Origin of the sequence: Nitrospira sp. BLG_1, from assembly GCF_047338595.1 — a bacterium.
Classification (GTDB): domain Bacteria; phylum Nitrospirota; class Nitrospiria; order Nitrospirales; family Nitrospiraceae; genus Nitrospira_D.
This window is the reverse complement of sequence record NZ_JBLFBO010000004.1, coordinates 1-230,686: the sequence shown is the minus strand read 5'-3', so window position 1 is coordinate 230,686 and position 230,686 is coordinate 1. Positions and strand designations below refer to the sequence as shown.

The following is a 230,686-nucleotide window of genomic DNA, read 5'->3' as shown; positions in this document are numbered from 1 at the left end:
CCACCGATTCTACACGAGACCGTACGGTAAACGAAGTGTTCAATCAGCGCATTGCGCAATCTCAATTGGCCCTTCTTTCTGAAAGTACCGTACGACAATTATGAAGGAGCAGATCGTTGAGACATGCGCGAGCAATAACCGCCTTCTGGTCCATTGAACCGAAGTTTCATGTGTCGATAAACAGAACAGGCCCATAGACATGACCGACCTAAACGAGCAGGATATCCAGCCCCCCCAAAACATTGAGGTCCCCAGCCAGCTCCCGCTGTTGCCGGTCCGAGACATTGTCGTCTTTCCCTACATGGTCCTTCCGCTGTTCGTTGGACGCGACATGTCGATTAAAGCGATCGAAGCAGCCTTAGCCGGTAACCGGATGATTTTCCTTGCCACCCAAAAAGCGCTGGATGTCGAGAACCCAACCCCCAAGGACATCCACACCGTTGGGACCGTCGGCATCATCATGCGGATGCTGAAACTGCCGGATGAGCGCATCAAGATCTTGGTCCAAGGCATCGCGAAAGCCAAGATCAATAAATACATCCAAACCGATCCCTACTACTCCGTTCGAATCGACAAAGTTCCCGACACGAAACCAGCGGCCACACCACTGGAAGCCGAAGCCGTGATGCGGACCGTGAAGGAACAGATCGAGCGGATCGTCAGTCTAGGCAAAGTCCTGATCCCCGATGTCATGGTCGTCATCGAAAATCTCGAGGAACCGGGACGCTTGGCCGACATGGTCGCCTCCAATCTTGGCCTCAAAGTCGACATAACCCAAGCCGCCTTGGAAATTGCCGACCCAATTCAACGACTTCGACAGGTCAGCGACATTCTGGGGAAAGAAATTGAAGTCCTCTCCATGCAGCAGAAGATCCAGGCGCAAGCCAAAGGCGAGATGGACAAAACACAGCGCGAATACTTTCTCCGGGAACAGCTGAAGGCGATTCAGAAGGAGTTGGGTGAACTGGACGAACGAGCGGAAGAGATCACAGAATTCCGCAAACGTATCAAAGACGCCAAGATGCCAGAGAAGGTGCTGAAAGAAGCAGAGAAACAGCTCAAGCGCCTCGAAAAAATGCATCCCGATACCGCTGAGTCCGCCACTGTCCGTACCTATCTGGAATGGATGGTCGAGTTACCCTGGTCGAAACGGTCGAAGGACAACCTTGAGCTGAAAGCCGCAGCCAAGGTGCTGAACGAAGATCACTACGATCTTGAAAAGGTCAAAGAACGGATCCTGGAATATCTGGCGGTGCGAAAGCTGAAAGAGAAAATGAAGGGACCGATCTTGTGCTTCGTCGGTCCGCCCGGAGTCGGCAAAACCTCGTTGGGCAAATCGATTGCCAAAGCCCTGGGTCGAGAATTTGTGCGGATCAGCTTGGGCGGTGTGCGGGATGAGGCGGAAATCCGCGGCCATCGCCGGACCTACGTCGGAGCATTGCCGGGCCGTATGATCCAAGGCATGAAACAGGCGGGAACCAGCAATCCCGTGTTCATGCTGGACGAGGTAGATAAGGTGGGAATGGATTTCCGAGGCGATCCTTCTGCCGCCTTACTGGAAGTGCTCGACCCTGAACAAAACACGGCCTTCACCGACCACTACCTCGGAGTCCCCTTCGACCTGACCGAAGTAATGTTCATCACCACGGCCAATTTGATCGATCCGATTCTGCCTGCACTGCGCGATCGGATGGAGGTCATTGAAATCCCAGGATACACGGAGGAGGAGAAACTCGGCATCGCCCAGCGCTACTTAATTCCGCGCCAACTCGACGAACACGGCATCACCAACAAACACGTACAGCTCACGGAACCCGCCATCAGACAAATCATCTCACACTACACCAGGGAAGCCGGAGTCAGAAATCTCGAGCGCGAGATCGCCAACGTCATGCGCAAGGTCGCCAAGAAAGTGGCCGAAGGCAAGGGGCAGGGATTCTCCATCGATCCATCAAATCTGAATAAATATCTCGGCGTCTCAAAGTACGTTCCGGAAGCTGAGCTCGAACAAGACGAGACCGGCGTCGCCACTGGCCTGGCCTGGACCGAGGCGGGTGGCGATGTGTTGTACATCGAGGCGACCGTCATGAAAGGCAAGGGCCAGTTGACCCTTACCGGACACCTCGGAGATGTGATGAAGGAGTCCGCCCAAGCGGCCCTCAGCTATGTCCGTTCGAGGGAGAAAAGCCTGAATATTGATCCCAGCATGTTCAGCAGACAAGATCTGCATATTCATGTCCCCGCAGGTGCGATTCCCAAGGATGGGCCTTCCGCCGGTATCACAATGGCTACGGCGATTGCCTCTGCGTTCTCCGGTATCCCCACAAGGCGGGATCTGGCCATGACGGGAGAAATTACCTTGCGCGGCCGTGTCCTTCCAATCGGAGGGTTGAAGGAAAAGATCCTGGCGGCCAAACGGGCCAAGCTGACAACCGTAATCTTGCCTCGCCGGAACAAGAAGGATCTCGAAGAAATTCCCAAACACCTTTTGAAAGGCATTCAGCTGGCATTTGTCGATACTATGGACGACGTCATAAAGATCGCCCTCCGCCGACGTGGAAAGACGCCCCCGGCTTCAAAAGCACAGCCAGCCCCTCCGGCACCAGCCCGCATCCGCCCTCTGCGGTCAGGTAAAGGGCGGCGGTCTCACGAGCTCCCAGCAACAGTGATGGCCGACCGAATCCCGGCACGTGCATAGGATCGCCTTGTGGCCAATCGTAAGGCCAAGCCAGCCATTCAGGAATTCCCTCTGATCCGAGGCCTCGCAGGCCGGTTTGCTCACGCCGTGCCCGGGCTTGTCCGGGGCATCGGTGACGATGCCGCGGTCGTTGAACCCACCTCACGGACTTGGTGGCATGTCACGACAGACTTGCTCGCGGAAGGCATCCATTTCAACTTCAAGTCTGCGGCCCCGGAGTCGGTCGGATATCGCGCCGCCATGGCTAACCTCAGCGATCTTGCTGCCATGGGGGCCACCCCTCGCTATCTACTTGTTTCACTAGCCATCCCGAAGACACTGAAATCATCGGACATCTTCAAGGTCTACAGCGGCCTGATGAACGCATGCGGACGCGATGGCGTGGCGCTCATCGGTGGAGACACTTCAGCCTCCAAAGCCGGGCTCTTTCTCAACATCACGCTCATCGGTACCACTCCCACACGAAGGGCTCTCTTTCGTCACGGAGCTCAAGTCGATGACCTGATCTACGTCACCGGTACGCTCGGAGATTCTCTCGCAGGGCTTCGCCTATTGATGCCGCTCCACAGGGCTCACCGCTCAAGCAAGAACAGGCTAGCCCTCCTTGCCTCACATCAACGATTTCTGATCGACCGCCACCTGCACCCAACGGCGAGAGTGTCAGAAGGACAGTGGCTGAATCAGAAACGACTGGCCACTTCCGCCATCGATCTCTCCGATGGTCTATCGGGAGATCTTCGTCATCTCTGTGAAGCGAGTCAGGTAGGCGCAGAGGTGGAACTCGAGAAACTTCCGATCTCGGCAGCCTGCCAGGCCTACGGCAAAGCAGCTGGCCGCTCACCGGTTCAGCTCGCGCTGAGCGGGGGCGAGGACTATGAACTCCTCTTCACCGCCGCTCCAGGCTCTCGAAGTACGATTGAACAGCAAGCCCGCGCCCGCGGCTATCGCGTGACCTGCATCGGGACGATCCGCTCGAAGCGATTTGGAATACGGATGTCATCCGGCGGGAAAAGGCAACTGCTGCCGGTCACCAGCTACGAGCATTTTCACTGATGTCCGAACTCAGCAACCAGCCGGTGAAACGCAGCCGATCCTTTCGTGCACTCTTACGCCAAGTGCTTCATCTACGGGAGTCTCCTCGCCGCACAGCTTTGGCCTTCGCCTTAGGCGTCTTTATTGCGTTTTCACCGGCGTATGGCCTGCATACGGCCATGGTGGCGCTGTGCACCTGGCTGTTCGGTCTCAACTTTGTGGCATTGTTGGCCGGAGCGCTGATCAACAACCCCTGGACCATTATTCCGATCTTAGGCGCAACCTATTGGACCGGGGCGTTCCTGCTCGGACGCACCGATACCCCGACCTTCGATTGGCACGACTTGAGCTTCAACGGCATCTATGAGCAAGTCCTCCCCTATGCCGGCCCGTTTGTGCTGGGAGGGTTCATTCTCAGTATACTCGGCACCATGATCTCATACCCCGCCGCGTATTTCTTTATTACGAAATACCGGCCAGAGTCAGCATCCGATCTGGCCAAACCATTGCCGCCCTCTGACCAGGTGGGCTAAGATACCCACTATCTATGGAACCCGTAGACCGTCCTGATGCCCCCTACGATGGCTCTGCACTCATCGCCGATCCGATTCACAAGTACGTCACCTTTACCGTTCCATTTGCAAACCCCGACCCGCACGAACATACAGAGAAGGACCTGATCGATTCCCCCTGGGTGCAGCGACTGCGGTACATCTATCAGTTGCAAAGCGCCCGTTGGGTCTATCCGTCCGCCGAACACACCAGATTCGTCCACTCCTTAGGGACCATGCATGTGGCCGGACGATTCGCTCGACACTTGTACCCCTTTCTGAAAAAGACCGTCAAAGACGTGCCCTCGGCCAATTATGTTGAGGAGCTCTTGCGCATCACGGCCTTAGTGCACGACATCGGACACGGGCCTTTCTGCCATTTCTTCGACGACAATTTTCTCCATGGATTCGGCCTGACCCATGAACGATTGGGACAAATTATCATCCGAGACCATCTCGCCCCTTTGATTAAAAAGATCCGCCGGAGTCCTTCCGGCCCCTTCGCCAAAGGTGAAGAGTTGAACCCGGACCAGGTCGCTCATCTGATCCTCAAAGAAAAAGGCAAGGACAACTCCCGACTCCCTCGCTGGCTGAATATGCTCCAACCTATCATCTCCGGAAGCTACACCGGGGACAACTTGGACTACGTCTTGCGGGACTCGTATATGTGCGGCGTCGCGGTGGGACCGGTCGATCTCACACGGTTGATTCATTACACCATCGTGACGGAGAAGGGATTCACCATTCATAAGACCGGGCTCCCCGCGCTCCAGATGTTCCTCAACACCCGGATGTATCTCTATTCAAATGTGTATTTCCATCGCACAACCAGATCCATCGATATTCACCTTCGCGATATCTTCGGAGACACGATGAAGCTCATCTGCCCTCGCGATCCGCGAAAGAATATGGGCGGCTACCAAACTCTGACCGATTGGTCGCTCCTGGAAGAGGTCCGGGGATGGGTGCAGAGCCGCAGCAAATCGCGCCGTCATTTGGGACAGGAATGGACCAGAATTCTGGACCGCGATATCAAATGGAAAATGGCCTACAGTACGACCTTGAAAGAAAAGGGGCAGGAACGCGGGATGGCCTTCCCCAGCCATCGCCACTTTGAGCAGCAAATTATGAAGGAGCTACCGACTCGGCTGAAGCGGTATCCGTTTCGAGTAGACATGGCCCTGTTGGATCCGCGGCCAGACCCGAAGGATTCACGGGGCAACCCCCTCTACGTCTATGATCCCGGTACAGGCCAGGTTTCGACTGAACTATTGGAAGAGTGCCTGGATCTGCTGCCCACGAGACTGGTCCAGTTTCGGATTTACGCGCCAGACCATGCCCACGACGCCGCGCTCTCGCAAGCCGCCGCAACTGTGCTGAACAAAACACCGACCAGTCTAGAATCACACTACTGAACACCGTCCTTTGACTCTTAGGAAGTGGTGAGAGGCAGGGGCGATCAAGAACGCATGTGGCATAGCACACCCGTCTCTACGCCGCCATCTTGAGCGGAAGACTCTTCATCAATTGGGATTTCTTGCTTGTCATGAAGTCCCGTTGAGGCTCTAATGGAAAATGCGAACCGCGCTTCGACCGTGGGAACCGACGCTCAAACTGTTCAATGATCTCAAGCGCCTCTGCCTCCTCTCCTGCCTGAAGCAACAGTTGTACGAGCCGGAGATACGCGGGAACAAGAAGCATGAGGTGCCGGACTTCCTTCGCTTCATTGACCACGTAGCGATAGCCCTCAATCGAGACCTCCGGGCTGCCTCGTTCGGACACCATGGCCTCGATCAAATAGACCGACACTCGATCGGTTTCTGCGCTGATGCAACGCTCCCACTGCCCGTTCACCAATGCGCGGACTTCTTCGGCTGAGAGTTGGATCCCGCCTTTCTTGACGTTCTCACGAAGGTTTTCCAACACGCCTCTGGCCTCCAGCCACGCGCCGTACAAACCAAGCAGGACTCCGTTGCAGGGAGTCGGACGAGTACAGTCTCCGGTGAGAGGAGAAAAGTGTTTCTTTGCAACGTGAGACGGCAAAAACACACGACCATGCGCGGCCTCACAGACATCGCACACATGATCATCATCAGGCACAACATAGATATACATTCGGGTGCCGGAGCGATCAAAAATATCCACGGCCAGAATGCGCCCCGACAGGATTTGCAGTTGGTAATACTGCCAGAGGACCAGTAGACCAAGAATGGCCACCGCATAACCCGTCACGTCCGGAAACTCAAACCCGTCAAACATCAGCGCGCTCCCACTTCGTTGTTTAAGATCAGCCCCAACCAGGATTGTCCGATGTGGAGTTCTTTCGAAATCTCTCGCTTCCTCTACACATACAAGACTGTATCGGTCACTTCACCGGCACACTTAATCCCCTTTCACTCGCCTAAACCAACCTCTTGGTCTTTGATGGACAAAGGCATAGAACATGCGTAATTGCTCACTTAACGGGGATGTATACGAGTAAAAGTAAGGACAGATCCGGTGATTTCTTGGACACGCATCATGGTTGTTTGGGGGCTCTCACTGTTGTTGGCTGTTCCAGCCTCTGCACAGGACCAGGAAGACGCCACGAAGATCTTTAACTTGCACCCGCCACCCATGCGATCCCGATACGCTGTTCCAATTCAAACGGCTACCCTTGATCGTCCCACGCAAACACCTGCCTAGTGCGCGTTGGGACAGGTGACCGGAACATTTCGTCAGCCTGCCGGAACGACGATCACGGTCCACACAGCAACGCGGCTTGTCCTTCGAACGATATCGAGCCAGGTAAACTTTCGTAAGTATGTTGAGCAATTCACGAGTTCTTGAGACACTACGCTCAGGTCCTCATCGACCCAACGGCACTTCAAGACACACATGCTTTCTTGGCACCTAACCAATGAGGCAAGATCCATGACACATCCTACCACCATAGTCCTAAGAACCCTTCAACGGATCACAGTGTGCGTGCTCGCAGGAATGCTCTCGATAGAGGTTGGCTGTGTCAGCCAGAGTGCCTATGAACGGCTCAAAACCCAGGCCCAAGAAGACACGCACGCACTTGAGGTGGTTCGAAACGAGGTGAAGGAACTTGATCAGCAAATCGTCTGGCTGCAGGCCGCTAATCGGCAAGACGATGCGACGACGGCTGAGCTACGTATGGCTCTACAACATGAGGAAGAGCAGTTACCGATCATGAGAGAGCGGGCGGAGGCGAGTCTCACCTTGCTCAAAGGACAGGTTACCGCATTGATGAACCAAAGTTGGAACCTCGCTCGCAAGATTGCAGACCTTCGGCATGAAAGCGCCTCCTTGCAGAGTACAGCCGCACAGTATAAGCAGGAGATGGAAGAATCCCCGGCTGCTGGGCCGGTAGCCGCGGATGAAGAAACGCCACACGTTGCTCAAGCTATTGCCACTGAGCCAGCCGTGCCTGCACAACCACCGTCGCAAGTCCCCATCGTGGCTCAGCGATCAGAGCCAGTCGCTCCTACGCCAAACCTGTCATCATCAGCACCATCGACGCCCACAAACACAGACCCTGCGGAGACAGACAACTCCTGGATTAGCATGATTCTCAGCTGGCTCACCACATTCTGGAATTGGCTCCTCAGCTAGACCTGCCCGTCCTACTCGTCATTAATGCGCCCTTCCATGCCTTTGTCCTGCCGCATGAGGCTTAGTCCATTGCGAAAAGTTGGCCCGAGCAAGCTGCCCCTGGCAGGACAGACTGCAACGCAAAGGATCCGTCCCCTAATCCCCCCCTACCCGGTGACAGTCCACTCGAGGAAATGGTTACGCGCCTCTTCCACAACCGAATATGAACTACGAATAGTTTGGGTGACCAACGAGGCTGGATCGCGGGGAACTCAGATACCGAAGGATGGCACCTTCCGCGAAGTCGGCGAAGAGAGCGCAACGTATGTTCTCGCCCGTGTCAAAGCCCGAAGCGAAGCCGCGGTAACTTGGTCGCAGCCCAGCGTGAAGGTTGCCGGACCGATACTCGTAAATCTGTTTCAGCATCTCCCGCCGTAGCGCGCGGGCGGTTCGTGTGCCGCGTCGTATTCCAAAGACAGTCTCAAAGTTCCCATGCGCGACCATCTGGTCTAGCTCGTCTGGCATAAGAGCATCGAAGAACTCAACAAAGCGCTTAGTGAGCTTGGAGTCGCGCCAAGGCGTGCGTAACGTCGTTAGACACTCGGCCACGACCACCTAGAAGATGCAGGCGACTGCGTCGTGCTCCTAGTGCTTCGCCGCGTCAAAGGTCAGAAATGCGGATCGAAGTCGTTGAAAGCACTCGAAGCCGCCTGGGACACCAACAAGAGTGAAAATATCTAGGGCGACGTGCTTGCGAGCGAGCGTGAGGACACTTTGATCGAACTGGCGAGCCTGCACTCCCGGTGCCATTTCGGGGCGAGTCGGAAAAGCGCTGGGTGGCAACGAAACAGCTCGGCCAAGTGCGAAGCTGCAAATGACTGCGGTGGTTTCGAGTACAGCGTGGGCGATGTGTGAAGAGAAGTTGCCGACACAAGGAGCAGGTACTGCTATGTGCACGTGAGCGAGAGCTTGGGGTGGCAAGAGCGCGTTCTTCGGATCCCAGTCGTTCGGCAACTCCTCCGCAAACTCGATAAGAACATTTGATCCCAGACGCCACCAGCCGACTATGCGAGTCTGATTGCTCAACCGCTCCATGAATGAGCCCATGGAGAAGGGCGCAGCAATCTGATAGCCGGGCGCGGGGCATGTGGCGGAGTGCCAGACAGTCGAGCCAACGTTGCCCTGCTTGACTCGTGATGCGGTCTCAATCGCCAGCGAATCAATCAGCGGTTGTTGCGAAGGATCGCTACTGACGAAGCGGAGGTACGGCTCAGCATCGGTGAAATGACCAATGACATTCAACTCGTTGGGCGACACTATCGTGAACGAGTCACCGCGTGAGCCGTATTGGCTGAACGGGAGTCCTGCATCGCGCCCCAACTGCATGAGCCAATCGGCGCAGAGCATACGCAGCGCCGCAATGTCGATTCAGTTTACAGTCACGGTCACCTCTCACCGAGTGTCACGTCGTGGGCTCTGGAGAGAGCTAACAATGCTTAGACAGTCTGTAGAATCTCGCAGAGGCAGTCCAACTGCTACCCATCTTAACCTAAACGAGGGATTTGACATCAGTTGTAATCCAAAACGATTCGAGGTTGCCGTTCTAATCTCTCGGTATAGAACGGTTTACGGACCATCGATCAGGCCCCACACCCTGTGGCCAAACAACAATTGAGTATTGATTAAGAATCTAGACTGGAGACTCGAGACTGGAAAGGATCTCTTCTGATCCTAGCCCCTTGGAATCGGGATCGAACACAATACCAAGACATGAGGGTTAGCCGGTATATTCTCCTACGATTCACATTGGTTTGTTCGTAACCTGGCACCAGGAGACCTTAGTATCAGCAAGCCTCTTTGGGAATTTCACCGCACACTCCCTCACGATTTCTTCCCTTCTTCCGCCGACGCATTCACGCCAGTCAGCCCCACTTCTTTCCGGTCTTCCTTTTCGATCTCCTTCTGTGACTTCAGATCGCGCTCGTCTTGGTGGTCACCGATGAGGGCCCCAGTGATCAGCATTTGGATGCCGATGAGGAGAAAGAATAACGCGCTCTTGTACTGGCCACTCGGCTCAGCCAGTGAAAACTTATGCGCGGAGATCAGGAGGGAGACTGCCGCGCATAGGAATAAGAAGGTTCGCATGTCGGATGACCCATCGTTAAGAATGCTCTAAAGGGTATGCCTGCGGTGAGACTCCGGTCAACTGGAAATCATCAGGGAAGAAGGAGCTGGAACGTGGTGGGGGTTACGGAGTTGGCGAACCCATCCCGGAAGCCGGTTCGGTGAGCGAGACTGATGCTGGAGTTGCGGACTGTATGGCACCTTTGAAGGGAAGATCGAGCAACGAGTATGGATTCACACGCGCGCCGTTGAGTTTGACACCCCAATGGAGATGCGGACCGGTCGCCCGACCGGTGGCGCCGACTTTCCCGACGATTTGTCCGGCTTTCACCACGTCACCGTCTTTGACGAGGACTTCGGACAAGTGGAAATACATCGAGTAGAATCCCAGCCCATGGTCAAGGAAGAGGCCCTTTCCTGAGAAAAAATGGTCGACAGTAAGCCGCACCACCCCATCATTCGTCGCCGCAACGGGCGTACCGAGCGGCGCACTGATATCTTCTCCATTATGCGGGTTCCGTGGTTGGCCATTCATGATTCGGACACTGCCGAAGATCCCCGTTCGTCTGCCGCTCACCGGCTCCACGAAGCCGGGCTGCCATAATCTCGCCTGTGAATCGACCGCCAGTCCCGTTTTGATCTGTTCCTGTTCCGCCTTCCACCGAGCTACAGTCTTCTCGTCTAAATCAACTTTGTCTTTCGGCAGCGTCAAATGCTCGATGTGAAATTTCTCTTTAACGACCGACACGCTGTAATTGAAAGTGCGACTCTGCTCCCCTTGCTTCAGCTCGACGAGCAGATCATGCGTTCCCGGCTCATCTTGTAGGTCAATCCCAAGCAACCCCACAAACCCTTTTGGCTCCTCGAGTCGCGGATCAGGGAAGAACCGGATGGAGCGGCCAAGAAACGTTCCCTGCACCGTGGCCGATTCATCTTCCAACGGCACCTTCACGACAAGCACCTGCCCCTGCTTGCCGCTATAACGACCCTCTGCACCCTGAACAGCTAGTAGAGAGCCTGGTACGAGAGCCAGAGCAAGATGCGTGAGCAGCACAACAACCGCAAGCTGTACCAGCCCGATAGGCCGCGTATGAGAGAGATTGAACAATGGTTTCATCGGTAAAATCGCCCTCCTGAGACTTGCGAGATCAGTTCTTCGACCCGTCGATTCTGGGCACTAAAGGGATCCATGCAAAGGATCGTTTCCTCCCAGTACCCGTTCAGTTTCAAATAGGTCCAATCAACCGTGTAGGATCGGTTCTTGGCCCGCGCGAAACGAATGAAGTCCCCCCGCACCTTCGCCCTCGTTGTTTGCGGTGGGGTGGACATGGCCCGCTGAACGACATCTTCCTCCACAACTCGTTCGACCAACCCGCGAGCCTCCATCAGATAGTACAGCCCTCTCGTCCGTTTCACATCATGGTATTGCAGATCGAGTAACAACACCCTCGGATCGTCCCATCCACAATTCTTCTTGTCGACATAGGATTGGATCAGGTGCTTCTTCGTGACCCAATCGATCTGATGCGTCAGCTGCATCGGATCGTCCTCCAACTGCTGCAATACCGCTTCCCACTTGTTGCAGACATCATCAAGGGTTGGGTCATGCGCTTCTTGTGCCAGATAGTCTCTTGCACGGCTCAGATAGACCCGTTGAATCTCTATGGCGGTCATCTGGCGACCGTCATCGAGCCGGACCTTCTTTTTCAAGGTTGGATCGCGGGACACCTCGCGGATCGCCTTCACCGAGTCTTCCAGCTCCATCCCATGGACCGCATACCCTTCTTCAATCATCGACAGGACCAGCGTGGCGGTTCCCACCTTGAGATAGGTCGCATACTCAGACATGTTCGAATCACCGACGATGATATGCAGACGCCGATACCGTTCGGCGTCGGAATGCGGCTCATCACGGGTATTAATGATGCTCCGAGAAGATGTCGTCGATGACGACGTCTTCTCATGAATATGTTGCGCACGTTGGGAGATGAAATACTGGGGCTTCCCCGAGACCTTCAAGACTTTCCCGGCTCCGCTGAAGATCTGCCTGGTGACGAAAAATGGGATCAACTGCTCGGTGACTTTCCAAAAATCGACATCCCGGCGCATCAGGAAATTTTCATGGCAGCCGTACGTATTGCCCAATGAGTCCGTATTGTTCTTGAAAATATAGATCTCTCCGGACAAGCCTTCCTCCCGAAGCCGCTCTTCTGCGGCAGGCAGACAGGCTTCCAGCAGTCGCTCTCCCGCCTTATCGTGCACGACAAGATCCAGGATGTTGTCACACTCCGGGGTCGAGTACTCGGGGTGACAGCCGGTGTCTTGATAGAACCGCGCTCCGTTGACTAAAAAAGCGTTCGACGGCCAGCTGTTCGGAATGAGTCCTTCAAAGATGTAGCCCAAGACTTTTTCCATGGGCAGATAGATCCGGCCGTTGGGGGAAAAAATGAGGCCGTATTCGTTCTCGAGGCCGTAAATCCGTTGTTTCATGGGACCCACCGTCATCATGCGCGAGCCACACTCAGATTATACGCCCAGGTCGGGATCTTCAACAAAGGACACTATTGTGAACGGTAGCGGTTAGGAAGAGAGTGCGCGTCGAATATCGCCAACCGCGAGGCGACGGAACTTCCGGCCGGTCCGACTGCGGTCCAGCACCGCAACCTCCAACCCCTCCGGCTGGAGCTTTTGATTGGCCGTCTGATCGAGAGCCGCCACACAGAGCCGTAAAGCCTCGTCGAGGCTCGGGGCATGGTTAGGGCTTTTGTCCTTCAGGAAATTCTGCACGACGTCCGCCCGCCCCCCAATCACGGCAACGTTCTTTTCGTCGATGATGCTCCCGTCAAAGGAAATGCGATAGATTTCATTCGGATGGCTGTTGATGCCGGTCTGTACGACGAGAATTTCCACCTCCAACGGCTTCATTTCCTGACTGAAGACCGTCCCAAGACTTTGCGAATAACCATTCGCCAACGATCGGCCGGTGACGTCTTCTCGGCTATACATGAATCCTTTGAGATCGGCGTGGCGAATCCCGGCCTTCCGAAGATTCTCGAACTCGCTATATTTGCCGGCCCCGGCGAATGCGATATTGTCATAGATCTCAGAGACTTTATGAAGCGAGGCGCTCGGATTGTCGGCCGCCAAGAGAATCCCGTCGACATACTCCATCGCGATGATCGATCGGCCCTTGGCGATCCCCTTCTTGGCGTACTCCGCCTTGTCCTGCATCATCTGTTCAGGGGACACGTAGTAGGGCATCGGCATGAACTAGGTCTCCCGTGAACGACGAGCCGCCATGACTATGTCACACACTGACCGAAGTGTGTCTTCCGCGACATCCGTGATGCCTTGATCCGTTACGATCTTGGCGGTGGGATAAATCCCCCGCACAAGGTCGGGGCCACCGGTCCCAACATCGTCATCCGCGGCATTGTAGAGTGCCAACACCGCCAGCTTGATCACGTCCGCTTCGGAGAGATTCCGCTGAAAGTGTTCTCGCATGGTATTGCGAGCATCTTTGCCGCCGGATCCGATGGCATGGTAATCCGATTCTTCGTATCTCCCGCCGGTAATGTCGTACTTAAAAATGCGGCCCTCGCCGCGTTTCAGGTCATACCCGACATAGAGCGGCATCACGACCAACCCCTGGAACACCATGGGCAAATTCGCTTTTACCATCTGTCCCAGCTTATTGGCCTTCCCCTCGCACGAAAGCGGCATACCCTCTAATTTTTCGTAGTGCTCCAACTCGGTCTGGAACAGCTTGGCCATCTCAATACAGGGACCGGCTGCCCCCGCAATCGCCATCGCCGACCACTCATCGATCTTGAATACCTTCTCAATCCGCCGATCCGCGATCTGAAATCCCTCAGTAGCGCGGCGGTCCCCGGCAATGATCACTCCCTGCTGATACTTGATCGCCAACACGGTCGTAGCAGAGGGCACCGACACTGCCCCGGCTGTGCGTGTAGGATCGGCGTTGGGCGCGAGCCCGTTCGCTCCAAGCGTCAAGCCAGGATAATGTTTGGAAAGGAATTCCACGAAACTCGAACCGTCGTGATCGGGGAGATGGGGCAGCTTCATCGTGTCCCTAGTAGGATGTTGAAAAAGTCCGCCAGCTTCGTTCTCGCCTCGTTCAGAGGCTCAACATACGGGACACAGTATGCCTCGCCTCTTCGCTCGCTGCGGCCTTGCTGGACGGTCTTTTTGACCATCCTGTGAGCGATGTTCATTGATTTGAGACCTTCCATGGTCTTGTGTATCGCAGCGATGTCGAAGTAGTTCCCACTAGCTTGCTGCAATTACCGTTCGTCACACCTTGAGCTTTTCAAGAAGCACATCAACCGAATCGGAAGCATCCAGCAGCGCCCCGGTCAAGGCTTGTGTCCCACGATGAGGATCCATCAAGGGGACTTTCTTGATCGTGGTATCACCGCCATCGAACAAGACCGAAGTCCAACTGGCACCGTATAACGACTTCGCAAACTTACTTACACAGCGTCCTCGGAAATAGGCTCGCGTGCCCGTCGGAGGATGGAACTCGGCTCGCTGGATTTCTGCTTCGTCGACGATCCGCTCAATGCGCTGGCTACGTTCCAGCGTATAGAAAAGCCCTTTTTCAGGACGGACGTCATGGTATTGAAGATCCATCAATTTCACGCGTGGATCGTCCCAGCCACAGCCTTTTCGTTCCATATAGGACTCAATCAGATGTCGTTTCGCTACCCAATCCAATGAATGGACCAACAACCGCGGATCACGCTCCAGTTTATTCAGCACATCTTCCCAACGGAGCAGCACATCCTGAACCGTGGGACCGTGAACCTGCGAAGCATAGAACACCTTGGCCGCATTCAGGTAGGCGCGTTGGATCGCCAGCGCCGTCGTGGGCCTTCCTCCTGCCAACTTCACCGTCTGCTTGGCTTCCAGATCTCGCGACACTTGTTTGAACACCCGAACCGGCTCCTCAAGTTCGATCTGCGGCAAGTCGGCACCGGCTTCCAGCAGATGCAGTACGATGTCCAAAGTCCCCACCTTGAGATAGGTCGACAGCTCCGCCATGTTGGCGTCGCCCGTAATCACATGGAGTCGACGGAACCTCACTGCATCCGCATGCGGTTCGTCGCGCGTGTTGATGATCGGCCGCTTGACCATCGTATTGAGGTCCAACAGACATTCAAAAAAGTCCGCGCGCTGAGAGATCTGATATTCCGTTGGAGTGGTCTGATTTTCTGACCCGACTTTTCCCGCCCCGGCAAAGATCGGCCTGGTGACGAGAAACGGCGTCAATGTGCGCGCAATCCGATCGAATGGGACGGTCCTTGAGATCAGGTAGTTCTCATGGTACCCGTAGCTGTTGCCTTTCCCGTCGGAGTTATTCTTATAGAGGGTATAGACTTCGAAGCCTCGTGCGCGGGCCATCGTCTGCAGGCATGAGGCCAGAATGCGCTCTCCCACCCGTTCAAATGCCACGATCTCTCGAGCGTGTGAACACTCCGGCGTCGAGTACTCTGGATGAGCTCCATCCACATACAGCCGTCCGCCGTTCGCCAACACCTTGTTCAGCTGCCGATTATAGTCCGGGTTCGGACGCTCACGCTCCCCCTCGACTTCAAAGCCGCGTGCATCGACCAGAGGGTTCTCATTTTCGTAGTCCCAAATTGCGGTTGGAGCCGCCAGGTTTTGATAGTGCCCGATCACGGCGAAGGACCCTGACACCGGGTCCATCGCAGACGCGTCCCTCGATGCAATCCCGAACTCAGTTTCCGTACCAAGCACCCGGACCGAGTTCGTAGGAGTTTGTTCTTTCATCATGCGGCTAGAGATAGTGGCCGGTACTCATGGTTTCAATCTGACGATGTTCCGTCGGTCCACCGCTGATGGTCCGAAGGTGGATGATCTTCTCACCCTTCTTGCCGGCGACCTTAGCCCAATCGTCCGGATTGGTCGTATTGGGAAGATCTTCGTGTTCTTTGAACTCTTCGCGGATGGCACGGATCAGGTCGTCCGAACGCAAACCGGTCCCCTCATTGGCGATCACCCGCTTCACGGCAAACTTTTTCGCCCGCGACACAATCCCTTCGATCAACGCCCCACTGGCAAAGTCCTTGAAGTACAACACTTCCTTTTCGCCGTTGGCATAGGTCACTTCGATGAACTTGTTTTCTTCGCTGGCCGCATACATGGCTTCGACGGTCATCGCGGTCAAGCGTTCGACAAGCGCATGCCGATCCCCCCCATGCCGCGCGACATCCTCCTCGGCGAACGGAAGGTCCGTGGAGATATACTTCGAGAAAATGTCCCGTGCTGCGTCGGCATCCGGTCGCCCCACCTTCACTTTGACGTCCAATCGCCCGGCACGCAGCACGGCCGGATCGATCAGATCCTGCCGATTGCTCGCTCCGATGACGATGACATTCCGCAATCGCTCGACGCCGTCGATCTCGGAGAGAAATTGGGGAACGATCGTTGACTCAATATCCGAGGATACGCCTGTCCCACGGGTGCGAAAGAGCGCGTCCATTTCATCAAAAAAGACAATCACTGGATGTCCATCCTCGGCCCGCTCCTTGGCCTTCTTGAACACCTCACGAACTTGACGCTCCGATTCACCGACGTACTTATTGAGTAATTCCGGACCTTTGACATGCAGGAAATAGCTCCGAATCTCTTTCCCGGATCGATCTCCCAGCTTCTTGGCGATCGAGTTGGCCACCGCTTTGGCGATCAGGGTCTTTCCGCAACCAGGCGGCCCATAGAGCAACACCCCTTTGGGCGCACTAAGTTTGTATTCTGCGAAGACCTGTGGATGTAAAAACGGGAGTTCGACGGCATCACGGACCTGCTCTAACTCTTTCTGAAGACCACCGATGTGCGCATAATCGACATCCGGAACTTCTTCCAAGACCAGCTCTTCCGCTTCGGACTTCGGGAGCTTTTCGATCACGTAGCCGGAACGTACATCGTAGAGCAGATGATCTCCCACACTCAGCCGTTCAGCCAACAAGGGATCGCCCAGATCAGCCACCTTCTCCTCGTCGAAATGGAGAGTGACCAAGGCCCGGCCCCCTTCTAACACATCCTTGAGTCGAACAACTTCGCCTTGGCTGTCAAATCCCTTGACCTCCACCACATTGAGGGCTTCATTCAAGACAACTTCTCGCCCCTTCCGCAACTCGGTTCGGTTGATCGAGGGATGAAGGCTCACTTTCATTTTCCGCCCTGACACATACACATTGCCCGTTCCGTCTTCGTTCAGACTGGAAAAGATGGCGTAGCTCGACGGAGGCGCCGTCAGCTTTTCCACCTCAGCCCGAAGGGCCTCGATCTGAGCTTTGGCGTCTTGCAGCGTCGCGACGAGTTTCTCGTTCTGTTTGGTCGCCTGGTCGAGTTGGTAGCGAGATTGATACAGCCGACGGATCTCTTCTTCCATCGACTGAATTTGCACGCGAAGTTTGTCAAGCTCCCGAGCCTGTTCACTGTTCTTGTGAATCATCTCCCCCTCCCCCTCGGACAACCGCTTTGTAATCTTCTTGACAGAATCTCGGAGGGACCGGAGCCGGTTTGGCTGACTCTTGCTATCCGCCATAGTGAGACGATACGACCAGCTCGAAATATCGAGCCTAAGCGAGAGTACGTTTGGTGTGAGGGATTCTAACACCCGACCTAGGGGTGGTCAACTGCAACGGGCGTTCTGACGCGTCATGGACTCACGCGCCGTCACGTCACATCGTATCTACAACGCGTCCGTGAACTCTCGAACCGCTTCACCGATGTCATCACGAGTCAACAATGCGCCGATCACCCCCACTCCATGAGCACCGGCTCGGCGGACGACTGCCACCCGGTCGCACGTGATGCCTCCGATGGCAAATACCGGGATGGATGATCGACGGCACACCTCGGCAAGCAATGCGAGTCCTAACGGGGCCCCGAATGATCGTTTGGACGGCGTATCAAAGATAGGGCCAAACACGACATAATCGGCACCGCTCTGATTCGCCCGCTGGACATCTTCGGCAGAGTGTGTGGAGATCCCGATCAATCGTCGCGACCCGATCAATTGACGAATAGGCCGTGTCGGCAGACTGTCGGATCGAAGATGCACCCCATCCAGATTGAGCGCCATCATAAGATCTACACGATCGTTGATCAGCAATGGTACCGAGCGCGGACTGCTCACGGCATAAATTTCCTGTGCCAGCAACAGAAGTTCTCTCGTGGGCAGGTCTCGTTCTCTGAGCTGAATGGCCTGGAGGCCAGCTTCGATCGCACGATCGAGCAACGGGACAAGCGAACGGCCTTGAGTGTGGTGACGATCGGTGACTAGCAGAAGGCGGAAGTTAACGGAAGACATGTCGAACGCGCGTAAAAGGTGAAGAGTCACCCGTGAGGGGTACGATAAGAATTTCTTGCTTTTCCCCTCTCCACCTACCTTTCACTTCTCACATTTCACCCCTTACCGGCCTCACAGCATTCCTTCGATCGGACTACTCGCCGTTGCGTACAGCTTCCTGGGAATACGACCGGCCTTGTATGCCAGTCGGCCGGCCTGCACGGCATATTTCATTGCTTCCGCCATCGCAAGAGGATCTTGCGCACCAGCGATAGCGGTGTTCATAAGCACCGCATCGGCGCCTAATTCCATCGCAAATGCGGCATCGGACGCGGTCCCCACACCGGCATCGACGATGATCGGCACCTTGATCATTTCCATGATGATTTTCAAATTATAGGGATTGCGGATGCCAAGACCTGATCCGATCGGTGCCGCCAACGGCATGACGGCGGGACATCCAACATCGACGAGTTTCTGCGCAACGATGGGATCGTCATTCGTGTAGGGAAGGACAATGAACCCTTCTTTAACAAGAATCTTGGCAGCTTCGATTAAGCCTGCCGTATCCGGAAACAGTGTCCTTTCGTCGCCGAGTACTTCCAACTTCACTAAGTCGGAGACGCCGGCGGCACGCGCCAGTCGGGAATACCGAACCGCATCCTCCACGGTGTAGCATCCCGCTGTATTGGGAAGTATCGTATATTTCTTCGGATCGATGTAATCGAGGAGATTCTCCTTCGACCGATCGGTGATATTCACCCGACGCACCGCAACCGTGACCACATCGGCGCCGGAGAGCTCAATCGCTTTCTTGGTCTCGACGAAATCTTTGTATTTACCCGTCCCGACCCATAATCGGGACTTGAACTCACGCCCCGCAATAATTAATCGATCATCAGCCATGTTGCCCTCTTGAGGATGATCCGCCCCCGATGAAACTCATAATCTCCACCCGATCTCCGTCCTTGACCTGGCGCTGGCCGAATGCTGCGCGATCTAGAATTTCAAGATTCAGTTCCACTGCCACTCGTTCAGTCTTGATGTCCAACTCTGTCAATAAATCCGAGACCGTTGCACCACTACGCCAAGCCCGCTCTTCGCCGTTCACATGGATTTTAATGGCATTCTGCATGTCTATCATCCTATGAGACCGGAATTCGCCTTGTCAACAAATGGGCCTTGCGCGGATATCAAGAAAAACCGCACAATAGTGCGTCAAGAGTTTACCAATGCAGGACAACAACCAGCGTCTCGCGGCTCTCTTTCGATCCATGGCCGATCTCTTGTCGGCTCAGCGAGCGAACCCATATCGCGTGCGGGCCTATCGACGAGCAGCGGATGCGTTGCTTGCCCTGAAAGAAGATGTGGCCGCGGTCGCACAGCGCCAGGGGCTTGAGGAAATTGACGGGATCGGCGAGGATTTGTCCAAAAAGATCGAAGAGTTTCTTGAGACCGGGACGATCCGTGCTTATGAAGAGCTGAAGACTCCACTCCCGGCGGAGGTCAAGAATTGGGCAACGCTTCCGGGACTATCCGACTCGCTCGTGACCTATCTATACTTTCGCCTTGGCATCAGAACACTCAAGGATCTCGAGCAGCTCATCCAATCTCATCTCCTTCGGACCCTGCCGAGTTTTGCCGGATCCGAAGACCGCCTACTGCAAGCCGTTCAACAACGGATGCAAAATCACGAGCCTTAATAGGCCACGGGATACCCCATACAGCACTGCCGCCCAGCATAACTCCAGGATGCTCAAAAAGGCTGTCCAGCAAGGCCGCAGCGAGCGGAGAGGCGAGGCGTACGCTTCGGTACGTTGAGCCTCTGAGCGACGCGAGAACGCCGCTGGCGGCCTTTTTCAGCGTCTGTTACGACGCCTTGAGTTCCTTAAATATCTTCCAGCTCTTCAGCAATTCCACAGCCTTCTGCAACTGCACATCCTGCTCAAGGGAAAGTTCTCCGCCCGCTTCTGGTAAGGCTGGTGGAGGCGTCCCGTTCTTCGATCCTCCCTCCTCGGGAGACTTTCCATTCTGTGGTACGGCATCCTTCCCCGTTGGAGGCTTGACGGCCTTCGGCTCAGGTTCCTTGTCTCCAGATTTCCCTTCAGGCCCTTTAGCTGCCACTGGCGCAGACAGCTTCACGACGATATCGGGCGTAATCCCCGTCGACTGGATGGATCGACCTTTCGGCGTATAGTACTTGGCAGTCGTGAGACGCAGGCCTGACCCATCACCCAAGGCCAAGATCGTCTGGACCGATCCTTTCCCAAACGATGTCGTTCCCACCACCAGACCTCGGCCCCAATCTTGGAGCGCTCCGGCGACGATTTCCGATGCGCTCGCCGAGCCCTCATTCACCAGGATGATGACGGGAAGGTCCTCCAACTGATCTTTTGCCTTCGCTACCCATTCATCCTTCTTGCCTTCTCGACTCTTGGTATAGACCACCAGCTTCCCAGTCGGCAGGAATTGTTCGGATACATCAACCGCCGCCGTCAGCAACCCGCCTGGATTATTTCGCAGGTCGAGGATTGCGCCCTGGACCTTCTGCTCCTTGAATTGCTTGATCGCTTTGGCCAGGTCCCTCCCCGTGGCTTCTTGGAACTGGGTGAGCCGGACATAGCCGAGATTCTCGATCACCTTCGACTTCACACTTTCAATTTTGATGGTGTCCCGAACCAAGGTAAACACCAAGGGGTCTGTCGCACCATCTCGTTGAATCGTCAAATTGACTTTACTCCCCTTCGGCCCTCGCATCTTCTGCACGGCATCCATCAACGTCAAATCTTTGGTCGGATCCTCATTGACCTTGATGATGAAATCCCCTGCCTTGATACCGGCTCGATAGGCAGGTGTACCCTCGATCGGGGCGATCACCGCCAATCGATTATCCTTCACACCGATTTGGATCCCGACTCCTCCGAACTCTCCTCTGGTTTCCACCTGCATCTCTTTGTACATCTCAGGGGTCATGTAGGCCGAGTGCGGATCGAGCGTCGACAGCATCCCCCGAATAGCACCTTGAATCAAATCTTTTGGCTTTGTCTCGTCGACATAGTGCTTCTGCACCTGGTTCAGCACTTCCGAGAAGGTCTTGAGTTCCTCGTAGGTTTCGCTGGCATGTCCGGTCCGCTCCCAGCCCTTCCCGATGATGACGCCACAGAGCAGGGCAAGTGCAATCATCGGCCCGACCACCCAAGATTTCCGACGCGGCTGCTGTTCCATCATCGTTTCATCCCTTCTTTCTTGCGTCGTCAGACCGGTTCGGTCTGGAGGCGCGGTCACGACTTCCCCTATCTCTTTGCCAGCCAGTGGAGCGGATCGACCGGCTCAGCTCCCTCACGCAACTCAAAGTATAATGTATTTTCTCCCGTCATGCCCGTATCTCCGGTTTCCCCAATCGACTGGCCTTCGACCACCTGCTCACCAACCTTGGTCAGAATCTTTGACGCATGGGCATACAGCGAGAAGAACCCGTTGGCATGATCCAGGATTATAACGAGTCCGTACCCTTTCAACCAGTCCGCATAGACGATGCTCCCAGGCATCACGGCATGAATCAGACTCCCCTCGGTCGTACGAATTTCGATCCCTTTGCGTTGAACATACGTGTCAAAGGTAGGATGTTTCTGCCGTCCGAAGAACGACACCACCTGTCCTTCGGCCGGCCAGGGCAACGCCCCGCGGATACCACGTGGAAGCGAGGCCGTCGTGGGTGGGTGCAAGGCCACGGCCCGCCGACGCGATTCCCAGTCTTGCAGCAAGTGATCCACCCGTGAGGCTGATCGTTCCAGCTCTTCGACCGCACGATGATAGGCATCTTTTTGATGCGTGATTTTTTTCAGATAGAGAGTTTTCTCTTTTTGAAGCACTCGAATGTCGGCGAGCTTTTTTTCGATGTTTTGTTTGAAGACCATCAGACCATCTCGAGCGTCAGCCCGCTGACGCTCGGCCTGCTCCATTCGTGCCATGTCGGCCCGAAAGCCTTGCAGAAGTTCGTAGTCTTTCTGTGAGACAGCGGAGAGATACTGCCCGCGGCGTTGAAGGTCTCCGTACGAATCCGCGGTCAAGAGCGCCTTCACGTACCCGAACCGGCCTTCCATGTACTGCACGCGAAGCCGGGCCAAGATCGCTTCCCGTCGCGCTTGAACACTGGTCCGCGTGGTCACCAACTGTTCTGTAATTTCATCCAGCTCACGATCCTTTTGTCGCAATTTCCGATTGATGTCCTGATGATCTTGTCGATGGTGGACCAATCGTTCATCCAAGGATTGGAGTCCCTGCAACACGGATTCCCGTTTTTTTTCGGCAGCCTCTTCCCGCTTCCGTTTTTCTTCGATCTTGTCTTTCAGGGCTTCAAGACGCTTTCTCTCACGCTGAATTTTTTCGGCGAGGGGATCCGTAGCTGCCTCAATAGGCATGACCCACCCCCCGAGTGCGAGAAGCCCAGTCAGCAGAAGGAGAGGACCTCTCATACACGTCCTTCTCCAACACGCAGAAGTGAGACCACACTACCGGTAAAACCTAGTGCCGTTCCAGCCAGGACCAGCGCGAGGCAAACGGACAATGGAAAAAATGAAATCAGCCCCTCCATCTCGCTGAAACGGCTGATAAACTCAACCTGTTGCCGAAACAACTCAAATCCGACCTTGAGGATTCCCAAGGATAAGGCGCTTCCGCAGGCTCCGAGCGCCGCCCCTTCCAGAAAATACGGGACGCGGATGAAGGTCCCGGTGGCTCCGATCGAGCGAAGAATTTCGATCTCTTCTCGTCTGGCAAACAAGGCCAGTCTGATCGTATTGCCGATGATCGTCACTGCGGCGGCAGAAAGGAGGATCCCCACGCCGAGCGCCGCCAACTCAATATAGCTGATGAGCTCGGCCAACAGACTGATCCATTGCTGATTATAGTCGACCTTTGCCACTCCTCCCATGGTTTGAACTTGTTCCACCCACTCTTTGATGGCCTCGGGAGAGCGAGAATTCTGGGCCAGCGTCACGACGAACGAGGCCGGAAGCGGATTCTCGCCAAGCCCTTCGAGCAGGTGAGAATCCGCGGGGAATTGCGCGCGGAACTCTGTCAACGCCTGCTCCTTCGATATATAGAGCACACTGCCTACCATGTGATCGGACTTGAGCATCAGTTCCAGTTGCAGACGCCCATCTCGAGAGAGCCGGTCCTCCAAATACACCATAATCTTGACGTCTTCCTGAAGCCATCCTGCAGCATGCTGCAAATTCACATAGATAAGGAGGAAGATTCCGACACAGGTCAATGTAAATGCCGTGGTCAAGATGGCGACAATCGTCGTCATGCGGTTCGTCCGCATGTTGGCCCAGGCCTCGCGAACAAGATAGAAGAGCCGCCTCATACGACGACCCGCTCAGGCATCGCCCGTTCAGGAAGGACGACTCCTTGCATCAAGCTGATCACCCGACAATTCACCTGATGCATGACATGATGATTATGCGTTGCCACAACCACCGTGGTACCCCGGGCATTGATCAGTTTGAACAGTTCAATGATCTCACCCGTGAGTTCCGGATCAAGATTACCCGTCGGTTCGTCCGCCAACAGAACGACCGGTCCGTTCACGATCGCCCGAGCGATGCACGCTCGCTGTTGCTCTCCCGTGGAAAGACTACTGGGGGACTGGTCTCGTTTATGCTCGACGCCCACCGCCCGCAACGCTTCCGTGACTTTGCGTCGAATATCTTTTTCCGACACACCCTGTACGATTAACGGAAGTGCCACATTGTCGAATACCGATTTCTTCGGCAGCAACCGGAAGTCTTGAAAGACCGACCCCACCTTCCGTCGCAGATAGGGAATCTCCGACCGTTTCAGTTTCGTGACATTCTTGCCTTGAACAAACAGTTGGCCTTCATCCGGTTGCTCCTCTCCAATCAGCATCCGGAGGATCGTCGACTTTCCCGATCCGCTGGGGCCCATGAGCAAGACGAACTCCCCCTTCTCGATCTCGATCATGACGTCGGATAGTGCTGGCCTCCGGTCATACCATTTCGACACATGGATGAGCTGAATCATTGCGTCCACGAAGACCCCTCTCGATAGAGATGAGACCTGTCACGACTCGGTGACATCGAACGCATTGGGGATGTGTTCAATCTGCTCCGGAGCTGATGGCTTCCCTTGGACCAAGACAACATCAAATCGACAGAGCTTGTCAGACCAGTGCCGCTGCGCCAGATACTGCGCCGCCAGCTTCGAGAGTTTCGCTCGCTTGCGACGATCCACTGCCGACAACGCGCCTCCGAACGCCTCAGTGCTCCTACCCTTGACCTCGACAAAGACGATGACACCCCGGTCATCCGCGATAAGGTCCAATTCACCGATTGACAACCGTACATTTCGGTCAAGGATACGATAACCCTTCGCGATCAAGAACTGCTCTGCCCAAATCTCGCTGGCTTGGCCGAACCGGTGACGCGGGTCTGTAGGGAACATGGATCATGCCTCGGACAATGCGGGACCTCTCAGGTGAACCTCCCCCATCTTCCTGGCGCTCATGGCAAGTCTGACTGGAGCGAAACTTCGACGATGGATGGAACAGGGACCGTGGTGAGCAAGCCGTTCCAGATGTTCCGCTGTCCCATACCCTTTGTGCGAGAGGAACCCGTATTCCGGAAACATGTCATGATAGTTTGCCATCAGCCGATCTCTCGTGACCTTGGCCACGATAGAGGCAGCAGCAATCGAGATAGATAAGGCGTCTCCCTTGATGATCGGTCGTATCGGAATGCTGATACCGGGCAAACTCACGGCATCGATGAGCACATAATCGGGCGGCGGGACCAACTGCTCGAGAGCCCGCCGCATGGCAAGACGAGTGGCTTCAAGAATATTCAACTGGTCGATTTCCGCAACGTCGGCCCATCCGATTCCCGTTCCCACCGCTTGCTCACAGATCGCGATGTAGAACTGCTCGCGTTCACGCTCAGACAGTTGCTTCGAATCGTTTACCCCGACGAGCCGACTGCGTACGGGAAGGATTACAGCCGCAGCCACGACAGGTCCGGCCAATGGACCGCGCCCTACTTCATCAATCCCAGCAATACGGCGATATCCACGGAGTCGTGCTGCTCGTTCAAATTCATCAGTAGGTCCCATCAATCGCTCTCTACCGAGGGGCCAGCCAATCGACCGGCCATATGATGGAACGTCTGCGCAGAACTGACCTACGCCGTGGCCGCTCCTTCTTCGGGTGCCGCAGGCTGTGCCGAAGATTTGCTCTCTCCAACAAACTCCCGCTCCTCAACTTTAGCAAACCGCCCTTTCTTGCCACGGAGATAGTACAGCTTGGCACGTCGAACGCGCCCCTGGCGCACGACATCGATCTTGGACACAATCGGAGAATGCACGGGGAAAATCCGCTCGACACCCACGCCGTACGAGAGTTTCCTGACCGTGAACATTTCGGTGTTCAAGCTGCCCTTTCTGGCGATGACCGTTCCTTCATACACCTGAATACGCTCTTTCTCTCCTTCCACAACTTTGACATGAACACGCACGGTGTCTCCTATCTCAAAGTGCGGAACGGTTTTTTTCGTCAATGATCGCTGAATTCGCTCCAACTGATTCATGTCCTCAACCCTCCTCCTCGCATAATAACGGGGCCGTCAACAGGCCTTCATTCATCAACTCATTCAACAATTGTCGATCCTCTTTCGTGAACATCCGATCCCTTAAAAGATCGGGGCGTCTGAGATACGTGCTACGCAAGGCCTGTTTTCGACGCCACAAGCGAATGGCCTCATGATGGCCCGACAACAAGACCTCCGGCACCGTGATGCCTTCGATCTCCGCTGGCCTCGTGTACTGTGGATACTCCAAGAGCGAATCAGAAAACGACTCATCGACGGCAGAGCTTGGATCGCCCAACACGCCTGGGACGAGCCTGGTCGTGGCATCGATCAAAACCAACGCCGGCAATTCACCTCCCGTCAGCACATAATCCCCGAGTGAAATCTCTTCGGGCGCCAGTGCAAGACGGACACGCTCATCCACGCCCTCATAGTGCCCACACAGAATCACCATTCGCCGAGACTCGTTCGCTAACTCTTGGGCATACGACTGTGTCAACGGACGCCCCTGAGGAGTCGGAAACAGTAACCGAATCTCCTCTCCTTGCGACTGAGCCTCGCTCCGCACTGCGGCAACTGCATGGAGAATCGGCTCAGCTTTCATGACCATCCCCGCACCACCTCCATACGGCGTATCATCGACGACCTTGTGGCGATCCACCGTAAAGTCGCGCAGATTGTGGACCCGAACCGCGAGAAGCCCCTTGTCCTGGCCACGCTTGAGCATGCTCTGCGCCAAGACCGGTGCAAACATACCTGGAAACAGGGTCAGGACATCGAACCGTACCATCGTTAATCACCAAGCCCATCGATCAACCGGACCGTCATGATTCGAGCAATCAGATCAACCGTAAGCACGAATTCTTTCGCCGCCGGGATCAAAACCTCTTTGCTTCCATCGCGAATGACGACCAGAGAGTTGCCTGGCAATTCCCAAATCGCTTCCACGGCACCGAGCGACTCTCCTGCCTCCGTTCGGACGGCAAGCCCCACCAAATCACACTCGTAGTACTGCCCAGCCGGAAGCTCAGGAATAGCCCCGCGGACCGTCTGAATCAATCCTCCCCGCCAAAGACCGGCTTCTTCCGGTGTGGTGAAGGCCGACAGCCCCAGAATAAAGCTCGTTCCCGCCCGCCTCACATGCGTGACACCGGTCTCCAGCGTCCGTCCGTTTGTCGCCAGAAGGCTGACACGCGTCAATCCTTCCAGTCGACCTGGGACATCGGAGAGGGAGCGGACCCTCACTTCCCCACGAACACCAAAAGGCCGTTCGATCCGTCCCACCGTCACGGTTTCCGGTTGACTCACCATCCCACGGTCAAGCTTTTGCTGAAGCCTTCTTCTGGGTGGATTTTTCAGCCGGAGCCTTCTTCTCCTTTGCGGACTTTTCCGCCTCAAATTGCTTCCAGACCCCCGCACGGCGCAGCAAGGTCCGCACAGTCACCGTCGGCTGAGCCCCTTGGTGAAGCCACGTCAGCACCCGCTCCTGCTTGAGCTCCGGCACACCCGCTTCTTTCAACGGGTCGAAAATTCCAAGAATTTCGATGAAACGGCCGTCGCGTGCTTTCCGCGAGTCTGCCGCCACCACCCGATACATCGGTCGTTTATGTCGTCCTGTTCGAGCGAGCCTCAAATGTACAGCCACAACGATTCCTCCTTTACACTGGTTCGAATCTTCTGAATCGATTACCGGGCACGCAAGAGCTGAGCGAGTTGCCGACGCCCTCCCGCACCGGTCATTGCCTTTGCCAACTTCTTTGCAGACAGGAATTGCTTGATCAGCCGATTCACATCCTGCACTGTCGTACCGCTTCCCCGCGCAATCCTTTTTTTCCGGCTTCCGTTAATAATCGTATGATCGCGGCGCTCTTTCGCGGTCATTGAATCGATCACAGCGACCACCCGGCTGATCTCTCGCTCGGGCTTATTCCCCTCCATAGCCTGCTTGAGCTTTTGTCCCCCAGGAAGCATGCCCAAGATCTGCTCAAAGGAACCCATGCGATTCATCTGTCCCAACTGGGCCCGAAAATCTTCCAGCGTAAAGGTGTTGCTGGTGAGCCGTTTCTGCGCTTCCTCCGCCTGTTCCCGTGTGATGCTTTCCTGTGCTTTTTCAATCAGGGACAGCACATCCCCCATCCCCAGAATACGGGAGGCCATCCGGTCCGGATGGAACGGCTCAAGCGCATCGAGTTTTTCCCCAACCCCCAAAAACTTGATCGGCTTTCCCGTGGCAGCCCGAATCGACAAGACTGCCCCTCCACGCGCATCCCCTTCGACCTTGGTCAGGATAATGCCCGTGAGACCGACCCGTTGATCAAACTGTCCGGCCATAGTGACCGCGTCCTGGCCGGTCATCGCATCGGCGACCAGCAGCACCTCATGAGGGGCCACGGCAGCCTTCACCGCCGTTAATTCCCCCATCAATTCGTCATCAATATGCAAACGCCCGCCGGTATCCAGAATGACCAGATCAAAGCCCTGTTCCCGTCCCCGATCCACACCGGCACCGCAGATCCGCACCACATCGGCTTGTGAAGCTTGAGTCTGATCGGCACGATGCACTTCGACCCCAAGGTCTCTTCCCAATGCACTCAACTGCTCTCCCGCAGCAGGGCGACGTGGGTCGGCCGCCACCAGCAGCACGCGCTTACCTTGATTCTTAAAAAGACGAGCAAGCTTTCCGCTGGCTGTCGTCTTTCCCGCACCCTGCAAGCCAACCATCATGACGATGGTCGGCGGTTGGGAATTGAGACCGAGACCAACTCGATCTTGCCCCATCATCGCCCGGAGCTCATCCCAGACGACCTTGACTACTTGATGCCCAGGAGTCAGACTCTGCAGGACTTCCTGGCCAATCGCCTTTTCGCGCACACGATCGATAAATTCTTTGACAATCTTGAAATTGACGTCCGCTTCCAGGAGAGCAAACCGCACCTCCTTGAGCGCTTCAGTAATATTCTGCTCGGTAAGCACACCCTGCCCACGGAGCTTTTTCAGAACTTTTTCAAACTTCTCACTCAATGCATCAAGCATGACACTGTACCGCCGCACAGAAAGAGACCACCGAGGCCTTGCACCAGACCTCCGATCACCTCGAAAATCCTAGAGAAAGAGCACCGGAAAGTGTATAGGACCACAGAAAGCAAGTCAAGGTCACCAGAAGTCAGTAGTTTTATTGACATGCCGAAACCCTTCAGATATGGTGCCTCTGTGAGAGAGCTCGACCTCACAACTCGCCTATAGAGAAGCCGTCAACGAGGAGAAGCCACGTGCGAAAATCGCCCTGGGTCTTGATCGTGTTTGTCCTCATCGGAGGTCTACTGGGTGGCATCCTCGGCGAAATTCTCCACGTGATGGCGCCTCAGGGCACCATCCAAAGTATTTTCTCAACGCATTTTATGCCCGGCATTAATCCACCCCTGACCGTAGATCTGGTGTTAATCAAACTCGTCTTAGGGTTCAGCCTCAAGATTAACATCTTGAGCATTCTCGGCATGTTCGTCGGGATCTATCTCTATAAGCACGTCTAATCTGTTGCCTGTAATGTCCGAAGTCGCAACGTCTTGATCCGATTCCGCAGCTCCGCTGCTCGTTCGAAGGCCAGCTCCTTCGCAGCCGCTTTCATCTCGACCTCCAGTCGCTGAATAAGTCGATCGGTTGACTCTGCACTCCCATACTCGGCATCGGGCTCCGCCGCAAGCGGCAGTTGAACGTAATCAAGGTCCGCCACCGCGTACTCAAGAGACGGGATCCCTTTCGTAATACCGACCGGCGTAATGCCATGGACACGGTTGTACTCGGCCTGAATCCCACGACGACGATTCGTCTCGTCAATGGCCTGTTTCATCGAATCCGTCACACCATCTCCGTAAAAAATCACTCGTCCTTCGAGATTGCGTGCTGCCCGACCGGCCGTTTGGATCAACGCGCGGTAAGAACGCAGGTAGCCTTCCTTATCCGCGTCCAGAATCGCGACGAGGCTCACCTCGGGAAGATCCAGCCCCTCCCGCAGTAAATTGATTCCGACCAACACGTCAAACGTTCCGCATCGGAGATCACGGATGATCTCAGCCCGCTCAAGCGTTTTGATATCGGAATGGAGATAGCGAACCTTAATTCCCAAGTCGTGATAATACTCCGTCAAATCCTCAGCCATCCGCTTCGTCAGAGTCGTCACAAGCACTCGTCCCCGCTTGGCCACCTCCACACGAACCTGCCCAAGAAGGTGGTCAACTTGCCCTTTGGCCGGCACGACTTCGATCTGCGGATCCATCAATCCTGTTGGACGGACGATCTGCTCCACAACCTCATGACCTGCATGTTTGAGTTCGTAGGTGCCGGGTGTGGCCGACACATACACCACCTGATTCAGGCACTGTTCGAATTCCACAAATTTTAACGGTCGATTATCAACCGCCGACGGAAGTCGGAATCCATACTCCACAAGCGTCCGCTTTCGTGAAAAATCCCCTTCATACATGCCGCCGACTTGAGGAATGGTCGCGTGAGACTCATCGACGATGAGCAAAAAATCCTTTGGAAAGTAATCCAACAACGTGGGAGGCGCCTGGCCCGGGTTTCTTCCGCTGAGATGCCGAGAGTAATTTTCAATCCCGTGGCAATAGCCCATGGCTCGGATCATCTCGAGGTCAAACTTCGTGCGCTGCTCAATCCGTTGCGCCTCCAACAGCCGTCCGGATTGTCTGAAATAGGCGACGCGCTCGTCGAGCTCCTCCTCAATGCCCGTAATAGCCCGCTCATAGCGATCCGGCGCAATGAGATAGTGGGTATTCGGGTAGATCGCAACCTTGGGCAGCTTTCCCAAGGACTTCCCCGTGAGCGGGTCGATTTGATGAATGGCGTCCACCGTATCTCCGAAGAGTTCGATGCGCACGGATTTCGCTTCCGACGAGGCAGGGAAAATTTCGATCACATCACCACGTGCTCGAAAGGTTCCGCGATGAAAATCCACATCATTGCGTTCATATTGAATTTCAACCAACTTCGACAAAAGCTTGTCTCGCCTCGTTTCGAGGCCGACCTCCAGATAAATCAGCATGTCATGGTAGACCTCCGGCGACCCCAGCCCATAGATACAGGAGACGGAGGACACAATCAGGACATCATTTCGTTGTAACAGCTCGGTCGTAGCGGAGTGACGCATCTGATCGATGGCATCATTGATGGAAGAATCCTTGGCGATGTACGTATCGCTCTGCGGGATATAGGCTTCCGGCTGATAGTAATCGTAGTAGCTCACGAAATACTCGACGGCGTTATGGGGGAAAAACTGTTTGAATTCCTGGTAGAGTTGTCCGGCCAGAGTTTTGTTGTGCACGAGTACCAACGTCGGCTTCTGGACACGTTCGACAAGATTGGCCATCGTAAAGGTCTTGCCTGATCCAGTGACTCCCAGCAGGACCTGATGCTTGGTGCCAGATTGGATTCCGGTCGTCAGTCGGTCGATGGCGGCAGGCTGATCCCCACAGGGCTTGAAAGGGGCATCGAGCTTAAAGGGTGGCACGACAACCTCCCGTGATGCGACGGAACAAAGGGCCAATCAGCATCAACATCCTCCCACCACAGCCCTCAAAAGTAAAAAGGGCCGCCGGAACCTCCGGCAGCCCCTCATCGACAACAAAACAGATCTCGCTTTAACCGCGACCGCCCCCAAATCCGCCGCGGCCGCCGCCACCGGAACGCGGCTCCTGAGGACGCGCTTCATTGACCGTCAAGGTACGTCCACCAAGTTGCGTCCCGTTCAACGCTGCAACCGCCGCCTGCGCTTCAGCATCGGACGACATTTCCACAAATCCAAACCCACGAGATTGCCCGGTAAACTTGTCCGTGATGATCCGGGCCGAGGCCACGGATCCATGCGCCGCAAACAAGTCACTCAGCTGCTGCTCGGTCGTTGAATACGGCAATCCACCGACATAAATCTTCGCACCCATCTGGCTCCTCCTTTGACACAGCGATGTTGTCTTGGACTCGAGAAAGCAACGAGGAAGGAATGGGCCGAAGACGTCAACACCACGGCGGCTTAGCTCTGGCTTCCGATCAGATTCCCGGGCTGGCCCAACACAACATCTATCCAGGCCTCATTACATTTTTCGCCGAACTTGCGCAGGCCTTTCACAAGCCGACGCTACAATCGTACCTCAGATGTAAAGACAAAGGCAAGTTTGAAGACACACTCAGGTTGCCAGTAGGCTCGCATTAGTAGGCCGGCGGCGGAGAAAGCGGTCGATGCGAAAAAAGTGGAATCGCGTGGAGACTATCAAAAAGCATCGTCGACTTATCTGACACAACAAAACCGACCTGCCCCAATCCCAACGTCTGATCCTCAACGGAGAGCACGAGCGTGCCATCCACAAACACCTCGATGAAGTCTTTACTGATGATCGTATTGCGCTGCACTCTGAGGGTATGCCAGTCAACCGGTTTCAGAGTGATAGTCGCTTGCCCGAGAATCGTTGCGACCCCGCCGGAAAGGCGAACGAATCTAACTTGTTGCGTGGCAAGGTCCACGGTCGCACCATAGAAATGGTTTGCATCACGTGCCCCGATCACCACTCCACCCGATCCAGCAGTCCCTGGGGAGGCATGCAACCGGACACTCACATCCGGATATTCATACTGCATTCCCTCGGCCAACAGCACCTGATAGCAGAATTGCCGACAACCCGACGACGCAACCACCACATTGGGTGGAGAGGGAGCCGTGGGATGACGTTGCACCACCCACTCGGCAAGCGGCTCCTCACGGGACACTGCTTGCACAAAACCATGAGGCAGCCCTCCGATCGGCTCTTGATCGAACGCCCACTGCTGAAAGAGGCCACCCTTTGCCTGTTGTTTCAGATTGGCTGCCTTTTCCTCTTGCGTCTCTCGTTGAACACCGTAACTCAGGGAAGGCCCCGCCATAACAACCGTTCCTGCCGCTACCAAGAGGCCCAGCGTCGCCAACGTTTGCCCTCCGATATATGACAGGCGAATCATCCTCAACACAGCTTGCCTTACTTGAGGTTTCCTGATTTCTTGATCTGAAGAATGTCACGTTGCAACCGGTCCCGCTCAGCAAGAAGGGTTCGTCGACGCTTCCACCGATCCCACGTCCACCACCGCAGTTTCTCCCGAAACGTCACTACCGGAGGCGCCGCACTTCCGGCTGGAGCCTGCTGGAAAGAATACCCCTCGTGAGTATCACACTCCTCAAAAAACCGCCGGTACAAGTGATCGTACAATCCTTTTCCTTGCTCGCCCCCTGCCATCCTGAATCTCCATCCTCACAACATGGACGTCCGTCTTGCTCGCCGAGCGAATAGTACCTGGGCTCGGTACGGCTCTGCAACCGGCTTCCCTGCATGCTATGATCCATCGGTCAGCCACCGTTGCTCTCTGTGGCCCGGATACCATCATGAATGCCTTTGCACCCTTTCTGAATCGATTGCTCACCCCAATAGTGATCTGCGCTGCCGTGACCTTCTTATTACAACCCCAGGTCCCGCTCGCACAGGCACCGGAGACGGCATTCCAAGCGGCCATAGAGTCACTTTCTCCGGAACGAATGGTGGCCGACATTCGCACACTCAGCAGCCCCGAGTTCAACGGACGACAAGCCGGCACCAACGCGGACCTCGAGTCTGCACGGTGGGTGGCGCAAGAATTTCTTTCAGCAGGCCTGCGGCTCACACGAGTGCACAACGGATCCCTGGTCGTACCTTTCTTCACGGGGAAGGATGGTACTTCCTCCGGAGCGATGGCAACCCGGGTTCCGACTCCAGTACTCACGCCGGAGCCACTCTTACGAGTCGGAGCAACCTACCATCTGATCACCAAAACGCTTGGCTTGGACTATCTCCCCATTTTTGATTCGCCATCCGCAGAGATCCAAGCCCCGGTCGTCTTCGTCGGATATGGCATCGTTGATCCAACTCAACACATCGATGACTATGCCGGTGTCGACGTAAATAATTGCATCGTGCTGTTTCTGCGGGGCAAGCCTGAATATTACGCACAGGCCGTAAGCCACGCCGACAAAGTGCGATATGCACGAGAACGTGGAGCGATCGGCTACCTGACGGCAACAGGTCCCATTCTCCATCCCTATGAAATCCGTCGCGGCGTCACTGGGGGTGCCAGTGCCTTCTACAGCCAACTGCCTCAGGACCAAGCGATTCCCGGCGCCTGGATCACTACCGCCCTGGCACAAGAGCTTCTCCAGCAGTCGGATGGTACCGGTTCTGATCGCTTGCGTGTTTTTCAAGAGCGCCTGAACCAATCCACCTCATCACACGCAATCAAGACCGATCGGTTCGTATCGCTTCAGTGGAAGACAACGACGGAGGACGGACTTCTGATCAATGTGCTTGGAATGATCCCTGGAACCGGATCGGAAACAGTGATTATCGGAGCCCATCGAGATCACTTTGGCCGTCCCGGTGGGATTCTCTTTCCCGGTGCCGACGACAACGCCTCGGGAACGGCGGTCATCGTAGAGGTGGGACGGGCGCTCGCCAAACTCGAGAGGCGTCCTTCCCGAACCATCCTCTTTGTCTCGTTCAGCGGAGAAGAACGCGACATGCTCGGCTCACGCCTGTACACCTCGCGCCCTGTCCTGCCGCTCTCCCTCACCAAGGCCATGATCAATATCGATCACGCTGGAGTCGGAAACGCACGACTCACCGTCGGGGTAACGGGAATCGAGAAGGATATTGCATTCGAGGCGGGCCAGTCTGCCGGCGTGAAGGAGAGGCTAGATCTTTATGGATTTTTCCCTGGTGGCGACCATGTCCCGTTCAAAGAAGCCGGAGTCCCGACCATCACCGTCGTCAGCAGCGGCGTCCATCCACACTTCCATCAACCAACCGACAACGCCGACACGATCGACCCCAAGATCCTTAAAGCCGCATCTCAGTTCGTCTTGGCCTTGACGTGGCACCTGGCCTATGTATCAACGGATACAGGAGGCGAGTCCAGCACCACGTCTCCGCTCCCGCAGTGAGCCGCCGCATGCCCAACGGCAAGCATGAAACCGCGGAACGTACTCAAGGCCCGATTAGGGAAACGGTTCTAGCAATTCCGACTCAATCGGCGGCAACAAATCCGTCTGGCGCGGTGGAGGAGGCAGAACGGTTGGACTCCCGGCCTGATTCGCTCCTTGTATAAGCCCAATGGACAGTTGCGGACCAAAGGTCATCACGGCTCCGCTCCAGGCCTGACCCGTAGTCGGGTTTCGAAAGTTGTGCGATTGGAAGTGTTGTCCCGGTCCGTAGAGAAACCCCTGCGTGCCCTGGTTGTCGATATACAAACTTCCCCCCGGAAGCTTCAGCAGGGGTGAGACTCCGCCCGCGAACGACCGCACCCCCGAGGCACTCTGGGCCCACGCTGGCACAGCGACGCAGAAGGTGGCGGCGGTAAGCAAACACAGAAACACGCCTAATGAATTGATCCGAGTCATCCGAACGGATGCGTGTCGGACAGAGGGTCTGTGAATTTCCATGACGTGAACCATACAACACTTTATAGTATGCTCTTGTATCGCTCGTTGATCAAGGAGGCATGAATGAATGGTACTTCCTCGACTCGTATCTATCGTCTCACGATCATGGTGGTCACAGGATGGGCATGCATGTCCCTGCCACACACGGCTTGGTGTTGGGACGTGACTCAGCCGCTCCCAACGGAGCGGCGTGAAACTGTGTCACTAGCTGATGCTGCAGTGCGGGCATTACAGAACAATCTCGATATCAGCATCAGCCGACAGAATCGCGAAAGTCGACTGGCTGATATCATCATTGAACAGTCGAAGTTCGACCCAAACCTGAGCATCAACGGCCAATACAACCGAACCGTGAATCCCCTCAATCGTCCTGTCTTCGGAGGAACTGGAGACTTACTTGGTCAGATCACGACCTTCGATCAACGGAACCATTCACTGACGCTCGATGCACAGACCAACCTGATCACAGGCGGCAACTTGGACGTCAACTATAGCCCGGCTAGAAACAGCGTCAATCAAAATGTCGCACGCGGATTTCTATTCAACCCGGCCTGGACGGGAGGACTGGCGTTCACGTTCACCCAACCGCTGCTCAGGAACGCAGGAATTGCCATCAACAAGACCTTTATCAAGGTCGCTCAAAACAATGCGATCGTCGAACAGCATGTCTTTCGAGATCGAGTCATGACCGTCATCACTTCGGTGGAACAAACCTACTGGGAGGTGGTATTTGCGAATGACAATCTGAAGGTCGCCCAAGCCGCCTTGAAGGCCGCCGAAGAACTTTTGGCTGCCAACCGAGCGAAGACCAAGGCTGGGGTTATGTCGATCGTCGATGTTCTGCAAGCCGAGGCCGCAGTGGCCTCGCGAGTGGAGCAAGTGTTAGTGGCCGAGAAAGCCATCCGCGACCAGGAAGATCAACTACGGCGGCTCTTGAATCCCGGCGAAGAGGATCTTCGGCAAGATGTCCGCCTCACGCCGGTTGATCCTCCCGTCACCGTTCTTGAACCTCTGAGCCTGCAAGAGGCCATCGACACCGCCATCGAACAACGGCCTGAAATCACACAGGCCAAGAAAAATGTCGAAACCGGTGAACTCAATAAGCAGTTTGCGCGTAACCAGCTGCTCCCAACCCTTTCACTTCAAGGCACGATCGGACTTGCCGGCCTGGGCGGGGACTACGGTGAATCCTTCACCAGAAATTTCAGCGGCGACTTCTATAACTATGGAGCCGGGCTGGTACTCAGCTATCCGCTCGGGAACCGAGCCGCCGTCAACACGTATAGCAAGCGCAAGCTTGAGGCGCAAAACGCGGAGGTGGCCCTCGCGAATGTGCGCCAGCAGATCATCGTCGGTATTCGTGAAGCGGTGCGCCGGGTTCAGACGGATTTTAAGCGGATCGAAACGACCCGCTCCGCACGCATCATGGCGGAGAAACAACTCCAGGCCGAGCAGGAACGGCTGAAAGTAGGACTCAGCACGACACGCTTTGTACTCGAATTCCAACGTGACCTCGCGACTGCGCAGGGCAACGAGTTACGGGCGATCGTTGATTACAACAAGTCGTTGTCCAATTTGTCCAGGCACAAGGCGACCACCTTGGACCGCTATCACCTCGAGCTCTCATAACACGCTCATGACTCCCGAGCCCCATCGGCTCGTTCACGATCGCGTTGTTTGTACGGGCTCCAGACTGGCACTGCTCCCCATCGGAGCCACGCTCGGCTATTATGCTCTTCCCACTTCTCTCCAAACTCAACTGCTTGCTCAATTCACCCCGCAGTTGCTGGCCTATCTGGCAATGGGCATCTGGGCTTCAGGCACATCTGAGATCGCAAGACAGCTGGGGCTGGAGCGGGCAAAGTTCATCAATGGACTGAAGTGGGGGCTGCTGACAGGACTGGTCCTAGGCTGCCTCAATACTATTGTGATTCTGTCGCTCTACCCATCATTCGGTTACGACATCACTTTTTTGACACAGACCCCTCACGGCCGGCTGCCTGTTTTGCTGATGGTACCCTGGTTCATCTGCTGCATCGCGTTCTTCGTAGAGATCAACTTTCGCGGGTTCCTCTTGGGCCGCTTGGCTGAATTCGAACGGAAGTGGAGAGGGGATCACCTCGGCAGACAGCTCACTCCCCTTGCACTGTTGGCGACAACGCTGGTGTTTACCTTCGACCCCTTCATGGTGAATACCTTTCGGCATCTCCATTGGATTGCTCTGTGGGACGGACTTGTCTGGGGAACGATCTGGCTCCGAACTCGCAATCTCTGGATTACCATCGTCGCCCACGCCGTGGAGGTCATCATCATGTACAGTGCCGTCAGGACAGCGATTGGATAAGAACCGAGAGATCCGAATCACCATAGTGGGGTGGGATTGTGATGCAGAAACGGCCCGTCATCAGTATCATTTGATAGTTCAGGAAACCTAAGGAGGATTGTTCGTGGGTGATCTCGCAAAGTATGTCGTCTATTTCTTACTCGGCGGCACGATCGTCAGCCTATCCACCTACCTCGGAGCCAAAGGCAACTCATTTCTCGCGGCCATGGCCAGTACCTTCCCCGCCATCACCGCCGCCACCTTCATTCTGCTATACATGAATGGCGGTGGCGCCACGACCGTCGACTACGCCAAGAGCCTCATGTGGTTTGTCCCACCCTGGATCGTCTACGTCACCGCCATGATTGTCGGTATCCCACGCCTGGGCTTCTGGGCTTCAATGGCTGGATCGCTCGTCCTGTACCTGGGATGCGTGGGGCTTGTGAAGATGCTGCTGCGGTAGCCGCACAAAATCAGATTCGCCAGAACTCCGGCTTGCCAAGGGATTCGGATTCCGTATGCTTCCAAGGATCTTTGCAGCGTCGACCAACTTTTCACCAAGACTAACTTGAACGGGCCTATACCTCGATGTCTAATACAGAGCTGGAGAATCATACTTGAGAGGCATCTGGAGACGGCATTTTCTGCATACTGAAAGCCGCTTCTCTCGCAGGAGGCTCAAAATGGCTGTCCCGCGAGGCCGCAGCGAGTGAAGGGCCGAGGCATACCCTCTGGGGTACGTTGAGGGTCTGAACGACGCGAGAACAAAACTGGCGGACATTTTCAGACTCCGCCTACTCCACCACCACTGCCGTGCCATTCGCACTGACCATCAGCATACTACTGTTCGTGCCGATGGTTTCATAATCGATGTCGATACCCACGATTGCGTTGGCACCGAGATTCTTGGCCTGCTCCTCCATCTCTTCAAGCGCGATCGTCTTGGCCTTTCGGAGTTCCTTTTCGTAACCCGCCGAACGCCCACCGACGATATCCCGAATCGACGCGAAAAAATCACGAAAGATATTCGCACCGAGAATCGCGTCACCGGAAACTAATCCCAGATACTTCACCGTCTTCTTGCCCTCAATGTTATTGGTCGTCGACAAAATCATGTGCCCTCCTGGTTAGATATTCGGCATTCCCTCAGCCAACTGGCGAATCGGCAGATCCTCCCTCAACCCCATTGAAGCCCTGTGATAGGACTGCTAGCATTATTCACTTATCATACTTAGGACCAGACCGTGAAACCTAATCCTCCGCTTCCGAATCAATCTATTAATCTCATCATTGAGGGTGCGAGGCAAAATAACCTCAAGAACGTCTCGCTGCAGATTCCCCACAATCAAGTCACCGCCATCACTGGGGTATCTGGATCTGGAAAGTCGTCGCTCGCGTTCGACACGATCTTTGCCGAAGGCCAGTGGCGGTATGTGGAGTCGCTCTCGACTTATGCCCGGATGTTTCTCGACAAGGTGGCTCGCCCGGATATCGATCGACTGATCAATGTCCGCCCGGCAATTGCCATTGAACAGAAGAATCAGGTACGCACGGCTCGTTCGACGGTCGGCACGACAACGGAGATCGCCGATCTCCTACGCCTCCTCTTCGCCAAAATCGGCAAGCCAACTTGCCCAGACTGCAAACAAGAAGGCCGTTCGTTTCAACCAGACTCCGTCGCAGACGACCTCCTCACTCGATGGCCTGATTCCAGAGCCATGATTCTATTCCCTCTTGCCGATCCCAAGCCAAAAGAAGAAGCCGCATTTGTCCAATCCCTCCTCACGCGCGGGTTCACCAGGGTCAAAACGCAGGATGATGTGATCGACCTCCACGAGGCTGGGCAGGTAAAACTTCACAAGTCTCATTCGCTCCATATCGTTCTCGATCGTCTCGTCATTCGGGAAGACAACCGCACGCGACTAATTGAGGGTGTGGAAACAGCCTTTCGTGAAGGGGAGGGCCGGTGTTCCATCGACATCATCAACCATGGACCTCAGTCCTACAGCACGAAATTTCTCTGCCAGAGTTGCGGACGAACCTTTGAACCACTCCGGCCGATTCTCTTTTCCTTCAACCATCCACTCGGGGCCTGTCCCGAGTGCAAAGGCTTCGGTAATGTGCTGCGGTACGATCCCGAGCTGGTCATCCCCGATCAGACAAAATCTCTCGCCGAAGGAGCGATCGAACCCTGGAGTAAGCCCAGCTCGGCCTGGTGGCAGAAACAAATGCTGACTGCGATGAAAAAACATGGCGTTGACGTCGAGACTCCCTTCAAGTCGCTGCCGGCGGATCAGCAGCAGTTGCTCTGGGAAGGAGCCAAATCGTTTGACGGCATTAATGACTTCTTTGAGTACCTCGAAGGCAAGCGATACAAGCTACACGTACGCGTCTTTCTCAGCCGCTACCGCACGCCTTTCGATTGCCCCAGTTGCCATGGCAGCCGCCTGAAACCGGATGCGCGCTTCGTCAAGCTCGCCGGCAGTGATATCCACGAGACGACGGAACGAACGGTTGAGAGTCTTGCAGCCTGGGTGGACTCCCTGCCCTTGCGCCGATCCGAACAGGAGATCGCGTCGGATATCCTCCGGCAACTCAAAGCGAAACTGGGCTTTCTCCAACGCGTCGGCCTCGGATACTTGACGCTCAATCGGCAAACAAAAACCCTCTCCGGTGGGGAAGCCCAGCGAGTGGCATTGGCGAATCAACTCGGTTCGCGACTCGTCGGCACACTCTACGTGCTTGACGAACCGACCATTGGGCTCCATGCCAGGGATACCGATCTATTGGCCGGCATCCTCCGTGACCTCGCAGCGACCGGAAATACCGTCGTGGTCGTCGAGCATGACCGCCGCATGATTGAGTCCGCCGATTTCCTCGTCGAACTGGGCCCCCAATCCGGTGAAAAGGGTGGTGAGATCGTCTGTGCAGCACCAACGAAGGAGTTCATCCAAGATCGTCGGGCCACAACTGCTCGATACTTGCGCGGTGAAGAGGAGATCCCCCAACCTCAGTCGCGACGAACCGGTAACGGCAAGACGCTGGTGCTCGCCGGGGCCACGGAACACAACCTCAAAGATCTCTCCTTCCGTATCCCCCTCGGCATGTTAATCTGTGTGACCGGTGTGTCTGGTTCCGGGAAAAGTACGCTGGTTGAAGAGACCCTCTATCGAGCCGTGGCCAGGGCCTTTCGTGTGGCATCTCTACCCATGGGGCATTTCAAAGCGATCAAAGGTATCGAACACCTCAAAGGCATCCGCCTGATCGATCAACAACCGATCGGCCGTACGCCACGATCTAACCCGATTACCTACCTAAAAGGCTTCGACGAAATCCGTCAGCTCTTCGCCGCGGAACGGGAGGCACAACAACAAGGACTTACACCGGGACACTTTTCGTTCAACGCCGCCGGTGGCCGGTGCGAACGCTGCGAAGGCAGCGGCGTAGAGAAGTTGGAGATGTATTTCTTCGAAGATATCTATGCGCCCTGTGAGATCTGTGACGGCAAGCGCTTTAACGCAGAGGTCCTCAAGATTCGTTACCGCAGGAAGAATATCGCCGAAGTCCTCAATATGACCGTGGAAGAAGCCACTTCATTCTTCACCGGATCGCCAAAGCTACAAGATAAGCTCCATCTGCTCTCCTCAATCGGGCTTGGCTATCTTCGCCTGGGCCAATCCGCGACCACATTGTCAGGTGGAGAAGCCCAGCGATTGAAGATCGCCGCCGAGCTCAAAGATGCCTCAGCCAAAGACATCCTCTATATTATGGATGAGCCCACCACCGGTCTGCATTTTGAGGATATCAAGAAACTCCTCACCGTCCTCCACAAACTCGTGAACGCCGGGAACACAGTGGTCGTCGTCGAACATAATCTCGATGTCATCAAATCTGCGGACTGGATCATCGATCTCGGCCCTGAAGGCGGCGCTGAGGGAGGGCAGATTATCGCCGAAGGCCGCCCAGAACAAGTGGCAAAAGTAGTTGGATCACACACAGGTCGGTTTTTGTCGGAAATCCTCAGACCAGAACTCCTCAGGGTTGAGGCGACGACGGATTGAACATCCGCCGCCGCCTCGATACGCGGAGGAGATCACTTTGGGATCAGCAAACTTTCTCCAAGGTGTTGATGCTGACATGCGGCCATTGAATGAGTCCTGGGCAACAGCTGGGAGGCAATCCATCTACACGCGGGAAGAAATCCAGCATGACTAGCTGGGAATATTGCAGACGCAGTTTCGGCTTTCCATCCTTGTCCTTCTCTTTCAACTCCTGAATCCAGAAGGTGGACTTCATGACCGTCGCATTGGCCTGCCTCACAATAAAGGGGATGTTCACCACGCCACCCGTCGGATGCGTTGAGTCAACATCCAGGACCGTGGTGCGTTCGATCTCAATACCTTTATTCGCCTCCTCGAGGAGGTCGTTCGGACTGATGGGGTTGAACAAGCCTTGAAACAGATTGTCATTAAAATGTTTGTATGGGGCCAGATAGGGATTCTTCAGATCTTGATCAACCCCGATCGGCAAACCGTTGATGTCAGGAATGCTTGGTCTGCCCGGGTGTTCACTACTCTGACCTAACGCCAGCACCGAATCGCCGTGAGGGATACTCGCAAGCCGCGCAATATTCAGACTGTCCGTCATGCCGTTCGTCATATGCAGCCACAAACCTGGTTCATGATGAATGGCAGCGCCAGCCGGACCAGCCAGGCCGCTCTTCGGGAAATCATCGGCGGCGATTTGTTTGATGCTCTGTTGATAATCGAGCGTCACGAGAAACTGATCGGTATTCGCAGGAGTCCCCGGAGAGAGACGGACGCCACGATTCGGCACGGCCTTATCGACCAGGGTAAACTCAAGCTCTTCGTTGTATTGATTGACCAGTAAGCGATAATTGAGGGGAAAGGGAACTCCCTGCGGCGGCGGCGCCACAAAGGGCAGCGCGATCATATTCCATCCACGCCCCTGTAAGTTCGGCACGTTCGCCCACTTCCCTGGAAGCAGCTTCAACGGTCCAAGTTCCGGGTCATTGGGCTTGGGATCTTTTTCAATCCTCCGTGTTGTATTCTGGAGTTCCGCTGGTTTCGTTTTCATTCTAATATCTCCTTTTCGTTGAATTGGCCATGCGTGGCAACAACCGACATGAACATGCCTTCGCCCAGTGAGAGTAGAGAACCGCTCAATCAGGTATCAGATACCCTCGACCTCCTTTCCTTGATTCGCCAATCCCCCACTCCATACGTCGTACGTGAGCCGGCAGGAATTCTTTGGAGCTCGACTCTTGCGTGACTTCCTCGTCGCTTAGAGCAAGTGAAATGCCTGTACTGCGGCATTTCCACCAACCGGCAATGCAAGCGGTGACAAGCTCCCTAGTTTCAGCAAGATATGATGCTCAGCAAAACCTCACTTACAGGAGGTCCATCGCACCGATCACTCGTGCCTGAATCCAAATGGATTCAGGAGCTGTATCGGATGTGATACGTCACGAGAAATGTCGTTCGTATTTTTGCTCTCACTCAGAGCAGGAGTGGTGGAAGACAACAGCACTACTGCTGGTAAATATCCTGGGCCTTACTTGATGGGACACCAGCACATTCACCAGTGAAGATCAGCCCATGAGCGTGCTGTTGGAATTCGCTAGGGTGCAGAAAATATGAAGGAGAAACGATGCGGCACTTACGTGGATATCGCAGGCTTTAGCGACCTACCGCAGTGAGCTACTCTTCCTGCTTGTCAGCGTTGGTCGCTGGTTGCTCACCCGCCAGCTTCTTGTGCAGATATTTTTTACTGAAGGTGGTGACGGCGAAGGCCAACCCAATGGCGACCGGCACGAAGATCGCCGAGGCCACATTCGCATTACCAAGCCAACCGACTTCGTACAGCCCCTTGAAGACGTATCCTGCCAGGCCGGCCAGATAGTAGGCGATCACGATGACAGACAGGCCTTCAACGGTATGCTGGAGAATGACCTGGCTCTTCGTCGTCTTGTCGACGCTCTGGAGGAGCGTGAGGTTTTGTGACTCCACAATCAAGTCGATCCGGGTGCGAATAATCGCAATGATGCCTTCGAATCCGCCGCGGAGCGTATCAATCCGGCGCAAGAGTTGTTGATACCCTTCCGCCACACCCGTAATGCCTCCCAACACATAGTCGGAGATGGGACGGTAGGAGGCTGTGGGCTGCTCCGCCAACGAGCCCAACGTGGCATGCACGATCTTATCATACGGAATCGAGGCCGACAGTTCGAAGTGTAATTTGCCCGCCATGCGATTGGTTTTCAGCAAGTCTTGCGTGAGGCTGTTCAACCATCGCTGCAGCGTCTCAGGATTGGCGTGCCCGATATGTCCCGTAATGATTTCTCGCTGCTGGAGATGCACCTGTTCGAATTTATAGACTTGGTCGATCGCGGCTGAGAACAGCGGCTTCTGCATCAGCAGGAGATGGTAGTAGGTTTCGATCCGCACCACGGCATCCACAATGTCTTTCAACCGCGAGTGGTCGCCTTGCAACGGACCGACACTCACCCAGTACCGTTCCCGCCCGTGATTGTCCGGCGTAAAACTGGTCACGACAGCCGCCTGCTCATTGAAGATTCGGCTGCCATACAACACAGGCCCTGGTAGCTGCCCTCTTACCTCTTCTCGCGAAGGCAGGGCTCCCGTCTTCAGCACGATATCCAACCGGCAGACGACGGAACCCAGGGGTGTCAACGAAACAGGGGCAGCTGGAAACGTGAGTGGTCCAAACGTGAGTAGGCTCGCCGGCGATGAAGGCACATGCCAAAATTGGTAGTTATAGTATTCCGTATGGGCTTGCCAGATGAGAATGAGGCGATCTCCATTCTCGGCTTCCTTCACACCATAGCCAAAATTGTCTCGCAGTTCGATCCGCTCATCGGAAACCTTGAATCGCTCCAGTAACGATTGAAATTCAGCTCGGCTGGCCGGCCGCTGCGTGGGTGGGTCGGACATGCGAAAGGCTTCGTACTGCACATGAGCCGGTGCGCGAAGCCACTCGCTAATCGGCTGATGCGGTTGTTCGTGCAGTTTCTTCAGAAATGAGTCGCCGTCTTCCCGAGATAAGCCCGCCTGAGTCACAAATCTCTCCCCTACGAGAATGAATACAGCCTTAACACTCGCCGCTATTTTCTTTGCCAATGATGCGTGAGTGATGAGGAGAGAAGCAAGAGGAGAGGATTTAGTTGCAGGATGGATCGAACGGCATCTCCGCGTAGGGCTGATAGGCTTCGCCCAACGTGCACAAGATGTCTCCCCACACACGCGTCGGATCCTTTTCAAACACCGCTTGAGGATCGGCCGGAAGGATAATCCACGAGCCGGTTTTCATCTCGCCTTCCAGCTGGCCTGGCCCCCATCCGGAATAGCCGAGATAGGCCCTGAAGAATTCTTTAGTGCCGGCCGCAGTCAGAATGCGTTCGACCATCCCGATATCTCCGCCGAGACAGACTCCGTCGAAGACATGGTGGGCGTTGTCCGGAAATTGGTCGCCCCGGTAGAGCAACATCACTTGATTCGTTTGTACGGGACCGCCGGCATAGAGGACATGCCCTGTACCTTCGATGACGGGAATCTGCGGCAGCGCCTCAGAAATGGACATAGCAGTGGGCCGATTCACAATGACACCCAGCGCCCCTTCCGGTCCATGTTCGCACAGCAACACCACGGTCTGGCGAAAATTTGGATCGCGCAGGGCTGGAGCGGCGATCAGAAACATGCCCTTCCGGAGTTCCGTACTCATAAGCGAAATCCTACCCTGCCCATGCGACTTGCGCAAGCTCCGGACAGAATACATGTGAACGGTTATAGCTTGTACAGGGACGCACGCCGGTCACGAAACAGATCGTTATAGCAATTGAGACTTTTATTGCGGGCTTCAGCCGGATCGATCTCAATGATGGTCAGTTCTTCTTTATCACGAGACGCTCTCTGCGTGATCACGCCTTTCGGTGTGACGATTTCACTCTGTCCGATATAGGTCAATGGATCCTTCTCACCGCGTGCTTCCCGACCGATCCGGTTGCATGTCACGGCAAACACTCGATTTTCAAGGCACCGAACGGGCATCGAATCCGGGCAGTTCGGCAAGACGAGGTTGGAGGGATGGCAGATAATCTCAGCGCCCTGTATCGCTAATGTCCGAGCAGCCTCCGGATAGTACCAATCGAAACAAATCATGACACCGATCTTGGCGATACCGATATCCCACACCAGAAAGCCGGAATCACCCGGCGTGAAGAACTGGGTCTCTTCGTAAAACAGATGGGTTTTTCGGTAACACCCCAGAAATCCAGATGGCCCCACGACCACAGCCGAGTTGTAACAGACTGACCCGGATCGCTCAGGGAGCCCTGCCACAAGATGCATCTTGCGGCGTTTTGCGATATCGACCAGCCGACGAACTGTCGGGCCATCGGGAACCGGCTCGGCCAGCCTCTGTACCTCCTCACGAGACACGAACTGATACCCGGACGCGAACAACTCCGGGAGTATGAGCAGATCGGCATCTGCCTGCTCCAGCTTCGCCGTCACCACATCAAGATTCGCAGCGACTTCCCCGAATTGCGAATCGAATTGGTAGAAGCCGACTCGCACAGGATGCTCCTTGCATACAAGAACGGGCAGGGATTGTGTCCCTGCCCGTCCAAAATCTCAGCTGGCAGCCGACAATTATCGGCTCTTGACGTTATTTCACTTCAGCCAGATGCGTGGCGCCGCCCTCAGCGTGTTCCGTGCATGCCTCCGCATGTCCGGCTTTGCCATGCTTCACCGCTTCCGTCAGATGCTTGACGCCTTCGAGTAAATGTGGGTTTTTCCCACCCGCAGCCGTCGCATGCTTCAGCGCTTCTTCTGCATGCTGCACACAGGCGTCGGCATGGCCTTCTTTACCATGCGATGCCGCACCCCTCGCATGTTCGACCGCTTCCGCCACATGCTTGTCACCTGCCAGTGCGACACCATTGAACAACGGCGCCCCGAGTAACAGGCCGCCTCCAATCACTACCAACGCACCACGAAGAATTCTTCTCATCATGGCTGCCTCCTTGATGGGTGAAAATTCGCAGTTCAGACGACACCGACTTCCTATGAAATGACCTTACACAGCGTGTCTCGCGGCTGTCAAGAAGCTTGGGGTGCCGAAGAAAATCCAAGAATTTTCTGCAGGGCCTGCAAGTCCTTCTCGACCGGCGCGGCGAAGTCCCGACTCCACTCCCACCATGATCCTGGATAGTTGCTGACCCTTGGATATCCCACCAGCTTGAGAATAAAGTAGAGCCAGGCCGATCGTACCCCGCCGGTACAGTAGCAAATTACATCCTGACCAGGATGAACCCCTTTCGCCTCCAGCATTTCCTTGATTATCGTGACGTCCTTGATCGTGGCATCCTTATTCAAAAATCCGTTCCACGCCAAATGAATGGCTGACGGAATATGCCCCGGTCTGGGGATGCCCGATACTTCTTTTCCAAGGTACTCTTCAACGCTCCGCGCATCCAGAATCGCGGTCTGGGGATGAGACATCTTCACGATCGTTTTCAGATCGTCTTTCACCATCATCAACGCGGGCACCGGTCGCGCCGTAAAGTTCCCCATCGTTGACGACACCGACCCATGTGCAAAAGGCCGCTTCTCTGCAGTCCACTTTACCCATCCTCCATCCAGAATCCGCAGGCGTGGGTGGCCCAGATGTTCCAACATCCAAAACATCCGCCCTTCATCGCCCCAATTGTCGAAGGGATTCGAATAGATCACAACGTCACTGTCGTGATTGATCCCAAGACGACGAAGGATCTGCTCAATCTGGCCGAGGTCTGGATTCAGCAGTCCCTTCGCGACGGCGTTGGGGTCACTGTACTCATGCCAGGTCGAATGGACGGCGCCAGGAATATGGCCACCGAATTCATAGGCCGCTCTGCCTCGAACGTCGATGACGACGAGGCCAGGCCGACCTAGCTGTTGCTGCAGTGTATCGGTATCGATCAAGAGTGGATGTGTCACGATGTCGGTCCTCTTACAATCTTCGGTGTACAGTTCAACAGTTCAGAAGCGCGTTAACATGCGCATCAACGGACCCTGCCAGTGCGGTAAGGTTGTAGCCTCCCTCCAGCGACGAGAAGATGCGGCCCTTTGCATGGTGTTTGGCAACCCCAGCTACGATGTTCGTCAGATCCGTATACCCAGCTTCCGTCAACCCCATACTGGCCAATGGATCGTCTTTGTGTGCGTCGAATCCCGCCGAGATGATCACAAACTCTGGTTTGAATGCATCAGCCGCCGGTACAAGTGCTTTGAGAAAGATGTTGTGGTACTCCTCATCGCCCTCTCCGGCCTCCATCGGCACATTGATGGTAAACCCCTCGCCAGCCCCCTTGCCTCGCTCGGTCCCTCGACCTGTGCCGGGGTAGTGGGGATATTGATGAGTACTGAAAAAGAGCACGGAGGGATCCTCCTCAAAACTGTGCTGTGTCCCATTCCCATGGTGCACGTCCCAATCGACGATGAGCACCTTGGTGAGCCCGTATTTCTTTTGGACATAGCGCGCGGCGATCGCCACGTTATTGAAGAGACAGAACCCCATCGCACGTCCAGCTTCAGCATGATGTCCTGGCGGACGGACAGCACAAAAGACGTGCTCCACCTGATCGGCCATGATGGCATCGACCGCTGCCAAGGCACCACCCGCGGCTAAGTAGGCAGCATGCAACGAGCCCGACGACATCGAGGTATCCGGATCCAGTGAGACACGCCCCTCCGTGGGCGCATGCCGATTCAACGACGCCACATAAGCCGGTGAATGAACCTGCGTAATCCACTCATCTTCAGCCCGTCGGGGCTCGATGCGGGTCAGGCGAGCGGCTGTTCCACTCTCTTCCAATCGCTGTATGATCGCACGAAGCCGGTTGGGTGATTCCGGATGTCCCGGTCCCATGTCATGCTCAAGAAACGCTGGATGGTAGACGAGGCCCGTTTTGCCCACAACAAATACCGTGATGAGTGAAATGTGAAGCGTCGTTCGTGACTTCAGTTTCGAGTTCCAGGTTTCAGGCAGTCGTGACTCGAAACAAGAAACCTGAAACGTAAAACTCTGGACGCATCGACCGTCAGATTATCACGCAGAAAACGTCATAGACAATGTACGAGTGGCGCTGCTATCGTCCTCACACGGAGGGGAATAATGCCAAATCCTAGAATTGAACCGCTCAAGAAAGTGCTCGCCATCGATCCGAACGACGATGTGGCCTGGTTTGGCTTGGGGAAAGCCTATATGGACGATGGGAATTTTGAAGAAGCCGCCAAGGCGCTACAACAATGCATCACAGTGAAGCCGACCTACTCCGCCGCCTACTTTGCACTGGCACAGTCACTCCATAAACTGAATCGGATCGACGAATGCCGTACAATCTGTGCAACTGGCATCGATGTCTCCACCAAGAATGGTGATGCCATGGTAACGAAGAATCTCGAACTGCTCAAAGGCTCAGTACCTTCCTGACGTGTTGTGACTCGTCGACGGCCTCTTTACTCTGAGCTCGTGAGCAGAATAATGACAGTACGGCACAGTTACAATAGTTGACCAATAGAGTCCCTCTGCAGTTCGGAGAATGAGGCTAATGCGCGTGGGTTCTGAATCAACAACCGCACTCGTGGTTGAGCTTTCTGGTGTTGTGGACGCTCCATCACTTCGACATTAGCCAATCTGGTCCCGGCTTTTGACGGCAAAGGCTCAACATCCCACAACGAAATCACCACCGCACTGATTGAACGAAGACTCATCAAGAGCACCGTCACCGTGCCGGCCAGCATTTTCAGATCCAACCAGATCTCTTCCGGCCTAGTCGCTCTGTCACCCTGCAGATCGGCCCGTGGGATCGAAATCCCGAGCACGACCGGATCACAATAGTCGGCGAGTTGTTTGGCCTTCTGACGAATACGCGCCAGAATCCGGTGGGTGAGAATCACCCCACGATCTTCCTCCTCACCAGCAACCTCATCGAGATCAAGCCCACGCACCGGCAATCGTTGCCGCTCCGCTGACCCCACCATCGTGGTGACTTCCACGAAGAACCGTTCACCTCCGACGCGGCATTCGAGATCGGCTGTGCGGGCTTGGGATTCCGGCAGAAACGTGACGTGGGCCCCGGTGCAAATCAGCTGGGTCGCCAATTCCAATTCAGCGAGCGCGGATTCCCTCACCCCATAATCATAGTGTGTGAGACGACGAACGAGTCGGTTGAGGCGCAGATGGCTCGATTGATCCGTACAGTGCCGATGGAGGGCCGACCACCGGTCGTGGAGACTCCGCGACAGGCCTTGTTCCTCTCGCTTCCACGCGGGCACGTGCGCTGGATGCTCACCGTGAAGCGGTGCAACCAACCTGACCGTCTTTCGTGGACGAAATCTCGCCATCGTTCATACCGATGCCGAATCTTCATCATCGTTGGGTGATAAGCCAAGCGACTCCGGTCGACGCTGTGCCACCTCTTCATACAAATCGTCCAACCATCGACCGGCACAACCCAACACCTCACGGACCAGCGGTTCCGGCTGACCAGTTTGCCTGATCGTCCATTGTGATACGTACTCCAAGAGCGTCTCCCGGTCGAACTGCCGGCTGGACTGCGTCGCCAACGTCACAAGTTCACCCAGTCCAATGTGCAAGATCTCGGCGACCATATCCTTTCCATACGACGTGCTGGCCGTCACATATTGAATGGCACGATTGATTTCTTGTTCAGTCATGGCCACGACGCTAAAAACCTGTCACATTCTCGACGCCTCCGTCAATGCGTGTATGCAGGTTCCGCCTGCGGCCTCACATTTTTCTCTTCTCCCGAATGAGACCGATGATATGATCGGCCATTATTCGATTCACGTATCAAGGAGTACCCGATGGCCCGAACATCCGCGAAGCAACCTGTCACCAAACGAAGCCGCTCGACCTTTCCAGACCGATGGGACCTTACCCAGCTGGTCAACGATCCAGTGGCTGACATCGCCGCCCAGCTTGCCGATCTGGAATCGAAGGTCATGAAGATAGAAGCCGCACGATCGACAGTGACCCCCTCCATGTCCAGCCATGATTTTCTCAAGGTGCTCCAGCTCAGCGAGGAGATCGCACAGGGCGCATCGCGTCTCGGGGCCTATACCTATCTGCGGTTTTCCGAAAACACGAAAGATGCCGATGCTCGTTCATTGAAGACCCGGGTGGAAGAACAGCTGACCGGCCTGACGAATCGATTGCTGTTCTTCGAACTCTGGTGGCAGGGCGTAGACGACGTCAATGCGGCGCGCCTGATGGCTGATGCGGGCGATCTGCGCTATCACCTGGAGACCATCCGGCGCTTCAAGCCGCACACCATGTCCGAGCCGGAAGAAAAGATCCTCAACCTCAAAAACGTCACGGGCCGAAGCGCCGTCCACACCCTCTACGATGTCGTGACAAACGGATTCACCTTCACCATAACCGTCGGCGGAAAGAAAAAGAGCGTCAATCGGGAAGAACTGATGACCTACGTGCGGAACCCGAAGGCTCCTGTCCGTCAGGCTGCCTATCAGGAACTCTATCGTGTCTTTGCAACCCAGCGCGACTTGTTGGGAGAGATCTACAAAACGCTCGTGAATGATCTGAAATCGGAAAACCTCGGGCTCCGCCGTTTTTCTTCTCCCATCGCCAGTCGCAATCTCAGCAACGACGTACCGGACCAGGCCGTCGACGTCCTCCTGGCGTCCTGCGCGAAGAACGCCGACATCTTTCAAACCTATTTCAAACTCAAAGCCAAGATCTGCAAAATCAAATCGATGAGCCGATACCATCTCTACGCGCCGCACCGGACAGAGACAAAAAAATACCGATACGCTGATGCCATCACGATGGTGCTCGACGCGTACCGGGGCTTTTCACCTCGCCTGGCGGAATTAGCAGAGCAAGTGTTTCGAGATCGACATATCGACGCCCCGACACGCTCAGGCAAACTGGGCGGCGCCTACTGCTACAGCATCGTTCCAGGCATGACACCCTATGTCATGCTGAACTACACGGGGGAAGCCCGCGACATTGCGACTATGGCCCATGAACTCGGCCATGCCGTCCATGGCATGCTGGCCAAAGACCATTCTACCTTCACCTTCCATTCAACACTGCCCCTGGCGGAAACGGCATCCGTCTTCGGGGAGCGCATACTCTCCGACGCGTTGATGTCCCAGGAACGAAACAAAGCCGTTCAGCAAGGCCTTCTGTTGGGCCAATTGGACGACATTTACGCCACTGTACTGAGGCAAGCCTACTTCGTTCGTTTTGAAAAGTTGGCCCATCAGATGATCGCGGACGGTGCAACGGCCGATCAATTGGCGAAGACCTATGGACAGGAGCTGCGGCAACAGTTTGGTAAGGCCGTCAAAGTGCCGGATGAATTTCAATGGGAGTGGCTGACCATTCCCCATATTTTTGCCAGCCCATTCTACTGCTACGCCTACAGCTTTGGGAACTTGCTCGTGCTGGCACTCTACCGCATGTACAAGGAACAAGGCCCTGCGTTTGTCCCGAAGTATCTGGATCTCCTGGCCACCGGCGGTTCGCAGTCGCCACAGCAAATCCTCGCTACCGTCGGTGTCGATATGACTTCCGAAGCCTTCTGGCAATCGGGGTTCGATACGATCCGGGAGATGGTCGAACAGCTGGAAGAAACGATGTAAGTCACAAGATTGGTGGTGACAGAGATGATGTCAGGCATCGCGTCGGGAAGCGGAAGGACGACTGCGAAGAGGCGGGATGTCATCCTCCTGCAAGTCTCGCCACTCCCCGGGTTTGAGATCGCCTAGACGAACGGCGCCAATGGCGATACGAACCAGCCGCAAGGTGGGATGACCGACCGCTGCCGTCATGCGGCGAACTTGACGATTCATACCTTCATGGATCGTGATCTCCAGCCAGGCCGTTGGGACGTGTTTCCGAAACCTGATCGGCACTGAACGTTCAGGCAGCATAGGCTCCTCAGCAAGCAGCCTCACCGTTGCTCGTCTCGTCCGCGTTCCGCCTAGCACGACTCCTTGGCTAAGTTGTGTAACGGCTCGTTCATTGGGGACTCGTTCCACCTGCACCAGATACACTTTCGGTAGCTTATGCTGTGGGTCGGTAATCCGGTGGGCAAGGTTGCCATCCGAGGTCAAGATCATGAGTCCCTCGCTGTCCTGATCAAGACGCCCCGCCGCATAGACATCGGGTACACTGACATAATCCGCCAGCGTCGGTCTCCCCTCTGAATCGGTAAAACATGGTAGCACCCCGTAGGGCTTATTGAATGCGATGGTGCGGACAGACATGCTCACCTCGAGCGCTATGCCGATCGTTTAATTCCATCTGCTATCCATTTCCAGCCAGACAGACTCGGAAATGGGCACCAAATAGGCCTCTAGGAGAGCGCTTTGGACGAGTTGACAGAATACCCACCATCTGGCATACTGAGAATGCTTCTCATAATCGCAAAAGGGGGAATTCCATGTACATGTGCCTGTGCAAAGGAATCACCGAGTCGGAGGTTCGAGCGGCGGGTCGAGCCGGAATCGTGATGGCCAACCAACTTAAAACCAAGTTTGACCTCAAGTGTCACGGCTGTTGCGGACGCTGCGCCAAGAACATCCATGAATTTGTCGAGGTCGCCGCGCAAGGAGCCGCCACCTCCTGCCCCAGGTAATCAACTTGTCTTCTTACTGAAACCGCACCGAGACGTTCACCGCTTCACCGCACAGCACTCTTCCTCCGGATACGCCTCCATTCCAATGGCTCCTATATGTTTGTCGATGGAAGGTGCCTGCGCAAGAATCAGTTTACTTAGCAGAGGCTCTACTGATCAGTTTGGCGACATCTGCAACTCGTTGACCCAGAGCCCTCGCATCGGCCAGTTCGTTCTTGTCTATCCCCGGACTGTCGCCTTCTGTTGTGGCGGATGCTCCGAATGCACCTCCGCCGCTTACTACGATCATCTGATTGCCCAGCATGGCGGCAAGAATCGTCAGCATCGTCACTTCCTTGCCGCTGGAGACCTGTCCTCCGGTCGCAAACGCCGCACCGACTTTGTTCTTCATTTTGAACTCGGGAAACACACCGAACTTGAACTGCCAATTGTCGAAGAACGTTTTGACCTCTCCGGACATGTTGGACCAGTAGACCGGTGACCCGACGATCACCGCATCGGAGGAGAACAGATCTTCCGCCGTGACCAGATTTACACGTCTAAGCACCACCACGGTATTCGGCACAGACCGGGCCCCCTCAACGACCGCCTCCGCCATCCGCTCTGTATTGCCGGAAGATGAGTGGTACGTCACGAGAATCTTCACGACCGGAAAGGCCTCGTCCGCCCAGGATCTCGAGGCACAGCCGGTGGAGAGCGTGAAGAGCAGCAGGGCTATAGCAATAAAAGACAGGGAGGGGGTTGGAGACGAATGCTGCGTGCAGAGTGCGGCCACAGGGTGATGGTCCAGATAATAAACGGTCAGATGCTTAGTGTCGGAATGTCTCTTCCTCCATATGCTCTTCCACCGACACTTCGGTCAGCGTTCCCCGATAGGTGCAGCGGTGACAACGAATCCGCCACTCCTCGATCCATTTCTCCTGAACATAAGACTGACGACACCCAGGACACACGAACACGCCTTTTTTGTACAACACCCGCCGCTTCTCTTGCATAAGTTCCTCGCTTGATTAGCGCTGGAGAATCGCACAAGACGCGACGAGATTGCAACATGGTGGGACCCATCACCAGCCTCACCCAGCCAGCCTTCTTGACTGAAGAAGGTCGCGATCATTAGGATGCGCTGATGCGCCAAACACTCTCAGCTGGGCTTGTTCTCTATCTCGTCATCACCGGTGGATTCCTTGCCATCGACGTACCGGCAAGCCGCGCCGCAGGATCTGACCTGGTCTCCATTCAAACGCCGTCTGGCGTCACGATCAAGGCCGAGGTCGCCGACACGCCATTAAAGCGCTCGGTGGGGCTGATGTATCGAGACCAGCTCAAAAAGGACCACGGCATGCTGTTTTTCTTCGGCCAACCCCAGGCCTGGAACTTCTGGATGAAGAACACCAAGATCGCGCTCGACCTCATCTGGATTGACGGGAAGAAACGCGTGACACACATCGAGCGCAATGTGCCGATTTGCACGAAGAGTGATGACTCCTGCCCGCAATATCGCCCGAACAGTGATGACGCGGTGTACGTTCTTGAGATCGCTGGGGGAACGGTTGACGGATATAAGATCGAGAAAGGATCAAAATTACAGTTCGGCCAACCCTAACCGTCCTAAAAACTACTCTGGCGCTTCAGACAACATACTGCTTCCTGATCCCAAATGAAGCCCGACCCTCAACCCTCATCTTGATCAATGCTGCCACGACCGAATTCGCCGTGAGGTAATCACACCATCGATCCGTTCAATGGTTTTCAGGACTCGATTCAAATGAGCCGTGTCGGCAACCTCTACAATAAAATCCAACTCGGCCTTGCGGTCTTCCCGCGTAATGATCTCAGCGCGGCTGATATTTGCTTTGCATTCAGCGATCGCCGAGGAGACATTCGCCAACACACCGGTTCTATCTTCGGCAATGACGGCGATCTTGACCGCATGGAGGCTGGGAGCAGCGGTATCCCATTCCACCTCCACCAACCGAGCCCGGTCATAGTCCAATGCCTCCAGATTCGGACAATCCACGGAGTGGATCGTGAGTCCTCTTCCTCGAGTGATATAACCTAAGATTCGATCGCCGGGGACCGGATTACAGCAGCGGGACAACTGCATCAGCAAATCACGCCCACCCTTGACCTGAACACTCTGTTCTCCGCCTCGGCCGCTCAAGACCTTCTGGGATGTTGAGGGTTCAGGGACAACCGGTGTGGTCCCGGATGCCGGTGTAACCAGCCGATTGACAATCTGGGCCGTCGCAATATGCCCAAACCCAATGGCAATCGTCAGTTCATCGGTCGTTTCGTATCCTTCTTGCTTGGCAACCTCAACCAATTCGCTCGACTTCAATACTTGAGCAGGGGCCAATCCATGCCGACGGAATTCCGTCTCCAGTAATCGCCGACCGATCTCTAAGCTTCGCTTCTGCTCTTCGGCTTTGATCCAGTGTTTGATTTTTGTCTTCGCCCGTGAGGTACGGACAAACTTCAGCCAATCTTTGTGCGGCGTCTGATTCGGCGAGGTCAGAATTTCAATCGTGTCGCCGCTCTCCAGCTCGTATTTGAGCGGCACAATCTTGCCGTTCACCTTTGCTCCCACACAATGGTCGCCGACCTCGGTATGGATCGCATAGGCAAAATCAACCGGGGTCGAATCTTTCGGCAGCTCTTTGACCGTTCCTTTGGGCGTGAAGACATAGACGACATCGTGGAACAATTCGAGTTTGACGGAATCCATGAACTGACGATTGTCCGGCAAATCGCTTTGCCATTCGATGAACTGCCTCAGCCACCCAAAGGCTTTGCTGTCCTTATCCTGGACACGCCCCTGCTCCTTATATTTCCAATGCGCCGCAATCCCGTATTCGGCCACGCGATGCATTTCTTCCGTTCTGATCTGGAATTCAACATGTTCGCCCTTGGGTCCGACCACGGTGGTGTGGAGCGATTGATACAGATTGGATTTTGGAATGGCGATGTAGTCCTTGAAACGGCCGGGAAGCGGGCGCCACAGCGAGTGAATCACACCCAGCAGCGCATAACAGTTCATCTTCGTATCGGTAATGATCCGCAAGGCGGTGAGATCGTAGACCTCTTCGAAGGAGATCGCCTGTTTCTTCATTTTTTGATAGACGCCATAGAGATGCTTGGGTCGGCCATAGACGGCTCCGGACAAACCATGTTCTCCCAAAGCTTTCTTGACCAGTTCCCGCACCTCTTGAATGTACTGCTGACGATCTTCATCACGCTTCGCCACACGCACCCGTAACATCTCGTACACATCCGGCTTCAGGTGTTTGAGGCAGAGGTCTTCCAGTTCATTCTTCACCCACCCGACCCCGATCCGATTGGCCAATGGCGCATAGATCTCCAGGGTCTCCTGCGCAATCTCAAGACGCTTTCCCTCGCTGAGATGCTCAAGCGTTCGCATATTATGAAGTCGATCGGCGAGCTTAATGATCACGACGCGAATATCATCCGCCATCGACAAAACCATTTTGCGGAAATTCTCGGCTTGTTTCTCCTCGGAACTCTTAAACGTGATCTTCCCGATTTTCGTCACTCCATCGACGAGATGCACCACATCCTTGCCGAACTCCCGTTCCAACTCGCCGGCCGTCGCCACCGTATCTTCCAACGTATCATGCAGCAGCCCGGCGACGATCGCCGTCACATCGGTTTTCAATGAGGTCAGCACGCCCGCCACGGCGACGGGATGTTTGACATAGGGCTCCCCGGAACGGCGTGTTTGACCTTCATGCGCCTTCGCAGAAAATTCATAGGCCTTTCGCACCATCCCAAGATCGGCATCGGGCTGATACGATTGCACCCGATCCAGCAACTGATCGATGCTCGTGACCGTTTCGTACTTCATCGGTTACTCGATTCCCGCCGCCCGTATGTCTCGAATACGCAATTGGATTCGGTCATGCCCGTTCCAGTGATTGAGCTCTGGCGTAAATGCGACATCGATCGGCGTCTTGAGCGACAATCCCTGTTCTTCGAGGGACTTCATTCCGAATCCGATACTGTCAAACGGTACCGACCCGCCCTGCCGAACCGTCATCTTCAAATGCTTCTCCCCCACGACGCGGGCCTGCAGGACGTTCAATCCCCTCACGGCAAAGGTCGGCTCTGGATTGCCCGCGCCGAATGGATGCAGCGTCCCGATTTCTCGGATCAGCTGTAACGTGACCTCGTCCAGCCGCAGTTCGGAATCCAGGTGCAACATCGGAACGGTTTGTGTCCCGCGCATCCAGGCCTCGGCCGTGGCAGCAAACCGTTCGGCGAACTCCGGTAATCGCTCTTCCTTGATCGTTACTCCCGCGGCACTGGGATGGCCTCCAAACGCGATCAGCAGATCTCGGCATCCGGCCAATGCCTGATAGAGATCAAACCCCGGCACAGTCCTCGCTGAACCTTTACCGATCCCGTCTTCATTAATTGCAATGATGATCGTCGGACGATGAAAGCGTTCCATGATACGGGCCGCCACAATACCAACGACCCCAAGATGCCACCCTCGTGCATATAATACGATGCCTCCGGGCAACTCCTGCGACTCGACCTGCGTCAATGCCTCATCAAGGATGGTCGCTTCGAGTTCCCGTCGCCTGTGATTCAGCTGATCCAGCTCCTCGGCCAACGCGTGAGCTTCCCCTTCCGACTCTGTCGTCAACAGCCGGACTCCTTTGAGCGCCTCATCCAACCGCCCTGCGGCGTTCAACCGAGGCGCGAGTTTAAACGCGATCGTATCCGCCGCGCAGTCACGGGTCACACCGGCGACCTGCTTCAAGGCCCGGAGGCCACAACGGGATCCACGCGAAATCTGAGCCAGGCCCTCGCGAACAAACAGTCGATTTTCGTCTTGGAGCGGAACCACATCGGCGATGGTCGCCAGCGCCACCAGGTCCAACAAGGACTCGAGGGGTACGGAACCAGAGCCATACGTTTGCTCATACGCCTGCACAACTTTGTACGCGAGACCACCTGAACAGAGTCCATGAAACGGATACTGCGCATCCGGCCGATGAGGGTTCATCACGGCTAACGCCGGCACCATCTCCATGTCGCTCTGATGGTGATCCGTCACGATCACATCGATCCCCAGTTGACTCGCGAGGGCAATCTCACGATGTGACGTCGTCCCACAATCGGACGTCACCAATAACGTGATGCCGTCCTGCGCCAGGGCTCGAATCGCATGTTCATTGAGTCCATACCCTTCACGCAGGCGATGCGGTACGTAGGCTCGGACATACGCTCCGAGATCGCGAAAAAATGACACGTACACACTGGTTGCCGACATACCGTCCACATCATAGTCGCCATAAAAGCAGACCCGCTCCCGCCGTTGCATCGCCTGATGCAAGCGGTCGACGGCCCGCTCGATGTCGGGAATCAAGAAGGGATCATGTGCTTGGAGCGGGGACATCCAGGCCAAGGCCTGGTCCACATTCGTCACACCTCGGTTGAGCAACAACGAGGCGGTTGCGGAAGAAATGGAGAGGGCCTGCGAGAGACGGCCGCGTTGGATCGGATCAACTTGCCGAAAGACCCAGAGCTTAGACTTCACCGCTGCCTCCTTCATACACCTGGGCCATGAGACGATTCAGGATAGGACACTCAGGGAAACGAGCCAGACTCTAATAAGTCGCTGCTTCTTTGTCAAACAACGCAGAGAGGAAACACCAACGGGGTACCGGCAAGAGGGAATGAAAGAGATTCGAAGGGGATCACCAGACTATTCACCGCCTTTTTGCACATAGTTCTTTACAAATTCCTCCGCATTCTTCTCGAGAACGTCGTCAATTTCATCAACCAGCTTGTCGATATCTTCCTTCAGCTTCTTCCCGGTCTCCACGACTTTCGGGTTGGCCTTGACCTCTTCCTTGCCTTGTGGTTCTCGTCGCGGCTCTTGCTTTCGTTCCTGCTTTTCCATTCGAGCACCTCCTGTCACCCAGGGAAATCCTCGCGGTCAGCTCGCAACCACCGACCATACATGCACATTACTCTAGGGAACAGAAACCCGTCAAGGCAAGGGCGGAAACGACAAGCGCCGTGTCCTGGTCGGACACGGCGCTTCATCGTCGAAATCAGCTTATAAAGTCGTAATGAACCTAGCCTGCAATCAACGACACGATGAGCAGGGCGACGATATTGATGACCTTGATCATCGGATTGACAGCCGGTCCCGCCGTATCCTTATACGGATCACCGACCGTGTCACCGGTCACCGCCGCCTTATGGGTGTCGGTACCCTTCAACCCTTGTTCTTCGATAAATTTCTTCGCATTGTCCCAAGCACCGCCTCCACTCGTCATCGAAATCGCGACAAAGAGCCCGGTGACGATACTGCCGACTAACACCCCGCCGAGCGCTTGCGGGCCCAGCACCAAACCGATCACCACCGGCGACACCACCGGGATCAACCCGGGGATCATCATCTTTTGGATCGCGGCCTGAGTCACGATGTCGACACAAGTGCCGTACTCCGGCTTGCCCGTGCCTTCCATAATTCCCTTGATCGTCCGGAACTGACGGCGCACTTCTTCCACAATCAACCCACCTGCTTCACCGACGGCCCTCATACACATGGAGCCGAAGATAAACGGCAACATCCCGCCCAGAAAGAGACCGACCAAGACTTTCGGATTTGAAAGATCGAAGGCCGCCAGCGCCGGATTATGTGCTGCGACTTCCCGCGAGTATTCGGCAAAGAGCACCACGGCCGCCAACCCGGCAGACCCGATGGCATAACCCTTGGTGACGGCCTTCGTCGTATTGCCCACGGCATCCAATGGATCAGTGATGTCCCGAACTTCTTTACCCAGATGCGACATTTCGGCGATACCGCCGGCATTGTCCGTAATCGGGCCAAACGCATCGATCGCGACCACAATCCCGGCCATCGAAAGCATGGCCACGGCCGCAACCGCCACACCGTACAGCCCACCGGACTCAGCACCGCCACAGACCCAGTAGCTACCGAGGATCGCCATGGAAATCACCACGACAGGAGCCGCTGTCGACTGCATCCCCACCGCCAGACCGGCGATGATGTTGGTCGCATGACCGGTTTCACTGGCTTTCGAAATATACTTCACCGGCTCATACTCCTTTGAGGTGTAGTAGTCGGTGATGAAGACAAGCGCCAAGGTGACCGCTAAGCCGAGCAGGGCGGCGATGTAGTAGCTGAATCCACCGACGCCGCCAACTCCGCCCATGATCATAAAGGTCACGGGCAGGAAAGCCAGTGCGGCAATCCCTCCGGCCACAAACAACCCCTTATACAGGGCGGGCATGATATCGCCACCCGGAACAACCTTGACAAAAAGAATGCCGACGATCGTCGCAAAGATCGTGATACCACCCAACATCAGTGGATACAGAATCGGAGCCGTCGCTCCCTTGAACATGGTAAAGGCCAGCACCATCGCCGCGACCGTCGTGACGGCGTAGGTTTCAAACAGGTCCGCCGCCATGCCTGCGCAATCGCCGACGTTGTCACCCACGTTATCCGCGATGACCGCAGGGTTCCGTGGATCGTCTTCCGGAATCCCTGCCTCCACTTTGCCGACCAAGTCTGCTCCGACGTCTGCAGCCTTGGTATAAATCCCGCCACCGACCCGTGCGAACACGGAGATCAAGCTGCCTCCGAATCCAAGACTCAGCAACGCATGAATGGCCTTTTCCTGACCGGCCATCGATTCGGCGATCGTGTAGAACCCTGTAATGGCCAGCAGCCCGAGGCCGATCAGCAAGAGGCCCGTCACTGCGCCACCACGAAACGCCACAACCAGGGCTGCATTCAGCCCGTTGTGCGCGGCCTGGGCCGTCCGCACATTGGCTCGAACGGCGATGATCATGCCCACATAGCCGGCGAGCGCCGACGCGCTCGCGCCGACCAAGAACCCAACCGCTGTGAGTAGGCCAAACTTATCCGACACGGCTCCGGCGGCTGCGAGAATGACGAACAGACCCGCCGCGACATAGCCGACGGTTTTGTATTGTCGGTTCATGTAGGCGCCGGCGCCTTCCTGAATGGCTTTTGCAATTTCCTGCATCTTTGCATTACCGGCATCAAGCTTGAACACCCACATCGCCAGGTACAACCCATAGCCAATGCCCGCCACGGCCGCGATGAGGGCAAATGTGATAATCGCTGAGTCACTCACGGGAGATCCTCCTACTGGTTAAACGGATTCCTGATGTCGCACGGCTCTCCGTGGCTTCAACCCATCCAAAGTACATGCGCGAGTGGGTAAATCCTAAGGTGGGCAGAGTCGATTTCGAAGCGAGCCACCCGAAAAGCTGGGCTATTCTAATGGAGTCCCACGGAAGGGATCAAGACCAAATACGGTCACCTTGCAAACACCTCCCCAATCTGATCCATACTGGCAGCCGCTGCTCGAATATGCCCTGGGAGACCGATACATGAGATCTCTCACATCTATTTAGGGGCGATAGAGATGCTGCCGGATCGAGAGGGAGAGAGACCGTTCATCTCCATATAGAACAAGAGGTTACGCATGAAACTATCCAGCTTGATAATTCAGTGCTTGTCCCTGGCCAGCTTACTCGCTGCCTGCGGCAGCGAAAACCCGACCAGGAACTCGGCCTCAGCTCTGACTGGCCTCAAACTTCAAACGGTTACGAAGAATCTGAGCGCCCCGATACTCCTGACTGCGCCTCCCGGGGATGCCGATCGCCTGTTTGTGGTGGAACAAGGAGGGACGATCAAGATTCTCGAGAGGACGAGCGGAACCGAGCTGGGAACGTTTCTGGCCATAACCGGTATCACCAGCGGAGGGGAACGAGGACTCCTGGGGCTGGCCTTTGACCCACAGTACGACTCCAACGGCCGGTTCTACGTCCACTATACAGATACCACCGGCACGATCATTATTGCCCGCTTTCTAGCCTCGGCAACGAATCCGAACGTTGCTGATCCGGCTTCACAGGCAATCCTGGTCTCCATTCCCCATCCGACCTTCGCCAACCACAACGGGGGTATGGTGGCATTCGGACCGGATGGGTGTCTGTATGCAGGAATCGGCGATGGGGGTAGTGCAGGGGATCCGAGCAACAATGCGCAGCACCTCACAAACCGATTAGGGAAACTCCTCCGGATCGATCCCTCGACCGGAACAGCCTGCACCAATGGAACGCTCAACCCATTCGTCTTGGGCAGCGGCCATCCGCTCGTCTGGGGTTATGGACTACGCAATCCCTGGCGATTTTCGTTTGACGGCGATGATCTCTACATCGGCGATGTCGGCCAAGGTGCGCGAGAAGAGATCAATGTGTCGACGGGTCCTCATGCGGGCCGCGGGCTGAACTACGGCTGGCGGCTCATGGAAGGATCAGCCTGTTTCAATCCAACATCGAACTGCAATCCTGGAACCCTCACCCTCCCGATCGTAGAATACACACACGACAAGGGAGCCTGCTCCGTCATCGGCGGCTATGTCTACCGAGGACAAGTCATGCCCGCCATCCAAGGAACCTACTTCTACGCCGATTTCTGTGCCGGGTTCGTCCGCAGTTTCCGCTTGAACAACGGCTCGGTCATTGAGAAAGCCGAATGGCCGCTGCTGGCAGCTCCCTCCATCTCAAGTTTCGGCCAAGATGGCCTTGGAGAGCTCTATCTGACCACGCTGAGCGGCACGGTGTTTCGAATCGTCCCGAATTAGAAACCGTTCCCACGATGCGTGACGGTCCACCTATCGCGCCGGTTTACGACTCGCGCTGACTTTGCTATAGTTCGCCAACCTGACGACTATGGGACTTGAGCCAAACTATATCGTTATCGACGGGCAGACCTTCAGCAAGACCAAGTTGGCATTGGACAACCATGTCTATAAGAACTGCCAGATCGACGACTGCGATCTGTACTACAGCGGCGGACAGTATGAACTGCTCGATACCCACATCACCAACTCACGCCTGATTCTGAACCACCCGGCAAAAGGCATCTACAATGCTCTGCAGATCTTCAAGATGAAATCCCCCGGGTCCCGCATCGTCTTCGAGTAATCTCACGGAATGTTGAGAAGGCTTGATACCTTCGTTCTCGCTGCGCATCCGAGCGAGTGAAGTGTTTCCCGCCCTTCGACAACACTCAGAGCCGTGCACATGTCGAACGGCGAAGCGTCGTTCGCTCAGGAGAGACGTGATGCGAACAATAGGCCCCGAGCGCGCGGCCTCGCCGAACGAACAGGTTGAACATCCTGCGTGGCTTTCCTGCGATATCCAACAGCATGTATTGTGTCGTCAGACCCTGATGCCAGCAATAGGCATTCAACAACCTGCTGATCTATTCCTCCCATCGATTCAAGATCGTCTTTAGAACGGGTACGAAGATTCCGATAAGGAGATGACAGCCTGTGAACGCTCCTGCGCCGGACATGCTGCTGAGTCACCTGACGTTCAATGAAATATGACCGAAGTATGAGGAGCTTCAAATAGATGAAACGCGTGGTCGTGTATGAGCTCCTGCCGGATATGGTGCTGGCGAGACCGGTCACCAATGCCAACGGGCTCCCCATTGTCGCAGCCGGGACAGTCTTGAACGCCGCGCTGATCCAACGGCTCCAAGAGCTGGGGTTGCCCTCAGTCTATATTGAGGGCGATGCGCTGGATGCCGGCGGAAAAACTCTGGAAGAGCTGGAAGCCGAACTCGATCACCGGTTTCGACATGTCGCACATGATCCCATTCAGCAGCTGATTCTCGAGACGCTCCGCACGCACTTGCGCGCCACCCATGGCATGGGACCGGACATCGAGAAGCCGGAGGCCGCATGACCCTCTTCAATCCGACAGACCTCCGCAACCGGATCGAGCAGCTGGGGGACCTTCCCACGCTCCCCCATGTCGTCCAACGACTGGCCGCTATGATCAGTCGTCCCACCGTGTCGGCTGAGGAGATCGGCACCATTATTGAGAAGGATCAGGTGCTGGCTGCCAAAGTGCTTCGACTGGCTAACTCCCCTTTTTACGGGTTTCCGTCGAGAATCGGCTCTGTCTCTCACGCCGTGATCGTGCTGGGCTTTAACGTCGTAAAGGGGCTGACGCTCTGCGCCTCGGCGCTGACCATCATGAAAGATGCGGGCATGGACCAGCTGTGGCGCCATTCGCTCGGCGTCGCTATCACCGCCAACCTCCTCGCAACGAGACTCGAGATCAAGAACCCCGAGGAACTGTTCGTTTCCGGCCTCCTCCATGATATTGGCAAGGTTGTGCTCTACGTAAAGTGGCCTGACGTCGGAAACAGTATCAAAGATGCGCTGAAGACTTGCACCGATCGCTCACTCTTCGACGTGGAACAGGAATTGACAGGGCTGTCACACGCGGAGATCGGCGGCTACCTGGCAGGCGCATGGCATTTACCGGTCACGCTCCGCGAACCGATCCTCTATCACCACAACCCAACCCAGGCCAAGGACGCCACGCTGCAAACGGCCATCGTCCATGTGGCTGACATCTTGGTCAAGGGGCTGGCCTGTGGCAATCCCGGCGATGACCTCATTCCACCACTGTCCCGGCCGGCCTGGGACCAGGTCGGATTGGATAAGCAGAGTCTGGCGGAATGCATCGACAAGGCCTCACAAGAGTTTGTGACCATTGACGACTACCTATGAACCACTCCAGTGCCGGACGAAGAATTCTGCTGCTGCACAATGAGCTGACCTCAACCCCGACTCTGACCTCGGCCCTGGAGAAAGCCGGGTTCCACGTGATGGAAGGCCATCTACCCGAGCTCGCGCTCCATGAACTTGTCCATGATCCTCCCTGTCTTGTGCTGGCTGCGGAAGGAACCAACGGGCACTCTGTGGAAACGCTCACGCGCAACCTCAAACTCGATGCCTTCCTCGGGCGTCTGCCGCTCATCGTCTTCGTCCGGGACAGTCGGCTCAACGATATCGACTGGGGTTCGTTAGGGGTAGACGACTTCATCACCGTTCCCTATCGCACCGAAGATGTCGTGCATCGCATCAGGCTCTGTCTCAGCCGACTCACTCGTTCACTCGACGCGAATCCTCTCACTCGCCTGCCGGGTAACACCACCATCCTCTGTGAAACTACCGCTCGGATCCACAGCCAGCAGCCCTTCGCACTCGCGTATCTTGATATCGACAATTTCAAGTCATTCAACGATCGCTACGGCTATGGACGTGGAGACGAAGTGCTGATAGTAGCCTGCCGCATCCTCACCACAGTCGTCGGCGAGTTGGCAGGCTCGGAGGGATTTGTCGGCCATGTCGGGGGCGACGACTTTGTCTTCATGAGCCGACCGGATACCATCGACGCAATTTGCGAGACCATCATCAAGCGATTTGATCTGGTGATTCCAGACTTCTACGATCGAGAGGATCGCCTCAAGGGCTACATTGACTCCGTGGACCGTCGGGGTAATAAAGAACAATTTCCGATCATGAGCCTGTCGATCGCCGTCGTCACCAACGAGCGAAATCCCATTGCCCACCCCGGCGATGTGAGTAAGATTGCGTCAGAGCTCAAGAAGCGAGCGAAGGCCATGAAAGGCAGCGTCTATGTGAAAGACCAACGAGGCCAGACTGTCGAAACGCCTTCCGAAACACCAAATCCTACCAAGATTTCTACCGCTCGCTGAACCGAAGCTCTTCGAACTCCTGTCCGATGAGGAGGCTCTGCCGTCGCAGGACACATCAGCCCCTCTTCATGTCCAAGTATTGGCGTCCAACAAGGCTGGCAGCGTTGTATTGCAATCGAGCATTCACAATACGCTGTTACTGCTGTTGTTTATTATCCAGAGGGTTATGTCATTCCAATTGCGAAAATCGCAGCAAAACCTCCATCAGTAGTTTGGAGCGTCAGTCCATGCTCAATGGCAAGAGCGGCAAGATGGGCATCAGGGTCAAGATTCGCTACTGCCTCAGCATATTAGAGTTTGAATTCAAGCTCTAAGGACATACACAGCACGATCACTACGCAACGCAGACTTTGATCACAGCGTCTTCATATATTCAATCAATGGCCAGACCTCTTGCTCCAGATCAAGCTCACCGCCATAGGTGAACGCATCATGTCCCGTATTCAAGTTGCCTGATGTGCCGGTGTCCAGCCAAGTGCCGCTCTTGTCAGCCGTCTCGAAGCCGACATGTTTCGGGTCGAACTGTCTCGTGCCGACGTAAAACGGCCTTCGCTCTTCTGAAACCAGGAGCTGATAGAGATTGGGAACGGAACCGTTATGTAGGTAGGGGGCTGTCGCCCAAATGCCGTCGAGCGGACGGGCTTTATAGCGATCCAGTTGCGTCTCGTCCCTCCCAAAATCGAATCCCCACCGCCAAACGGCGGCAAGCGTTTCTCCCACAAACGGAAAAATTTCTCCGACATGACTCCAACTGAACACAATATCCTTGACCGTGGGACCAGCGGCTACGGCAACTTTTTCTTGTCTGCCATCTGGACCCCGCAATTCTCGGTGATCGGCATTAGCTACCATGTTGCGGTCTGTTTTCAGGTCTTTGACCGGAGTCATGGTGACCCGAAGGTATTTGAGTGGCTCTTCTCGCTTTTGATCGGCATGACAACTCGCGCATTTCTTCTCAAAGACGACCCGCCCACGTTCTGCCTTCTCGCGATCGATGGCCCCAAGGATATCCTCCGGCCATGTGGGAGATCGAAGCTTATGCACCAGGTTTTGTAACGTTCGCTGATTGCTGAGCGGAATCGTGCTCGGCTCTTGGAACGCGCCGGCATGCGGATCATATTTGGCAAATGCACCAATACCCTGAGTGATATTGCGCACCATGGGAATGTCCGGAGCCACTCCGTTCCACTGAGTTTGATTATGGTGGGACGTGTCCCAAATAAACGGGAAACTCACAGGAGCGTCATTTTTGACAGGTCCGACTGGCTCACTGCCCGACATGAAGATAAGTTGATTGAAAATCAGCCCCACGGCATCAAACCTTGCAAAGCCAGGAGACGTCGGGGGGTCGTTCCGGTGATGCCACATCTCCCCTTCAGTCACGACGCGACCCAACCGTTCGAGCAGCGCCTTGTCCCATTCTCCGGAAAAGTTCTTGGCGTACCGCTTGAACTTGTCCCCATTCTGCAGCCCGTCTTCATAGGTGGCCTTGAGCGCGGCTTGTAAGTCCCACAGAAATTGGTTGAGATCGGCCATAGTGGGCGCGCCATCGATGCGGAGCTTTTTCGCCTGATACTCAACTTGGCCGGTATGGCACCCCGCACAGGTCAGGCCCAGCCAGTTCCCCTCCCAGGCTTCCTTCCCCGAGGAGGTGTGCGTGAGGACCAAGCCGAGCGGCCAGTCGTGCACTTCCTGGTCCACATCAGAACGATGATCCCGATCCGTCTTTTCTAAGGACAAGAATCGCCATCGCTCAAAATTAGTGCGGGCAAAGAACTTGTCGGTCGAGAGAGGCATTTCAAGATGCTTGATCAGCTCATAGGGAGCAATCTGTCCCCCTTGATTGGTGGTATAGAACCGGATTTGATCGGACTTCTCCCAACATTGCTGAAGATTGGTGTGCCTTCCACTTGGATCCGGCCAAGGTTGGAGATTCGTCAGGCAGGAAGACGTCGCGCACCCGGTCAGAATGAGGCATAGACCCAATATGATCCCGAACTGCTTCATACTTCTCTCCTTCGCCCAGACAATGAGGAATTGCAACATGAGACGGCCTATAGCCCGAGCGACTCCTTCATCCACAGCCTATCTGATGATAAGGAACAGTAACTGTTGACTTGTGCCACAATCTCACTGAATTGTCCACCCATGAGCATCCGTCAGGATCGTACTCGTACGTACATGCCACGCTCAAGGATCCAGAACCTTCGCGTCCAGGATCAAGAGCTTCTCACGGCACGCCTTCGCCATAAGCAACTCGATACTCTGTGGTCTCTAGCAAGGAGCAGGCCGAACATGCTGTTCGGCAACCAGTCAAATTCTGAGGGACTCTACAGTTGCCTCTCTGACCACATTCCTCAGCGGTGAATCCCTTTTGATTCGGTGAATCGAAAAGGATTCAGGGCGGCTATGCGGTTGGTAGTTGGGGTGGTGATCGGAGAGACTGTGCTGGATTTAACCGGATGCGGAAAACCCTCCGTGGATCCGGTTGGATGAACTCACAGCAGACTTCCTGAGCTTCAAGCCGAACAGCATTGCTATTGAAGGGACCGATGTAGCCCGTTCGTGCTGACCCCTTCGAGCAACTCAGAACAAGCCTGTTGAAATACATCAATCGATATTTTTCCAAAACCTGTTAGCGCGGGGCTGCAATGGAAGGTTTAACCGGCAGCAGTGGATGATGTTGCACTATGGAACTAAGATCGAGCCGCAAACCTACTCGCACTTCTGCAGCAATGTCCCGAGGCACTTGAGCGTCCCCAGTGGATTAACGAGCGGCTTGCGCAGAACCGACCCAGGCGAAGGGTTGATCGCATTGCGTCCGGCGGTCGACAAGAAATTCTCAATACCCTTCGTGCCTGTCCGTGCCCCATCGACGAGAGACGTGATAACCCGCCCCAGCCCGAGGTCACCCTCGAACGCGATGCCGGCAATATGCACCTTGATCGAGTCCGGCTTACCACAATCCGGAGCAGACGGGAACGTCTCGTCTTTTCCAAGTAGTGCCACGACCTCTTTCACTCGCTCTTCGGCATCAACATCTTCACCCTCACTCCACGCGGCCGATGTCGCGAACTCAGCCCGGAACCCATTCGCATCAGCAAGGAACTGCGTCGGTGCATAGGTGATCGCCGCAAACGGTTTTGGCGCCGTGACGCTGACACCCTTGATTGCTCGAAGCACCTGATCCGCCTTCATCATTTTTGGCAGACCCATCAACGCGGGAATCAGAGTAGGCTTTCCCCCTCCGACGAGTTGACTCACTGTCACACCCACCGAGAGATCGCCGTCATCTAGTACCGTGAGTGGAAACTTCGAACAGTTGAGGTGATTCATCGCGATCAGGACCGGCACTCCGGCGTACGTGCGAATCGCAAAGGACAACGTCCCGGCCAGCACAGGGGATGCAGTCCCTTCCAACGTGGCGCGTTTCCCGACACCGCCTCCAAGCAAGGGATCAAAGTGGACGTACAGAATGGTGTTGGCCTCAACATCAATCGAAGCGGAATAGGCTAAACCCTTTTCGCTCCAGGTCGAGGTGACCTGCTTGAGCGTCACAGTTCCCCAAGCCGCATCACGACCATCCAACTCGACGGACAGTCCACCGTCCCCGAGCAGATTGTCCCGCCATTGCTTCTCGTACAACTTTCCGCGAGATCTGGTGGATTGAAACGACACGGTACGCTCATCGCTGGATCGTTCATTGAACTGCGCCGTGAGTTTCTCGAGCAGTGGCTTCCTCACGATAATCGCCGAATCACCGGACCAGAAATTCAAGCCAGCTGCGGCAGCCCGAAGGGCATACGTCAGGCGCCCGATTTCAGACTCCAGTTGTTCCTTCGGTACACGAGCCACTGGTTTGGGAATAGACGGAGCCTTGTCGCCGTACCGCGCAAAAATCCAGAACCCCGAATCGGTCATCAGGAACTGCGAGTACCGAGCGACGAGCGGCATCTCGAACTTCGGACTGGCATAGGCGATCTTGATCTGGAACCCCTTCTCCTCATCCTTCATCACTTCACTTCCAGAAAGCCCCAACACAAGCTTGTCCAGCTTGGCCGTGGGCACTTTCATCACAAGACTTTTCTCCACCTGTTCAATCAATCGATACCGGAGATAGTCGCGCATCGTCGAGATGCTTTGGAGCGGCAAGGAATACCAGGAAAGACGTGGATGGAGCTCTCGGACCTTCATCCGGAAGGCCAGTTGATCTTCAGGTGTGTCGGTATCAAGTTCCGGCGGCAAGAACAGGAGATCGCCCGTCATCATGGCTGCAAACTGAAGAGAGTTGGCAGGGCTTGAAAGAGAAAACTCCAATTCCAACTCACTGCGGCCTGCCCTACTGACCAGTTGAATATCCTCGATCCGTACAGATAGATCTTCGTACCCTTTCGGCGGCTGGGTTGGACTGATGACAAGCCCCTTGAGCAGCGACAACAACTTGCCCATGCCCCGATTCGAGATCCCAATCCCGAGATCGGCCGCAGCATGCCCACCACCCTGCTGCTGAAGCTGATCTTGCAGCGCCAGGCTTTCGTACACCGCCCGCTGATGGTCCACGATCAGTTGGCCCTCTTGATCGGAGCCACACCCGGATAACATCATCACCCACAGGGCTAACAGCAACACCGATTTACATCTCATGGCCATTCTCAATGTCATGGTGACCGTTCCGCCGAATGCAACGCAGACTTAGTTCTCGTTCAGTCTGGTAGGTACTTGGAGTCGCACATTCATAGCGAAGGTCGAGTCAGATGGTAACAGTGATAGGACATACGGACGATTCGGCGAACACGTCATAATGAGACCTTCCGTCAGGAATGGTGTCCTCACAAGACCTTGTTCCGGATGTCCACCTTGGCGGTCTCCCAATCGGTGAATTGGGATTGACCATCGGCGAGTCGTTGGCGGCGCTCATCAAGGATATCTTTGTGCCAAGCAGAGGATTGGATGGATTCCGGGGTACGGGCGATGTCTTCCCACAGAGACTCCATCGCAGCAAGCTTCTCGTGGAGAGTCATATCTTTGAGCGGAAGATTGAAGGACATGGGCTCGGTATACCTCAGCACCACACGTTTCACCTTTCACGCCCACCCAGCTACTTGCCTACCGGCACATTCTCTGTCCGCTTCACGATCTCGATCGGCTGGAAGGCGGGATCTTGCGATCCCTGAGACGATTCGGCTTCGACACGTTGGAGAAAGGAGGCAGGACCAGTCAGCGGAGCGTAATTCAAGCCGACTTCAACATCGAATGTCTTGGTATCTTTGGGCGTGTGGAAGGTAAAGGTTTCCTCTCTCGTCTCTTCTGGCTTCAGCACCGTATCCTCGGCTACTTTGACAGCTTCAAAGTCGAAGATCGTGGGTTGCCCCTGGGCGTCCTGGTATGTCCGACCATAGACCCGCTTGTCTGAAAAGACGGTTTTAAGGTTTTTGCCCTTGATCTCCAAATTCAACACCACCGACGCCCAGGCCGGATGGGTCGCCGGCAAGTTGTGCGGAACGAGACTCTGCACCTTGACCGTCACCGTGGTTTTGTCACCATCGACTTTCGTCTGCACAGCTAACTTCGCTGCCTCCTGACGAAGCTTGCCGAGACGCCCTGGGAAACTATGGTTCGCGATGGTCCGCTTCTTTTCCCCATTCGCTGATTCGCCTACTTGTTGTGGCATATGGCAGGTCTGACATTCCTTACCCGACTTCACGGCCCGACTCTGGTCCCAATTCCCCAACAAGTCGTTGCTCTTCCCCAGATTCGCTGCCGACGGCACCGACTGATGACAGTTCAAGCAGAGATCAGACTTTTGGAACAGACTCGATTCCATCGACTGATGGGCCAAATTCTGCACAAAGTCTTTGTACGGCCCATAGAGTGTCTTTCCGCCGACCTCATACTTCGGCTCCGGAGGATGCTTCGCGCGGTCCACGTGCTTGATCAAATGACACTGGCTACAGGCCACGCCGTCCAGTGACGGATCGCCTCCCTTCGCTTGATCCACAAACAGCTGTGCCTGCTCGGGGAACTCCCGAACATGCGGCGCATGGCATCGAAAACACAGCGCCTGATCTTTTCCACCAGGCGACTTCAGATAGGCATCCAATGCAGTACGAAACGCCGGAGAATGGATGGACTTTGATAGCGGCGACGTTTCCCACTCTTCGTACACCCGTTCGTGACAGCGTTTACATTTGTTGGAATGAGGGAAGGTCTTCTCGATCAAGGACTGGCTTTGGACTGTTTGCGCCCGCACCGTGTGGATTGCCCCAGCCGGCAGAAACGCAATGCAGACCATCAGCGAGACACTGAGCCCAATCGCTTGCCTACCCTGTCCTCGTCCCATCGAGGCTGCCATGTCAGGAAAGCACCTTCACACGGTAGGTCAGAAAATGCCGTTGTGTATATTCCTGCACGATGTTCTTCGCCTCGTCTCTCGCGGCATCGGTCGCTAAGGTGGCCAGATATCTCTCCAGCAGAATAGGTGCAGGGGTGGGAATCAACGCATAGCTCAAAACGGCTTCTATCGACGCTGCAGCCTTTCCCTCTGGAAGCGTCAATACGAACGGCACCTTCCTCGTATTCCCACCCTTAATGAAGGGATCCGGAATGGGACCACGGAGAACCTGGTCGTAGGATAATCCGAACTGCTGCGTCTCTTCCGCCAGGGTCTGCCCTTTTGCATCCTTTGCCGTGACGGTCAGGAAGAACTGCTTGAGCACCGGATCGCCATCGGGAAAGCTGTGCGGTAGGCTGCCGACCTTCACAAGACTTCTTCCTTCCACGGTCGCGCCGATCTTCGTCACTTCCAGATCAATGCGTGGCATCCATTCGGCCTGCACGTTCCGGTTCTTGAGCATCGTCCCGGCGACGACGACCCCGCGGAACCAATGGCGGCCGATGGATCGGGTCATGGCGCCACGCCGTGAAGTCGAGCTCCCCGTAGAAGGCTCCATATGGCAATCCTGACAGATTGTCCCTTCGAGGATTTCGCCGGGCAGATTCTTCTGCATGACATCTTTCACTTTATCGAAGTGGCAGGAGGCGCAAAAGCTGGCTTCTCGAAACTGCGTCGACTGCACGGCAGGATGGACGAGGTTCTCTTCCGGGTTGGCATAGGGACCATAAAGAGTTCGTCCTGGCTGTAGGGCAAACGTCGGCGGCGAGGACGCGCTCTTATCTATCCCCGCCATCAGATGGCACGCCGCACAGCCGATCCCTTCCACTCCAGATTTTCCACTCAGGACTTGGCCGGCGACCTTCTCGGCATGTTCAGGGAATACCGTCACGGCAGGTGCATGGCACGACAAGCATCGGCGTTGCTCATCCGCTGTCGGGTTCGTCTGTTTCCAAAGACCGAGCACCGTTCGAAAGACCGGTGAGGTTAACGATGTCCCGTGCAAAAGCGCTGCATCGACACGACCAAATGTCTTCAAATCCGGCGTCTGCTCTCTGACACCCTTCCACTCTTCATAATGCCGCTCATGGCACTGCTTACACTCCTCCGACCGGATAAAAACTTTTTCGATTTCCGCAACCCAATCCGCAGATACTTGGTCATCTACGTGCTGAGCCTCTGCCTGTCCCTGGGAAAACATACTCAAGGGGCCGGCGAGTCCAACGAAGGACAGGAAGCAGAGCATCGCAATACTCTGTCCCCAATGCGCTCCCCTTCTCCATCCACGCGCCTTACCCTTCACTCCTTACCCCTCACCCTTTACCGTTCACCCCTCACAACTAATCCCGCTTGCAGCCGACAAAGTGAAAATTCACTCCCCATCCGACCGGATCACCGGGATCAGCCGGTTCATAGGTTCCCACGGTTACATTGCATTCCTTCATTGCCTTTTTAATGGCCCGTCCGAAATCCCCCATGTTTCGAATCTCTTGTTTATTGATCTCCTTGATGACGGACCGCACTTTGATACCGGCATAGTCTGCACGGGAGTTCCCAATGACCTCGAAGACCGCAACCCCCTGAGGCCTCTCAAGATGAAGTTCTTTCTGAATCGCTTCATCGACGGCGCCGACGACGATCCCGAATTCTTCGCCAAGCCTCGATGCCTCTTCCTCCATCATTTCACCGGATTGCGCCTCGGCCTGTGCAACTGCCGTAGCAACAGCCAGCAGTGCACTGATCAGGCAAATCGTCCACCCCCAAGTCGTCCGCTTCAGCCGGCCATCATTCGTATCTCGTCGAGGGAAGAGCTGATAGCTTATGGCGTATAGCAAGAGAGAGAACAATCTGCTCAAACTCTTTTCATACCTATGCCATAGGCCATATGCCATGAGCTCTTTGATTCACAGTTTCTCGACGGGATCGATGCGTAACTGAAACCACGGCGCCACCGCCTTTTGCCCATTTCGCTCTTTATTTTCTCCATTCCAGACGGAGAATGACACGGTTTGGATTCGTCCCGGAACGAGTGTCGCTTCGTTCTCCTGCTCCTCGCTGAGGAGCGGACGTCGCATCATGACGTGCCACATGCCATCCTTCCAAAACCCTTGTCCCTGCACTCGTCCCTGTTTGTCTTTCGTCGTCAGCGTGCTGAAGCCTCCGCCGATGAGGTCCTCCACGGAAGACACTCGCCGTGGGATGACTTCGAACGTTCGCACGCCACCTTCTTTTTTCTCCGGAGCGCGCGCGGCCCGACGATCGATATCGCTCTGCCAGTCCGCCTTCCAATGCCAAATATTGATGTAGTGATCCAACTGCCCCATGCAAAAGAACGCCGGGGCATCACCGAGGGGGAACCCGATCGCCACCCCGTCGCGGAACGTCCCAGGAGTCAGCCGATCGTTTTTGGTGTTGTCCTGCCATTCCAACAGAAAGGCAATATCGGTCCCATTGTGGACGGATCGCACCGTCAACGCACGAACCGTGGGCTCGGGCCAGACCGGCCTGGTAATGACTTGACCGCTGAGCGGGATGGTGATCGATGAGGCCGTTTGCCAGACCGTATCATCGGCTGTCTTCGGCATTTCGCCTTGGATCAAAAACGCCCGGATCGTCATCCCCTCGGAACTCACCAACGGAACCCCGAAGGCACCGAGTACACTCGCGATGACGATCAGCCCGGATAAGAATCCAAGCGCATGAAACCGGACGCTACCAATGGACGTCGTTCGCACAGCACTGTACTCCGAGAAATGACCGCGCTCAGAATACCACAAAACCTGATCGAGACAAATGTGAGGAGAGGGCAGATATCGGCGGATGGGTTACGAGAGTTTGAGGCGGCGGATCTTATTTTCTCCACGCTCGCAGATATAGAGATAGCCCTGTGAGTCCAGCGCCAAACCGACGGGAGAATTCACCACCGCGTCGACAGCCAACAGACCGTCACCGTGCTTCAACTGTCCGGCAGATTCTTTCGCGACAAACCGAGCCGCTCCGCAGCCACCGATGTTCTTGTCCTCGTAGCCGCTGTCTCCATTTCCCGCGACCGTGGTGATCACGCCGGTCTTGCCGTCCACCTTCCGCACCCGATGATTCATGGTGTCGGAAATATAGAGATGGCCGTCCCGATCAAAGATCGCGGCTTCCGGAGCATGCAACATGGCTCGAACAGCCGGCTTGCCGTCACCGTCGTATCCGTACCGACAGACCCCGGCGACGGTCGAAATCACACCGGTCTGGGCGTCGATTTTTCTGACTCGATTGCTTCCCTTATCGACCACATACACATGATCCCTGTCGTCGACCGCAATCCCGACGATGTCGTAGAGACGCGCGTCCATCGCAGGCTTTCCGTCATCCAGATACATGGACATATCGAGCCCATCCGAACAGACCGGCATGAGCCATCCTTGATCATCACTAAAATCAATCCCGATCGCATCACCGGAGAGCACCACGAGGTTCCTCGCCACCAGGGGTTGTTCACGCGCATCGTCCTCGGCCGTCCAGGTTCCCGCAATCGTCGTCACCAGATCCGTCTTGGGATCGTACCGCCGAACCTTGTGCGCCTGCGTGTCGGCGATATACAACACATCGTCCCTACCAAATGCGATGGCTGCCGGCCACGTCAGGTTGACCTCGCGCGCCGGTCCGTCCCCGTTAAATCCATGCTGACCGGTCCCGACCACGGTCGTGATGATGCCTGTCTCATGATCGACTTTCCGAATCCGATTACTTCCGGAGTCACAAATATACAGATTGTTCTGCGAATCAAAAGCGACCCCCAGAGGCAAATAGAGCCCGGCCTCTCCACACACACCCTCATCGCCGCTATAACAAGTTTCCCCGATTCCGGCGAAGTTGTGGACCGTCCCGTCTTGGAGGTGCACCCGCCGGATGCGATCCGATCCCGATTCCGCGAAATAGAACCACTGCTCAGCCCGATCGAGTGCCCCGTGATGAGGAAGCGGGATTCCCGCTTTCACGGCGCGCTTGCCGTCGCCCGTACTTCGAGCTTTCCCGTTCCCGGCAAAGGTTTCAATGTAGCCGGCGACCAATCCAACTTCGGTTTCCATGCGTATGGTGCTTTCTAGGGAGCTGTTAAAAGATGATCTGACTGCTCGCGCATGTTCGACGCTCAACACAGGAGGTTCACATAGACCTATGCTCTCACCCACCCGCCCTGAGCTGCTCAGGCTGCTCTACCCGGTGGAAGATTGAGCCTCCGAGCAATGCGAGAACATCGCTGGGGGACTTTTCCAATACATCCGACTAGGCGCGTGGAGCCGACTGCACCGTGGCCCCTGCGGGCTGACTCAACGGCGCACTCTGGGCCGGAGCGGCCGTGGCCACTTGAGGAGCAGCGGTCTGTTGGGCTGCTGCTTGTGCTTCGGCTTCGATGGCCTCCGCCTCATGCACGGACTTCTTAAAGCCCTTGATCGCCTTCCCAAGGCCTTCGCCTAACTGTGGAAGTTTCCCGGCGCCGAAGATGATCAACACGATCATGAGGATGAGGATCAGCTCGGTGAACCCTAGACTGCCGAACATAGGACACCTCTTCTAAAAGTGAATCAAGATCTCGGACCATCCTTGGCCTTCTTGGCAAACCGCTCTTTCAGCCGCTTCCTGGCCTCTTCGGCCTGCTCAAACATCTTGCACTTGTCGTACACACTGATGAGATTGTAATAGGCCAGCGGCTCGTCGGGATTGTGCTCCACCGCACTTTCCATGACGCGAATCGCCAAATCGGTCTTTTTATGATTCAGTGCAATCTCCATCAGCTTGAAGGCCGACTCCAAGTGCTTGGGGTCCAACTCCAACGTACGAAGATAACACTGGATCCCCATGTCGATGGTGTTGTAATCGGACACCTGGGGATTATCCAGCTCAATATAGACACCCGCGAGGTTATACCAAGCGATCGGATCATCCGGCGTGATTTCCACGAGGCGCTCGTAGTACCCCTTCGCCTCCATATATTGCTTCTTATCCGCGTGGAGTCTGCCCAGATTAAAGAGCGCCAGCACGTCATGAGGAAAGACTTGTAGCGCATGTTGGAACTCGGCCGCTGCTTCATCGGCCATATTCTTGGTCGCGTAAATCGTGCCCAAGTTGGCATAGTACATGGCCAGCGAACGATTCATTTCGGCACGAAGGGATTCGGCCATCTCAATGGCCTTCTTGACCTCGGCCAACGCATCGTCGAGACGCCCTTTGCTGAAATATAATTCCCCCAGTCGACAGCGCGCCTGAAAATCGTCCGGCTCACTGGCCAACAGTTTTTCAATCCCGGCAATCTCTTCTTCCGGAGTGAGCGGTTGATCCCCAAGATCAACCGCAGTGTCCCCTTGCGGGGGCGTGGATGTGGGTGTGTCCATCATGCAACTCGTTCTGGGCCTTACGCCCGACCGGTCATCAATCCATCCGATGCCGGCATCATCGGACCGGCACTCGTCGATAGTGCTTCAGCTGTCGCTACCTTGACCCGATCACAGGCCAGCAGCATGACCCCCAGCACTACCATCAACGTCAAGTTTGAAAACAGCAGCGCATATCCCGCGATAAACATCAGTCCAATACCATAGCCGGCCAGTCTCCCCATGGTCACAAGCTTCACCACCGTATAGGACCAACAGAGTAACCCCCCGACATAGAGGGCAAAGGGGAGATAAAACGTATAGCCCATCCCGAACTGAAAGATCCACCCGATACCTTGCGAGGCCTGCCGAAACCCGGAGGCGAATCCTGGAGCAATGCGATCCAACAAATAATCGACTACAAGGAGGGTCGTAAACGTCGCGCCCGTGACCGCCCAAAACCAGATGGCTCGGTTGCGTTGCTGCCGATTCTTCGTTCGCAGCGAGAGGCTCTTACTCTTGCCATAGGCCAGAAAGGCACAGAAGCTGGCGAGGACCATCAACGCCTCGCCCATACGATGTGATTCATACACCAAGGGAGGCTGCACAATCGTTCCCATCAGACTATACGTCGACGACACGATCTGATAGTAGAGCCAGCCAGACATGCCCAAGAAATAGGTGACCGCCAACGCTCGTTGAGCCGGCTCACGATGCGTCATCACATAGTCCGACACAAACACGGTCAGCACCAACAGGGTCAATCCGTTGTAGACAATGGCACCCAACATCCCCGGCGGCACAACCAAAAACCCAACAGTGAGCACCAACAACAGAGCTGTCCCGATGATCCCCAGTTTCACCAGCCGACTGTTGTCGCTCCCTCCCCACCGATTGACCATGGTGAGCGTCAGGGCCAAAAGTAACAACACCGCGACGATGTTGAGGAGCCACGCCCCTACTTCGGTCAAGGCCGTAAATGTCGGCGTAATCCATGGATGCGTTGCGGCCATCTTACTGAGATGCATCCCAAGACGCGACAACAAACGATACAACACAAGTTCGAGAAACGATGCAAGCAGGACGAGCTTGACCGTATAGTCAAACAACGGACCAAAGTCCGATACTTTCCCGATCACCCGTTCGCTCAGTGTCGCCGGTTTCATCACGGTATCCATAGGAATCGATATTATAGCCGCCGTAGAAAAAGAGGGTCAATGTGCGGCCATCGACGCCGCCTTTGCCCCTGCTTTGGCCTTCGAGATGTAGAGCAACCCGTCTGCCATCGCATAATTGAACGGCAGCTCGCACACCACCTCGCTGATCCTTCCGTACACGTACTGATATAACCGCTCCGCTTCATCCGGGGTCATGCCCTCCTGCACTTCGTAGAAGAACCCAAGGCTCAGATCTTCCGCAGACGGTCGCATGATCCGCCGGATGCCATAGCTACCGGGATCGCTCATGATTGGAGCTTCTTTTTCCAAGTCGAACAGACAGGGCTGACACGAAAAGCCGTACGACTCGTGCAGCCGTTTATTTTCAACGACGAAGTTCATGGTCTCCAGCGCTTCTGCTTCTTTCTCCGTGGGGAACCCGACGATGATATAACAGTGCACGGCGATCCCGAGGTCCACACAGTCATCCGCAACCCGCCGGACCCACTCCTGCTTGATCCCCTTCTTCATAAAATCCATGATCCGCTGGTTGAAGGATTCCAGCCCAAATACGATCTTCAAACAGCCGGCATCCCGCATCGAAGCCAGCAGCTCGCGTGAGAGATTTTTCTCGAAGCGCATCTCGCAGGTCCATTTGACATCAACCTGTTTGTCGATCAGTTGCTGGCACAACCGCTTGGTCGGCGACAGCGCGAAACACTCGTCGGTGAAAAAGAAGTGGCGAGCCCCGTAACGCTGCTTCAGCCACTGCAATTCTTCGACCGTACGGCCCGGGTCCTTCTGTCTGAAATTCTGGTGGTCAAGGGTCAAGGCACAGAACGCACAATCCTTGTAGTAACAGCCGCGCGAAAACTGAACAGGGAGAACCGGTTCGGGCGAGAGATAGAGACCCAGCGGAAATCCGTCATAATTCGGGGCTGGAAGCTGGTTCACATTCTCAGAATAGAACGGCTGATTGACCGTGATCTTCCCGTTCTGCCGATAGATCAGGTTGGGCACTTTACTGTAGTCCTTCTTGCCGGCCAGCTGATTGACCAATTCCAGTAAAGCTGTTTCCCCCTCAAACACGACGATATCATCGGTGAGCTCGAACAGGCTGGGGCATCGGCGGATGTTGTCCACTAACCGGGTAAAGATGCTGCCGCCGATCGTGATATGCAGGTCGGGAGCCGCCTCCTTGATCAGTCGACAGAGTGTGAGGCCCGGAATGATCTGCGATGTCGCGGTAATCGATACCCCGATGAGATCGGGACGGCTGTCGACGATCGACGGAATGAAGCGGTCGCGAAAAAGGCTGAGATACGGATTCTGCGCCTCGTCACGCACGACCCGCATCAGATCCTTCGAGGAGTAGATCGAGTAGTTCCCAAACTGATTATCGACGACGGTCAATCGGGTCGGGAAATAGACCGAGGACACGACCTCCAGCCACTTATCGATCATGAACAGACTGGCACGATAGGCGTCGGGATCGTAAAACTCTTCACTCCGCAGAGTGTCTTTAGCCAGCTCAATCCGATCGACCAGATACCCAAACCGATCGAGCGAATCCGTTACCTTTCCATAGTGCTCGCGGCTGCCTGGCCCCGTCTCTCCTGCTTGGCTCCGCTCCAACTCGCGTTGCTTGGCAATCAGCTGTTGGTACACCTCTGCCGCATAGCCCCTGGTCAGTATGGTGTCCAATAATTCGATACCCAGATCACGCTGGGAAACGTTGGAAACCCCACCTTGGTGCAGAAATCCCGTCAGAGACGGCAAGCTGAGGTAGGGCTGTGAGGGATGCCAGGTCGGAGGAAAAAGGAGCGAGACGTTCATAGTCTGAGATGTCCTTTTACTCTTGAAAATCAGTGGCTTCTATTTCATCAATTTTATACATTCCGCTCAAGGCGAAATGCAATCCTACTTGGGTGAATCGATCGGATGGATACAGATCACGGCACAAAAAAGGCCTCGGACCGCTCCCTACTGTGAGGGCATCGATCCGAAGCCTTGTTGAACTTCGAGAACGAGGCAGCCAAAAGCTGCCTCGCACGAATCAGATGACTACAGCTTCAGCGTAAACCAGGTCGACAACGACTTCATGCCGTTTCGCTCGATGTTGGCGCCGTCCCACACCGCAAACGCGATGGGTACCGACATCCCCGCCTTGAACTGCACATCGTTCGCGTCACCGGTTTCCAATGTCCGCTTCACGACAACCCGCCAGGTTGGTCCGGTATACCCACCGCCCTTCACGGACCCTGATGGCTCCCAGACACCGTTCCCGATGACATCCTGGTGAGCTTGCGTCGTGAGGGTGCTGAAGCCATTGGCGCTCAAATCCTCAACCGAACTCACACGAAGCGTCGGGTCAGACATGATATTCCCCGACCAGATGCCGGAGTTGAACGGCCCAAGGCTGCGACCGATACGGTCAGGATAGGTGACGCCTCCCGCCGGCTCTTCAAAGTAGTAGTCCCAGAAAATACCGGGGTACTGATCGTCCACATCCCAGATTCCGGCACTATCCTTGCCGATGTCCTTCTGCCACTCAGCATTCCATCGCCAGATGTTGGTAGTACCGCCGGATTGCCCCATACACTGGAACGGCGGAGCTCCGGCCGTATTCACCGGAAACATCAGTGCTACTTGATCACGGAAATCTTGTGGCCCGATCGCCGTATCATTCTTCGTCTGATCGATCCACTCCAACCGCAACCCGACTTCCTTACCGTTCGTCATCGCCTTCACGAACACCGACTTTACCGAAATATTCGGGTGCATCGGGGTGGTGATCAGCTGACCGCTCAGAGGAACGACAACTCCCGGTACGCTCTCCCAGACAGGGTTGGCACCGTCCATCGGAATTGAGCCCTTAACCGTCTTGGCCGGTATCGTTACCGGCTGACTGACGGCGAGTGGTACTCGCCCCAACGTCAGCATCAGGCCGACAGTGAGGGCGGAGAGAAGAATGGCAAACACCAATTTCTTGTTGGTCGTCTGCGCTACCCTCATAATATTACTCCCTCCTCGTGAAAATTGAATGAAAGATAACATCTACTCGCGAACCGTACCGAGCATTTCCACAGTCACTCACGCAGTTCCAGAAGGCCGACCTTCTTCCTGATCCTTGTCCTTCTCCTTCACATCCATGAAGGACTGGGCCCCGACTTCATTCAACAACATGCTCAACTCATTCCCTTGGTCTTGCGCGCCGCACTCATAGGTCTGACCTTCCGGCGAACTGAACGTTGCGGGTCGATAATCGGTCTCCGTGTAGGGTTGAGGCGTCACGGCCAAGAACGCCGCCTCAAACTCCATCCAATCACCGGTCATATCGGCCACCAACTTAAACAAGCCGGAGTCCGCCTTCTTGGCCAACATGCGGCAGAACAAGGGCACCCATCGACCGATATGATTCTTAACGAATTTCTTTTGTGCCTCCACCACGATCTGGGTCTTTTCAGGCCCATCGTGACAGAGCGAGTACGACTCCTTGTAGGCAAGGAAATGCATGAACTCGAACTCCACACTGAGGTGGTCGAGCCGTTCATGGATGTCCTTGGAGAGTTCGACTCCAAACGCCTTGTAGAATCCGGAGATGTCGCCCATGACATGAGACTGGGCGAATACGTGGTCGTTCCCGAACAGGGTTTCATAGGGAGGACAATCGAGCGTAATCACGTTACTGAACACGCGACGATGTTCCGACTGGAGATCGTTCAGTTGCCAATTGACACATTCTGAAGAGATCAGCCCCTCGACCATCTCCAACTGCTTTTTCAGCGCGACCAGCTTGTCCTTGGCACGTTGGCTCCCATCGGCGCCAAGGGCAACGCCCAGCGCATCAAGAGCCGTCCGACCATCTTCGACAAACTCTCCGCACCGCAAATAATCAAGAAATTCCTCATCCTCCGGATAGAGGAGGCTCCAGGAGATCAGCAGATAAATTTTGCTGCGACTGAGTGCTCGCTCAACGGCCGGCGAATCTTTCAGCGTGGAAGGGTTCGGCAACGTGGCGGCTGCAGATGCAGAGACTCTGTGCATCGGCTGTTGACTCGTCATAGAAATCGCCTCCTGTCCGTCATCTTCACCCTGTCTCACAACCAGCACGTTCCAAGGTGTGACGGAAAAGCCATGTATGTATATGAAATGGCCGGTGTGAAGTCAAGGGAGAACTCACCGGCCTCCCTGATGATTCGATTGCGTCGATACAACCATGATTAAAGCACCACCGGTTCATGAGGCGGCCCTCACCATCTGCCGGGTCGGAATCACACGAATCGCGACACGGTCATTCACCGTCTTGCAAATCATCTCACACATACCGCACCCCACACAGGTTTCTGGAGCAACCAACAGGCGAAGCAAGGCCACATCCAGGGCGAGGGCATTGGTCGGGCACTTCGAGACACAGGCGTGGCAGCCCTGACCAGCCGTGCAGAGTCGATGTGAGATCTCCGCCGTCCCCATTCGAACCTGGTCGACCCCGCTGACCGGCATGAGCGCGTCCGTTCGGCAGGCCGTGATGCAGGGAAAATCTTCACACAACAGGCAGGGAGACTGATCGGCATAGAGAATAGGGGTACCATCGCCAGGATGCGCAGTGATGGCTCCAGGGGGACAGGCCGTGACACAATCGTTGCACCTGGTACAACGGGCCAAGAATAGTCCCTCCGCCACAGCGCCGGGAGGACGCAACCAGTCCGGCCGAACTGCCGGCACGGCAGCCTCGCTGGGTGAAGCCTCCGCGTGTTTGACGAGTTCCTGTGCCGCCCTGACGGTCGAGACGACGGAATCCTTCAGAAAATCTCGTCGACCGTATGAGGGATTGGTGGCCATGGGTTCTCTTGGAGGAGGGTCAAAAAGGCCGTCCGGCAAGGCCGCAGGCAATACTAGAACCGCAAGCGTACATTCGGAGGTACGTTGAGGATTCTTGTGAGCCGAGAACGTAACCGGCGGCCTTTTTCACCCTCCTCATCTACATCACGCCGTCGGCACGCAACTTATACACCTCCACACACCGATCACAGGCTCCGAATTCGACATCCCACCCAGGGTGATTCTCACGGATGAAGTCCAGCACGTAGGATTCCAGTTTGGTCCCCATATCTTCGACCCAGGAATAGGTTGGAAACCGGCAGAGCGGGCACGGGAACCCCGGCATCAGCATGATTTTGTTCTGAGTTTCCGGCACCTCACCGCCTTCGACATCCACGGCCCGGTCCATCACGCGAAGGATATCGGCGGCCATTTCGATCAACTCGGAGTGGGAAAAATAGGAGGTCTGCCAGAGCCCCTCGAATACCGACTTCAGTTGAGGAGGCGGAATCTTTCGGTACCAGGACCGGAACTCCTTGAATCGGTCCTCCTTGCTCAACATCGGTTCCTTACCCGCCGCAACGAGCCGACTATCCACGCTCAAACTCCATAACACACGATAGCGCTGTAAGATGAGCGTCTCTTCCCCGGGATTCAACCCGACCTTGGTGTCCGGATCGTAGCCGAACAACGGATCGATCATGTCGGAAATATGCATCAGTTCATGACGGCAATACCGAGTAAGCGCCGGGTCATAGAATCGGCGGGGAATCAGCTTAATCCCGACCCCCTTCATCCCCTTCTCTTCAAATTCCTTGGCCAAGTCCTTTTCAACCGATCCCCATTTTCTGAGGATATCGACGCCTTCCTGATCTTCTTTCAAGACCCCTTTGACCAGGACGATCCCCACCTTCTCCTTCAACAGCGGATACTCATTGAATGAATCACGAACGATATCTGAAAACCCCCAGGTGCCGAAGAGGAACTGGTACAACTTCTTGAATTCGGCTTCTCGATCTTCGAGGATGAACTTCTCGTAGATCGGATCAGCGTACTCGTGAAACTCCTTGTAGTAGGTCGGATCCCCCTCTCGTTCCGTCTTTTCCACGAACGAGTCGATCACTTCCTGAAGCAATGCTGGCTGGAACCTGATTTCCATTGAAGTACTCTCAATCACATCATGAGGCCATTGCCACACAACCCGCCGGATCGTTCGGATGCGAGGGAGTCGGAAAAATCAGCGTGAGATCTCAGCGACGTCCGCTGGACACCCTCGGCATCGATCCAGAGTCTGCTGTTCACGCAAGACAGACTCGTTGAAGAGTTGACTTGATCGTGAGGCATCTCTTACGATCTGAATTATCGAAGAAATTATACTGGCCGGGTTGTTCACCAATCAAGGACCAGACAGCCAAGGGAACGCACGACCTATGTCCGATCCAACGATGACTCCTTTTCTCGCATCCGGTTCCATTCGGATAGAACCCACATCAACCCCACCGATCGATTTCCTGAACTACTGGGGAATTGACTGCCGGGAGGTCAACACCTTCCGTGGTCATTCACATGGAGTATGGACGGTTGCCTTTTCACCGGATGGGACCGTGCTTGCGAGCGGTGGCGCCGAACGCCTTGTACGCATGTGGGACATTGAAACCGGGCGGCTGCTCCGTTCCCTTCGCGGCCATACCCACGATATCCGCGCCATCGTCTTTACTCCGGATGGGCAGACCCTCGCGACGGCGAGCGAGGACCGTACCATCAGGCTCTGGAACGGCAAAACCGGCGAACCGGTGAAGCTCCTCTTTACTCGATACGACCACAGCGTTTGCAGCTTATCCCTCTCCCCGGATGGACTCATGCTCGCGCGTGGGAGCCACAACAAAGACATCAAAATCTGGGAAGTCACCACCGGCACCGAGCTGATGACCCTTTTAGGTAAAGACGAATACGATCACCATTGGTCGGTGTGCGTCGCGTTCTCACCCGACGGCATCCATCTCGCCAGCGGAACGGACATCGGGAAAATTAAAGTATGGGAAGTACTCCCAAGCGGCGAGGAAAAGGTCCTCCACGACGGTCATTGGCGAAAAGACGAGGTGGATTCAACCGAGACCCGTGGCTATTTTGTCGAAGACGACGGCGGGTTTCAAAAGCCGATGGACTACTGGATCGGCGCGATGACTTTCACCCCTGATGCAAAACTTCTGATTACCGGCAGCCGGGACACCACCATCAAGCTCTTTGAGATGCCGACGGTGGTCGAGAAGAAAACGTTGACCGGTCACAAGGGCTGGGTCCGTAATCTTGTCGTCTCCCCGGACGGAAAAGTTTTGGTCAGCGCAAGCGACGACCAAACCATCAAGTTTTGGGATCTGTCCACCGGTCGAAACTTCCGAACCCTCAAAGGCCACAGTGGCCCGGTCCGCGGATTGGCCTTTTCTCCAGACGGCAAGCGCCTCGCCAGCGCTTCCTGGGATCGGACGGTGAAGTTGTGGGAGGGGGGAGCTGCATCAGAGGAGTAGCTTAACTACCTGACTACCTCACTTCGGCGCAATTTCGTAGACCAGCGTCACCGTGGCTTCGATCTTCAGCTCACCTGATGAAATCGGCACATCACCGGCGCTGGCTTCCATGGCCATGCGTGCCATCGGCATAGGAGGTCGGATCATCTGGCCTCCTTCAGTGACCGAGAGAATCCGTGCGAGTTTCACGTTCAGCCCGTCGCTCAGCACTGAGGCTTTCTCACGAGCCTTGGCCGCAGCCTGTTTCAACGCGCTGAGCCGTACCGATTGCTCCTCGCGTAACCCCCAGTGCAACCCCTGAAAACTGTTCGCCCCCGCCTTTAGAACTTCTTCAATCACCGTGCCGACCTTGTCCAGAGCACGGATTTCCACGGTCACCATATTACTGACCACATAGCCGATGATTTCCGGAGACGCAGGTGAGACATCCGTAGGACGGTTCGATGGCGGCCGATATTGCGGCGACACGGTAAACGACGATGTCTGGATTCGTTCCTTCTCAATCTGTAGATCCCGCAGCCGATCCATGACTTTACTCATAACCGTACCGTTCCGCTTTTGTGCGTCGGCGAGGGACTTACTCGCCGTCTCCAAACCAAACATTACGAAGGCCGTATCCGGCGCATGCGGCACAATCCCTGTTTCACTGACCGTAAGGGTTGACGTGGGAGACGTTGTCTCATCATGAGCCAACGTCACAACCGGAACCGCCAATAGGATCAACAGCCAAAGACTCCGCATGGCCCGCCTCCTTATTATCAATAACCACCTCGCCTTTCCCACAGCTCCACACCAGCAGACCCAGCATAGTCCTGGTACAACAATGACGCAAGAAATGCTCACTCGTCACCACTTGACCCAGCTGAACACATGCGGCATCTTCTTTATCGAACACACCACAAGAGGTTCTCTCATGGCCATGACTTCAACCATACTCCCGCTTGGAACCACAGCACCGCCGTTCGGTTTACCGGACGTCGTGACTGGGCAACGCTACTCGCTCGACTCGTTCGCTGCAAAGGTAGGCCTGCTCGTGATGTTTATCTGCCGACACTGTCCCTATGTGGTACATGTCGAACATGAACTGGCCAAACTCGGACAGGACTATCAAGACACGAATCTAGGAATCATCGCCATCAGCAGCAATGATCCCATCAACTATCCCGATGATGCCCCGCCAAGGCTGAAGGAAATGGCCTTACGTCTAGGTTTCATGTTCCCGCTCTGTCACGACGAGACCCAGGAGGTCGCGAAAGCCTATCGTGCAGCCTGCACCCCAGAGTTCTATCTTTTTGATCGAGATCGCCGTCTGGCCTACCATGGACAACTCGACGACAGCCGACCAGGTAATAATAAGCCAGTGACCGGCCATGATCTCCGTACTGCCATCCAAGCCGTGCTCACTGGCAAGCCCGTCGATAGTAATCAAAGGCCCAGCATAGGCTGCAGTATCAAGTGGAAGTCAGGCCATGCTCCGCCTTATGCTTGAGAAGCTCTCAAATCCTGAAAGCCTGTTCAGATCGCAAAGCCCAACCTCAACGAGAATCCACCTATCCACCTGACATCAAAACGGTCGCGCAAAGACGACTGGCGCATTGCCCACCAGGAACTTAAGAATTCCAGACAGTTTGCTGCCGTGCAGATTAGGACTGGCACGAGTATTTTCATTCCACATCTTCTGTGGATAGCCCTGTGCACAAGGTACAGAATTCCATAAAAGACGGTGCAAATGGCTTGTGTATTTATCAAAGTGCCTATTTTTTAGTCATCCGCTTTACTGCGATAGCACCACAAGTAATAGTGGTAACAGCATGAGTTCATTGCTTTCTTGCATATTCCTAGAAATAGGACTTGACACAATCCAAGCAAATCGACCTAATCCCGGCGCTCGTGTTATCTATCCCACGGTTATCCACAGGTTCAACACAATTCTGGGGATGACGGCTCTCAGCAGCAGGAGCGAGGTTTCAAATCTGTCAAGAGGGATGAGTAAGAAAGAAGGCTCAAAAATACGCTAAAGAGGACCTAGGGACGAAACTCCTGTAACCAGGTCCACATGGCGCAGAACACATCCCCTGACCATGTTTCAGGAGCATGGCCAGATGGTCTATCAGATCACAATCTCCGGACTGGATGGAACGGAGCCAAGTAGGAAACCGAGCATGAAGTGGGAGAACAGCCTACCAGGCATAGGCTCCGGACGCAGCGCCCCCAGTCCTGGGAAAGGCTGGTCCAAATCAGTGAGCCACAAAGATGTTTGCACGAATGCGATGAAGCCTGGCAAATCGGTCACGCTGGGAAGGGTCAGGACGCGCGAGAGATAGGCAGTCAGCGGAACTTCACATCTGAAAGCATCCCCTGGTCGCAATGGGGACAGGAGTCAAGCAATATAAATTGAGTAGAAACTGAAACGTGATCGGACAGATGCTGTCGGAGGCAACCGGCAGCTATCGACCCAAAGCCGAAGTCCACGACTGACGGCTATCAGGTGGTCCAATCGAATGACAGCGCCATCAGGATCCCACTGGGTGTAAAAGAAAGAACGTTCATAGCAACACGTGCGTCTTACGGTAGTGCAGAAGCCGGGATTTGACTTGGGGCCCATTCAGCAAGCACCTTCAATCCTGACGCGACTTTCACAGGTCTTGAGCTAGAAAGTCAACGAGTTGAGTCCTGAGAGCGAGTGAGATTGAGGGAGACGGAATGAGCGGAAAATCCCTCTGCTATACGACCGTTTTGCGACCGCCAGATCTCCACAATATCTTCTCTGAGAACCGCTCAACTTATAAGTTCTAAAATTCCCTCATAATCTCCAGGTAGCACTATCAAATGTGCGAATTTTTGGACACCGTAAGGCCCCCCTATCATTGACACTTAGACTTAGGCGACCATAGTATTATAGCCCAATCCTAATGGTTAGGAGATTCGCCTATGCCAGACACGACGATCACGTATTTTCCGGTTGGCAACGGGGACACCACCCTCATCAAACTGGCAGATGGCACCACCGTCATCATTGATCTTAATATCACCGAAGACTCACAAGTTGAGGACGATGACTCGCGCTACGACGTCCACGGCCATCTCATCAAAGAAGTTCGCAAAGACGGTTCGGGGCGGCCCCATGCCGACGCCTTCCTGTTGACCCATCCTGATCAGGACCACATCCGCGCGTTTTCGACGGTATTCTATTCGGGTGACCCTGGGAAATATTCAGAGGTGGATCAGAGGCAAGATCGAATCATCGCTGATGAAGTCTGGTTTGCGCCTCGGCTGTTCTGGGAAGGGCGAGATCTGTCCGATGACGCCAAGGCATTTAAGAAAGAGGTGGATCGCCGAATCGTACTGTATCGAAAAGGTGGAGCAGAAAGAAATCTCCCTGGGAATCGGGTACGCATCATTGGGTTCTCCGATAACCCAGAGCTTAAGGGGCTGGAAACCATAATCACCGTTCCCGGGAACACAACCAATGTGATTAACGGATCGGCCAAGAGCGGCTTTGAGTTCTTTGTGCATGGTCCGTTCAAGAAAGAAACCGATGCGGATGGGGACGAGCGGAATGACACCAGCATCGTTCTACAGGCACGGTTTGCGGTGGGCGGAGTCAAATCCGCCGCCCTTGCATTTTTTGGAGGAGATGCTGGCTGTACTATATGGGAGGACATTATCGCCCGCAGTAAGACAGAGGATCTCCTTTGGGATCTCTTCCTGGCACCACATCACTGTTCGTGGACGTTCTTTAGTGAGCTGCCATCAGAGGAGGAACAACCGAGCGAAAAGATTTTAGGATTACTCAAATCGAAGAAGCGCACGGGAGCGTTTGTTATTTCATCTTCAAAGTCCATAAAGGACGATGAGGACAATCCGCCACACTATATTGCCGCAGAAACCTATCGAAGCACCGTCGGGAAAGATCGCTTTCTCTGCACTGGGGAACACCCATCCGAATCGAAGCCAATCCCGATCTACTTTCGTATGACGCAAAACGGTCCACAGAAGGACGAGTATCCGAAGGGAAGTCAGGTGGTCTCCTCGGCGGCGCTCAAATCGACGGTAGCTACACCGAAAACATATGGCTGAAGGGTTTGATCTCCATTCAGCCACACAGAAGATCCTATCGCCCGACGAGATTCCGCAGTCCATCGAAGAGGGCCTACAAGAGCTGCAAGCCGCACTGCCCTCCTCATACCTCACGTGCCATTATTGGAATAAGGATTACATCGCAGTCACTCTTACCCTCTCAGTTGATCTTCCTACCGGCGGGCCAATCAACGGCATAGACATCCGTGCACAAGAGCCGGTGATTTTCCTCTTTCACAGGACGCGGTACCCTCGGATACCGCCTTCAGTGTATCCGGACCGGAAAAACTTCCCTATTCATGAGCTACCTCACCTCAATGTGGGAGGTGCGGGCAATCCTGCATCACTCTGCTTACATCGTGGAAGTTTGCGTGATTGGTTCGCCGAGCACAGTATCGCCGATCTGGTTGCGAGGGCCCGCTCCTGGTTTCGTGACGCTGCAAGCAATCGGTTGATTCGCGAAGAAGACCGATTTGAAGGCACAAGGATCCTTGAACCGAGCGGCGTCACGATTTACCAGCCCGGCGACCTCATGACCCATGTCGAAGGGCAGTGGGAGTCCTCAGGAGGCAGTGCGGGATACTCCTTTCTCATGGCGACGTTGCTGAAAAATAAGTCGATCAAAGAACACTATGCCTATCAAATTTCCTATCGGATCGAATTTCCTTTTCCAATTCCACCGACTGAAAAAATGGTGGAAGTATTCAGGCGATACAACCGGATCGTGGGTGCAGTACCCGATGAAGACAAGCTTCTCTATGGATTGCTCATATGGGGCCCTCGCGCCCCCGTGGCAGAGTATTTTGGCTCCCTGCCGAGCACGTACGGGGAGTTGAAGGAATTCTGTGTCAGATTGAATTCCCCACTGAACGCGGCGATCGAGGCGTATCACAGCATTTCTGCGCAGCTCCTGGGTGGAGTCCCGCTCATTCTCGCCCTCCTCCGCCCACAGCGATTGATTGGTTCTGACTCGCCAATCGAGTATCTTCATCTGGCAATACTGGGATCCGATGAACACTCCGGTGAGGATGGTCGCTGGAAAGATGATGCGCCCGTCCTTGTTCTTAGTCACCGAAACCCATTAACCGTGGCATTTGCGAGTCAGCTTTCCCGTGAAGAAGGTGCACTCTCAACGCCATTTGCACTGGTGGGATGTGGTGCCGTGGGCTCAAAAGTGAGTCTGCATCTTGCCAAAGCTGGTCAGTGTCAACAGACACTGATAGATTCGGCGGATCTCTTTCCACATCATCTAGTCCGTCATGGTCTGTCACCTCATTACGTGGGACAGAACAAGGCCGACGCTCTGAAGGATTACATCACCTCGATGTATCGGTTAGATCAGGACAGCGTAAAGATCCAGAGCCTGCCAACTCTGCTGGATCAGGTCCTCGAAACACCTGAGGTTCTTGACAAGATTCCCCTCTTAATAGACGCGACCGCATCAACAGCCGTCTTCAATGATCTTGTGCTGACAAAGGCACTTCCCACGGGATTACGGTATTCCAGGTGTGAGATCACCGACAGAGGGCAGTTGGGTATCTTGTACTGGGAGGGAGCAGAACGCAATCCGCGAATCGATGATCTCCAGGCGGCACTGTTTAATTACGGTCAATCCCTCCAGCCCATTGCGAGTTGGTTAGCTCGTCACAGAGAAGAACTAGAACAGGAGCGGGCGGCCATGCTTGAGGAAATTGGCATCGGAATTAGCTGTAGCTCAGCGACCTTGCGGTTGGCTGACGATATTGTGTCAGCGCATGCGGCTGTATTTGCAGCCACCTATAAACAACGTCATTCGTGGCTTTGTTTGAAGGAGGGACGGATCCAGATATCTCTATTCCTGACGGAGGACTTTGTCAAGACACATAGTTACACGCTACCAGTCCATCCGGTTATGTCGCTGACTCCGACGAATAATCCTTCCTGGCAGGTTCGTATCCAAAGCCATGTTGGTCCCCAAATCGGTGCACTCATGAAGAGAGCGGGGAAAAAGGAGACAGGAGGTCTTCTTGTTGGGTTGATCCATAAAAAACGCAAAATCATCTATGTGACGGATTGTCTTCCGCCTTCCAAGGACTCCAGGGGAACACCGTATGCATTTAAGCGAGGGAGGCTGGACTACCCACAAATCCTGGATAGTATCGACGCATCAACGGGAGGACTCATCGGTTACGTGGGTGAGTGGCACACGCATCCAGACGGACCAGCGACCTTGAGTCCAACAGATATAGAAGCCGTGAAGCAAATACGCAAACACCTCAACCCGGCGGGAATTCCCACCCATATCATGGTATTCGGAAAAAGGGATGTACAGTCCTTCGTATTCACTGATGAGTGCTGAAGAGTTTATGGTGCAGACGCGTGTCGCCCAGCAGCCATTCTGACGCAATAAGGTGAATTAACATCGGAGAACGCCCATGGTGGGAAGATTTAACGCCTATGATTTCATCGCGGTCGTAATACCAGGAATGTTCTTCATTTGGGCCCTGGGAACATTTTCGAAGGTTTTGAGCCTAGATGATCTCATGCTAAAGAGCGGTGATTTAGCCGAGACTTCTATACTGATCGTTCAAGGATATATTCTTGGGCTCTTGCTCCAAGGCATAAGCCAGCATCTTCTTGAGCATATTGTTACATGGTTCTGGGGTGGGTTGCCATCGGATCGCATGCTGCTGCCACAGGATTCCACATTTCCGAATGAGTATAAGCAGAATCTCCGCAATCTCATTCGAGACAAGTTTCATCTTTCGATTCGGACTGACGAAGTGCCACAACAGGATCTTGACGCTGTCCTGCGTGACAATCACGCGGCATTTAGACTTTGTTATCGCTCAGTCGAAAAGCTGACCGAGACGCCGGCTGTTTTCAACGCCCAATATGGACTCTTTCGCTGTCTGCTCGCCATGTTTGGGCTTCTGTCACTAATTGAGTTGATCATGCTAGGTCGCTCTTATATGAGTGTCCCGGGTGATATTGCTACACACATTATGAATCTCGTGATCTTTGCTGTTGGGGGTTTTATCAGTTATTTGCGGATGGAGAAGCGAGCGCAAGATTTCTCTCGCTCTGTTTATGACTTGTTTTATTCACACTTCTCAGGGAAATAGTCAGGGCTATCACAATTTGACAGCGGTATCACGATAGTGCCTTGGAGGGTGTCGAGCGTTCCGCGATAGCAATGGAAAAGCGCACCGGACAAGAAATATAATCGGGCTCTCCGCCAACCATCTGATCTAAGGACGAGTGAAGTCAGTTCTTGAGTCACATGAATTTGAGAACTTAGGGGAATACGGGTGGGCAGGTTTTGTGGACGCCGACTCTAATGAACGGCAGCTTTCCGGCGCAGAGATTGCCTAAGCGACTGTCGCAAAGTGGCCGTCTTCGACCATCGGTCTCCGACCCGAAGCAGAAGTACAGGGCGTCATTTGCCCTGATCTGATCGAATATTCCGTTATCCCGGCTTCTCCCCAATCCGCTGCCGCTGCCGGTCTCACTGTCTTCAGTGACATCCGGAATCGTTTGAGGCGTTGAGGGGGCAGACCTGAGTGTAATGGTTAAGACAGGCCTTGCTCGACCAACTCATTCTCGATCGTGACGCCCATTCGTTCTATCAGCCGCGTGAGTAATGTGAAATGGGCGCGCGAGTCAGTCGCAACGGCCAGCTGTTCAGCCGTCGCCAGTTGTATGGTGTACACCAGTGAGACGGAGGTTTTTAGGAGGGCAAGGCCATAGTCGAAGAGATCCGCTTCACTGCCGATGAGCCGTCGCCGGCTGAGTTGACGGATACCGGCCACCGTCAAGGGAGTCGTCTCGAACGAACCATCCTTCAGACGAACCATCAAGGGCTGCTCGGCATGGCCATCGTTGTGACGCCCCGTGATGTCTGTGCCGTCGAACAGACCACGTTGGAATCGGCGATTCTCTACCAGCGCGCGATGAAAGAGCCCACGCCACGTGGCATCGGTGAGATCGCGATCCACAGCGATGCAGGTGTCCGGCGTGAGCGGCCCGCTGACGTTGTACCCCTGCACCAGTCGGTGGCTGGCCAGGAGGTCGGGGAAGGCATCGCCCATCCGTTCGGGAAAAGCCGTTGTCCCGCAGAAAGGACTGACTTGTATGGCCATATAGTCCCGGAAATGCACCTGCTGATACCGCTCCAGCAGCCACTGCAAGGTGCGCTCGTGGCACAGATGGAACGGATAAAATAGGACGCCGGATTGTGTCATGCCAGTGATGCAGCATAGCTGTTCTGCAACCGTATCGGCAAGCTGTCGTCCCAGCCCGCATGATTCATGACTGTTCGTGGCGAAATCGCCCAACCGCGTCGTGAGACCGGCGCGCGGAGCCCGGAGGATCCGAGGCGTACTCGTGCAGTACGTCGAGGGTCTGAGGGGCGAGCCTGCTGGCCGCAGGCGTGTCGCAACAGCGGATCGGCGATTGCAGCAGAAGAGTCATGAATCATGCGGGCTAGGGGCAATGGAACGGAAGCGGTGACATTGCGCCACAGCGATTCTAACCATAATACAAGACAGCGAGATGGGGGTCAGAGAACTATTGAGTGGCTGGAGGGCATCGGCGATGCCAGCCATGGCCCACAAAGAAATTGCATACGGCCCCCATACGTACCTCACCTTTCACTTAAGTCGGCACTCACGCCTGACATCCATCTTATTCATGCTGGTTCCACTACACAAAACGCGATGTGGCCCCAATAACCTCTAGGCCGCCTCTATCCTTTTTCCACACCGAAAGATGATACGTCCTACACTTCGCTCCTGAGGCATGATGACAAAAGGCACCGCCTTGCCTATACTTTCCGGGTGAAAACATTTCGAGGGAATTCCCCGAAGAACGAACTACTGAAAGCAGGTCGGGGCGTTTCCTTTGAGGATGTGGTGTTGGCCATCGAAACTGGTGGGTTGCTGGATGTTGTAGGACATCCCAATCCCGCTCGGTATCCGAACCAAGGCCTCTTTGTCGTGGCCGTGAGTTCCTCTGTGTATCTCGTGCCGCATGTTGAGGAAGCGGACTACGTGTTTCTGAAGACGATTATTCAGAGCCGCAAAGCCACGCGAGAGTATGGACTGAGGGGAAAGCTATGAAAACTCTTGATCGCTATGAGAAACAAGTTCTGTCGGCGTTCGAGGCCGGCAAGCTAAAATCCACGGTGACGTCCGAGGCAGCGTTGCATCGATATCGCGAGTATGCTCGTGCGACTCTCAGCAAAAACAAGCGGGGCAATATTCGACTCTCCACCCCTGACCTTTCTGAAATCCAAGCGCGCGCTGCGGAAGAAGGCATTCCCTATCAAACGCTGATTGCGAGCGTCTTGCATAAGTTTGTGGCAGGCCGCTTTGCAGAAAAGACATCGCGCCTCACGACGCGCGCCAGCAGACGCGGCAAGAAGCGCCGAGCGGCGTAACGCTGCGCACAGATTACGCCGTACAAAACGGAGAGTTCAGCTGTTCACTCGAGGCTTGGTCATGTGGCGAAACAGTGCAAGGTAAAAACGGTCCCTTGTTTCAGCTTGTGCCGAAATGGGCTAGGCCATGGAGCATCATAATTCGACCACCAGGTGCATTGTACCTGTAGGGTAATGGGTTGACACAAGAAACAAGATCTGACTCTGATTTCATCTCACAATAACCAGTCGGTCATTGCACACCAAGCGGCGGTGGAAGTAGAAGCGAACACCTTACGCCCGCATGAAGGAGGCGTCCCATGGACAATGATCTCCCCTCTGTCCTCTATGTCCTGGGTGCGACGTTCTTGTATTTTCTTCCAACCTTTCTCGCCCTCGCACGAGGCCACCCCAACTCCTTCCTGCTTGCGATCGTGAATCTCTCGCTCGGATGGACCGTGATCGGCTGGGCGGGCGCGTTGTTCTGGTCGCTCACGAAGCAACCTCGGGGAGGGGAATCTTGACTAAGTGCAAGGTCGAAATGGCGGCAGTCCACAAGCGAAAGACGGTGAATGATTTTCTGATTACGAAGAAGAAAAGGGGTCGGGCTTTGCTATCTTAACAATCTACACCCACACTTCCGACTGATGACCACTTTCAGACGGTGCGATCTCGGCGCCGAACTTCCGCTTCTGGCCGTTCTGCGACCGTCGGTGCCCGACCCAAAGCCGAAGTCCACGACCGACCGTTACCAGGGGGGCTTATTCCGATCCGCATAAGAACCCGTGACAAATGGTCCCACCGTCGCAACTCATTGAAACGACACTGGGCATGGCGTATTCTTCACGAACCACAGTGGCGTCTTGTACGGACAGAAAATGGCAGATCCGGCCCTCATGCGGATCGGCCTAAACATTGTTAGGTTGCAATCAACAAGGGGACTTCTCATGGTCAACGAAAAGCGGGTGTTTACCCCTCCTGGGACAGATGAGCTTCTTACCGGTTGGCTCATTCATTCCCACAAGGCCCGGGACAGACATGACGAAGCCGCCCGCAGGTACGCAAAGGGGCAATATGCATTGGGAATTCCATCTCTCATTGTTTCCACCGTCGTCGGAACGTCAGTGTTCGCCGCGCTGTCCTCTAAGGAGGTGCCGCCACTATGGGTGGGGCTGCTGAGCATTCTTGCTGCCGTGCTAGCCGCACTGCAGACATTTATGGACTTTGGTGGTCGGTCGGACAAACATCGGAACGCGGCCGTTAAGTACAAGTCGTCAATCCGACTGCTTGAGGAGTCAATAGTTCGACAAAAGCAGGGGACAGTACTCACCAAAGACGAGGTTGCGACCATAAGAACGACGCTAGATAGCCTCGAGGAAACGGCTCCTGTGGTCATGCCGAAGATCCACGATAACATAGAGAAGAGGTATCAACACATGAAGTATGTTTCGGAGGCGATTGGCTTATACAGCAAGTAGTAGGCTAACCTTGGGCGCATGCCTGCAACCTAACCGGTCGCTGCAGCGGACAGTCAGCAAGCGGCGCTTCGCTTGCTTTCTCCAGCTGGTGAAGACAGTCGTTAATGCAACACGGCTGAGGACCGCTTTATGGCGATGCGATCTCGGCGTCGAACTCCCGCACTTGGCCGATAGCAGCCCTTGCGGATGGTCAATCTTGCCGTTCCTCGATCGAAACTCTCGAATCAATCTGACCCCGAACATCAAGCATTTACCAGGCATAGGCTTCCGGTGCGGTACCACCTGGACCGGGAAACAGATCGTCCAGCTGCTTCATAGTTTCCTGACTCAGTGTGAGACTCAGTGCTCGCATCGCTCCATCGAGTTGTTCCATCGTGCGTGGCCCAATAATCGGTGCTGTGACGGCTTTTTGATGCAGCAACCAGGCTAATGCAACATCAGCCGGGCGTTCATCGATCCGTTTGCAGAGGGCTTCATAGGCTTCCAATTTTGTTCGCGACTTCGCGATCTCCTTCTTCAGCTCTTCGTCCGCACGGCGCCCGCTGTCGGCTGGTTGGAGAACTCCGGCTAAGAGCCCCCGCCCCAGCGGACTCCAGGGAATCAGACCGATCCCATAGGCCTCACAAGCGGGAATGACCTCCAACTCGATCGTGCGCTCAGTGAGGTTGTACAGACTTTGTTCCGACACCAAGCCTAGAAAATGTCGACTACGCGCGGCCTCCTGTGCCTGAGCGAGATGCCACCCGGCAAAGTTGCTGCTGCCCACATAGACCACCTTGCCTTCTCTGACTAACTGCTCCATCGCCTGCCAGACTTCCTCCCAGGGTGTCTCCCGATCGACATGATGCATCTGATACAGATCGATCCAGTCTGTGTGAAGCCGGCGCAGACTCGCTTCACAAGCCTGTTTGATATGGCGGGCCGAAAGGCGAGACTGGTTCGGCCACTCCCCCATGCGACCGAATACCTTGGTGGCAAGCACCACCTTGTCTCGACGACCTCCACCCTGCGACAACCACCGTCCAATGATCTGCTCGGTCCAGCCTTCGCCCAGTTTCCAGCCATACACGTCGGCGGTGTCAAAAAAGTTGATACCGAGATCTAGCGCTCGATCCATGACGGCGAAGCTGTCCTGCTCACTTGTCTGTGGCCCGAAATTCATCGTGCCAAGGCAGAGCCGGCTGACTTTGAGCCCCGAGCGACCGAGATGGCGGTATTCCATATGTAACCAATCTTCTTCAGGAGCAGGTAGAGAGAGGACTCTTTCGAGAGAACGGATACCGACTCATCGTACTAAAAGCTCCCATCGACTTTAGCAAGCCGTTGAAACCCGTTCTGGCATCACAGGACCAGGCTGCATCAGGCAGTACCGGAACAGCCGACAGGATGTTCAAAAAGACCGTCCAGCGCGGCCGCAGCGAGCGCAGAGGCGAAGCGTACTCTGAGCCGTACGTTGAGCCTCTAAGCGATGCGAGAACAACGCTGGCGGACTTTTTCAACATCCTGCTAATACCCGCGTCCCGCACTTCCCCCACGCCCCATCCGGTCGAGCGGCAGCGCGTCGTAGCGCTGTTTGAGATCAGGATGCTCGCTCAGGTACTGTTTGACCGCTGCATCATCCGCAAAGACTTCAGGGCTCCGTTTCCGATATTCGTCAAGCGTCAGATCATGCTTAGCCAGTACCGCAGTCAGTTTTGTATTGAGATCGTCACGCATCTTGTTCATCTGCTCAGGAGACGGCCGCTGTCCGCCGCCATACCCCGCTCCACCCTGAAAATAGCTCGTCATCATCTCGCCGATCTCAATGCGGGAGTTGACGAATTTCTCAACGTCCGCCGGTTCCGCAGCTACGGCAATCCCTGAGAACAGAAGCCCTCCTAAGACAATCACAATGGCCTGAGATCGAACATTCATCACGCTACTCCCTTCATGAATGAGTGACTCACACAATGACTCTTTTTTGTCCGCTGCCTTGCGTTAGAAGGCGCCCAACCGGCAGGAGACCAATCGCTAGGTCTCATCTTCTCCTTCGCTGTACGCCGATGGAATCCCATAGCGCTTACACTTTTCCCACAAGGCCTTTCGGGACAATCCCAGAATCTTCGAGGCGGTCGTGCGGCTCCCGTCGACTCGCTCCAACACAGACACGATATAGTCTTTCTCAAATCCCTCTCGAGCCGTGGCCAACGAGGTCATGGAGGCGACCTGTTTTCTGCTTCCCCCGGTCAACCCTTCACTGCAGAAGCCACAGGCTTCTTGCGGAGCACCTCCCTGATACGGACAGGACTGAAATCCACAGAGGTCGCTTGGTTGAACCGTCGTCTGATCTCGGCACAAGGCGACGGCCCGCTCCACGAGATTCTGCAATTCTCGCACATTCCCCGGATACGAATACCGCAGCAACAACTCTCGTGCCGGCTGGGAAAATCGGCGCAGCTGCTTATTGAGTTTCAGCGAACAGGTTTCCAATACATACTGAGCAATCACCATGATATCTTCTTGCCGTTGCCGAAGCGGTGGCACGAGGATCGGCACGACGTTGAGCCGGTAAAAAAGATCTTCCCGAAACCGCCCCTGCGCGACTTCCTTGCGCAAGTCTTTTTGGGTGGCACAGACCAGCCGAACATCGACCTCAATCGGCTCGTTGCTGCCGACCCGCTCAAAGACTCGCTCTTGCAACACACGCAAGAGTTTCACTTGTACGACAGGAGAGATTTCTCCGATTTCATCAAGAAAGAGTGTCCCCCGGTTGGCCATTTCAAACCGCCCACGTCGCTGGCGTAAGGCGCCGGTAAACGCGCCTTTCTCATGCCCAAAGAGCTCCGCCTCCAGCAACGTCTCGGGCAAGGCCGCGCAGCTGACCTTAATCAAGGGCGATCCCTTGCGCAGACTGTTCTGATGGAGGGCATTGGCCACCAATTCTTTCCCCGTGCCGCTTTCCCCGACAATGAGGACCGTGGAATCGGTTTCCGCCACCATCTTGATCTTGTCCAAGACCGCCCGCATCTGGCTGTTGGCTCCCAAGATACCGTGAAAGCAAAACTTGTCTTCGAGTTGATGTTTGAGGTCCTGATTTTCTCGCCGTAGGGCGATCACCCCGCCGATCCGCTCAATGATGAGCAGCAATTCATCCATCTGAAACGGTTTCGTAATGTAATCGAAGGCCCCCAGCTTCATGGCGCCAACGGCGGTTTCCACAGACCCATGGGCGGTAATCATGAGCACTTCCGTTTGAGCGGCCTTCTCCTTGGCCGTCTTGAGTACCGTGAGCCCATCGGCGCCCGGCAACCGCAGATCGGTGATGACGAGATCAAAGGCGCGTTTTTCAATAGCCTCGATCCCTTCCATGCCGGTCGCCGCAGCCTGCACGTCGCACCCGACTGCCTCCAGCGCATCCAGCATCGACAGGCGCATCAGCGGTTCATCATCGACCAGCAGAACAGCCAAACCTTTCATACATCCTTCTCCGCCAAGATACGCTCTCGCGACACAGGCAAATACAAGATGAAGGTACTACCCGTCCCGACCTCGCTCTCCACCGAAATTTTTCCTCCATGGCGCTCGACGATACCAAGACTCACGGAGAGACCCAGCCCTGTCCCCTCTCCTTCGCTCTTGGTCGTGAAGAAGGGGTCGAAGATACGCGGGAGTACCGAGGCCGGAATCCCGGCCCCGGAATCTTGCACGTCCACACGGCAGACGCCTTCCGACACGGAAGTCCGGATGGTCAGGACGCCGCCCTGTTTCATCGCTTGCACGGCATTGAGGATCAGATTCATCAGCACCTGTTCGATCATGTGCCGGTCGACCATGACAGGCGGAAGGCTCTGTCCCTGTATGATCTCCAGGCGAATTCCACTGGGCGCAAACAGATGGGTCGTCAGCGTCAGCACCTGATCGACGACTCGGTTGATATCGGCCTGGCTGAACGCCGGCTCGTGCTGTTGCGAAAAATCGAGCAATTGCCGGACGATTTTTTGCACACGCCGGACACCATGCTCCATCGACGTCCAATACTCCTCCTGGCGCGCCAGCGATGGTGTCCCTTTTCGAAGGTTGTAGAGACAGTTCAGGATCCCACCCAGCGGATTGTTGATCTCATGCGCCACGCCGGCCGCAAGTTTGCCGATCGACGCCAGTTTTTCCGCATTTTGAATCTGTCGCTCCAGCTTCTTGGTCTCCGTCATGTCACGCGCGATACCGAGGACTCCCAAAATATGACCGTCCACCCCTTGCAACGGCGAGACACTGACCATCACGGTGCGCAGCTCGCCCAGACGAGTCACAATTTCAACCTCGTACACCTGTTTGGCACCGATATCCAACGTGCTCTTCAGCCGGCGCCCACGATGGCGCCGTGACAGGAGCGAAAGATAGGGACGGCCGATCAGGTCATCCTTGCGATAGCCCCATGCATTGACCTTGCTGTTGACATAGGTGAACTGTTGATCCAGATCGAGCGTATAGATGACATCATTCGCGTTTTCAAGCAGATTCTCCAGATATTGCTTCGTCTCCTCGATTTCTCGCGTTCGCTCGCTGACTTTGAGTTCGAGATCTTCACGATAGGATTGGAGCTGGCGCTCGAGCTTCTTCCGAACGGTGATGTCCCGCAGCTGAACCATGACGAGAAGCGGGTCGGTTCCACCGACTCGAATCAGGTCCATTTCCACAGGAACCTCATGGCCGTCGGCATGGCGCACGGCAATCTCCTGGGTCGCGACCTGCCGCTGCTCAGTACAGACATCGGCCAGCCAGCCTTCGAACATTCCCTGATATTCCGGAAGCAAGACGTCGCGAATAGGCTTCCCGACAATCTCCGATTCCGCATACCCTAGGACCTGGGACTCCCGTTCATTCACCGCGACGACCTCTCCCGTCACGTCGACCATAAACACGGAATCCGCCACCACATCGAAGAGCGCCTTGTAGCGAGCTTGCGAGACCGTCAACTGCCTGGTGCGCTCCGACACGACCTGTTCCAATCCCACGGTATACCGCTGCAACTCCTGCTCCAATCGGCGTCGCTCCGTCACATCACGCACAAAGGCGCGAGAATGCACCAACCCACCCCGCTCGTGGTCGAACAGCGCCGTTGCATGAATTTCGACTTCGATCCGGCGGCCGTCTTTCGTCAGTAATACCGTCTCGATTGAACTCTGCCCCCGACACACCAGCTGTTCGAGATAGTGCAACACCTGGCCTTCCTGTCCTTGGGGCACCAGTTCCCACAATTTCATGGTCAACATCTCTTGACGGCTATATCCGAGTTTGTCGAGGCCTGTCTTATTGACATGAACCAGTCGCCCTCCTCGATCCAATTGGCAAATCATTTCAGGTGCATGCTCGATCAAGTCTCGATATTTTTCCTCCAGCTGTCTGATCTCGGCGATGCGCTGTTCCAATTGCCCAAAAGACAATTGAAGATTGGTGGCCATCTGATTGAACGCCCGCGCAAGCCCTTCGATTTCATCGCCGGTCTTCAGCTCCACCCGCTGGTCCAACCGACCGCTTCCGATCTGCTGAACTCCGTCGTGCAGCAGACGAACCGGTTTTGCAATCCGGCGAGCGACGAGAACTCCGATTCCGCCGAGCCCCAACGACACCACGACACCAAACACGAGTACTTTGGCGATCAATTCGCCCAGCGGAGCGAATGTTTCGGCTGGATCCTGGCGGACAATCGTCATCCAGCGCTTTCCGCCCAGGCTCTCCGGTTCAAGAAGATCGGTAAACCGCACCGGTGCTATCCCGATCAGTGCATCCTTGTTGCCGTGCCAATCGTCAGCCGCGATGACCCACCCTGGTTTCGCAGTGGCTATGGTGTCAAGAAACTCGGTATCGATCGAATGGGCTTCCGGCGCGAGGATCGGACAAATAACGACTCCACCATCAGTGGCCACCAACATGGCATGTCCCGTTGCACCAAAGGATTTCTCCGCGATCGATTGAAAGAGCGTATCGCGTCGTAACAGGATTGTGACGGCTCCGATCACCATCTGCCGGTGATCATCCAGAATTGGGGTCGCGACAGCCACTACATGCGTGCCAAAGGAGGGATCAAAGGTGATCTCACTCACATAGGGTCGTCGACTGCCGTTCTTGACGACCGCTTGCCACCAGGCCGTTTTCCCGTAGAAGTATTCGACTTGCGGAATGGAGCTGACGACCAACGCACCCTGCCCATCGGTCACCAAGATGCCGATGTAGTCCGACTTTCGAATCTCGTGCCACTGAATCAAGTAGTTGGTCACGATCCGATTGACGAACAGTGGGAACTCGCTTCGCTTCGCCCGCTGCCTCCATCGCTGCTGCCACTCCTTGATGATCTCAGAAATGCCGCGCGCATCCTTACCTTCATAGGTCCGGTTCGCCTCAACGACGGCCGTGCGGAGAAATGGCGTGGTCGCAAGCTGCTGGGCTTCGCTCATCCCTCGCGTGATCTGCATCTCGATCCGACGAGCGGCTTCCACGGCAATTTCCTTGAAATCCGCACCCGTCGTCTCGCGCAGCACTCGTCGTTCTTCCGCATAGATCAGGACAAGCAGGAGGGCAAGTGGGAGGAGGCCGACCATGACGATCGCGCCGATGATTTTCTGCTGGAGACTATATGGCCGGCTCCAGATCGTCATATGGATGATCCGCTAAGGATGCGGAAACCTGTGAAAGGTGAAGCGTATCTCGTGAAGCGTTCTGATTCAGAGGTTGCAAGTTTCCAGTTTCACGTTCTCGGAGTTATTTTCCGACGACGTGAAACCTGAAACGTTGAACCAGTGACTCTACTCCAGAACGAACGACGCTTCACGAGCGACGCCGTTCTATTCCACCATTCGATCAATTGCGTTTCAAGAGTCGGCCCTGCGTTCCGGGCCACAACAATAAGAGAGGGCTGGCCACAAATACCGATGAGAAGGTCCCGACAATCACACCCCCTAGCAGAGCCAGCGAAAAATCATGGAGGACTTCTCCGCCCGCCAGGGTTAATGGAATCAGGACCAGCACAACCGTCAAGCTGGTCACGATGGTCCGGTTTAAGACCTGATTGATCGCGCTGTTGATCGTCGCTTCCTCGCTCTCACGGCGACGCTGCTTCAGGTTTTCCCTGATCCGGTCAAAGACGACCACCGTGTCGGTCAGCGAATACCCTGCCAGCGTCAAGAGTGCCGTCACGATCAGCAGCGTGATTTCTTTATCCAAGATATAAAAGACGCCGACGACGGCCAGCACATCGTGAAAGGTCGCCAGTGCCGCTGCGACTCCAAAACGCAGCTCAAATCGAGCCGCAATGTACAGAATAATGCCCACAAATGAGATGACGATGGCCACGAGCGCATCTTCTTGAAGTTTCTTGCCGATGGTCGGACCGATCTCGGTGGTGGAGTCGACCACAAACTTATTGTTGGGGAAATCCTTGGAGAAGATCGCCACCACACGTTCCGCAACTTTTTCCTCAATCGTCGTGGAGGTCTTCACTCGAATGAGCAGCTTATTGTCCTGCCCGAACTCCTGCAATTCCGCATCACCGAGCCCGTTCGTCTCCAGAACCTTTCGAGCTTCGTCGATCCGGACCGGTTGGTCGAACTTCAGCTGAACCGCGGTTCCTCCGGCGAAGTCGATCCCCAGATTGGCCGCCCCTCTCGCAATCTGCACGAGCGCGATCAGCCCAAGCAGCACCATGATGCCAGAAAAGAGAAAGGCAAACTGGCGCTTACCCATGAAGTCAATGTTGGTTTTTCCTAGAATCTCTAACATGCGCGCTCCCTTTTGATAGCCCTGAGTCTCACCTTGAGCAGTCAGTATCGATGGCATCATGGTTAAATGCTCAGCGCTTCAACCTTCTGCTTCTGATATAAGAGATCAAAAATCACTTTCGTCCCGACCAACGCCGTAAAGAGATTGATCGCGATACCTAAGCACAGCGTCACGGCAAATCCCTTGATCGGCCCGGTCCCAAAGAGAAACAACGCCACCCCCGTAATCAAGGTCGTGACGTGTGAGTCGATAATGGTGAGCAAGGCCTTGTCGTACCCCGCATCGATGGCCGACCGCACCGCCTTCCCACTTCGAAGCTCTTCCCGAATACGCTCAAAGATCAGGACATTCGAGTCGACCCCCATCCCAATCGTCAACACGATGCCGGCGATCCCCGGAAGAGTCAACGTCGCCGTTAAGGCGGACAACGCCCCCATCAGACAGATGAGATTCAAGGCTAACGCAAAATCTGCAATGAGCCCGGACAGACGGTAATATACAATCATGAACACGACGACCATGACCCCAGCAATCAAGGTCGCCCTGACTCCCTTATCGATAGAGTCCTGCCCCAACGACGGACCCACCGTCAGATCTTGAACGATCTTCAACGGTGCCGGGAGGGCGCCGGCCCTCAACACGATGGCCAGATCGTTGGCCTCCTGGGTGGTGAACGTCCCCGTAATTTGCGCGCGCCCTCCGGCAATCCGTTCTTGGATGACCGGCGCGGAATAGATGGTGTTATCCAACACCACGGCCATGCGCTTTTTGACATGTTCCGCGGTGATGCGCTCGAACTCTTGCCCACCCTTGGAATCGAAGGTGATCGACACGTACGGATCGTTGAATTGGCCGATGGCCACCCGCGCATCGCTCAGGACATCGCCGGTCAACATCACGCGTTTCTTGACCACGTAGGGGGCGCGAAATTCAACCCCCGTGTCCTTGTCAACCACCCGCTCGAACAAGATCTGATCGCCTTCAGGCAGCTTGCTCTCAAACTGCTGCAGCACCTCAGCCTCTTTGTCCTTCGTCACATGCCCCGGCAAGTCCAGCCGGATGTCTTCATCCAACATTTTGAATTCGAGCAATGCGGTTTCCTTGATCAAATCCTTGGCGCGCTTGGGATCCTTGACGCCCGGGAGCTGGACGACGATCTGCTTCAAGCCCTGCCGCTGTACGATCGGTTCCGCGACCCCGAATTGATCGATTCGGTTTCGAATCGTTTCCAATGCTTGATTGATCGCCGAATCCTTGATGCGCTTGGTCTCCGCCTCGCGCAACACCCATACAACCGTCGCTGCCGATTCCGCCGATTCGTTTTCGACGAAGCTCGGAAAGCTATCGACCAGCTTTTGGGTGGACGCCTTGGCCTCGACATTTGGGACTTGAATTGTAATTTGTTCATGTCCGACCCGCTTGACCGAGTCGACGACGATCTTCTTCTCCGTCAGGAGGTCTTGCAACGCCGTGACCGATCGATCCACCGCGATTTCCACGGCACGATCCTCATCCACCTCCAGTACCATATGGATGCCGCCCTGCAGATCCAACCCCAAGGTAATGCCCTTATTCGGCAGAACCGCCTTCAACCAGCTCGGCATGGTTTGATAGAGCGGCGGGTAGGAAGGAAGAAATGAGACGAACGATCCCACCAACACCAGTGCCAACAACCATAAGCGCCCACCTACTTTTTTCATCTCGCCCCCAACCCCTTATCCTGTTTGGCCAACGCAGCGCTATTCTTTATCTTTATCTTCATCTTCCGTACGCAGTCGGGAAATATTCTCCCGCTGCATCTTGATCTTGGTATTGTCGGCGATTTGCAGCGTGACGGTATCTTTCCCAAGATTGGTGATGGTTCCCCAAATGCCTGAGGTGGTCACCACCTTGTCGCCCTTTTTGACGGCGTCCAACAACGCCTGTTGCTGTTTTTGCTTCTGTTGCTGCGGCCGAATGAGGAGAAAGTAAAAAATCACGAAGATGAGCAGAAAGGGAATCAACGACAGAATCCCTCCTGCTCCGCCACCCGCAGCTGCCCCGCCTCCGCCTGTTCCTTCCGCCCATGCTAGTGATTCCATCAACATCGCACATCTTCCCTTCTATGTCTGATAACTATTTTCGCATTCTCGGTGAGAGTTCGACTCACCTTCCCCTGAACACTCTCTTGCGCTCGATTGATCACGCTGACGATAAAAGGCCTCGCGGAAGGCCGGGAACCTCTTCTCCCGCATGGCTGCTCGAACACCACGCATCAACTCGGAAAAATACCAAAGATTGTGGATCGTGTTGAGTCGAGCCCCCAACATCTCTTTGACCATGAAGAGGTGATGCAGATACGCCCGAGAATACCGGGCACACACCGGGCACCCACAATCGGGATCAATCGGCCGTTCATCATCCGCGTATTTCGCCTGCTTAATCACAACCCGCCCTGACCTGGTAAAGAGCGACCCCGTTCTCCCGTGGCGCGACGGAACGACGCAGTCAAAGAGATCGACCCCTCGAGCAACGCCCTCGACTAAGTCTTCCGGAAGTCCCACACCCATCAGGTATCGAGGTTTCGACTCCGGCAACTCCGGAACCGTGACATCGAGCATCTTGCACATATCCGCCTTACTCTCACCGACGGACAATCCACCGATGGCGTAGCCCTCGAACCCCAACGTCACCAGATCCCGGGCCGATGTGACGCGTACGTCAGCCTCCAATCCACCCTGAACGATCCCGAACAACGCCTGGTCCGTCCGACGACGCGCCGCTTGACAGCGCTCTGCCCAGAGCTTGGTCCGGCGCACTCCCTCCTGCACAACCTCTCGGTCTGCAGGAAGCGCCACGCACTGATCAAGCACCATAATAATGTCGGCCCCTAACGCCTCCTCAATCTCGATCGCCTTCTCCGGTGTGATGACATGCGTCGAACCGTCGATATGCGATTGAAATGTGACGCCATCATCCGTGATCGCGCACAATTTCGCCAAACTGAAGATCTGAAATCCTCCGCTGTCCGTGAGGATGGCCCCGGACCAGCCGGTAAAGGCATGGAGCCCGCCCATCTCTGCGATAATCTTGTGCCCAGGACGCAGGTACAGATGGTACGCATTATTGAGCATCAAGCCAAACCCTAACTCCTGCAGATCCTTCGGTTCAAGCCCCTTCACCGGCCCCAGGGATCCTACCGGCATGAACGCCGGAGTCTCAATCGTGGCATGGTCTGTCGTCAACTGACCGATGCGACCGTTGCTATGTGGGTCGGGGTGGTGAATGTGGTATTGCATCATCGTTCGTGGAGGGTGGTGAACTACATCTGTTCAGGAGCCGACAGCCCCAACACGTCTAGCCCATTGTGAATCACCTGCTGGACCGCTGCCATCAAGACCAGCCGTGCAGCTGTGCGGCTGGGTGTGAGCACTTCAGTCGCCACCGATTCATCAGCATCTGGCCCACCAGCCGGAGGGAGAATCCGGTGCTTGTTATAGAATGTGTGCAGGAGCGCCGCCAACTGCTGAAGGTAATACGTCACCCGGTGCGGCTCAAAAGCCAGCGCGCTTGCCTGAAGCACCTCGGGATACGCAGCCACCTTCTTGATCAAGCCCAACTCGTCCGGATCCGTAAGTACCGTGAGATCCACGTCACTCGCCGATGGACGGACAATGCCTCGTTCAGAGGCGACACGCCAGAGGCTGCAAATTCTTGCATGAGCGTACTGCACATAGTACACCGGGTTGTCGCTGGAACGCTGCTTGGCCAACTCCAAATCAAACTCCAAGTGAGTTTTGGAATCCCGCATGAGAAAATAAAACTTCGCCGCATCAGCCCCAACCTCATCAATCACTTCCCGCATGGTGATGAACTCACCGGTCCGCTTGGACATCTTCACTTCGACGCCGTCCCGGAGCAGCTTCACCAGCTGAACCAATACGACCTGGAGACGATCTTTGGGATGTCCGTAGGCCTGCATGACGGCCTGCATGCGTGGAACATACCCGTGGTGGTCGGCACCGAACACATTGATCAGGAGATCATAGCCACGCCGCAGCTTGTCATGATGGTAGGCGATATCGGAGGCCAGGTACGTATACTCACCATCCTGTTTCTTGACAACACGGTCCTTTTCATCGCCGTACAGGGACGCCCGAAACCACCATGCACCCTCTTGGTGGAACAGGAGCTCCCTGGCTTTCAATTCATCCAAAGCCTGTTCAATGGCTTTGGATTCCAGAAGGGACGCTTCGCTGAACCAGGATTGGATCTCGATGCCGAACGACCGAAGGTCCTCACGGATAAGTCCCAGCAGCATTTCATACGCAAGCGACCGACAGCGAGCTTCAAGATCGGCAGGATTCAGCTTTTCAGCAACACTGTCGAGCTGGGCCTTGATCTGCTGGGCCACCGCTGTAATGTACGAACCATGATAGCCGTCTTCGGGAAATGCGATGGTCCGTCCGGACAATTCTTGGTACCGAGCATAGACGGATGCGCCCAGCAATTTCATTTGTCGTCCGGCGTCGTTGATATAATACTCGCCCACGGCATCGTACCCGATCGCATTCAATAACCGGACGACGGCCTGTCCAACCGCAGCTCCTCTACCGTGGCCGACATGCAACGGACCAGTCGGATTGGCGCTCACATACTCAACCAACACTCGACGTCCAGCCCCAATATCCGTTCGGCCATATGACTGGCCCTGCACCGCGATCTCTCGAACAACTTCCTGCCAAAGAGCCGGCTTGACGGTGAGATTCAAAAACCCCGGCCTCATGATTTCCACACGATCAAACAATCGGTCTCGCTCAGGGAGGTTGTCTACAATGATCTGCGCAATATCATGAGGCGCCTTCTGCTCAGAAGCCGCCAGAGACATCGCCACGGTTGAGGCCAGGTCTCCCCATTCCGGTCGCTTGGGGGCATCCAAACTCAGCGTCGGCCAGACCGCCGTCCGTAGCTGCCCCTTTTGCTTTGCCCCATTGAGAGCCGTGAGCAGAGCGGTGGCGACCTTTCCTTGCACGATACCTGGCGACAAAATAATTCCCTCAGCCGTGACTAACACACGGAAATCAACGGAGCACTCTAGCATTATGAGATAGCGAGAGACAAGGCGGTTTACTTTGAATTCCGAGGGGTTCCGGCCAATACTATGTTAATCCAGCCGCTTCGAGCGATGTGAAAATCTGATCCGTCGGCACACCCAAACAAGGCTTTTCATGACATTCTCGCACATCATCCCATGATGGACAGAGACAGGATGGCCCTTGCACAATCGTCACGTGATCCCCAAGAGGTCTCCACCGAGCTGGGTCGGTTGGTCCAAAGACGGCAACAGTGCGGACACCGAGGAGAGCAGCCAGATGGGTCACACCCGAGTCATGACCGAGATAGAATCCCGCTTTAACCAGAATTCCGGCAAGCGCCGTGAGTTCAAGATTTTGAAGAATTGGAGGTCTTGGCCTGATGACCTTCAGTAGGTGCTCAACCGCATGCTGATCAGCCGGTCCCTCGATGACAACCGGGAACAGGCCCTTTTGACCAAGCCCCTGAATGACATCCGCAATGGTAATTGGATGGAGACACTTGTGCGCGCTGCCGCTTCCAGGATGCACCAGCACAAATGGCCGTCCCCTCGGAATCCCGATACGCTGAAGACAGGCACTTCCCGTTTCCACAATATCCGGAGAGACTTGGACAAATCTCTCTGACAACCCATCACCGGCGGGTTCTTCCACTATTTCAAGAAAACGATCGCTTTGATGCTTCGCGCGTAAGACAGGAGAGGATGGAGATTGGATCCATACTTGTCCAATATGGAATTCCCGGAAAGTGGCGCGAAGCGCGTCCTCGTTGTCATCCATCCAGGCAACTGCAGCATCACATCGATTCAACCACGTCTTGAGCTCACCCGGTAGTGGAGCGCCCCTTGAAAAGAGCCCGGCCCCACCTGGTCCGTCCCACGACATCCAGTGATTGACGATGCCACACGTGACAAGCAATCGACCGATAGAACCCTGGGCAATCAGCAGAATCTCTCGCCCGTCGTACCGAGCTCCGAGTCGCCGGATCGCCGGTACGGCCAACAAGACATCTCCCAGAGCGCCCGGATGCACAATGACTAACGACCGTGTCATGCGCGTTCTGAGGGAGCACCGCCTCGGTCTTCCCTTTGATCAGCGCAGAGGGAGCGAGCAAGCTCAAGATCGGACGGTGTATTGACATTCAGAAACGATCGCCCCTCGGGGTCAATTTTTCGAATCTCATCCTCCGTGATCAGACGCACACGGAGTGCAGGAGTTGTAAGCAGCCTTTGTAGCTTGAGATCACCGCTACGAACGAGCGCCTCCACAACCGACAGACAGTTTCGGCTGTAGACCGCATGAGTCGGTTGAGGTCGACCGTTCCAATAGCCAAGAACGATATCCACCTCGTCTTTTACGTCAACCATATACCGTATGAGATCGGCATGGATAAAGGGCATGTCACAGGCAGAGAGAAAAATATACGGCGTCGCAGCCTGATGTAGACCGGTATACATCCCCCCGAGACTTCCGCACGAGGGAATCAGATCACGAAGGACCGGGACAGGAGTTTCGAGAGGCTGACTATCCTGAGCAATAACGATACAGACACGCTCAAAAATCCGAGAAAGGATGTTGCAACTCCTTTCCAGGAGGGTCTGCTCCCCCACGGTAAGAAATCGCTTATCAGCTCCCATCCGCCTACTCTTTCCACCTGCCAGAAGAATCCCTGTGACATCGGAGATCATGAATCCATCACCGTCCAAAATAAAAAAGGGGGTGGGTTACCCCACCCCCTTCAAGCTGACAACCTCAGCTCTAGTTTCAAATGAAACTACAGCGTCTTTCCTTTTTTCTTATTTGAACGGCGGGTCAGAACCCACCCCTCAAGGAGAACCACACCGACAGCAATCACGACCGGATAAATATACGTTTCCTGAGGAACCGGTGGATTCATGAAGGTGTAGTAGAAGGCCGACACGGCCATCTTACGGCCTGCATCACCATTATGACCATCCCAGGCAAAGAAGACGGTCGGGATATACTGGCCCACCTCAAAGAAGGTATCCTCATCGTAATCCTGATCCTTCTTATTTCCCACTGGCCGCTGAATCATGACGTACCACCGGCCATTCTTCCACTCCGCCTTCAGAAGCTTCATGGCCTCTTCGTAATTATCACGCTCTTCAAAGTCCTTATCCCAGCCAGTCCCTTTGAAGGCACGAAGAGATCCATCTGCTTCCCACTTCACGATGTCCACAGGGAATTGTTCGTTCGTGCCGAACAAGTACCGCGGCTTGATCGGAGCCGGGAGTTCTTTCCACTTGACGGCGGTTTCAATGGCAATGGCATCATTGTAGACCGCATAATTATTCTGCTGAGCTGCGATGGATCCCTCTTCTCCGGTCTTGGGATCCTGTTCTTTGATATCGATATTGACTTGCGTAGGAGCCCACGGGAGCTTCCCCTCTGCCACGCTCTTCGTCCGGTCATCCCACTCAAGCAGATAGACAATGTGCTTATCGTTGTAGAGCGATCGCACCCAGATATCATCGAGCCGATTCACAAAGTTCCTCGGCTTGTGGGTAATCTGTCCACCCATCGCCACATATCGCTTTGGAGCCTTTTTCCATGCTTCATGCTCAAGATCGGTCGGGATTTCCCCTTCGACCATATCTGATGGAATGACGAAATTGATTTTTGGTTTATCAGTCAGAGGATCAATGGGTAATGGGTTACCCAACGGATCTCTCTCACAGAGAGAGTTGACAAAATTGGCAATATCCCAGCGTTCATCTACGCTGGTGTTGTCTGCAAATGAAGGCATCGGTGTCCCGTTGATACCTGTTGAGAAGGTTCGAAAAATATTGCTCACATTGTACGGGTCCTGACGGCTGCCACGGAAATTCCAGCACTTATGCCAATTGGCCGGCTGAATGGAGAAGCCCCAGTCGTCCTTCAGGTTGAAGGCGTTTCCATCACCCCGACCTTCCATCCCATGACATTCCACGCACTTTTTTTCGACGATTAACTCACCACCGCGCTTCTTACTTTCGTCGGTAGCAGGCTTTGGCTTCAAATCAGCCAACTGCAGCACCGTCTGAGACTCGGACTGCTTATCGGTGAATTTCCGATCTTTGACGAGTTGGGTAGTCACAAAAGAAAGGACTTGCTGCCTCTGCTCCTCGCTCAAGATACCTTCCCACGGGGGCATCGCAGAACCGGGGAGACCGTGCGTCACAGTTTCGAAGAGATCGTTTTGACCCGGAATCGGTTTCTTGGCATCAAACAACGGCAACTCGCCGCTGGCCGTATGGCGAATTTTAAAAGTACCCTGGTTGAAGTTGCGCGGGCGAGGCCAGAGACGATCGGCACCAGGTCCGTCACCGGCTCCATCTACCCCGTGACACCATACGCACTTTGTAAAATAAACTCGTTTCCCTGCTTCAATCATTTCCGCCGAAGGTTCAGCTGCAAGCTCACCCTTTTTGAAGCCCTCAGGAAGTCCTTGCGCTGAAACCGACGAATATCCCGCAGTAGACACTAACACCACTCCGAAGGCTGCAGCCGCGATGATCCCGGCCTTCTGAGTCATACTGTCCATCATGTTTGGCCTCATAATCTTCATTATGTTTGGTTTGGCATTATCAAGAGAGATGGCGACTAATCCCAAGTCCGTGGATAGTAGCCGGTGTGCCAATATTCAAACAAAACGACTTTCCAAATTTCATCCACGGTCAGGTGTTGTTCCCATGGGGGCATGACTGATGCCCAGGGAAAACCTTCATTAGGCAAACCGATACCGCCCTTCGACACACGCCAGAAGATAAAGGTTTCTTGCAGCTGCGCGATCGTACCTGGATCGGTAAAGTTTGCTGGAATCGGATTGAAGGCAAAGGCGTGAAGCCCTCGACCATTCAGGTTATCACCGTGGCAGAAATGGCAATTTTGGAAGAAAATCTCTCCACCCTCCCTGACGTACTTCAGATAACCTTGGTTTTTTTCATCCCAGGGATTGGCATTTGGCTTCATCAAACGCCCCATTCCCTGCTCAACAATATTGGCATTCGAAAACTCTTGATCGTACTTCCCTTCCGGGTTGACCCGATAGGGGTTCTGGGAAGTCTGGAGCGTATACGTCTTCCCGTGCACCTTCGTACTGGCAGGAGGCGCAGGATGAACCGTCCGAAGCTCGATAGGCTCTTCAGACTTCGGCATCATTGCATTGAAGGAAAATCCCCCAATAAGAATTGGAATGAGCACGAGGTACACATATCTGAGCAGCCTGTTTATTCCTGTCTGTGCATCAAGGACGTTCATGATCGGCTGCTTAAACTTCTTCCAATCCTCTTCATTGGCAGACACCCACATGAACACGGTGACAAGTCCCACCGTTCCATACATCGCGCGCACGCTGAAAGGAATTGGCGGATAGACGCGATATTTGAGATAGACCATCAGAAAGATCCAGAAGCCGATCCCTTGCCAAAACCTCGGGAGAGCCATTCCCATTGCATTCATCATATAGCTCAACCCGGTAAAACCGATCACATAGCATGCCACTTCGAGCAACAGCTGGATCGGCATATACCCTTCGACTAATCGCACGGTAGTGGATGGAACGACATCAAATATCATTCCACCCAATAGGAGCAGCCCCGCTACCCCTATCAAGGCACCAAGAGACATCAATGCTTTCATCGGCAAACTCCCTTTACTCTCCGCATGACAGATAACCGGATCCTAAGAAACCTTTGGTGGTGGCGCTCCGGTTTTCACTTGCGACAAGTAGTCAACGATTTTCTTCAATGCTCCAGCGCTCAATTTTTGACCAAAGATAGCCGGCATGGTCTTATCCGGGAATGGTTTTACAACATAGGCGCTCGGATCAACGATGGACTCCATAATATATTCAGCAGCTGACTTTGCCGTGCCCTTGTAGGCTGGATCCTTTATACGTTGCGGAGCCGTTGTCCCCTCTTCGAGCTTGGGTCCAATTGTCCCCATGGCACCAGGAATACCAGGGATGGTATGGCATGACACACACTGAGCCTTGGCAAAAATTTGATCAACTGGCTCTGAACCATCCGCCAGCAGCGAGGTGGCCCCTGCAGGCTTGTCGTCTGCCTGCTTGGGTCGATCTGCCTCGGGAACGAACTTCTCATACGACTTCACAATTTCATCGAATGAAGGAGGCTCGACTCCCTCTCGGGCATACATCCATGTGTCAACCGCTGCAAGCTCTGCGAGACTGAGAGATATCGGCGGCTTATGGATCGACGGCATCGGGCTTTCTTTATCGTTCGTACCCTTTACCCCATAACCGGCAACGACATAGCAACTGGGACAGGCGTGTGATTCTGCAATATATTCCTGCACAGTTTCAGCAGTGCCCGAACCAGGGAATGCTTCCTTGACGGAATACTCACGCTTAGACGGGTTACCCTTAGAATACTTGGGGTCTTCCAGTCGCTCTTTGCGAGTCGGTAAGCCCAACAAGTTCGGCGCTCGCTCACCGAGCATCCCAGCATGGAAGGCATGGCAAAGCGGGCATTGCCCCTTACCGATTGCACCTTGCTCCTTATTCTTTCCGACGCCGCCAAAGATAATTTCCTCACCCTTGTCAGCGAGCTGCTGAGTGGACATGGTTTCCCACGTAACCTTCTCCTCCACCGGGGGAAAACCGCCTTCCACTTGGGGAAGCCAGTTCCCATAACCGGATAGAAACGCAGCCACGAAGAACATCATGCCACCGATCTTTAAGAGGGCGCTAAGGTTGGTGAAGTACAGCGCCATAATAAAGGTGGTCACCGTGATCATCACCAATGAGACCGGAAGCAACCGGCTTTCGCCATAGAAGTTCGTCTTATAGTTGGCGATCGCCATAAAGAGGAGGAAGCAGGAGATAATCCCAATGAACGTCTTAAATACTGCGCGCTTCTTCGCAGCAGGGTCGCTGATGCTTACCTGAAAATAAACCAGCAGACCCGCAAGGATGGCCAGGGCCATCCAACCCATCGACAGTGCTTCTGCAATCAAATTACCCAAGGTCGTGACCTCCTACAGCTACAACACTGGCGAGGATATGTCCCCACCCGTCCGTTGAGCCGACTATCAAAGAAGACACAGGTTAATGACTGGGCGCCGGCTGCGGAACACTACCAGGTATTCCGGCTTTGGACTCAACCGGAACCTTTTTCGCCGTTAAGCTACCCAACCAGAAAACAAAGAGAATCGTAATCCAGAAAAACAACACATTGGCCGAAATCATATTGGCGGCAAATCCTACCGTATGGGTATAAGCCCAAGGAGAATTGTCGCGCATGATCTCATTGACATGCCAGAAGAGCCGGACCGATGAGCGAATATAGCCCATCAATCCCATCATCCAGGTAAACGCGGTCGCCAACATAATAAGAGCATATTGCGAGCGAGCGGAAATCTTCCCCCACTCAATCGGCCCCATTTGCTTGGCCCCCTTCATCATAAAGCTGTTCAGCGCAAACATGAAGAAGAGACAGGACAGGGTTGTCGCCACCTGAGGAACAGAGAGACCCACCCGAACGTTTGCCGGAATATAATATCCGTACACCGCGAGGAAAATAATATTGAAATAGGCGCAGCCGAAGAACACACCCATAAAGATGTTCCCGAACTTCGCCCAGGATACAGTTGAGACTTTATTGCCTCGCATATACCAGACGAAACTCAAGACCGTAGTTGTAATGATGACGTTAATGCCTCCGTTTTTCGCAGACATAACCCCATAGTTACCTAACACTGGGTGCTGCTGACCTCCCATGGCCTTCAGCTCCGCCGGAGTCATCACCATTGTGTGCGGAGTAATGAAGACCATGTAGCCGCAGGCGAGCAGGAAGACCAGGTACTTGATGTATCGTTGATATTTCTCTGCCCCGCGCATACGCCCCATGGCCTGCCAGAGATAGTAATTGGTGCTTAAGAACAGAATCCCGATCATGGTGGCCTGAATAATAAACAACCAGGCAAGCAAACCACCCATCAGCGTGATACCCATCTGCTGACGATAGGCATAGACCTCGCGCATGAGCCAATATCCGGCAAATGGCAATGGAATCAGAAATGCCACACCCAATGCCATAGCGATATAGCCCATCCAGTCGTAGTGAGCTCGGTCTTCATCTGTTTTTGAGGCCAAGAACTTGTACGCAGCATACGCCGCAACCACACCACCGCCGAACGCCATATTACCCAGGATTCGGTGTAGGTTAAGCGGGTTCCACAGTGCAGTGTGAATCACATGCCAAATATTTCCGAGGTAGCGGCCCTGCTCATCGACCCCGGCGGGCGACATCATGAAGCCGATCCACGAGTTGGCAAGGAACATGAGCAATGTTCCAATGACGTTCAAGACCACCGACATGCTCAAATGGATCCACTTCAAGAACCCCTCTCTCATCTTGTCCCAGCCATAGTAGTAGATGTAGAGAGTTCCGCTCTCCGCCACAAACATCAATGCATAGATGTGCATGACAGGACGGAAGATGCCCGACAAATATGAGAAGAAGGCCGGATACAGAGTCAGGAAGGTAAAGATCAGAATACCTCCCAAAATGGCAGTGAGAGAGTAGGCCGTAAGACTGATCTTAATAAAGTCATACGCCAATTGATCGTAGCGCTTCGCGAGCGCTTTATCCTTCGTCACAACTCCCATAAACTCGATGATCATGCAGAAAATCGGCACGGCCAACACAAAACTGCCGTAATAGAGATGCTGCTGGTTCGCAAACCAGAGCAACACGCGACTCTCAAAGTTATACCTCGGATAGTCCTTCACACCATCCGTCGTCTTAGGAGCGGGAGCACCAGACACGATACCCTCGGTCTTATAATAGACATCCCGACCTTTTTCGACTTTATCCCCGTCCTTCTTTACCGCATCGCCCGCATGAGTCTCTTCACCGATGGCCAGTGAAGGCAGCGCCACGACGACCGGAAGCAGAAGGAGGCCGACCATCATGCAGAGCGCCACGATCGAAAATATGCGCTTGCCGACTAAAAGGCCCATGGAATACCTCCTTAATACCCTACGTTAAATGTATGATTTTCAGAATACCTGACAACACCTTCAGGAGGGCTTAGTTTTTGAAGAGATACCAAAAGTCCAGCCCCTGCATATCCATGAGGTAGTGGTCAACCAACACAAAATAACCAACGGTAATAATAAGAGAAACAACAAGTGCTATGACTGGATTGTTAAGCGCGCTCATCTTCTTCTTCCTCTCTTCTGTCGACCAATGCCATCAATCAGTTATGCCGGACAGGCTCCTCACGCAAGACAAATTCCACTCACGACTCAACAAGGGCACTGAATACCGGCAAACCAATAGAAAAACCATAATCCGACAGCACAAGTGATGTAAAAAATCATCTTCCCAATTTTTACTTTAAGCTCGCTATCAGGGGTAGCTGTTGCCATCGTCATTTCACTCCAGATCAAGATAGTTAGTAAGGGATAGAATTCAGAATTACTGCATTTTCTTGACAGGCACCCGGCCCTGTGTTATCAAAATTTCTCAACTTCTAACGCGAATCAGAGAGGAAATTGTGTCGAAAAACTCAAAAGTGTTTGACATTATAGTTTTGGCCGGAATGGTTGTCAACATCATTTTGGCCGTGTTTTTGATCCTCTACTACTTTGATTTCCTGTAAATTCTTCTGGTTTTTCCTTCTCTTCCCCAATCGTACCAGAGGTCGAATTCGCACAGCGGAATCCGATCGTTTCATCTCGAAAATCTTGCATCATCTTGCTTCGGCTGGTAATCCGAACATCGCCACCTGCTGTCGTGTATCCTCCCCCGCGAAGCACCCGATAGGTGCCATACTCGGGGCTCGGTGGATTGTGATCCGGTGAACTCTTATAATAAGTCTCATCGTACCAATCAGCCACCCACTCCATGACATTGCCGGCACCATCCATCACTCCATAGGGACTCTTGTCGCTCTGGAATGTACCGACACGCGCCGACGCTTCATAACCATCCTGCACACGAGCCCAATTGGCCCCATCAGGTTGCTCCTGATCTCCCCACGGCCAGAGCCTTCCATCCGTGCCGCGCATAGCCTTTTCCCACTCAGCTTCGGTCGGAAGCCGCTTACCCTTCCAACGACAATACCCGTCCGCGTCCTCCCAGGACACATAGACGATGGGCTGATTGATCCCACGCACCTTGGCTCCGCTCTTGGCATAGCGCGAAGGGAGTCCTGGTTTTCGATGCCCCGTGGCGACAACAAACTGCTGATACTGGTAGTTCGTCACCTCATACCGATCGATCGCGAACGCATCCAGATAGATGGTTCGTTGCGGACGTTCATCGAAGCCTCCGCCCTCAGTTCCACGAACGAACGGCCCCGCCGGAATCGTGACCATGTCACCAGAAAGAGGTTCTTCTCCGGGAGCACTGTCCGCCATCGACACTACTTCGGCGGTGGGATCAGACGTCGGCTTTTCGTACGGCGTGACCGTGGTCCCTCGCATAATGGCGACAATGGGCATCGCCGCGCATGCCAGAACCACCAGCAAGAAGACAAGTTTAAATTTTGACTCGAGCATGCCGCCCTATCACTCAGCTCCCGGGGCTGAAGCCGGGTCCAACTCACTCGCGCAGCGGACACCGATCGTGACATCAGTACGCCAATGTTTTGCCGCAAACCGCTTGGACAGCCTTGCGTGATGCTCTGTCTCCCTCCAAGAGCCTCCCCGCACGACTTTTAAATCTGCATTTTCAGGCCCCTTGGGATCACGAAACGGAGATTTCTTGTAGTAATGCTCGTCGTAGGAGTCCTCAACCCACTCCGCCACATTTCCCGTCATGTCGTGAATGCCGTAAGGACTGCGCCCAGCCTCAAAGGATCCTGGAGGAGCCAGATACTTATAGCCATCCTCCGTCCCGTCGACATTGGCCGCATTGACGACGAACTTGTCTCCCCAGGGATATCGTCGCTTACTCTCACCTCGACCGGCTTTCTCCCATTCCGCTTCCGTCGGCAGACGCTTCCCCGCCCACTTGCAGTAGGCCGCCGCCTCATCCCACGAAACACTCATCGCCGCAAACTCGGGTTTCAAAATCTTTGATTGATCATCGTCAAACACCTCGATCCTCGGCATCCCCCGCTTCGTCATCTTTGCAAACCGCTGATATTCTTGTTGCGTCACCTCGTTCCGATCGATATAGAACCCTTTCAAATAGACCTGATGCTCGGGCGCCTCATCGGGATCTCCGTCATTGCTTCCCATCGTAAAAGGCCCTTCCGGGACTTGCACCATTTCCCGCCCTTCGTCTCCGATCTTAGTCTTGTACATGGAGAAATCCTGAGTGGGCAGACTGCTGGCCGTCGGTCGCGCTTCGGACTTCACGGACGCCGCAAGCTGTTTCATCTGCTTGGCCTTGTAGGATTCGTAGGCCAACAGACCAATCATGAGAAAGAACGATGCAAACACAAAGATAATGGAGCCGACTAAGACACCTTTATTTTCCACACATACCTCGACAATCCATACACACATGAACCCTACGACGGCGACGTCCCAGCCCGCTCTGCCGCCGCCTTCTTCGCTGCACGCACATCGAGCAACATCGAAATCTGAACGCCGAGAAATCCGCCCATGGCCGCTCCAGCTCCAGCCCCAACCCAGATTCGATCAGCACCGGCCATCAACCAGGCCAACAGGCCACCCATGACCGTGCCGACCAGAATGCTCACGAGAAACCGGCGCCCACCAAGAAAGCCGATCACGACACCGAGGCCGAGCCCAACAAGAATGGCGACCGGCATCAGCCCCCCGCCCATCGTCGTCCCAATCAGGGTCCCGACGGTCCCCATCACGACAATGCCAAGGACAATATCTACGACCTTGTGACTCTCCATCACGCTAATCTCTCAGAACCCACGCATACGTCACTTCCCCGGAAGGGCGACGAGCGGGCCAAAATCGATCTCCACCCCAGGCGCAGCGATAATAGAAATCCCCCAGGCCTTCTCCGCCGGCTCATGCTTATGAATCCGCTTAAAATCCTCGTACACATTGACCCGTTCTTCGAACCACTGTCCGATCTCCTTCGTCCCGGACTGGACCACGATCTCCGATCCGCTGAACATCCCGCCTTCGGTCAAGGTGCCGTCCGGTTTCGATTCACTCCAGACATATTTCGTGAACACCGGAATAAACAGGAGATCCGTATCGAGCGAGGCATAGACGGCCGCGAGCGGCTCGTTTCCTGTCGCGGCCTTGGTCAGACGCCAGCGCCAGGTCAGAACCGGATAGGCCTTGGGATCCCAATCGATTTTCTTCTTCTTGATCCGTTGCCCCGCATCTTTGGCCGACAAAAAGCTTGCCCCGTTTTCCGTCCGCACCTTGTACGCGTCACGGCCTTTCGTTTGACTCCGCTGGTTTTCGTGTTCCCAAAATGATGGAAACCCGTCCGCCTCTTTTGCTTGGAAGTCTTCCAAGACCAAGGTCGGTTCTCCTGCAATCGTCGGTGCCCCCCCGCTCACGAGAAGGATTGAGCCGAGCACGGCTGCCGCAGCCATCAACACAGTCCGTATCATGCCCTGATTCCCTTTCTATGTTTCTTGCGATGGAATCGGAGTCAGCAATGGCGACTCTTTCTCACTCGCATCCTCAACCATCACCGGCTGCTGTCCCCGTTCGCACATCCAGAACAGCGCGAGAACCGCCGCCCAGAATACCACCATATTCAGTGTCACCATTTTGGTCGCATACTGGAGGTCCGGCGTGAAGGCCCAGGGCGAGACATCGGCCATCAACTCGCTGACGTGCCATGATAGCCTCCCCGAGGAACGGATGTATCCCATCAACCCCATCACCCAACTGAACGATGCCGCCAACCCAAATAAGCCGACCATGCCCCGCAGCGGAATCTTTCCCCACTGAATCGGGCCATGCACCACCGCACGCCTGAGCATCAACCGATTGATCACCACTCCGACCAGAATAACCGTGAACGTGGTGAACGCCTGCGGAGCGGACAGACCGACGCGAATTTTCGCCGGCAAATAGAATCCATAGATCGATAGCCAAATGATGTTCACTGCGCCGACCACATACAGCACCGTGATGAGGATATTGCCGGTCTTGATCCATGAGATCGTCATGGTTCGATTCGCGCGACGATAATAGAGGAAGCTCAGCGCGGTCACGAGGATCAGGATATTGACCGCTCCGTTCTTGGCCGACATGACCCCGTAGTTGCCGATGACCGGATGTTGCGCACCTCCCATGGCCTTGGCCTCACTGGCAGAGGTCAGCAACGTATGCGGCGTCAACCAAATGAAGAGCGCGAGCATCAACACACCCAGAAGGGTTTGGTAATACGGCTGATACCGCTCTCCTCCCTTAATCCGCGCCATGCTCTGCCACAGATAGTAATTGATCCCTAAAAACAAGACACCGATCAAGAGCGCCTGCACCACAAACAGCCAGGTGAGCAGACCGCCCATCATCGTGACCCCCATGGTCTGACGAAACACGAAGACCGACTTCATCAGCCAGTACCCGGCGAACGGCATGGGAATGAGGGCGCAGACCGTGACGAACAGGAACACATAGCCGACCCAATCAAAGTAGGCACGCTCCTCGTCGGTCTTGCTGGTAAAAAATCGGTAACAGGCATAGGCAAGCACCACCGCTCCGCCGGACATCATATCCGCCAGGAAGCGATGGACGTTCAGAGGATTCCAGAGCGCGGAGTGCAGCAGATGCCACGCGTTTCCGAGAAACCGCCCCTGCGCATCGACCCCGGCGGGCGACATCATGAACGCAGACCAGGCGTTGGCCATCATTAGTAGGGCGGTCCCCACAATATTGGTCAGAATCCCGATCGCGGCGTGAATCCATTTCATGCCACGGTCTGTCATCCGGTTCCAACCGTAGTAGTAGACGATCAGCAGCAGCGCTTCTCCGAAAAATACGGCGGCGTAGGCAGGCATGAATCCTTTGAATGTCCCGCCCATATACTTCATGAAACTCGGATAGAGCGTGATGAACATCGTCAACATCAGACTACCGATCAGTGCCGTAACCGACATAGCCAGGACCGCCACCTTCGCAAGATCCCTTGCCAAGCCATCATAACGAAGAGCCAAGGCCGGCTTTTTCGTGATCAACCCCAAAAACTCAAGTAAGGCGCAAAACAACGGCAAGGCGAGAACGAATCCGCCGAAATAGGTATGTTGCTGCGTCACGAACCACACCAGCAACCGACTATCCAGTGAACCGACTTGAGGATAGACCGTTTCCTGAGGAGTGGGAGCCGCCGGCCCCTGCGGAATTCCCTCGGTTCCGAAATACACGTCCGTGGATGAGTCGGCAAAGGACAGATCAGTGCCACTCCCCAGAAAGCCAAGGGAGATTAAGACGAATCCGATACACATCACCACGCGAAACAGAAAGCTGTTCATCCCGAATCCTTGGCCCATAGACCTACCCCTTTATCCCTGTCTTACCGAGTGCCAACTCCCCGGTTGCATCGGTGGAACCGATGGTCTTGCCCAGAATCCCCATGACAAACGGGCACCGTAACATGCCACTCGACAGTTGGGGTGCCTGTTCATCTTCAACGTGACGGCGATCACCCAGATAATACCCATACAAAGCCATGATGGCTGTCACGATCGCCCCCATCCCAGCAGCCGAGCCCGGCGTCATCGTGGGCTGTCTCATTACAAACAGCAGCAATCCCATCGCAACCAGATAATAGGTCGAGGCAAAGGCCATCCCAGGCCACCACCAATATTTCATCAGCTCACCCGGTGCTGTCCGGCGAAGCGTCTGCACCCACGGAGTAGATGGATAGAGTCCGCCGAAATAGGCGCAGAGAGTCACTCCACCGCCAAGAACGGTCACGGCGAATAACTGGGCCAACGCCCCCCCTTGAACGTCTGCAATGAGCAGCCCAGGACTTGATGCCAGCGCACCAAGCGCAAGTCCGGCAAGGACCCACGGCCCCAGCTGCCCGGCCTTGCACTGCAGCAACAGCCGGAGGGGTGCTCCGTCCGGGAACGTGAGAAAGGGTCGCCCCATCTGCGTAAGCCGGCGCACATGCCCGATTTCAAAAGCATCGCGTGCGACGGATGTACAGGAGATAATGATGGCCATCATCGCCGGCCCATCAGGATGCTGGAGATAGCTATAGCTCATGATCCACAAGAGAGTCAGCACCAACAGCGAGAGCTGAATCCCATAGACGGCTCCGATCCATCCGACGAGCCAGCTGAGCAACCGGACGCCATCGTGGCGCATGATCTCCGCCCAGGGCGCAGCACGCCCGACCCGATAGGCCAAGGCCGCAGTCACCATGGCGACGAGCGCACTCACGGCCAAGAGCACCAGCGGCTCGGCGATCGGAACAAGATGTTTGGCAAGCCGATAGACTCCGAAGGCGATCAACCCCGGCACAAACATCACGATGCGTTTTCTCTTGCGCACGGCCTCTTCCGTCACCGCCAAACTCAAGCTCGGAAGTACCCGCAACGCCATTCGATGAAGCATAGTTACCTGGTTAGGGGTTAAGCGTGAGGGGTGAGGCGACAAACAGGGACGCCCTCTTTACCCTTTACTCCTTACCCTTCACTGTTTCTGAGCTGCCATTCCAAAGTACTTCGCTTTAATCTCTTCCATCAGCGACACGGTGATGCGAGACAATCCGCGATCTGCCGCGGTTCGTTCAAGTTCAACCCGTGCCATCGCACGAACCGGCGCTGGCACTCGGTCCAACCGTCGTTCTGCTTCAGGGTCCCATTCGATGCGTTCTCCCGTACGGGGACGAAGCAACGTGTCATAGGTGACGACTCGTTCTCCTTGGCTACGGAGATGTTGCTCCACCTCATCTCGAACCAACGGTGCCACATAGGGCGGCATGCGGGCCAATCGATGCAGCGCCTCATCGGTCCAGAATAATCGATCAATGAGCCCTCGTGTCTGACCCTCCGGCACATCGACACCGACTTTCAACCCACAGCCTCGGCACTCCGAGCGGATGAACCAGAACGCACCAGCTTCACCGCCACGTTCCTCAATCCCCTCGGTATGCATCCAGCGACCACAACCGCAGGTCAGCATCGCCAAGCTCCAGTGCTGAGTGATGAGTACTGAGGACTGAGTGATTCCCCGAGCAACCCTCTTTCCCCCAACCCCCTTCTCTCAGCACTCAGCACTTAGACCTCAGCACTTCTTGATACTACCCAATCTTCCCTGGGTACAGGATGTACAGCATCGTATAGGTGAAACTTCCGGTCATAAAGAGCACACAGTAGATGACCATCGTGAATCGGCCCAACGCCCGATGCCGCCGTGCGCCGTCCGGCCAGATTCGCTGGATCGTCATCTCAATCGCAAACACAAAGGCGACGAGTGCAAGGAAGATCAGGTAAACCTCCATCTTGCGCATCGAAAATCCGGCGGTTGCCACGCGCGAAAAAAACAACCCCAATACGATCACGGCCACAACCCCGAACACGATTCCGATCTTCTTCCACGTGGTCATGAGCCGTGACTCCCGGAGCGACCGCACCCCGTCGATGAATTGTTGAGAACGAAACCCCAACACCATCATGTACACCGCCATGATCAGCCCGATGATGACCAGGATAATGTGGAGAGTCAGTACCGGGATGAAGACGTAGTCATACAGTGATTGCGAGCCGCCGAACCCTTCCTTCCCCTCAAACGCCAGAACCCCAAGCTGCCGAAAGAGATAGTACGCGATAAAGAAGCTCAACATGGCGATCATGCCGCCCAACATCAGCCAATGATGCGCATCGGCCTTTCGCTTGCGTGCCTGAAACCATCCGATGACAAAGAGTCCGGTAAAGAGCGTGGCCATCAGCTGACTGAGATCCGCTCCGACCGTTGCATGAGTCCCAAAGAACCCTGGTTCTCGTAACCAATCCACCGTAATAGTCCTTCGTACTGTCTCTCGTTGCCTTGATAAACCGTTTCAAGTTTCAAGTCCCAAGTTTCATGTTGTGCCGAAGCCTACCGTTTGACACCTGAAACATGAAACTCAAAACCGTTGGGTCACACGCTTCACGTTTCACGCGATTTCACCCCCTGCACCACCGCCGTCTTCTCCAGTTCCACCACAGAGCCGAACCCGGCAGTATGGAGCCATTGCATCGCTTCACTGGCTTGGAAGCAGCTCCCCTTCTGAGTGTTGACGAGAATGTGGACGGCAAAGGCCGTCGTCCAGGCTGGACCTGTCCCGGCTTCGTCCAAGAATCGATCCTTAATGACCAACCGCCCGCCCGGCGCCAGAGCGCCATAGACCTTCTTGACCAGATCCTGATTCATATCAAAGGTTTGATAATGTAGAATATCCGACATCAGGACCACATCGTAGGGTCCACTGAGCGGATCCCGATTGAAGTCACCGGGGTGCAGAGCGATCCGTGATTCTAGCCCCGCCTCTTTCACTGTTTTTTCCGTCAGTTTCAGCGTTTCCGGAAGGTCGAACACCGTCGCATGCAGGTCGGGATACACCTGGCAGAACGCAATCGCATTCGTCCCGGCGCCACCGCCAAGATCACACATCCGCTCACGCCCAGCCAACTTCAACCGCTTGGCCAAATCAGGGCCACTCTGCTGGCCAATACGATTCAGTACCGCCAGCACATGGCTACCCAACTCAGGATCGGTCTCGAACACATGGCGATCCACCGTCCGCTTCCCCGTACGAATCGTCTCTTCCAGTTTGCCCCAGTTGTTCCACTCTGCATCGTGTAAGAGCAGCAAATGGCCGACATACTGCGGCGACGACCGGACCAAATACTTGATCGCAATCGATGAGTTCCCGTACAACTCCGCTTCTTTCGTCAGCAGCTTCATCGCGACCAGGGCATTTAAGAGAAGGCCCAGGGTAGGAGGATCAGCCTGCAGCCTTCCGGCAATGTCCTGACAAGATTTCGGCCGTTCATCGATGGCCGAAAAGACATCCAGCTTCACGGCTGTGAGCAAAATCTTGGTCTCCCAGTAGTAACCCAGCTGGAAGACTTCCGCGAGTGAGAGTTCTCGAGACACACTACCCCTCTTGGACAGAGAAAATAGCCCAGAAACAAAGATCTTACCTAGATCAGAAACGAAAAGACAAGGCGGGGAATCTGCCGCTTGAGGCTAACCCGATTACTTTGAAGTCCCCCTGGAAACCACTAAAGGACTGGCGTTGGTGAAACGGTAGTCATCGGGGAACACACCACCCGTCATGCCTCTTCCAGCTGGATCACTTCCACATGAACCCTGGCGGTGCCCTGGTCGACAAATCCAAGCTGCTCGGCGGCGCCTCGGCTGAGATCGATGATTCGCTTCCCGGAATCGGGGTTGTGATCACTCGGAAAGGGACCACGGTCGTTCACTCGGACAACGATCGACTTGCCGTTTTCCAGATTCGTCACCTGCACATGGATCGGCAGCGGCAAATATTTATGCGCTGCCGTCAGTCCGGTGGGATTGAAGAGTTCACCGTTCGCCGTCATGTGGCCACCCGGCAGACGCCGGGTTTCTTCCCCGTACCACGAAGCCAAGCCCGTTTCCTCGTACGTCTGTGCATTCGCCATGTTCATCGGCACGTACCGCTGGCCCTTGACGATGTAGGGCGCCGCCTTGACCCGCCCCAACCGGATCGCCTCTTTCACCGGAAGCCCATCGATGGTCTGAATATCATCTCGGATCAAGGGATACTCCAGTGGAGCCTGGACCACTTCAAAGGTAAATTTCCCAATGTGATAGACCAGCCTGGTCGCCCCCTTCGTCAACTCATACGCTCCGCTCACCACCCAGATCGTACCTTTAACCGTCTTTTTCACAACGCGATAGCCGGTCTTGGCAACCGAAAAGGTCCCCTTGAGTACAGAGAACGCCCCATCAATGACAGAGCAGGAGGCATTGGACAGAAGAGTGGAGACAAGGAGCAGCGGGAGAGCAAGCCTCGTTCGTCGCAACACGTGATCCACACCTCCGGCCACGAGGAGATGGAAGGTCATGAACCGCCCCTCTCACTAGGCCAATCCGGTCATGCCCACACTATGTATCACATCAAAGAGCGGAGACGGAGAAAACCCTGAACCTGTGCAGAAGGTCTGCTGTGGGGGAGAGGGAAATGGGCTACAAACACGACGGGCAGCGGATTGCTCCGCTGCCCGTCAAGAACACATCGATGAAACCGGCTTACTTGATTTCAGCCTTAAGGTTGGCGGTCCCGCCGTCGGTCACATCGACATCGAACTCAATCTTCTTGGCCTTGCCGGCGAATGGATGCCAGGCCACCACCTTGTGCTTGCCGGCCGGCACGTCCTTGATCTCGAACGACCCATCGTCCTTCGCCACGGCGAAGTGGGCATTCGACACCGGCAGGAAGAAGGATTGCATGAACTCATGCTGGTCGCACTGCAAGCGGTAGAATCCTTCCTTCTCGGCACCGCCACGGAAGGTCACCGGCTTGTCCAACTTATCACCCTTCTTCGCGAGACCGATGTTGAAACCAGTCGCAGAAGAGCTTCCCTTCACGGTAAAGCTGTGAGGATTGTGCAGCACGCCAGCCACGGACTTAGGATCATCGGCGTCGGCATCGGTGTTTTCAACTTTGAATGGGCGGGTATTCACCACCACGCCACTGAACGGCTGAAAATCGCAGAACGCTGCTACGACTTCCGTTCCGGCATAGCCGTCCATCCAGGCCTTATCCTCGATGTCCACCACGGCCACGACAGCACCCTTCAATCCGCCATCCTTGCTCACTTCGATCTGCTTCAAGAATCGCTTGTCGCCATCCGCCTTGCTCTTGTCAGGAATCTGGGGACAGAACTTGGGGTTCGGGAACTTGGAGAAGAGGAATTCCTTATTCTCCGCCTTGCCGGCATAGGTCACTTTCCCGGAAATCGTTCCACCCGCGTACGAGGTGAGAGGCGCCGCGACCAAAGCGACGGCTGCTACACCCAACATCATTGATAACGCACTCTTCATTGGACTGCCTCCTTGTAATTAACGAACATCCTGCCTCCGAACTGACCTGTCTCTCTGGTTTTCATTCACCAAAGCTTTTCTGAGTCAGACCCTAACTCATACCATCGATCACACTCTGACGAGTCTAGATAGACCGGGTATGTATATGAAATCTTACCGTCCGCTGTCAACCGAAACAAGAGGGACCTGAATGGGCCATCCAGAGTAGCTATTTCCACATCGTCCTGGTACATTTGTCGGAAATTACACGCCTAGGTGAACCTCCGACTCATGCCACATCCCTCGCGTAGACCACAATGATCGCGTCAACTGTCCCTACCAGCGGACTCAAACGGACCTACCCAGTCTATGTGACGGTGATGCTCTTCAGCATTATCGTGAGCACCGCCGTGATCGGGGTACCGTTATTTGGCTTCCTCTATGGATATACGTGGTTCGATTGGACAATGTTCGCGCTCCTCTATGTGGTCACGGGATTAGGCATTACCGTGGGGTACCACCGCCTCATCTCGCACCGCAGTTTCAGCTGCCCTGATGGAGTCAAGGCTGTCTTACTCATCGCCGGAGGATGGGCGCTTCAACAGTCCGCACTCAAGTGGGGCGCCGATCACATCCGCCACCACGCGGCCTGCGACCAAGATGCTGACCCATACAACGCCAAGCTTGGGTTCTGGCACAGCCACTGTGGGTGGCTCTTTGCTGACAAGAAGTACTCGGACGAAAAATATGCGACCAGGCTTCGGCAGGATCCGGTCGTGATGTGGCAACACCGATACTATACCCTCATCTTCCTTTCAGGATTGGCATTTCCGTTCCTCGTGGGCTGTCTCTACAACGGCTGGGTCGGGGGGATGAGCTGCTTTATGTTGGCCGGTATCGGCCGAACCTTCGCCGTACTGAATTCGACATTTTGTATCAACTCAGTCTGCCATCTGTGGGGAGACCAACCCCATGGCCAAGCTGATTCAAGCCGAGACAGCTGGGCAGTTTCCCTGCTGACCTTTGGTGAGGGTTACCACAATTACCACCACACCCATCCAACCGACTACCGCAATGGTCCCCTCTGGTATAACTTCGACCCATCGAAATGGGTGATCTTCACGCTTTCCCTCCTGGGGTTAGCCTGGTCCCTTCGGACAGCGAACGCAGCGGATCCTCAGGCTTCAAATCTATAGTGAGGATGCGGGAAAAGACCGCCGGGGAAATCAACCAGGCAAAGGGCAAGGTTAAGAGAGTTCAGATTTTCGTAACCTCAGTCTCAACCTTGACCTGAATGACACTGCAAGCTTGTATCTCTGGTTAGTACTTTCGCAACGATACCGGCGGGAGTTTCAACACAGCTTCGCGAGCGGCTGCCCATAAGGCCTCCATCATCGCCAAGAGGTCCGGTGCGGTTCTGGCCAATAGCTTGACGGCGAGGCCAGGTACCGGTGGGGTTGATACGCCGCCTAATACGGCTCCGGGCTTGGTATCCAAGAGCGCCGCAATGGTCGATTCCAATCCGGTCCAGACCTCCGGGGCCAGCGCGTCGTTCACCACGTAGAACGAGGCCACATAATCCCATTCTTCGGCCAGACCGACCGTCCCTAAGTCCGTGGCCGGATCAAGGACATATCGCTCGAGCAGCGAATTCCCGTTGGCTGTCGTGATTAGGATTTCGTTTTCCAGATCGGTAAAGGCCCACCGTTCTTCCCTGGCAATGCGGCCTGAGGCAAGCGCATCCCACAAAAAGAGGGTCGCGCCAGGCCCAACCGTGGCTCGGAGGCTCTGCCGAAACCGAGATCCGGCAAAGGGAATCGTATGTTCGGGAAACCATTCAAGAATTGCGTCGGGCTCGACCGCGATGACGACATGCTGATCAGAGACCGGACCTTCAGTTCGATACACCCGGTTGGCAGAGGGCGCGGAAATCAGGACATGCGCACCCTGCTCTACTGTCATATCGATGGAGAGATGGTCTCCCCCGACCAGACCACCGGATGGATTGACCAGCAACGTGTAGGCCGCTCCCGTATCATCGAGATAGATAGGAGGCAGCAGTTTCCAGGGCGTCGTGAAATACGAATGAGAGATCACCGTGCGATGATCGAGCTTCGTATACTTCAGCTTCAGCTCGCCGACCCGCCCGACCAACTCTGTCGCGAACCGTCCAGGAGATTTTTTCGTCCTGGCGGATGTGCTTACCCGGGACGATGTTCTTGGTTGAGACGTACCCGTTTTCCGAGCCGTCCTCTTCCGTTGTCCCTGCCGCGTCGGCGTGGTCATGAACGCTTGACTCGTTGCGGGATACGCTGTTCAACCCACGCCACAACCGCATCCATTCCTTCCCCGGACAGGATATTGGTGAAGGCAAAGGGAAGTTCACCGCGCATCTTGCGGGTATCTCGATCCATCACAGAAAGATCCGCACGCACATGCGGAGCCAAATCCATCTTGTTAATGACGAGGAAATCGGACCGCGTGATCCCCGGTCCGCCCTTCCGTGGAATCTTGTCACCGCCCGACACATCAATCACGTAGATGACATAATCCACCAGTTCCGGGCTGAACGTGGCCGCAAGGTTATCCCCGCCGCTTTCCAAGAAGATCAACTCCACATCCGGATGCCGGCGCAGCAGATCATCTATGGCCTCCTGGTTATGAGACGCGTCCTCACGGATCGCCGTATGGGGACAGCCCCCGGTTTCCACGCCAAGAATCCGATCGACCGGAAGCGCGGCACGCTTGGTCAAAATCTCGGCGTCGATTTTCGTAAAAATATCGTTGGTCACGGCCGCGAGGCTAAAGCGATCGCGCAGCCGTTGACACAGGGCTTCCACCAGCGCGGTTTTCCCCGATCCGACGGGGCCGCCGATACCGATGACCGGAATGCCCTGTTTCCTGGCCTGAGTCGGAGTCCAATTGTGATTATGTTCACGATTCAGATCATGCATAGACAAACGAAGAGCCGATTGCCGATGGCACATGGGCCAGAATCAATCGGTCTCTCTCCTTTCCTGCTATAAGCCATCAGCCATACGCTCTTAGCTTCTGAACAGTCTCCACTCCAGAGACCCATGACGCATCGCATAAATATCCTGGATCGGTGACCATGAGCTCATGGCCGTATCGAGGTCGACCTCCCGACTGATCCGTTCAATCAATGGAAGCCATTCGCCCAGGATACGCTGTCCCTCATGTTGACCGATGGGACTCAGTCTCATCGCCGACGAGATGAACCCCACGGCCGTTTGGTACAAGAAGGCGCCGGCCGTTTCTTCCGGGTTCCATCCGCAAGATCCCATGGTGAGCCCAAACGTCACCGCGAGATGTCCCGGTGCGCGATCGGCTTCCACCTCATCACGATATTCGTTCAAGATCGACTTGGCGCGAATCTGATCCGCCGCAACCCTGATCACTTGTCGCCCCATCTGGCGACTGGCCATGCGCGATTCACGGCCGAGCTTGGTCGCCTCGAGCACTCGATCGATATGGACTGCACTCTCCAGCGATCCCTCCGAAGCCGCACGATTTGCCTGCTTGACAGCAAGCACTTCCCGGCGGCTCATCCCTCCACGCAGTAAATCTTCAACGTATTTGGTCAGCTGATCGGACGTTTTGACGGCTCCGCCCTGTACCGCTGCTTCCAACCCTGAGGAAAAGGCGTAACCTCCGGAGGGAAAAAACGTATCGACGAACCGTAACCCTTCAAGCAATGCGGGGGTATTCATGGTACACAAGCGAAAAACAATAACAGCCGGCCGACTACCGTGATTCCAGATTGATAGTCGAACCGGCTGTCTTGTCGGTTAGAACAATTGATACCGTTGTGCCAACGGCAACACAATGGCCGGCTCACAAGTGAGCGGCACACCGTCCGCGGTCACAATGTAGGTCTCCGGATGAACTTCTACTTTTGGAAGCGCATCATTCAGCTTAAGATCGCGCTTCCCGATATTCCGGCAGTTCTTGACTGCCGCCACCCGTCGCTGCAGACCAAGCCGCTTTGGAATTTCATGGTCCATAGCCGCCTGCGAGATGAAGGTAAAGCTCGTGCTCGTTAATGCACGGCCAAACGCACCGAACATCGGTCGGCTGATGGTCGGTTCAGGAGTGGGGATCGATGCATTCGGATCACCCATCTGAGCCTGTGCGATAAATCCGTTTTTCAAGACCATCTCGGGTTTTACTCCGAAAAACTCCGGCTTCCAGACGACGAGGTCCGCGATCTTTCCGACTTCGATCGAGCCAACCTCATGGGCGATGCCATGCGTGATGGCCGGATTAATCGTGTACTTGGCCACATAGCGCTTCGCTCTGAAGTTATCGTTCTGGCCGGAATCCCTCCCGCCGACCGGCGTGAGATGTCCCCGCTGGGCCTTCATTTTATGCGCCGTTTGCCAGGTCCTGGTGATGACTTCGCCGATTCGACCCATGGCCTGCGAGTCCGATGACATGATGCTGATCGCACCCAAGTCATGCAGGATATCTTCCGCGGCAATGGTTTCACGTCGAATACGGGACTCTGCAAACGCGACGTCTTCAGGAATCCGTGGGTTCAAATTGTGACACACGATCAACATGTCCAAATGCTCGTCCATCGTATTGACCGTAAACGGCATCGTGGGATTGGTTGAAGACGGCAACACGTTCGGCTCACCGCAAATCTTGATGATGTCCGGTGCGTGACCACCGCCTGCGCCTTCCGTATGGAAGCTATGGATGGTTCTTCCCTTGATCGCCTTGATCGTATCCTCGATATACCCGGCTTCATTGAGCGTATCGGTGTGGATAGCCACCTGCACATCATACCGATCAGCCACGCTCAAGCAGGTATCGATAGCCTTTGGGGTGGTGCCCCAATCTTCATGCAGCTTCAACCCAATGGCGCCGGCTTCAATCTGCTCATTCAACCCTTCAGGTCGTGAGGCATTGCCCTTCCCCAAGAATCCAAGATTGATGGGAATGCCTTCCGACGCTTCCAACATCCGATGGATGTTCCAGGGACCAGGTGTACAGGTCGTCGCACTGGTTCCGCTTGAAGGACCAGTTCCTCCCCCGATCATCGTGGTCAACCCGGCAGACAATGCTTCCCAACATTGTTGGGGGCAGATGAAGTGGATGTGCGTATCGATACCACCGGCCGTAATGATCTTACCTTCGCCGGAAATCGCTTCCGTCCCTGGGCCGATTTCCATGCCTGGCGTCACACCAGCCATGAGATCAGAGTTCCCCGCCTTCCCGATCCCGACGATCCGGCCGTCTTTAATACCGATATCGGCCTTGATGACCCCGGTGTAGTCAAGGATGAGGGCGTTCGTGATCACACAGTCGAGCTGACCGCTGGTGCTGGTCGCGCGAGCCGACTGCCCCATCCCGTCACGAATGGTTTTCCCGCCGCCGAAGACGGCTTCTTCACCAGGAACGGTCCTATCTTCCTCGACTTCGATGATCAAGTCCGTATCAGCCAGTCGGACGCGATCGCCGGTCGTAGGTCCGTACAGAGATGCATATTGCTTGCGTGAAATTTTCACCGTGCGCCTCCTTTTCCAAATCCGCGATCAGCGGCGAGTCCAACAGCCTTGGCTTTGACTTTCGGATCATCCAACAGCCCTTCGGTCAATCCGTTGACACCCTGCATCAGCCGATTCCCGGCCAGTGCCACGAGCGTCACTTTCTTTTCTTCGCCCGGTTCAAAGCGGACTGCCGTACCGGCCGGAACAGCCAGCCTGAATCCGAACGCCTGTTCACGATCGAACTTGAGCGCACGATTGGACTCGAAGAAGTGACAGTGCGAGCCGACCTGGATCGGGCGATCGCCTAGATTCTTGACCGTCACGTCCTTGGTCTCGCGCCCTTTCAACATATCGATATCGCCCGCCACCGTCATGATCTCACCAGGGATGATCGGGGCGTTCAACTCAGCCCTGACCGCTGCGGCCAACGCCTCTTTCGATCTCTGCGGCGCGTCCACTTTTTTCATCTTGGCTCCTCCTGTTCCGCTGACCTTGGTGATCAGTGATTCAGTCGCAGCAAACGACAGCCCGGCTTGACCGGGGTTGCTCAAGAGCGAGGCGGCACCGACCCCTGCCGCTACACGCCCGCTGTTCGCAAGAAACTGCCGCCGCGACGTTCCGGTTTGTTCGGAAGCCGTTTGCTTTTCCTTGTCCTCTCCAGAACCTTGTGGCTCTTTCGTATTCATGTACCATCACTCCTTGTTCATAGACGGTTGATGTAAGACCCTTCATTGAGGCTCCCACTCCAGACAGGAGGTGTGGGCATCAACTCGTGTCAGACTTCAAACTGAATCCATACTTAGTTAACAGTTGAACTTAAAAGACGTTTGGAGGGACCGGCTTCTCTCATTGTCTTATCGTTCATGTGAGATTCCTACCGTTTACGGAATCGGGTTGTGCACGGTCACGAGTTTGGTTCCATCGGGGAACGTCCCCTCAACCTGGAATTCACGGATCATCTCCGGCACACCAGGCATCACATCCTTACGCGACAACAACTGAGTCCCATAGGTCATGAGCTCCGCCACAGATTTTCCATCCCGGATTCCCTCCAACACCGCCGCAGTCAGGTACGCGACCGCTTCCGGGTGATTGAGCTTGAGACCGCGCTTTTTACGGTCGGTCGCGAGCTGCGCCGCGACGTAAATCATCAGTTTGTCCTGCTCTCTCGGACTTAAACGCATAGTTCCTCCTCTCTCACGGACAAATTAGTATTGAATACTCACGACACAAACTCTGACTATACCACCTTCTAGCACAACCCTAAAAGATGCTTGCGAGCATGCGTCAGAAATGGGCATGCCTCAGCTTTCCGTAATGATCGGATTCGCAACTATATATACGCGAATACTTTTCGACACGAATTCAGGAATCCCCTTAGTCCCAACAAGAAAAAACCTGATCTCTATCCACACCCACTGTAAACACCAGCGACCACACACCCCACAACCAACCTAATTATTCCTGACACTTATGCAGGTACGCTCGAAGCTTAATGCCCCGTAGCCGCCAATGCCAACGTAACCAACATCCAGAGGCCAACCGAAACGCTGGCGAAACTGGCAACCCCTTGCACCCCCATGAACAGTCGCTGATTGATCGAGCGCGAGTAGATGACTGGCACGCTGATCGTCAACCCGATCATCATCATGCCCATAATCGAACCGAGACCAAAGATCAGAATTGATAAGAGTCCCGACGTCACTTCGGTCGTCGTCGCGAGAATCATCAGCATCAGTGCCGCTGACCCGGCCAGCCCATGTGCCATCCCGATACAGAGCGGACGGATCGAGTCTACTATCCAATGTCGATGGCCGTGACCTTCTTGGCGTTGATGGCTATGGAAGTGGACATGTCGCTCGCCGTCATGGTGATGGCTATGGACGTGCCATCGTTCGCGATAGAGTTTTCTGGCCAGCGTCCCACCAAGAATGATCAGGAGCAAGGCAACCCCTGATTCGGCGATCATTTCAAATTCTTCAGGAATGTGTAGTCCCCAGGCGAGTACAACTGATCCGACGAGGAGCAGCGTCAGAGTATGGCCGATACCCCACCACAATCCAACGGCTCCCGATGCCAGGAGCGAGGGTCGCTCCGCCAGCACGGTCGAGACCGCCGCAAGATGATCGGTATCCAAGGCATGTCGCAGCCCGAGAAGAAAACCGACCCCGAGTAAGGTCAATAGTTCCGTTTCATGCATACAATGCTGATGGAAGCCTGCTCATGGTTACCCGTATCCACCGCGAGCAGCCGGCCCTGCACGAAGCGCATACCAGAACAGCGGAATTGTCTAGGCACATGTCCCAATACAACTACGCAGTCCGCACGGTAGCTGAATTGATCACAAATTTCAAATCCTATTTACTCTAAGGCACCAAGTTTTTCTTTCCCCCGTTCTTTCTGCAGAGGGATGTATACAATATGGAGACATGATGCTGCCGGTTGAGAGTACTATCGACGCTCCTGGAACCTGCATTCTCTCGTTGGACAAGCCAGCTTGCTCATGATTCACGACCCTGCATCGCGCACAAGACAGCAGAGGCAACTCGCTTCACGCACGAAGGCCTGTCATACCTCCAGTAAGGGCACTGAGCGTCAGCTGTGATATTTTTGTGAGCGGAGAAAAATGGAGCTGAAGGAGAACCGACCCTTGCTGCAATCTCCGGAACTCTACGACCGCACGGCACCACCGGCTCATTCATTTCAGAGCAGGAAGAGTTATCGGGGACAATGTGCTGGAGAAATTTGAATGTGCGACGTACCGACTACACCGTGAGATGCTGCCGGACCATGTCGGCGTTGAGCTCGGTGCTCTTGCCCTGGGCCTTGACGGCGCCTCGGGCCATCACCACATACTTCTCCGCCAAGCGCGCGGCAAAATGAAGCCCCTGCTCCACCAGCAAAATGGCAAACCGGCGGGACTGCTTGAACCCGATGATCACGTCCTCGATCTGATCGACGATCGAGGGCTGAATGCCTTCGGTGGGCTCATCCAGCAACAGCAGTTTGGGGCTGGAGAGGATGGCGCGCCCGATCGCGAGCTGTTGCTGCTCCCCGCCGCTGAGCACCCCACCCGGCCGGTTGAGAATCTGCGTCAATTTCGGGAACAGGTGATAGACTTCCTCAAACGCGGCTTGCTCCGACACATCCCCGTGGATCGCCGGCCGGTTCCAGTAGCCCAGCTGCAGGTTCTGATAGACGCTCAAGTGCGGGATGATCTCCCGGCCTTGCGGCACATAGGCCAACCCCACCTTGGCGCGCCGATCCGTCTTGGCATGGGTAATGTCCTGGCCCACAAAGGAGATGGTCCCAGATCGCACCGGCAGCAAGCCCGTCAACGTCTTCAGCGTGGTCGTCTTCCCGACGCCGTTGCGCCCCATCAAGCAGACCACCTCGCCCGGCTCGATCGTAAAGGAGACGTCGCGCAGAATATGACTCTCCCCGTAGTACGCATTGACGTGGTCGAGCACCAACGTCATCGGCGGTGTATCGGGTGCCATTGCGGTGCGGTGCCTCCTCCCTCGCTAATGGGCGACTTTCGCCCGGCCTAAATAGATTTCCCGCACATGATCATCCGCCTGCACGGTCTCCACCGTCCCTTCGCAAATGACGGTCCCTTCCGCCAAGACGGTCACGATCTTCGCAATCTGCCGCACAAAGTCCATGTCATGCTCAATCACGACGATCGCCTGTTTCTCCGAGAGTTTCGTCAGCAATTGGCCGGTCTGCTCCGTTTCTTTGTCACTCATGCCGGCCACCGGCTCATCGACGAGGAGCAGCGAGGGCTCTTGCAAGATCACCATGCCGATCTCCAGCCACTGCTTCTGCCCGTGGGAGAGCGACCCCGCCCGAGCATGGGCATGGTCCGTCAGCCCGATCGTCTCCAGTCCCTCCTCGATCCGGGCCCGCTCTGCCGAGGATGACTGCCCCATCAACGTCGGAAAGACGCCCTTGCTGGCCCGTTTGAGCGACAGGTCCAAGTTCTGCCAGACGGACAGGTTGCTGTAGATCGAGGGTGCTTGAAATTTGCGGCCGACGCCCAGCTTGGTGATATCTTCGGCATTCTTGCCGACCAAATTGGTCCCCTTGCCGAACAGCACTTTGCCGGAGGTCGGCTTGGTTTTGCCACAAATCACATCCAGCAGCGTGGTCTTGCCGGCCCCGTTCGGGCCGATCACGACGCGCAACTCGTTATAGTGGACCTTGAAGTTGCAATTGTTGAGGGCCTTGAAGCCGTCGTAGTCCATCACGACGTTTTCGCAGTTGAGAATGAGCTCGCGGTCCGTCATGCCGCCGTCCTCCCGTCCGCCTTGAGGGCCGGGGACGGCTTCCGATCCGTGAGGTTACGCAGCATGCCGACGAGGCCATCGGGGAACATGGTCACGACTACGACAAAGAGGCCGCCGAGAATAAAGGGCCAGGCCTCTGGAAAATAGTTGGTCAAGACGCTGCGGCCATAGTTGACGGCCACGGCCCCCAAGATCGCCCCGATCAACGTGCCCCGTCCGCCGACCGCCACCCAGATGACCACCTCCAGCGACGGCAGCACCCCGATCTGCGCCGGGGTGATGATGCCGACCTGCGGCACGTAGAGCATCCCGGCCAATCCCGCCAATCCGGCGGCGACGACAAAGACGAAGAGCTTGAACATCCAGGGGGTGTAGCCCGAAAACGTGACGCGCGATTCGCTATCACGGATCGCAATCAAGACTTTGCCCGCGCGGGAGGCCACGATCCACCGACACAGCAGATAGGCGGCAATCAGGGCGATGACCGTGATGAGATAGAGCCCGCGTTGTGTGGAGGGATCGGACAGCCGGTACCCCAACAGCTGTTTGAAGTCCGTGAGGCCATTGGTGCCCCCCAATCGGGTTTCGTTCCGATTGAAGACCAACCAGGCGGCAAACGCCAAGGCTTGGGTGATGATGGCGAAGTACACGCCCTTGATGCGGCTGCGAAACGCGAGAAACCCGAAGAGGGTGGCAAAGAGCACCGGCACGAGGATGGCGCCCAGGAAGCCCCCGAAAAAGCTCTTGAATGGATACCAGAAGAGCGGCAGTTCTTTCACTTGGGTCCAGACCATGAAATCGGGGAGCTCGCTCCCATAGACGCTCTCGGTCCCGATCTGCAGGGTCAGGTACATGCCCATGCAATAGGCCCCGAACCCGAAGAATACCCCCTGGCCCATACTGAGCACGCCGCAATAGCCCCAGATCAAATCCAAGCCCAGGGCCAAAATGGCAAAGGCCAAAAACTTGCCGAATTGATTGAGGCGAAAATCACTAAGATGGAACCAGGAGTCCTCCGCCGGGAGCAGGTTCAACAGCGGAACGACCACGAGGAACAGGAAACCCACGACATAGAACGAGAGGGTTTCGCGGCGGTCTTGGTGCGTGGCCAGCTGTTCAGGCATCGGCGTTGCGTCCTTTCGCGGCAAAGAGGCCCTGCGGCCGCCACTGCAGGAAGAGAATCACGCCGACCAGAATGAAGACCTTGCCGTACACGGCCCCGCTGACCGGTTCGATGAGTTTGTTGAGCCCCCCGATGCCCAAGGACGCCCAGATGGTCCCCGCCAGTTTGCCGACCCCCCCGGTCACCACGACCATGAAGGCATCGACGATATAGTTCTGTCCCAATCCCGGATCGACGTTGCCCACCATGGTCAAGGCCCAGCCGGCGATCCCGGCCAACCCAGACGCAAAGGCAAAGGTATACGAATCGACTTTTCGAGTGGGGATTCCCAGACAGGCGCTCATGTTGCGGTTCTGGGTGACGGCCCGCACCCGCACGCCGAGGTTCGAGCGGAAGAGCAAGAAGTAGATGCCCAGCACACAGACAATCGAGAGCAGGATGATGAAAATGCGGTTAAAGGGCAGATACACCCCGACCATGACTTGCACTCCCCCGCGTAAGGCTTGCGGGGCGATGACCGCCGTCAAATCCCCGAAGTACACCCGCGCCGCCTGCATCAGGATCAAGCTCACGCCCCAGGTCGCCAACAGGGTCTCCAGCAGGCGTCCATAGAGAAACCGGATCACGGTGGCTTCGAGCACCCAGCCGAACAGGGCTGCCGCCAGAAATGCGACGGGCAAGGCCACGGGGAAATACCAATCGAAGTGCTCCGGCGACACCCAGGCCACGAAGGCCTGTTGCGTGACGAAGGTGGCATAGGCGCCCACCATCATCAACTCGCCGTGCGCCATGTTGATGACGCCCATCAAGCCGAAGACGATGGCCAGCCCCAGCGACATGATCAAGAGAATGGAACTGAGACTGATCCCGCGGAAGAGCGTCTCGATGCTGCTGGCCCACCAGCCCCACGCATCAATCTGGTTGATCGCGGCCTGGGCGGCGTCCGCCAATACGCGTTGCTCCTCGGTCGCGCCGCTCTGTGCGGCGGCCTCCACGAATTCCTTGAGCGCCGACACACTATTCTGACTTCGGAGTTCGCCCAGCTTCTTCACGGCCACGAGCCGGACCGCCGGCTCGTCGGCGCGTAGCCGGATCAGCTGCGCGGATTCGTCCATCGTGTATTTGACCCACCACACCGGCTCCTTGGCGGCCGCCTCTTCCAACCATATGATGGCCTCCGGCCGACCGGTCCCAACGAGATCAGCGGCCGCCGACCGCCTGGTATCTGATTGGGCACTGGTCAGATTGGCGTGGTTCTTGAGCAGATCGATCACCGGCTTGATGGCTTGTCGGGTGGCCCGATCCGCCTCCGCCCGAATCGCATCCAGCGTGGGGATGAGGCTGGCGTCGCCCTGCTCGATGAGCAGCGCCGCCGCCGCACTCCGCACCGCGGCCTCCTCGCTCTTGATCTCGATGAGGGCTTGTTCGAGCGGACTGACGGCGGACGCAGTCGTGGGCGCAGAGGACTCCGGCTGCTCCGCCGCCCGCACTGGCGGTGCGGATAGGCCGATCAAAAGAACAGCCCCGAGCACGACGGCAATGACGGTGGAGGGAACACGATCCAGACCTGTCAGCACGATGTCCTCCCTACAATCCCTTCGGCAATCCCTAGTCGAGGTAGGGAGGCCGGAACCTCTTCACATGTCATGATGCGGTTCCGGCGCATTCCCAAACCGACACAAGTCCCTGTGTGTCAGCACGGCGTGCAACACTCAGTGCTCGTGTGGGGCCTGAGTCTTACTTTTGATAGGTCCCTTGATGTTGAATCCAATCGCACCCCTTCTCGGGATTCGTATACTCGCTCCAGGGTTCCGGTTTCACGAGCCCTTTGGACCGGTGCACGACCTTGAATTGACCGTTTTTCAGAATCTCGCCGATCAGCACGGGCTTGTGCGTATGCTGGTTGCAACAATCCATCATGATTTCCCCGCCCGGCGCGAGGAACTTCTGGTTGTACACCGCCGCTCGCACTTTATCCACCTCGATCGACCCCGCCTTTTCCACCGCCTGCTTCCACACATAGACCCCGAAGTAGGCCGCTTCCATCGGATCGTCGGTCACCCGATTCTCGCCGTCCGGCAGGTTGTTCTTCTTGCAGTAGGCTTTGAAGTTCGCCACGAACTTCTTGTTCTGCGGCGTGTCCACGCTCTGGTAGTAGTTCCAGGCCGCCAAGTGCCCGACCAGTGCGCTGGTGTCCATGCCGCGCAGTTCGTCTTCCGCGACGCTGAACGCCATGATCGGCGCATCTTCGGCCCGCAAGCCCTGGTTGCCGAACTCTTTATAGAACGGCACGTTGCTGTCGCCGTTGATGGTACTGATGACGGCGGCGCCCCCGCCGGCCGCGAACTTCTTGATCTTGCCGCAAATGGTTTGATAATCCTGGTGGTGGAACGGGGTGTACTCTTCCTCGATGTTGGCCGCCGGGACCTTCTTCGCCAATAACATGGCGCGCAAAATCTTGTTGGTCGTGCGCGGATACACATAGTCCGTCCCCAACAGGTAGAACTTCTTGTAGCCGCCCCCTTCGGGGCTCATCAAGTATTCCACCGCCGGCGCGGCTTGTTGATTGACCGCCGCGCCGGTGTAGAACACGTTGCGGGAGCACTCTTCGCCTTCGTATTGGACGGGATAGAAGAGCAACCCATTATTCTTTTCAAACACCGGCAGCACGGATTTGCGGCTGACCGAAGTCCAACAGCCGAAGACCACCGAGACTTTGTCTTCGAGCAAGAGCTGTTTGGCTTTTTCCGCAAACAGGTCCCAGTTCGAGGCCGGATCCACCACCTTCGCCTCCACTTGCCGCCCCATCACTCCGCCCGCTTTGTTGATTTCCTCCACCGCCATCAACACCACGTCGCGTAGCGACACTTCGCTGATCGCCATCGTCCCGCTCAACGAATGCAGAATCCCGATCTTGATCGGCGGGCCCCCCGCCGCGTACGACAGCGCGTACTGGCCCAGATTACCTAACAGCGCCGCCACCCCCACCCCCGCGGCGACGCGCCCGCTCTGGCCTAAAAATTCGCGTCGCGATGGGCCGGTCGGTTCTGTGGAAGCTGTGCTATCGGGGGTGCCTGGGACTTCGTGAGGCAGATTGTTATCCATAGTGCGTCTCTCCTTCTCCGAATGCGGTGAGGTGCCTACTGCCGGTCGATGCTGTTCTGCTCTAATCCTGTCCAGACTAGTCCGACGCACAGGTGTCAGTGGTTCGTCCTTAAGCCTTTCTTAACACAATTTCCGCCCAAGACCAGACCGACCGACTTGGCCCATGCTCAGACGCATTCCCTCCTTTCGCAACAGAGTCTGAACGCTGACGGAACTTCAGGTGATATGCAGGTAAGAAATTTTGAGGGCCGCCTTATAGCCCGCGTCACACGCCATTGACAAGTGGATTTACTTAAAACTGATTTGGTCTCCGACACACTGACGCTCATAAAGACCTAACCTGCTATTTGTATGCCGGATTGTATACAGTGCACTCTTGCCGAGTCAAGGGTTCTTGCCTGTCGTGGTACGGAGGTCATTCCGTGCAAACCCAGTCCAGGAAACCGCTCTCGCCAATGCAGCTATTTCGCACGCCTTCCCACGATCATCCCTGTAAGTGCAGTGAAGACGCTATCGACATATGAGTCCCTCATCAGTTGATTGTTAGCGATCCGCGTGGGACCGGCGCGATCGACATCTCGTCATGGAGCGCAGTATCCATGCGCTGCGCACGAAGAACCGTTATCTTACAAATCAGGAGTGACATGGGATTTTTGTTTTTACCGACTCTTCCTGCTACACTGCGCACCGGCTTTCACACGCGGACACACCACACGATGACTCACACACCACCTCGATCGTTTACCTGGAGACTGCGTGTACTCTTACTGGGCTGCATACCCCTCTTGATAGCCGGGTGCGCTGGCTCACGCCCAACCACCTCGATTCAGGAAACTTCCATTGGATCGGTCTTCCTTGAGTCTGTTTCAGACAGCTCCTTCCAGGCTTCACATCCCATCAAGCTGTCAGAAACGACTATTGGAGATGTCTTACGAGGGATCCACACCAAAGAAAAATCCGGACTTCTGTTACTCCTAGGCAAAGCCGCAAAATCGACAAACTTGAACGATATTCGGACTTTCTCCGAGGATGAGATTGCGTTCCTGACTCCGCATATAACCGCTGCCCTGGCTCAAGCCACTGCCACGCAGCGCGTCGGGTTCCGCATCTATTCCACACCGTACCTCGCGTCATCTGCGAAGACCGCTCCACAACGAGAGACGACTGCGGGCTACCTGTTCGCGGACGGCCTGTCCTTGCATGTCATCTTGACCCAATACCGTCACTACCCTGGGAAACGACCCACTGCAAGCCAAAAGGAGCCACGCCCGCTCCCGGACACCGATGGGCTCCGAGACCGAGAGGTGACGTTCTTGCCGGAAGGAGCGGTTCGCTCCGACGTCTACGATCGGTCGAGTTGGATTGGGAAATCAGAAGATCGGTCACTGGCCATTGATTATCAACTCCTGGCGAGGCTGCTCACGCCGCCTCCACCGCCCGTTCCAGCTCCGCAACCGGCCCCGATTGTGACGGCACCGCCTCCGCCCCCTCCAGCTCCTCCGGTCGTGAAGCAGGACACTGAGTTGCAGGCGTTTAAAGAAGAAATGAAGGCGTTGCGAAAGAAAGTTGACGAGCAGGAAGCTGAACTGCAGCGTCTGAAGAATCCCCCACTCAAGAAAAAACCCACTCCGTAGCCAACGGTGACACTCTGAGATGGATGGACTGGCCCTGACTCGCAGACCGTAGCCAGAAAAGCGCCAAGTTGCCAAGACCTAGGATGGATGCGGCTTCAGGATGGAGAAGTTGGGAAAGGGTCCAATACCTCTTCGAGAGGAACAGCCGTCTGAAGTTCACCATTTACGGATGATTCTGCCTCTGCGTCGACCACCTCAACCTCTCCAACTGCAGACAGAATCTCGCTGCCATCCATCGGCAAGAGTGCCTGTTCAGCCTCCCCAAGCTCTTTGAACTCACGGAGGGGCGGCAACTGCGAAAGATCGCTCAACCCAAAGTGTTCCAGAAAAAATTTGGTCGTCCCATACATGATCGGCCGACCCGGGACTTCTTTGCGCCCGACGATCCGCACCAGCTTGCGCTCCAACAACGTGCGCAAAACCCCGGAAGTTTCCACGCCTCGGATCTCTTCAATCTCCCCCCGCACCAGCGGCTGCTTGTACGCGATGATGGCCAAGGATTCCAAGGCCGATCGAGACAGTTTTGCCGCCGTCTTCGCCTTGTCCAATCGTTTCACCCAAGCGGCATAATCTTGTTTGGTCACCAGGCGATAACCACCGGCGACCGCTACTAATCGCACCCCACGCCCTTCCTGATCGAGCGTTCGGCTGAGATGATGCAACGCCTCTTCGACTTCGCCCTTCGAGACCGTACCCATTGCGGCGACAAGGCGAGTCACGGGCAACGGTTCGGCCGAAACAAAAAGCAACGCCTCCAGGATGGCTTGGAGCTCGGCCATGCTGTGGGGCCGATCCTCGCTGAGGCCTTCCGAAGGCGGAACTCCATTGACCTCGTCCAGGTTCTCCGGATCTTCCGTATTCGCCGTATTCACGGCCTCGGTTTCGGGCACATCCACCTCATCAACCACATCCGCCGTCAGTGGCGTCATGCGCTCCTCCATTCCGCATCAACATCATCCAGCTCTGCCGGATCAGGCACCAGCGAGAACATCCGCGAGACCAGAATCGGTCCGAAGGTTTCGGCCTGGAACACACGGGCGACTCGCAACCGCATCAATTCCAACAAGGCCAAAAACGTCACAACCACCACGATTCGATGGACCGATCCTTCGAACAACGCCCCAAATGAGACCGAGTCTTTCCCCTCCAACGTTTCCAGAATTAGATTCATCCGTTCCCGAACCGTGAGATTGTCTGGGACGATCTCGATAAGCCGGCTGTCCGGATTGCGTTCAAGCACTTCCTTGAGCGCATCAACCAAATCGAACAATGACACGTTTTCGAGAGGAAGATCCTCCTCGGCGACTGTTTCGACGGGCAATGCATCCTCACGCCAAAAGATCTCACGCCACATCTTTTCTTGATCATCGAGCTGGCGCGCCGCCTCCTTATACGCTTTGTATTCAAGCAACCGACGGACCAATTCTTCCCGTGGGTCCGGCCCTTCCTCTTCGTCGTCGATTGCCTCGTCGGCCGGCAACAACATCTTGGACTTGATTTGCAACAGCGTCGCCGCCATCACCAAAAAATCTCCCGCGACATTGAGATTGAGTTCCTCCATCGCCTCCAGGTACTCGATGTACTGCTGGGTAATCATGGCGACCGGAATATCGTAGATATTGATCTCGTTTTTCTTGATGAGATGCAGGAGGAGGTCCAACGGTCCTTCGAAGTTTTCGATACGGACCTTATACGGCAGCTCTATTTGCTCAAACCCGTCGGCTTGGGATTCCACGGCCTGTTTATATCAACTTATGGGGAGGCGAGCAAGTCTGATTCTATATATTGGGGATAAACAAGAGTGCTCATTTGAGCTTGATCGCATAAGCCACGAGCAGAGCTGCCGTGACGAGCAACCCGAACGTGAGAACATACTGGCCGTTCTTGGTCTGAAAAAAGCCGTCAGACTGGGGAGGCTCCAGCCGCGTCGCCTGAGCGAGCAGCGGTGGATGGTCGAAGCGTGCCCGAGCCAGGTCGTCTTGTCGCTTGAACTCGGCATTCGAAAAATCTGCAGCCCCTAAAAATTGGGCGCCGGTAAACATCGTCTCCCCCTCGAAGACCGTAAAGGTAAAGAAGGTCTCGCGGCTGAAGATCGCGTCGCGAAAACTGAGACGACTTTTGAAACGGCTCCCTGAAAACCCCACCCCCGAGCCGAACCTCGACCGTTCAAACTCCACCGGCTGTTCACTCGTAACTTCCAAAAATTCTGCCGTCCCGTCGAAGAGTGCGCCGGTACAGTCCATGGAACTTTGAAACCTCGACCGGTGAAATCTCGTACTCGGACCGAACCTGGTCTCTCGACAGGCCAATGGACCGACGAATTGTCCTTGAACAAAATGTGCCTCTTTTTCAAAGATAGCCCCAGACAGCTCCACCGCTTCCAGGAACACCGACCAGGAGAGATCCACCCCCGCTTTAAATCGAGTTCCCTGCAAGTCCACAGGTCTTTCAAACCGCAGGGTACCGGTGACCGAACGGTGGCGTACCGCTCCTTGGACCACGGAGTCTCGTATGCTCAGTCCCGCACGAACCAGTCGTTCCTCCTGGCTGCGGGCAGCCTTGCTCTGACTCGGAGGCTCGGATGCCATTGATGATCGGGGTGCTGACTGGGGAACGAGGCGATCAAACAGGACATCCCCCTGAACAATCACCCCAACAAGATCGACCGGGTGCCCTCTCTCGAGTGTCTCCACAATTCTTTCACTACGCACGATATGCGCTTCGCGTTCAACCTGCGTACAGGTGGGTGAGAGATGGAGGACGAGGCCAGCCTCCCGTTTTTCTAGCGATCCTTCCTCGACGACACAAGCGGCGCCGACTTCAGACAAGCCAACACTGATCGCAACGATGGCCGCGAAAACCACCCTGCTTAAAACCCTTCCGATGCTTACCATGGGACCTGACACAAACCCTGAGAGGAACAACCGTCGGAGAGACTCACCTTGCAGGTGAAGAACGAGTAGATATTGAACAAGCGCCCAAAGCCCGCTGCTGGAACGACCCGCATTCCAGCAGCGATAGAACTCACCACGATTGGGACCGATGTCGACAGCCCTGCCCCTCCGATAGGCGCTGCGCATGGAACGGCGCGAGCAAAATCTGTCGTCGGACTACCACCAAACCCCGGACGATTAACTATGTCGATAATCGTCATCCAGCAATTCTTCGGACTTATCGATGAGCTCATCTCCGTCATCATCCGTGTCGAGATCCAACTCATCTCGAACATCATCTTCGTCGAGCTCATCCTCCATCTCTAACTCGTCATCAACGACATCCTCGTCTTCCAAATCAGCCTCTTCCGGCTCCATCGGCATGGCCGGTTTCACCGAGACGGCCTTTCGCGGTGTCATCTCCTCTTCATCCGCAACAGGCTTGGCTGGTGCGCTCGAAGGGATGGACTTCTGGGGTGTCTTCTTGGCTGATTTGGCAACCGCTTTCTTCGCTGATTTACCGGCTGGCTTCTTGGCCGCCGGTTTCTTCTTTGGGGCGGGTTTGGACGCCTTGACCACCGCGCGCTTCTTCACAGCCTTCTTCACCACGGCCTTCTTGGCTACGACTTTCTTGGCGGCTGCTTTTTTCTTCGGCAGCGGTGCAGCTTTCTTTGTCTTTGACGACGCTTTCGCGACGGCTTTCTTCTTTTTGTTCGCCATTCCGATCCCTCCTCTTCGTTTCAGCGCGGCGCAACGGCCTCCATCTAGCATGAACGAACAGGCTCTTGCAACCACCTCGCTCAGGATTTCTACGACCCTCTGCGGCTTTCATTACTTTGGGTTCAATAGAAATGCGCGTACTGCAGACGACGGGAAAAGATAATCGCTGGCAGGCATCTTACAAAGCCCCATCAAACCCTCAGTGGCGGCATGCTATGATGAGGGCCCAGAGGGAGTACGGCTGAATCCTTGGCCATCATTATGGCTCTTATCCATCACTGAGACAACGTAGTGAGGAGCATTTCCCCGTGAACCGACTGCACATCCTGACCATCGCCCTGGGGATCGGGGCTACTGTGGGAGGACCGGCCCTCGATTTCTCTCCAGCCACAGAAATTCTCATGGAAAATGGCTCACCCTATTACGTCCCGGCTGCCGCGACCGTGGTGAGCGGCACACCCATCCGCTGGGAGAATCCGACACCGACACATCACACAGTCACGCATAACGGCTGTCTACAGGACGAGGGCCCCTGTCTCTTTAACTCAGGAACGGTTCCACCTGGAGGACAGTTCACAATCCCGGGCCTGCCCCCCGGTCGCTATGCCTATCATTGCGGGATTCATCCCATCATGCGAGGGCAGTTGATTGTGACCGATGATTCATCAACCCCCGCTCACCTGTAGGACAACACCCACTGTCCGCTTGCAGAGGTGCCAACCGCTCCTGTAGCTTACTGATTGTCCGAGTATCAGACACAGAAAGCTCATGATTATGAAGGCTGTAGCCGCCATCCGTAATCCTCTATCCTTGACCGGAGACACGCTGACCCTCTTGGCCTGGCATATTCCGGACCTTGTTGCCTACCAACATCAGCCAGATGAATGGTGGTTGGCCCCACTCGATGACGACCTCCCGTTGATCCGGCTGAACCACACCGGCTTAGATCTACTGAGGGCTATGAACGGCCATACCGCCGTGGGAACGCTTCTTGAGCAATATGGCACCAGGATCTGTGGGCCCGATGGGCAGCCTGGGTCCTGGCACTTAGAACGGTGGGCAACCCCCAACTACTCCCTCTGCTATTACGGGACTGAACCACCCGGAGGCCACCGGCACAAGGCCAAGTGGGATGTGCTGCTCCAACAGGTCCGAGAAGGCTGGTCAGGGCAAGACGGCTTTGAAGGCGAGCACCACCTGGAAGAGTTCCATCACCACGAGCTGACCGAAAGCTCGAGAGACGACGGCCATTTTGATTTGATTGAAACCACCGTCTCTCATCTCTTCCGGGAACCAAGCGAGGCCTTGGACGGTCTGACTTATGGTCGACTGCTGATGCGACAACTCAGGCGTCTCGGTTGGTTCGTTCCTAAACCCAAAGTCATGCTGGAGATCGGTGGCGGCCTCGGGTACCTCGCGCAAGAACTAGGAAAGGATCTCTTGCCGTTTGAGAAACAGGGGGTCACCTACCTCTCACTCGATATCACACAGCCATTTCTCAATCTCCAGGTCGCACGAGCCAAAGCGGGCGGATGGAACGTCACCGGCACCAGAGCCAATGCAGAACAGCTGCCGCTGGCTGATCGTTCTGTCGATCTCGTCATCGATAACGAGAACATGGCCGACATGACACCAGTCCAACTGACCAAGCAAGAACTCCTGTCAGGGGTGGGAGTGACGACACAACATCAAGAAGCCCTTGATTGGATCCGACGGCTTCGCCTGCCCATCGAAGCCAATCCACCGGACTCGGTGATCTTCAACGTAGGACCGATTCGCTTTGTCGCTGAATTGTGGCGGGTGCTCAAACCAGGTGGGCGAGCCTTTCTCACCGAATTCGGCATTGAACAGGGCTGGCCTGCCCCCGTGAAGCTCCCGGGGCATACCGAGTACGAAGTGCAATATAGTCACCTCCGCCAAGCTGTCCGCTGGCTGGGGTTTCAAGAACGCTATCTGTCACTCCCACAGTTTCTCGGCCTCAAGCCAGACACAAAAGTGCTCTGCACCGGTGCCACCTACACCATCCAGCGATTTTGTCAGTCGCTCAACCGTCCCTTCGCCGTACGGACCTACAGCGAGAAGGAATTGCAACAGGCCCTGGGTGACATGCTGCCAAAGCTGCAGGGCCTCCACTATCACGACCTCGCCGACCCAGCCTGGTTCGGCCTCCAAGACTTCAAAGTGTTGTTACTGGAAAAACCCGGGGGCACCCCGAAGGCCCAGTTCACCGAGAACAAAGGCTATCGGTGGTATTCACAGAAGTAGGCAGTTACATGACAAGGCCCAACTTGACCTTCCATTCGTCGACATACCTCCAATCGACATCAAGGTCGTCCTGACGAAGCTTGATTTTCTCAAGATCCGCTTGATCTTGCAGCCGCCCTGCTAGAGTCTTCAGGACGATCAAATCCTCTACCGTCACAATCGGCACTGATACTTCGCCCAGGGAAACCTGTCGTCGACGTGCCAGCACTGTCCGAAGGTATTCAGAATCAGCCAAAAGCACATCGATGACCACTTCCTGATTCTTCAGAATACCTACACATCGCCAAATCGAAATCCCGCGAAAGACCATTGCGGCTGGATGCACGATGGTCGAATCGAAAAGAGAGGAGAGCAACGACTGGAGTTGATCACGAGAGGGTTGCTCCATCAGAAGCAGGATATCGATGTCCGTCGTCGCACGGGGTTCAACCAATGCGCTGTACGCCCAGCCTCCGGCCAGCGCATACTCAATACCGCGTCGATTGAAGTCCGTGATGAGCGTGGAGAGAGACTGAGCTAAGAATGATTCTGCTGCCATGCCTGCTCTTTGGCGCGGCGGATCTCGCGCATCACTTGTACCATGGCATCGCCTTGTGGGTTCTGCTGCTGGACTACTGAGCAGCGAAGCGCTAAGCCGAGTTCTGTCAACTCGATGGCGCGGCGTAAGTTGGCTGCAATCTTGGCATCATCGTGCTGATCGTAATGTTTTTGCATTACGGCATGCCCTCGCGCGGAATTCCTAGAGTGTACAAGACTCCTCCACCTTGAGCAACTTTGATCAGCTCCGATGCGAATAAACCCGGCGGCCCCCCAAAAGCCCCGTTCACCGAGAACAACGGCTATCGGTGGTATTCGCAGAAGTAAGGGGTTTGAGAGCTACCAGGTTAGCTCTCTGTGCCCGCTGACCGCCCACGCAGGAATTATCGAATTCTCCTATCGAGGGCGATGCTCGGTCAATACGCGCAGTGGAGAACCAACCAAGCTGCCCCTAGTTGAAGAGGGAAGAGAAAAAAACACTGGAGAGAAATCCTCTCTCACTACTTTGCAATTCTCTGCAGTAAGCAGCTTCCTCAAGCTGCAAATTCGACTCGAATTGTCCGTCCAAGGCGTGCTTCAAGAGTAATAAGCATTTCGAGACTGAATTTGTCCCATTTCCCACGTACGAGGTCAGACACCCGCGACTGTGAAATTCCAAGTCGCTTGGCAGCTTCTGCTTGAGTCAGCTTATGTTTCTCAATATAGAGACGAAGATCGCTCATGAGGTTCGATCGCATTTGAAGCACTGCCGCTTCAGCTGGATCAAACCCAAGATCCAGAAAGACATTGCCGCTCGATTTGGTCATTTTCTTTTTCATATCCGTTCTCCGATCATGCGATACCGCTCACGTGCCAGTGCAATGTCGTCCCTCCTGGTCTTCTGCGTTTTCTTCTGGAACACATGAAGCACATACACCGCCTTGGCAAACTTTGCGACGTAGAGCACGCGCCATTCACCCAAGACATGGATCCGAATCTCTCGGACACCAGCGCCCACTTCTTTCAGCGACTTCCAGTCCAAAGGCTCCAACCCGCGTTGAACGAACCCTAATTCGAACCCCGCTGCTCGTCTGGCTTCTGCCGGAAATTCTCTGAGGTCGTCACGGCTGGATCCGACAAACACCAAGGGTTTCATCGTGAGCATTATATAAGTTTATTGATAGTTAGTTCAACGAGCCGTACCGCGAGAGGCTGTCCCAGCCTGGTTCGGCCTGCAAGACCTCAAGGTACTGTTGCGAGAAAAAACATGCGGCGTCCCGAAAGCCAGTTCACGGAGAACAAGGGCTATCGGTGGTATTCGCAGAAATGAGACGTGAAAGGTGTGAGACGCAAAATGGGCATGCAGTGCCATAAAGCAGCGCCAGCCCCCTATGCAACTGCTTTGGACCTTCGCACCTCCTTCATGACGCGATTCCCAATCTGATCCTCAGCAATATCGAGATCGTAGCGGCTCTGCAAGTGAAGCCAGTACTGCGGACTCTGGTTGAGATACCGGCCAAGGCGTAACGCCAACTCTGCCGTCATAGGCCGCTGCCCACGCACCACATGGCTAATACGCATAGCAGGCACGCCAAGTTCCTGGGCCAGTCGATACTGCGACACCTCTAGCTCATCTAGAATTTCCTTCAGATACGCACCCGGATGTATTGGTTCAATACGAGACTTAGACATAGGCCCTCCTCAATGGTAATCGACGACCTGAACACGCTCCGCATGGCCATCTCGCCAAAGAAAGCAGATTCGCCACTGGTCATTGATGCGAATGCTGTGCTCCACCTTTCGATCCCCTTTGAGCGCTTCAAGCCTATTCGAGGCCGGTAACCGAAGATCTTCCAGCCTGACAGCCGCGTCAATCGCGTTGAGCTTCATAAATGCCCACCGCTGAATCTCGCGCGGGAGTCCTTTCACAAACTCACGCTTGAAGATTCGCTCGGCGTTGGCATCACGGAATGACTTGATCACCACAAATAGTAAACATTCTGGTTATTATCAGTCAAGCACACACCGCAACCTCGCCGACCCAGCCTGGTTCGGCCTCCAAGACTTCAAAGTGTTGTTACTGGGAAAACCCGGCGGCACCCCGAAGGCCCAGTTCACCAAGAACAAAGGCTATCGGTGGTATTCGTAGAAATCGACTTTCTATTGGTACTTTTGCTGGAAGATCATTTGAAACCTCTGAATCGTCTCCAGAAACCATTCAAACCCTTTCCTGTGAAGATCCAACTCATCGTCTGACATTACAAGTTCTGCGGCAGACTTTGGATGCGTAATGCGATGCCTCAAATCTAACGAGCTTCTCAACATTGCCCAGCCTTGACTGCCAAAATCTGGTGACCATACAAGTTCGAACTTAGAGGTCGCAACTTTAAGCGCTTGTTTGAGATTCTCATGAGTACTCGTACGCGTATCCTCCCGCATTATACAACCACTCTCGTCACCTAACATTAGGACCTCGGATAACAACTTATGTTCGGACGAAGTAAGACTCTTCCCTCCTAGCTCACAGGCACGAAGAGTAACTTGCTTCAAGCAATAAACTTCGCCCTCAATCAAGGCCCAGCAAGCGCGCACAAACATCCGACGAAAAGGCTGGCTAGACCAATCCTCCTGAAATACATCTATAAGACTTTCAATATCCTTCAGAAGAATATTAGAAACCTCGGTCCACTCGTTGAGCACTTTTCCTAAATTGTGTGCATAGGCTAACAGGTCTTCGGTCGTAACATCACCTGCACTGTTATTGCGCACCGCCAAGTCCATCAATACCCCTTCTCTCAACCCCAAATCACTCACCAAACATGCTTTCTGTCCTAACGTCTCCATAATCGTTCTAATGATGATAGCGCCGGCGGCGATGACTTCTTCGCGGTTCTTTTCCAAGCCCGGCAACCCGACTCGCTCGGCTTTCGTTCGACTCAGCAATGTCTGTTCAAGTTCTTGGATCGTATCGAGCTTCAGCACATAGTTGTGTATACGCGCAGGCTCATAGGCTGGAAGCTGCTGGGCCATGGCAGCCAGAGCTGTGACTGTCCCGGCAGTTCCGACGAACGTGGCCTGTCGATAGTCACCCATCTCAGCAACCGCCACCTTGGTCTCCCGCGTGATCCACTCACGTGCATGGCGCACTTCCTCCTCAGTCGGAGGATCGTGACGCAAAAGTCGTTCACAGAGGCGGACGACTCCGATATCGATTGAGCGAACGATCCTTTTCTGTCCTGGCTGATCCAGGATGAACTCAGTACTCCCCCCACCAATATCCAGTGCCAGGATGTCTGTGACTTCGACCGGCAAGCCTGAACGAATGCCGAGTAATGTCCGCCGCGCTTCTTCCTTGCCCGAGATGAGTTCGACGTCCAACCCGCACTCTGTTTGCACCCGTGCCAAGAATTCCGCTCGATTGCCGGCATCGCGAACGGCACTGGTCGCCACAACCGCAGTGGCTTCAACCTGATGGCTCTCAATGACGCTGCGCCACTCTTGGAGACAGTGGATCACACGATCCATGGCGGCAGGACTCAGCCGTTTCGTCTGGTCAACACCTTCTCCCAGTCGAAGAATACGCCGTTCTGATCGAAGCTCTTTGAAGGGATGTCCAGGGGCTAGATCTGCAATTAACAACCGACAGGTGAGGGTGCCGATATCAATGCCGGCCAAACGCCGTGTCCGCTTCGTCGGCTCGGTCATTGCTCGTTCCGAATGGCCTCCATCTCGGCTTCCAACTTCTTCTGCGACTCTTTCACAACTTCAACCTCTTTGACCAGACGCACGATCTCGGCATCGTAAACGACACGCTCTGCCGTTTCGCCTCGCTCCTTCATATCCACCGCCCGCTCACCGATATCCTTGTACAGATCCGACAACTGCTGGTCGAGCTTGCGGAGTTCCAATCGCATGCGGAGCAGTTCTGTCTCTTCCAGCGCACGTCCCGCTGCATGAACAGTCCCGAGGCGGAGCGTGGCGATCCCAGTCCGCAGATCATCTTTGATTCGCTGAAAGAGTCCCATGGCAGTCCTAACTGATTGAACCCAACTCCAACTTTTTCTCCCACTTACGAAGCATAGCCTCGCGTAGTCCCTGGTGGGCTGACTCTTTCAGCCCTGGGTCAGATTGTAGCAGCGAAAAGGCCTCCTGCCTGGCCTGCTCCAGCAGATCACCATCGCGCACCAGGTTGGCCACGCGAAACTCCGGCATGCCCCATTGCCGTAACCCAAAGAACTCACCAGGCCCTCGAATGCGCAGATCGTCCTCAGCAATGACGAACCCATCGTTTGACCGGACAAGGGCCTCCAACCGTTCCCCTGCCGCCGACATCGATGCTTCACTGCCCGGAGTCCGTCTGCGTGATTCCGTTTTCCTTCGTCCTAGGTTTTGTGCCATCAATAGACAATAAGCTTGATGGCTGCTACGCCCGACGCGACCGCGCAGTTGGTGCAACTGTGCCAGTCCAAATCGCTCGGCATGTTCAATCAAGATAACCGTCGCATTCGGCACATCCACTCCGACTTCAATGACAGTCGTGGCGATCAACAGCTGAATCGTGCCGGACTTAAAATCGGTCATCACCGCTTCTTTTTCAACCGCCTTCATACGTCCATGCAACAGGCCGACACGAAAGTCTGAAAACTCTCCATTCTTCAACTGTTCAGCGCCCTGAATCGCCGCTTGAAGGTCGACTTTCTCCGATTCTTCCACCAGCGGATAGACGATGTAGGCTTGTTTATCGGCACGCAGTTCATCGCGCACAATCTGGTAGGCTTTCCGCCGTTGTCCCTCACTAAACAAGAACGTCCGCACCGGTTTACGCCCTGGAGGAAGGGCGTCGATGACCGACACATCAAGATCCCCGTAGGCGGTCATCGCCAGCGTGCGGGGAATGGGAGTGGCCGTCAGCACCAGTACGTCCGGCCTATAGCCCTTCTCGATCATCGCCTTTCGCTGCAACACGCCGAACTTGTGCTGTTCATCGATGACCGCCAAGCCAAGATTTTTGAATGTGATACCCTGCTGCAGAAGCGCATGGGTCCCGATTGCTACGTTGACATCTCCCGAAGCCAGCTGTTCAACCTGCACATTCTTGACCGAGGCTTTCTCACCACCGCGAACTAAGACCGCCTGCAGCCCCAAGGCCTGCAACATTCCCGATAGGTTGCGGTAATGCTGTTCCGCAAGGATTTCCGTCGGAGCCAACAAGGCAGCTTGATAGCCTGACCCACAGGCCATCACGATCGCCTGCAACGCGACCGCAGTTTTTCCTGATCCCACATCTCCTTGGACTAACCGATTCATGGGGCGTGGCGAAATCATGTCCCGAAAAATTTCCCGAATGACTCGCTCCTGCGCCGCCGTGAGACGAAAGGGCAAAAGACTGACTAGCTGTGCGAGCAGAGGGGTTTTCGGATTGAACCGTACCTCTTTCCGTTCTTCATAGACCGATCGGTGCCGGGACGCTAACGCCAGTTGCAGCAGCAACAGTTCCTCAAATGCCAACCGCCGGTGGGCCGCCGTCTTTCCTCGCTCCAACAGATGGCCATCAGTTCCTGCTTTCGGGAAATGCACATCCTGGAATGCCTCATGGATCGGGATCAGTCGCTGCCTCGCCCGGAGCGGTACCGGCAAATGATCAATGAGATCCATCCCATGGTCCGCCAAGAGATTCTGTACGAGCACCCGCATCTGACGAGATGTCCATCCCTTGGTTTCATGATACACGGGGACAATTCGTCCGACATGCAGCGCCGATTCCACCCCCTCTCCGACGACCTCGTACTGAGCAACATCCATTCGCGGCACCATCCAGTCCCCTCGACCAGAGATCACCCGCCCGCTCAACATCACACGAGTTCCAACCGTCAGAATATCTTCCAGATAGGGTTGATTGAAGAACACTACCTGTAAGCGACCGGACTGATCTTCGATGCCGACCTCCAACATGCTCAGTCGTCGATTTCTTGTCCGCTTTGCTTCACACTTTCCAACTATCCCACAAATGGACGCCACCATCCCCGGAACAAGATTTCCAATGGGTGTCATGACCGATCGATCTTCATACCGCCAGGGGATGGTCCAGAACACATCTTCTACCGTTTCGATGCCCAACCGTTGGAGGACACCAGTGCGTTTGGGTCCAACCCCTTTGGCGAATCTGACAGAAAGGCGCCAGAGCTCGGTTCGTCCTCCATCAGTCGATACGGCTTCATGAACAGATCCTGCCGGCAACGTCTGGGCAGCAGCCGCAGGCTTCTGCACGGCCTTTCGAAGAGCTTGGATGTGCAACCCCGCCGCATGCAATCGGCGACGTTGTTCATCCGGAGAAAGGGACGATGAAAAATCAACGAAGAGGTCACGGAGTGAAATCAGACGAGCTTCGATCGCCCTTGAATACGTCTGCCTGCGAAGAGCCGACAGCACTTGCGTGGAGATAAAATCACTCAGATTGGTGATGGCCTTCAAGTGGGCGCCATCATCTCGGCTTGCAAATTCAATCGGCCTGGCGATGCGATCCAACCACTCCTGAAACGGTACCAACGAACTCGATTCAGTCTCCGCCTGCATATAGCGCAGAATCGTAGCACAGCATAATTCATCGCACAACGCAGCCGACGAGCCCGGGCAAATCCCCTCCGCTTCTTTTCCTGGATTGCTTGGTCATATTTTCCTAGGGTGCTACACTCCTGCCAGACTCATATGTACCGCCGCAATATTCGCCATATCCTGATCCCGCTAGCCGTCGGCTTGGCCCTCCTGATCGGGTATAACCTCTTTCTGAAGCCGCTTCATCCCTCGCTGACGATGAATCCAACGGAAACCGTCGTATCCGTCCCTCCCCCGCCAGTGCCCCCACAGACCAAACCGTCCGAGAGTGAATCGCGACACATCCGCACGCTTGACCAGACCGTCATCCCGCCCACTCCACATCAGGCGCTCTTGGAAGGAATTCGTGATGAAGTCGAAAAACATAACCTCTCCCTGGCCGAAAACAAGCTGAAAGCACTCCCGGCCTCCGTCCTATCGAATGGACAATCCAAATCCTTCATCGCCATCCTGTGGAACAATCTCGGGTTGCAGCAGGAGCGTCTTCAAGGTACAGGGGCATCACTCGGTGCGTTTAAGAAAGCAGCGGAACTCGACGACACGAACCCCGTCATCCTTATGAACCTGGCCCATGCCTACTGGGAACAGCGCGACCGGGCACTGAATGTGGAGTTCTTGACGAAATTGATGAAAGTGGCACCGGGCGAACCCTTCCCTCACCTTGCGATGGCTGATTTGCTCCAAGAACAGGACGATCTGACTGGAGCAGCCACGCACTTAGCCCAAGCCACCCAACGGGCAAAGCAAGACCCGGCACTCCAATCCTATCTGGCCACCGTTACAGAAAGGGTTCAACGCACACAATCAGTTGAATCTCGCATGACGGCGCGCAGCAGCACTCATTTTGTCGTGAAATTCAATGGGGAGGAGGACCAAACCACCTGGACATCGGTGTTGGAGATTCTCGAGGAGGCTTATCGGGATATTGGCCAGAAGTTTGGGCATTTCCCGACCAAGCCCATCACGGTCGTCCTCCACGCAAAAGAATTATTCCAGGGTTCCACTGGCAGTCCTGCATGGGCTGATGGCCTCTATGACCCCACGCTCGGACGCATCCAAATTCCCACACAGGGAGCCACCACAGATCGGAAATGGCTCGCCACGGTACTCCGTCACGAATACGTCCATGCCCTGCTCCATGACCGGTTAGGATCACAGGCAGGAGCACTCCCAACCTGGCTGAACGAAGGACTAGCTATGCAACTGGCCGGGGATTCATGGCCTGATCTCGATGAGGCCCTCCACGGCGAGCTCAAGGTGATTCCGTTGGCTTCTCTGGAAGGCCCCTGGGGTGCATTCACAGCCGAAGCTTCTATCGTGGCCTACCTAGAAGCCAATTCGGCAACCCACTTTTTGATGGAGCGATGGGGGATGGCCCGCGTCGACGACCTTGTGAAAGCCTTTCAGGCGAAGGCTTCCGTGGCAACCGCGTTTCAGGACAAACTGTTGATTTCCTATGAGCAGTTCCACCGTCAATGGCTCGAGCGCTACGAACGGGCCCGTTCGTAGCCTCCCCGTTGTATCCAGGCTTGATCGAGAGAAGAACAAGGCACCGTCAAATCGGTACGGGAATCGATTCATCCTGCGGCTGATGCGGCCAGGCGGGCAGTAAATCGGCCTGATCATTCAGCAACCCCTGGGCCCCCTCTTCAGACTCTCGCTGAGACAGTTGATCTTCCCAGATAATCTGTTTCCCGCTCGGATCATACATGCGAATTCTGAATTCGAACTTGTGAGAACTGTTTATTGAAACTCGCCCCACCCTCCTGGTCCGATCCGCAATCGAATGGAGGTGCGGAGTTGCACCCAGGACCGTAGTAAACTCATCCTCCCAGACAAGAGAGCCAGTTACCGCATCTACCGCGCGCAACAGGAATGTGGGTTGTTCGGTTGCCTGTCGCTCCGTGCGGACTCTCGTGATGGTGGCTCGATTAAATTGTCGAGTCGAAATGGCTTGTCCTCCGCCCTTTCCGTCAGGCTGCACGAGGTTGAGGCGCCCCTCCCATTGAAAAATCCCGGTATTCGCGTCGTAGACCCGCAAGACGAAGTTAGAGAGGTCCGTAGCCCCTTGTCCGATACCCCCCGCAAAAATACGAGCCCCCTCGCTCCTTCCTGCCCCATCACCCTCCTTGACCGTCAGTTCATAGACATCATCAGATATGATCGCACCTGAGTCAGCTTCGTACACTTTCACCGAAATCGCGGACACAGACCCGATCTGATAGCCGAACCCCGCCGCCACAATCGCCTTTTTATCCGTGGCAATGACGTCAGCCCAGGCCAAATCGTTCCCACTGTAGATACTGCATAATCCAATAAAAACCAACTGACTTACGATCCTTGAACAACCGAAACCTGTAGCCCAGCGCTTTTGCTCTAAGGTACGAGCTGAATGCTTACAGCATGGTAAAAAGTCGGATGTTGGTGACATGTATCCTCCATCAGAATGTGAAGGCATTCTGATGGAGGACAGATACCCGGTAAATTCCTCACTGATGGGATAAATCCCCTCTAAAGAGGAGGATGAGATGAAACGACTTGGTGGTGCCGAACCGTAACCCCAACTGCACCAGCATCTCACCGCTCAGATAGGGAAGAAGAAAGGAAAATGCGTCAGGCCCCTGCAGAATCTATCCGGAAGGTTGGACAAAGAAAGCTGCCTCAGGGCAACCACGGCCATACTGCTAACCAACAGCGATTCTGGCTGCTTCGCTCTGATAGGCGAGGAATCGGATACTCGTTGCCATTTGATCAACTCCTCGGCGTTCATGCCCTATTTTATGGATATACAGAGCCGACAGTCTCCGTCATAAATCAGAAGACAAGCCTGCAGGGGCAGTTACTTCTCTTCCTGATCCTTCGGCTCTATGATGCATAGTCTGCCTTTATCACGAGAACTACCACTACATGGCACCCATTGCCGAACTTTTCCTCGACAGTCTATAGTCAGCCGATGCCACACAACCCCTTGCTTATTCTGTTACTCAGCGCCTTCGTCGTGGAAACTGGATTTCTCTTCCTTGAAAACAGCTCATTCTTGACACAAGACATGGCATGGAAAATCAGCTTTTTCTCGTTCATACCTCTCGCATTGTCCCTACTCGTTTGGCTTCGATTTCGATGGAGCGCGGCAGTTTGCGTCTTTTATGCAACGATTGGGTTGGCAATAGACATCGCCACGATAGTTCAGGCTCTGTCAACGGATGCGGATGCTGTCGTTTCCATGATGGCCAGTATCGTCAGCGGCCTTTTCTATTTCTGCCTGATCCTTTTTGGTTGGCAATCATTCTTGGCCGTAGACCAGGGGCTGATCCCTCCCAAATTCCGTCCTCCCAATCCCCCGTCCCCTTCCTAATCGGAATGGGTTTGATCCTGACAAAACCGGCTTGTCTCAGCCACTTCGCCGTCTCCTGAACTGTATAGGTATTCCCCTGTTCAGTAAACAGGAGCATGGAGATCGCAAACAAACTCGCTTCCGTCGGATATAGACCTTGCTGATCGTGCAGAAAGGCATCTTGGATGATGAATCGGCCTCCCGGCTTCAGTGCCGCACGAACTCGGCGAAAGATGGCCTGATTCTCCTCCGGCGAATAAATGTGCAATACATTGGAGTACCAAATAACATCATACGTACCAGGGATCGGATCTTTGCAGAAATCGAGCGGGGCATAGGACAGACGGCCTCTCGCTTTGTGGGTGGACGCAATTTCTTTAGCCACCTCAAGCGCAGCCGCTCGATCACAGACCGTCGCACGCAACCGTGGATTCCTGGCAAGAAACGCCATCGCATAGGTACCAGGCCCCCCACCGAGATCCAGGAGAGTTTGCGCTCGACCGAGATGAAGCTGTGCCGCAATAGCCGGAGCAATTTCCAACGTCCGGTGGTGCATCGCCCAGGTAAATTGGCGCCGATAGTCCGGGCCATCTGGCACATCATGATCGAGCGGCAGTCCGCTTCGAATGGATTCTTCCAGCCGAATCCAGTCGGTCCAATGGCTCCTGATCAGATTGAGATAGCCACCTCGATACGTACGGTGGTTGCCATTGAGCGCGGTTGCCCCAAGTCTGCTGTTTCTATAAAGGCTGCCCTTTTTGTGCAGCACTCCGGCAGCAGCGAGATTGCGGCAGAGGATGCTCAGGCCGCGCTCACTGACCTTCAGCTTCTTCGCAAGGGTGGTCAGCGGCCAAGATCGATCGCCGATCACCGTAAACAAATCCAACTCAAGTGCGGCCAGCAGCACTCTCGGTAAACGATAGGCGGAAATCGCATCACGAAATTCGTCGAACGTCGAGATCCTGGGCGTCACGAGACTTTCCCAATGTGCCCTCGGCACCACCGTAACAGATCTTCAAGCTTGAGACGATTATGGAGATCGGCATCTCGGGCAAAGGTGACCGCCACGAACTCATCCGTTATCTCCGTCTCCTCGACGAATCCGGACTGAAGAAGGAGTGCTCTGTATCGAGAGACCGCCGGCTGAAGAAAGTATTTCGCCTGCTTGGCGACTTCATCAGTTCCCAAGTCCTCCGGAGTTCCGTCCGACATGAGCGCCATGACTTCGTCCATTGAAACCCCGTACTGGCAGAGCACCTTACCCTCTGGCCTAACTTCTAAAAGCCAGCCATCAGCTCCGAGCTCCATGAGGAGCGGTCCATCAGGTTCCAGCTCATAGAATTGCGGGAACGATTGAATTAAGTCAGTTCGAAGTTGCAGCCACGTTGTAGAGCTGAGTTCTGTCATGCAGACATCTCCCGAGGCACCTGTGCCTGAGCCAAACCTGCCAGTCGCAGACGAAGCACGTTGAGACGCTGGGTATTCTCTTCCAGCTTTGGTAAGCGATACTTCCGATCCATAGACACGACCTGTTCGAGGTGATCGGCTGCCTCTTGAAGCTGCCCCAGTTCCTCATAGCACTGAACGAGCACATACCTGGCACCGCCGGTGCGAAGTTCATCGCGCAACCGTTCGGCAATCGACTGGCTCGTTTGACAGCAGGCAATTGCCTCATGATAGCGCCGTTGAATCACGTACGTACGTCCGATCATCCGCCAGGCGTCCGCAACACCTGCCAAATTCCCCAGCCGACGCATTAAGGCCAACGACCGTTCATAGCAGCGAATGGCTTCCTCACTGTCACCAGTTTCCCTGGCTACCAGGCCCAGGTCGGACAACAGAACCGCTTGCGCCGCTTCATCATGTGTCTTGGTTATAAGATCCATGGCCTCGAGATAATAGGCTCGAGCTCGATCCCATTCGCCGGCATCGGCACGCAGGTTTCCCAAGTTGGCTAACGTCGTCCCGATACCTTTTTCATCACCGAGAATTTTTTGAAGTTCCAAGACCTCCTGATAATGAGCTTGAGCGGAATCTCGCCGTCCACTGACTGCACAGATATTGCCCAGATTCCCAAGCGTCGCGACCAGGGCCCGCCGGTCACCGCTCAGCCGATCACACTCCAACGCCCTCGCGTAACAGGTATAGGCCTCCGTATAGTAACCCCTCGAAAAATGCTCATTCCCTTGTCGATTAAGCTCCTCCGACAGGCCGTTCCGCAATGTCATCGTGACACCGCCAACAGTTGTTCCACCTGATGCTTTGCCCCCGCAAGAATAGAAACACCGTCTCCGACCAGCAGGCTGTCGAAGTTGTATTTCAAAAGACGATGGAGCGACTCCTTCGCCTTAGCCGCATCCGCATATTTTTCAGGAGGAAGCAGACGGAGTGCTCCTGATGGGTGGCCGATCAGCGCATCCCCCACAATCAGCACACCTCGGCTCCGTTCGACAAACAGGGCCGATTCGCCAGGAGACTTCTGATCCTTCAGCTGGATCACCCAGACCCCCCCGGGCAAGAGCTCCCCATCCTTATAGGTTTTTGTCGGGTTCACTTCCATTTGAGCCGCATCTGCTTCAGGAACATAGAGTTGGCAATGCCACTCAGCCTGATAAACCGGGGCTTCCCTAAGGTGATCGCGATTGGTGAGGACGATGTAATCGATCGGTTCATGGCGTCGGACGACGGCTTGCGCCTCCGGAGTCATCGGTGGAGGATCCACCAGGATCGCGTGTTCACCGATCGTCAGCAACAGACCGTTGAAGTTCAGTTCCTTTTCATCTGAAAACCACGACCATTGCCAAATGTTGGGCAAAATTTGTTTCATGGTGTAGGACGCCACAACAGTGCGTACTGCGCGACGCCGATGCTTTTACAGTGCGGCAACGACCTCTTTGACCATTTTGGCGATCTTCACCTCAATGCTTGCCTCGTGAGGCAAGTCGATCAGATCGTCTTCCGCCACCGTGATGAATTTACGATTCGCTCCCTTTGTCAGCGAGATCAAAAACAAGCTGTTGGACGGCGTCACAGGGATGACCACCTGGACCGATTGATCCACTCCTCTTACCACCTCGAGAAACTTTTGCTTCCCTGCCTCCGTTTCATCCATCGTTGTGTTGCCTCCTCACCCTTTCACCATGCTCCAAATTACTCCCATGGCTCAACCGCCAAACCAATGTGTGGAGTATCGTACCATGGCAATTTTTCGAGCGGCAACCACGAGGCAGGAAGGAACCTCACATCCGGCAGGGCTCTCTACTGGTTCAGCATGTCCTTGAGTTGTTCCTTGGCATCCCCTTCGAACCGCACGAATTCGAGTCCGAATCGTTCCCCTTCCTTCCACCGGACGATCGCAAGGGCAATGACAATCGAGGGACGGGCACCAGGCGGTCGCACATGGAGACTCACGCGTGCCCCAAGCGGAAGTTGTATGTCGCTTTTGACCTCGCCCCCTGCGAGTGTCAGATTCGTCACGGTGCCCTGACCTGATGCGTCATCTCCAGCAAACGAAGCAGGATAATCGACCGGCACACGTGGCCGCACTCTGGATTGCGCAACGTTCTTCTCGTCGTTCTCTGATGTTGCCATGCGCTCCTGGGGAACGTGTTCAGCGCGCTGTCTCAAACAAGCCTAACTGCAGCTCTTCCGCGCGGGTGAATGGGATGGGATAGCGTTCGGTAAAGCAGGCCGTACAGTACTGATCTGGTGTTCGCGGTGCCGATTTCAGCATGCCGTCCAAGCTCAGATACGCCAAGCTGTCGGCAGTAATGTACTTGCGGATTTCTTCAATCGAATGATCGGAGGCGATCAACTCCTTTTTGGTCGGTGTGTCGATACCATAAAAACAGGGCGAAATGATCGGCGGCGAACTGATTCGCATGTGTACTTCCTTGGCCCCAGCTTGTCGAATCATTTTCACGATTTTCCGGCTCGTCGTACCTCGAACCAACGAATCATCGATCACAACCACGCGTTTCCCATCCAAGACTTCTGGTACAGCGTTGAGCTTGACCTTCACGCCGAAGTGACGAATCGACTGCTCCGGCTCGATGAATGTCCTCCCTACATAGTGATTACGAATCAACCCGGCTTCGAAGGGCACACTCGCCCCTTCGGCATACCCGAGTGCCGCCGGCACACCGGAGTCCGGAACGGGGATCACGACGTCCGCCGGCACCCACGCCTCTTGAGCCAACTGTCGTCCCAATGCTTTCCGTGTGGCATAGACCGCTTCACTTCCAAAAATGCGGCTGTCCGGCCTCGCGAAATAGACATATTCAAACACGCACATGGCCGGAGCCGTCTTGGGAAACGGATGGTGGCTCTCGAGTCCCTGATCGGTGATCACGATCAACTCACCCGGTTCCACCTCTCGAATATATTCGGCATCGAGCAAGTCGAATGCACAGGTCTCAGACGCAACCACCCAGCTGCTACGGAGCCGACCGATACACAGCGGCCTCAGCCCGTAGGGATCCCGTGCGGCAATGAGCCCGTTGTCGGTCATCAACACCACCGAGAACGCCCCTCGCACTTGATTGAGCGCATCGACAACCCTTGAAAGAAAGGAGCCTGCGCGTGAATGCGCGATGAGGTGAATGATTACCTCACTATCGGATGTCGATTGGAAGATCGCCCCGTAAGCCTCCAACTCATGCCGAAGCATCTGAGCATTGATGAGATTCCCGTTATGCGCTAAGGCAAGATTACCGAGTGCAAAATTCACCGTGAGCGGCTGCACATTCTTCAAATCGTTGCCGCCCGTTGTGGAGTAGCGGTTATGTCCGATGGCCATATGACCGGGCAACTTCTCCAGGACCGATTTGTGAAAAATATCGGCCACAAGGCCCATGCCCTTCTGAATGCAAAACTGCTCTCCATCCCCCGCAACGATCCCGGACGCCTCCTGTCCACGATGTTGCAATGCATAGAGCCCCAAATAGGTCAGATTGGCCGCTTCTTCGTGGCCGTACACGCCGAAGACCGCGCACTCGTCGTGGAATTTATCGGGGGATACGATCGGCAATTCTTTCTGCATGATCCTTCGTGACTCAGATGATTAGACGTGGCTCAACGATCTCTCCAAGGCACAAGCCCATCGATCCAACAAGCCGGCCACCGGCTGATCGATCAGACGTTCCTCAGTTCCTTCATGTCTGACCGAGATGACCAGACGATCGCCAGACACCGTACCGATCACATCGGCCGGCACACCGAACGATCTTGCATGGTCAAGCACAGTCTGGCGATGGCTCGCCTTTACGGAAATCACCACACGAGACTGACTCTCTCCGAACAGGACCGCGTCGGTCCGAATCCGTCCCTTGGTCAAAGTTACCACAGCGCCTCGAGTCCCTTCGGATCCCGAGATGCAGCTTTCGGCTAACGCGACGGCGACACCCCCATCCGAGCAATCATGCGCAGATTGCAGCAGCCCGTCACGAATCAGCGAGAGGACACAATCATGAAGCGCCTTCTCGGTATCCAGATTGAGGTAGGGTGGGAAACCCTGCTCACGAGCCTGCACCACCTTGATGTACTCCGATCCCCCCAAATCCTCTCGGGTGTTCCCAAGCAAAATGATGTCATCCCCCTCCGACTTGAACCACTGCGTCATCGTCCGTTCGGCATTCTCGATCAGACCGACCATGCCCAGCATGGGAGTGGGATAAATCGAGAGCCCGTTGGTTTCGTTATAAAAACTGACATTTCCACTCACAATGGGGATTTGGAACCGTTCACAGGCATCTTTCATGCCCTCGATCGCCATCACGAATTGCCACATGATGTCGGGACGCTCCGGATTGCCGAAATTAAGACAATCGGTCAATCCGATCGGAACGGCACCGGAGCAAACGAGATTCCGCGCTGCTTCCGCCACAGCGAGACGGGCGCCTTCATAGGGATTCAACAGGCAATAGCGGCTGTTGCAATCGACCGTCATGGCCACGGCTTTGTTTGTCCCCTTGATTCGTACGACTGCCGCGTCAGACCCTGGTCGGACCATCGTATTGGTCCGTACCATATGATCGTACTGTTCGTAGACCCACCGCTTACTCGCAATCGTGGGAGATTCAAGTAAGGCCAATAACGCCGCATTCGCGTCCTTGACATCGGAAATCAGGTCATAATTCAGATTGGTGAGCATATCCTGATACGCGGGAGGCTGGTAGGGCCGTTCATAGCGAGGCCCGTCGTCCGCCAAAGCCTTTGCTGGTATCTCAGCAACGACGCGTCCTTGATCCAGGACACGCAAGATTCCGTCGGCAGTCACTTTCCCAATCACGGCAACATCCAGATCCCACTTCCGGCACACCGCGACGCATTCGTCTTCCTTGCCGGCTTTCGCCACCATCAACATGCGTTCCTGCGACTCCGACAACATGATTTCATAGGGTGTCATCCCCGGCTCACGCCGAGGCACGACCGTGAGATCCAGCTCAATTCCATTCCCGGCACGAGAAGCCATTTCACAGGAGGAGCTCGTCAACCCCGCAGCGCCCATGTCTTGAATCCCAACGAGCAAATCACGCTCCATCAGCTCAAGACAGGCTTCCAGTAATAATTTCTCGGTAAAGGGATCACCGACCTGCACGGTCGGACGCTTCTGTTCTGAGGTATCGTCGAACGAGTCACTCGCCATAGTCGCGCCATGAATCCCGTCGCGCCCCGTTTTGGAGCCGAAATAGATCACGGGATTCCCAACGCCGGCCGCCGTGCCACGGAAGATCTTGTCTTTCTTGGCGATCCCCAGACAAAACACATTGACCAGCGGATTGAGCGCATAGATGTCGTTGAAGACGATCTCCCCCCCGACAGTCGGCACTCCCATGCAATTGCCGTAGCCGGCAATACCGGAGACAACCCCCTTCACCAGGTGGCGATTTTTCGGTGAATGCAGTTCTCCAAACCGGAGGGAATCCAGCAGCGCAATCGGCCTGGCCCCCATCGTGAAGATATCGCGTAAAATGCCACCGACTCCGGTCGCCGCACCTTGATAGGGCTCAATGAACGAAGGGTGGTTATGCGATTCCATCTTGAAGACCACACAGAGCCCCTCTCCGATATCGACCGCACCGGCATTTTCGCCAGGGCCCTGTACCACACGAGGCCCCGTCGTCGGCAATTTCTTCAAATGCACGCGCGAGCTTTTGTACGAGCAATGCTCGGACCACATCACGGAAAACATTCCGAGTTCGGTGATGTTGGGCTCACGCCCCAAAATATCGGTGATTTTCTTGTACTCGTCGCTCGTCAGATTGTGCTGAGCGATCAGATCTTGGGTGATAGGAGGCATACCGGCCTGCATTATGACCTAGCGGTTAGAGGGATCACAGCTTCCAGGGATCATTCGATCTACTGCGGACACAGGTTCACGCTCGACATGCCCACGTACGAAGTCTGAATAGCAGAAGCCGGCCAGGCGCGAAACCACGCCCGGTCGGCCTCATCTCATCGTCCAGACAGAACGTCTTACTGCACTTCCACCTTCACGCTCGCTTCAGCGGCCAAGGTCTGATGATCCTTATCCGCCGCTACGATCTTGATGACATGGGTCCCAGGAGCCATGCCCTTCACTGATTTCTTATCCCATCCCTTTTGGTAGACCTCATCCACAAAACAATGGGCATGCGTCGCCTGACTGCCTACTTTGAGATCATAGACGATCTCAACATCACTCCCGACCTTGGCACCAGCTGCCGGACTCTTGATGGTGATCTTGCTGCCGTCATCGGTCGCGGCGAATGCCGAAAGACCGAAACCCAAGGTCAACATACCGACTGCCGCGAACATTGCTGCTACACGCTTCATCTCGACCCTCCTCATGTATAAGAAAGAAATGTAAAACTGATCTACAAGCAACTGACCCAATACTTTACCGCGGAGATTTCCCATCTTCAATCCTCTGCCGCCCGACCTCGCTGAACGATCGCAGCCCCGTTCATCCTGCTCCAACCAGTTGCTTGCGCTCCATCGACGCGATCATGGATTGAAAGAGGAGCCGCCCATCTTCGTTCCCCAGCACTGTCTCCGCACAACGCTCAGGATGCGGCATCATACCGAGAACATTCCCGGCAGCATTACGAATGCCGGCGATATTGTCGAGTGACCCGTTTGGACAAGCTTCCGGTGTGACTTTCCCATCAGCCCTGCAGTACCGGAAGATAATCTGCGCATTGGCTTGAAGCCCAGCCAATGTGACTGGATCGGTATAATAGTTCCCATCTGCATGCGCGATGGGGATCTTGAGCACCTGCCCTGACTTGTAGAGACTCGTAAACGGGGTCGAAGCGTTCTCTACTTTCACATGGGTCTCGCGGCAAATGAAATGCAGCGACTTATTTCGTAGCATGGCCCCAGGCAATAACCCTGCCTCCAACAGAATCTGAAATCCGTTGCAGATCCCGAGCACCAAGCCCCCGCCACCGGCAAATTGTTTGACCGCCTGCATCACTGGGGAAAACTGCGCGATCGCTCCCGTGCGAAGATAGTCACCATAGGAAAACCCACCCGGCAGGATGACCGCGTCTAAACCCGCTAAGGAAGCTTCTTTATGCCACACCATGGTAACCGCTTGGCCCAGCACGTCCTGAAAGACATGCCGGCAATCGTGATCGCAATTACTCCCCGGGAAAACGACGACACCGATGTTCATAAGTCAGTCCTAAGTGCTGGGTGCTGAGTCCTGAGACTGAGGTGAGGCTTCCGGAATTCTTTAAAACACTCGTCACTCAATTCTCGGCACACAGCACTACCCCAGTTCGTACCGATACTCTTCAATAATCGTGTTCGCGAGGAGCTTTTCGCACATGGCCTTCACCTCAACCTCAGCCTTGGCCTTATCGGTCTGATTGAGATCCAACTCCATATATTTCCCCACACGAACGTTGGCTGCATGCTTAAACCCGAGCGAGCCCAGCGCATGCTCGATGGCTTTCCCCTGTGGGTCAAGAATCCCCTGTTTCAGCGTCACATGAATTTTCGCCTTCACAACCTACTCTCCCGCTTCTCTTCAGCTGCATTCATCCGATCCACATACTTCTTGATCCAGAGAATCACAGCGATGGTAAGCCCGCCGCACAACATCAATCCCACGAATGCCCAGCGCCACGGCGACTCATTCAGCCGATAGGCCATCACGCCAACAATGGCCGCCCAGACGACCACTGATGCGATCAGCCCATAATTCAAGTACGCCCGCAGCATTCTTCTTTCTTCCCTCTCTCCCAAAGATCAGGAGGGGACTCTGAGCCTTGCCCTGCGATATCACGGCAACTTGAGACACCGCATTCGCTAAGCCTGAACGCTCCGCCTTGCGGACGGCTCGCGATGTTCGATGTTCCGTGTAAGCTCCGCTTGGAACGGAACAAGTTTCGCGTGCCGAGCGACGGCGAAAGGTTGTGTGTGGTCAAGTTGCCGTGCGTACGCAGGCAAGGTTCAGGTCCCCGCTACCCACACACCCGTTTCAACACCTCCTGATACGCCTCCTCGATCTTCCCCATATCCTTTCGAAACCGATCCTTATCCATCGACTCGCCTGTCGTGACATCCCACAAGCGGCAGGTGTCCGGAGAAATTTCGTCCGCCAGGATCAATTTATTATGGAACACACCAAACTCGAGCTTGAAATCCACCAGCTGCATCTTCCGCTCGGCGAAGAACGGCTTCAGAATCTTATTCACCGCGTGCCCCAGCTCGCGCAGCTCCCGCAAGACACCAGGCGTCGCGACATTCATCAACCGCAGATGGTCGTCGTTGACCAGCGGGTCGCCCAATGCGTCGTTCTTGTAATAGAACTCGACAATTGCCGGATCAATCCGATTCCCCTCTTTCAATCCCAGCCGCTTCGCCAGACTACCTGCCACCGTATTTCGCACCACGACTTCGACCGGTACGATTCGGACTCGCTTGGCGAGCATTTCTCGATCATTCAACCGCTCCACAAAGTGAGTGCGGATCCCTCCCTGCTCCAAGAGCTGAAAGAGCCGCTCCGAAACTTTATTATTGATCACCCCTTTTTCGACGATAGTGCCGCGCTTCTGTGCATTGAACGCCGTCGCGTCGTCCTTGAAATACTGAATGACCTGGTCTGAGTTTCCGGTCGAAAAGATTTTCTTCGCCTTGCCTTCGTAGAGCAGTTCCCCTGTCGCCATGATCAGACCTCAGCCTTCAGCTCACTGGACCAACGACTCAATAATCTCGTCCACAGATTGCACGACCCCTAGGAGAGTGGGATGACCGATTCGACGAACATACTGAAACTCCTTCACCTTCTCAAGCGACAGTATCAGACTATGAAAGTCATCCAGCTTCGAGGTTTCAAAATAGGTGATGAAGTCAAGATCGTCCAAGCCCGTCGAGTGATAGAGTTTTCGCTTGACGGTCTTCAAGTACGGCAGCGCAGCCACGGTATGCTCCTGCATCATGGCAACCTGCTTTTCACGATCCATCCCCCACCATTCGGCTGATTTCTTGACTGGGATGACGATCGCATACGGTTTCTGCCCCGGCTCGCTCGGAGACGCGAGATCCGCCTTCATCTGCTCGGAAAATCCAGGAACATAGGATGGTTTCTTCGTCATCCCATGCATGATTCCCGCTGTCTTGAGATGTCGCCCGAATTGACTGCTCTTCAAGTCGAGGAGAAACGCTTGAATGTCACGCAACTCCATCCCATGAATGCGGAACAACAGATCGGCATGATCGGCAAGTCCGCGAAGCAGATACAGATCAATTGCCACATGCTCCCGATGTTGCTCCACCACCCCTTTGAGTGTGGCCAGACGAGCAATCCGGATCGAGGAGTCGAGTTTTCCCCACTGGTCATCGAGCGTAAAGACGGCAAAGCTGCCGTACACCCCGGCATCGGTCAGGAGCTTCTCCCGGTCCACCCCCGCAGAGACGGGAGAAAACCAGAAACCCATGAAGAGAAAACCGCACATGACCGTCCTGAGAAATACGCGCGTCATGACCTCGCTCCCTTCTTCTTACCGCCGGAGGACGACCTTGCCCGTCCAAATACCCGTCGATAGATTTGGTCGAGATGGCGCAGATAGTATTGCGGGTTGAAACAGGTCGCAATCTCACGCCCGTTCAGGTGTTGCGAGATAAAGGGATCCCTCTCAGCCAATTCTTGCAATCCGCCGCCCCCCCGCCAGGACGCCATCGCATTCCGCTGAACCGCTTCGTACGACTCTTTGCGTTGCGCACCCTTCTCGATGAGCGCCAACAGCAACCGCTGCGAATAGACCAGCCCCCCGGTCAGTTCGAGATTTCGCCGCATGCGCTCCGGATAGACGACCAGATGCTCGATGAGATCCGTGACCTTGGCCAGCATGTAATCGACCAGAATCGTACTGTCCGGCATGATCACCCGCTCCACCGACGAATGGCTGATGTCACGTTCATGCCAGAGTGCGACGTTTTCCATAGCCGCGAGACTATTCGCTCGCACGAGTCTGGCCAGTCCACACAAATTCTCCGACACAATCGGGTTCCGTTTGTGGGGCATCGCCGAGGATCCCTTTTGGCCTTCCGAGAAATATTCTTCCGCCTCGAGCACTTCCGTCCGCTGCAGGTGCCGAATCTCCGTGGCAATTTTCTCGATACTGGCCGCCAGCAGGGCGAGCGCCGTTGCGTAGGATGCATGGCGATCTCGTTGCACCACCTGATTGGACACGGGATCGGCCTTCAAGCCGAGCTTGGCACAGACATACTCTTCAATCTCAGGCCCCTGGTGCGCAAAGGTCCCCATGGCCCCGGACAACTTGCCGACCGCAATCTCGTTTCTCGCCGATCGTAACCGTGCTTGATGGCGGCCGACCTCCTCATACCAGAGGGCGAGTTTCAGACCAAAAGAGATCGGCTCCCCGTGAATACCGTGAGACCGCCCCACCATCACCAGATCCTTATAACGGAAGGACTGCCGTTGGAGAACGCCCAACAACCGTTCGATGCCGCTCAAGATCAAGTCCAGCGCCTCGGTCATTTGCACGGCCAGTGACGTGTCAACGATATCCGATGACGTCAGTCCCATGTGAAGAAACCGGTGGTCCGGCCCCACGCTGTCCATGAGGGACTCCAGAAAGGCGATCACATCATGTTTCGTGACTTTCTCAATCTCGGCGATCCGGTCGATGTCGATTCTGGCTCTCTTCCTGATTCTCGACGCCGTTCCACGCGGAGCCTGTTTGGCCTGTTCAAATGCCGCACAGGCCTGGAGTTCGACCTCCAGCCAGATCTCATACTTGTGCTTCAAGTCCCAAATGGCTTTCATTTGGGGACGCGTGTACCGCTCAATCACCGTCTGCTCTCCTCCACATCGGCCGATTCGGGTCCGCCCGCTTCGCAGCTAATCGTGAATCAGTTGTCAATGCCTTGTCCAGCACGGCATTGACAAACTTTGAGGCATCATCATCTCCAAAACTCTTGGCCAACTCAATCGATTCATCCATCGTAACCTTCGCAGGAACCTCATCGATCCAGAGCAACTCGTACAGTCCGGCACGCAAAATATTGCGATCGACGATCGGCATGCGATTCACCGTCCAGTTCGTCGCGTACTTCGCGATGGTGGCATCAAGCTCCTTCCGATGTTCCAGCACACCTCGAACCAACTGTTCCGCAAAGGCCCGAGACTCCTCGGAAACGGAATACTCGCGCCAAAACTCATCCAGCCGAAGATCCCCCTTGCCATGAATATCGTGTTGAAAGAGAATCTGCAAGGCGCGCTCGCGAGCCTGATGACGGCTACCCATAGCTACACAGTGAGAATATTGGAAAGTTGAAAGGTTCGCACGTTCACAGACTGACAAGAGAGAGAACTCACCGTTTTGTCCTTCCTGCTGTCCGCCCGCTTTGACTTGCAGACTCCCCTCTTTCTGACTTTCTGTCTTTCCCACTGATCGTTTGCATCACTCGCACCATCTCGATCGCCGATTGTGCCGCCGCACCGCCACGGTTGAATTGCCTCTGGTCTGCACGCTCCTCCGCCTGCGCCACCGTTTCCGTCGTCAGCACGCCGAAGATAATGGGCACCTCGGTCTCTAAGGCCGCCTGACCGATCCCCCGGCTCACTTCCGAGCAGATGTAATCGAAATGGGGCGTATCGCCGCGAATCACGGCTCCCAAACAAATCACTGCATCATAGTGATTCGCTCGCGCCATCGTGCGAGCCACGAGGGGAATTTCAAACGCGCCTGGCACACGCACCACGTGAATGTCGTTCACGGCCACACCACTGTGGGCTAGTGTGTCGGTACAGGCACGCAACAGCTTGCCGGTGATCCGCTGATTAAATCGTGCCACAACGATGCCGAATCGAAGTCCCGCTGCCGTACGTGATGTTTTCTTTGCCATGAGTTCAAAAGCTCCAGATTCATCCACTAGCCAATGCTGGATCGGGTCGGCACGCCCTCCCCGCTCAGACTTTCTTGAGAAGATGCCCCAGTTTCGCTTTCTTTGTGCGAAGATACCGAACATTCGCAGCACGGGGAGGAGTCTCAATAGGAACACGCTCCACGACCTTGAGGCCATAGCCTTCGATCCCAATGATCTTCCTCGGGTTATTCGTAATCAACCGAATCTGGTGGAGCCCCAGATTCGCCAAAATTTGCGCGCCGACCCCATAGTCACGGAGGTCGGCCTTGAACCCGAGCTGTAAATTAGCTTCAACCGTGTCACTGCCCCGATCTTGAAGTCCATAGGCTTTAATCTTGTTGAGCAACCCGATACCACGGCCCTCCTGATTCAGATACAATAAGACCCCTCGTCCGTCCTTCTCAATGATCTCCATCGCAGAGTGAAGTTGATCACGACAATCGCACCGCAGCGATCCCAGCGCGTCGGCAGTCAGACAACCGGAATGGACGCGAACCAGCGTCGGCATCCCACCCTCAACGCGTCCCTTCACCAACGCAATGTGGGTCACGCCATCGATTTGATTTTCGAAAGCTACCGCCTCGAATTCTCCAAACGTGGTCGGCAGCCGTGCGCTCGCCGCCCGTTTGACGAAGGTTTCCCTCCGCATCCGGTATTCGATCAGGGCCTTCACCGTCACCATTTTCAGCTTATGGGTCTTGGCAAACTTCGCCAGCTCAGGCACACGCGCCATTGTCCCATCGGCATTCATAATCTCGCAGATCACACCGGCAGGTTTGAGGCCGGCCAACCGTGCCAGATCAACCGATCCTTCCGTTTGGCCGGCACGCCGAAGCACGCCCCCGGTTTGCGCCTTGAGTGGAAACACGTGGCCAGGGCGAGCGAGGTCACTCGGCTTACATTTTGGGTCGATCGCCACATGAATAGTCGTGGCTCGATCGGCGGCAGAAATGCCGGTCGTAATATCTTTACGCGCATCGATCGAGACCGTAAACGCTGTCCCGAACGTGGCCGTATTCTCTGCCGCCTGTTGGGGCAGCTGCAATTCTTCCACCCGCTCGGGGGTCAGTGCCAAACAAATCAGGCCACGGGCATGCTTCGCCATGAAGTTGATGGCCTGCGGGGTAACTTTTTCCGCAGCCATGACGAGGTCGCCCTCGTTTTCACGGTCCTCGTCGTCGACGAGGATGATGAACTTCCCCTTCTTAATGTCACGGATCGCGTCTTCGATGTGATTGAACGGGCTAGGCATAAGGTATCCAATCTAGCATTTCAGACCGAACCTTGAATATGATTTTTTTGCCGGCCCTTCGACGGCCCGGGGATGTTCAGGAGGGAAGATTCACCGGAGACGATCCGTTCGGGCGCAATGCCACCATCACCGTTCCCCATGCACAGACCGCCAGCCCGGCAAACAGCCAAAATCCTAACTCGTAGCTCCCTGAGAACCCTTTCACCGTGCCGATCAGAATCGGCAAGACAAAACCACCAACAGCGCCTGCCGCACCGACCACACCCGACGCCAATCCAATGTCTCGAGGAAACCATTCGGCAACGAGCTGAAAGACCACGCCGTTGCCGAATCCCATTGCCGCCGTCGCGACCACCATCATCGCCACGCCCATAGTGTGTGAGGGGCTCATGACTGCAACCACCGCCCCCGCAATAGCCGGCAGCACATAATAGAGCGCCCGCAGTCCACCTTGGCGATCGGCAACATACCCGCCGATTGGACGAATCACACTGCCGATCAACCCACAGAAGGCTGCGATGATCCCAGCCTCAATCGCCTCGATTCGATACACATCATGCAGTAACAGTGGAATCACACTACAGAGGCCCACAAAACCGCCAAACGTAATCGCATAGAGGAAGCAGAGCCAATAGGCCGATCGCCGCCGGATCAGTTCCGCAACATGATACCACCACGCCCCCACGCCCCCCTCTGGAGCCGGTGACATCCGTGGAACCAGCAACTCAAACGCTACCAGAGTCACGGCAACAACAGCGGCCATGATCCCACAAATCTGATGCCAGTCCATGACAGCCGCCCAGCGTGGCGCCAAAAAGAAGATCAGTACCGTACCGACATTCCCCGACGCAGCAATGCCCAGGATCAGTCCCTGTGCCGAAGGTGGATAGGCACGGCTGGCAAGTGGAAGCGCGACGGCGAAACTCGCCCCAGCCACACCGAGACCAAGTGAAAACACGAGAGCCGCACCATACCCACTCACCCCGACCCATCCCCACGACAGCACCAGCAACTCCACAACAAGTATCACGACCGCCGTGCGCCGGGCCCCCAGCCGATCCGCGCTCCATCCGGCGACCATCCGCAACAGGGCCCCACCAAGGAGAGGCAGGGACACCAGCCAGGCGATCTCGGCGTCACTCAATTGCAACGCCGTGACCAGAGGAATGCTCATTGCCGCGATAAGTAACCAGACCATGAAACTGACCGTGAGATGAACCCAGGCCCCGACCAGTGACGGCCAATGGCCGCTTTTCAGAATCTCCCAGATCTCGGACACCCGAAACCTCCCTCCCCTATTCAGCTGATCACTATAGGGGAGCCCCTTTGAAGGGCGCAAGAGAGGCTGGCCTATCCCGCCTGACTCATGACGGTTCAGCACGAACCCTCGTGGATCACACATCTCGTGGCGAGTCACGACTCTGAGTTTTATGTTTCAGGTTCCAAGTTTCATGTTTTTGGTTCCATACCTTGAAACATTGAACATGAAACCTGGAACTCAGGGAATTCTGAACCGAAACCGCTCGACCTGCAGACAGCCATGCCCTCGTTTCCACACCTCATCACGCTTTCTTCCGGCCTCAACCATCCAACCTCAGACCCGTTCGTCAGACACCCTTTGGGCGGCTCATTTCTGCTATAGTCACGCTCGCGATGAGTAACCAGGATCGGGTACAGGACGAGTCGGGCGACACCCTCGAACCAGAAATCCTTGAACCAACAGATGACAAGGAGATCGAGGCTGACGCGGCATCACTGGTACTGGACATTTCCGCATCCGACAGCCCCCAGCCGGTCGACAGCACTGCCGTGGTGCCGGTTACCGCGCTGCAGCAATACCTCGCAGAAGTCCGCCGGCACCCCTATCTTTCAAAAGAAGAAGAGCTCCAGCTTGTTCAGGAATACCGCACCCATGGCAGTCGGGAAGCGGCGGTCAAGCTCATCATGGCCAACTTGCGCGTCTCCGTGTCGATCGCGGCCGAATATCTCCACACCGGCGCCGATCACATGGATCTCATCCAGGAGGGGAACGTCGGCCTGATGCAGGCCATCAAAAAATTCGATCCCTCCAAGAACGTCCGCTTCTATGCCTATGCCGCCTGGTGGTCACGAGCCTATATTCTCCGGTACCTCTTGCATACCTTTCGTCTGGTGAAAGTCGGCACGACGCAAGACCAACGAAAGCTGTTCTATAACCTTAAAAAGGAAAAGGCCAAGCTCGAACGGGAGGGTTTCGCGCCGGACACGAAATTACTCGCGGATCGCTTGAACGTGCGTGAACGCGACGTGGTTGAAATGGATCAGCGTCTCGGCAACTGGGAACTGTCGCTCGACCAACCGATCGGTGAGGACCAGGAACACACTCTCCTCGATGTCTTGCCGTCCCACCACGAACCAGCAGACGAACAACTCGCCGATCATCAGTTAAAGACTCTCTTTCGGGCCAAACTTGCGGAATTCATTCATACCCTGGAAGAGCGAGACGAAGACATCTTGAGAAATCGCATTTTATCAGACCATCCCCTGACCTTGGATGACCTCGGCGAGAAGTATGGCATCACAAAAGAACGAACCCGCCAATTAGAAGCACGCATCATCAAACGCCTCCGTGACTTCATGAAGAAAGACATTAAAGATTTTGACCACCTCCGGTCATGAGACTCTAGGCCATTTCGCCCTACCCCATCACCCAAATAGACATAGAGTATTGATATCGCAGTAGGTTATGATGTGCGCCTGTCGGGAGGGGGAAGAAGGCCCCGGCGATAAAAAACCTCGATTCGCCTCTTGACTTGGGGCAACGAAGGCCTATCTCCACACCAGTTACAAGACTGCTGGGATCGCAAGCGAGTTCAGCTCAATTCCCAAACCGTCAACATCTAACGAGTTCACTTTCATCAGGAGGAGGTTCTGCTATGGGTACCGCTGAGAAGGAAAAGAAGAATATCGCCAAGGGCTTCCAGCCGCTGGGCGAGCGAGTGTTTGTCACCTACACCGAAGAATTGGAACGGACCGCCGGCGGGATTTATGTGCCGGATTCAGCAAAAGAGAAGCCTCAACGGGGAGTCGTGCAAGCAGTCGGCAAGAAAGTGGAAAACGTCAAGGTCGGCGATCATGTCCTGTTCGACAAGTATTCGGGCAGCAAGCTTCGCATTGAGGACGAAGAGTGCTTGATCCTCAAGGAAGAAGACATCCTTGGGATCTTTACGGCATAGCATCAGTGGAAAAGTCGGCAAGTCTGAACGTGATGAGAGGCACGTTCTGACTTTTAAACCTTACAAACTTTCGCAACTTTTGATTAAAACGGAGGAAAGATAATGGCAAAGCAACTTTTGTACGGCGATACAGCGCGCGCCTCCATCCTGAAAGGGGTGAACCAGCTCGCAGACGCCGTGAAGGCGACCCTCGGCCCGAAGGGCCGGAATGCGATTCTCGACAAGAAGTTCGGCGCCCCGACCATCACCAAGGACGGCGTGACGGTCGCCAAGGAAGTCGAACTGAAGAACCCCTACGAAAACATGGGCGCTCAGCTGGTTCGCGAAGTAGCCAGCAAGACCAGCGACACGGCCGGTGACGGCACCACCACCGCCACCGTGTTGGCCCAAGCCATCTTCCGGGAAGGCGCCAAGAACATCACCGCCGGTGCCAATCCCATGGAAATCAAGCGGGGCATCGACAAGGCCGTCGAGGCCGTGACTGCCGAGCTCAAGAAGCTCAGCAAGCCCTGCCAAAATAAGACTGAGATCTCCCAAGTGGGCACCATCTCCGCCAACAACGACAAGACCATCGGTGACTTGATCGCGGAAGCCATGGAAAAGGTCGGCAAGGACGGCGTCATCACCGTGGAAGAAGCCAAGTCGATGACCACCTCGCTGGACGTGGTCGAGGGCATGCAGTTCGATCGCGGCTACATTTCTCCGTACTTCGTCACGAATGCCGAGCGGATGGAATGTTCCGTGGAAGAGCCGCTCATCCTGATCAACGAAAAGAAGATCAGCAGCATGAAGGACCTGTTGCCGTTGCTCGAACAAGTGGCCAAGATGGGCAAGCCGCTCGTCATCCTGGCGGAAGAAGTCGAAGGTGAAGCACTGGCCACCCTCGTGGTCAACAAGTTGCGCGGCACCTTGAATGTCGTGGCCGTCAAAGCTCCGGGCTTCGGCGATCGCCGCAAGGCCATGCTGGAGGATATCGCAATCCTCACCGGCGGCCAGGTGATTTCTGAAGACATCGGCATCAAGCTCGAGAACGTGAAGCTGACCGATCTCGGCCGCGCCAAACGCGTCACGATCGACAAGGACAACACCACGATCGTGGAAGGTTACGGCGATGCCAAGAAGATCGAAGGGCGCGTCAAGCAGATCAAGGCCCAGATCGACGAAACCACATCGGACTACGATCGCGAAAAGCTGCAAGAGCGGCTGGCGAAGATCGTGGGCGGCGTGGCGGTCATCAATGTCGGCGCCGCGACCGAGACCGAGATGAAGGAGAAGAAGGCCCGCGTCGAGGACGCGCTGCATGCCACCAAGGCGGCAGTGGAAGAAGGTATTGTCCCTGGGGGTGGTACGGCCTACCTCCGCTGCATCAAGGCACTCGATGGGATCAAGGATGTCCCGGCGGAGCAAAAGGTCGGACTCGACATCGTCCGCCGTTCGCTTGAAGAGCCACTCCGACAGATCGCCTCGAATGCCGGCGCAGAAGCCTCGGTCGTCGTCGGCAAGGTTCGGGAGGACAAGAACGCCAACGGTGGTTACAACGCCGCCTCGGACGAATATGTCGATATGATCAAGGCCGGCATTATCGATCCGACCAAGGTCTCGCGCTGCGCGTTGCAGAACGCGGCCAGTGTGGCAGGCTTGATGCTCACGACCGAAGTTATGATCACCGAACTTCCTGAGGAGAAGAAGGAACCAGCCGCCGGCGGTGGACATGGCCACAGCCACGGGATGGAAGGGATGTACTAATTAGCTGACGGCTGATAGCTGACAGCTCTGAAGGGCTCGGTGGGCAACCACCGGGCCCTTTGTGTTTCTTGCCCTGTTTCACCGCTAAAACTTTATGCCTATCGCTCTAAGTGTCCCTTTGAAGATCGGTGAGGTCTTCGGCTCGACAAAGAATGACTGGAACGTCCGATGCACCATCCCCGTATGACGTTGATGGTCGGCCTGGAAGGACGCAACAGTCTTCTTCCGATCCTCGATCCCATACCCCATCCGAATGGCGCAGCGCTCCAATTCATCGGTCTCAGCGGGAAGAGAATGCGTCTGGAGGTCATGCACCATCTGAAGTTTGTGTTCGACATCACGGAGGAACAGATAGGCCGCCGTCAACGAATTGGCCGCTTCATCGCCGCAGTCGTTTTACAAGAGCGGCGGCTTCGCGCAATGCTTCTGAGAGCGTGGGACCAGCGGATGCTTCGAGGTCGGTGTGACCGTGCCTGTGGTGTGGATAGGTAGGCAGGTCTCGCGCAGCAGGGTCGCGCGCGTTGTCATATCGAAAAATAAGGCTGCTGCTCGCCGTCACATACTGGTAGGCATATTTGAGTCTGATGCTGGTGGGGTGTAGTTGCAGATATTCCTTAAAGTGGAGCACCGTTCCATCGGCAAACGTCGCTGATCCTTTTATGATCCCTGCTACAGGCGGGCGATCTTCATACCCGAGAGACTGAGACGATGTGGGGCGTTTCAAGAATGGTCGAGCGAATTTGTGATGCGTAGTCGGCTATCGACATACTTCGAGCTGCTCGAGATGCGTGAGTGTCTCTTGCAACGTCCGACGGAGCTCCAGCTCACCTTCCAAATCCAACAAGTCTTGCTCGTTCTCTTCTCCTCTTGCAACGACACCCCCCAGTACTTGATCCACCGTAACCCCGAGCGCTCTGACCAGAGACGAAATTCGACCCTCTGAGATTGCAAGACTGTCGCGTGTGAGTTTTTTTCCATCTCCAGCGCCTCTTTTACCAAAGGAAGGCTTTGCTCAGGAGACGGGGTCTTGATCTGAATCGTATTCATACCCCTCACTGCAAAGAGAAAACTACTATTCCCACACTCACACACAGACGCTAGCAGAGGCAACCAGGGCTGTCAATCTTGTCCGGTAGTATGGCGCAGCAGACAATCTCCACGATACACAGGGCACACGATCGCCTACGCTATCACGTCCCTACCTTTCCGCCCTCACACCGACTCCTCTACCTCGACGCACCGATCAGACGAAGCGTCAACTTGAGGACCGAGGAGGTCTCCGGCTCGACAAAGAATGACTGGAAGGTCCGATGCACCATCTCCGTGTGCCGCTGATGGTCGGCCTGGAAGGATTCAACGGCCTTCGTTCGATCTTCAGCACCATACCCCATCCGAATGGCACAACGCTCCAATTCATCGGTCTCAGCGGGAAGAGAATGCGTCTGGAGGTCATGCACCATCTGAAGTTTGTGTTCGACATCACGGAGGAACAGATAGGCCGCCGTCAACGCGTCACGTTCTTTGATCGAGAGTAATTTCCTACGAGCCAGTCGGTCCAATGAACCAAGCGTGCTTCGATCGAGCAAGAGCGGCACCTTTCGTCCGGCCAAGACCTGAATGGTCTGTACGAAAAATTCGATCTCCCGAATGCCCCCTATTCCCAACTTGACATTCCGTTGTCCGTGACCACGGTCGGTCATTTTGGCATCGATCATATCTTTCACCGCACGTACGTCTTGCACGATTGCCAAGGCCTGATCGTGGTCTACCTTTCCTCCTGCCCCCAAGATAAACGGCTTGACCATCTTGAGAAACGCCTGCCCGACTGCCTGCGATCCGGCAACGGGCGCCGCCTTCAGTAAAGCCAGCCGTTCCCAGACCTGTCCACGGACGGCATAATACCGCTGATATTCATCGAGTGATCGAGCGAGCTGCCCGATGGACCCTTCCGCGCGTAGCCGCAAATCGACCCGAAAAATGTGCCCTTCTCTCGTGGGCTCAGACAAGACACGCGTTAATTCCCGGGCAAGAATCTCAAAGTATTCTTCATTGGAAATACCGACGCCAGGGGGGGCAGGAGCCCGTCCATCTTTTAAGGCTCTGGTTTCACCACCATGCGCCTCATAGAGGTAGATCAGATCGACATCGGAACTGTAGTTCAGCTCATGTCCGCCGAGCTTGCCCATCCCAATAACGGTGAACCCGGTCTCCACCCATCGTTTTGTTTTAACCTGATGCATCGGCACGCCATATTGCTGGCGAAGATCAGCATCGATGATCTCGTAGGCCATATGGATCAGCACACAGGCCAGGTCTGACAATGAGGCCGTCGTCTCCGGCACGGTGGCAAGCTTGAGGAGATCCCGAACGCCGATGCGCAACATCTCCCGCCTGCGAAAACGACGGAGCGCATCCAGTTTTGTTTCCTTCGCCGTCAGGTGCCCGATGCTCTCTCGAAGCGCCCGCTCAAGTCCTTTCCGTGTCGGTGCGCCCGAGAGCACCTCTTCTTCAGCCAGCCAATAGACCAACATGGGATCTCGGATGAGCGTAAAGGCCAAGGCATCGCTGTTGCCGAAAATCGCACACAACAGATCGAGCATGCGCGGCCACGTTCGCAGATAGTCGAGCAATGACGCACGCGAGACACTCCCGAACAGCCGCTCCCAATGATTCAAGGCCTGGTCCGGATCGGCTGTTCGCGAGATGGCTTCGAGTAACATCGGGAGGATCTCCGCCAGCCGATTGCGCTGGAGAGGATCACCGGCCATCGCATCCAGATTACGGTCCGCCAGATCAAAATCCCGCAGGCCATAGGCGGATAGGATAGCTCGTACCTGTTCGCCATTCCGCTTGGGCGCAAGTAAAACCGGCGTTGGATCTGGTCCTCCAGATCCCCTCCCCCGAACTGATACTCGTGGCATGTCGTTCTTCTCAGACTGCCGTTTCACGCTTCACGCCTCACACTTCACGACCTCCGCGCATAGCGCGGCATTATACTGACAGGTTTCTCTACGCACAATGAAACCGTTCGGGTATACTGACGTTCATGCCAGATCGCGTCACACTACTCAACACCGTCCATCCGCTGTGCCCTGATGTGCCATCCGATCTTCTGCAGGATTTCTTCGCCCGTCTGGATCAGGAATACTTCCAACGGTTCACTCCTCCAACAATTGCCGAACACGTCCGACTGACGGCCCGGCTGACGCCGGAACACCTCTGCGAGGTGGCGTTCGCCGAACAGCCGGACCAACGCTGTGTCATCACGATCGTCGCGTACGACTACTTCTCGGAATTCGCGATGATTTGCGGATTGCTGTCAGCTTTTGGGTTGAACATTGAGGAAGGCGATATTTACACATTTGCGGAGAAAACCGCTCCATTATCCTCTCGGACTAGCCGGAACGAGTACGGCCCGCGCCTCCGTCCTAAGGCCACTCCGGGGTTGGCTCAAAAAAAGATCGTCGATGTGTTCCGCGTACAGCCGGTCCCAGGGGTGGAGTTAGGAAGGAAACAACAACATCAGCTGGCTGATACGCTCTCCTCAGTAATCACCCTGCTGGATAAAGGACAGTTTGAGGAGGCGCGTTTCGCTGTGAACCGCCGTCTCGTGGAACAGCTCGGCAAACGCCGTGGCTCGTTCAGCGGCCTGCTCCATCCCGTGCAGATCACTTTCGACAACGGCCAATCACCTGTTGACACGGTCATGGACATCCGGTCGGACGATACACCGGCCTTCTTGTACGCCTTTGCCAATGCCCTCGCGATGCGGAACGTGTATATTTCAAAAGCACAGTTCGACGTCGAAAACGGGAAGATTCATGATCGCTTTTATGTCCGCAACCGGCACGGCCAGAAGCTCACCGATGCGGCTGACCAACAACAATTGCGCCTCACGGCCGTCCTCATCAAACAATTTACCCATGCCCTGACCTGGGCGCCGGATCCGACCAAGGCGTTAGAAGCCTTCGACCAATTCCTCGACCTGACGGTTCAGCAAACGAAAGGAAAGGCTCAGCAGGAAGCTTTGGCCTTTCTCAGCGACAAAAAGACCTTTCCCCTGCTCGCCCGTCTGCTCGGCGCCAGTGATTTCCTCTGGGAAGACTTTCTCCGTCGCCAGCACAATAATCTTTTACCCCTTCTGCAGGACTACCGCGATGCCCCCCTCATTACCCCGAGAGCCACGCTGCGCAAGGAACTTGATCGTCTGGTCAACCGTGCCAAGTCCGATGAGGATCGGAAAGCCGCACTGAACAGTTTCAAAGATCGCGAGATGTTTCGTATCGACATGAAACACATTGTCGAGCCGGACACAGCCCTGCCGGATTTCTCCGCCGCCCTGACACAACTGGCTGAAGCCATTCTCGATCGAAGCTTAAAGGACTGCCAAACCAAACTGAACAAACTGTATGGCCCGCCACGCTTAGCCAATAAGAAGCCCTGCCCGTTCACCGTCCTCGGCTTGGGAAAATTCGGAGGAAGAGAGCTGGGCTATGCCTCTGACATCGAGGTTTTATTCGTCTATGGCGATGCCGGACGGACCGGCGGGAAACACCCCATCGACAACAGCGAATACTTTGAGCGGCTGGGCTACGAGCTCCTGCAATGGATCGAAGCAAAACAAGAAGGCATCTTCCATGTGGATGTCCGCCTTCGGCCTCATGGAGGAAAAGGCTCGCTGACGAACCCCTTCGATGAAATCGCCAAATACTATAGCGACCAGGGGCTTGCCGCACCGTTTGAACGCCAGTCGCTGATCAAACTGCGCCATGTCGCCGGTGATCCGGAGCTCGGGAAGCGAGTTGAAACCCACCGCGACCACTATGTCTACGGCAGCAAACCCTTGGATCCGAATATTGTTCTCGATGCGCGCCGTCAACAGCTGAAACAGCTCGTGGAACGAGGCACGGTGAACTTGAAGCACAGCCAAGGCGGTATTGTTGACATCGAGTACGCCGTCCAATATCTCCAGATCAAGCACGGATCTCGCCTCCCCATCTTACGGACCCCCAACACTATGCAAGCCTTAGCGGCACTTGTGGATTGTGGCATCGTGACCAGACAGGATGGCGAGGCGCTGCGTAAGGCCTATTTCTTCATCCGGATGCTCATCGACGGCCTTCGCATGGTCCGTGGTAACGCCAAAGACCGTGTCCTTCCACCGGTCGAGTCCGACGAGTTCATCTTCCTGGCGCGCCGCGTCGGATACACGACCGACGACTGGCAAGCCGGTGCCCGCCACCTTCAGACCGACATTACGCAGCACATGACGCTTACCAAAGAGTTCTTCCAACGGACATTCGGGCGGCTCTAACTGGCAAAGAAGCCCTCCTCCCATGAGTTATAAGAAACTCCTCTATAACTCACGATTGGCGCTCACCGTGACTTCTCTATAGAAAACCAGTCCCTTTCGGCAGTACTCGATCTTGTGGCGTAGAGGACACAGGTTCAAACCCATTTTGATTTGTGCAGATGCATGAGCCGATTATTGTCCATATTCGGCTCCCATTTAACGCTTTTCATGAGCCGATTATTTGCTATAATTGGCTCATGTCGTACAACTGGCAACAACCAGAATGGCCTCAATTCCGGTTTGACCTATCTGCCCTCGAGGAGATCTTCCTCACCTTTGCAGAGAAAACCGGGCAGGTCACAGGCCTGGTAAAAGGCTTGTCGCCGGATGCACAGATCGAAGCTGCGGTCGAGCTGATGGCGACAGAAGCCCTCAAGACATCAGCCATTGAAGGAGAGCTCCTAAATCGCCGGGATGTGCTTTCGTCCATCCGTAAAAACCTCGGCATCGAGAAGGAGGCCCAGGCCGGTGATAAAAGAGCGATCGGCATCGCAACCCTGATGACCGATGTCCGCCAGAGCTTCGCGGCGCCACTTTCCCAGGAACAGTTGTTTGAATGGCATCGGATGATCATGGAGGGACACCGACGCGTCCAACCCGGCCAGTGGAGAACCCATGCAGAACCAATGCAGGTCATCTCTGGACCTGTCGGCCATGAGATCGTTCACTTCGAAGCGCCACCGTCCTCAATCGTACCCCGCGAGATGGCGCGTTTCATCGAATGGTTCAATGACACAGGTCCTGACGGAACAAAACCGATCAAGAAGGCCGCCGTCCGGTCTGCCGTCGCCCATCTGTATTTTGAGTCGATTCATCCCTTTGAAGACGGCAATGGTCGTGTCGGACGTGCCTTGTCTGAGAAGGCCCTGTCTCAGGGGCTCAGACGGCCTGCATTGCTGAGCTTGTCTCGAGTGATTGAGGCCAAAAGAAATGACTATTACGACGCCTTGCAACAAGCACAACAGACCAATGAGATCACACCCTGGATCACCTGGTTTGTAGCGATCGCTCTTGAAGCCCAAGCCCAAGCCGAAGAGCACATCGCCTTTACGCTACGAAAGACCAGGCTCTTCGACCGCTTTCGCGGTCAACTCAATGAGCGTCAGATACAGATTCTTCAGCGAATGTTGGAAGAGGGCCCCAAGGGGTTTGAAGGCGGCATGAGTGCAAAGAAATATATGTCCATGGCAGGCACATCGAAGGCCACCGCCACACGTGACTTACAGGACTTAGCGGAAAAGGGTATTTTCGTGCCAACCGGCGGCGGCCGGAGTACGCATTACCGGATTGACCTCTAACATGACGAGTTACCTGAATAGCTGAAACATTTCACTATACTGCTTAACATCGAAAGTAATCCCGCACGACTAAGAGGGATGAGTGCTTCTTCGCATCGGCCATCGCGGGGCAGGCGGGCACGCACCGGAAAACACTCTCGCCGCCATTGAGCGAGGCATTGCACTTCACGCACACCTCATCGAGTTCGATGTGCGAGCGACCAGCGACGGCCAGTTGGTCTTACTGCACGATCCCACGCTCGACCGAACCACCAACGGCCATGGCGCGATCGCAACCCAGCTCTGGAACGATGTCAAGCAACTCACAGGTGACGGTGGGCACCCCCTACCGTTGTTGGCCAACGCGCTCCGAACAGCATCAGGCCACATCGGTGTCATGATCGAGATCAAGACAGAGGGTACCGCAAGGCAGGTTTGCCGTACCGTCCAAGAGGTCCGCTTTAGTGGGTCGGTTATCTACGCCTCCTTCCTCCATGATGAATTGTTGGCTATCCGGCGTGAAAATCATCAGGCGCAGACCATGGCCCTCATCGAAGCGATGCCCGTCAATCGAACGGCGTTTGCAACAGACGCCCAGGCCACACATGTCGGCGTAGCATTTGAAACACTCACACCGTCATTTCTCAAGTCGCTGCACGACCGCTCGCTCCAGGTCTTCGTCTACACCGTCAACGAACCAGCCGACATCCAAATCGCCAAGGCCATGGGCGTCGACGGCATCATTTCTGACTATCCGGAGCGGCTGCTCTGAGTTAAGAACCACCGATTTGCAGGATTTAGCAGATAGGGGTATCTTCATGACCAAATCTGCAGAGAGTAATCAGGAACCGTTCATTAATCGCCGCCTTTATAAACGCGCTCCATGACAAATACCAACTTTTGGTCAGAGATCACGGAAGTTCTTTGGGCAGACATTGAATCGAATGACAGTTACCCAACTGTTCGCCCGCTTTTGGCCCACTATACATCGGTTACAACGCTCGAACAGATGCTTCGCACTGAGGAAGTGTGGTTCTCCAACCCTTTGTATATGAACGACTGGGAAGAGCTTCGCTTTGGAATGCACGTTGGAGCAGCGAAGTTCAGATCACATCAGGCATTACTTGACGCCTGCGAGACGACAGAGAACCATACAGCATTGATCAGTTCATTTGATCAATTGCTCAACGAATTCGACTCTAAGCATGCAATGGATACCTATATATTGTGTTTAACAGAACATTGCTTTCAAGATACCGACGGTTTGCTTTCAATGTGGCGTGGATATGGTGCGAACGGGGGTGGCGTGGCCGTGGTTTTTGATACCACGAAACTAAGGTCTGATGATAAGTTACCATTCATTGTAAGCAAGGTGACATACGCCGACCAATCAACACGCATCAAATGGATTGAGGACAAGATAACGTCTCTTGCGCTTGCAATCTCCAAACATGAGAAAACACAGGAGAACCTACACGCCGCATCATATGGGTGGCTTGAACGATTAAAGCTTTTCTCTCTTTTCACAAAACATAGTGGATTTTCGGAAGAGGGAGAATGGCGCGTTGTCTACCTAAGCGATAGAGATAAGGAACAACGGTTCGCAAAGATGCTTGGCTATACTATTAGTAATAGAGGGGTTGAGCCCAAACTTAAGCTTAAAATCAAGGAACTCAGAGCTGATCAGGATAATGCGCTTTCGCTAGACACCCTTATTGAACGCATAATTCTAGGGCCTTCCATTTCAACGATTTTGGCCACCAATTCTGTTCGTCGAATGCTCGAACTTAACCAACGGGCATCGCTGGCAGGCAAAGTGGTTGCTTCTTCCATCCCGTTCAGGCCATAAGCTTTCCACTACTGATTTCGGATCTTACGATATACACGATCAATAGGAACCAAAGGGATCGGGAGTGCGTTCTGACCTCAATTGGTGCAATGCATCGTGTAGCTTATCTACGGAGTAGCCGTCACAGCCAGGCAGAATCCTAGACCATGAAGCAACGCGTCAAGGCCCCCGTCCTGAGAGCATCCTGCAGGGACTTTCTCTATCGGGTCTGTTTTTCCTAACTAGCCATACGATACCTTCCATTGTGACAAGAACGGTATGATGAGCCGCATTCTATTACCAGCTTTTCTAGTTGGACTCATTGACACATTCTCTTTGGCGCAGTAGCCTATTCTCAGGTCACACAACAAACCGCACAAGATGAACGGAAAGGAAACCCCACGATGACCTCTCGATGGAGCGCGCTGTGTCTGTGCCTGGCCCTCGTCGCCACAGGCTGCAGTAGCAACAGAGCCGAGATTAAAGAAGACCGTCTGACCGTTGGCAAGGTCCAAGGAGAAATCAAAGTCGGCATGTCCGCCGCCCAGGTGGCCGAACTCCTGGGAAGCCCCAATATCGTGACCACTGACGACAAACGCCGCGAGGTCTGGATCTATGACAAAGTGTCGACCGATCGCGTGGATACGTCCAGCTCCTCTTTTGCAGGCATCATTATTCTTGGCGCCGCATCCCGCGACAGTTCCAGCTCACAGCGCCAACGGACGCTCACAATCATCATTAAGTATGACGAAGAGAAGAAAGTCCGAGATTTTGCGTACAACTCCACCCAGTTCTAGCATGCAGTGCGGGTCTGGACTTTGGCGAACACTTGTGGTGATAGCATGCCTTGCCATGTCGAACCTGTTCATCGGGTGCGTGGCACAGACACAACCAACTGAACTGTTTCAGCTGGCACCAGAGAGCGCCGCCCATCGGGCCATGCAAACCCGCCTCTTCGAAACCAAGGATGGGACGGAGTTACTATCCGCCGCAGCCGCTGTCCTACAGGATCTTGGGTTTCAGGTCGAAGAAAGCGTGCGTGAGGTTGGGTTTTTGCGAGCAACCAAAGAACGAAGCGCTCGGGAGTACGGTCAGGACCTCACCCGCTTTTTCGTCTTTCTCCTGAGCGCGCCGCTGATACTCGTGCAACAACCTCCGATCGTTATGCCCGTCGATCTCCATCAAAAGATCGCCGCCACGCTGGTCACCAGACCGGTCAATCCAGAGACCACGCGCCAGGAAGTCAGGGTCGTGTTCTACCGAGTCGTGTGGCAAGGAGGGGGATCGTCTGGACAACAAGGCATTCCACCCGGGGAGCAACGAATGGAAATGCTGCGCGATGCGGTGATGTACCAGACCTTCTTCGCAAAATTGTCCAAAGCCGTGTTTCTGGAACCATTCGCACTCTGAGCACGAGGTAATGATGAAGTTGGAGAACGTGAGAGGAATCCTTGCAGTCGTCGGCCTTGTGCTCATCGAAGGCTGCGCTGCCCCGCAACCCAGTCCTGACCTACTGGCGCCGACTGAGGCGCAGATGAAGATTCGGAGCTTGCAAACTCGATCCTTCGATCTCAAGGATCGTCAACTGGCCATGCGTGGCGTCATTGCAGCGCTGCAAGACCTCGGTTTCATCATCGAGCGAGCCAATGAATCCTTGGGGCTGGTGACGGCGGCACGGTTCGCCGAGCCGAACTTCTACGATGTCGTCGGTGTGACTGTCACGGTGCGCTCGGAAACCGAGAGCCGGATGATGGTCCGTGCGAATGCCATCTACAACAACAAGCCCATCGAAGATCCCAAGGTCTACCAAAACTTCTTCGCCACACTGGAACGCGCTCTCTTTGTCACCCAGAACTGATGAACCTGGTCTCTCACCAAAGGATACCTACCCAATTCACCAGGCTTCCCGTAAAAGCTGGGTGGCTGAACTGCTGGCTCCTCGTCGGCTTCTGCCTGTTGTTGCAGGGGTGCCCAACACCCTACGAGCTACGGCATGTCAACCAATGGGACTCGCGTGAGCAAATCTGGCTTTCCGAAGAAAGCCAAGTCAAGATTCGCACAGCTCAATCTCGTGTGTTCGACACCTCGGATCGGCGCAAGATGCTGGCGACGATCGTGTCCACCCTGCAGGACTTGGATTTCAAAGTAGAAGTACTCGATGAAGAGCTGGGCCTCGTCTCGGGGAAGAAGTATGTCGAGAATGAGCAGATCTATGGCCTCGATTTGAGCTACCTGCTGTATCAACCAGACACATTGCTGGTGCTCAACCGTCACGACCGGACATGGGGTCCGTTTACTCACCGGAGTAATCTTGTCCGCTTGACCGTCACCGTCCGCAAACGCAACGAGGCGCAACTAGTGGTGCGGGCCAGCGCCCAGTTTTACCTCCGTGCCGTCGAAGACCCCGCGCCTTACCAGCAGTTCTTTCGCGCACTGGAGCAAGCAGTCTTCCTGGAAGGCCACGCCGTAGAATAGCTCGTGTAGGGTCTCAAAGCCCCGTTCGTTCAACGACACTCCGCCAACGTACTAGGCTGCCATCGTGTAGGGCTGCACATTTGCCAGAGTCTCTTGCAGCTGCGCTCGGGCTTCTGTGAGGAGTGCTGGAAGGTTGGCCGGCATAAATCTTGTGGCAGAAATGGCCTGGGGGCTGAAGGCTACCGACGCAGGGCGTCGACTGGAATCGAGTTCATCATAATCAACCACAGCACCGGCTATATGCACGATGGACGTTAGCACGATAAATTCACCGGCATCCTTTGGGCTCAGTTGGCAACGGACCGCCTGTTCGATTTCTACAGGCAAGCCCCAGGATCGGATGAGTTCCGCTCCGACTTCGGCAAAATCACAGCCAATATTAGACTGCTCCACCTCAGCCAATGACGCTTCCAGATACCCTGCTTCAATCAGCGCAGACTGAGCCCGCTGTGGGACAGTCTGATACAAGACATAGTGGCCGATATCGCGCAAGAGACCTGCCATGTATGGCTGTTCCTGGTCATCAACGCCACAGGACTTCGCAATTGCTCGAGCCAGTAGCGCACAGAAGAGACTTTTTCTCCAGAACTTGGACTGATCCATCAGATCAACCGGTATTCCCGCGAAAGTTTGACCGACGGTCGTCGTCGCGACGAACTCGTTGATGACTTGCTTCCCAAGGAGTTGGACTGCGCCGGTCACGGTGTCAACCTGCCTCGACGGTCCATAGGGTGAGTTGTTGGCCATGCGAAGCAGCCTGGCTGCGATGGCCGGATCGAGCTGAAGAGCCTTGACTCGATCTCCCATGGTTGCGTTGGGATCATCCACCACATCCCGCACACGACAATACACTTCGGATAATGTCGACACCGTGGTGCACGCTTGGACCAATTCACTCGCCAATGGCATGGTGGAGCCCCTCCTTCTTGCCTGTCGATGCGGACCGGCTCTCCATCTTCTCTATCGGTTAGGAATGGGCAAAACTATCGTGGAGGCAGGTGACAAGCCTGATGACGTTCCGCCATCACACTGAATTCTAGTCCTGAGGGGCTGAATCGACCATCAGATTGCAATTCTTTGCATGCGACAATTCCCATGGAACCGATATGGAGAGAACACACGGAGATCGCCAGCTGAAGCACTGATGGAAACTATCACCACTAGGGTTGCCAACCAGCCGACCACTCCCTCAGACTACATATCTTCTTACAGAATCCCGCTCATCGCCCCTTCTTAGTACCGACTTCTCAAGCTGGATAGGATTCTCACCGATACAGTCTCTGGCTTCTATCGGGGAACCCCCTATGCCTTCGGCGACGGAATCAACCCTTATCGACTCGATCCGCCCTCGACTACGTCCAAAACTGAAGCCTCTGTTCGATGAGTCCGGACGGTGCCTGCCGATCCTTCAATCCACTTGTCAGCAAATCCTGAATGATGCGGACCCACAGTCCACTCCCGACAATCTGACGCAAGTGATCAGCCGAGACCATGGGCTCACCTGCAAAGTCTTGCAAGTCGCCAACAGCATCGCGTACAGCCCACGGCAGACGATCAGCGCCATCCCTCATGCCGTGAGCTGGCTTGGACTCGATACCGTTCGCGCTCTCGTCGCCACCGCACATCTGGTCGAGCAGTTGCACCATTGGCCGACGCGCCAGCAAGAACTCCGAACCTTGATCGCCAAGTCCCTTGTCGCCGCCACTTACGCGAATGAGCTTGGAACGGCGATCAACTACCCGCAGCCGAGTCAATTATTTACCGCAGCGCTCCTGTACTCGATCGGAGATTTGGCCATTGCCTACCAGGATCCGGATCTTTTTGAAGCACTCCAGGCAGCCTTCCGGAAAGCGAAGCACCCGGCCGACCGTGTCAGTCAGGAAACCAGGCTTATCGGTGTTCCCCGGTTGACCTTGGCCCAAGCTTTGGCTCGACTGTGGAAGCTACCCGACTATCTCGTCGACCTCTTTGACACGGTCGAAGAGTTGCCGATGGGCCGTTGGCAGAGCACACCACAGACATACCGAGGTCTGGTGGTTGGCTCAATCCGGCTTGTGGAGGCGATGACGCATTCCACATCCTCCACGGCCGTTGAGGACGCGAAACGAACACTTCAGCTCGGAAGCGGACTATCTTCACGACGGTTTTCGGATTTGATGAACCAAGCCATGGACCGAGGCCGCCAGCTCACCCGTTCCATGGGACTGGCGATCGATCCACTCCACAACTCGCTGATGCCGTTGAACGGGCACCAGGCCACGGAGGCACCTGTATTACAATCCTCGACTACCAGCATACCCGGTGAAGACCATGGACCCGCTCCGTCGAAAGTTTCTCTCAGCCGGGATGAGCCCCCAGCCCCCATTCGGAATAACCCATTTGAAACACTTCAGGTCTTCCAGAACTCGCTACAAGGCGCGATCGATCTGAATAGCCTCCTTGGAATCTTTATCCAATCGCTCCAGCGGGACGCGGGATTGGGCCGTGTCGGGCTGACACTGCTCAATCCACATGATAGTGATCTTCTGATCGGAAAGTTGGCGCTGGGCGTCACTCCTCTGGCACCCTATCTCTCCTCTCTTTCGGGTTCACTCAGCCGAGAACATTCCTTCTTCCTCTCGATTCTTAAACGGGTCGAGCCACTCCTGGTTCCAAATCTTTCAGACCAGCCGACTGGGTCCATGAAACAGGAATTTGTCGATGTTTGGCACCCTACATCGGCAATACTCGCCCCATTACGAGTGGGGGTGAGACCCATCGGCCTTGTCTACTGTGATCGAGGACCAGGCCGCCCGCCGATGCAGCCTCAGGACTATCAGGCTTTTCAGTTATTTTTTGCTCAGACGACCTTGGGAATGAATCGTTTAGCCGGCATACTCTAGCCTGGAAACAAAGCGGAGGAAGAGGGCAGACAGCTTCCTGCTCAGGCGGATCGAACGATGGCACAGACCCATCGATACCATCAAACTGCTGGGCTGCGCACACCGTGATCGAGGTTGGATTGAGTTCCGCGCTCAGACTGATTTCGATCTGCTTAGGCGGCGACGGCCTGCGGATACACCAGCGCGAGCGTCTCATTCAGCTGGGCCTGAGCATCCGTCATCAGTTCAGGTAGGTTGGCCAGCACAAAGCCTGTCGCCTCCAGGGCCTGCGGACTGCATGGCACTTCGGCGGGTCGCCAGTTCCGATCGCGATCCTCAAAATCGACGACCTCTCCAGCCAAATGCACAATGGATGCATGCTGAACATAGTCACCGGCTTCGTTCGGGCGCAGTTGATGACGGATAGCCTGTTCAATCTGCACGGGCATCCCCCAGGAGTGGATGAGTTCAGCCCCCACCTCAGCAAAGTCACACCCAATATTGGACTGTTCCACTTCAGCCAGAGAGGACCCGAGGTAGCCTGCTTCGATGAGTGCAGACTGGGCCCGCTCCGGTGCATATTGATAGAGGACATAGTGACCAAGATCTCTCAGCAGGCCTTCCACGAAAAACCGCTCGCTGTCCTTAATCCCACAGGACTTCGCAAGCTTTCCGGCCAGCAACGCGCAGAGTACACTCCGATGCCAGAACTTCGACACATCCATCAGTTGGACCGGCACTCCCGCAAAGGTTTTTCCGATCGTCGTCGCTGTCACAAGGTCGATGGTCGCCTGCGTTCCAAGCAGACTGACGGCACGGGAAATCGTATCGATCTGTTTTGGAAACCCATAGATGGGGCTGTTGACAATGCGAAGAAGTCTCGCTGAAATGGCCGGATCGAGCTTCAAAACCTCGGCAAGATCCCCCATGGTCGAATTGGAATCGTCGACCACTTCCCGTACGCGGAAATAGATCTCCGGCAAGGTGAAAATGGAGGTACAGGACTGCACCAGTTCTTGCGCTGTTGGCATGGTCGCGACTCCTCGCCGTTGGGCGTCTCTCTGTTGATGTAGATGTGCCCTCACCTTCTCTATCGGTTACGCATAGACCGAACTGTAGTGTTCAACTGACCACGACTTGACCGAGAACGCTCGGTAGGGTTGAGGATAATTTGGTAACGGCTGCGAAGCCAACTGGCAGGCGCCGGGAATGGCTCATCTGATCACTCCGCTCTTCGCAGGTTATGAAGGTCTGCGTTAGACCGCCTGAGCTCGCTTTTCATCCAGCTCAGCCCATCTCGCATAGAGCCGTTCGACATCCTGCTGAGCCGCATGGAGTGCAGCATGTCGCTCTTGTAAATCAACAGCTGATGACATGATGGACGGATCATCGGCGGCGGCTTGGCAGGTGGCAACCCGTTCTTCGGCTTTCAGGATCCTTGTTTCGATCTGATCCCATTCCTTCTGCTCTTTGTACGACAAACCTTTCCGTTTTGATGGTTTGCCCAAGGCAGAGCGTTCCTCAGAAACCCGAATGCTTCTTTCCTCGGTCGTTTTCCTTTCCTGCCCCGCTTCCCATTGCGCATAGTCGGCGAACCATTCGGCATGGCCTGCTCCATCCAATGCCAGCAGCCTGGTGGAGACGCGGTCCAGTAGCCATCGGTCGTGGGTCACAAGAACTAGTGCTCCGGTAAATTCCAGCAGGCTGTCTTCCAGCACATCGAGCGTGGGAATATCCAAGTCGTTCGTCGGTTCATCGAGGATCAAGAGATCCGCTGGCTGAAGCATGAGTCGGGCGATCAACAATCTGGCCTGTTCCCCGCCGGACAAGCGAGAAACCAGGAGATCCAACTGTTCCGGGCGGAACAGAAAGCGCTTGGCCCATGAAACCAGATGGACGGACCGGTCCTGATACACGACGGCATCGCCACCGGCTGGAGCAAGGGCTCGCCGCAATGAGACCTGCTGATCCAGGGACTCTCGATGTTGCTCGAAGGTGACAATACGCAATCGATCGGCGTGAGTAATCGTACCAGCGTCAGGCGTCAAGCTGCCGGCCAGCAGTTTGAGCAGTGTGGATTTGCCGCTCCCATTCGGTCCGAGCAGCCCAATCCGCTCACCCGGCCCGACCTGCAGATCAAGATTGTTCACGATCGGTTGCGCACCCAGCGTCTTCGCCAAACCGACCACCTCAATCAGCTTCTTGGACCGTCGCCCTGAGGCGGTGAAATCAATCCCTGCAGACCCCTTGGATTGCCGAGACTCGATATCTGTTAGTTCACTGATCATCTGACCGGCCTGGTCGATCCGAGCCTTGGCTTTGGTCGTCCTGGCTTTGGGACCTCTCCGCAGCCATTCCACCTCTCGCCGAACTCTGTTGGCCAACGAGGCCTGATAGTCGGCCTGGGCCTGCAATGCTGCATCGCGCTGCTCCAAAAACTCGCTGTATCGACCCTTGGCCTCAAAGAGACCATTGGGGTATTGGCGATTCAGTTCCCAAATCCTGGTAGTGACCGCTTCCAAAAAGCGCCGGTCGTGACTGATCACGATGAAGGCATGGGGCTCGGCTTTCAGGAGGCCTTCGAGCCAGAGAATACCCTCGACGTCCAGATGGTTGGTCGGCTCGTCCAGAAGCAGCACATCCGGCTCCAACATCAGCGACCGTGCAATCGCCAGTCGCTTCTTCCATCCGCCGGACAGTGTCGAGACGGTTTGATCAGTGCGGGTAAACCCGCCGAGACTCAGAGCTCTGGCGATGCGCCCACCCTGTTCATGAGGGTCCAGCCCCTCGTCGAAAAGTACTCGAACCAGCGCATCTTCGACTGAGTGCTGTTCGGCAAACGACGGTTCCTGCGGTACATAGCCGATCCTGAGCTGTCGTCGCACAGAACGAGTACCGCTGTCTGGTTCCTCAAATCCGGCGAGAATTTTGAGCAACGTCGATTTCCCGGACCCGTTCGGCCCAATGAGGCCGACATGATCCCCCTCGCTCAATCCGAGCGACAGGTCGGTGAACAACGGTTTCACCCCATAACTTTTCCCAAGAGACTCACAACTGAGCAGGATGGCAGGCGGCATAATTAGCGATGACCTAATTCCATGGTGACAGTGTTAGTCCAGTGCACATACCTTCCCAAGGACATGGTCCACCACCTTCTTGAATAGACTGAAGCACTGTAGGATGGTCTTGCAACCAGATTGGATGGTTAGGACGGTTTCAACTCTTCAAAGGCTCGGAGGAGATCGGAGACAGAAAGGACGCCAATAATAGTGGCATCAGCCGTCACGGGAAGATGTCGGATCCCCTGCTTCTTCATGAGCGCCCTCGCTTCAGACAAAGACTCATCCTCTTCAATCGTGACGATGGAACGGCTCATGCAGGTTGCCACTGTCGTCATGTTCGGATCAAGCCCTTTGGCAACCGCCTTTCTCGTCAGATCTGAATCCGTCACAATGCCGATATAGCGTGAACCATCGTCCACGATCAGTGAGCCCACCTTGTACTTCTGCAACAGCTGCCCTGCCTGTTTGATCGTGGCGTCTTTATGGATACTCCGTACCTCATGCGACATATAGTCTTCGACGAGCGCCTGGTCAAGTCCCTTGCCTTTCCTCGTCGCCTGCAGACGGCGACGCAATTCAAGATCCGCCAGACAGCTTTCCAACACTTGCCGACGCTGGTGAAGGCTTTCACGCTCGACATTGTGCGTCCCGCTCTCCTGCGCTTCTTCCGGCAACAGTGCCGATTCACCGGACTTTGCAAAGAAGTAGGCTTCGGATTCATCTGATGCGGCGCCGAACACCTGTCCGATCAGCTCTTCAGCCGACTCATCAAACTCTTCTAGGGAAAGTGATGTCCGCCTGCGTGAAAGAAAGGGCTGGAATTTTACGAGCTGCTGTTTAAACCGCTCGACATACCGGTCGAGAATATCACTCCGGGTCAACCCTGTGCGGACTCGTTTCGGCATCGGCGCCCTCCTCTGTTGTGAACGAGAGAATACCCTATGCGATGACGCTGCTCAAGCTATCCCTGATGCAGGAAGAAGCCCACTGACAGACCCCATAAATTCCCGCTTGATTTTTCTGCCCGGGACCCCGTATGTCCATTCCGTCCAGTATTCACTTAACCAGGCATTCGATGTCAAACCGGATCGTTCCCAGTCCATTATGCCTTCTGTCTGTAGTACTGATTGTCTGGGTTAACCCAGTTTTTGCGGGATGGATTGCGATCGAGAAAGAGTACCAACCGGCTGGGCTTGAGACGATCTATGTTGATCCCGAGCAGATTCAGCGAACAGGCACTCGTGCGACCCTTTGGCAGCTCACGGATCTCAAGTGGAACAACACCACGCGCTTCCTGTCGTTGAAAACGCACAAGGAATTCGACTGTGCGAACTCACGAGTACGAACGCTCCAAGTGATCGAGTTTTCCCGCCAGATGGGCACTGGCCGGTCACGCTCTGGCTACATTGAAAATGGCAACTGGCAGGCGATCGGCACCCACGGTGTTGATCACGCACTTTCGAAGGCGGCCTGCGGGAAGCCTTGACGCGTGACCGCTCCAAGCTTCCCGCCCATGCCGATGAGTGACAGACACTAGACGTCGTAATACATGAAAAATTCGTACGGATGCGGGCGCAGGCGCATCGGATCAATCTCCTTGCTCCGCTTATAGCCGATCCAGGCTTCGATCAGATCTTCCGTAAACACCTCTCCTTTGAGAAGGAACTGATAGTCTCTCTCCAAACTGTTTATCGCCTCATCCAAGCTCCCAGGCATGGTGGGAATGCTGGCCGCTTCCTTCGGATCAAGATCGTACAGGTCCTTTTCAGCCGGCTCACCTGGGTTGATCTTGTTCTGAATCCCGTCAAGCCCCGCCATAAGCATCGCCGAAAATGCCAAATAGGGATTGCAGGATGGATCTGGAAATCGCACTTCGATTCGCTTCGCCTTGGGGCTCGGCGAATACATGGGAATACGGACGCCCGCAGATCGGTTCCGACTGGAGTAGGCCAACAGCACTGGCGCTTCGAATCCAGGGGTAATGCGCTTGTAGGAGTTTGTCGTTGGATTCGTAAAGGCCGCCAGGGCCGGCGCGTGCTTGAGAATCCCGCCGATATAATACAGGCAGAGCTGCGAAATTCCTGCGTAGTCTTTCCCGGCAAAGAGCGGCTTCCCCTCCTTCCAAATGCTCTGGTGCGTGTGCATCCCAGATCCGGCATCGCCGAAGAGCGGCTTGGGCATGAAGGTCACCGTCTTTCCATGACGACGAGCCACATTCTTGACGATGTACTTGTACATCATCATCTTGTCCGCCGTACGCAGGAGCGTATCAAATCGAATATCGATCTCGGCTTGGCCGGCAGTGGCGGTCTCGTGGTGATGCTTTTCCACCTCAATGCCGATCTTTTCCATTTCCAGGACCATTTCACTCCGGATATCTTGCTGGGTATCGGCCGGCGCGACGGGGAAATACCCCTGCTTATGCCGAAGCTTTCCCCCGAGGTTGATTCCCTCTTGCCCCATGTTCCACGCGCCTTCTTCCGAATCGAGATAATAGAAGCCGCTGTGACTCGTCTGATCATAGCGCGCATGATCGAAAATAAAGAACTCTGCTTCCGGTCCCCAGAACGAGTTGTCGCCGATCTTGGTGCTTTGGAGATAGCGTTCCGCCTTTTGTGCGATAAACCGTGGATCCCGCTCATAATTCTCACGGGAAATCGGATCCACGACATTGCCGGTTAAGCTGAGTGTGGGCACCGCCGTAAACGGATCCAAGAAAGCCGTCGCCGGATCAGGAACCACCAACAAATCGCTGTTGTTGATCGCCTTCCAGCCACGAATCGACGATCCGTCAAGGCCGGAGCCGTCCTTGAACAAGGTTTCCGTCAGTTCGCTCACAGGGATGGTCATATGCTGCCACACACCCGGCAGATCGATGAATTTCAAGTCCACCATCTGTACTCTGTGTTTCTTCGCGAACTCCAAGACCTCACGCACGTTCATTGCCATCCTCCTTTGGAGATCTTCAGCGATGACTGTTCACCACTCAAGTCTCGTTCCCCTCACAGGGCCAACTCTCCTGTTTCTCCAGTCCGAATCCGCACAACATCGCTTAGTTCTCGCACAAAAATCTTGCCGTCTCCGATACTACCGGTCTTGGCCGCCGTCATGATAGCCTCAATGACTCGAGGAACTTGGGCATCTTTGACGGCAACCTCGATCTTGACCTTTGGAACAAACTCAATCGTATATTCTTGCCCACGATAGGTTTCCTTGTGCCCCTTCTGACGCCCAAACCCCTTGACTTCCGAAACGGTCATGCCCTGAATACCGATCTCCAAAAGCGCATCCTTGATCTCTTCCAACTTGAACGGCTTGACGATTGCCTCAACCAGCTTCATGTCAGCGCCCTCCTTCACCCGGCCAGTTCACAACCCATCAAGGCACTGAAGGGAACACCCTCCTGCGAGCTGGGAGATCTGGTCTCTGAGCAGACCACCGCCACCCACTCAGTATGCCGTCCTTACTTTGGGGCAGGTATCATAGCCTATCCATTGCTGTCGCTCAATGTCGAAATCATAAAGGAGGCCGTCCAGGCACTGGAACTCGCACTGTTTGGCACTGGATCGATTTGCGGGATAGAACAAACTCCATAATCAGGCAGGAAACACTCGCCTCCATAGGCTGTCCCCGCTCATAAGCCATCGAAAACACGGAGGGAACCTCTACAACCCTCGAAATCCGTTAGTAATGGGCATCCGTCGATCCTTCCCGAGCGCGCGAGGCGTAATTTTCACGCCGATGGGTGCCTGATGGCGCTTGAACTCACTGCGATCGACCATCGTCACAACCCGATCAACCGTAGCGCGATCGAATCCGGATTTGATGATTTCGTCAGGAGAGCGATCCTCTTCGACGTATGCCTGAAGAATCAGATCGAGGACAGAATAGGGGGGTAACGAATCTTCATCTTTTTGATCTGGACGCAACTCGGCACTTGGAGGCCGATCCAGCGTCCGCTTTGGGATCACGGGTGAGGAGCCGAGACCATTCCGAAACCTTGCCAACGCGTAGACCATCGTCTTCGGCACATCCTTGATGACGGCAAAACCGCCGGCCATATCACCATAGAGCGTGGCATACCCGACGCTTAACTCGCTCTTGTTTCCAGTCGTCAGCACCAGGTCTCCAAATTTGTTCGACACCGCCATGAGCAGAGTCCCGCGAATGCGTGCCTGGAGATTTTCCTCTGTCGCATCGACCTGCCGATCGCCAAACGTCGGGGCCAGCGAGCGACAATAGGATTCAAACGTAGGGGTAATCGAGATCACGCTTAAGTCAATACCCAGACGTCCCACAAGCTCCGACACATCCGCCTCACTTTCCTGTGAGGTGTAGGGAGACGGTAGAAAGACCCCTCGCACTCGATCAGCTCCGAGCGCATCCACCGCGACCACCGCCGTTAACGCTGAATCAACCCCGCCACTCAGCCCAATCGCCACCCGCGCAAAACCATTCTTCCTCACATAATCCTTGACCGCTAGCACCAAGGCCCGATAGATCTCTTCAAGATCCTCAATCGGTTCAGTCACGGTCGATCCGATCGGAGGCCGCATCTTCTCTATGGCCGGCATTTTCACCGAATAGCGATCCAGATCCGCACCTATAGTCTCGGCCACCCGCGTCTTCCTCCTCTGAGTCCGACGTCCAGACGGAACCGCATCCACGCCCACATCAGCCACCACCAACTCTTCTTGAAACGCACCACCACGAGCCAGCACTCCACCGGCGCTATCAAGGATCACGCTGTTCCCATCAAACACCAGCTCATCCTGACCACCGACCATGTTGGTATATGTAACGATTACCCCATTTTCTCGCGCGCGAGCGGCCAACAACTGCTCTCTCGTGCGGCTTTTCCCACGATGAAAGGGTGATGCGCTGATATTGACGATGATCTCAGCCCCAACTGCAGCCAGCCGACGAATCACGCCTTTCGAACACTCAAGATCTTCACAGAGCGTCACACCGATCACGACTCCACGAACTCGGAGCAATGACAGTCGTTGACCTGGTTGAAAATATCGACTGTCGTCGAAGACCCCATGGTTCACCAACGACCGCTGGTGATAGTTCCCGAGCAACCTACGATCAGCAATCAACGCCGCCGCGTTATAGAGCACGGAGCCACCTGCCCCGCTGTTCGAGGACCTTGGGTTGCGCTTCAGATCTTGCCCCACATAGCCCACGATGGCCACCAGTCCATGACAGGCCGGAATGATCTCTTGCAAGGCCCGTGTATTTTCACTCACAAACCAGGGCTTCAGCAGAAGGTCTTCCGGAGGACATCCCGTAATCGCCAGTTCGGGAAACGTCACAAGGTCGACCTTGGCTTTTCTTGCTTCACGAACCCAACTCAGGATCTGACGAACATTCCCGTTCAGATCTCCAACCGTCGGATTCATCTGTGCCATAGCAATTCGTAGGATCTTCATCACACTCCAAGTCAGCCGACACTCGTGAGAGAACACTTCGCTGACGGGTAAACGGAGAAATCCCGCCATGGTCAGGGACTCACTCGATCAGGCCGTCACGACAGAGCTGATACGTTGGTCGAGACGGATCGTGACTCAGTAACCCACCGATCAAATACCTTTTTGCCGAGCGGAGCCATGCAAACCTCTCCGATACGTATCGGCCACACGCCAATTACCTGTCCGGCCGACACCTTTTTGTCGTGAAGCATGGCCTTCCAAATCTTCGTCGGCGTCGCCTGTGGCATACGGTCGCTTAGCCCTGCCTCAGTGACCATCCGTCGAATAGCTTCGACAACCTTGTGGGTACAGAAACCTTGAAAACATGCAAGATCAGCCTCCTGTACCAACCCGATACCGACGGCCTCCCCATGCACAAGTGATGTGTACCCTCCCAACGCCTCCAGCGCATGTCCGATCGTATGGCCGTAGTTGAGAATTCTCCTCCGATCGGATTCCCGCTCATCTGCCGCCACAACCTCGGCTTTGATTTCGCAAGACCGTTTCACCACACTGGCCACGACCTGGGGGATCTGTTTTTGCAGCGCAGGCATCTTCCGTTCCAGATACCCAAAAAATGCTTCATCTGCAATGATCCCATACTTAATTACCTCGGCAAGACCGGCGACCCACTCGCGCCTGGGCAACGTACGCAGGGTCAGAGGATCGATCCAAACTGCACGCGGCTGATAGAAGGACCCGATCAGGTTCTTCCCTAGTTGATGATCGACACCGGTCTTTCCTCCGACGCTGGAATCCACTTGTGCCACAAGGGTCGTTGGTACTTGGATATATGGAATCCCACGTTGGTAGATCGAGGCTGCAAACCCGGCCAGATCCCCGACCACTCCACCTCCCAAGGCCAAAAGATGCGACGACCGTTCAAACCGGTGTCGGGCCAACACATTAAGAATGCGTTCCACCGTTTGTAACGTCTTAGACCGTTCCCCAGGCGCAAGGATGATCGAGACCGGTTCAAGCCCAGCCCGCTTCGCGGACTCGACAATCTTTTTCAGGTAATGCTGCGCAACATGCCTGTCTGTGACAATTCCAATCTTTCCCTTCAGGCCGCGACTCTTCATTTCCCTGCCGAGTTTCTCCAAGAGCCCAGCTCGGATAGTAATCTCGTAGCTTCTGTCAGCCAGAGAAACAGCAACGGTTGACCCGAAAGTCATATGGCAACCTCACTGATCGTAACACCGAAGAAAATTATAGTGTTTTACCCCAACACACTGCGTGACGCAGCGATTGAGGAGGCATGGTAACACAGCCTCGTCGAACTAAAAAGGCAGGCGCGTTCCATCCCGAGTGCCAACTCATGGATGGAACGTCCTGACGTCGTTCTACGAAAGCAAAGGCCTGCCGATGCGACAACGCATCGGCAGGCCTTTGCTGATCAAGGATATGGAGTCAGAACTACGTCTTGATAATGCTCGGCGTGAGGAAAATGAGCAGCTCTTGCTTGGACACTGTCTCAGACTTATTCTTGAACAACCAGCCCAACACCGGCATTCGGGACAAATAGGGAACCCCCTGCACGTTGTTCCCCTGCGTATCAACGAAGACGCCACCGATCACCATGGTTTCCCCATCTCTGACGATCACCTGCGTCGTCGCTTCTCGCCGGTCAATGCTCGGGCCAGCGGGATTACTCCTCGCACCGACCGCATTGCGAGTCGCGCGGACACGCATTAGGATTCGCTTCGATTCCTCCTTCGGATCTCGCGACGTAATTTGCGGAGTAACATTCAATTCCAAATTTGCATCGACAAACGTCGTTTGAGTCCCCTGCAATGACGTGGTTTGGAAAGGGATCGATTCCCCCTGGGAGATCTTGGCTTCCCGCTTATCCAATGTGGTGATTTTGGGTGCCGCGATCACCTTGCTTAATCCCAACAACTCCCCGGCCGATAGCCGCATATCCAGAGCGAAGTCTCCACCAAGTTTTCCAAAAGTCCATCCAATCGATGGAACGGCCGGCAACCCACCGACCTGAGCCGGCAAGTTGACCAGGAAGTTTCGATCAATCGTACTGCTTCCCGTTCCAGCAATCTGGCTAAACGGACCAGTCAGATTCGAGAGGGCGAAGAAATCCGTGGGTGTCCGGTTCCCAGCCTGAAACCCCCACTGAATCCCCAACCCACGAGCATAAACCGTATCAGCCTGAACAATGCGCGCCTCAATCTGGACTTGCGGCACCTCAAGATCAAGCCCTTCGACAAGCTGTCTAATGATCCCCAGCTTGGTTTCTGTGTCACGCACGATCAACGCATTGCTCCCCGCATTGAACTGCATGAGGCCGCGTGGACTCAAGTTCTGCCGCAGCGAGGTCATCAACTCTTGCGCCTGAAGGTTTCTGATATAAAAGACTCGGTCGACTAATTCCTCCGCCTTGGTCTTCGAGTCCTTCGCCCGCGCCTCTTCATCCTGCTGCTTCGCAATATTGGCCAATGAATCGACCCACACGATACTCCCCTGTCGAATCATGCCTAGTCCATTCATCTTTAGGAGCATCTCCAGCGCTTGATCCCACGGCACACTGACCAACTTCATGGTGACTTTCGACTTGACCCCTTCGCCAACCACGATATTGAACCCGCTGACCTCCGCGATCAATCGGAGGATATTGGTGATATCCGCTTGTTGAAAATCGAGAGAAATACGACGCCCTACATATCTGGTTTGCCCGACTACAAGATCATCGGATCGCTCGTCTTTTTCAGGAGTGACCGATTCCCCTCCCATTTGCACTCGCTGTATTTTGAATTGCGCGTGCGTCGGACTTATGATGCGCGCCGTCCGCTTCACTAAACGATCTGCCGGCTCATACAAGCCCTTACGACTTTTCAGAGCAACGACCGACGGGCCTTTCTTCTCAAACGATCCCGCGACCATAGCATGGGCTCGCCGCTCACTCGGCTTCAAGGTAATAAACACCTTGTTCTCATCACGAGTCACAGAATAAATCGGACGTTCCGGCACATCGAACACCAGTCTCACCTTGTCGGCATGATGCCCCACCCGGATCTTCTTGAGTAGATAATGATCGGCCTGCACCACGGACCGCCGGAGGGTAGAGGACACAGCCGGAATATCAATAATAAGCCTTGATTCATCCAAAAAGTTGGTTTCCGGGAACAGTTGGCCATCTCCAGCAATGACAATCGTAACCAGGTCCGACTCCGGGCGAACCTCGATCGAAGTCAGGGTCTGTGCCAAATATCGCATAGAAGGACTTTCCGCCGGCGTCACATCCTTCGGCTTGACCCCGTTCATCTCGTCTGCCAGAGCAGGTATCTCCCCGGCCGCAATCCAGCCAGCAACGGCCAGCCCGCAGGGCATAAGAAAACGTCTCGCCGCCAGGATCCTATTGATGCCGGAGAATAATGATTTCATTCTGCACCCTCTTTGGGATGTAGGAGCTTCACGTGCTCCCGTTCCTGCTTCTTTCCATACACGTCAGTAAATCGCTCTTGAACGATGATGCCGCGCTCGGTCACCGCACTGACCACCCCGTTGTTCTGACCAATTCGCGTCCCCCGCCGAACGGTATACCCATGGCCTTCAGGGGTCTGCACCATTGCCGTGTACCCGTAGGCCCCCCATACGATGGCAATCAGATTGAGTTCCGTCAGCGTCACACGTTGTAACGGAGGCAGCGTACTATCTGTTTTCCCTACCTGAAGCTCCTGAACAATAGGGGCGAAGGGATCACGACGCCCAGAAGGGTCGTACCCCAACCCAGCCATTCCCTCGACGAGCGGCAATTGGGATGAGTCCTGACTATTCCCAGCCGGCAACGATTCCAGCGCGGGAGGAGCCGCAGGTGGTAGTTCCGGCACGGGAGGCATCTTGATAGAGTCATGCCTCATTGGCGCAATCTGTCCAGGAATAAGGGAGGGTTCGGCTTGGACACATTCACTCCCAAAGAGAACACCCCACCAACAGGCAGCACAGACACCGGCACACCGCGCATACCACCACAGCCTCCCCTGACCTAGCTCCATCTCTAAAAAATACATCGGTTCAGCATCCTCTATTTGCCAGCTTGCGCCACTTTTGAAGCAGGCACCGGTTGCGCTGTTCCGGAAACTGGTTTCTCCTGTGGTGCTGCATAGGCAATGAGATCGAAGGTTGTTTGCGAAATAAATCGTCCCTGCTCCATCCGAGGAGACCCCATCTTAAGCCCCGACACCGTGATGATTCTTGGCAGTCGATTGATCCGGTCAAAAAACAACGCAGCAGTGTGATACACCCCAGCCACTTCCACACTAACCGGCATTTTGACAAACAGCTTCGACGGATCTTCAGCCTGTGCCCCAGGACGCCATAACTTGATGTCCAATCCGAGACGCACCCCGAGATCCGAAACCTGTTTAAGCAACATGATGGCCTCTTCTTCCGGGGGAAGGCGTTCTTTTTTCTTGGCCAATTCGATTTCAAGCTGCTTATTTGCCGCGACTAACTCATCGAGATGTTTCACCTTAATCGTTAAGGTTTGAATTTCGCTTTCTAGTTTGGTGTTCTCTGCCTCGAGGGCCGCAATGCTTTCGGACTTGGGTTCCGCAATATAGAAATAGAAACCTGCAATCATGCCGCCGACCAGGAGCAGTAAGAGGGCCACCTTTTGAGAAGCCGGCACACTGCGGAGTGCGTCAAGGTTAAGTTGAGGCAACGCCATGTTTATCCCTTTAGGCGAAACGCCAACCGAAATTGATAGAGATTGATCTTATTCTCTACCGCAGCCTTACTTTCCTGCAGATTAATACCGGTAAAGTAGTCCGTTCGACGCAAGTTGTTCACGAATTCCACCACGTCGTCGTTGGTTAATGCCTTTCCTTCCAACTCGACTGTTTCTGAAGCCACACCCAGCTTGGTCAACCACACCTTGAGTGGTTCTAGGCTCTGGCTGACATGGTCGAGTACCTTCACTGGCCCCATTCTTGACTGTTCAAGCTGATCAATGATCCGATTCTTATCCTCAAGCAGTTTCTTCTTTTGTTCAAAGTCCTGAACTTGTTTGACCTGCTCTTTCAGCTGAGCCACTTGCTTTTCCTTCGTCTGCTTCTCCTCCTGCCTCGCTTCCAGCTCGCTGTCCAATGCAACGGAATACCACCAACAACCGGCCAGTGTAACCACGACGACCCCTACACCAAGGATTGCTTGGGCCCGTACATCATACTGCGGCTTTGCCTGTCGCCCCTTTGAACCGCCTGGAAGAAGGTTAATCCGTATCATCGGTCACCCACTGCCCGTAGGGCTAATCCGACCCCAACGGCTGCTGCGGGTGCGAGCTCCGCAAGAAGATCAGGGTCCATCTCACACCCTGTGGTATCGATCTCAGCGAAGGGGTCAGCCATTTCCACCGGGACTTGCATTCGATCACTCAACTGCTGAATCAGCCCTTTCGCCCTGGCAACACCACCGCAGACTAGTACGCGGTTGAGGTCGGCGTTGGCACCAGAGGTTTTGAAGTAATCCACCGTTCTGGCAATCTCGGAAGCCACTTCGGCATTCACACTGTCCAAGACGTTACCGACCGACACCCCAGCGGATTCTCCACTTCCCTCCTTCTTCTTACTTTCTTCCGCTTCCTCAAACGAGAGCCCCAGTTCTCGCTGAATCGCTTCCGTGTATCGATTTCCACCCAGCGGAATATCTCGAGTAAATAGCGATGAGCCGGCACGTGTAATGTTCACATTCATCACACTGGCGCCTAGATTGACCAAGGCGGTTGTTTCTTCCTGTGCCAATGGATAGTTGATCCCATGCATGTTTTCGATGGCAAACGCATCGACGTCCATCACCATCGGAATGAGCCTGGCAGTCTTCACAAGCTCCGTCAGCTCATTGATCTTGTCCTTCTTAGCGGCGACAAGAATCACCGCCATATCCCCCTGGCCGTCGCTTGATGGGTCAGGAGGCAATACATGAAAATCGATGTTGACTTCGTTGATGTCGAAAGGAATGTATTGCTCGGCTGCCAGTTTCACTTGACCTTCAAGTTCTTCATCTGGCATTGGGGGGAGGCTTATCTTTTTTACGATTACGGCATGCCCCGAGATAGAAACGGCGACGTGCTTATTCTTGATGTTCGTTTCCTCAAACAGTTCCTGAATGGCCGAGACCACACGCCCTTCATCCATCACGGTCCCATCCACAATCACTTCTGGTTCAAGAGGCTTCACCCCAAACTTCTGAAGAAAGTACCGGCCTTTACTTTCCTTGAGTTGTGCGACCTTAATTGCACTTGATCCAATATCAAGCCCAACCAGCTGACGACGAGGAGTCAGCATTGAGATAACGTCCGTTTCAACAAGCTTTTTTAATGAATTCAGCATGTGTCACCTGAACTCTACACGACACGTTTCCTGGCACAAATGACTTTCTCTATTTCATCCACATTCTTTGGCGTATAGAGTCGCCAATTCCTCCAATCGCGTGCCGGTCGTGCAATAACTCCTTCTCGTTCCCATCGAAACAGTGTGGCCTTGGAAATGTCGAATAATTGACAGACCTGATTCGCTTTAATTCCTTGATCTCCATTAGTAATGCTACGCTTTTTCACTGTAGTATTTACACCCAACATACCACCCTTACGACTCACAAAGGCAAGTATAGTCAATATGCTCGACCTGTCAAGGAAACACCGGGAAGTGACGTCCGGAGGCGGGAAGTCAATCGATCCGAGGCCAACAATGACCTAGGATTTGTCAATATCTCTATATTTAAGGCCTACTTGATACCCCAGCGCCGCAAGCCGCTCACAGAGATGTCCGGCAATCACTACTGAGCGGTGCCGCCCACCGGTACATCCGATTGCAATGGTGAGATAACTACGCCGCTCACGCTGGTACAGCGGGAGGAGAAACTTGAGAAGCCCTTCGACATGTTCAATTAATGCAATCGCCTCAGGGTCCGCCAGCACGAACGTACGAACCAGGTCGTCCTTGCCAGACAGCGGCTTGAGATCGGGCACAAAGAAAGGGTTCTTCAGAAAACGTACATCGAACAACAGGTCAATATCATACGGGACTCCGAACTTATACCCGAATGCCAACAGGGAAATAGTGAGGCGTCGATCAGATGTGTTCTGCAAGAACTCCTTCCCCAGCAGATCACCGAGCTCATGCACCGTGAGATCCGAGGTATCAATGACCCGATCCGCCTGTCGTCGCAACTCAGCGATCCGTTCCTTTTCGAATCGAATCCCCTCCACAACAGGTTGATGTGGCAAAAGCGGATGAGGTCGCCGAGATTCTGAAAAGCGTCGGATGAGCACCTCCTCCCTCGCTTCAAGAAAGAGTACCTGCACAGTATGGCCAAGTGCTTTGATGCGTTCAAGAATCCCTACAAAATCCGCAAAAAATCCTCGCTCTCGTACATCAACACCGAGCGCGACGTTTGCGATTTCACTATGTTGTTGGTGACAGAGATCAACGAAGGTTGGAAGGAGGGCAGGAGGAAGGTTATCAATACAGAAATACCCGGCATCCTCGAATGCCTTTAACGCATAAGATTTTCCGGATCCCGACAGTCCACTAATGATGACCAGATTGAGTTGCGCCATGAGACTCCACTCGTCTTCATGAATCCCCGGATGGCAATCCACGGACGACGACACCCCAAATCATAGTCTCTGTCGAGGAGAAACTCCCTATAAGTCCTTCCCTATACAACACTTAGGCCAACCCGACCGACCTTACAAGCCAATGAGGCCAGACTCTCCACTCCACCTCTCCCGAGTCGTCCCGCTTAAGAAGCTACTGTTCGCTTCTTCGGCTTGTCCGGCTTGTGGCTCACAAGACGCTCTTTCACTTTACGAAACTGCGCATCCACACGGTCGACAAGCGCATCAATGGTGGCATACATCTCCGGCGTTGTAATCTTAGCTTGCACACGCTTGCCGCTTACAATACCAGTAACTTCTGCTTTATGTTGAAGCTTTTCAACTCCCAATATGACCTGTAGGGATCCAACCTTTAACCCATAACGATCCAGCCGACTCAACCGGGTCTCCACATAACTTCTCAGCGCTGGCGTCACGTCCATGTGGCGGCCTGTGATTTTTAATGTCATGCCTACCTCCAATTTATTCCAGCCTGATACGATGCCACTCTCATCAAAAAAACTGCTTCCGCTGACTTGCGGAAGCAATATTCAACTCTGCCCGATACTTGGCTACCGTCCTCCTTGCAATGCGCACACCTTGGGTAAAAAGCCTGGCCGCAATCTCTTCATCTTTCAATGGTCGTTTGGCATCCTCCTCAGCCACCATTATTTTAATCATATCCCGCACCGATACCGAAGAGTGCATACCGGACGGTTCGTCCGCCCGCTGAAGCCCGGCATTGAAGAAAAACTTAAGCTCTAACATACCTTGCGGACAGTACATGTATTTATTGGCTGTCACTCGACTGATCGTGGATTCATGCATTCCAATATCTTCAGCCACCTGTTTCAAGACTAAGGGCTTCAGATACTGCACGCCATGCTCAAAAAACTCTTCTTGAAATTTGACGATGCTCGAGACCACCTTCACGATGGTTCTATTACGCTGCTCGATGCTTCGAATCACCCACTGCGCAGCTCTCATCTTTTCGTCCATATAGGCCTTCGTCTCAGGCGTACCACTCTGCCCCGACGAAATGAGCTGTTTGTAATACGGACTGATTCTCATGCGTGGCAGCCCGTCGTCATTTAGCAACACAACCCACTCACCTTCATTCTTGACGACAAACACATCCGGCACGATCACATAGTTCTGAGTATTGATAAACGGTCGGCCAGGTTTTGGCTCAAGCTCCCCAATAACTTTGGTTGCCTGAAAAACGTCTTCTACGGTAACATTCAGCGCCTTAGCAACCTTTGCGTATTGTCTCCGCTCCAGATCTTTCAAATGATGGAGTACAATGGCTTCAATAACTGATGCCTTGAGCGCCCCAGGAGGTGCCCCGAGCGACCCGAATGGATTACGACCTAAATGCCGCAATTGCAAGAGAAGACACTCCGGAAGATCCCTGGCAGCTACCCCTGTCGGATCAAAAGTTTGAATATCCTTCAGGACGGATTCCGCCTCCGACTCGGCAAAATCCGTTCCAGCAATCACCTCGGCTAACGAAATTCGCAGGTAGCCGTCGTCGTCTAAATTCCCAATAATCAATCGGCCGACTGTTTTCTCTCGATCCGTAAGTGTCGATAGAGACAACTGCCAGAGCAAATGTTCCTCCAGAGAGGTGGGCTTGGCCACAGTCTGTTCGTATGAAGGCAGATCGTCCTGAGCAGAGGCATGTTCAGAATCCCCGCCTCGCCGATCTCTTCCAAAATACTCTTCCCAACCTGAGGCTGAAAATTCTTCCGGCGATCCTTGTTCTTCTCGCGATTCCTCCTGAACGATCTGTTCCTGCCCGGCCGATACCGTGACTTCTTCAGCCTTCCCTTCAGCGACCGATGAGTCCCCCTCTTCCACGTCGGATTGGACTTCATCAAGCAGTGGATTCTCCAAGAGGTGTTGTGTCAGGCTCTGTTGCAATTCAAGTCGCGACAACTGCAACAGCTTAATCGCCTGCTGCAGTTGTGGCGTCATGATTAGTTTTTGGCTCAGCTTCAGATCAAGACGCAGTTTCATGGCCGACCGTTTACTTTCCTACAATCTAAACTGTTCTCCAAGATAGACCGCTCTGGCTGTTTCGCTCTGAACAATCACGCCAGGAGGGCCTGATTCTAAGATCACCCCTTCATTAATGATGTACGCTCGATCAACGATGGAGAGCGTCTCCTGGACATTATGATCGGTAATTAAGATGCCGATCCCTTTCCCTTTCAGTCGCATAATGATCTGTTGAATATCTGCCACCGCAATAGGATCAATGCCGGCAAACGGCTCATCCAGCAGCATAAAGGATGGGGTAGCCGCCAGCGCACGCGTGATCTCCAATCGCCGCCGCTCGCCGCCGGAAAGGGCGTAAGCCATGCTTTTTCGAATGTGCCCAAGATCTAACTCTTTGAGCAAGGCATCGACCCGATCATTTCGATCCTGACGAGCATATCCCAGCATTTCCAGAATGGCCAGAACATTATCTTCCACCGAGAGGCGGCGAAACACGGACGACTCCTGTGGCAGATACCCGATACCTTTACGCGCTCGCTTGTACATTGGAAGGTTCGTCACGGATTCGCCTTTGAAGGTGATCTCTCCTGCGTCCGGCTGGCATAACCCGACCATCATGTCGAAGATCGTCGTCTTCCCAGCTCCATTCGGTCCGAGAAGGCCCACGACTTCACCTGCAAAGACTTCGATTGCCACACCTTTCACGACCTTTCGGCCACGAAAGCTTTTCATTAATCCGCTCGCCCGCAGTGATGTACCACTCGCTAGTGCCACGCTCTCCGCCAGCATCTTCGGTTCTTCCTCAACGCTTGGAGTCATTGCCCATGTTGCCCTTCACCTTCAATACGGATATGCGATCCTCCTTCCACCACGCTGCGCTCTTCGGCTAGATAGAGAATAATCTGCTTACCACTGACACGCGTCCCCTTTTCCCAAGCCACTGGATCGCCGGTCAAGACGACCTTCTCACCCTCTGCAAAATACACAGCCTTTTGGCAGATCGCATTGCCATTTTCATATTTGATTTTGACCTGATGCGCCTCTCCGATCGCTTCAACACGATTCACCGAACGGCTCGACATCGTTGACCCTGGATGCCCTGCCGGAGAAATGGATGAGGCCAGAGCGGAATCATGTGGCTCGTCTCCCTTCCGTGCTGTCGCCCCACCATGAGAATGCTTCGGCTGGAACGATACCACCATCTTATCAGAATGCACGATCAAGGAGCCTCGAGTAAGCACCACTGTCCCCTCGAAAACAGCCTGGCTATCCTGATTCCGCACCGTCATGCGATTGGAAGTGATGGTCGTTGGAACACCAGGTGCCTCTACGCTCCGCTTCAGACTCCCAGAGTCAGATGTGGGAGAGGCAGCCGAAGATCCTGACAATGTGACACTAAGAAGCAGACACCAGATCCACATGGACATCTTGGAGTATCTCAAACTCTTCCGATGGTATTCGCCCCATCAGCCCTTGCCCCTGAATCTCAAGCCCATGGCCGACGATCCGAACCGGAGCTGTCGTCCGGATTTCCTTCACTGCCTCTACCCATTCCAGCCGGTTGGTATAGATGGTGTATCCACTTCTGGTTTGCACGACGATAGGAGCTTCTTGATTGGCCAACACAAAATCCTTGGTCGCCGTATTAAAGGTACCCTCTTCACCATGGACGGTCACTTCGTCTCCGGATCCTCCATAAAAAGTCAGGACGACCTCCTGCAGTACTGCCCGCTTTTCTTGTTCAAAGAGGCGTGCCTGCTTGGCTCGTACCTGCCATTCCACAGTCTCCCCCTTCGACTGGGTAAAGGTAAATTCCCCCAGTTTAGCATCCGCCTTTTCAATTGCATTCAAGGAGATAGGTCCGCCACTAGAAGAAGACTCAGCATTTCTGAAGAGAAGATAACCAAGAAATACCATCAGAAGGACACTCAAGGAAAGAAGGGCTCGGCGGGCGAAAATTTCCCACATTTGTGAATGATTCTCCTGGCATAAGATACTAAACCCTGGCCTGCATCTGGCACGATCTTAGCAGGTGCAATCAATCAAGTAAACGTCTCCCTAGAAATGAAAAGACTCCCACCCCTTACGGCGTGGGAGTCTTTTCATATTAGACCGTGTTGTCTGACAGAAAATTATGTGGACGGGGTCGCCTCTGCCGGTGAAGTCTGCTCTTGGCTTGCACCAGACTTCTTCTGGACCGTTGTGTCTTGACGAGCCACCAGCTCGATGGCCACCATGTCCGCAGCATCTCCAACACGACGACGAGTCTTAATGATTCTGGTGTACCCGCCAGGCCGATCCTTAAATCGCGCGGCAACGTCGTCAAAAAGTTTTGAGACCACGGACTTACTTCGAAGGAATCCCAAGGCCCGCCGTCGAGCAGGAAGCGTCCCTTCCTTCCCGAGTGTGATCATACGATCAGTAAATCCTCTGATTTCTTTGGCTTTCGCTTCCGTCGTTTCAATACGTTCGTGATCCAACAACGACGTGACGAGGTTTCTAAACAGGGCCCCTCTGTGTTTGGTTTGGCGACCAAGCTGTCGTCCTTTTTTTCTATGTCGCACGGTGTTCCCCTTGGCTAAGAATCATCATTCCGATTTCGGACTTCCGTTGTGTGGAGACGACGCCGCCTCAACCTTCGTTCCTAATGAAAGACCCATTTCAGTGAGAATTTCTTTGATTTCATTGAGAGACTTCTTACCAAAATTCTTCGTCCTCAGCATCTCCCCTTCAGACTTTTGGACAAGGTCGGCAATCGTCTTGATATTCGCATTTTTCAGACAATTGGCAGCCCGAACAGACAACTCTAACTCATTCACACTACGCGAAAGGTTCTTGTTCACTTCCCGATGAGATTCCTCATACCCAGCCTCGCTCTTGCCCTCACTGCGTTCTTCTGGATTGATGAAGATATCCAAATGCTCGCGCAAGATCCCGGCGGCATTGGAAAGAGCATCTCTTGGACTGATCGTGCCGTCGGTCCAGATCTCCATCGCTAGTTTGTCATAGTCAGTCATACGCCCCACACGGGCATTTTCGACATGAAAATTTACCCGTTTGATCGGAGAAAACACTGAGTCAATGGCAATCACACCAATCGGCAATCCTTCTTCCTTGTTGCGTTCCGCCGGGACATACCCACGCCCATGTTTGACCGTCATCTCAATATCCAACGTGGCATCCTTGTCGAGAGTCGCGATATGCAAATCGGGGGTGAGAATGGTCACCTCGGCATCGTGAAGAACATCTGAACCCTTCGCCTCGCCAGGCCCCTTCTTTTTCAACCGAATGGTCTTGGGTTTATCCGTATGGAGCGCCAAGCGTAGGCTCTTAATATTGAGAATGATTGCCGTGACATCTTCTGTTACGCCGGAGATAGTTGAAAACTCATGAACAACCCCCTCGATCTTTACAGTGGTCACCGCAGCACCTGTAAGCGACGACAACAAAATGCGGCGAAGGGCGTTACCAATCGTAGTACCGAACCCCCGTTCAAACGCTTCAGTCGTAAAGCGACCGAACGTGGGGGACTGCGTATCCTTGTCGACTTCCACCCGCATGGGGATCTGAAAGTCCTTCATCGCTTTGATCATGACCCACCCTCCATACCATCGAGTGACAAACACATTGACGGCTTACACCTGACCGAATAACAACCAGACCAGTGGGCTATCGAGAGTATAATTCCACCACCATCTGTTCGTTCACTGGTAACGTAATTTGGTCCTTGGCAGGAAGCGCCCGGACAATCCCTTTGAATGCTCCACGATCAAGCTCAAGCCATTCTGGAATTCCTCGACTATCAACCGACTCCAAGGCCGCCAGAATCGCGACTAGATCTCGACTTCGCTCACGGATCTCGATAACATCACCAGGCTTGACTAAGGCACCGGCCACTGTAATCTTTTTGCCATTCAACGTGAAATGCCCGTGACTGACAAGCTGGCGAGCCTGCTTCCGTGAAGCCCCAAATCCCAAGCGATAGGCGACATTGTCCAAACGACATTCAAGAAGACGCAATAGCGCATCTCCCGTGACTCCAGTCTGCCGTTCGGCACGTTCGAATACCCCCCGAAACTGACACTCCTGAAGGCCATAAATCCGACGGAGCTTTTGCTTCTCACGAAGCTGCAGGCTATAGTCGGATGTCCTTTGGCGCCCCTGTCCATGTTGCCCAGGGGGATAGCTCCGGCGTTCGATCGCACATTTTTCCGTCATGCAGCGCGTGCCCTTCAAAAAGAGCTTTTCACCTTCGCGCCGACACAACCGACAGACAGGACCACGATACTTTGCCACTGATGCCTCCTCGGAAAAGAGCTGCCCGAGTCGTTGACTATCCCGTCACATGAAACCCCGAACCTCTACGACTCATTCGCTCGCATGAATTAGACTCGACGTCGCTTGGGTGGACGGCACCCATTATGTGGAATCGGCGTGACATCACGAATCAGATTGATCCGCAACCCTGCTCCCTGCAGAGACCGAATCGCCGACTCTCGTCCCGATCCAGGCCCATTCACGTACACATCAATCTGCCGCATTCCACTTTCCATTGCTTTTCTCGCTGCAGCCTCTCCAGCGCGCTGAGCAGCAAAGGGTGTACTCTTGCGTGAACCTTTAAACCCCTGATTCCCGGCACTTGCCCAGACCACCGTATTACCGCTCATGTCCGTGATGGTCACAATGGTATTATTGAAAGACGCCTGAACGTGAGCCACTCCACTCTGAACGATCCGACGCTCTTTCTTCTTGCCTTTTTTCACACTCATACTTGCTCCTCTCGATAGTGGAGTAGACTACGGACGGGCCCCTGGCTTGACTGCGGTCGGCCTTGGCTTGCTACTCACCCCGGCACGACGTCCTTTACGGGTTCTTGCATTTGTTTTTGTCCGCTGACCTCGAACAGGCAATCCTTTTCGATGCCGGAGACCCCGATACGTGCCGGAGTCTACCAGACGCTTGATATTGAGTGACACCTCTTTCCGAAGATCGCCTTCGACTCGGTAATCACGTTCAATAATTTCACGTAATTTTACAATCTTGTCTTCGCTTAAATCTTTAATACGAACGGCACCATCAACACCGGCCTCAGCGAGAATCTGCTGAGCCGAGGCTCGCCCAATTCCGTAGATATACGTCAACCCGATGTCCGTTCGTTTATTTCTTGGTAAATCGACACCAGCAATACGTGCCATTCTTCCTCCAGATACGAGCATCAGGTACGAGCCAGCTGCACCGCTCTCCTGACTCTACATGTTCAGAACTCGGCATCACCCATGCCACCACTCCATGGCTATCCTTGGCGCTGCTTATGTCGCGGATTCTTACAGAGGATCCGAACGACACCACGACGGCGAACGACTTTGCACTTCGCGCAAATAGGCTTCACTGACGACTTGACCTTCATGGCAATCCTCAACTCCCGTTACTTAAATCGATAGGTGATTCGACCTCTGGTCAAATCGTACGGAGACATCTCCACCGTGACCTTATCACCTGGCAAAATGCGAATGAAATGCATGCGCATTTTCCCAGAGATATGAGCCAATATGATATGGCCATTTTCAAGTTTGACGCGGAACATAGCATTGGGAAGCGTCTCGGCAACTGAACCTTGAACCTCAATGATATCTTCTTTTGCCATATCGATGGTTGTGCCCTCTTGCTAACGGTAGTCTAACGCTTCTCTAACTCACTCAAGATACGAGGTGCGCCCGTTGGCTGTATGGCAATGGTATGTTCAAAGTGTGCGGATAAGCTCCCATCCACAGTGACCGCCGTCCACCGATCATCAAGAACACGAACAGCACTCCGCCCCATATTCACCATTGGTTCAATCGCCAAAACCATCCCCGACTGTAGTCGAGGCCCTTGTCCAGACTTCCCGTAGTTAGGGACTTGAGGCTCTTCGTGTAATTGCCTCCCAATGCCGTGGCCTACAAACTCCGTGACGACTGAAAACCCAGCAGCCTCTACATGGGCCTGCACTGCGTGTGAGATATCCGTCAACCGATTCCCAACAACCGCTTGCCTGATCCCAAGGTAAAGCGCTTCCCTTGTCACCTGTACCAACTTCTCTGTTTCTTGAGCGATTCGACCAACTGCAACCGTCACCGCAGAATCGCCGTAGAATCCCCCCACAATCGCTCCAAGATCCAACCCGATGATATCTCCATCCTTCAACTTACGTTTCGATGGAATTCCATGAACGACCTGCTCATTAATAGAGGCACAGAGCGTTTTCGGGTAATTCCTATACCCTTTAAATGCTGGAATTGCACCGCGCGCTCTAATTTCCCTTTCAGCGATCAAATCGAGTTCGTCTGTACTAACACCAGACCGAACAGCCTCCTTCACGATCTCCAACGCCTCAGCAACCACTCGGGAAGCCGCCGCCATAACTTCGATTTCGGCTGGCGTTTTCAGAATGATCATGCCGTCTGGTATGCCGACAGGGTGCGTACAAGCTCTTGATAGACAACCTCGACCGGTTCAGCGCCATTCAGATGGGACAACAATTGCCGCTGCTCATAAAAATGGATCAATGGGGCAGTCTGCTCTTCATACACCTTGAGACGTGTCTCAACTGCCTCCCGCTGATCGTCACTTCGTTGAACTAACAGCTCACCACAGCGATCGCAAGCCGTGCCGCTCTTTGATGGAGCAAAATCCACATGATAAGTGGCTTGACACTTTTGACAACTTCGCCGTCCACTCAATCGCTTAATGATCTCATCCCTCGAAACTCTAAAGTTAATGACCCGATCAAGTTTGATTTCCTGGCCATCCAAAACAGCTGCTAGAGCTTCTGCCTGAGGAACGGTTCTCGGAAACCCATCAAGGATGAACTTCTTCGACTGTGCTAACTCTGTCAGTTTTTCCTTGACCAACCCGATAACCACTGAATCGGGAACGAGGCGGCCCTGATCCATGTGCTCTTTAGCTTCCAATCCAAGCGTGGTTTTATTTCGAACAGCTGCTCGGAGCAAATCCCCTGTCGAAATCTTGGCGATGTGATACTGGGCTACGACTTTATCTGCCTGTGTACCCTTCCCAACGCCGGGAGCCCCAAGAAAGACTACCCGCATAACTAACTACTTCTCCCTCTGAGTGGAGCCATGCCCTTTCCAAGAAACCCCTCGTAATTGCGCATGAGCATATGAGACTCAATTTGTTGGGCTGTATCCAAACCAACCCCAATAACAATCAGCAGCGACGTACCACCAAAATAAAACGGCACGTTCAGCTTGTAGATTAAAAGCTCCGGGATCACGCACACAATGGCGAGATACATGGCTCCCGCAAAGGTAATTTTCGTCAATACACTATAAATATAGTCAGAGGTTCGTTGACCTGGTCGAATACCTGGAATAAATCCACCATACTTTTTCATGTTATCGGCCATGTCGACGGGATTGAGAACAACTGCGGTATAGAAAAAACAGAAGAACACGATCAAGCCAACGTACATCAGCGTGTATAGGAGTGATCCCGGTGCCAACTGTGCACCAATGGCTTGAACCCAAGGCGTCTCGAAAAAACCTGCGATCGTTGCAGGAAAGGCTATGATCGACGAGGCAAATATTGGAGGAATCACACCCGCAGTGTTGATCTTCAGAGGGATGTGCGTACTTTGGCCCCCATATACACGTCGCCCGATCACACGCTTTGCGTATTGGACCGGTATTTTCCTGCGACCACTTTCCAGAAACACAATCGCAGCAACCACGGCAACCATCAAGAGCGCCAAGCCAACAAGCAAAAATGCATTGAGCTGACCGATTTCGTAGAGATTGTAAGTCTGAGCCACTGCCGCAGGTAAACGCGCCACGATCCCAGCAAAAATGATCAAGGATATGCCGTTGCCAATCCCCCGCTCGGTGATTTGCTCACCCAACCACATCAAAAATCCCGTACCAGCGGTGAGGGTAATCACGGTCATCAGACGGAAACCCCAGCCTGCGTTCAGGACGAAAGCCCCCTGATTCATCTGCTCAAGTCCGATGGCAATCCCAAACCCCTGAATCAAGGCAATGCCGATCGTCCCGAATCGTGTATATTGAATAATTTTCTTACGACCCCGTTCCCCTTCTTTAGCGAGCTTCGTTAAATGAGGGATGACGACCGTGAGTAACTGAAGAATAATCGATGCGCTGATATACGGCATGATACCGAGCGCAAAGATCGTTAACCGAGACAGCGACCCACCAGAAAAAATGTCAAGGAACCCAAGTAACGATCCTCCTTGCTTTTGGAGGAAGTCGGAGAGAGCTTCACCGTTGATCCCGGGCGTTGGGATGTGTGATCCGATTCGATACACTACCAACATACCGAGCGTGAACAAAACTCGAGTACGCAGCTCGGGGATCTTAAAGATATTCTGAAAACTAGTCAGAAGACGTTCAAGCACCGCCGATAACCTCAACTCTCCCGCCAGCCGCTTGAATCTTCGCTTCTGCCGATTTACTGAACTTGTGCGCCTGAACGACCAATGGCTTCTTCAACTCACCAACGCCGAGGATTTTGATCGGCAACCGTTTCCGCTTGATCAGCCCAGCATCAACCATCGCCTGAGGAGTAACCGTCCCCTCCCCCGCCCACTGCTCAAAACTCTTCAAATTGATAACGGAATACTCAATCCGTGACGGATTTGCGAAACCAAACTTGGGCAGCCTCCTAACCAATGGCATTTGGCCACCCTCAAACCCAGGGCGTTTCCCTCCACCAGACCGTGCCAATATTCCCTTATGTCCTTTGGTCGCGGTCTTTCCATGACCAGAGCCCGGTCCTCGCCCAATCCGTTTTCGACGTTTTCTTGATCCTGGTGCTGGAGCCAAATTATGAAGATTCATGGACGTCCAACCTCGAGCAGATAGCCAACTTTTCGAATCATCCCTTGAACTTGGGGCGTGTCCGGACGTATCACCGTCTGACGAATATGCCGGAGGCCTAATCCACGCAGAACAAGCCTATGACTTTGTGGTGTACCAATCGGACTACGCCGTAACGTCACCTGAACACGTTGCCCCTCAGGGGCTGCCTTTTTTTTTGCCGCTGTCGTTCCCATTAGACCGTCGCCCTTTCATGCCCCTCAACCGCCGGCTGCCGACGGTGACGAAGCACATCCTCTATATTTCTCAGTTGAGTGAGGCCATCGAGTGTAGCACGAACCGCATTGAACGGATTCCCACGCCCCAAGGTCTTCGCAATAACATTGTGAGCACCAACCAATTCCACCACCGCACGAACCGCTCCTCCCGCAATAATCCCCGTCCCATCGACAGCCGGCTTTAAGAGCACATGCTCAGCGCCAAAGAGCCCATGAACTTCATGCGGAATCGTCCCACCCTTGAGTGGAACATGGACAAGATGCTTCTTGGCCTGCTCCACGGCCTTTGAAATCGCAACAGGCACCTCAGCAGCCTTACCCTTACCAATCCCAACCCATCCATGCCCGTCACCGACAACCACGAGCGCGCAAAAATTAAATCGTTTTCCACCTTTGACAACTTTTGCTACTCGGTTGATAAACACCACTTTATCTTTTAGACTTAGTTCATCGGGATTGACTCGCACGCTCTCACCCCTCAGTCCAACGTTCAGTTAAATTCTGGAATAGAGAATTACCACCGACCCTACTTGCCCATGCCACCCAGGGTCTTCATCTAAAATTTCAGGCCGCCCTCACGAGATGCGTCAGCCAATGCCTTGATGCGGCCGTGGTACATTCGACCACCTCGATCAAAGACGACCGCCGTCACCTTCACGGCTTTCGCTCGATCAGCAATCAACTTCCCGACCGCCTTGGCGGCCTCAATTCCACCGGTCGATTTGACCGTGGTGCGGATTGACTTATCAAGCGATGACGCCGCAGCAAGAGTGGTTCCCCGAATATCATCGATTACCTGCGCATAGATATGAGCCGTGCTCCTAAAAACATTCAGACGAGGACGGTCAGTTGTACCAAGGATTGCCTGGCGCACACGCTTGCGCCGCCGTTCCAGCTGTCGAAATTTATCTGCAGCATTCATTGTCAGTTCCTACTTCCCAGTTTTGCCTTCTTTTTTGCGCAAGGTCTCGCCAGCATAACGAACGCCCTTTTGCTTGTACACATCCGGGGGTTTAATGGCTCGTAGATCAGCCGCAACCTGACCAACCAATCGCTTATCGACCCCTTTGACATTGATGAGAGTTTGTTTATCAACCTTGACATCAATCCCGGTTGGGACTTGATAGAGAACCGGATTGATATACCCGACATTAAAGCTCAAGGTTCGCCCCTGAAGTTGCGTCTTGTAGCCAACACCGGTAATCTCCAGGGATCGCTCATATCCCTTCGTCACACCCTGAACCATGTTGCTCAACTCAGCACGAGTGAGACCGTGCAAGGCTCTTATCTTACGATCATCACTGGATCGCCCGATAAGAACCTGGCCGTCCTTAATGGCCACATCAAGCCCCTGCACCATTGGCCATTCTAATTTCCCCAAGGGACCCTTCACCGTCACAGTTGATCCGACAGCTTTTACTTCCACTCCAGCTGGAATGGTGATCGGCTTTTTCCCAATACGCGACATGATTTCCTACACCCTTCACCCGAGGTCAGAACAACCGATATCTTTACCACACCGAACAGAGAACCTCGCCCCCGAGATGACTTTTGCGAGATTCTTGATCCGTCATGATTCCCTTGGATGTCGAAAGGATAGATACACCAATCCCATTTCGAACTTTTCGAATATCCTGACTGCCAACATATACCCGACGGCCCGGCTTGCTGACACGCTCAAGCCCGGTGATCATTGGCTGTCCTTCCCCAAGATAGCGAAGGCGCACATGTAGAACGGGATGTCCATCCTCTGTGCTGTCTTCAATCCCCTCAACGTAACCCTCCCGCTTCAAAATCTCGAGGATCGCTCGTTTGAGCCTTGAGGTTGGAACCGTTACGGTTTCAAAACGCCGTTGGGCGCCATTTTTTAATCTAACCAGAAGATCGCCGATTGGATCGGTAACCATGCTATGTCCTTCTACCCCTCAGTGCTATGCTTTTGTTGACTGCTATCTACCCATGAATTTTGGCTACCAGCTTGACTTTCTCACTCCGGGAATCTCCCCCTTGAGCGTCAATATGCGAAAGCAGATTCGACACATTCTAAACCGACGCAAATACCCACGCACCCTCCCACACACACCGCATCGATGATACTCGCGCGTTGAAAACTTTGGTTTCGCCGCAGCCTTATTTCTCAATGCTAAACGTGACACAGGAACTCCTTCCGTCCAACCAACATCCGAGGCTTCTACCGTTTCTTATGTCCTGAACGGCATCCCGAGATGCTTTAACAAAGCTTTTCCTTCATCGTTCGTTTTTGCGGTGGTGACAACTGTGATATCCATACCGTGTATTGACGCCACCTCGTCATACTTAATCTCCGGGAAGATCAGCTGTTCCTTCAGGCCGAGGGTATAATTCCCACGACCATCAAATGCCTTCGGGGATATGCCTCGAAAATCTCGTATCCGAGGAAGCGCTAACGTCACCAATCTATCAAAAAACTCGTACATCCGTCGACTACGGAGCGTAACCTTTGCTCCGATTGGTAGACCCTGTCTAAGCTTGAATCCGGCAATGGCCTTTTTTGCGCGCGTCACAACCGGCTTCTGCCCCGTAATCATGCCTAATTCAGTCACAGCACTTTCCAGAAGCTTTACATTTTGGATTGCCTCACCCATGCCGACGTTCAACACAACCCGCTCAAGCTTGGGAACCTGCATGACGTTCTTATAGCCGAACTCCTTCATTAAAGCTGGAACAACTTGCTGCTCATAGACATCCCGAAGTCTTGGCCGAAACTTGGACTCGGCACTTCCCTCATCAAGCCGGGGCGCCTCTTTCTTTGCTGATTTTCGCTCAGTGGCTTTACTTGTTGCTTTGCTTTTTGGTTCCTTAGCCATTGCCAACCCTATTCCAGAATCTCGTTAGATTTCTTGCTGAAGCGCACTCGTCGCCCATCGGCTTGAGTTCGTATCCCTACCCGCGTCGGCTTCTGCGTGACCGGACAGAAAAACATCACATTAGAAATTTGAAGCGGCGCCTCTCTCTCCAAGATACCGCCCTGCTTTGCCTTCTGATTAGGTTTAGTGTGTCGTTTAATGATATTCAGCTTTTCCACGACCACTTTTCCCGCCCGAAGGTCTACCGACATGACCTTCCCTGTCTTACCACGCTCACGACCGGAAATGACAACCACCGTATCGCCTTTTCTAATTCTGCTTTTTGAGAGTACTTGCACAACGCCCCTCGCTCGTTCGACGCTATAAAACTTCTGGTGCCAATGAGATAATCTTCATGAATTTCTTCCAACGCAGTTCTCGTGCGACGGGACCAAAGATACGTGTGCCAATTGGCTCGCCGTCCTTATTAATAAGAACGCATGCGTTACGATCAAACTTTATGTAAGAGCCGTCCTCTCGACGAACTTCCTTCGTGGTTCGCACAATAACTGCACGGCTCACATCTCCCTTCTTCACACTCGCCTGAGGGATCGCCTCTTTAACAGCCACCACAACAACATCGCCTAAGGACGCATAGCGACGACGCGTCCCCCCGAAGACATGAAAGCACATGGCTTGTTTGGCCCCGGAGTTATCCGCTACGTCCATGTATGTATAGTTCTGAATCATTGATATATTCCTACGAATCTCAAATGTCGAACGGCGTCAAAAGAACGTTTCTATTTTTCAGGTTGCCCTTTTTCCATAACCTGAACGACGCGCCAGTTCTTTTCTTTGCTCAACGGACGGGTTTGAACCAGCTTTACCCGATCGCCGATCTTACACATGCCACTTTCATCATGAGCCTTTAACCGCGTCACCCGTCTAAGGACTTTCTTGTAGACAGGATGAACAACAGATCGAGACACCACAACGACAACGGTCTTCTGCATCTTGTTACTGACGACATCACCGTACCAATGACGCCGCTTTACCACCTCAGTCATAGCATTCCTTACCTTTTCGACTCGTCCGTTTGGCTCCGAACCTGATTAAGGATGGTCTTCACTCGCGCGATATCACGCTTCGTTTTTCGAATTTGCATTGGATTCTCAAGGCGACCCGTCCCGAACTGAAAACGGAGCGTAAACAGTTCCTGTACGAGCTGCTGCTCCTTCTCTTGGAGCTCACCCGCAGCCATTCCTCTCAGCTCTTTCACATCTAGCGCCATATCAGCTCTCCAACTCCCATCCCTAGTTGACCTGTTGCCTTTTACCCAAACTCACCGCGGACGACTAACTTCGTCGCGACCGGCAACTTGTGAGAAGCGAGCCGGAACGCCTCCTTGGCAGTCTCCTGGGTAACTCCATCCATTTCGTACAAGATGCGACCCGGTTTCACGACCGCCACCCAGTACTCTGGATTCCCTTTCCCTTTTCCCATTCGAGTTTCAGCCGGCTTTTTTGTAATGGGCTTGTCCGGAAAAATTCTGGTCCAAACCTGTCCACCTCTCTTCACATATCGCGTAATAGCAATACGTGCAGCCTCTATTTGACGGCTCGTCACCCACCCAGGCTCCAACGCCTTGAGTCCAAATTCACCAAGGGTAATCTGACCGCCACGATAGGCCTTCCCATTCATACGGCCTTTTTGCATCTTTCTAAATTTGACTTTCTTAGGGGCTAACACAGCTCAATCTCCTCACCCAAATCGTCTATCCAAAGTTGACTCCGCTTTCATGGGTTGTACTGGAAGAAGCTCGCCTTTATAGATCCACGTCTTCACCCCGATCTGTCCCATGGTTGTGTGGGCTTCCGCAAAGCCATAATCAATTTCAGCACGAAGCGTATGTAGAGGCACCCGCCCTTCCCGATACCACTCAGTTCTGGCGATTTCAGCGCCACCCAAGCGCCCAGCCACCATGATCTTAATCCCTTGCGCTCCGAGCCGCAGCGCCGACTGCACGCTGCGCTTCATCGCCCTCCGGAATGCGACTCGTTTTTCGAGCTGCGTCGCGACATTTTCACTGACTAGCTGCGCATCAAGTTCCGGCTTTTTGATTTCTTTTACTGTAACGTAAACCTGCCCACCGTACTGCTTCTCAAGATCGGCCTTCAGCTTATCGACCTCCGCACCTTTTCGACCAATGATGATGCCGGGTCGAGCAGTATGGATAATAACTCTCGTTTGGTCGCCTGAACGCTCGATTTCTACCTTTGCAACCCCCGCATGATAAAGCCGAGCCTTCACGACCTTTCTAATTTTCACGTCTTGATGAAGCAACTTGGCATAATCTTTCCCAGCGTACCAACGAGAGCTCCAGGTGTAGTTATAGCCAAGCCGATAACCAATTGGATGTGTTTTCTGACCCATACTCGCTATGCCTCAATAAATTAAAATCAGCCTACTTCCTTTGCCCCCGACTATCGGATGCCGCGACCGCGACCGTAATATGACTGGTGCGCTTCTGAATCGCGTTGGCTCTCCCCATAGACCTAGCCCTCACACGCTTGTACGTAGGCCCACAGTTAACAAAAGCCCTTGAGACCACCATCGACTCACTATCACCCAACTCCTTCAATTCCGCATTAGCCACAGCAGAGCGCAGAAGCTTCTCAACCACGCGTGCCGCGTGACGAGGAGTATGCTTCAGCATGGCCAGCGCCATCGGGACTTGCTGGCCACGAATCATATCTATTACCGGCTTAGCCTTTCGTGGCGCAACACGGACAAACCTTAGAATGGCATGTGCTTCACTCATCGTACAATCCCGTCACCCTTCAGCGTTCCGAAGTCAAATAGTCAGATTCCATCACCCGACACACCGATCACACCCGCCCCAGAGCCTACTTCAGGGCAACGGCCTTCTCAGTCTTTGCTTGACCGTGGCCCTTGAAAAAACGAGTCGGCGCAAATTCACCGAGTTTATGCCCAACCATATTCTCGGTAACAAAAACCGGAATGAATTTCTTTCCATTATGCACCGCAAACGTATGCCCGATCATATCAGGCACCACAGTCGATCGCCTTGACCATGTCTTGATCAGCTTTCGATCCTTCGTCTGATTCATCTGCTCGACTTTTTTTAGAAGATGGCCGTCAACAAACGCCCCCTTACTAACTGATCTAGGCATTGCGCACTCCTGACTTACGTCGGGCAATTATGAACTTATCGGTCTTCTTATTTTGTCTCGTCTTATAGCCCTTAGTGGGAAGCCCCCATGGAGAAACGGGATGTGGATTACCTTGCCCGGATTTCCCTTCTCCACCGCCATGTGGGTGGTCAACAGGATTCATGACCACGCCTCGAACATGTGGCCTTTTTCCTTTCCAACGGTTTCTACCCGCCTTCCCTACACTGATATTTTCATGATCCACATTCCCAACTTGCCCAACAGTAGCCATACAGTGACCCAAAACTCTTCGCATCTCTCCAGACTTGAGTCGGACCTGTACATATTCACCATCACGGCCCATAACCTGTGCGAACCCTCCGGCGCTCCGTATGAGTTGACCACCCTTACCAGCCTTGAGCTCAATGTTATGAATCGTGGTGCCGAGCGGCATATTCACCAACGGTAAGGCATTCCCGGGTCTAATTTCCGCCTGTGGACCTGATTGCACTTCATCATTAATGGCAAGCCCAACTGGGGCTAAAATATAACGCTTTTCTCCATCTCGGTACTTCAAGAGAGCGATCCTTGCAGAGCGATTCGGATCATACTCTATTGCAGTGACTTTCGCCGACACACCTACTTTATCTCGACGAAAATCAATAATTCGATAGAGTCGCTTGTGGCCAGCTCCACGGAACCGAACAGTCGTCCGCCCATCATTATTTCGCCCTCCGGTTCGCAGATGAAAAGAGGTCAATGACTTTTCAGGTCTCTTACTGGTCAATTCTTCTGTTCCCACTGCGGTCATCCCCCGACGACCAGGGGAGGTGGGACGATACACTTTTATTCCCATGAAGACGACTCCTAGATTTTCACCTTCAAATAACTACCAGCGAAACGGACACCGACTAAGCACTTTCGTACATCTCAAGCTTCTCGCCTTCCTTGAGTGTGACAAATGCCTTCTTCCAGTCCGAACGCCTACCAGCGAATCGGCCAAGACGCTTCATTTTCCCGCGCACGTTCATCAAATTCACTTTCTCAACCTTGACCTTCAACAACGATTCGACTGCCTGCTTCACCTGGACACGATTTGCCTCAGGATGAACCACGAAGCCAACCGTGTTGCTTTTTTCACGAAGTCCTGTAATCTTTTCCGTCAACAACGGTTGAACCAGTATCCAGTGCATACCGACATTCATGACCAGACCTCGTTTATCGCAACTAATTCATGCTCAGAAACCACAACAACTTGAGCACGAACAACGTCATAGACATTCAGTTGATCCGCACCGAGCACCTTCACGGACGGCAAATTCCCTGCGGCCTGAATGATGCCGGACTGACCCTTCCCCACAATCAAGAGCACCTCCGCACCTCCACCAAAGCCAGTCAATGCCAGCGCCAGAAACTTGGTCTTGGGCTGCTCCAGTGAAATATCGGCGACGACAAACAAATTTCCAGCTGCCACCTTTGCAGACAAGGCACTTTGAAGAGCAGCACGATACTTTTTCTTCGGCATCGAGTAGGCGTAGCTTCTCGGCTTTGGCCCAAACACACTACCACCATGACGCCAGACCGGAGATCGAAGCGAACCAGCCCTCGCACGGCCGGTATGCTTTTGTTTCCATGGCTTCTTACCGGATCCACTCACCTCACCACGGCGCAAAGTGGATGCAGTCCCACGACGCTCACACGCACGCTGCATGACAACGGCCTCATGGACGAGCGCGGCTCGAGGTTCACAACCAAATACTTGGGCGGACAATTCAACCGTGCCAAGCTTCTTCTTTTTCAAATCAACCAAATCGATCGTAGGCATACTAGCTCTTCTTCGATTTTCGAACGACAACGATTCCATTAGCAGCACCAGGAACCGCCCCTCGGATGAATAAAAGATTTTCCTCAGACCGCGACTCAACCACTTTTAATCGCTGAACAGTCACACGCTCCGCCCCCATGTGCCCCGGCAACGTCTTCCCCTTCCACACTCGAGACGGGAACGAACTCGCCCCAATAGAACCAGGGGCCCGATGAAACATGGACCCGTGCGATTCAGGACCACCTGCATAGTGATGTCGCTTGACGACCCCCTGAAACCCTTTCCCCTTTGACACACCGATCACATCAACCCAGTCACCCTTTTTAAACATCCCAACAGTAATTAACTGCCCAGCGGCCGAATCACCATCTTTCTTAAACTCCCGCAAGATACGGCTCGCAGGCGCCTGGTTCTTCTTCAAATGCCCAAGCTCTGCCTTTGAAAGACGGCTTTCCTTTACTTCCTTAAAAGAAAGCTGGACGGCCTCATAACGATCCCGCTCCGTCGTGCGAACCGTCACCACTCGACAGGGCCCCGCCTCAATCACCGTTACCGGAGTGAGACGAGTTTCATCGAAGACTTGTGTCATGCCGAGCTTTTTACCGATTAGTCCGTTTGTCATATGGCCCCAATATGCTATGCGCTCAAAGCCGTGCGATTACCAAATTGCCGTGTGACAAGAAACAACCCGTCACTCACAATTTAATCTCAACATCCACTCCAGCTGCAAGATTAAGCTTCATCAACGAATCCATGGTCTCAGGAGTCGCCTCCATAATATCGAGCAGTCTTTTATGAGTTCGCATCTCAAACTGCTCTCGCGACTTCTTATCGGCATGCGTCGATCGCTGAACCGTAATTTTTTCGATACGAGTAGGGAGAGGAATAGGACCTACGACCTTTGCTCCGCTCCGACGAACAGTCTCAACAATTTCGCCTACCGATTGATCCAATACACGGTAGTCAAATCCTCTCAACCGAATTCTTATACGCTGATCGACTTTCACTTCTTTACTCCTACGGTAACCGTCAACCGCCTATCCTTCAGGCCAAGATTTCCGTCACGACGCCAGAGCCGACCGTCTTGCCGCCTTCCC

General features: G+C 54.7%; 236 protein-coding genes and 1 pseudogene. 49 read left to right on the top strand and 188 right to left on the bottom strand.

All coding sequences use genetic code 11. From position 1 onward, the window contains the following. Positions 1-199 precede the first annotated feature (199 nt). Genes lon through ACMTNU_RS06485 form a run of 4 tightly spaced genes read left to right on the top strand, consistent with a single transcriptional unit; the run spans position 200 to position 5,696 of the window. A complete protein-coding gene (lon, locus tag ACMTNU_RS06500) occupies positions 200-2,698 on the top strand; it encodes an endopeptidase La (protein WP_413934414.1) in 2,499 nt (832 codons plus the stop codon). Between the two features lie 9 nt (positions 2,699-2,707). After that, positions 2,708-3,751, top strand: a complete 1,044-nt coding sequence (thiL, locus tag ACMTNU_RS06495) for a thiamine-phosphate kinase (protein WP_413934413.1) — start codon at positions 2,708-2,710, stop codon at positions 3,749-3,751. Then, complete coding sequence (locus ACMTNU_RS06490) at positions 3,751-4,263, top strand: DUF2062 domain-containing protein (RefSeq protein ID WP_413934412.1); 513 nt, start codon at positions 3,751-3,753, stop codon at positions 4,261-4,263. Before thiL ends, ACMTNU_RS06490 begins: the two co-directional genes overlap by 1 nt. Positions 4,264-4,277: 14 nt before the next feature. Further along, positions 4,278-5,696 (top strand): HD domain-containing protein, encoded by a 1,419-nt coding sequence (locus ACMTNU_RS06485; RefSeq protein ID WP_413934411.1) that lies wholly within the window; start codon positions 4,278-4,280, stop codon positions 5,694-5,696. Between the two features lie 76 nt (positions 5,697-5,772). On the opposite strand, the gene ACMTNU_RS06480 is transcribed toward ACMTNU_RS06485, so the two are convergent. Then, positions 5,773-6,540, bottom strand: coding sequence for a hypothetical protein (locus tag ACMTNU_RS06480; RefSeq protein WP_413934410.1), 768 nt, complete (start codon positions 6,538-6,540; stop codon positions 5,773-5,775). Positions 6,541-7,194: 654 nt separating this feature from the next. Between ACMTNU_RS06480 and ACMTNU_RS06475 the strand changes: the two genes are divergently transcribed. Then, positions 7,195-7,899: a hypothetical protein gene (locus tag ACMTNU_RS06475; RefSeq protein WP_413934409.1), complete on the top strand. Its 705-nt coding sequence runs from the start codon at positions 7,195-7,197 to the stop codon at positions 7,897-7,899. A gap of 624 nt (positions 7,900-8,523) precedes the next feature. On the opposite strand, the gene ACMTNU_RS06470 is transcribed toward ACMTNU_RS06475, so the two are convergent. The 11 genes from ACMTNU_RS06470 to thiS all read right to left on the bottom strand — a co-directional run bounded on the left by ACMTNU_RS06470 (position 8,524) and on the right by thiS (position 19,475). Beyond that, on the bottom strand, positions 8,524-9,285 hold the full coding sequence (locus ACMTNU_RS06470; RefSeq protein WP_413934408.1) for a hypothetical protein: 762 nt from the start codon (positions 9,283-9,285) through the stop codon (positions 8,524-8,526). A 474-nt stretch (positions 9,286-9,759) separates the two neighbouring features. Beyond that, the gene (locus tag ACMTNU_RS06465) at positions 9,760-10,023 is read right to left on the bottom strand and encodes a hypothetical protein (protein WP_413934407.1); all 264 of its coding nucleotides are present in this window, start codon (positions 10,021-10,023) and stop codon (positions 9,760-9,762) included. A 103-nt stretch (positions 10,024-10,126) separates the two neighbouring features. After that, positions 10,127-11,119 (bottom strand): M23 family metallopeptidase, encoded by a 993-nt coding sequence (locus ACMTNU_RS06460; protein ID WP_413934406.1) that lies wholly within the window; start codon positions 11,117-11,119, stop codon positions 10,127-10,129. Further along, positions 11,116-12,492: a Pup--protein ligase gene (gene pafA, locus ACMTNU_RS06455; protein WP_413934405.1), complete on the bottom strand. Its 1,377-nt coding sequence runs from the start codon at positions 12,490-12,492 to the stop codon at positions 11,116-11,118. The genes ACMTNU_RS06460 and pafA overlap by 4 nt, the downstream gene beginning before the upstream one ends. A gap of 90 nt (positions 12,493-12,582) precedes the next feature. Next, positions 12,583-13,269, bottom strand: a complete 687-nt coding sequence (gene prcA / locus ACMTNU_RS06450; protein WP_413934404.1) for a proteasome subunit alpha — start codon at positions 13,267-13,269, stop codon at positions 12,583-12,585. 3 nt (positions 13,270-13,272) lie between these two features. Next, positions 13,273-14,088 (bottom strand): proteasome subunit beta, encoded by an 816-nt coding sequence (gene prcB, locus ACMTNU_RS06445; protein WP_413934403.1) that lies wholly within the window; start codon positions 14,086-14,088, stop codon positions 13,273-13,275. A gap of 228 nt (positions 14,089-14,316) precedes the next feature. Continuing rightward, a complete protein-coding gene (gene dop / locus ACMTNU_RS06440) occupies positions 14,317-15,816 on the bottom strand; it encodes a depupylase/deamidase Dop (RefSeq protein ID WP_413934435.1) in 1,500 nt (499 codons plus the stop codon). Positions 15,817-15,823: 7 nt separating this feature from the next. Next, the gene (arc, locus tag ACMTNU_RS06435) at positions 15,824-17,593 is read right to left on the bottom strand and encodes a proteasome ATPase (RefSeq protein WP_413934402.1); all 1,770 of its coding nucleotides are present in this window, start codon (positions 17,591-17,593) and stop codon (positions 15,824-15,826) included. Between the two features lie 147 nt (positions 17,594-17,740). Further along, positions 17,741-18,361, bottom strand: coding sequence for a thiamine phosphate synthase (gene thiE, locus ACMTNU_RS06430; RefSeq protein ID WP_413934401.1), 621 nt, complete (start codon positions 18,359-18,361; stop codon positions 17,741-17,743). A 111-nt stretch (positions 18,362-18,472) separates the two neighbouring features. Continuing rightward, positions 18,473-19,246, bottom strand: a complete 774-nt coding sequence (locus tag ACMTNU_RS06425; protein WP_413934400.1) for a thiazole synthase — start codon at positions 19,244-19,246, stop codon at positions 18,473-18,475. Further along, entirely contained in the window at positions 19,239-19,475 is a 237-nt protein-coding gene (thiS, locus tag ACMTNU_RS06420; protein WP_413934399.1) for a sulfur carrier protein ThiS, read from the bottom strand. The genes ACMTNU_RS06425 and thiS overlap by 8 nt, the downstream gene beginning before the upstream one ends. Before the next feature lie 97 nt (positions 19,476-19,572). Here thiS and ACMTNU_RS06415 point away from each other — a divergent pair, with 97 nt between their 5' ends. After that, entirely contained in the window at positions 19,573-20,043 is a 471-nt protein-coding gene (locus ACMTNU_RS06415) for a histidinol-phosphatase (protein WP_413934398.1), read from the top strand. Between the two features lie 166 nt (positions 20,044-20,209). On the opposite strand, the gene ACMTNU_RS06410 is transcribed toward ACMTNU_RS06415, so the two are convergent. The 11 genes from ACMTNU_RS06410 to ffh all read right to left on the bottom strand — a co-directional run bounded on the left by ACMTNU_RS06410 (position 20,210) and on the right by ffh (position 28,977). Further along, entirely contained in the window at positions 20,210-21,568 is a 1,359-nt protein-coding gene (locus ACMTNU_RS06410; protein WP_413934397.1) for a S41 family peptidase, read from the bottom strand. 65 nt (positions 21,569-21,633) lie between these two features. After that, the gene (locus ACMTNU_RS06405) at positions 21,634-22,815 is read right to left on the bottom strand and encodes a murein hydrolase activator EnvC family protein (protein ID WP_413934396.1); all 1,182 of its coding nucleotides are present in this window, start codon (positions 22,813-22,815) and stop codon (positions 21,634-21,636) included. Then, positions 22,812-23,654 (bottom strand): cell division protein FtsX, encoded by an 843-nt coding sequence (locus ACMTNU_RS06400; RefSeq protein ID WP_413934395.1) that lies wholly within the window; start codon positions 23,652-23,654, stop codon positions 22,812-22,814. Before ACMTNU_RS06400 ends, ACMTNU_RS06405 begins: the two co-directional genes overlap by 4 nt. A 53-nt stretch (positions 23,655-23,707) precedes the next feature. Next, the gene (ftsE, locus tag ACMTNU_RS06395; RefSeq protein WP_413934434.1) at positions 23,708-24,388 is read right to left on the bottom strand and encodes a cell division ATP-binding protein FtsE; all 681 of its coding nucleotides are present in this window, start codon (positions 24,386-24,388) and stop codon (positions 23,708-23,710) included. 39 nt (positions 24,389-24,427) lie between these two features. Beyond that, the gene (locus ACMTNU_RS06390) at positions 24,428-24,808 is read right to left on the bottom strand and encodes a YraN family protein (RefSeq protein WP_413934394.1); all 381 of its coding nucleotides are present in this window, start codon (positions 24,806-24,808) and stop codon (positions 24,428-24,430) included. 3 nt (positions 24,809-24,811) lie between these two features. After that, on the bottom strand, positions 24,812-25,471 hold the full coding sequence (locus tag ACMTNU_RS06385; RefSeq protein ID WP_413934393.1) for a ribonuclease HII: 660 nt from the start codon (positions 25,469-25,471) through the stop codon (positions 24,812-24,814). A gap of 68 nt (positions 25,472-25,539) precedes the next feature. Continuing rightward, a complete protein-coding gene (rplS, locus tag ACMTNU_RS06380) occupies positions 25,540-25,944 on the bottom strand; it encodes a 50S ribosomal protein L19 (protein WP_413934392.1) in 405 nt (134 codons plus the stop codon). A gap of 4 nt (positions 25,945-25,948) precedes the next feature. Continuing rightward, complete coding sequence (trmD, locus tag ACMTNU_RS06375; RefSeq protein WP_413934391.1) at positions 25,949-26,734, bottom strand: tRNA (guanosine(37)-N1)-methyltransferase TrmD; 786 nt, start codon at positions 26,732-26,734, stop codon at positions 25,949-25,951. 2 nt (positions 26,735-26,736) lie between these two features. After that, positions 26,737-27,255: a ribosome maturation factor RimM gene (gene rimM / locus ACMTNU_RS06370; RefSeq protein WP_413934390.1), complete on the bottom strand. Its 519-nt coding sequence runs from the start codon at positions 27,253-27,255 to the stop codon at positions 26,737-26,739. A 7-nt stretch (positions 27,256-27,262) separates the two neighbouring features. After that, positions 27,263-27,589, bottom strand: a complete 327-nt coding sequence (rpsP, locus tag ACMTNU_RS06365; protein WP_413934389.1) for a 30S ribosomal protein S16 — start codon at positions 27,587-27,589, stop codon at positions 27,263-27,265. Between the two features lie 41 nt (positions 27,590-27,630). Then, a complete protein-coding gene (gene ffh / locus ACMTNU_RS06360; protein ID WP_413934433.1) occupies positions 27,631-28,977 on the bottom strand; it encodes a signal recognition particle protein in 1,347 nt (448 codons plus the stop codon). Positions 28,978-29,213: 236 nt separating this feature from the next. On the opposite strand from ffh, the gene ACMTNU_RS06355 reads away from it, so the two are divergent. Further along, positions 29,214-29,474, top strand: coding sequence for a DUF4321 domain-containing protein (locus tag ACMTNU_RS06355; protein ID WP_413934388.1), 261 nt, complete (start codon positions 29,214-29,216; stop codon positions 29,472-29,474). On the opposite strand, the gene uvrB is transcribed toward ACMTNU_RS06355, so the two are convergent. The 4 genes from uvrB to ACMTNU_RS06335 form a co-directional block, all read right to left on the bottom strand. Continuing rightward, positions 29,471-31,468: an excinuclease ABC subunit UvrB gene (gene uvrB / locus ACMTNU_RS06350; RefSeq protein ID WP_413934387.1), complete on the bottom strand. Its 1,998-nt coding sequence runs from the start codon at positions 31,466-31,468 to the stop codon at positions 29,471-29,473. The genes ACMTNU_RS06355 and uvrB overlap by 4 nt on opposite strands. A 130-nt stretch (positions 31,469-31,598) precedes the next feature. Continuing rightward, positions 31,599-31,898, bottom strand: a complete 300-nt coding sequence (locus tag ACMTNU_RS06345; RefSeq protein ID WP_413934386.1) for an RNA recognition motif domain-containing protein — start codon at positions 31,896-31,898, stop codon at positions 31,599-31,601. A 265-nt stretch (positions 31,899-32,163) separates the two neighbouring features. Then, on the bottom strand, positions 32,164-32,946 hold the full coding sequence (locus tag ACMTNU_RS06340; RefSeq protein ID WP_413934385.1) for a hypothetical protein: 783 nt from the start codon (positions 32,944-32,946) through the stop codon (positions 32,164-32,166). Between the two features lie 17 nt (positions 32,947-32,963). Then, a complete protein-coding gene (locus ACMTNU_RS06335; RefSeq protein WP_413934384.1) occupies positions 32,964-33,218 on the bottom strand; it encodes a hypothetical protein in 255 nt (84 codons plus the stop codon). Between the two features lie 146 nt (positions 33,219-33,364). Between ACMTNU_RS06335 and ACMTNU_RS06330 the strand changes: the two genes are divergently transcribed. Continuing rightward, entirely contained in the window at positions 33,365-34,951 is a 1,587-nt protein-coding gene (locus tag ACMTNU_RS06330; RefSeq protein ID WP_413934383.1) for a M28 family peptidase, read from the top strand. 54 nt (positions 34,952-35,005) lie between these two features. Here the strand turns inward: ACMTNU_RS06330 and ACMTNU_RS06325 are convergent, their stop codons facing one another. Continuing rightward, the gene (locus tag ACMTNU_RS06325) at positions 35,006-35,407 is read right to left on the bottom strand and encodes a hypothetical protein (RefSeq protein WP_413934382.1); all 402 of its coding nucleotides are present in this window, start codon (positions 35,405-35,407) and stop codon (positions 35,006-35,008) included. Between the two features lie 105 nt (positions 35,408-35,512). Between ACMTNU_RS06325 and ACMTNU_RS06320 the strand changes: the two genes are divergently transcribed. From ACMTNU_RS06320 to ACMTNU_RS06310, 3 genes are all read left to right on the top strand, one after another. After that, positions 35,513-37,078 carry a TolC family protein gene (locus ACMTNU_RS06320; protein ID WP_413934381.1) on the top strand — a complete coding sequence of 522 codons (1,566 nt, stop codon included), beginning with the start codon at positions 35,513-35,515 and terminating at the stop codon, positions 37,076-37,078. 7 nt (positions 37,079-37,085) lie between these two features. Further along, positions 37,086-37,793, top strand: a complete 708-nt coding sequence (locus tag ACMTNU_RS06315; protein WP_413934380.1) for a CPBP family intramembrane glutamic endopeptidase — start codon at positions 37,086-37,088, stop codon at positions 37,791-37,793. Positions 37,794-37,896: 103 nt separating this feature from the next. Continuing rightward, on the top strand, positions 37,897-38,235 hold the full coding sequence (locus ACMTNU_RS06310) for a DUF3147 domain-containing protein (protein WP_413934379.1): 339 nt from the start codon (positions 37,897-37,899) through the stop codon (positions 38,233-38,235). Positions 38,236-38,566: 331 nt separating this feature from the next. Here the strand turns inward: ACMTNU_RS06310 and ACMTNU_RS06305 are convergent, their stop codons facing one another. After that, positions 38,567-38,887, bottom strand: coding sequence for a heavy metal-binding domain-containing protein (locus ACMTNU_RS06305; RefSeq protein WP_413934378.1), 321 nt, complete (start codon positions 38,885-38,887; stop codon positions 38,567-38,569). A gap of 129 nt (positions 38,888-39,016) precedes the next feature. Here ACMTNU_RS06305 and uvrA point away from each other — a divergent pair, with 129 nt between their 5' ends. Next, positions 39,017-41,833 (top strand): excinuclease ABC subunit UvrA, encoded by a 2,817-nt coding sequence (gene uvrA / locus ACMTNU_RS06300; RefSeq protein WP_413934377.1) that lies wholly within the window; start codon positions 39,017-39,019, stop codon positions 41,831-41,833. A gap of 43 nt (positions 41,834-41,876) precedes the next feature. On the opposite strand, the gene ACMTNU_RS06295 is transcribed toward uvrA, so the two are convergent. From ACMTNU_RS06295 to ACMTNU_RS06265, 7 genes are all read right to left on the bottom strand, one after another. After that, positions 41,877-42,869 carry a heme-binding protein gene (locus ACMTNU_RS06295; protein WP_413934376.1) on the bottom strand — a complete coding sequence of 331 codons (993 nt, stop codon included), beginning with the start codon at positions 42,867-42,869 and terminating at the stop codon, positions 41,877-41,879. A 623-nt stretch (positions 42,870-43,492) separates the two neighbouring features. Continuing rightward, entirely contained in the window at positions 43,493-44,872 is a 1,380-nt protein-coding gene (locus tag ACMTNU_RS06290; protein WP_413934375.1) for a DUF3422 family protein, read from the bottom strand. A gap of 100 nt (positions 44,873-44,972) precedes the next feature. Next, positions 44,973-45,533, bottom strand: coding sequence for a YqgE/AlgH family protein (locus ACMTNU_RS06285; protein ID WP_413934374.1), 561 nt, complete (start codon positions 45,531-45,533; stop codon positions 44,973-44,975). A gap of 62 nt (positions 45,534-45,595) precedes the next feature. Next, positions 45,596-46,387: a nitrilase-related carbon-nitrogen hydrolase gene (locus ACMTNU_RS06280; RefSeq protein WP_413934373.1), complete on the bottom strand. Its 792-nt coding sequence runs from the start codon at positions 46,385-46,387 to the stop codon at positions 45,596-45,598. A gap of 91 nt (positions 46,388-46,478) precedes the next feature. Beyond that, positions 46,479-46,826: a small metal-binding protein SmbP gene (gene smbP, locus ACMTNU_RS06275; protein WP_413934372.1), complete on the bottom strand. Its 348-nt coding sequence runs from the start codon at positions 46,824-46,826 to the stop codon at positions 46,479-46,481. An 86-nt stretch (positions 46,827-46,912) separates the two neighbouring features. Further along, complete coding sequence (locus ACMTNU_RS06270) at positions 46,913-47,791, bottom strand: sulfurtransferase (RefSeq protein WP_413934371.1); 879 nt, start codon at positions 47,789-47,791, stop codon at positions 46,913-46,915. A gap of 34 nt (positions 47,792-47,825) precedes the next feature. Further along, entirely contained in the window at positions 47,826-48,722 is an 897-nt protein-coding gene (locus ACMTNU_RS06265) for a histone deacetylase (protein WP_413934370.1), read from the bottom strand. A 246-nt stretch (positions 48,723-48,968) separates the two neighbouring features. Between ACMTNU_RS06265 and ACMTNU_RS06260 the strand changes: the two genes are divergently transcribed. Next, positions 48,969-49,286, top strand: a complete 318-nt coding sequence (locus ACMTNU_RS06260) for a tetratricopeptide repeat protein (RefSeq protein WP_413934369.1) — start codon at positions 48,969-48,971, stop codon at positions 49,284-49,286. Positions 49,287-49,354: 68 nt separating this feature from the next. Here ACMTNU_RS06260 and ACMTNU_RS06255 read toward each other — a convergent pair whose 3' ends face one another. After that, a complete protein-coding gene (locus ACMTNU_RS06255; protein ID WP_413934368.1) occupies positions 49,355-50,200 on the bottom strand; it encodes a hypothetical protein in 846 nt (281 codons plus the stop codon). A gap of 3 nt (positions 50,201-50,203) precedes the next feature. Then, a complete protein-coding gene (locus ACMTNU_RS06250) occupies positions 50,204-50,533 on the bottom strand; it encodes a hypothetical protein (protein WP_413934367.1) in 330 nt (109 codons plus the stop codon). A 150-nt stretch (positions 50,534-50,683) separates the two neighbouring features. Between ACMTNU_RS06250 and ACMTNU_RS06245 the strand changes: the two genes are divergently transcribed. Then, positions 50,684-52,486, top strand: a complete 1,803-nt coding sequence (locus ACMTNU_RS06245; protein ID WP_413934366.1) for a M3 family oligoendopeptidase — start codon at positions 50,684-50,686, stop codon at positions 52,484-52,486. 30 nt (positions 52,487-52,516) lie between these two features. On the opposite strand, the gene ACMTNU_RS06240 is transcribed toward ACMTNU_RS06245, so the two are convergent. Then, on the bottom strand, positions 52,517-53,113 hold the full coding sequence (locus ACMTNU_RS06240) for a pseudouridine synthase (RefSeq protein ID WP_413934365.1): 597 nt from the start codon (positions 53,111-53,113) through the stop codon (positions 52,517-52,519). Between the two features lie 176 nt (positions 53,114-53,289). Between ACMTNU_RS06240 and ACMTNU_RS06235 the strand changes: the two genes are divergently transcribed. Beyond that, on the top strand, positions 53,290-53,484 hold the full coding sequence (locus tag ACMTNU_RS06235) for a bacterioferritin-associated ferredoxin (RefSeq protein ID WP_413934364.1): 195 nt from the start codon (positions 53,290-53,292) through the stop codon (positions 53,482-53,484). Positions 53,485-53,617: 133 nt separating this feature from the next. Here ACMTNU_RS06235 and ACMTNU_RS06230 read toward each other — a convergent pair whose 3' ends face one another. Beyond that, entirely contained in the window at positions 53,618-54,259 is a 642-nt protein-coding gene (locus tag ACMTNU_RS06230; RefSeq protein ID WP_413934363.1) for a flavodoxin family protein, read from the bottom strand. A gap of 34 nt (positions 54,260-54,293) precedes the next feature. Then, on the bottom strand, positions 54,294-54,479 hold the full coding sequence (locus ACMTNU_RS06225; protein ID WP_090747688.1) for a hypothetical protein: 186 nt from the start codon (positions 54,477-54,479) through the stop codon (positions 54,294-54,296). 131 nt (positions 54,480-54,610) lie between these two features. Here ACMTNU_RS06225 and ACMTNU_RS06220 point away from each other — a divergent pair, with 131 nt between their 5' ends. Further along, positions 54,611-55,087, top strand: coding sequence for a DUF192 domain-containing protein (locus ACMTNU_RS06220; protein WP_413934362.1), 477 nt, complete (start codon positions 54,611-54,613; stop codon positions 55,085-55,087). Between the two features lie 84 nt (positions 55,088-55,171). On the opposite strand, the gene ACMTNU_RS06215 is transcribed toward ACMTNU_RS06220, so the two are convergent. From ACMTNU_RS06215 to ACMTNU_RS06200, 4 genes are all read right to left on the bottom strand, one after another. Continuing rightward, complete coding sequence (locus ACMTNU_RS06215; RefSeq protein ID WP_413934361.1) at positions 55,172-57,346, bottom strand: RelA/SpoT family protein; 2,175 nt, start codon at positions 57,344-57,346, stop codon at positions 55,172-55,174. 3 nt (positions 57,347-57,349) lie between these two features. Beyond that, on the bottom strand, positions 57,350-59,047 hold the full coding sequence (recJ, locus tag ACMTNU_RS06210) for a single-stranded-DNA-specific exonuclease RecJ (protein ID WP_413934360.1): 1,698 nt from the start codon (positions 59,045-59,047) through the stop codon (positions 57,350-57,352). 168 nt (positions 59,048-59,215) lie between these two features. After that, on the bottom strand, positions 59,216-59,413 hold the full coding sequence (locus ACMTNU_RS06205; protein ID WP_086426610.1) for a ubiquitin-like protein Pup: 198 nt from the start codon (positions 59,411-59,413) through the stop codon (positions 59,216-59,218). 178 nt (positions 59,414-59,591) lie between these two features. Then, positions 59,592-61,649, bottom strand: coding sequence for a sodium-translocating pyrophosphatase (locus ACMTNU_RS06200; protein ID WP_413934359.1), 2,058 nt, complete (start codon positions 61,647-61,649; stop codon positions 59,592-59,594). A gap of 354 nt (positions 61,650-62,003) precedes the next feature. On the opposite strand from ACMTNU_RS06200, the gene ACMTNU_RS06195 reads away from it, so the two are divergent. The 5 genes from ACMTNU_RS06195 to ACMTNU_RS06175 all read left to right on the top strand — a co-directional run bounded on the left by ACMTNU_RS06195 (position 62,004) and on the right by ACMTNU_RS06175 (position 66,106). Next, positions 62,004-63,167: a PQQ-dependent sugar dehydrogenase gene (locus tag ACMTNU_RS06195; RefSeq protein WP_413934358.1), complete on the top strand. Its 1,164-nt coding sequence runs from the start codon at positions 62,004-62,006 to the stop codon at positions 63,165-63,167. An 88-nt stretch (positions 63,168-63,255) separates the two neighbouring features. Continuing rightward, positions 63,256-63,510, top strand: a complete 255-nt coding sequence (locus ACMTNU_RS06190) for a hypothetical protein (protein ID WP_413934357.1) — start codon at positions 63,256-63,258, stop codon at positions 63,508-63,510. A 432-nt stretch (positions 63,511-63,942) separates the two neighbouring features. After that, complete coding sequence (locus ACMTNU_RS06185) at positions 63,943-64,278, top strand: hypothetical protein (RefSeq protein WP_413934356.1); 336 nt, start codon at positions 63,943-63,945, stop codon at positions 64,276-64,278. Then, the gene (locus ACMTNU_RS06180) at positions 64,275-65,114 is read left to right on the top strand and encodes an HDOD domain-containing protein (RefSeq protein WP_413934355.1); all 840 of its coding nucleotides are present in this window, start codon (positions 64,275-64,277) and stop codon (positions 65,112-65,114) included. Before ACMTNU_RS06185 ends, ACMTNU_RS06180 begins: the two co-directional genes overlap by 4 nt. Continuing rightward, the gene (locus ACMTNU_RS06175; protein ID WP_413934354.1) at positions 65,111-66,106 is read left to right on the top strand and encodes a diguanylate cyclase domain-containing protein; all 996 of its coding nucleotides are present in this window, start codon (positions 65,111-65,113) and stop codon (positions 66,104-66,106) included. Before ACMTNU_RS06180 ends, ACMTNU_RS06175 begins: the two co-directional genes overlap by 4 nt. Positions 66,107-66,460: 354 nt before the next feature. Here the strand turns inward: ACMTNU_RS06175 and ACMTNU_RS06170 are convergent, their stop codons facing one another. The 16 genes from ACMTNU_RS06170 to ACMTNU_RS06095 form a co-directional block, all read right to left on the bottom strand. Then, entirely contained in the window at positions 66,461-68,113 is a 1,653-nt protein-coding gene (locus ACMTNU_RS06170; RefSeq protein ID WP_413934353.1) for a di-heme-cytochrome C peroxidase, read from the bottom strand. A gap of 708 nt (positions 68,114-68,821) precedes the next feature. Continuing rightward, a complete protein-coding gene (locus ACMTNU_RS06165; RefSeq protein ID WP_413934352.1) occupies positions 68,822-70,750 on the bottom strand; it encodes a hypothetical protein in 1,929 nt (642 codons plus the stop codon). Positions 70,751-70,935: 185 nt separating this feature from the next. Beyond that, positions 70,936-71,178, bottom strand: a complete 243-nt coding sequence (locus ACMTNU_RS06160) for an addiction module protein (RefSeq protein ID WP_413934351.1) — start codon at positions 71,176-71,178, stop codon at positions 70,936-70,938. Between the two features lie 26 nt (positions 71,179-71,204). After that, a complete protein-coding gene (locus ACMTNU_RS06155; RefSeq protein WP_413934350.1) occupies positions 71,205-72,458 on the bottom strand; it encodes a multiheme c-type cytochrome in 1,254 nt (417 codons plus the stop codon). Position 72,459: 1 nt separating this feature from the next. Continuing rightward, positions 72,460-73,743 carry a multiheme c-type cytochrome gene (locus ACMTNU_RS06150; protein WP_413934349.1) on the bottom strand — a complete coding sequence of 428 codons (1,284 nt, stop codon included), beginning with the start codon at positions 73,741-73,743 and terminating at the stop codon, positions 72,460-72,462. Between the two features lie 94 nt (positions 73,744-73,837). Beyond that, complete coding sequence (locus ACMTNU_RS06145) at positions 73,838-74,353, bottom strand: hypothetical protein (protein ID WP_413934348.1); 516 nt, start codon at positions 74,351-74,353, stop codon at positions 73,838-73,840. 48 nt (positions 74,354-74,401) lie between these two features. After that, on the bottom strand, positions 74,402-75,232 hold the full coding sequence (locus ACMTNU_RS06140; RefSeq protein ID WP_413934347.1) for an ethylbenzene dehydrogenase-related protein: 831 nt from the start codon (positions 75,230-75,232) through the stop codon (positions 74,402-74,404). A gap of 90 nt (positions 75,233-75,322) precedes the next feature. Beyond that, positions 75,323-76,576, bottom strand: coding sequence for a hypothetical protein (locus tag ACMTNU_RS06135; RefSeq protein ID WP_413934346.1), 1,254 nt, complete (start codon positions 76,574-76,576; stop codon positions 75,323-75,325). A 196-nt stretch (positions 76,577-76,772) separates the two neighbouring features. After that, the gene (gene tatA, locus ACMTNU_RS06130) at positions 76,773-77,048 is read right to left on the bottom strand and encodes a twin-arginine translocase TatA/TatE family subunit (RefSeq protein ID WP_413934345.1); all 276 of its coding nucleotides are present in this window, start codon (positions 77,046-77,048) and stop codon (positions 76,773-76,775) included. Between the two features lie 23 nt (positions 77,049-77,071). Continuing rightward, the gene (locus ACMTNU_RS06125) at positions 77,072-77,881 is read right to left on the bottom strand and encodes a tetratricopeptide repeat protein (protein ID WP_086426107.1); all 810 of its coding nucleotides are present in this window, start codon (positions 77,879-77,881) and stop codon (positions 77,072-77,074) included. A gap of 17 nt (positions 77,882-77,898) precedes the next feature. After that, positions 77,899-79,023: a hypothetical protein gene (locus ACMTNU_RS06120; RefSeq protein WP_413934344.1), complete on the bottom strand. Its 1,125-nt coding sequence runs from the start codon at positions 79,021-79,023 to the stop codon at positions 77,899-77,901. A gap of 48 nt (positions 79,024-79,071) precedes the next feature. Beyond that, positions 79,072-80,850 (bottom strand): B12-binding domain-containing radical SAM protein, encoded by a 1,779-nt coding sequence (locus ACMTNU_RS06115; RefSeq protein WP_413934343.1) that lies wholly within the window; start codon positions 80,848-80,850, stop codon positions 79,072-79,074. A 228-nt stretch (positions 80,851-81,078) separates the two neighbouring features. Beyond that, complete coding sequence (locus ACMTNU_RS06110) at positions 81,079-82,029, bottom strand: ethylbenzene dehydrogenase-related protein (RefSeq protein ID WP_413934342.1); 951 nt, start codon at positions 82,027-82,029, stop codon at positions 81,079-81,081. Positions 82,030-82,107: 78 nt separating this feature from the next. Continuing rightward, positions 82,108-83,079, bottom strand: a complete 972-nt coding sequence (locus ACMTNU_RS06105) for a molecular chaperone (protein ID WP_413934341.1) — start codon at positions 83,077-83,079, stop codon at positions 82,108-82,110. Between the two features lie 174 nt (positions 83,080-83,253). Continuing rightward, the gene (locus tag ACMTNU_RS06100) at positions 83,254-83,856 is read right to left on the bottom strand and encodes a 4Fe-4S dicluster domain-containing protein (protein WP_413934340.1); all 603 of its coding nucleotides are present in this window, start codon (positions 83,854-83,856) and stop codon (positions 83,254-83,256) included. Between the two features lie 139 nt (positions 83,857-83,995). After that, positions 83,996-84,994, bottom strand: a complete 999-nt coding sequence (locus ACMTNU_RS06095) for a hypothetical protein (protein WP_413934339.1) — start codon at positions 84,992-84,994, stop codon at positions 83,996-83,998. Between the two features lie 271 nt (positions 84,995-85,265). Here ACMTNU_RS06095 and ACMTNU_RS06090 point away from each other — a divergent pair, with 271 nt between their 5' ends. Continuing rightward, a complete protein-coding gene (locus ACMTNU_RS06090; RefSeq protein WP_413934338.1) occupies positions 85,266-86,360 on the top strand; it encodes a WD40 repeat domain-containing protein in 1,095 nt (364 codons plus the stop codon). 18 nt (positions 86,361-86,378) lie between these two features. Here ACMTNU_RS06090 and ACMTNU_RS06085 read toward each other — a convergent pair whose 3' ends face one another. Next, entirely contained in the window at positions 86,379-87,101 is a 723-nt protein-coding gene (locus ACMTNU_RS06085; protein ID WP_413934337.1) for an SIMPL domain-containing protein, read from the bottom strand. A 172-nt stretch (positions 87,102-87,273) separates the two neighbouring features. On the opposite strand from ACMTNU_RS06085, the gene ACMTNU_RS06080 reads away from it, so the two are divergent. From ACMTNU_RS06080 to ACMTNU_RS06065, 4 genes are all read left to right on the top strand, one after another. Next, positions 87,274-87,849: a thioredoxin family protein gene (locus ACMTNU_RS06080; RefSeq protein ID WP_413934336.1), complete on the top strand. Its 576-nt coding sequence runs from the start codon at positions 87,274-87,276 to the stop codon at positions 87,847-87,849. A 1,442-nt stretch (positions 87,850-89,291) separates the two neighbouring features. Next, positions 89,292-90,440 carry a hypothetical protein gene (locus ACMTNU_RS06075; RefSeq protein ID WP_413934335.1) on the top strand — a complete coding sequence of 383 codons (1,149 nt, stop codon included), beginning with the start codon at positions 89,292-89,294 and terminating at the stop codon, positions 90,438-90,440. Further along, positions 90,433-92,778, top strand: coding sequence for a Mov34/MPN/PAD-1 family protein (locus ACMTNU_RS06070; RefSeq protein ID WP_413934334.1), 2,346 nt, complete (start codon positions 90,433-90,435; stop codon positions 92,776-92,778). The genes ACMTNU_RS06075 and ACMTNU_RS06070 overlap by 8 nt, the downstream gene beginning before the upstream one ends. A 76-nt stretch (positions 92,779-92,854) precedes the next feature. Then, positions 92,855-93,544 (top strand): hypothetical protein, encoded by a 690-nt coding sequence (locus ACMTNU_RS06065; protein WP_413934333.1) that lies wholly within the window; start codon positions 92,855-92,857, stop codon positions 93,542-93,544. Between the two features lie 447 nt (positions 93,545-93,991). Here ACMTNU_RS06065 and ACMTNU_RS06060 read toward each other — a convergent pair whose 3' ends face one another. Further along, positions 93,992-94,663, bottom strand: coding sequence for a hypothetical protein (locus tag ACMTNU_RS06060; protein WP_413934332.1), 672 nt, complete (start codon positions 94,661-94,663; stop codon positions 93,992-93,994). A gap of 672 nt (positions 94,664-95,335) precedes the next feature. Between ACMTNU_RS06060 and ACMTNU_RS06055 the strand changes: the two genes are divergently transcribed. From ACMTNU_RS06055 to ACMTNU_RS06040, 4 genes are all read left to right on the top strand, one after another. After that, complete coding sequence (locus tag ACMTNU_RS06055; RefSeq protein ID WP_413934331.1) at positions 95,336-95,539, top strand: hypothetical protein; 204 nt, start codon at positions 95,336-95,338, stop codon at positions 95,537-95,539. After that, entirely contained in the window at positions 95,536-95,859 is a 324-nt protein-coding gene (locus ACMTNU_RS06050; RefSeq protein ID WP_413934330.1) for a hypothetical protein, read from the top strand. Before ACMTNU_RS06055 ends, ACMTNU_RS06050 begins: the two co-directional genes overlap by 4 nt. Positions 95,860-96,158: 299 nt before the next feature. After that, positions 96,159-96,362, top strand: coding sequence for a superinfection immunity protein (locus ACMTNU_RS06045; RefSeq protein ID WP_413934329.1), 204 nt, complete (start codon positions 96,159-96,161; stop codon positions 96,360-96,362). Between the two features lie 354 nt (positions 96,363-96,716). Further along, positions 96,717-97,316 carry an SLATT domain-containing protein gene (locus ACMTNU_RS06040; protein ID WP_413934328.1) on the top strand — a complete coding sequence of 200 codons (600 nt, stop codon included), beginning with the start codon at positions 96,717-96,719 and terminating at the stop codon, positions 97,314-97,316. Between the two features lie 250 nt (positions 97,317-97,566). Here the strand turns inward: ACMTNU_RS06040 and ACMTNU_RS06035 are convergent, their stop codons facing one another. The 26 genes from ACMTNU_RS06035 to ACMTNU_RS05910 all read right to left on the bottom strand — a co-directional run bounded on the left by ACMTNU_RS06035 (position 97,567) and on the right by ACMTNU_RS05910 (position 129,095). After that, positions 97,567-98,538: an aldo/keto reductase gene (locus ACMTNU_RS06035; protein ID WP_413934327.1), complete on the bottom strand. Its 972-nt coding sequence runs from the start codon at positions 98,536-98,538 to the stop codon at positions 97,567-97,569. 284 nt (positions 98,539-98,822) lie between these two features. Continuing rightward, positions 98,823-99,230 carry a hypothetical protein gene (locus tag ACMTNU_RS06030; protein ID WP_413934326.1) on the bottom strand — a complete coding sequence of 136 codons (408 nt, stop codon included), beginning with the start codon at positions 99,228-99,230 and terminating at the stop codon, positions 98,823-98,825. 96 nt (positions 99,231-99,326) lie between these two features. Then, positions 99,327-100,772, bottom strand: coding sequence for a sigma-54-dependent transcriptional regulator (locus tag ACMTNU_RS06025; RefSeq protein ID WP_413934325.1), 1,446 nt, complete (start codon positions 100,770-100,772; stop codon positions 99,327-99,329). Then, on the bottom strand, positions 100,769-103,948 hold the full coding sequence (locus ACMTNU_RS06020; RefSeq protein ID WP_413934324.1) for a PAS domain S-box protein: 3,180 nt from the start codon (positions 103,946-103,948) through the stop codon (positions 100,769-100,771). Before ACMTNU_RS06020 ends, ACMTNU_RS06025 begins: the two co-directional genes overlap by 4 nt. A 202-nt stretch (positions 103,949-104,150) precedes the next feature. Continuing rightward, entirely contained in the window at positions 104,151-105,068 is a 918-nt protein-coding gene (gene secF / locus ACMTNU_RS06015; protein ID WP_413934323.1) for a protein translocase subunit SecF, read from the bottom strand. Between the two features lie 62 nt (positions 105,069-105,130). Then, positions 105,131-106,768 carry a protein translocase subunit SecD gene (secD, locus tag ACMTNU_RS06010; RefSeq protein WP_413934322.1) on the bottom strand — a complete coding sequence of 546 codons (1,638 nt, stop codon included), beginning with the start codon at positions 106,766-106,768 and terminating at the stop codon, positions 105,131-105,133. A 39-nt stretch (positions 106,769-106,807) separates the two neighbouring features. Beyond that, on the bottom strand, positions 106,808-107,155 hold the full coding sequence (gene yajC, locus ACMTNU_RS06005; RefSeq protein WP_413934321.1) for a preprotein translocase subunit YajC: 348 nt from the start codon (positions 107,153-107,155) through the stop codon (positions 106,808-106,810). Positions 107,156-107,170: 15 nt separating this feature from the next. After that, on the bottom strand, positions 107,171-108,349 hold the full coding sequence (gene tgt / locus ACMTNU_RS06000; protein WP_413934320.1) for a tRNA guanosine(34) transglycosylase Tgt: 1,179 nt from the start codon (positions 108,347-108,349) through the stop codon (positions 107,171-107,173). Positions 108,350-108,369: 20 nt separating this feature from the next. Next, a complete protein-coding gene (gene argS / locus ACMTNU_RS05995; protein ID WP_413934319.1) occupies positions 108,370-110,121 on the bottom strand; it encodes an arginine--tRNA ligase in 1,752 nt (583 codons plus the stop codon). An 85-nt stretch (positions 110,122-110,206) separates the two neighbouring features. Next, positions 110,207-111,193, bottom strand: coding sequence for a glycosyltransferase family 9 protein (locus tag ACMTNU_RS05990; protein ID WP_413934318.1), 987 nt, complete (start codon positions 111,191-111,193; stop codon positions 110,207-110,209). Beyond that, the gene (locus ACMTNU_RS05985) at positions 111,190-111,828 is read right to left on the bottom strand and encodes a molybdenum cofactor guanylyltransferase (RefSeq protein ID WP_413934317.1); all 639 of its coding nucleotides are present in this window, start codon (positions 111,826-111,828) and stop codon (positions 111,190-111,192) included. Before ACMTNU_RS05985 ends, ACMTNU_RS05990 begins: the two co-directional genes overlap by 4 nt. 86 nt (positions 111,829-111,914) lie before the next feature. Next, positions 111,915-113,687, bottom strand: coding sequence for a c-type cytochrome (locus ACMTNU_RS05980; RefSeq protein WP_413934316.1), 1,773 nt, complete (start codon positions 113,685-113,687; stop codon positions 111,915-111,917). Between the two features lie 56 nt (positions 113,688-113,743). Further along, positions 113,744-114,781, bottom strand: coding sequence for a c-type cytochrome (locus ACMTNU_RS05975; RefSeq protein ID WP_413934315.1), 1,038 nt, complete (start codon positions 114,779-114,781; stop codon positions 113,744-113,746). Between the two features lie 42 nt (positions 114,782-114,823). Further along, entirely contained in the window at positions 114,824-116,128 is a 1,305-nt protein-coding gene (locus ACMTNU_RS05970; RefSeq protein WP_413934314.1) for a c-type cytochrome, read from the bottom strand. Positions 116,129-116,210: 82 nt separating this feature from the next. Then, positions 116,211-118,127 carry a cytochrome ubiquinol oxidase subunit I gene (locus tag ACMTNU_RS05965; protein ID WP_413934313.1) on the bottom strand — a complete coding sequence of 639 codons (1,917 nt, stop codon included), beginning with the start codon at positions 118,125-118,127 and terminating at the stop codon, positions 116,211-116,213. A 597-nt stretch (positions 118,128-118,724) separates the two neighbouring features. Next, positions 118,725-119,672: a formylglycine-generating enzyme family protein gene (locus tag ACMTNU_RS05960; RefSeq protein WP_413934312.1), complete on the bottom strand. Its 948-nt coding sequence runs from the start codon at positions 119,670-119,672 to the stop codon at positions 118,725-118,727. Positions 119,673-119,681: 9 nt separating this feature from the next. Further along, entirely contained in the window at positions 119,682-120,599 is a 918-nt protein-coding gene (locus tag ACMTNU_RS05955; protein WP_413934311.1) for a formylglycine-generating enzyme family protein, read from the bottom strand. 32 nt (positions 120,600-120,631) lie between these two features. Beyond that, complete coding sequence (locus tag ACMTNU_RS05950; RefSeq protein ID WP_413934310.1) at positions 120,632-120,988, bottom strand: hypothetical protein; 357 nt, start codon at positions 120,986-120,988, stop codon at positions 120,632-120,634. Between the two features lie 30 nt (positions 120,989-121,018). After that, a complete protein-coding gene (locus ACMTNU_RS05945; RefSeq protein WP_413934309.1) occupies positions 121,019-121,669 on the bottom strand; it encodes a DUF3047 domain-containing protein in 651 nt (216 codons plus the stop codon). Positions 121,670-121,684: 15 nt separating this feature from the next. Beyond that, on the bottom strand, positions 121,685-123,559 hold the full coding sequence (locus ACMTNU_RS05940; protein WP_413934308.1) for a cytochrome ubiquinol oxidase subunit I: 1,875 nt from the start codon (positions 123,557-123,559) through the stop codon (positions 121,685-121,687). A gap of 4 nt (positions 123,560-123,563) precedes the next feature. Next, entirely contained in the window at positions 123,564-124,631 is a 1,068-nt protein-coding gene (locus tag ACMTNU_RS05935) for a hypothetical protein (RefSeq protein WP_413934307.1), read from the bottom strand. 78 nt (positions 124,632-124,709) lie between these two features. Continuing rightward, positions 124,710-125,201, bottom strand: coding sequence for a PCP reductase family protein (locus tag ACMTNU_RS05930; protein ID WP_413934306.1), 492 nt, complete (start codon positions 125,199-125,201; stop codon positions 124,710-124,712). A 118-nt stretch (positions 125,202-125,319) separates the two neighbouring features. Continuing rightward, entirely contained in the window at positions 125,320-126,033 is a 714-nt protein-coding gene (locus tag ACMTNU_RS05925; protein WP_090747917.1) for a DUF420 domain-containing protein, read from the bottom strand. 134 nt (positions 126,034-126,167) lie between these two features. After that, positions 126,168-127,157, bottom strand: coding sequence for a methyltransferase (locus tag ACMTNU_RS05920; protein WP_413934305.1), 990 nt, complete (start codon positions 127,155-127,157; stop codon positions 126,168-126,170). Positions 127,158-127,336: 179 nt separating this feature from the next. After that, complete coding sequence (locus ACMTNU_RS05915; protein WP_413934304.1) at positions 127,337-128,116, bottom strand: septal ring lytic transglycosylase RlpA family protein; 780 nt, start codon at positions 128,114-128,116, stop codon at positions 127,337-127,339. Positions 128,117-128,300: 184 nt separating this feature from the next. Continuing rightward, positions 128,301-129,095, bottom strand: coding sequence for a hypothetical protein (locus ACMTNU_RS05910; RefSeq protein ID WP_413934303.1), 795 nt, complete (start codon positions 129,093-129,095; stop codon positions 128,301-128,303). Between the two features lie 296 nt (positions 129,096-129,391). Here ACMTNU_RS05910 and ACMTNU_RS05905 point away from each other — a divergent pair, with 296 nt between their 5' ends. Continuing rightward, positions 129,392-130,270, top strand: a complete 879-nt coding sequence (locus tag ACMTNU_RS05905) for an acyl-CoA desaturase (RefSeq protein ID WP_413934302.1) — start codon at positions 129,392-129,394, stop codon at positions 130,268-130,270. Positions 130,271-130,394: 124 nt separating this feature from the next. Here the strand turns inward: ACMTNU_RS05905 and ACMTNU_RS05900 are convergent, their stop codons facing one another. The 12 genes from ACMTNU_RS05900 to urtA form a co-directional block, all read right to left on the bottom strand. Next, positions 130,395-131,360, bottom strand: a complete 966-nt coding sequence (locus tag ACMTNU_RS05900; RefSeq protein WP_413934301.1) for an urease accessory protein UreD — start codon at positions 131,358-131,360, stop codon at positions 130,395-130,397. Continuing rightward, positions 131,357-132,061, bottom strand: coding sequence for an urease accessory protein UreG (ureG, locus tag ACMTNU_RS05895; RefSeq protein ID WP_413934300.1), 705 nt, complete (start codon positions 132,059-132,061; stop codon positions 131,357-131,359). The genes ACMTNU_RS05900 and ureG overlap by 4 nt, the downstream gene beginning before the upstream one ends. Positions 132,062-132,118: 57 nt before the next feature. Beyond that, complete coding sequence (locus ACMTNU_RS05890; protein ID WP_413934299.1) at positions 132,119-132,805, bottom strand: urease accessory protein UreF; 687 nt, start codon at positions 132,803-132,805, stop codon at positions 132,119-132,121. A gap of 78 nt (positions 132,806-132,883) precedes the next feature. Further along, on the bottom strand, positions 132,884-134,608 hold the full coding sequence (gene ureC, locus ACMTNU_RS05885; protein WP_413934298.1) for an urease subunit alpha: 1,725 nt from the start codon (positions 134,606-134,608) through the stop codon (positions 132,884-132,886). Then, a complete protein-coding gene (locus ACMTNU_RS05880; protein WP_413934297.1) occupies positions 134,605-135,276 on the bottom strand; it encodes an urease subunit beta in 672 nt (223 codons plus the stop codon). The genes ureC and ACMTNU_RS05880 overlap by 4 nt, the downstream gene beginning before the upstream one ends. A 195-nt stretch (positions 135,277-135,471) precedes the next feature. Next, the gene (locus ACMTNU_RS05875; protein ID WP_413934296.1) at positions 135,472-135,774 is read right to left on the bottom strand and encodes an urease subunit gamma; all 303 of its coding nucleotides are present in this window, start codon (positions 135,772-135,774) and stop codon (positions 135,472-135,474) included. Between the two features lie 308 nt (positions 135,775-136,082). Further along, positions 136,083-136,790 carry an urease accessory protein UreH gene (locus ACMTNU_RS05870; RefSeq protein WP_413934295.1) on the bottom strand — a complete coding sequence of 236 codons (708 nt, stop codon included), beginning with the start codon at positions 136,788-136,790 and terminating at the stop codon, positions 136,083-136,085. A gap of 565 nt (positions 136,791-137,355) precedes the next feature. After that, positions 137,356-138,090, bottom strand: a complete 735-nt coding sequence (gene urtE, locus ACMTNU_RS05865) for an urea ABC transporter ATP-binding subunit UrtE (protein WP_413934294.1) — start codon at positions 138,088-138,090, stop codon at positions 137,356-137,358. 24 nt (positions 138,091-138,114) lie between these two features. Further along, positions 138,115-138,879 (bottom strand): urea ABC transporter ATP-binding protein UrtD, encoded by a 765-nt coding sequence (gene urtD / locus ACMTNU_RS05860; RefSeq protein ID WP_413934293.1) that lies wholly within the window; start codon positions 138,877-138,879, stop codon positions 138,115-138,117. After that, the gene (gene urtC / locus ACMTNU_RS05855; RefSeq protein ID WP_413934292.1) at positions 138,876-140,003 is read right to left on the bottom strand and encodes an urea ABC transporter permease subunit UrtC; all 1,128 of its coding nucleotides are present in this window, start codon (positions 140,001-140,003) and stop codon (positions 138,876-138,878) included. Before urtC ends, urtD begins: the two co-directional genes overlap by 4 nt. Further along, positions 139,996-141,579, bottom strand: a complete 1,584-nt coding sequence (gene urtB / locus ACMTNU_RS05850; protein ID WP_413934291.1) for an urea ABC transporter permease subunit UrtB — start codon at positions 141,577-141,579, stop codon at positions 139,996-139,998. Before urtB ends, urtC begins: the two co-directional genes overlap by 8 nt. A gap of 160 nt (positions 141,580-141,739) precedes the next feature. Then, positions 141,740-143,107 carry an urea ABC transporter substrate-binding protein gene (gene urtA / locus ACMTNU_RS05845; protein ID WP_413934290.1) on the bottom strand — a complete coding sequence of 456 codons (1,368 nt, stop codon included), beginning with the start codon at positions 143,105-143,107 and terminating at the stop codon, positions 141,740-141,742. Between the two features lie 644 nt (positions 143,108-143,751). On the opposite strand from urtA, the gene ACMTNU_RS05840 reads away from it, so the two are divergent. After that, positions 143,752-144,741, top strand: coding sequence for a hypothetical protein (locus ACMTNU_RS05840; RefSeq protein WP_413934289.1), 990 nt, complete (start codon positions 143,752-143,754; stop codon positions 144,739-144,741). 95 nt (positions 144,742-144,836) lie between these two features. On the opposite strand, the gene scpB is transcribed toward ACMTNU_RS05840, so the two are convergent. From scpB to ACMTNU_RS05820, 4 genes are all read right to left on the bottom strand, one after another. Beyond that, complete coding sequence (gene scpB / locus ACMTNU_RS05835) at positions 144,837-145,670, bottom strand: SMC-Scp complex subunit ScpB (RefSeq protein WP_413934288.1); 834 nt, start codon at positions 145,668-145,670, stop codon at positions 144,837-144,839. Next, entirely contained in the window at positions 145,667-146,476 is an 810-nt protein-coding gene (locus ACMTNU_RS05830; RefSeq protein WP_413934287.1) for a segregation and condensation protein A, read from the bottom strand. Before ACMTNU_RS05830 ends, scpB begins: the two co-directional genes overlap by 4 nt. 70 nt (positions 146,477-146,546) lie before the next feature. Next, positions 146,547-147,605, bottom strand: a complete 1,059-nt coding sequence (locus ACMTNU_RS05825) for a pentapeptide repeat-containing protein (RefSeq protein ID WP_413934286.1) — start codon at positions 147,603-147,605, stop codon at positions 146,547-146,549. A gap of 267 nt (positions 147,606-147,872) precedes the next feature. Then, positions 147,873-148,394: a hypothetical protein gene (locus ACMTNU_RS05820; protein WP_413934285.1), complete on the bottom strand. Its 522-nt coding sequence runs from the start codon at positions 148,392-148,394 to the stop codon at positions 147,873-147,875. A gap of 308 nt (positions 148,395-148,702) precedes the next feature. On the opposite strand from ACMTNU_RS05820, the gene ACMTNU_RS05815 reads away from it, so the two are divergent. Both ACMTNU_RS05815 and ACMTNU_RS05810 read left to right on the top strand, forming a co-directional pair. After that, the gene (locus ACMTNU_RS05815; protein ID WP_413934284.1) at positions 148,703-149,080 is read left to right on the top strand and encodes a cupredoxin domain-containing protein; all 378 of its coding nucleotides are present in this window, start codon (positions 148,703-148,705) and stop codon (positions 149,078-149,080) included. Between the two features lie 82 nt (positions 149,081-149,162). After that, entirely contained in the window at positions 149,163-150,659 is a 1,497-nt protein-coding gene (locus ACMTNU_RS05810) for a class I SAM-dependent methyltransferase (RefSeq protein ID WP_413934283.1), read from the top strand. A gap of 4 nt (positions 150,660-150,663) precedes the next feature. Here the strand turns inward: ACMTNU_RS05810 and ACMTNU_RS05805 are convergent, their stop codons facing one another. From ACMTNU_RS05805 to ACMTNU_RS05780, 6 genes are all read right to left on the bottom strand, one after another. Beyond that, positions 150,664-151,197 carry a nucleotidyltransferase gene (locus tag ACMTNU_RS05805; protein WP_413934282.1) on the bottom strand — a complete coding sequence of 178 codons (534 nt, stop codon included), beginning with the start codon at positions 151,195-151,197 and terminating at the stop codon, positions 150,664-150,666. Then, positions 151,176-151,373 (bottom strand): hypothetical protein, encoded by a 198-nt coding sequence (locus tag ACMTNU_RS05800; RefSeq protein WP_413934281.1) that lies wholly within the window; start codon positions 151,371-151,373, stop codon positions 151,176-151,178. The genes ACMTNU_RS05805 and ACMTNU_RS05800 overlap by 22 nt, the downstream gene beginning before the upstream one ends. 356 nt (positions 151,374-151,729) lie before the next feature. Then, complete coding sequence (locus ACMTNU_RS05795) at positions 151,730-152,014, bottom strand: helix-turn-helix domain-containing protein (RefSeq protein WP_413934280.1); 285 nt, start codon at positions 152,012-152,014, stop codon at positions 151,730-151,732. Then, positions 152,011-152,331, bottom strand: a complete 321-nt coding sequence (locus tag ACMTNU_RS05790; RefSeq protein ID WP_413934432.1) for a type II toxin-antitoxin system RelE/ParE family toxin — start codon at positions 152,329-152,331, stop codon at positions 152,011-152,013. The genes ACMTNU_RS05795 and ACMTNU_RS05790 overlap by 4 nt, the downstream gene beginning before the upstream one ends. A gap of 233 nt (positions 152,332-152,564) precedes the next feature. Continuing rightward, the gene (locus tag ACMTNU_RS05785) at positions 152,565-152,867 is read right to left on the bottom strand and encodes a HigA family addiction module antitoxin (protein ID WP_413934279.1); all 303 of its coding nucleotides are present in this window, start codon (positions 152,865-152,867) and stop codon (positions 152,565-152,567) included. A gap of 9 nt (positions 152,868-152,876) precedes the next feature. Further along, positions 152,877-153,158, bottom strand: coding sequence for a type II toxin-antitoxin system RelE/ParE family toxin (locus ACMTNU_RS05780; RefSeq protein WP_413934278.1), 282 nt, complete (start codon positions 153,156-153,158; stop codon positions 152,877-152,879). Between ACMTNU_RS05780 and ACMTNU_RS05775 the strand changes: the two genes are divergently transcribed. Further along, positions 153,151-153,324, top strand: a complete 174-nt coding sequence (locus ACMTNU_RS05775) for a hypothetical protein (protein WP_413934277.1) — start codon at positions 153,151-153,153, stop codon at positions 153,322-153,324. The genes ACMTNU_RS05780 and ACMTNU_RS05775 overlap by 8 nt on opposite strands. Positions 153,325-153,335: 11 nt before the next feature. Here ACMTNU_RS05775 and ACMTNU_RS05770 read toward each other — a convergent pair whose 3' ends face one another. From ACMTNU_RS05770 to recG, 3 genes are read right to left on the bottom strand one after another with little or no spacing between them, the layout of a single operon-like run. After that, the gene (locus ACMTNU_RS05770; RefSeq protein ID WP_413934276.1) at positions 153,336-154,880 is read right to left on the bottom strand and encodes a hypothetical protein; all 1,545 of its coding nucleotides are present in this window, start codon (positions 154,878-154,880) and stop codon (positions 153,336-153,338) included. Continuing rightward, positions 154,877-155,200 (bottom strand): hypothetical protein, encoded by a 324-nt coding sequence (locus tag ACMTNU_RS05765; RefSeq protein WP_413934275.1) that lies wholly within the window; start codon positions 155,198-155,200, stop codon positions 154,877-154,879. The genes ACMTNU_RS05770 and ACMTNU_RS05765 overlap by 4 nt, the downstream gene beginning before the upstream one ends. A 7-nt stretch (positions 155,201-155,207) precedes the next feature. Beyond that, on the bottom strand, positions 155,208-157,748 hold the full coding sequence (gene recG, locus ACMTNU_RS05760) for an ATP-dependent DNA helicase RecG (RefSeq protein WP_413934274.1): 2,541 nt from the start codon (positions 157,746-157,748) through the stop codon (positions 155,208-155,210). Positions 157,749-157,880: 132 nt separating this feature from the next. Here recG and ACMTNU_RS05755 point away from each other — a divergent pair, with 132 nt between their 5' ends. Continuing rightward, the gene (locus tag ACMTNU_RS05755; protein ID WP_413934273.1) at positions 157,881-159,296 is read left to right on the top strand and encodes a peptidase MA family metallohydrolase; all 1,416 of its coding nucleotides are present in this window, start codon (positions 157,881-157,883) and stop codon (positions 159,294-159,296) included. A gap of 46 nt (positions 159,297-159,342) precedes the next feature. Here the strand turns inward: ACMTNU_RS05755 and ACMTNU_RS05750 are convergent, their stop codons facing one another. From ACMTNU_RS05750 to ACMTNU_RS05655, 20 genes and pseudogenes are all read right to left on the bottom strand, one after another. After that, a complete protein-coding gene (locus tag ACMTNU_RS05750) occupies positions 159,343-160,113 on the bottom strand; it encodes a hypothetical protein (protein WP_413934272.1) in 771 nt (256 codons plus the stop codon). Between the two features lie 913 nt (positions 160,114-161,026). After that, the gene (locus tag ACMTNU_RS05745; RefSeq protein WP_413934271.1) at positions 161,027-162,094 is read right to left on the bottom strand and encodes an SAM-dependent methyltransferase; all 1,068 of its coding nucleotides are present in this window, start codon (positions 162,092-162,094) and stop codon (positions 161,027-161,029) included. Continuing rightward, entirely contained in the window at positions 162,091-162,528 is a 438-nt protein-coding gene (locus ACMTNU_RS05740; RefSeq protein ID WP_413934270.1) for a hypothetical protein, read from the bottom strand. The genes ACMTNU_RS05745 and ACMTNU_RS05740 overlap by 4 nt, the downstream gene beginning before the upstream one ends. Then, positions 162,525-163,349, bottom strand: a complete 825-nt coding sequence (locus ACMTNU_RS05735; RefSeq protein WP_413934269.1) for a tetratricopeptide repeat protein — start codon at positions 163,347-163,349, stop codon at positions 162,525-162,527. The genes ACMTNU_RS05740 and ACMTNU_RS05735 overlap by 4 nt, the downstream gene beginning before the upstream one ends. After that, positions 163,346-163,948, bottom strand: coding sequence for a hypothetical protein (locus ACMTNU_RS05730; RefSeq protein ID WP_413934268.1), 603 nt, complete (start codon positions 163,946-163,948; stop codon positions 163,346-163,348). Before ACMTNU_RS05730 ends, ACMTNU_RS05735 begins: the two co-directional genes overlap by 4 nt. Before the next feature lie 45 nt (positions 163,949-163,993). Further along, positions 163,994-164,233 carry a hypothetical protein gene (locus ACMTNU_RS05725; protein ID WP_413934267.1) on the bottom strand — a complete coding sequence of 80 codons (240 nt, stop codon included), beginning with the start codon at positions 164,231-164,233 and terminating at the stop codon, positions 163,994-163,996. A 146-nt stretch (positions 164,234-164,379) separates the two neighbouring features. Beyond that, positions 164,380-164,712 (bottom strand): PilZ domain-containing protein, encoded by a 333-nt coding sequence (locus ACMTNU_RS05720; RefSeq protein ID WP_413934266.1) that lies wholly within the window; start codon positions 164,710-164,712, stop codon positions 164,380-164,382. 19 nt (positions 164,713-164,731) lie between these two features. Continuing rightward, positions 164,732-166,162, bottom strand: coding sequence for an amidophosphoribosyltransferase (gene purF, locus ACMTNU_RS05715; RefSeq protein WP_413934265.1), 1,431 nt, complete (start codon positions 166,160-166,162; stop codon positions 164,732-164,734). A 21-nt stretch (positions 166,163-166,183) separates the two neighbouring features. Beyond that, positions 166,184-168,421, bottom strand: a complete 2,238-nt coding sequence (gene purL / locus ACMTNU_RS05710; RefSeq protein ID WP_413934264.1) for a phosphoribosylformylglycinamidine synthase subunit PurL — start codon at positions 168,419-168,421, stop codon at positions 166,184-166,186. Between the two features lie 176 nt (positions 168,422-168,597). Continuing rightward, complete coding sequence (locus tag ACMTNU_RS05705) at positions 168,598-168,936, bottom strand: hypothetical protein (protein WP_413934263.1); 339 nt, start codon at positions 168,934-168,936, stop codon at positions 168,598-168,600. Positions 168,937-169,066: 130 nt separating this feature from the next. Further along, positions 169,067-169,780, bottom strand: coding sequence for a phosphoribosylformylglycinamidine synthase subunit PurQ (purQ, locus tag ACMTNU_RS05700; protein ID WP_413934262.1), 714 nt, complete (start codon positions 169,778-169,780; stop codon positions 169,067-169,069). Between the two features lie 96 nt (positions 169,781-169,876). After that, positions 169,877-170,116 (bottom strand): phosphoribosylformylglycinamidine synthase subunit PurS, encoded by a 240-nt coding sequence (purS, locus tag ACMTNU_RS05695; RefSeq protein WP_413934261.1) that lies wholly within the window; start codon positions 170,114-170,116, stop codon positions 169,877-169,879. Continuing rightward, positions 170,113-170,331 (bottom strand): hypothetical protein, encoded by a 219-nt coding sequence (locus tag ACMTNU_RS05690; protein WP_413934260.1) that lies wholly within the window; start codon positions 170,329-170,331, stop codon positions 170,113-170,115. Before ACMTNU_RS05690 ends, purS begins: the two co-directional genes overlap by 4 nt. A gap of 242 nt (positions 170,332-170,573) precedes the next feature. Then, the gene (gene purC / locus ACMTNU_RS05685) at positions 170,574-171,278 is read right to left on the bottom strand and encodes a phosphoribosylaminoimidazolesuccinocarboxamide synthase (protein ID WP_413934259.1); all 705 of its coding nucleotides are present in this window, start codon (positions 171,276-171,278) and stop codon (positions 170,574-170,576) included. Between the two features lie 21 nt (positions 171,279-171,299). Next, positions 171,300-172,094, bottom strand: coding sequence for a chlorite dismutase family protein (locus ACMTNU_RS05680; protein WP_413934258.1), 795 nt, complete (start codon positions 172,092-172,094; stop codon positions 171,300-171,302). Next, positions 172,091-173,428: an adenylosuccinate lyase gene (gene purB / locus ACMTNU_RS05675; RefSeq protein ID WP_413934257.1), complete on the bottom strand. Its 1,338-nt coding sequence runs from the start codon at positions 173,426-173,428 to the stop codon at positions 172,091-172,093. The genes ACMTNU_RS05680 and purB overlap by 4 nt, the downstream gene beginning before the upstream one ends. After that, positions 173,421-173,882, bottom strand: a complete 462-nt coding sequence (gene nusB / locus ACMTNU_RS05670) for a transcription antitermination factor NusB (RefSeq protein WP_413934256.1) — start codon at positions 173,880-173,882, stop codon at positions 173,421-173,423. Before nusB ends, purB begins: the two co-directional genes overlap by 8 nt. 145 nt (positions 173,883-174,027) lie before the next feature. After that, positions 174,028-174,483: pseudogene (gene ribH / locus ACMTNU_RS05665) on the bottom strand (6,7-dimethyl-8-ribityllumazine synthase); the annotation flags it as partial. A gap of 64 nt (positions 174,484-174,547) precedes the next feature. After that, complete coding sequence (locus ACMTNU_RS05660; protein ID WP_413934255.1) at positions 174,548-175,756, bottom strand: bifunctional 3,4-dihydroxy-2-butanone-4-phosphate synthase/GTP cyclohydrolase II; 1,209 nt, start codon at positions 175,754-175,756, stop codon at positions 174,548-174,550. 76 nt (positions 175,757-175,832) lie between these two features. Then, complete coding sequence (locus ACMTNU_RS05655) at positions 175,833-177,035, bottom strand: MFS transporter (RefSeq protein WP_413934254.1); 1,203 nt, start codon at positions 177,033-177,035, stop codon at positions 175,833-175,835. 374 nt (positions 177,036-177,409) lie between these two features. Between ACMTNU_RS05655 and ACMTNU_RS05650 the strand changes: the two genes are divergently transcribed. The 3 genes from ACMTNU_RS05650 to groL all read left to right on the top strand — a co-directional run bounded on the left by ACMTNU_RS05650 (position 177,410) and on the right by groL (position 180,717). Next, entirely contained in the window at positions 177,410-178,414 is a 1,005-nt protein-coding gene (locus ACMTNU_RS05650) for an RNA polymerase sigma factor RpoD/SigA (protein ID WP_413934253.1), read from the top strand. Between the two features lie 257 nt (positions 178,415-178,671). Then, positions 178,672-178,971: a GroES family chaperonin gene (locus tag ACMTNU_RS05645; protein WP_090748100.1), complete on the top strand. Its 300-nt coding sequence runs from the start codon at positions 178,672-178,674 to the stop codon at positions 178,969-178,971. Between the two features lie 102 nt (positions 178,972-179,073). Further along, the gene (gene groL, locus ACMTNU_RS05640) at positions 179,074-180,717 is read left to right on the top strand and encodes a chaperonin GroEL (protein WP_413934252.1); all 1,644 of its coding nucleotides are present in this window, start codon (positions 179,074-179,076) and stop codon (positions 180,715-180,717) included. 84 nt (positions 180,718-180,801) lie between these two features. Here the strand turns inward: groL and ACMTNU_RS05635 are convergent, their stop codons facing one another. From ACMTNU_RS05635 to ACMTNU_RS05625, 3 genes are all read right to left on the bottom strand, one after another. Further along, complete coding sequence (locus tag ACMTNU_RS05635; RefSeq protein ID WP_413934251.1) at positions 180,802-181,083, bottom strand: hypothetical protein; 282 nt, start codon at positions 181,081-181,083, stop codon at positions 180,802-180,804. A gap of 13 nt (positions 181,084-181,096) precedes the next feature. Further along, on the bottom strand, positions 181,097-181,441 hold the full coding sequence (locus ACMTNU_RS05630) for a DUF6516 family protein (RefSeq protein WP_413934250.1): 345 nt from the start codon (positions 181,439-181,441) through the stop codon (positions 181,097-181,099). A gap of 502 nt (positions 181,442-181,943) precedes the next feature. Further along, entirely contained in the window at positions 181,944-183,638 is a 1,695-nt protein-coding gene (locus ACMTNU_RS05625) for a hypothetical protein (protein WP_413934249.1), read from the bottom strand. Between the two features lie 125 nt (positions 183,639-183,763). Here ACMTNU_RS05625 and ACMTNU_RS05620 point away from each other — a divergent pair, with 125 nt between their 5' ends. The 8 genes from ACMTNU_RS05620 (at position 183,764) to ACMTNU_RS05585 (ending at position 191,650) form a co-directional block, all read left to right on the top strand. Further along, positions 183,764-186,031, top strand: a complete 2,268-nt coding sequence (locus tag ACMTNU_RS05620) for a hypothetical protein (protein WP_413934248.1) — start codon at positions 183,764-183,766, stop codon at positions 186,029-186,031. Positions 186,032-186,189: 158 nt separating this feature from the next. Next, positions 186,190-187,368, top strand: coding sequence for a Fic family protein (locus ACMTNU_RS05615; protein ID WP_413934247.1), 1,179 nt, complete (start codon positions 186,190-186,192; stop codon positions 187,366-187,368). An 82-nt stretch (positions 187,369-187,450) separates the two neighbouring features. Next, positions 187,451-188,119: a glycerophosphodiester phosphodiesterase gene (locus tag ACMTNU_RS05610; RefSeq protein WP_413934246.1), complete on the top strand. Its 669-nt coding sequence runs from the start codon at positions 187,451-187,453 to the stop codon at positions 188,117-188,119. Between the two features lie 111 nt (positions 188,120-188,230). Next, positions 188,231-189,196: a DUF2971 domain-containing protein gene (locus tag ACMTNU_RS05605; protein WP_413934245.1), complete on the top strand. Its 966-nt coding sequence runs from the start codon at positions 188,231-188,233 to the stop codon at positions 189,194-189,196. A 383-nt stretch (positions 189,197-189,579) separates the two neighbouring features. Continuing rightward, positions 189,580-189,972: an outer membrane protein assembly factor BamE gene (bamE, locus tag ACMTNU_RS05600; protein ID WP_413934244.1), complete on the top strand. Its 393-nt coding sequence runs from the start codon at positions 189,580-189,582 to the stop codon at positions 189,970-189,972. 55 nt (positions 189,973-190,027) lie between these two features. After that, on the top strand, positions 190,028-190,585 hold the full coding sequence (locus tag ACMTNU_RS05595) for a hypothetical protein (protein ID WP_413934243.1): 558 nt from the start codon (positions 190,028-190,030) through the stop codon (positions 190,583-190,585). A gap of 10 nt (positions 190,586-190,595) precedes the next feature. Next, the gene (locus ACMTNU_RS05590) at positions 190,596-191,033 is read left to right on the top strand and encodes a hypothetical protein (protein WP_413934242.1); all 438 of its coding nucleotides are present in this window, start codon (positions 190,596-190,598) and stop codon (positions 191,031-191,033) included. After that, on the top strand, positions 191,033-191,650 hold the full coding sequence (locus ACMTNU_RS05585) for a hypothetical protein (RefSeq protein WP_413934241.1): 618 nt from the start codon (positions 191,033-191,035) through the stop codon (positions 191,648-191,650). Before ACMTNU_RS05590 ends, ACMTNU_RS05585 begins: the two co-directional genes overlap by 1 nt. Before the next feature lie 51 nt (positions 191,651-191,701). Here the strand turns inward: ACMTNU_RS05585 and ACMTNU_RS05580 are convergent, their stop codons facing one another. Then, on the bottom strand, positions 191,702-192,559 hold the full coding sequence (locus tag ACMTNU_RS05580; protein WP_413934240.1) for an HDOD domain-containing protein: 858 nt from the start codon (positions 192,557-192,559) through the stop codon (positions 191,702-191,704). Between the two features lie 395 nt (positions 192,560-192,954). Between ACMTNU_RS05580 and ACMTNU_RS05575 the strand changes: the two genes are divergently transcribed. After that, positions 192,955-194,532: an HDOD domain-containing protein gene (locus ACMTNU_RS05575; protein WP_413934239.1), complete on the top strand. Its 1,578-nt coding sequence runs from the start codon at positions 192,955-192,957 to the stop codon at positions 194,530-194,532. A 152-nt stretch (positions 194,533-194,684) separates the two neighbouring features. Here ACMTNU_RS05575 and ACMTNU_RS05570 read toward each other — a convergent pair whose 3' ends face one another. The 3 genes from ACMTNU_RS05570 to ACMTNU_RS05560 form a co-directional block, all read right to left on the bottom strand. Next, complete coding sequence (locus tag ACMTNU_RS05570) at positions 194,685-195,542, bottom strand: HDOD domain-containing protein (RefSeq protein WP_413934238.1); 858 nt, start codon at positions 195,540-195,542, stop codon at positions 194,685-194,687. Positions 195,543-195,767: 225 nt separating this feature from the next. Further along, positions 195,768-197,588, bottom strand: coding sequence for an ABC-F family ATP-binding cassette domain-containing protein (locus ACMTNU_RS05565; protein ID WP_413934237.1), 1,821 nt, complete (start codon positions 197,586-197,588; stop codon positions 195,768-195,770). A 128-nt stretch (positions 197,589-197,716) separates the two neighbouring features. Further along, complete coding sequence (locus ACMTNU_RS05560; protein ID WP_413934236.1) at positions 197,717-198,478, bottom strand: cyclic nucleotide-binding/CBS domain-containing protein; 762 nt, start codon at positions 198,476-198,478, stop codon at positions 197,717-197,719. Between the two features lie 170 nt (positions 198,479-198,648). Here ACMTNU_RS05560 and ACMTNU_RS05555 point away from each other — a divergent pair, with 170 nt between their 5' ends. Continuing rightward, on the top strand, positions 198,649-199,059 hold the full coding sequence (locus tag ACMTNU_RS05555; RefSeq protein WP_413934235.1) for a surface-adhesin E family protein: 411 nt from the start codon (positions 198,649-198,651) through the stop codon (positions 199,057-199,059). 47 nt (positions 199,060-199,106) lie between these two features. Here ACMTNU_RS05555 and glnA read toward each other — a convergent pair whose 3' ends face one another. The 47 genes from glnA to rpsJ form a co-directional block, all read right to left on the bottom strand. Then, positions 199,107-200,516 carry a type I glutamate--ammonia ligase gene (gene glnA, locus ACMTNU_RS05550; protein WP_413934234.1) on the bottom strand — a complete coding sequence of 470 codons (1,410 nt, stop codon included), beginning with the start codon at positions 200,514-200,516 and terminating at the stop codon, positions 199,107-199,109. A gap of 59 nt (positions 200,517-200,575) precedes the next feature. Continuing rightward, positions 200,576-200,914, bottom strand: a complete 339-nt coding sequence (locus tag ACMTNU_RS05545) for a P-II family nitrogen regulator (protein ID WP_413934233.1) — start codon at positions 200,912-200,914, stop codon at positions 200,576-200,578. Positions 200,915-201,238: 324 nt separating this feature from the next. Then, positions 201,239-203,008 carry an NAD+ synthase gene (locus ACMTNU_RS05540; RefSeq protein ID WP_413934232.1) on the bottom strand — a complete coding sequence of 590 codons (1,770 nt, stop codon included), beginning with the start codon at positions 203,006-203,008 and terminating at the stop codon, positions 201,239-201,241. 95 nt (positions 203,009-203,103) lie between these two features. Beyond that, positions 203,104-204,222 (bottom strand): 3-dehydroquinate synthase, encoded by a 1,119-nt coding sequence (gene aroB, locus ACMTNU_RS05535; protein ID WP_413934231.1) that lies wholly within the window; start codon positions 204,220-204,222, stop codon positions 203,104-203,106. Between the two features lie 241 nt (positions 204,223-204,463). After that, a complete protein-coding gene (gene pilQ / locus ACMTNU_RS05530) occupies positions 204,464-206,443 on the bottom strand; it encodes a type IV pilus secretin PilQ (RefSeq protein ID WP_413934230.1) in 1,980 nt (659 codons plus the stop codon). Further along, positions 206,440-207,069 carry a pilus assembly protein PilP gene (locus tag ACMTNU_RS05525; protein ID WP_413934229.1) on the bottom strand — a complete coding sequence of 210 codons (630 nt, stop codon included), beginning with the start codon at positions 207,067-207,069 and terminating at the stop codon, positions 206,440-206,442. Before ACMTNU_RS05525 ends, pilQ begins: the two co-directional genes overlap by 4 nt. A 14-nt stretch (positions 207,070-207,083) precedes the next feature. Continuing rightward, on the bottom strand, positions 207,084-207,728 hold the full coding sequence (locus ACMTNU_RS05520; protein WP_413934228.1) for a type 4a pilus biogenesis protein PilO: 645 nt from the start codon (positions 207,726-207,728) through the stop codon (positions 207,084-207,086). A gap of 2 nt (positions 207,729-207,730) precedes the next feature. Further along, positions 207,731-208,285 carry a PilN domain-containing protein gene (locus tag ACMTNU_RS05515; RefSeq protein WP_413934227.1) on the bottom strand — a complete coding sequence of 185 codons (555 nt, stop codon included), beginning with the start codon at positions 208,283-208,285 and terminating at the stop codon, positions 207,731-207,733. Beyond that, positions 208,282-209,388 (bottom strand): type IV pilus biogenesis protein PilM, encoded by a 1,107-nt coding sequence (gene pilM, locus ACMTNU_RS05510; RefSeq protein ID WP_413934226.1) that lies wholly within the window; start codon positions 209,386-209,388, stop codon positions 208,282-208,284. Before pilM ends, ACMTNU_RS05515 begins: the two co-directional genes overlap by 4 nt. A gap of 14 nt (positions 209,389-209,402) precedes the next feature. Beyond that, entirely contained in the window at positions 209,403-209,615 is a 213-nt protein-coding gene (locus ACMTNU_RS05505) for a MerR family transcriptional regulator (RefSeq protein ID WP_413934225.1), read from the bottom strand. A 135-nt stretch (positions 209,616-209,750) separates the two neighbouring features. After that, positions 209,751-210,617 carry an RNase adapter RapZ gene (gene rapZ / locus ACMTNU_RS05500; RefSeq protein WP_413934224.1) on the bottom strand — a complete coding sequence of 289 codons (867 nt, stop codon included), beginning with the start codon at positions 210,615-210,617 and terminating at the stop codon, positions 209,751-209,753. Positions 210,618-210,802: 185 nt separating this feature from the next. After that, complete coding sequence (gene hpf / locus ACMTNU_RS05495; RefSeq protein WP_413934223.1) at positions 210,803-211,126, bottom strand: ribosome hibernation-promoting factor, HPF/YfiA family; 324 nt, start codon at positions 211,124-211,126, stop codon at positions 210,803-210,805. A 43-nt stretch (positions 211,127-211,169) separates the two neighbouring features. Further along, positions 211,170-212,675, bottom strand: a complete 1,506-nt coding sequence (gene rpoN, locus ACMTNU_RS05490; RefSeq protein ID WP_413934222.1) for an RNA polymerase factor sigma-54 — start codon at positions 212,673-212,675, stop codon at positions 211,170-211,172. 18 nt (positions 212,676-212,693) lie between these two features. Next, positions 212,694-213,446: an LPS export ABC transporter ATP-binding protein gene (lptB, locus tag ACMTNU_RS05485; RefSeq protein WP_413934221.1), complete on the bottom strand. Its 753-nt coding sequence runs from the start codon at positions 213,444-213,446 to the stop codon at positions 212,694-212,696. Between the two features lie 26 nt (positions 213,447-213,472). Beyond that, entirely contained in the window at positions 213,473-214,078 is a 606-nt protein-coding gene (locus ACMTNU_RS05480; RefSeq protein ID WP_413934431.1) for an LptA/OstA family protein, read from the bottom strand. Further along, complete coding sequence (gene lptC, locus ACMTNU_RS05475; RefSeq protein ID WP_413934220.1) at positions 214,053-214,625, bottom strand: LPS export ABC transporter periplasmic protein LptC; 573 nt, start codon at positions 214,623-214,625, stop codon at positions 214,053-214,055. The genes ACMTNU_RS05480 and lptC overlap by 26 nt, the downstream gene beginning before the upstream one ends. 164 nt (positions 214,626-214,789) lie before the next feature. Next, positions 214,790-215,221, bottom strand: coding sequence for a 50S ribosomal protein L17 (gene rplQ / locus ACMTNU_RS05470; RefSeq protein ID WP_413934219.1), 432 nt, complete (start codon positions 215,219-215,221; stop codon positions 214,790-214,792). A 24-nt stretch (positions 215,222-215,245) separates the two neighbouring features. Next, positions 215,246-216,250: a DNA-directed RNA polymerase subunit alpha gene (locus ACMTNU_RS05465; RefSeq protein ID WP_413934218.1), complete on the bottom strand. Its 1,005-nt coding sequence runs from the start codon at positions 216,248-216,250 to the stop codon at positions 215,246-215,248. A gap of 76 nt (positions 216,251-216,326) precedes the next feature. Further along, on the bottom strand, positions 216,327-216,953 hold the full coding sequence (rpsD, locus tag ACMTNU_RS05460) for a 30S ribosomal protein S4 (RefSeq protein ID WP_413934217.1): 627 nt from the start codon (positions 216,951-216,953) through the stop codon (positions 216,327-216,329). An 89-nt stretch (positions 216,954-217,042) separates the two neighbouring features. Further along, positions 217,043-217,426: a 30S ribosomal protein S11 gene (gene rpsK / locus ACMTNU_RS05455; protein ID WP_087475759.1), complete on the bottom strand. Its 384-nt coding sequence runs from the start codon at positions 217,424-217,426 to the stop codon at positions 217,043-217,045. Positions 217,427-217,453: 27 nt separating this feature from the next. Next, the gene (rpsM, locus tag ACMTNU_RS05450) at positions 217,454-217,852 is read right to left on the bottom strand and encodes a 30S ribosomal protein S13 (protein WP_413934216.1); all 399 of its coding nucleotides are present in this window, start codon (positions 217,850-217,852) and stop codon (positions 217,454-217,456) included. 98 nt (positions 217,853-217,950) lie between these two features. After that, positions 217,951-218,064 (bottom strand): 50S ribosomal protein L36, encoded by a 114-nt coding sequence (gene rpmJ / locus ACMTNU_RS05445; RefSeq protein WP_086418833.1) that lies wholly within the window; start codon positions 218,062-218,064, stop codon positions 217,951-217,953. A gap of 18 nt (positions 218,065-218,082) precedes the next feature. Next, complete coding sequence (infA, locus tag ACMTNU_RS05440; protein ID WP_090748207.1) at positions 218,083-218,301, bottom strand: translation initiation factor IF-1; 219 nt, start codon at positions 218,299-218,301, stop codon at positions 218,083-218,085. A 32-nt stretch (positions 218,302-218,333) separates the two neighbouring features. After that, positions 218,334-219,092 (bottom strand): type I methionyl aminopeptidase, encoded by a 759-nt coding sequence (gene map / locus ACMTNU_RS05435; RefSeq protein WP_413934215.1) that lies wholly within the window; start codon positions 219,090-219,092, stop codon positions 218,334-218,336. Then, positions 219,089-219,745, bottom strand: a complete 657-nt coding sequence (locus tag ACMTNU_RS05430; RefSeq protein ID WP_413934214.1) for an adenylate kinase — start codon at positions 219,743-219,745, stop codon at positions 219,089-219,091. Before ACMTNU_RS05430 ends, map begins: the two co-directional genes overlap by 4 nt. Before the next feature lie 2 nt (positions 219,746-219,747). Then, positions 219,748-221,067 carry a preprotein translocase subunit SecY gene (gene secY, locus ACMTNU_RS05425; protein ID WP_090748216.1) on the bottom strand — a complete coding sequence of 440 codons (1,320 nt, stop codon included), beginning with the start codon at positions 221,065-221,067 and terminating at the stop codon, positions 219,748-219,750. After that, complete coding sequence (gene rplO / locus ACMTNU_RS05420) at positions 221,060-221,509, bottom strand: 50S ribosomal protein L15 (protein WP_413934213.1); 450 nt, start codon at positions 221,507-221,509, stop codon at positions 221,060-221,062. Before rplO ends, secY begins: the two co-directional genes overlap by 8 nt. After that, positions 221,506-221,724 (bottom strand): 50S ribosomal protein L30, encoded by a 219-nt coding sequence (gene rpmD, locus ACMTNU_RS05415; protein ID WP_090748222.1) that lies wholly within the window; start codon positions 221,722-221,724, stop codon positions 221,506-221,508. The genes rplO and rpmD overlap by 4 nt, the downstream gene beginning before the upstream one ends. Next, positions 221,724-222,233: a 30S ribosomal protein S5 gene (gene rpsE / locus ACMTNU_RS05410; protein WP_413934212.1), complete on the bottom strand. Its 510-nt coding sequence runs from the start codon at positions 222,231-222,233 to the stop codon at positions 221,724-221,726. The genes rpmD and rpsE overlap by 1 nt, the downstream gene beginning before the upstream one ends. A gap of 89 nt (positions 222,234-222,322) precedes the next feature. Further along, entirely contained in the window at positions 222,323-222,688 is a 366-nt protein-coding gene (gene rplR / locus ACMTNU_RS05405) for a 50S ribosomal protein L18 (RefSeq protein WP_413934211.1), read from the bottom strand. A 9-nt stretch (positions 222,689-222,697) separates the two neighbouring features. Beyond that, entirely contained in the window at positions 222,698-223,234 is a 537-nt protein-coding gene (rplF, locus tag ACMTNU_RS05400) for a 50S ribosomal protein L6 (RefSeq protein ID WP_413934210.1), read from the bottom strand. Positions 223,235-223,277: 43 nt separating this feature from the next. Further along, entirely contained in the window at positions 223,278-223,673 is a 396-nt protein-coding gene (gene rpsH / locus ACMTNU_RS05395) for a 30S ribosomal protein S8 (RefSeq protein ID WP_413934209.1), read from the bottom strand. A gap of 63 nt (positions 223,674-223,736) precedes the next feature. Beyond that, positions 223,737-223,922 carry a type Z 30S ribosomal protein S14 gene (locus tag ACMTNU_RS05390; protein WP_090748237.1) on the bottom strand — a complete coding sequence of 62 codons (186 nt, stop codon included), beginning with the start codon at positions 223,920-223,922 and terminating at the stop codon, positions 223,737-223,739. Positions 223,923-223,967: 45 nt separating this feature from the next. Next, the gene (gene rplE, locus ACMTNU_RS05385) at positions 223,968-224,612 is read right to left on the bottom strand and encodes a 50S ribosomal protein L5 (protein WP_413934208.1); all 645 of its coding nucleotides are present in this window, start codon (positions 224,610-224,612) and stop codon (positions 223,968-223,970) included. Between the two features lie 8 nt (positions 224,613-224,620). Beyond that, complete coding sequence (gene rplX, locus ACMTNU_RS05380; RefSeq protein ID WP_413934207.1) at positions 224,621-224,950, bottom strand: 50S ribosomal protein L24; 330 nt, start codon at positions 224,948-224,950, stop codon at positions 224,621-224,623. Between the two features lie 22 nt (positions 224,951-224,972). Then, the gene (gene rplN, locus ACMTNU_RS05375; RefSeq protein WP_090748246.1) at positions 224,973-225,341 is read right to left on the bottom strand and encodes a 50S ribosomal protein L14; all 369 of its coding nucleotides are present in this window, start codon (positions 225,339-225,341) and stop codon (positions 224,973-224,975) included. 50 nt (positions 225,342-225,391) lie between these two features. Next, positions 225,392-225,658 carry a 30S ribosomal protein S17 gene (rpsQ, locus tag ACMTNU_RS05370; RefSeq protein WP_413934206.1) on the bottom strand — a complete coding sequence of 89 codons (267 nt, stop codon included), beginning with the start codon at positions 225,656-225,658 and terminating at the stop codon, positions 225,392-225,394. 8 nt (positions 225,659-225,666) lie between these two features. Continuing rightward, positions 225,667-225,882, bottom strand: a complete 216-nt coding sequence (rpmC, locus tag ACMTNU_RS05365) for a 50S ribosomal protein L29 (protein WP_413934205.1) — start codon at positions 225,880-225,882, stop codon at positions 225,667-225,669. Between the two features lie 41 nt (positions 225,883-225,923). Beyond that, positions 225,924-226,340, bottom strand: coding sequence for a 50S ribosomal protein L16 (gene rplP / locus ACMTNU_RS05360; RefSeq protein WP_413934204.1), 417 nt, complete (start codon positions 226,338-226,340; stop codon positions 225,924-225,926). A 12-nt stretch (positions 226,341-226,352) separates the two neighbouring features. Then, on the bottom strand, positions 226,353-227,024 hold the full coding sequence (gene rpsC / locus ACMTNU_RS05355) for a 30S ribosomal protein S3 (protein WP_090748259.1): 672 nt from the start codon (positions 227,022-227,024) through the stop codon (positions 226,353-226,355). 31 nt (positions 227,025-227,055) lie between these two features. Beyond that, positions 227,056-227,412, bottom strand: coding sequence for a 50S ribosomal protein L22 (gene rplV / locus ACMTNU_RS05350; RefSeq protein ID WP_413934203.1), 357 nt, complete (start codon positions 227,410-227,412; stop codon positions 227,056-227,058). Between the two features lie 85 nt (positions 227,413-227,497). Next, the gene (rpsS, locus tag ACMTNU_RS05345) at positions 227,498-227,785 is read right to left on the bottom strand and encodes a 30S ribosomal protein S19 (protein WP_413934202.1); all 288 of its coding nucleotides are present in this window, start codon (positions 227,783-227,785) and stop codon (positions 227,498-227,500) included. After that, positions 227,778-228,620 (bottom strand): 50S ribosomal protein L2, encoded by an 843-nt coding sequence (rplB, locus tag ACMTNU_RS05340; protein WP_413934201.1) that lies wholly within the window; start codon positions 228,618-228,620, stop codon positions 227,778-227,780. Before rplB ends, rpsS begins: the two co-directional genes overlap by 8 nt. A gap of 55 nt (positions 228,621-228,675) precedes the next feature. Then, positions 228,676-228,969 (bottom strand): 50S ribosomal protein L23, encoded by a 294-nt coding sequence (locus tag ACMTNU_RS05335; protein WP_090748271.1) that lies wholly within the window; start codon positions 228,967-228,969, stop codon positions 228,676-228,678. Continuing rightward, positions 228,966-229,589 carry a 50S ribosomal protein L4 gene (gene rplD / locus ACMTNU_RS05330; protein ID WP_413934200.1) on the bottom strand — a complete coding sequence of 208 codons (624 nt, stop codon included), beginning with the start codon at positions 229,587-229,589 and terminating at the stop codon, positions 228,966-228,968. The genes ACMTNU_RS05335 and rplD overlap by 4 nt, the downstream gene beginning before the upstream one ends. 1 nt (position 229,590) lies before the next feature. Continuing rightward, the gene (gene rplC, locus ACMTNU_RS05325; protein WP_413934199.1) at positions 229,591-230,211 is read right to left on the bottom strand and encodes a 50S ribosomal protein L3; all 621 of its coding nucleotides are present in this window, start codon (positions 230,209-230,211) and stop codon (positions 229,591-229,593) included. Between the two features lie 73 nt (positions 230,212-230,284). Then, entirely contained in the window at positions 230,285-230,596 is a 312-nt protein-coding gene (rpsJ, locus tag ACMTNU_RS05320; RefSeq protein ID WP_086425720.1) for a 30S ribosomal protein S10, read from the bottom strand. Positions 230,597-230,686: the final 90 nt, after the last annotated feature.

Coding starts and splice junctions, on each gene's coding strand:
- ACMTNU_RS06205 (WP_086426610.1), bottom strand. CDS start 59,413: ATGGAAAAGCAGGAACGAAAGCAAGAGCCGCGACGAGAACCACAAGGC.
- ffh (WP_413934433.1), bottom strand. CDS start 28,977: ATGCTTGATGCATTGAGTGAGAAGTTTGAAAAAGTTCTGAAAAAGCTC.
- ACMTNU_RS06340 (WP_413934385.1), bottom strand. CDS start 32,946: ATGATTCGCCTGTCATATATCGGAGGGCAAACGTTGGCGACGCTGGGC.
- ACMTNU_RS05565 (WP_413934237.1), bottom strand. CDS start 197,588: ATGCCGCCTGCCATCCTGCTCAGTTGTGAGTCTCTTGGGAAAAGTTAT.
- ACMTNU_RS05840 (WP_413934289.1), top strand. CDS start 143,752: ATGGGATTTTTGTTTTTACCGACTCTTCCTGCTACACTGCGCACCGGC.
- ACMTNU_RS06240 (WP_413934365.1), bottom strand. CDS start 53,113: ATGTCTGTCCGCACCATCGCATTCAATAAGCCCTACGGGGTGCTACCA.
- ACMTNU_RS05985 (WP_413934317.1), bottom strand. CDS start 111,828: ATGATCTCCGATGTCACAGGGATTCTTCTGGCAGGTGGAAAGAGTAGG.
- ACMTNU_RS06235 (WP_413934364.1), top strand. CDS start 53,290: ATGTACATGTGCCTGTGCAAAGGAATCACCGAGTCGGAGGTTCGAGCG.
- ftsE (WP_413934434.1), bottom strand. CDS start 24,388: ATGATTCAGCTCATCCATGTGTCGAAATGGTATGACCGGAGGCCAGCA.
- ACMTNU_RS05870 (WP_413934295.1), bottom strand. CDS start 136,790: ATGCATGAAACGGAACTATTGACCTTACTCGGGGTCGGTTTTCTTCTC.
- ACMTNU_RS05625 (WP_413934249.1), bottom strand. CDS start 183,638: ATGCCACGAGTATCAGTTCGGGGGAGGGGATCTGGAGGACCAGATCCA.
- ACMTNU_RS06080 (WP_413934336.1), top strand. CDS start 87,274: ATGGCCATGACTTCAACCATACTCCCGCTTGGAACCACAGCACCGCCG.
- thiE (WP_413934401.1), bottom strand. CDS start 18,361: ATGTCTTCCGTTAACTTCCGCCTTCTGCTAGTCACCGATCGTCACCAC.
- ACMTNU_RS06075 (WP_413934335.1), top strand. CDS start 89,292: ATGCCAGACACGACGATCACGTATTTTCCGGTTGGCAACGGGGACACC.
- ACMTNU_RS05725 (WP_413934267.1), bottom strand. CDS start 164,233: ATGGATGAAACGGAGGCAGGGAAGCAAAAGTTTCTCGAGGTGGTAAGA.
- rimM (WP_413934390.1), bottom strand. CDS start 27,255: ATGGTGAGTCAACCGGAAACCGTGACGGTGGGACGGATCGAACGGCCT.
- ACMTNU_RS05810 (WP_413934283.1), top strand. CDS start 149,163: ATGATTATGAAGGCTGTAGCCGCCATCCGTAATCCTCTATCCTTGACC.
- ACMTNU_RS05590 (WP_413934242.1), top strand. CDS start 190,596: ATGATGAAGTTGGAGAACGTGAGAGGAATCCTTGCAGTCGTCGGCCTT.
- ACMTNU_RS06465 (WP_413934407.1), bottom strand. CDS start 10,023: ATGCGAACCTTCTTATTCCTATGCGCGGCAGTCTCCCTCCTGATCTCC.
- thiS (WP_413934399.1), bottom strand. CDS start 19,475: ATGCAGAATGCCATTAAAATCCATGTGAACGGCGAAGAGCGGGCTTGG.
- ACMTNU_RS06060 (WP_413934332.1), bottom strand. CDS start 94,663: ATGACACAATCCGGCGTCCTATTTTATCCGTTCCATCTGTGCCACGAG.
- secD (WP_413934322.1), bottom strand. CDS start 106,768: ATGAAAAAAGTAGGTGGGCGCTTATGGTTGTTGGCACTGGTGTTGGTG.
- secF (WP_413934323.1), bottom strand. CDS start 105,068: ATGTTAGAGATTCTAGGAAAAACCAACATTGACTTCATGGGTAAGCGC.
- ACMTNU_RS06155 (WP_413934350.1), bottom strand. CDS start 72,458: ATGGCAGCCTCGATGGGACGAGGACAGGGTAGGCAAGCGATTGGGCTC.
- ACMTNU_RS06415 (WP_413934398.1), top strand. CDS start 19,573: ATGCAGGACAACAACCAGCGTCTCGCGGCTCTCTTTCGATCCATGGCC.
- ACMTNU_RS05430 (WP_413934214.1), bottom strand. CDS start 219,745: ATGCGGGTAGTCTTTCTTGGGGCTCCCGGCGTTGGGAAGGGTACACAG.
- ACMTNU_RS05615 (WP_413934247.1), top strand. CDS start 186,190: ATGCATGAGCCGATTATTGTCCATATTCGGCTCCCATTTAACGCTTTT.
- ACMTNU_RS05765 (WP_413934275.1), bottom strand. CDS start 155,200: ATGGGACTCTTTCAGCGAATCAAAGATGATCTGCGGACTGGGATCGCC.
- ACMTNU_RS06105 (WP_413934341.1), bottom strand. CDS start 83,079: ATGACGAGTCAACAGCCGATGCACAGAGTCTCTGCATCTGCAGCCGCC.
- bamE (WP_413934244.1), top strand. CDS start 189,580: ATGACCTCTCGATGGAGCGCGCTGTGTCTGTGCCTGGCCCTCGTCGCC.
- ACMTNU_RS06125 (WP_086426107.1), bottom strand. CDS start 77,881: ATGATGGACACACCCACATCCACGCCCCCGCAAGGGGACACTGCGGTT.
- glnA (WP_413934234.1), bottom strand. CDS start 200,516: ATGAACGTGCGTGAGGTCTTGGAGTTCGCGAAGAAACACAGAGTACAG.
- rplR (WP_413934211.1), bottom strand. CDS start 222,688: ATGAATGCTGCAGATAAATTTCGACAGCTGGAACGGCGGCGCAAGCGT.
- ACMTNU_RS06400 (WP_413934395.1), bottom strand. CDS start 23,654: ATGACGACGATTGTCGCCATCTTGACCACGGCATTTACATTGACCTGT.
- ACMTNU_RS06030 (WP_413934326.1), bottom strand. CDS start 99,230: ATGAATGTTCGATCTCAGGCCATTGTGATTGTCTTAGGAGGGCTTCTG.
- ACMTNU_RS06245 (WP_413934366.1), top strand. CDS start 50,684: ATGGCCCGAACATCCGCGAAGCAACCTGTCACCAAACGAAGCCGCTCG.
- ACMTNU_RS05580 (WP_413934240.1), bottom strand. CDS start 192,559: ATGCCATTGGCGAGTGAATTGGTCCAAGCGTGCACCACGGTGTCGACA.
- aroB (WP_413934231.1), bottom strand. CDS start 204,222: ATGACTTTCGGGTCAACCGTTGCTGTTTCTCTGGCTGACAGAAGCTAC.
- ACMTNU_RS06345 (WP_413934386.1), bottom strand. CDS start 31,898: ATGGGTGCGAAGATTTATGTCGGTGGATTGCCGTATTCAACGACCGAG.
- ACMTNU_RS06150 (WP_413934349.1), bottom strand. CDS start 73,743: ATGCTCTGCTTCCTGTCCTTCGTTGGACTCGCCGGCCCCTTGAGTATG.
- ACMTNU_RS05515 (WP_413934227.1), bottom strand. CDS start 208,285: ATGATACGGATTAACCTTCTTCCAGGCGGTTCAAAGGGGCGACAGGCA.
- infA (WP_090748207.1), bottom strand. CDS start 218,301: ATGGCAAAAGAAGATATCATTGAGGTTCAAGGTTCAGTTGCCGAGACG.
- rplS (WP_413934392.1), bottom strand. CDS start 25,944: ATGAATCAGTTGGAGCGAATTCAGCGATCATTGACGAAAAAAACCGTT.
- ACMTNU_RS05790 (WP_413934432.1), bottom strand. CDS start 152,331: ATGAAACCCTTGGTGTTTGTCGGATCCAGCCGTGACGACCTCAGAGAA.
- ACMTNU_RS06025 (WP_413934325.1), bottom strand. CDS start 100,772: ATGAAAGGTTTGGCTGTTCTGCTGGTCGATGATGAACCGCTGATGCGC.
- ACMTNU_RS06490 (WP_413934412.1), top strand. CDS start 3,751: ATGTCCGAACTCAGCAACCAGCCGGTGAAACGCAGCCGATCCTTTCGT.
- ACMTNU_RS06115 (WP_413934343.1), bottom strand. CDS start 80,850: ATGAACGTCTCGCTCCTTTTTCCTCCGACCTGGCATCCCTCACAGCCC.
- ACMTNU_RS06330 (WP_413934383.1), top strand. CDS start 33,365: ATGAATGCCTTTGCACCCTTTCTGAATCGATTGCTCACCCCAATAGTG.
- ACMTNU_RS05720 (WP_413934266.1), bottom strand. CDS start 164,712: ATGGCAACATCAGAGAACGACGAGAAGAACGTTGCGCAATCCAGAGTG.
- ACMTNU_RS05690 (WP_413934260.1), bottom strand. CDS start 170,331: ATGCTGCGGGCGTACTTGAATTATGGGCTGATCGCATCAGTGGTCGTC.
- ACMTNU_RS06195 (WP_413934358.1), top strand. CDS start 62,004: ATGAAACTATCCAGCTTGATAATTCAGTGCTTGTCCCTGGCCAGCTTA.
- tatA (WP_413934345.1), bottom strand. CDS start 77,048: ATGTTCGGCAGTCTAGGGTTCACCGAGCTGATCCTCATCCTCATGATC.
- rpsM (WP_413934216.1), bottom strand. CDS start 217,852: ATGGCACGTATTGCTGGTGTCGATTTACCAAGAAATAAACGAACGGAC.
- nusB (WP_413934256.1), bottom strand. CDS start 173,882: ATGGGTAGCCGTCATCAGGCTCGCGAGCGCGCCTTGCAGATTCTCTTT.
- rpmD (WP_090748222.1), bottom strand. CDS start 221,724: ATGGGAACGACAGCGGCAAAAAAAAAGGCAGCCCCTGAGGGGCAACGT.
- ACMTNU_RS05805 (WP_413934282.1), bottom strand. CDS start 151,197: ATGGCAGCAGAATCATTCTTAGCTCAGTCTCTCTCCACGCTCATCACG.
- ACMTNU_RS05595 (WP_413934243.1), top strand. CDS start 190,028: ATGTCGAACCTGTTCATCGGGTGCGTGGCACAGACACAACCAACTGAA.
- ACMTNU_RS05740 (WP_413934270.1), bottom strand. CDS start 162,528: ATGACAGAACTCAGCTCTACAACGTGGCTGCAACTTCGAACTGACTTA.
- ACMTNU_RS05735 (WP_413934269.1), bottom strand. CDS start 163,349: ATGACATTGCGGAACGGCCTGTCGGAGGAGCTTAATCGACAAGGGAAT.
- ACMTNU_RS05525 (WP_413934229.1), bottom strand. CDS start 207,069: ATGTATTTTTTAGAGATGGAGCTAGGTCAGGGGAGGCTGTGGTGGTAT.
- rpsS (WP_413934202.1), bottom strand. CDS start 227,785: ATGCCTAGATCAGTTAGTAAGGGGGCGTTTGTTGACGGCCATCTTCTA.
- ACMTNU_RS06335 (WP_413934384.1), bottom strand. CDS start 33,218: ATGGCAGGGGGCGAGCAAGGAAAAGGATTGTACGATCACTTGTACCGG.
- rpoN (WP_413934222.1), bottom strand. CDS start 212,675: ATGAAACTGCGTCTTGATCTGAAGCTGAGCCAAAAACTAATCATGACG.
- rpsH (WP_413934209.1), bottom strand. CDS start 223,673: ATGGTTACCGATCCAATCGGCGATCTTCTGGTTAGATTAAAAAATGGC.
- ACMTNU_RS06265 (WP_413934370.1), bottom strand. CDS start 48,722: ATGGGACCGGGACATCCGGAATCACCCAACCGGCTTCGTGCGATCATA.
- ACMTNU_RS05545 (WP_413934233.1), bottom strand. CDS start 200,914: ATGAAGCTGGTTGAGGCAATCGTCAAGCCGTTCAAGTTGGAAGAGATC.
- urtC (WP_413934292.1), bottom strand. CDS start 140,003: ATGCCTGAACAGCTGGCCACGCACCAAGACCGCCGCGAAACCCTCTCG.
- ACMTNU_RS05905 (WP_413934302.1), top strand. CDS start 129,392: ATGATCGCGTCAACTGTCCCTACCAGCGGACTCAAACGGACCTACCCA.
- ACMTNU_RS05520 (WP_413934228.1), bottom strand. CDS start 207,728: ATGGCGTTGCCTCAACTTAACCTTGACGCACTCCGCAGTGTGCCGGCT.
- arc (WP_413934402.1), bottom strand. CDS start 17,593: ATGGCGGATAGCAAGAGTCAGCCAAACCGGCTCCGGTCCCTCCGAGAT.
- lon (WP_413934414.1), top strand. CDS start 200: ATGACCGACCTAAACGAGCAGGATATCCAGCCCCCCCAAAACATTGAG.
- ACMTNU_RS06110 (WP_413934342.1), bottom strand. CDS start 82,029: ATGAGGGTAGCGCAGACGACCAACAAGAAATTGGTGTTTGCCATTCTT.
- rpmC (WP_413934205.1), bottom strand. CDS start 225,882: ATGGCGCTAGATGTGAAAGAGCTGAGAGGAATGGCTGCGGGTGAGCTC.
- ACMTNU_RS05785 (WP_413934279.1), bottom strand. CDS start 152,867: ATGTCTAAGTCTCGTATTGAACCAATACATCCGGGTGCGTATCTGAAG.
- trmD (WP_413934391.1), bottom strand. CDS start 26,734: ATGGTACGGTTCGATGTCCTGACCCTGTTTCCAGGTATGTTTGCACCG.
- ACMTNU_RS06070 (WP_413934334.1), top strand. CDS start 90,433: ATGGCTGAAGGGTTTGATCTCCATTCAGCCACACAGAAGATCCTATCG.
- ACMTNU_RS06320 (WP_413934381.1), top strand. CDS start 35,513: ATGAATGGTACTTCCTCGACTCGTATCTATCGTCTCACGATCATGGTG.
- ACMTNU_RS05540 (WP_413934232.1), bottom strand. CDS start 203,008: ATGAAGATCCTACGAATTGCTATGGCACAGATGAATCCGACGGTTGGA.
- ACMTNU_RS06185 (WP_413934356.1), top strand. CDS start 63,943: ATGAAACGCGTGGTCGTGTATGAGCTCCTGCCGGATATGGTGCTGGCG.
- ACMTNU_RS06255 (WP_413934368.1), bottom strand. CDS start 50,200: ATGGCGAGATTTCGTCCACGAAAGACGGTCAGGTTGGTTGCACCGCTT.
- ACMTNU_RS06410 (WP_413934397.1), bottom strand. CDS start 21,568: ATGATGGAACAGCAGCCGCGTCGGAAATCTTGGGTGGTCGGGCCGATG.
- ACMTNU_RS05605 (WP_413934245.1), top strand. CDS start 188,231: ATGACAAATACCAACTTTTGGTCAGAGATCACGGAAGTTCTTTGGGCA.
- ACMTNU_RS05975 (WP_413934315.1), bottom strand. CDS start 114,781: ATGAAAGCATTGATGTCTCTTGGTGCCTTGATAGGGGTAGCGGGGCTG.
- ACMTNU_RS06050 (WP_413934330.1), top strand. CDS start 95,536: ATGAAAACTCTTGATCGCTATGAGAAACAAGTTCTGTCGGCGTTCGAG.
- ACMTNU_RS06065 (WP_413934333.1), top strand. CDS start 92,855: ATGGTGGGAAGATTTAACGCCTATGATTTCATCGCGGTCGTAATACCA.
- ACMTNU_RS05890 (WP_413934299.1), bottom strand. CDS start 132,805: ATGAATACCCCCGCATTGCTTGAAGGGTTACGGTTCGTCGATACGTTT.
- ACMTNU_RS05910 (WP_413934303.1), bottom strand. CDS start 129,095: ATGAAGAGTGCGTTATCAATGATGTTGGGTGTAGCAGCCGTCGCTTTG.
- ACMTNU_RS05575 (WP_413934239.1), top strand. CDS start 192,955: ATGCCTTCGGCGACGGAATCAACCCTTATCGACTCGATCCGCCCTCGA.
- lptC (WP_413934220.1), bottom strand. CDS start 214,625: ATGTGGGAAATTTTCGCCCGCCGAGCCCTTCTTTCCTTGAGTGTCCTT.
- ACMTNU_RS06405 (WP_413934396.1), bottom strand. CDS start 22,815: ATGAGAGGTCCTCTCCTTCTGCTGACTGGGCTTCTCGCACTCGGGGGG.
- ACMTNU_RS06095 (WP_413934339.1), bottom strand. CDS start 84,994: ATGGAAATCAGGTTCCAGCCAGCATTGCTTCAGGAAGTGATCGACTCG.
- ACMTNU_RS06315 (WP_413934380.1), top strand. CDS start 37,086: ATGACTCCCGAGCCCCATCGGCTCGTTCACGATCGCGTTGTTTGTACG.
- ACMTNU_RS05820 (WP_413934285.1), bottom strand. CDS start 148,394: ATGGCGAACAAAAAGAAGAAAGCCGTCGCGAAAGCGTCGTCAAAGACA.
- ACMTNU_RS06250 (WP_413934367.1), bottom strand. CDS start 50,533: ATGACTGAACAAGAAATCAATCGTGCCATTCAATATGTGACGGCCAGC.
- ACMTNU_RS06020 (WP_413934324.1), bottom strand. CDS start 103,948: ATGACGATCTGGAGCCGGCCATATAGTCTCCAGCAGAAAATCATCGGC.
- rpsQ (WP_413934206.1), bottom strand. CDS start 225,658: ATGACTGAGGTGGTAAAGCGGCGTCATTGGTACGGTGATGTCGTCAGT.
- pilQ (WP_413934230.1), bottom strand. CDS start 206,443: ATGAAATCATTATTCTCCGGCATCAATAGGATCCTGGCGGCGAGACGT.
- ACMTNU_RS06045 (WP_413934329.1), top strand. CDS start 96,159: ATGGACAATGATCTCCCCTCTGTCCTCTATGTCCTGGGTGCGACGTTC.
- urtE (WP_413934294.1), bottom strand. CDS start 138,090: ATGGCACCCGATACACCGCCGATGACGTTGGTGCTCGACCACGTCAAT.
- ACMTNU_RS05570 (WP_413934238.1), bottom strand. CDS start 195,542: ATGCCAACAGCGCAAGAACTGGTGCAGTCCTGTACCTCCATTTTCACC.
- ACMTNU_RS06325 (WP_413934382.1), bottom strand. CDS start 35,407: ATGACTCGGATCAATTCATTAGGCGTGTTTCTGTGTTTGCTTACCGCC.
- smbP (WP_413934372.1), bottom strand. CDS start 46,826: ATGATGAGAAGAATTCTTCGTGGTGCGTTGGTAGTGATTGGAGGCGGC.
- ACMTNU_RS06305 (WP_413934378.1), bottom strand. CDS start 38,887: ATGATTTTGTCGACGACCAATAACATTGAGGGCAAGAAGACGGTGAAG.
- ACMTNU_RS05755 (WP_413934273.1), top strand. CDS start 157,881: ATGTACCGCCGCAATATTCGCCATATCCTGATCCCGCTAGCCGTCGGC.
- ACMTNU_RS05705 (WP_413934263.1), bottom strand. CDS start 168,936: ATGAAGCGTGTAGCAGCAATGTTCGCGGCAGTCGGTATGTTGACCTTG.
- ACMTNU_RS06085 (WP_413934337.1), bottom strand. CDS start 87,101: ATGCGGAGTCTTTGGCTGTTGATCCTATTGGCGGTTCCGGTTGTGACG.
- ACMTNU_RS05730 (WP_413934268.1), bottom strand. CDS start 163,948: ATGAAACAAATTTTGCCCAACATTTGGCAATGGTCGTGGTTTTCAGAT.
- rplO (WP_413934213.1), bottom strand. CDS start 221,509: ATGAATCTTCATAATTTGGCTCCAGCACCAGGATCAAGAAAACGTCGA.
- lptB (WP_413934221.1), bottom strand. CDS start 213,446: ATGCTGGCGGAGAGCGTGGCACTAGCGAGTGGTACATCACTGCGGGCG.
- ACMTNU_RS06460 (WP_413934406.1), bottom strand. CDS start 11,119: ATGAAACCATTGTTCAATCTCTCTCATACGCGGCCTATCGGGCTGGTA.
- ACMTNU_RS06040 (WP_413934328.1), top strand. CDS start 96,717: ATGGCAGATCCGGCCCTCATGCGGATCGGCCTAAACATTGTTAGGTTG.
- ACMTNU_RS05795 (WP_413934280.1), bottom strand. CDS start 152,014: ATGAAAAAGAAAATGACCAAATCGAGCGGCAATGTCTTTCTGGATCTT.
- ACMTNU_RS06285 (WP_413934374.1), bottom strand. CDS start 45,533: ATGAGTACGGAACTCCGGAAGGGCATGTTTCTGATCGCCGCTCCAGCC.
- ACMTNU_RS05465 (WP_413934218.1), bottom strand. CDS start 216,250: ATGATCAAAGCGATGAAGGACTTTCAGATCCCCATGCGGGTGGAAGTC.
- ACMTNU_RS05945 (WP_413934309.1), bottom strand. CDS start 121,669: ATGATACGGACTGTGTTGATGGCTGCGGCAGCCGTGCTCGGCTCAATC.
- ACMTNU_RS06425 (WP_413934400.1), bottom strand. CDS start 19,246: ATGGCTGATGATCGATTAATTATTGCGGGGCGTGAGTTCAAGTCCCGA.
- ACMTNU_RS06135 (WP_413934346.1), bottom strand. CDS start 76,576: ATGGAAACCGAAGTTGGATTGGTCGCCGGCTACATTGAAACCTTTGCC.
- ACMTNU_RS05990 (WP_413934318.1), bottom strand. CDS start 111,193: ATGACACGGTCGTTAGTCATTGTGCATCCGGGCGCTCTGGGAGATGTC.
- purF (WP_413934265.1), bottom strand. CDS start 166,162: ATGCAGAAAGAATTGCCGATCGTATCCCCCGATAAATTCCACGACGAG.
- ACMTNU_RS06485 (WP_413934411.1), top strand. CDS start 4,278: ATGGAACCCGTAGACCGTCCTGATGCCCCCTACGATGGCTCTGCACTC.
- rplE (WP_413934208.1), bottom strand. CDS start 224,612: ATGGCTAAGGAACCAAAAAGCAAAGCAACAAGTAAAGCCACTGAGCGA.
- tgt (WP_413934320.1), bottom strand. CDS start 108,349: ATGATGCAATACCACATTCACCACCCCGACCCACATAGCAACGGTCGC.
- ACMTNU_RS05660 (WP_413934255.1), bottom strand. CDS start 175,756: ATGCCTAGCCCGTTCAATCACATCGAAGACGCGATCCGTGACATTAAG.
- ACMTNU_RS06190 (WP_413934357.1), top strand. CDS start 63,256: ATGGGACTTGAGCCAAACTATATCGTTATCGACGGGCAGACCTTCAGC.
- ACMTNU_RS06100 (WP_413934340.1), bottom strand. CDS start 83,856: ATGGCCACCAATCCCTCATACGGTCGACGAGATTTTCTGAAGGATTCC.
- ACMTNU_RS06295 (WP_413934376.1), bottom strand. CDS start 42,869: ATGAAAACGAAACCAGCGGAACTCCAGAATACAACACGGAGGATTGAA.
- ACMTNU_RS05960 (WP_413934312.1), bottom strand. CDS start 119,672: ATGCTCGAGTCAAAATTTAAACTTGTCTTCTTGCTGGTGGTTCTGGCA.
- prcA (WP_413934404.1), bottom strand. CDS start 13,269: ATGCCGATGCCCTACTACGTGTCCCCTGAACAGATGATGCAGGACAAG.
- purC (WP_413934259.1), bottom strand. CDS start 171,278: ATGGCGACAGGGGAACTGCTCTACGAAGGCAAGGCGAAGAAAATCTTT.
- pilM (WP_413934226.1), bottom strand. CDS start 209,388: ATGCTGAATTCATTAAAAAAGCTTGTTGAAACGGACGTTATCTCAATG.
- ACMTNU_RS06225 (WP_090747688.1), bottom strand. CDS start 54,479: ATGCAAGAGAAGCGGCGGGTGTTGTACAAAAAAGGCGTGTTCGTGTGT.
- purQ (WP_413934262.1), bottom strand. CDS start 169,780: ATGAACATCGGTGTCGTCGTTTTCCCGGGGAGTAATTGCGATCACGAT.
- pafA (WP_413934405.1), bottom strand. CDS start 12,492: ATGAAACAACGGATTTACGGCCTCGAGAACGAATACGGCCTCATTTTT.
- yajC (WP_413934321.1), bottom strand. CDS start 107,155: ATGTTGATGGAATCACTAGCATGGGCGGAAGGAACAGGCGGAGGCGGG.
- hpf (WP_413934223.1), bottom strand. CDS start 211,126: ATGACATTAAAAATCACAGGCCGCCACATGGACGTGACGCCAGCGCTG.
- ACMTNU_RS06470 (WP_413934408.1), bottom strand. CDS start 9,285: ATGCTCTGCGCCGATTGGCTCATGCAGTTGGGGCGCGATGCAGGACTC.
- ACMTNU_RS06090 (WP_413934338.1), top strand. CDS start 85,266: ATGTCCGATCCAACGATGACTCCTTTTCTCGCATCCGGTTCCATTCGG.
- rpsK (WP_087475759.1), bottom strand. CDS start 217,426: ATGAGTGTGAAAAAAGGCAAGAAGAAAGAGCGTCGGATCGTTCAGAGT.
- ACMTNU_RS06220 (WP_413934362.1), top strand. CDS start 54,611: ATGCGCCAAACACTCTCAGCTGGGCTTGTTCTCTATCTCGTCATCACC.
- ACMTNU_RS05915 (WP_413934304.1), bottom strand. CDS start 128,116: ATGACCTTCCATCTCCTCGTGGCCGGAGGTGTGGATCACGTGTTGCGA.
- rapZ (WP_413934224.1), bottom strand. CDS start 210,617: ATGGCGCAACTCAATCTGGTCATCATTAGTGGACTGTCGGGATCCGGA.
- rplV (WP_413934203.1), bottom strand. CDS start 227,412: ATGAGTGAAGCACATGCCATTCTAAGGTTTGTCCGTGTTGCGCCACGA.
- rplC (WP_413934199.1), bottom strand. CDS start 230,211: ATGACAAACGGACTAATCGGTAAAAAGCTCGGCATGACACAAGTCTTC.
- dop (WP_413934435.1), bottom strand. CDS start 15,816: ATGAAAGAACAAACTCCTACGAACTCGGTCCGGGTGCTTGGTACGGAA.
- ACMTNU_RS05770 (WP_413934276.1), bottom strand. CDS start 154,880: ATGACCGAGCCGACGAAGCGGACACGGCGTTTGGCCGGCATTGATATC.
- ACMTNU_RS06180 (WP_413934355.1), top strand. CDS start 64,275: ATGACCCTCTTCAATCCGACAGACCTCCGCAACCGGATCGAGCAGCTG.
- purL (WP_413934264.1), bottom strand. CDS start 168,421: ATGCCTCCTATCACCCAAGATCTGATCGCTCAGCACAATCTGACGAGC.
- ACMTNU_RS06480 (WP_413934410.1), bottom strand. CDS start 6,540: ATGTTTGACGGGTTTGAGTTTCCGGACGTGACGGGTTATGCGGTGGCC.
- rpmJ (WP_086418833.1), bottom strand. CDS start 218,064: ATGAAGGTCAAGTCGTCAGTGAAGCCTATTTGCGCGAAGTGCAAAGTC.
- ACMTNU_RS05620 (WP_413934248.1), top strand. CDS start 183,764: ATGCCAGATCGCGTCACACTACTCAACACCGTCCATCCGCTGTGCCCT.
- rplD (WP_413934200.1), bottom strand. CDS start 229,589: ATGCCTACGATCGATTTGGTTGATTTGAAAAAGAAGAAGCTTGGCACG.
- ACMTNU_RS05585 (WP_413934241.1), top strand. CDS start 191,033: ATGAACCTGGTCTCTCACCAAAGGATACCTACCCAATTCACCAGGCTT.
- ACMTNU_RS05800 (WP_413934281.1), bottom strand. CDS start 151,373: ATGCAAAAACATTACGATCAGCACGATGATGCCAAGATTGCAGCCAAC.
- urtA (WP_413934290.1), bottom strand. CDS start 143,107: ATGGATAACAATCTGCCTCACGAAGTCCCAGGCACCCCCGATAGCACA.
- ACMTNU_RS06215 (WP_413934361.1), bottom strand. CDS start 57,346: ATGAAGTACGAAACGGTCACGAGCATCGATCAGTTGCTGGATCGGGTG.
- ACMTNU_RS05950 (WP_413934310.1), bottom strand. CDS start 120,988: ATGGAGAGTCACAAGGTCGTAGATATTGTCCTTGGCATTGTCGTGATG.
- groL (WP_413934252.1), top strand. CDS start 179,074: ATGGCAAAGCAACTTTTGTACGGCGATACAGCGCGCGCCTCCATCCTG.
- urtD (WP_413934293.1), bottom strand. CDS start 138,879: ATGACGGACCGCGAGCTCATTCTCAACTGCGAAAACGTCGTGATGGAC.
- ACMTNU_RS05965 (WP_413934313.1), bottom strand. CDS start 118,127: ATGGGCCTTTTAGTCGGCAAGCGCATATTTTCGATCGTGGCGCTCTGC.
- prcB (WP_413934403.1), bottom strand. CDS start 14,088: ATGAAGCTGCCCCATCTCCCCGATCACGACGGTTCGAGTTTCGTGGAA.
- map (WP_413934215.1), bottom strand. CDS start 219,092: ATGATCATTCTGAAAACGCCAGCCGAAATCGAAGTTATGGCGGCGGCT.
- rplF (WP_413934210.1), bottom strand. CDS start 223,234: ATGTCGCGTATTGGGAAAAAGCCGATCACCATTCCAGCTGGAGTGGAA.
- recG (WP_413934274.1), bottom strand. CDS start 157,748: ATGCAGGCGGAGACTGAATCGAGTTCGTTGGTACCGTTTCAGGAGTGG.
- ACMTNU_RS05555 (WP_413934235.1), top strand. CDS start 198,649: ATGTCAAACCGGATCGTTCCCAGTCCATTATGCCTTCTGTCTGTAGTA.
- rplB (WP_413934201.1), bottom strand. CDS start 228,620: ATGGGAATAAAAGTGTATCGTCCCACCTCCCCTGGTCGTCGGGGGATG.
- ACMTNU_RS05900 (WP_413934301.1), bottom strand. CDS start 131,360: ATGACCACGCCGACGCGGCAGGGACAACGGAAGAGGACGGCTCGGAAA.
- ACMTNU_RS06475 (WP_413934409.1), top strand. CDS start 7,195: ATGACACATCCTACCACCATAGTCCTAAGAACCCTTCAACGGATCACA.
- rplN (WP_090748246.1), bottom strand. CDS start 225,341: ATGATTCAGAACTATACATACATGGACGTAGCGGATAACTCCGGGGCC.
- ACMTNU_RS05680 (WP_413934258.1), bottom strand. CDS start 172,094: ATGACGCGCGTATTTCTCAGGACGGTCATGTGCGGTTTTCTCTTCATG.
- scpB (WP_413934288.1), bottom strand. CDS start 145,670: ATGACGCCACTGACGGCGGATGTGGTTGATGAGGTGGATGTGCCCGAA.
- ACMTNU_RS06165 (WP_413934352.1), bottom strand. CDS start 70,750: ATGAGATGTAAATCGGTGTTGCTGTTAGCCCTGTGGGTGATGATGTTA.
- ACMTNU_RS05940 (WP_413934308.1), bottom strand. CDS start 123,559: ATGGGCCAAGGATTCGGGATGAACAGCTTTCTGTTTCGCGTGGTGATG.
- ACMTNU_RS06170 (WP_413934353.1), bottom strand. CDS start 68,113: ATGAAGCAGTTCGGGATCATATTGGGTCTATGCCTCATTCTGACCGGG.
- ACMTNU_RS05480 (WP_413934431.1), bottom strand. CDS start 214,078: ATGTGGATCTGGTGTCTGCTTCTTAGTGTCACATTGTCAGGATCTTCG.
- ACMTNU_RS05335 (WP_090748271.1), bottom strand. CDS start 228,969: ATGAATGTCGGTATGCACTGGATACTGGTTCAACCGTTGTTGACGGAA.
- ACMTNU_RS06175 (WP_413934354.1), top strand. CDS start 65,111: ATGAACCACTCCAGTGCCGGACGAAGAATTCTGCTGCTGCACAATGAG.
- ACMTNU_RS06120 (WP_413934344.1), bottom strand. CDS start 79,023: ATGAAACCGGCGACACTGAGCGAACGGGTGATCGGGAAAGTATCGGAC.
- ureG (WP_413934300.1), bottom strand. CDS start 132,061: ATGTGCCATCGGCAATCGGCTCTTCGTTTGTCTATGCATGATCTGAAT.
- ACMTNU_RS05645 (WP_090748100.1), top strand. CDS start 178,672: ATGGGTACCGCTGAGAAGGAAAAGAAGAATATCGCCAAGGGCTTCCAG.
- ACMTNU_RS05930 (WP_413934306.1), bottom strand. CDS start 125,201: ATGCTGACCTGCGGTTGTGGTCGCTGGATGCATACCGAGGGGATTGAG.
- ACMTNU_RS06035 (WP_413934327.1), bottom strand. CDS start 98,538: ATGGAATACCGCCATCTCGGTCGCTCGGGGCTCAAAGTCAGCCGGCTC.
- rpsC (WP_090748259.1), bottom strand. CDS start 227,024: ATGGGTCAGAAAACACATCCAATTGGTTATCGGCTTGGCTATAACTAC.
- ACMTNU_RS05935 (WP_413934307.1), bottom strand. CDS start 124,631: ATGCTTCATCGAATGGCGTTGCGGGTACTTCCGAGCTTGAGTTTGGCG.
- ACMTNU_RS05875 (WP_413934296.1), bottom strand. CDS start 135,774: ATGCGTTTAAGTCCGAGAGAGCAGGACAAACTGATGATTTACGTCGCG.
- ACMTNU_RS06260 (WP_413934369.1), top strand. CDS start 48,969: ATGCCAAATCCTAGAATTGAACCGCTCAAGAAAGTGCTCGCCATCGAT.
- ACMTNU_RS06390 (WP_413934394.1), bottom strand. CDS start 24,808: ATGTTCCCTACAGACCCGCGTCACCGGTTCGGCCAAGCCAGCGAGATT.
- ACMTNU_RS05880 (WP_413934297.1), bottom strand. CDS start 135,276: ATGAATACGAAAGAGCCACAAGGTTCTGGAGAGGACAAGGAAAAGCAA.
- ACMTNU_RS05560 (WP_413934236.1), bottom strand. CDS start 198,478: ATGCCGAAACGAGTCCGCACAGGGTTGACCCGGAGTGATATTCTCGAC.
- ACMTNU_RS05980 (WP_413934316.1), bottom strand. CDS start 113,687: ATGATGGACAGTATGACTCAGAAGGCCGGGATCATCGCGGCTGCAGCC.
- ACMTNU_RS05650 (WP_413934253.1), top strand. CDS start 177,410: ATGAGTAACCAGGATCGGGTACAGGACGAGTCGGGCGACACCCTCGAA.
- ACMTNU_RS06385 (WP_413934393.1), bottom strand. CDS start 25,471: ATGGGACCTACTGATGAATTTGAACGAGCAGCACGACTCCGTGGATAT.